The organism is Streptomyces sp. NPDC050636, assembly GCF_040654775.1.
In the GTDB taxonomy this organism is placed as follows: domain Bacteria; phylum Actinomycetota; class Actinomycetes; order Streptomycetales; family Streptomycetaceae; genus Streptomyces.
Window position 1 is genome coordinate 1 of the sequence record NZ_JBFAIP010000001.1, and the last position, 224,794, is coordinate 224,794.

Consider the following 224,794-nt stretch of genomic DNA (forward strand, 5'->3'; position numbering starts at 1 on the left):
CATCCGGCCCTACACGAGCAACACCGAACGAACCACTGCCCTGGCAGACTTCCTCCACACCTACAACCACCACCGCTGCCACACCGCACTGGACGGCAAGCCACCCATCAGCCGTGTGAACAACGCTCCAGGTCAATACACCTAGCCCGCCGGAACAACCGCCGACACCCGGAAGCCCCCCGCCTCCGTCGGCCCCGACACAAACACGCCGCCCAGCGCCGTCACCCGCTCCCGCATCCCCACCAGGCCATTGCCGCCGCTCGGCAGCCCCACATCCGCCGCGCCCCGCGCCGACGGGCCGTTCTCCACCTGAACCGCCACCTCACCGGCCCGATGCGCCAACCGCACCCGCGCCCGCGCACCCGGCGCGTGCTTGTGCACATTCGTCAGCGCTTCCTGCACCACCCGGTAAACGGTCTGCTCCACCCTCGGCGCATAGCCACACACAGCCCGGTCACCGTCACCGGCGGCCTCGTCCGCCCACTCCACCGACAGCTCCACCGCCATCCCGGCCGCCCGGGACTGCCCCACCAGCTCCCCCAGCTCCCCCAGACTCGGACCCTCGGCATCCGACTCCCCGGACACGGAACCGGACGCGGCCGCCGACACGGACGCCGAGCCGTCCGCGGACGCCCCGCCACCGACCGACACCCCCGCCACCGACCGCGAACCCTCCTGAGCCGCCGCCTCGGCCGTCCCCGCCGTCGCCCTGGCATTGGCCTTCGCCTGGGACGCCACCGCCGCCAACCGCTCCGGCTCATCCGACCCCGCAGCACCACGCACCGCCGCCCCCTCAGCCGTACGCAACACCCCCAGCATCTCCCGCAGCTCCGTCAGCGCCTGCCGCCCCATATCGCCGACCAGCCCCGCGTTCTTCGACGCCTTCTCCGGGTCCTTCAACGCCACCGCCTGCAACGCCGCCGCATGCACCACCATCAAACTCACCCGGTGCGCGACCACGTCGTGCATCTCCCGCGCGATGCGCGTCCGCTCCTCGTTACGAGCCCACTCCGCCCGTTCCTCGGCCCGGTCCGCCAACAGCGACAGCTCCCGCTCCAGACCGTCCGCCCGCTCCCGCAAGCTCTCCACGAGCCGCCGCCGGGCACCGATGTACAAACCCCACAACACCGGCGGCGCCGTCAGCACCAGACCCAGCGCAAGCGCCATCACCGGCACGAACCACACCGGCGGATTGAAGTCCTCCTGCGACGCCATGTCCTGCCGCATGCTGAGAAACGTCGTGATCAACGTCCCGACGACGGTCATCCCCGCCAGCAGCGCAGTAATCCGACGCGGCACATCCGACGCGGCGAGCGTGTACAGACCCACCACGCTCAGCAGCCCGCCCATCTCCGCAGGCGTCACCGCTATCGAAACCAGCACCACCACGATCGGCCACCGCCGACGCACCAGCAGCACCGGCCCCACGACCAGGCCGAGCAACATCCCGACGAGCTCCGGCAGCCCCGCCTGATCCGCGAAACGCGCCCCCTCAAGAACACACTCCGCCGCCGAAGCAGCCGCCAGACACACATCCAGCACGGCACTACGCCGCCGGGCCCACCACCACGGCCCGCTCACGGGCGCACCGCGCGCGCCCGCACTTTCACTTGCCCCCGTTGCGGTCATACCGACCAGCCTACGGGCGCCCCCACCCGTTGCTCAGACCCGTGTCACAGCACATGACAGACCCGTTACGTGCCGCTATCAGCGAATATCGCTCGAACTATTGAATCATCCATATTTTCGCCACTTCCGCACATGCGTCCGCGACAGCCTGTTCCCATGACGCACACCCATCGGAACCACAGCCACCCCGACTACGAGTCCTTACGACCCCAAGCGGTCGCGCTACGCCGGGCGGGGCTCAGCAGGCGCCAGATCCGCGACCGGCTTCACGTCCACAACAACGACATCCTCAACCGCCTCCTGGAAGGCGTACCGGCCCCGGAGTGGACCAAGCGCCCCAACGCCAAGGACGACCTCCGCGACAAGGCCCGCGAGCTACGCAAGCAGGGCATGACCTACGACCAGATCCAGGTCGAGCTGGGCTGCTCGAAGAGCTCGATCTCGCTGTGGGTACGGGATCTACCGAAGCCGGAACGGAAACGCACCCGCGAGGAAGCCTCCACCATCGCCAAGCGCGGCTGGGAGGCGACGCTCAAGCGGCGCGAGGAGGAGCGGCAGGAAACGAAGAGGGCCGCGGCTGACGAAATCGGCCAGCTCTCGGACCGGGACCTGTTCATCACAGGAGTCGCCCTGTACTGGTCAGAGGGCAGCAAGAGCAAAGAGCACCGACCCAGCGAACGCGCCATCTTCATTAACAGCGACCCAGACATGATCCGCGTCTTCCTCGCATGGCTCCGGCTACTGGGCGTGGGCACTGAGCGACTGCGGTTCCACGTACACATCCACGAGTCCGCCGACGTCGGCGAGGCGGAGCGATTCTGGGCCGACTTGGTCGGCGTCGACGTGTCGGACTTCAGCAAGACCACGCTCAAGAAACACAACCCCAAGACCGTCCGCAAGAACGTCGGAGAGGGCTATCAGGGCTGCCTGGCCATCCGGGTGCTGCAAGGCGCAGACCTATACCGTCGCATTGAAGGCTGGTGGTACGGCATAGTGTTGGGAGCCAAGCGGCCAGCCTGACGGAATGTCTGGTTTGAACCGTTTTACACTCCCCTGTGGTGTAATCGGCAACACTGTGGTTTTTGGTACCATCATTCCAGGTTCGAGTCCTGGCGGGGGAGCAAAGCAAAGTTCGGGTCCTGACTACCAAGTCAGGACCCGCCCGCGTTTCGGCTGCAATACGCACCGGTATCCTTCGGATGTCCACCACCCGAAGAAGCCAAGAAGCCGAAGGGCATCCCCGTGAGCGCCAACCGCCCGGCCGCCGTCGTCGTTCTCGCAGCGGGGGAGGGGACCCGCATGAAGTCGGCGACCCCGAAGGTCCTGCATGCGATCTGCGGCCGTTCCCTCGTCGGACATGTCGTCGCCGCCTCCCGTGAGCTGGACCCCGAGCACCTCGTGGTGGTCGTGGGCCACGCCCGTGATCAGGTTCAGGCGCATCTTGCCGAGGTCGACCCGGCCGTCCGTACCGCTGTGCAGTACGAGCAGAACGGCACCGGCCACGCCGTACGCATCGGTCTTGAAGAGCTGACGAGCAAGGGCATCGCCCTGACCGGCACGGTCGTGGTCGTCTGCGGTGACACCCCGCTGCTCACCGGCGAGACGCTGAAGAAGCTCAGTGACACACACGCCGCGGACGGCAATGCCGTGACCGTGTTGTCGGCCGAGGTGCCGGATTCGACGGGCTACGGCCGCATCGTTCGCGACGCGGACACCGGCGCGGTGACCGCGATCGTCGAGCACAAGGACGCGACCGACGCGCAGCGCGCGATCCGGGAGATCAACTCCGGCGTGTTCGCGTTCGATGCGCAGCTGCTGGTCGATGCGCTGGGCAAGGTGCGTACGGATAACAGCCAGGGCGAGGAGTACCTCACCGATGTGCTGGGGATTCTGCGTGCGGCCGGGCATCGGGTGGGCGCGGCTGTGGCGGCGGATCACCGGGAGATTCTGGGGATCAACAACCGGGTGCAGCTGTCGGAGGCCCGCAGGCTGCTGAACGAGCGGCTGTTGAATGCGGCCATGCTCTCCGGTGTCACGGTCGTGGATCCGGCGACGACGTGGGTGGATGTGTCGGTGACGTTCGAGCCGGATGCGACGGTTCTGCCGGGTTCGCAGCTTCTGGGTTCGACGCATGTGGCTTCCGGTGCCGAGGTGGGGCCGAACTCGCGGTTGACGGATACGACGGTCGGTGCGGGTGCTTCGGTGTCCTTCACGGTCGCGGACGGCGCGAAGGTCGGGCCGGGTGCGACGGTGGGGCCGTACGCGTATCTTCGCCCTGGGACGGATCTGGGTCCGAAGTCCAAGGCCGGTGCGTATGTGGAGATGAAGAACGCGCAGGTCGGGGAGGGCACGAAGGTGCCGCATCTCTCGTATGTCGGCGACGCGACGATCGGTGAGTACACCAACATCGGTGCGGCGAGCGTTTTTGTGAATTACGACGGTGAGGCGAAGCATCACACGACGGTCGGGGCGCATTGCCGGACCGGGTCGGACAATATGTTTGTGGCTCCTGTCACGATCGGGGATGGCGCGTACACCGCGGCCGGCTCGGTCATCACCAAGGATGTGCCCCCGGGTTCGCTGGCGGTCGCGCGTGGCCAGCAGCGGAATATCGAGGGTTGGGTCGCTCGCAAGCGGCCCGGAAGCGCCGCCGCGCAGGCCGCTTCGGCTGCTCGCCAGGAGTCCGAAGGCGAGCGGTGATCGTGCACGGGGTGCGTCGTGCGGGGCGTACCGTGATTAGCGCACGCAAACAGGGATTCGAGGAGATTTGCTGTGACCGGGATCAAGACGACCGGCGAGAAGAAGCTGATGCTCTTCTCCGGCCGCGCCCACCCCGAGCTGGCCGAGGAGGTCGCGCACCAGCTGGGTGTGGGCCTGGTCCCGACGAAGGCGTTCGACTTCGCCAACGGTGAGATCTATGTCCGCTATCAGGAGTCGGCGCGTGGCGCGGACTGCTTTTTGATGCAGAGCCACACGGCTCCCATCAACAAGTGGATCATGGAGCAGTTGATCATGCTCGATGCGCTGAAGCGGGCTTCCGCGCGGAGCATCACCGTGGTCATCCCGTCGTACGGCTATGCCCGTCAGGACAAGAAGCACCGTGGTCGTGAGCCGATTTCGGCGCGGCTGATCGCGGACCTGCTCAAGACCGCGGGTGCGGACCGTATCGTCACGGTCGATCTGCACACGGACCAGATCCAGGGCTTCTTCGACGGGCCGGTGGACCACCTGTTCGCGCTGCCGGTGCTGGCGGACTACGTGGGCGCGAAGGTGGACCGGGACAAGCTGACCGTCGTTTCTCCGGACGCCGGCCGAGTGCGGGTCGCCGACCGTTGGTGCGACCGTCTGGACGCGCCGCTCGCCATCGTGCACAAGCGGCGTGACAAGGACGTGGCGAACCAGGTCACCGTCCACGAGGTCGTCGGCGATGTGAAGGACCGGGTCTGTGTCCTGGTCGACGACATGATCGACACCGGTGGCACGATCTGTGCCGCGGCGGATGCGCTGTTCGCGAATGGTGCGGCGGATGTGATCGTGACGGCGACGCACGGCATTCTGTCGGGTCCGGCCGCGGACCGTCTGAAGAACTCCAAGGTGAGTGAGTTCGTCTTCACCAACACCCTGCCGACGCCGTCCGAGCTGGAGCTGGACAAGATCACGGTGCTGTCGATGGCGCCGACGATCGCGCGGGCGATCCGTGAGGTCTTCGAGGACGGTTCGGTGACGAGCCTCTTCGAGGAGCAGTGATCCCTGAGGTCATATAGACCAGGGGTCGGTTAGATCGACTTGGGGGCGGCCTTCCCGCCGGGTAGACTCACGGAGTTGCTCGGCGAGGGAGGCCGCACTCATGTGTGCGGCGGTCCGTTATCGACGCGCTCTTCGTAGCAGGTCTGTCGTGGGCCGGGTGACGCCCACCAGATGTTTCTGAGATACGAGGAGTGCAGTCATGGCTGAGGTCAAGCTCGCCGCTGAGGTCCGTACGAATTTCGGTAAGGGCGCTGCCCGCCAGACCCGCCGCGAGAACAAGGTTCCGGCTGTCATCTACGGTCACGGTGCCGAGCCGCAGCACGTCTCCCTCGACAGCCACGCGCTGATGATGGCGCTGAAGACCCCGAACGTGCTGCTCCGTCTGGACGTGGACGGCAAGGACGCGCTGGTCATTCCGAAGGCGGTGCAGCGTGAGGCCATCCGTGGCTTCCTGGTGCACGTGGACTTCCTGGCCGTGCGGAAGGGCGAGAAGGTTTCGGTCGAGCTCCCGATCCACACCGAGGGCGAGCTGGCCCCGGGTGGCAACCTGCTGGAGTACGTGCTGAACACGCTGCCGGTCGAGGCCGAGGCGACCCACATCCCGGAGTCGGTCACCGTGTCGATCGCGGGTCTGGACGCGGGTCACACCGTGCAGGCCAAGGACATCGCGCTGCCCGCCGGCACCACGCTGGACATCGACGCGGACGCCGCTGTCCTGCAGGTCGTCTCGGCGCAGGCGGAGGCTCCGGCCGAGGAGGCCGCCGAGGGTGAGGGCGCAGAGGCCGCCCAGGCCTGATCCTCTTCCGGGAGGGTGCCCGATGCCGGTGTGCCCCGGACATTCTCTTTGCGACCGTCATTCCGCGCTGCAGGCGTGGGGTGACGGTCGCGTCATTGAATGACGGTCGCGTCATTGAAGGAGCGTGCAGATGACGGATGCAGACAGCCCCTGGTTGATTGTGGGTCTCGGTAATCCGGGTCCTGAATACGCCGCCAACCGGCACAACGTCGGTTTCATGGTTGCCGATCTTCTCGCCGGGCGCGTCGGTGGGCGTTTCAAGGCGCACAAGGCGCGGGCGCAGGTGGTGGAGGGGCGTATTGGTGCGCCGGGCCCGTCGAGTCGTCGGGTGGTTGTGGCGAAGCCGTTGTCGTTCATGAATCTGTCGGGTGGTCCGACGACGGCGTTGCGGGATTTCTACAAGGTGCCGGTTTCCAACATCATTGCGGTTCATGATGAGTTGGATATTGATTACGGTGCGTTGCGGCTGAAGCTGGGTGGCGGTGACAACGGTCACAACGGTTTGAAGTCGATCACGAAGTCGTTGGGTGCGGATTATCACCGGGTGCGGTTCGGGATCGGGCGTCCGCCGGGTCGTATGCCGGTGGCGGACTTTGTGTTGAAGGACTTTTCGTCGGCGGAGCGCAAGGAGTTGGATTACTTCGTGGACCGTGCGGCGGATGCGGTGGAGGCGTTGGTGCTGGAGGGTTTGGAAAGGGCGCAGAGCACGTACAACACGTGAATGGGACAGCGGCGGTCAGGGGCTGACGAAATGCATGCCCGAGGTTGACCGGGTGCTGTTGGATGGCCAAGGATCGCGGCCATGGCCAGTAGCAGTACACGCACTCGTTCGGGAAGACGCAGCCGTGTCCGACGGGTTGGCGAGAGCGCCTTTGGGGCGTTGCTTGTCGTCCGGTTGGTGTTCATGGGGCTGCTGGCTTTGCTTTTGTTGGCCGGGGGCGTATGGACGTCGTGGAATACGGCGCAGTACGCGATGCTGGTCAAGGCGCCGGAGCGCGGCACGATGACGGTTGTGGCGTGTGGTGAGGACCGTTGTACGGGTCCGTATGTGCCGACTGCGGGGGACGGGAAGCGGCGGGCGAAGGTGTCGCTCGCGGAGTCGGCGGCGACCAAGGGTGAGCGGGTTGAAGTGACGGTGAAGCCGGGTACGGCGCATGCGGTGCGTACCGGGCCGGCCGGGATTTTGCATGCGTGGGTGCCGTTTGCGGGGTCGCTGTTGTTGGCGGCGCTGGTGGTGGCGGGGGGCATGCGGTTTCGGCGTACGGCGTGGGTGATGGGTTTGCTGGGCGCGGTGTTGTTGGGGGCGGCGTTCGTGGCGCTGTAGGACTTCTTCGTACGGGACCTCTTCGTACGGGACCTCTTCGTACGAGACCTCTTCGTACAGCCACTGGATATGGCGACGGCCCGCCTCTTCGGATGAAGGGGCGGGCCGTCGTCGTGTGCCGGTCGGGGCTCAGCCGGTGTTGCGGAGGCCGGCCGCCACGCCGTTGACGGTGAGGAGCAGGGCGCGGGCCAGTACGGGGTCCGATTCCTCGCCGCGTTCGGCGGCGGTGCGCTGGCGGCGCAGCAGGGAGACCTGGAGGTAGGAGATCGGGTCGAGGTAGGCGTCGCGGATGTGGAAGGTCTGCTTGAGGACCGGGTTGGAGTCGAGGAGTTCGGTCTCTCCGGTGATCCGCAGGACCTCGGCGACGGTGAGCTCGTGCTCGGCCTTGATGACCTCGAAGACGTGCTTGAGGTCGTCGGGGACGAGGGTGTCGACGTAGTGCTGGGCGATCCGCAGGTCGGTCTTGGCCAGCGTCATTTCGACGTTGGAGAGGAAGTTGCGGAAGAAGTGCCAGTGCTCGTGCATCTCGTCCAGGACGGAGTCCAGCCCGGCCTCGCGGGCGGCCTTCAGTCCCGTGCCGACGCCGAACCAGCCGGGGACGATCTGGCGGGACTGGGTCCAGCCGAAGACCCACGGGATGGCGCGGAGGCCGTCGAGGCCGGCGCCGGAGTCCGGGCGGCGGGACGGGCGCGAGCCCAGGTGCAGCTCGGCGAGCTGGTCGACGGGGGTGGAGGCGAAGAAGTACGCGGGCAGGTCGGGGTCGTCGACGAGGCGGCGGTAGGAGCCGTGGGCGGCCTCGGAGACGGTCTCCATGGCCGCGTCCCAGCGGGCCAGCGCCTCGTCGGACTGCCGGGGCGCGGTGTGCAGGGCGGACGCCTGGAGGGTGGCGGCGACCGTCAGTTCCAGGTTCTCCCGGGCCAGGGACGGCACCAGGTACTTGTCGGAGATGACCTCGCCCTGCTCGGTGACCTTGATCTCGCCCTCCAGCGTCCCGTAGGGCTGGGCGAGGATCGCGTCGTGGGAGGGGCCGCCGCCGCGGCCGACGGTGCCGCCGCGGCCGTGGAAGAGGCGCAGCCGTACACCGTGCCGGTGGGCGACGTCGCGCAGCAGGCGCTGGGCGCGGTGGATCTCCCACTGGGAGGTGGTGATGCCGCCGAACTTGGAGGAGTCCGAGTAGCCGAGCATGACTTCCTGGACGTCGCCGCGCAGGGCGACCAGGCGCCGGTAGGAGGGGTCGGCGAGCATTTCGTCGAGGAGCTGGTCGGCGATCTTGAGCTCGTCGGTGGTTTCCAGCAGCGGGACGATGCCGATCTTGGCCCAGCCGGCGTGCAGGTCGATCAGTCCGGCCTCGCGGGCGAGGACGGCGGCCGCGAAGACGTCGTCCGAGCCCTGGCACATGGAGATGATGTAGGACTCGATGACCTCGGGGCCGAAGGTTTCCTTGGCCTTGAGGATGGTGCGGAAGACGCCGAGGGTCTTGGCGCCGGCTTCGTCGAGGGGCGCGGGCGTGGGCGCGAGGGGGCGCCGGGAGCGGAGTTCCTTGGCGAGGAGCTTGCGGCGGTAGTCGCGCGGCATGTCCACGTAGCGCCATGATTCCTCGCCGAGGCGGTCGAAGAGCTGGCCGAGGGTGTGGTGGTGGGCGTCGGCGTGCTCGCGGATGTCCATGGTGGCGAGCTGCAGACCGAAGGCGGCGATGGTGCGCAGGGTGCGCTCCAGGCGGCCGTCGGCGACCAGGCCGCCGCGGTGTTCGCGCAGCGAGGTCTGGATGAGGGCGAGGTCGTCGAGGAGTTCCGCGGTGCCGAGGTAGTCGCGGCCGGGGACGTGGGGGGTGTCGGCGGCGAGGCGGTCGCGGGTGTTGACGAGCTTCTGGCGGATGCAGGTGGCCTTGAGGCGGTAGGGCTCCTCGGAGTTCAGTCGCTTGTAGCGGGGGCTGATCTCGGGGAGGAACTCCAGGTCGCGCTGTAGCGACGCGAGCAGTTCGTCGGTGGCGCCGCAGTTGCGGATGGAGTTGGAGAGGGCGCCGCGCAGTTCGTCGATGTGCTCCAGGGCGTCGGTGATGCCGTGCTCGTGCTGGAGGATCAGGACGTCCCAGGTGACCTGGGGGGTGACGTTGGGGTTGCCGTCGCGGTCGCCGCCGATCCAGGTGCCGAAGGTCAGTGGGCGGGTGCCGGCGGGCAGCTCGGTGCCGGCCCGCTCCAGTTCGGCGGCGAGGTCTTCGAGGACGTCACCGACGGCGCCGCGGCCGAGTTCGTCCAGGTAGTAGATGGCGTTACGGGCCTCGTCCGTCGGTTCCGGCCGGACGACGCGAAGCTCGTCCGTCTGCCAGATGAGGTCGATGTTCTCGGCCAGGCGCAGGTCGGTGCGGCGGCGCTCGGTGGTGTCCGTGCGGTCCAGGAGTTCGGCGACCTTGCGGAGCTTGGTGAGGACGGAGCGGCGGGCTGCCTCGGTGGGGTGTGCCGTGAAGACGGGCCGTACGCCCAGGTGGCGGGCGGTCTCGCGGAGGTGCTCGGGGTCGGCGTCCTTGAGCATGTCGGCGGTGCGGGCGAGGATGCCGCCCTCTGCGGCGCGCTTGGCGCGCAGTTCCCGGCCGCGGTGGACCTGCTCGGTGACGTTGGCGAGGTGGAAGTACGTGGAGAAGGCGCGCACCAGCTTGGCGGCGGTGGCCAGGTCCGTGTCGCCCAGGAGCCGGGCTGCGGCTTCGCCGTCGGACCGGGTCAGGGCGCGGACCTGCTCGACGAGGTCGAGGAGCGCCTGTCCCTCCTGCCGGACGAGGGTTTCGCCGAGGAGGTCACCGAGGCGGCGGATGTCGGCTCGCAGGGCGATGTTCGCCGCGCCTTCGGACTTCTCGGTGGGCGCGATCTCGGCGGGGGTGTTGTCGGCACTGCTCACAGGTACGGCTCTCCTTGCAGCGATATAGCAGCGTCGCGCGGCGACCCGTTCGAAGGGTGGTGGCGGGCGACGGGCGGGCACGTCTGGCTAGCGGGCGGGTGCGGACCGCGCTGTCCGACGCCCCCAGGATAGGTCTCCCCCTCTTCAGCAGATCACACCGTCCGCTGTGTGGGCAGCCGGGTCGCGGGTGGGCGGGCGGGGCCTGTCACGGCCTTGCTCGTGGCGGTGTCACTGCCATACTTACGTAACCGTAGGTTACGGTCCCGTAGGCCTGTGGCCGTAGATTTACGGTCCCGTAGGCCGTAGCCGATCCCCTGAGCTCTCGAACCCCCGACGAGGGACGTCACATGACCGCTGGTCCAGAAGCCGTCGAAGAATCACCGATTCCTATCGATTCATCCACCGAATCACCCGTGAATGCGTCTGCCGCATCGCCTCTGCCGTCCGCGACGCTGGGTGGCGACAGCAAGCGTTCGCTTGAGCAGATCACGCTGCTGCTGTTCATCACCGTTCCGTTCGTGGCGCTGCTGGCCGCGGTGCCGCTGGCCTGGGGATGGGGGGTGAGCTGGCTGGATCTGGGGCTGCTGGTGGTGATGTATTACATCGGCTGCCATGGCATCACGATCGGATTCCACCGATATTTCACCCATGGCGCTTTCAAGGCGAAACGTCCGCTGCGGATCGCTCTGGCCGTGATGGGGTCGCTGGCGGTGGAGGGGCCGCTGGTGCGCTGGGTCGCGGATCACCGCAAGCACCACAAGTTCTCGGATGCGGAGGGTGACCCGCATTCGCCGTGGCGGTTCGGTGAGACGGTGCCGGCCCTGATGAAGGGCCTGTGGTGGGCGCATGTCGGCTGGATGTTCGACGAGGAGCAGACGCCGCAGCACAAGTACGCGCCGGATCTGATCAAGGACTCCGCGATTCGTACCGTCTCCCGGCAGTTCGTCCTGTGGACGACGGTGTCCCTGGCGATCCCGCCGCTGGTGGGCGGTCTGGCGACGTGGTCCTGGCAGGGCGCTCTGACCGCGTTCTTCTGGGGCTCCCTGGTGCGTGTCGCGCTGCTCCATCACGTCACGTGGTCGATCAACTCCATCTGCCACGCGGTCGGCAAGCGCCCGTTCAAGTCCCGTGACCGCTCGGGGAACGTGTGGTGGCTGGCCGTCCTCTCGTGCGGTGAGTCCTGGCACAACCTGCACCACGCGGACCCGACGTGTGCCCGGCACGGTGTGCTGCGTGGGCAGCTGGACTCCAGCGCCCGGCTGATCCGCTGGTTCGAGAAGGCGGGCTGGGCGTATGACGTCCGCTGGCCGGACACCTCGCGCATCGATGCCCGGCGCGTGGACGCCCGGGGCAAGGAGAAGGCCGCTCAGGCGGCATGATTGACGGGTGGCGATCGACGGCAGCAGCGTGAACAACAAAGGCAAGACCTCTTCCGGCGCGGGCGCCCGGCGGACCCGGCGGGTCCGGATGACCGGCGCGGAGCGCCGTGAGCAGCTGCTGGACATCGGTCGCACGCTCTTCGCGGAGCGGGGGTTCGAGGGCACGTCGGTGGAGGAGATCGCGGCGAAGGCCGGGGTGTCCAAGCCGGTGGTCTACGAGCACTTCGGCGGCAAGGAGGGCCTGTACGCGGTGGTCGTGGACCGCGAGATGCGGCAGTTGCTGGACATGGTGACCGGTGCACTGACCGCCGGCCACCCTCGCGAACTCCTGGAGCAGGCGGCCTTCGCACTGCTCGACTACATCGAGACCTACACGGACGGTTTCCGCATCCTGGTCCGTGATTCGCCGGTCGCTCAGTCGACGGGCACCTTCGCCTCACTGATCAGCGATATCGCCACTCAGGTGGAGGACATCCTGGGCCTGGAGTTCAAGGCCCGCGGCTTCGACCCGAAGCTGGCGCCGCTGTATGCGCAGGCGCTGGTGGGGATGGTCGCCCTGACCGGGCAGTGGTGGCTGGACGTCCGCAAGCCGAAGAAGGCCGAGGTCGCGGCCCACCTGGTGAATCTGGCGTGGCACGGCCTGGACGGGCTGGAGGCCAAGCCGCGGCTGATAGGGCATCGCAAGAACTGAGCCTTCCGGGGGGCCGCGGCCGCTTGGTGGGTGGCCCAGCCGGGCCGTGTCACCGCCCGCCGTCATGCCACCGCCTCCAGGAATTCCAGCCGGTTGCCCGCCGGCCATCCCTGAATGCCCGGGTGGGCCTTCCGTGCCGGGCGGTGTTCGGGGTCGATGCCGAGGTGGACGTGAGCCGGACCGGCCTCGAACCAGCATCCCCCACGAGCCGCGAGCGCCGGGGGTTTGGGGATCTCCGTCATGCCGAGGAGGTCCACGTAATAGGCGCGCAGGGCGTCCTCACTACCGGGTGGTGCGGCGAGCTGGATGTGGTCGAGGCCGGTGATCACGGCGTTGTCACCTCACAAAGTCAGCAGGGAGAGAAGAGGACGGGAAGCTGCGCGGTTCACCCGGTTTCCGGTTTGCGGGCCACCGCGAAGATGCGGCGGAACGGGAAGACCGTGCCGTGGCTGCCGACCGGATAGGCCTTGCGCAGCAGGTCGCGGAATTCGGCGACAAAGGCGTCGCGGGCGGGCGGGTCGTCCTCCAGAGCGGTCAGGACGGGGCGCAGGGCGGTGCCCTTGACCCAGTCCAGGACCGGGTCCTCGCCCTGGAGGAGCTGGACGTAGGTGGTCTCCCAGACGTCGGCTTCACAGCCGAGGTCGGTGAGGCGTTCCAGGTAGTCGGCGGGTTCGAGGATATGGACGAAGCGGCGGCCGTGGGTGTCGAGGCGGTCGCGCCATTGGGGTGCGTCGCACAGTTCGCCGAGGAGGGCGTGGCTGGGCGAGGTGAAGTTGCCGGGGACCTGGAAGGCGAAGGTGCCGCCGGGTTTGACGGCGTCGACCCAGCGGGCGAAGGAGTCCGGGTGGTTGGGGACCCATTGCAGCGCGGCGTTGGAGACGATCAGGTCGTACGGCTCGTCGGGTGCCCAGTCGGCGGCGTCAGCGGTGGTGAAGTCGAGGTGGCCGCCGCCTTTGGTGGGGCCGGCGTAGAGCTCGGCTTCTTTGAGCATCTCTGGGGAGTTGTCGTAGCCGGTGATATGCGCGTCGGGCCAGCGTTCGGCCAGCAGGGCGGTGACGTTTCCGGGGCCGCAGCCGAGGTCGGCGATGCGGGCGGGGCCCTGCTGCCGCGGGAGTTCCGTTATGCGGGTGAGCAGGTCATGGAAGGGACGCGTCCGGTGTCCGGCGTGACGTAGATACTGCTGCGGATCCCAGGTTGGTGCGTCGTGCATGTTCGAAAACCCCTCTGCTGGTGCAGGGCTGACTCTGGGCGTTCAGAGGCCTGCTTCAGGCCAATCCGGTGAAACGAGAGCTCCCCGCCGACGATGCCCAATAGTCCAGAGAAATATATCTCGACATCAAGAAACTCTACATCAAGAGACTTCATGTCGACAGACCCTCTACACTGATCGTCATGGAGGACGAGGTCGACCGACTGGTCGCAGCATGGCGCCGGGAGCGCCCGGACCTGGACGTGGAACCGCTGGAGGTCCTCAGCCGCGTCTCCAGGCTTGCCAGACACCTCGACCGGGCCCGTCGTATCGCCTTCGCCGAGGTGGGCCTGGAGCCCTGGGAGTTCGATGTGCTGACGGCGCTGCGCCGCGCCGGGGCCCCGTATCAGCTTTCCCCCGGCCAACTGCTGACGCAGACGCTGGTCACCTCCGGGACGATGACCAACCGCATCGACCGGCTCGCCAAGAAGGACCTCGTCGAACGGCTGCCCGACCCCAGCGACCGGCGCGGTGTGCTGGTCAGGCTGACCGCCGAGGGCCGCGACAAGGCCGACCAGTCGCTGGCCGGTCTGCTGACGCAGGAGCGCGCGATCCTCGCCGAACTGTCCCGTCAGCAGCGCGCCGAATTGGCCGGTCTGCTACGCCAGTTGACGGGTCCGTTCGACAACATTCCGGGCTGACGGGCCGTCCGCGCGCCCCCTTACAGGTGACGGCGCGCCACCTGCTGACGTCCTCTTGCCCGGCCGCCCCGCCGTGGGCTTTGATCGCGCCATGAGCCAGCAGCACCCCGAGGGCCGGCGGCAGCACCCGGCACCAGGCGGCACCCGGCCGGCGCCCGGTGGCCCGTACGGCAAACGGTTCCGGGGACGTACGGTCCTGGTGACCGGCGCGGCCGCCGGGATCGGGGCGGCCACCGCCGACCGGCTGGCCGCCGAGGGCGCCGGAGTGCTGCTGCTGGACATCGACGACGAGCGCGGGGAACACACCGCACGACGCATCCGGGCGGCCGGCGGCCGGGCCTCGTACGAGCACTGCGATGTGGCGAGCGAGGACGACTGGCGGCGGGCCGTCGAGGCGGCGCGGCAGCGCTACGGGCCGGTGGACGGGCTGGTCGGCAACGCCTATCTGCCCTATGTCGCGGCCGCCGACCGCACCCCGCTCGCGGACTGGGAGCGGCAGCTCGCGGTCAATCTGACCGGGGCGTTCCTCGGGGTGCGCGCGGCGCTGGACGATCTGCGGGAGCGGGGCGGCGCGGTGGTGCTGACCTCGTCCGTGCATGCGCTGATCGGGCTGCCGGGGCGGCCCGCGTACGCCGCGTCCAAGGCCGGGCTGACCGGACTCGGGCGTCAGCTCGCCGTCGAGTACGGGCCGGAGGTGCGGGTGAACTGCGTGCTGCCGGGGCCGGTGCTCACCGCCGCCTGGGACGGGATCGGCGAGGAGGAGCGGCAGGCCAGCGCCGAGGAGACCGCGGCCCGGCGGCTGGGACGGCCCGAGGAGGTCGCCGCCGCCACCGCCTTCCTGCTCTCTCCCGAGGCATCGTTCGTCACCGGGGCGAGCCTGGTCGTCGACGGCGGCTGGAGCGTGTACAAGAACTCTTCGTAACCGGTTGCGGCGGGGCCGCGCGCCTCGCCCCGCATCTCGACCCAGGGGGTCCGATGGGCATCCAATTCGGCGGCGACTACAACCCCGAGCAGTGGCCCGAGGAGGTGTGGGCCGAGGACCTGAAGCTGATGAAGGCGGCCCACGTCACCATGGTGACCGCCGGGATCTTCTCCTGGGCGAAGGTCGAACCCCGGCCCGGGGAATGGGACTTCGGCTGGTTCGACCGGGTGCTGGACGGACTGGCCGGCGCCGGCATCGCGGTGTGCCTGGCGACGATGACCGCCTCACCGCCGCCCTGGCTCTCCCGCCTGCACCCCGAGATCCTGCCCGAGGGCCCCGACGGGCAGCGCCGCTGGCCCGGAGGGCGGCAGCACTACTGCCCCTCCAGCCCCGTCTACCGCGCCCACGCCGTCCGTCTCGTCGAACAGCTCGCCGCCCGCTACGCGGACCATCCGGCGCTGGCGATGTGGCACGTGGGAAACGAGTACGGATGCCACACGCGGCAGTGCTTCTGCGACGTGTCGGCCGATGACTTCCGGCGCTGGCTGCACGAGCGCTACGAGACCATCGGCGCGCTCAACGACGCCTGGTCGACGGCGTTCTGGTCGCAGGCCTACAGCGACTTCGACGAGGTGCTGCCGCCGCGCGCCGCGCCCACCTTCCCCAACCCCGCGCAGCAGCTGGACTATCTGCGTTTCGGTGACGACGCGCTGCGCGCCTGCTATCTCGCCGAGAAGACGGTGCTGGAGCGCGTCACGCCCGGCGTGCCCATCACCACCAATCTGATGCCGCAGCACAAGCCCGTCGACGCGTTCGCCTGGGCCCCGCACATGGACGCGATGGCGCTGGACTTCTACCAGGACCCGTACGCGCCCGACGACCACATCCGGGCCGGTTACGTCTTCGACCTGATGCGTTCGGCGCGTTCGGGGCAGCCCTGGCTGCTGCTGGAGCAGGCGCCGAGCGCCGTCAACTGGCGGCCCCGCAACGGCCCCAAGCCGCCGGGCGCGATGCGACTGTGGAGCTGGCAGGCGGTGGCCCAGGGCGCGGACGCGGTGCTGTATTTCCAGTGGCGGCAGTCGCTGGGCGGCGCGGAGAAATTCCACTCGGCGATGCTGCCGCACGGCGGGACGGAGACCCGCGTCTTCCGTGAAGTCGCCGCGCTGGGACGGGAGTTCGCGTCGCTGCCGGACATCGCCGGGACCCGGTCGCGGGCGGACGTGGCACTGCTGGCGGACTGGCACAGCTGGTGGGCGCTGGAGCTGGATTCCAAGCCGTCGACCGCGCTGGACCATTCCCGGATCGCGCTGGACCACTACCGGCCGCTCTTCGAGGCGGGCGTGCCCTGCGCCGTGCTGCCGCCGCAGCGCGAACTGTCCGGCTACCGCCTCGTCGTCGTACCCAACCTCTATCTGCTCACCGCACGCGACGCGGAGCGGCTGGCGGCTTACGTACGGGGCGGCGGGCGGCTGGTGGTGTCGTTCTTCTCCGGGATCGTCGACGAGCACGACCGGGTGCACCCCGGCGGCTACCCGGCGCCGCTGCGCGAGCTGCTGGGGCTGCGGGTGGAGGAGTTCTGGCCGCTGGACGCGGGCCGGCCGGTGGCGATCGACGGGGGCGCCTACACCGGGCGGGCGGACCTGTGGTCGGAGGCCATCGACCTCGAAGGGGCCGAGGCGCTGGCGCGCTTCACCGACGGGGACCTCGCCGGCCGACCGGCCGTGACCCGGCACGCGTACGGGAAGGGGACGGTCTGGTACCTAGGCACCCGGCTCGAACCGGCCCTGATGCGGGTCCTGTTGGACGATGCACGAGCGGCGGCGGGGGTGGCGCCGGTGCTTCCGGGACTGCCGGAGGGCGTCCAGGCCACCGTCCGCGAGAACGCCGCCGGGCGGTTCGTCTTCCTGCTCAACCACGGGGCCGCGGCCGTCGAGGTGGAGCTGCCCACGCCGATGACGGACGCGCTCGCGGCGGCCGCGCCGGGAGCGGAGGAGACGGCGACGCCCACGGACCGGATCACGCTGGCCGCACGGGGCGTCGCCGTCCTCACCGACCCGGAGACCTGAGCCGAGCCCGGCGCCTGAGGCGTTCCGACCGCCGCGGCCTCAGGGCACCGGCACCGACGCCGCCGCGGCCGCCGTCTCGATCTCGACCGGCCCCACCCCGGCCCGCCGGGCCAGTGCCACCGCCGCGAGCGTGGAGTGCACCCCCAGCTTGCCGAGCACATTCTGCATATGTGTACGGACGGTGTGCGGGGAGAGGAACAGCCGCTCGGCGACCGCCTTGCGGCCCAGCCCCGCCACCATGCAGCGCAGAACCTCACGCTCACGCGGCGTCAGCGACTCCACCAGCCGCTCGCTCTCCGTACGGTGCTTGCGGGCGGCCGTCAGCTCCCGCAGCACGCCGGTGAGCAGCGCGGGCGGCAGATGCGTCTCGTCCCGCAGCACACCGCGGATGACGGCGAGCAGCCGGGAGAGCGAGCAGTCCTTGGCGACCCAGCCGGAGGCGCCGGCCTGGAGGGCGGCGGCGGCGCGGCGTGGTTCGTCGCGCTCGGCCACGACGACCGTGCGCAGGTACGGATGGCCGGAGCGCAGGGCGGAGACCAGCGCTATGCCGTCGAGCGGGCCGCCGCGTGGTGCGGCGTCGCGGGCGGACGGCTGCGCGGGCACCGCGGTCAGCGGTGCGGCGAGGTCGGCGTCGGCCAGCAGCACGTCGAAGCGGCGGCCGTCGGCGGCCGCCCGCTCCAGATTGCGCAGCGCCGCGGCGGCGCTGCCCGCCGCCGCCACGTCCACGTCCTGTTCCGCGGCGAGCGCGGCTGCCAGGGATTCGGCGAAGATGCGGTGGTCGTCGACCACCAGAACCCGGATGCGTTGCACAGAGACCCCCTGTCTCGGTGAACGGACCATAGCGGGCGCGACGCCCGGATTGAAGATCGCCTCTGCCGCACGGCCGCCGCCGTACCGTCTGGCTCCCCCACCCCGGACGCCGCACCCGGCGGTCTCGCCCCCTGATCAGCACCGGCCCCCACCGGTGCTGATCTCAGCGTACGGACGGGGTACGGCGAGGGAGGGCGATTGGCGAAACTGCCCCGTTCGGCCGGGCCGTTTTGCGACGCCCCGGTGGCCGCGCGCCGTCCGACGCGCCCTACCGCAGGCGGCGCGCTCCGGCGCTGGGTACGGCGGTGAAGACCCGTGGGGCGGGGTGTCCGGCGGCCGCGAAGGCTTCGGTGATCGCTTTGGTGACGGTCTGTGCGTCGGCCTCCTCGACGAGTACGATCGCGGAGCCGCCGAAGCCGCCGCCGGTCATCCGGGCGCCCAGGGCGCCCGCCGCATCGGCCGTGTCGACGGCGAGATCCAGTTCGGCGCAGGAGACGTTGAAGTCGTCGCGGAGCGAGGCGTGTCCGGCGGTCAGCAGCGGGCCGATGGCGCGGGTCCGGCCGGCGTCGAGGTGGGCGATGACCTCTTCGACGCGGTGGTTCTCGGTGACGATGTGCCGTACGAGGGCCTGGACGACCGGGTCGCCGGAGAGTTCGTCCAATGCCTCGGGCAGATGCGCGAGGGAAATCTCGCGCAGGGTGTTCACGCCGAGCGCCCGCGCGCCACGCTCACATCCGGCGCGCCGCTGTGCGTATGCGCCGTCCCCGAGTTCATGCTGCACCCGGGTGTCGACGACGAGGAGCCGCAGCCCCTCCCCCGCCAAATCGAACGGAACTTGACGCTGGGACAAGTCCCGGGTGTCCAGGAACAGGGCGTGGCCCTCGGTGCAGCAGGCGGCCGCGGTCTGGTCCATGATTCCGACGGGCACGCCGACGAACGCGTTCTCGGCGCGCTGGGCGAGCCGGGCGAGTTCCTGCGGGGCGAGGCCGAGCGCGTAGAGATCGTTGAGGGCCAGCGCGGTGACGACCTCCAGAGCGGCGGAGGAGGACAGTCCGGCGCCGGTGGGCACCGTGCTGTCGTAGTGCAGATCCGCGCCGCCCACCGGCAGGCCGGCCTCCCGCATGGCCCAGACGACGCCCGCCGGGTAGGCGGCCCAGCCCCCGTCGGGGGCGGGCCGCAGGTCGTCGGTGCGCAGTTCGACGATGCCGCCGGCGGCGCCGCCCGAGTGCAAGCGCAGGACGCCGTCGGTGCGGGCCGAGGCGGCGGCGAGGGTGGTGTGCGGGAGGGCCAGCGGCATCACGAAGCCGTCGTTGTAGTCGGTGTGTTCACCGATCAGGTTGACCCGGCCCGGCGCCGCCCAGATGCCGTGGGGCTCCGCCCCGTATACGTCGCGGAAGGCCGCGGCGGTCCGGCTCGGCCCGTGCTCCGTGTCTGTCACGGGGACCACTCCTTCGCATGTGCCTGAGCGAAAGCCCACGCGTCGGCGACGATTCCGGCGAGGTCGGCGCGGCCGGGCCGCCAGCCGAGGCGGTCGACGGCGTTCTGCGCGGAGGCCACCAGCACGGCGGGGTCGCCGCCGCGGCGCGGGGCGACGATCTCGGGGATGGGGTGTCCGGTGACCTTGCGGACCGTTTCGATGACCTCGCGGACGGAGAACCCGTTGCCGTTGCCGAGGTTGCAGATCAGGTGCTCGCCGGCGGTGGCCGCGCCGAGGGCGAGGAGGTGGGCGTCGGCGAGGTCGGCGACATGGATGTAGTCGCGTACGCAGGTGCCGTCGGGTGTGGGGTAGTCGTCGCCGAAGACGGAGATCGCCTCGCGCTTGCCCTGGGCCACCTGGAGGACGAGCGGGATGAGGTGCGACTCGGGGTCGTGGCGCTCGCCGCAGCTGCCGTAGGCGCCGGCGACGTTGAAGTAGCGCAGCGAGACGGCGGCCAGGCCGTGGGCGGTGGCCTCGCCGCTGATCATGTGGTCGACGGCGAGCTTGCTGGCGCCGTACGGCGAGGTGGGGGCGGTCGGGTCGGTCTCGGTGATCGGGGTGCTCACCGGCTCGCCGTACGTCGCCGCGGTGGACGAGAAGACGAGCTTGCGCACACCGGCCGAGCGCATCGCCGCCAGCAGCGCCATGGTGCCGCCGACGTTGTTGTCCCAGTACTTCTCGGGCTTCACGACGGACTCGCCGACCTGCGAGAACGCGGCGAAGTGCAGCACCGCGTCGTATGAGGAGTCCAGCCACTTCGCGGCGTCGCGGATGTCGCCCTCGATGAACTCGGCGCCCGCGGGGAGACCCGCCCGGAAGCCGGTCGAGAGGTTGTCGAGGACGGTCACCGCATGACCGGCCTCCAGCAGGTGCTGGGCGACCACGCTTCCGACATAACCGGCCCCACCCGTCACCAGGTACTTGGCAGACACAGGCTTGCTCATGACTCGCTCGCTACCTCTCGCAGTCGCGCGGCCGCGGCCTCCGGCGGCACATCGTTGATGAACACATTCATGCCGGATTCCGAACCCGCGAGGAACTTCAGCTTGCCGGGAGTCCTTCGAATGGTGAAAACCTCAAGGTGGAGCGCGAAGTCGGCGCGGTCCGCAGCGCGTACCGGCGCCTGGTGCCAGGCGGCGATATACGGCGTCGGAGCCTCGCGCGCACCCTCGTCCCCGCCACTCCGCCCATCGAAGATCCGGTCGAACCGTCGCAAGACTTCCAGATAGATCTGTGGGAATTCTGTGCGCGCGTCGTCGTCGAGGGCGAGCAGGTCGGGGACCCGACGCTTGGGGTAGAGGTGCACCTCGTAGGGCCAGTGGGCGGCGTACGGGACGAAGGCGGTCCAGTGGTCGCCGTCCAGCACGATGCGGCGGCCGTCGGCGCGCTCGTCGGCGAGGAGGTCGTCGAAGAGGTTGCGGCCGCCGGTGCGCTCGCGGTGTGCGGCGAGCGAGGCGAGCATCCGCTGGGTGCGTGGCGTGGTGAAGGGGTACGCGTAGATCTGGCCGTGCGGATGGCCGAGCGTGACGCCGATCTCCGCGCCGCGGTTCTCGAAGCAGAAGACCTGCTCCACGCCCGGGAGTTGGGACAGCTCGGCGGTGCGGTCGGTCCAGGCTTCCAGGACCAGGGCGGCGTGTCCGTCGGTGAGGTCGGCGAAGGACGCGTCATGGTCGGAGGTGAAGCAGACGACCTCGCAGCGGCCGCTGTCACCGGCGAGGGAGGGAAAGCGGTTCTCGAAGACGGCGACGTCGTAGTCGGCTGCGGGGATCTCGGAGAGCCGGCCGTCGCGGGAGGGGCACAGCGGGCACTCGTCGGCCGGCGGGTGGTAGGTGCGGCCCTGGCGGTGCGAGGCGATGGCGACGGAGTCGCCGAGGAGGCGGTCGTGGCGGATCTCGGAGGCGGTGGCGACGGGGTCGAGGGGGCGGCGATCGACGGCCTCGCGTACGACATCGTCACGCGAGTCGTAGTAGATCAGCTCCCGGCCGTCCGCGAGCCGCGTCGTCGTCTTCTTCACTGGAGCTCCTCACCACCCCGACCCAAACACAAACAAACACAATGAAGCATAAGCGAACAGCGGCGTCAACGCCGAGTCGACGCCAAGTCAGTGCTGCACATCCCGTGACATAACGCCTCGGCCGATCACAGTCCAACAAATAGAACCAACAAAAGTGTTCAGTTTCTGAACGTCCGCGCGTAGCTTTCTGTGCGTTCAGATCGCGCAACGCTGTGTCCGCTGGGGGACGCCCCCCAGACCCCCGAAATGAGTCCCCCATGATCAACTTGGCCGAAGGCCTCCGGCTCCCCACCAACGGGCTCGACTACACCATCCTGGCCATCTACTTCATCGTCGTCCTCGGCATCGGGTTCGCGGCCAAACGGAGCGTGCGGACGAGCCTGGACTTCTTTCTCTCCGGCCGGTCGCTGCCCGCCTGGGTCACCGGTCTCGCATTCGTCGCCGCCAACCTCGGCGCCACCGAGATCCTCGGTATGGCCGCCAACGGCGCGCAGTACGGGGCGTACACCGTCCACTGGTACTGGATCGGCGCCATCCCGGCGATGGTCTTCCTCGGCCTGGTGATGATGCCGTTCTACTACGGCTCCAAGGTCCGCTCGGTGCCCGAGTTCCTGCTGCACCGCTTCGGGCCCTCCTCGCACCTGCTGTCGTCGGTCATCTTCGCCGTCTCGTCGGTGCTGATCGCCGGCGTGAACCTGTACGCGATGGCGATCGTGCTCCAGGCGCTGCTGGGCTGGCCGCAGTGGGTGGCCATCGTCATCGCCGGCTTCTTCGTCCTGGCGTACATCACCATCGGCGGCCTCTCCTCGGCGATCTACAACGAGGTGCTGCAGTTCTTCGTCATCCTGGCCGCGCTGATCCCGCTGACCATCGTCGGCCTCAAGCGCGTCGGCGGCTGGGACGGGCTGACCGCGTCACTGACCTCCTCCCACGGCGACGCGTTCCTGACCGCCTGGAAGGGCACCGGCATCGGCGAGAGCAACCCGCTCGGCGCGAACTGGCTGACCATCGTCCTCGGCCTCGGCTTCGTGATGAGCTTCGGCTACTGGACGACGAACTTCGCCGAGGTGCAGCGCGCACTGTCCGCGAAGAACCTCTCGGCCGCCAAGCGCACCCCGCTCATCGCCGCCTTCCCCAAGATCCTCATCCCCATGGTCGTGGTGGTGCCGGGCCTGATCGCGCTGGTCATGGAGCCGTCGCTGGGCAAGGGCGGCGCGGACGGGCTCCAGTACAACGACGCGATTCCGGTACTGATGCGGGACCTGCTGCCCAACGGCGTCCTGGGCATCGCGGTGACCGGTCTGCTCGCCGCGTTCATGGCCGGTATGGCCGCCAACGTGTCGTCCTTCAACACGGTCTTCACCAACGACATCTGGGCCGCGTACCTCAAGAAGGGCCGCCCGGACAGCCACTACCTCAAGACCGGGCGCGTGGTCACCGCCGTGGGCGTGCTGATGGGCATGGGCACGGCCGTCATCGCCTCGTCCTTCAGCAACATCATGAACTACCTCCAGACACTGTTCTCGTTCTTCAACGTCCCGCTGTTCGTGGTGTTCATCATCGGCATGTTCTGGAAGCGGACCAGCGCCGCGGCCGGATTCTGGGGCCTGCTGTCCGGCACGGTGGCCGCGATGATCAACTACTTCTGGCTCTACAAGCAGGGCATCATCTCCATCCCCTCCGAGCAGGGCGCCAACTTCGTCTCCTCCATCGTGGCGTTCGTCGTCGGCGCGCTGGTGATGCTGATCGTCACGCTGGTCACCAAGCCCAAGCCGGTGGAATCGCTGGCGGGCCTGGTCTACGGAACGCGCTCCCCCGGTATGGAGGAGCCGCCCGCCGAGGGCGACGACGCGTGGTACCGCAAGCCGGCCCTGCTGGGCTGGAGCGCGATCGTGCTCGCCGCCGTCTGCTACATCCCCTTCTCCTTCTGAGACCGCCGAGGAACGCACCATGAGCGACTACCAGCACGAAGTCGAGGAACTGGAACGCGAGTCCGCGACCGCCGCGCGGCTCTTCGACGTACGGCGCATCATCGGCGGCCTGTTCGTCGTCTACGGCGTGATCGTCACCATCGCCGGGATCACGGCCTCCGACGCCGACCTCAAGAAGGCCCAGGACATCAACATCAACCTCTGGACGGGCCTGGGCATGCTCGCCCTCGGACTGTTCTTCCTGGCCTGGATGAAGCTGCGGCCGGCCGTCCCGCCGACGGTGGACGAGCTCACCGGCGAGCCCGGCCCGCCGGCGAGCTGAGCCGGGCGCCCGCTACGTCTCCGGCTCCTGTTACGGGTGCGGCGGGGCCGGTTCGTCCGGTCCCGCCGCCCCGCGCGCGGCCGGGCAGCCGCCGCGGGCCGCCCGGTCCAGTAGCCCGGTGCGCGCCGCCAGCGCGGCGGCCTCCAGCCGGGAGCCCACCTCCAGCTTCATCAGCACCCGCTGCACATGCGTCCGCGCGGTGCTCGGCGCGATCGACATACCGGCCGCGATCAGCCGGGTGTCCTCGCCGTCCGCGACCCGCATCAGCACCTCGACCTCGCGCGGGGTGAGCAGCTCCAGCAGCCGTGCGCCCTCGTCGTCCGGCTTGGCGGCGGGGTGCAACAGCTCCTCGAAGGCTCCGCGCAGCAGCTGCGGCGAGATGGCCGCCTCCCCGGCCCGCGCCTTCATCATGGCGCGTTCCACACCCTCGATCCGCTCGTCGTTACGGACATAGCCGGAGGCCCCGGCCGCGAAGGCGGCGGCGATACCGCGCGGGCTGGGAACCGGCCCCAGCACCACCACCGCGACCTGCGGCCGCTCCTTCTTGATCCGTACGACCGGGTCGAACGCGCCCGGCTCCGCGGGCGCCGCCGTGCCCATCAGGCACACCTCCGGCGCCCGGCTCACGACGAGATCCGCGGCCCCCGCGCTCGGCGCGGCCGCCGCCAGAACCCGGTGCCCCCGCAGCTTCAGGGCCGAGGCGAGCGCCTCGGCGAGCAGACGGTGATCGTCGACCACCATGAGCCGGACGCCCATCGAGCCACCCCTTCACTCCCCGGCGGGCCCCGCCCCCGGCCCCCGCCGGGCCCCTTTGTCCCCGGGAAGCTACACGCTCGGCCGGTCGAGCGCGCCCCCTACCGGGGATAAGCCCCCCGGAATGCTGGAATCCCGGCCAATCGGGGCCGGTTGCCACCCCCGGGGCAACAGAGGGTCCGTGCTACGCGTCCTCGGCCAGCTCCAGCCAGCGCATCTCCAACTCGTCCCGCTCACCGGCCAGTTCGCGCAACTGGGCGTCGAGGCCGGCGACCTTCTCGAAGTCGGTGGCGTTCTCGGCGATCTGGGTGTGCAGCTTGGCCTCCTTGTCGCCGATCTTGTCCAACTGCCGCTCGATCTTCTGGAGTTCCTTCTGCGCCGCACGGTTGACGGCCGCCGCCTTCTTGGGCGCCGCGGTCTGCGCGGGCGCCGGCGTCGCGGCGTCGATCACCTGCTGGCGGCGCTCCAGGTACTCGTCGAGGCCGCGCGGCAGCATCCGCAGCGTGGCGTCGCCGAGGAGCGCGAAGACGCGGTCCGTGGTGCGTTCGACGAAGTACCGGTCGTGGCTGATGACGATCAGCGAGCCCGGCCAGCCGTCGAGCAGATCCTCCAGCTGGGTCAGCGTCTCGATGTCGAGGTCGTTGGTGGGCTCGTCGAGGAAGAGGACGTTGGGCTCGTCCATGAGCAGGCGCAGGATCTGCAGGCGGCGGCGTTCACCGCCGGAGAGGTCGCCGACCGGCGTCCACTGCTTCTCCTTCGTGAAGCCGAACTTCTCGCACAGCTGGCCCGCGGTCATCTCCCGGCCCTTGCCGAGGTCGACCCGCTCGCGCACCCGCTGGACGGCCTCCAGCACCCGCAGCTCGGGGTCGAGTTCGCCGACCTCCTGGGAGAGATAGGCCAGCTTGACGGTCTTGCCGACGATGATCCGGCCGGCCGCGGGCTGCGTCTCGCCTTCCGTACGGGCCGCCTCGGACAGGGCGCGCAGCAGCGAGGTCTTGCCCGCGCCGTTGACGCCCACCAGGCCGATCCGGTCGCCGGGGCCGAGCTGCCAGGTCAGGTGCTTCAGCAGCACCCGCGGCGGAGCCGCTGATGGACTCTGCGGGCCGACCTGGACGGTGACGTCCTTGAGCTCGAAGACGGTCTTGCCCAGGCGGGAGCTGGCGAACTTCATCAGCTCGGCGCTGTCCCGCGGCGGCGGCACATCCGCGATCAGTTCGTTGGCGGCCTCGATACGGAACCTCGGCTTGCTCGTACGGGCCGGGGCGCCGCGCCGCAGCCATGCCAGCTCCTTGCGCATCAGGTTCTGCCGCTTGACCTCTTCGGTGGCCGCGATCCGCTCCCGCTCGGCCCGCGCGAAGACGTAGTCGCTGTAGCCGCCCTCGTATTCGTGCACGTCACCGCGCTGGACGTCCCACATGCGGGTGCAGACCTGGTCCAGGAACCACCGGTCGTGGGTGACGACGACCAGCGCGGAGCGACGCTCCCGCAGATGCCGGGCCAGCCAGGAAATGCCCTCCACGTCGAGGTGGTTGGTGGGCTCGTCGAGCACGATCAGGTCCTGCTCGGCGATGAGGAGTTTGGCGAGCGCGATCCGGCGGCGCTCACCACCCGACAGCGGCCCGATGACGGTGTCCAGCCCCTGTCCGAAGCCGGGCAGGTCGAGGCCGCCGAACAGCCCGGTGAGCACATCCCGGATCTTGGCGTTGCCGGCCCACTCGTGGTCGGCGAGGTCGCCGATCACCTCGTGCCGGACGGTGGCCGCCGGGTCGAGTGAATCGTGCTGGGTCAGCACGCCCAGCCGCAGGCCGCCGGAGTGGGTGACCCGCCCGTCGTCCGCGCCCTCCAGCTTGGCGAGAATCCGGATCAGGGTGGTCTTGCCGTCCCCGTTACGCCCGACGACGCCGATCCGGTCCCCTTCGCTGACGCCGAGGGAGATACCGTCGAGCAGGGCACGCGTTCCGTAGACCTTGCCGACGGCTTCCAGATTGACGAGGTTGGTGGCCATTTCTCTCCTGTGCGCGGGGAACGATCAGCACCAAGAGTAGGTCCTCCGAGGTAAGAGGCGGGGCGCGAGGGGGCGGTCACTCTTTGTGATGACGTGATCGGGATATGGCCGCTACGGTGGACTGGCAGGCCGAAGAATCCCGTCCATGGGAGGAACCATGACCGCCGAGCCGATCTCCGAGGCCGCCGAGCCCGTCTCCGAGCCGACCTCGCGGTGGCCGGTGCCACCACTGGACGGCTGGACCGTGGACGACCTGTTCACCCTGCCCGACCTCCCGCCGCACACTCAATTGATCGACGGGAGCCTGGTCTTCGTGAGTCCGCAGCGGGAGTTCCACACGCTGATGCTGTATCTCTTGGAGCACGGCTTGCGCGCCACAGCCCCGGACGAGTTCCGCGTGCGGCGGGAGATGACCGTCATCCTCGACGAGCGCAACGGTCCCGAACCCGACGTCAGCGTGATCAGGGCTGACGCGGTCACCGGACGGCACAAGACGAGGTACCAGGCCAAGGACGTGCTCCTCGCCATCGAGGTCGTCTCCCCGGAATCAGCGTCCCGAGATCGCACGACCAAGCCGCGGAAGTACGCCGCAGCCGGGATCGAGAACTTCTGGCGGGTCGAGGAGAGCGGAGCCAACGGCAAGCCCGTCATCCACGTTTACGAACTCGACCCGGTCACCGGGGTCTATGTGCACGCCGGCATGCACCGCGACCGGATCAAAGTCGACGTGCCCTACGCCGTCGACATCGACCTGACCGCCATCGACAAGCTGTAGGGCGTCCTCACGCCACCGTCGCACCCTCCGCCGGCGCCACCGCCGTACGCACCGACCGGCAGGTCCCCGACGCCAGCAGCGCCGCCGCCACGTCCCGCGCCGCCTCCGCGTCCTTGACCAGGAACGCGGTCGTCGGCCCGGAGCCGGAGACCAGCGCGGCCAGCGCACCGGCCGCGGTACCGGCGTCCAGGGTCGCGGTCAGCGCGGGCCGCAGGGAGACCGCCGCGGCCTGCAGGTCGTTGCTGAGCGCCGCGGCGAGCGCGCCCGCGTCCCCGGACTCCAGCGCGGCCAGCAGCTCCGGCGCCGCCTCCGGCTCGGGCACGTCCGTGCCCTCCGTCAGCCGGTCGAACTCCCGGTAGACGGCCGGCGTCGACAGGCCGCCGTCGGCGACCGCGAAGACCCAGTGGAAGGTGCCGCCGACGGTGAGCGGCGTCAGCAGCTCCCCGCGGCCGCGGCCCAGGGCCGCGCCGCCGACCAGGCTGAACGGCACATCGCTGCCCAACTCGGCGCAGATGTCGAGGAGTTCGGTGCGCGAGGCGCCCGTCGACCAGAGGGCGTCGCAGGCCAGCAGGGCGCCCGCGGCGTCCGCGCTGCCGCCGGCCATGCCGCCCGCGACGGGGATGTCCTTGGCGATGTGCAGATGGACGTGCGGGTCGAGGCCGTACCGGGCGGCGAGGAGCTCGGCGGCGCGGGCGGCCAGGTTCGTACGGTCCAGCGGGATCTGGTCGACGTCGTGGCCCTCGGCGGTGATCCGCAGTGTGTCCGAAGGGGTGGCGGTGACCTCGTCGTAGAGGCCGACGGCGAGAAAGACATTCGCCAGGTCGTGGAAGCCGTCGGGGCGGGCGGCGCCGACGGCCAGCTGGACATTGACCTTGGCCGGCACCCGGACGGTGACCGGGGCGCTGTTGATCGGGCTGCTCATCGGGCTGCTCATACGGTGTCTCCCCCTGCCTGTGCCTGCCGGATCCCCGGTGTCCCGCCCGGTCCCTTGTGTTCGGCGATCCGCGCGAACTCCTCGACGGTCAGCGCCTCGCCGCGGGCCTGCGGCGAGATGCCCGCCGCGACCAGCGCGGCCTCCGCCGCGGCGGCCGATCCGGCCCATCCCGACAGCGCGGCCCGCAGCGTCTTGCGGCGCTGGGCGAACGCCGCGTCGACGACGGCGAACACCTCGGCGCGGCTGGCCGTGGTCGTCGGCGGCTTGTCGCGGCGGACCAGCGAGACCAGCCCGGAGTCGACGTTCGGCGCGGGCCAGAAGACATTGCGGCCGATCGCCCCGGCCCGCTTGACCTCGGCATACCAGTTCGCCTTGACGGACGGCACGCCGTAGACCTTGTTGCCGGGCCGGGCGGCCAGCCGGTCGGCGACCTCGGCCTGCACCATCACCAGCGTGCGGTCGATGGTGGGGAAGGTCGCGAGCATGTGCAGCAGCACCGGGACCGCGACGTTGTACGGCAGGTTGGCGACCAGCGCGGTGGGCGCGGCGCCGGGCAGCTCGTCGACGTGCATCGCATCGCTGTGGACCAGCGTGAAGCGGTCGGCGCGGTCGGGCATCCGGGCCGCGATGGTGGCCGGCAGCGCGGCCGCGAGCACCTCGTCGATCTCGATGGCGGTGACCCGGTCGGCGGCCTCCAGCAGGCCCAGCGTCAGCGAGCCGAGGCCGGGGCCGATCTCGACGACGACATCGTCGGGCCGGACGCCGGCAGTCCGCACGATCCGGCGGACGGTGTTGGCGTCGATCACGAAGTTCTGGCCGCGCTGCTTGGTGGGGCGTACGCCCAGCGCGGCGGCCAACTCGCGGACATCGGCGGGCCCGAGGAGGGGCCCGGATTCATCACTGCTGCTCATGCCCATGCCTCGCTAGGCCCGGCCGCGCATTCGCACGGCGCGCACCTTTCACTTGTTCGCTCGCTACGCTCGTTCACGCTCACTGGTGAAGCTTACGGCCGCAGACCGGCCACGGGCTCGCCCCCCGGGTGACGTAGAGCTTCTTGGCGCGGTAGGTCTGCTCCTGGGCGGGCGCGTCCTGCGGGCGGCCGCTGCCGCCGAGGCGGTGCCAGGTGCCGACGTCGAACTGGTAGAGGCCGCCGTAGGTGCCCGATGCGTCGACGGCGTTCGGCCGGCCGCCCGCCTCGCACTGCGCGAGCGAACCCCAGGCGAGGTGGTCGGCGCCGCCTACGGAGGTCGGCAGCTCCTTGGTGCCGATGTGCACGATCTGCGGGCGCGGCGCGCGCACCACGTCCGTGGCCACCCGCCGCGGCTTCTGCTTGACCCCGTTGACGGTGCGCAGCCGGTAGGTGACGCGCCGCACGCCGGGCCGCCCCTGCTGGACCACCGCCTCCGTGCCGCGGGTCAGCTGCGGGTCGCTCCGCTTGACCGTACGGAAGGGGACGGGCTCCTCACGCACCTTCCGGGAGCCGGTGATCCGCAGTACGGAGACGGTCTGGCCCTCGCGCGGGAAGCTGTCCGGCGGCACCGAGGTGGTGTCCTCGTCGCGGAGCGCGAGACCGGCCTCTTCGAGGGCTTCGCGGACCGTCGCGGCGTTGGTGCGGACGCGGTATTCGCGGCCGTCGGCGATGAAGACCACCGAGCGTTCGGTGCGTACGGCCAGCTCCAGGCCGTGCGGGCCGATGCGCCGCGAGCGGGAGCTGGAGAGGTAGGCGCCCTCGGCGCGTACGCCGAGCTGGCGCAGTGCGCCGTCGACGGTTTCGGCGGTGGTCCACACCTGGCGGCGCTCTCCGTCGAGGGTGAGGACGACCGGCCGGCCGTGCCGGATGACGACCTCATCGCCGCTGGTGAGCGCGGTGCCGGGGGCGGGCGCGACGATGTCGTGCCGGCCGATGTCCTGATGCTCGGCCTCCAGGAGGTCGTCGACGTCGTCGGCGAAGGTGTGGAGGGTGCGCGGGTCGCCGTCGACGCTGAGCCGGATCGCCTTGTCGTGGGCGATGAAGGCGGTGGTGCCGCCGGCGAGAAAGGCGACGACGAGGGCCCGGGGCAGCAGCCGGCGCAGCGTTTCGGGGCGTTCGGCGGGGCGCCGGCGGCGGCCGGTCGCGCCGGCGGCTCGGCGGGCGGCGGCCCGGCTGCCGGGGGGCGGGCCACCGGTGGCCGGGGTGCCGCTCGTTTCAGGGGCCGCCGCCTGTCGGGGCAGCAGGCCGCGCGGGACGGTCAGGGTCTTGAGCTCGTACGGGTTCTTCGGTGGTGTGGTGCTCCGGCCGCGACGGCTGCGCGCGGCGCGGTGGCTGCTCTGCGAATGACTCACGACGCTCCACATGCCACAGATGGCCTTGACGCGCCGGAATGTAGCGGAGCGGAGGTGACTCTCCAAAGTCGACCCGCTACGGAACGTGCGCGCGCCGGTGTGGGCGGGCGGCCCGCGGCGGGGTCAGTAGTCGAACGCGCGCGCCGTGTTCGCCGCGACGGCGGAGGCCAGCGCGTCCTCCGTCATGCCCTTGACCTCGGCCATCGCCCGCAGGGTGAGGGGGATGAGGTAGGGCGCGTTCGGCCGTCCGCGGTACGGCGCGGGGGTGAGGAAGGGGGCGTCGGTCTCGACGAGCACCAGTTCGGGCGGGGCAACGGCGAGCGCATCGCGCAGCGGCTGGGCGTTCTTGAAGGTGACGTTCCCGGCGAAGGACAGGAAGTAGCCGGCCTCCGCGCAGATCTTGGCCATCGCGGTGTCGCCGGAGAAGCAGTGGAAGACGACCCGCTCGGGCGCGCCCTCTTCGCGCAGGATCCGCAGCACGTCGTCGTGGGCCTCCCGGTCGTGGATGACCAGGGCCTTGCCGTGCCGTTTGGCGATCTCGATATGGGCGCGGAAGGACCGCTGCTGGGCGGCCATGCCGTCGGGGCCGGTCCGGAAGTGGTCCAGGCCGGTCTCGCCGACGCCGCGGACGTGCGGGAGGGCGGCCAGCGCGTCGATCCCGTCGAGCGCGGCGTCCAGGGCGTCGTCGCCGCCCGCCTCCCGGGCGCCCTGCCGCGACCAGCCGTCCGGGTCCCCGAGGACGATGCGGGGCGCTTCGTTGGGATGCAGCGCGACCGTGGCGTGCACGCTGTCGTACGCGGCGGCGGTCTCCGCGGCCCACCGGGAACCGGCCAGGTCGCAGCCCACCTGGACCACCGTGGTGACGCCGACGGAGGCGGCCTTGGCGAGCGCGTCCTCGACGGTGCCTGCCTGCATGTCCAGGTGGGTGTGCGAGTCCGCGACCGGCACCCGAAGCGGTTCGGGCAGCGGCGGCGGGGTGTCCCTGTCCTTGTCGTCCTTCTGAGCCATGGCCGCGATCCTACGAGGGCCGCGGCCCGGGGCTCACTTGCGGTGGTGCTGGAAGGGGTGCAGCAGATCGGAGAGGTGCCAGTGGTGGCGCCCGGTGCCCTCGGCGGTACTGCCGGTGTTTTCCCCGGCGGCCTTCCCGGGCACCGGCTCGCCGTTCTTCTTGGTGTGGTTCTTGGCAGGCCCACTGCCCTGCCGCTGGTGCATGCTCGCGATCGCGTTGGAGACCATCGAGACCTGGCCGGAGCGCATGATGCGCACGACGGTGGCACCGCAGTTCAGACAGATGGGCCGGGTCAACGGGGACGGGACTCGCTCGCCCTCCGCGTAGTACACGACGTGCATGGCCCCTTTGGCGTCCACCTGGTGCTCTATCTCGTACGCCTGCTCCCAGCCGTGGCCGCACTTCATGCACGCGAAGGCGTAGGCCTCGTGTGCGGCGGGCTCCGGCCGGGGGGTGGGATGGGCGCCATTGGTAGCGGTGCTTTTTGTTTGCGCGATTTCGCTCATTGCCGCTCCTCTTGTCCGCTGGACAAGGTCTCCGGGGACCGAACGTCCCTCCCCTAGGGAACGCCTTTCCCGGCCACGGCGCAGCTGGCCTGTTGGCTATTGGCCCAGATTTGGCAGACGGTAGGAAAATCGCCCCGCTGCGCGGCCTCTCGCTTTACCTTCCAGGCTAATCATTTACCTACCGATGAGTCTGTTCTGCCGTTTGACGACTCCGTTCGCGCCGCGTTCTTCGCGGCGACCACCGCGTCGAAGACCTCGCGCTTGGGTAGCCCGGCGTCCGCGGCGACCGCGGCGATGGCTTCTTTGCGGCGCTCCCCCGCCTCCTCACGGATCCGAACCCGCCGCACCAGCTCCTCGGGGCCCAGGTCCTGCGGACCGGTTTCCGCCGCCCCCTCGACCACGATCGTGATCTCGCCGCGTACGCCCTCTGCCGCCCAGGGCGCGAGCTCGCCGAGCGGCCCGCGCTTGACCTCTTCGTAGGTCTTGGTCAGCTCGCGGCAGACCGCGGCCCGCCGGTCCGCGCCGAAGACCTCGGCCATCGCGGCGAGGGTGTCGTCCAGCCGGTGCGGCGCCTCGAAATACACCAGGGTGCGCCGCTCGTCGGCGACCTCGCGCAGCCGGGAGAGGCGCTCGCCGGCCTTGCGGGGAGGGAAGCCCTCGAAGCAGAAGCGGTCCACCGGCAGGCCGGACACGGCGAGGGCGGTGAGCACCGCGCTGGGGCCCGGTACGGCGGTGACCTTGATGCCGCGTTCGACGGCGGCGGCGACCAGGCGGTAGCCGGGGTCGGAGACCGACGGCATCCCGGCGTCGGTGACCAGCAGCACCCGCGCGCCGCCGGCCAGCGCGTCGGCCAGCTCCGGCGTCCTGGCCGCTTCGTTCCCCTCGAAGTACGACACGACTCGCCCGGTCGGGATGACGTCCAGCGCCTGGGTCAGCCGGCGCAGCCGCCGGGTGTCCTCGGCGGCGATCACATCGGCGGCGGCCAGCTCGGTGGCGAGCCGCGGCGGGGCGTCCGCGATCTCGCCGATGGGCGTCCCTGCAAGTACCAGCGTTCCAGTCACGTCCCCATCCTCCCAGGGAGGGGATGCCGCCCGACGCGGCGGCACCGCCCGGCGGCGCAGCGCGCCTGATCCACAGGCGGCTTCCCTACGATGGGCCGGGTGACGAGTGACACCACCGCGACTGACGCCGCCCAGCGCGCCCCGGAGCCGGCCGCCCGGCCCCCCATGTGGCAGCGGCGGCTGCGCCGCTTCGGGTACTTCGGCCGCCCGCAGGCCGATGTCCGGGCGCGGCTGGTGCCCGCCTTCCCCGAGCCGGCGACCGGGCTGTGGGCGGTGTTCGGCGCGGGCCCGGACACCGCGGCCCGGGCCGCGCGCTGGATGGCCTGGGTGGGGCCGCTGCTGGTGGCGCTGTTCGCGGGGGTGCTGCGGTTCTGGAACCTGGGCAACCCGCGCAAGGTGATATTCGACGAGACGTACTACCCCAAGGACGCCTGGTCGCTGCTGCAGTACGGCTACGAAGGCACCTGGGCCAAGAACGCCAACGACGCGCTGTTCCTCCACCCGCCGCAGATCCTGCTGACGCCCGAGCACTCGTACGTCGTGCACCCGCCGATGGGCAAGTGGCTGATCGCGGCCGGCGAGTGGGTGTTCGGGATGAACCCCTTCGGCTGGCGGTTCACCGTAGCGCTGCTGGGAACGCTGTCGGTGTTCCTGATCTGCCGCATCGGCCGCCGGCTGCTGCGCTCCACCGCCCTGGGCTGTCTGGCGGGCGGCCTGCTGGCGGTCGACGGTCTGCACTTCGTGATGAGCCGCACCGCCCTGCTCGACCTGATCGTCATGTTCTGGGTGGTGGCCGCGTTCGGCTGCCTCCTGGTGGACCGGGACCGCACCAGGGCCCGGCTGGCGGCGGCCCTGCCGATCGGCCCGGACTCGCTGGCGCGGCCGGACGCGGAGGTCGGCGACCGGCTGCGGCTGGGCTGGCGGCCGTGGCGGATCGCGGCCGGGCTGTGCCTGGGGCTGTCCGCCGCCACCAAGTGGAACGGCCTGTACTACCTCGCGGCGTTCGCCCTGATGACGGTGCTGTGGGACATGGCGGCACGGCGTACGGCCGGCGCCGCGCGCCCCTTCCGCTCGGCGCTGCGCCGCGACGTCCTGCCCGCGTTCGGGTCCACCGTCCTCGTCGCCGTCGCCGCGTACCTGGCGTCCTGGTCCGGCTGGCTCGCCACCAAGGGCGGCTACTACCGCGACTGGGCGACCTCCCCCGAGGGCCGTACCGGCTCCTGGACCTGGCTGCCGGACTGGCTGCGCAGCCTGTGGCACTACCAGACCGAGGTCTACTCCTTCCACACCGGACTGACCACGCCGCACACCTACCAGTCCAACCCGTGGAGCTGGCTGGTGCTGGGCCGCCCCGTCTCGTACTTCTACGAGGACCCCAAGGCCGGCAAGGACGGCTGCACGGCGGCGGAGGGCTGCGCGCGCGAGGTCCTGGCGCTCGGCACCCCACTGCTGTGGTGGGCGGCCTGTTTCGCCCTGCTCTACGTCCTCTACCGCTGGCTGTTCAAACGGGACTGGCGGGCCGGCGCCATCGCCTGCGGTATCGCGGCTGGCTATCTTCCCTGGTTCCTCTACCAGGAACGGACCATCTTCCTCTTCTACGCGGTGGTGTTCGTCCCGTTCCTGTGCCTGGCGCTGGCCATGATGCTCGGCGCGATCATCGGCCCCCCGGGCTCGTCCGAACGCCGCCACGTCATCGGCGCGGTGGGCGCCGGCGTCCTGGTCCTGCTCATCATCTGGAACTTCATCTACTTCTATCCCCTATATACGGGTATGCCCATCCCGAAGTCCGCCTGGCACAACCGGATGTGGTTCGACACCTGGGTGTGAGCGGGCGCACGCCAGGCGGGGCCCGGTGAAGACCCCGTAACGGTCGTGCGACAGCGTGTCACCGGACCGTGCCCCGATCGAGACTCACAGCGCTACCCCGTGTCCCTTAGAGTGCGACCGACGTTCTTGTGTGCGTATTCAAGGACGAGGCTCTGGGAGGGGAACGGTGGCATGCGCCGAGAGGTGAAGTACGGGCTGATCGGCGGATCGGTGGCCCTGGTGGCGGGAGTCGTCGGCGGCTTCACGCTGTTCGGCGGCTCGGCGGATTCGTCATCGCCGCAGGAGGCCGTGGCCGCGGACGCCAAGTCGGGCGGCAACGCGCCCCAGGTGCAGACCGGCCCGCTGACCGCCAAGGAAGTGCACACGACCGCTCAGGAGTTCCTGACGGCCTGGCAGTCCGGCGACGCCGCCAAGGCCGCCGAGCTGACGGACGACCCCGAGGCCGCGAAGAGCGCGCTGGCGAACTTCAGCAAGCAGGCGCGGTTCTCGAAGGTCACACTGACCCCGGGCAAGCCGGCCGGCGAGAAGGTGCCCTACACCGTCGCCACCGAGATCGACTACAACGGCACCAAGGCACCGTTCTCGTACGGCACCTCGGTGACCGTGCAGCGCGACGACGCCACCGGCGAGCCGCGCGTCGCCTGGAAGCCGACGGTGCTGCACCCGGCTCTCGCCCAGGGCGACGAACTGCGCACCGGCGAGGCCGAGGCGCCGCCCATCAAGGCCGTGGACCGCAACGGCACCGAGCTGACGCCCGAGGCGCATCCGACGCTGACCGGAGTGCTGGACAGCCTGCGGGACAAGTACGGCGACAAGACCGACGGCAAGCCGGGCGTGGAGCTGTTCATCCACCGCGCCAAGAGCGCCAAGGCCGACTCCCAGCAGCCCGACAAGACCCTGAAGGTGCTCTCCAAGGGCACCCCCGGCACGCTCAAGACCACCCTGGACGCCAAGCTGCAGTCGGTGGCGGAGAAGGCGGTCAAGGGCAAGAAGTCGGCATCCGCCGCGGCGGTCAAGCCCAGCACCGGAGAGATCCTGGCGCTCGCCAACTCTCCGGAGAAGGGCTTCAACCTGGCCACCCAGGGGTCGCTGGCCCCCGGCTCCACGATGAAGATCGTGACCGCGGCCATGCTGATCGACAAGGGCATGACCTCGCCCGGCAAGTCGCACCCGTGCCCCAAGTACGTGACGGTCGGCGGCTGGAAGTTCCAGAACCTCGACAAGACCGAGATCAAGACCGGCACCTTCGCGCAGAGCTTCGCGGCGTCCTGCAACAACGCCTTCATCTCGCAGGCCGAGAAGCTCACCGACGACGATCTGACGAAGGAGGCCCGGGACGTCTTCGGCATCGGCCTGAACTGGCAGACCGGCATCCCCACCTTCGACGGCGCGGTGCCCGTCCAGAGCGACGCGCAGATGGCGGCCTCGCTGATCGGCCAGGGCGGTGTCCGCATGAACCCGCTCAACGTCGCCACGCTCGCCGCGACGGTCCAGGCCGGCTCCTTCCACCAGCCGTACATCGTCTCCCCGTCGCTGGACAACCGGACGCTCGCCAAGGCCGCCCGCACCATGAAGCCGGCCACCGCGTCCGGCCTGAAGTCGCTGATGAAGCTGACCGCGACCTCCGGTACGGCCGCCGAGGCGATGTCCGGGATCGGCGGCGACATCGGCGCCAAAACCGGCTCCGCCGAGGTCGACGGCCAGAAGAAGCCCAACGCCTGGTTCACCGCCTACCGCAACGACCTCGCCGCGGCGGCCGTCGTCCCGGCGAGCGGCCACGGCGGCTCCAACGCGGGTCCGGTGGTCCGCGCGATCCTCAACGCAGGCTGACCGGTTCGGGCGCCCGGCGAGGGCGCCCGGATCATTCCGTTCGCATGGCCCGTACAGCTTTCGCTAGCGTGCGGGCCATGAGCGATTCCGCGCCCGAGACCACCGCCCCCACAGCCCCCGAGCGCACCGCCGCCGAGCGCACCGCGTGACCCCGCTCGTCGTCGCGGCGGTCCTCATCGCCGCCATCACGCACGCCAGTTGGAACGCGATCGCCCACGGCATACGCGACCAGCTCCTCGCCTTCACGCTCGTCGGCACGGGCGGCGCGATATGCGGCGCCGCCATGGCCTTCTTCACCCCGCTGCCGGCCGCCGGCGCCTGGCCCTACCTCGTGGCCTCCGCCGTCCTCCACGTCGTCTACCAGTCCCTGCTCATGCAGTCGTTCCGGCTGGGTGATTTCGGCCAGATGTATCCGATCGCGCGAGGCACCGCGCCCCTGGTCGTCACGGTCCTGGCCGCCGTCTTCGTCCACGAGATCCCCCACACCTGGGCACTGGCCGGCGTCGCCCTCGCCTCGGCGGGCCTGGTCGGCGTCGCCCTCTGGGGCATCCGGGGCTCCGGTACGAGGCCCCACTGGCCGGCCATCATCGCCGCCCTCGCCACCGGCCTGTCCATCGCCGCGTACACCACCGTCGACGGTCTGGGCGTACGCGCCTCCGGCACGCCCCTCGGCTATATCGCCTGGCTGATGATCCTCGAAGGCCTGGCGATCCCGGCCTACGCGCTCGCCACCCGCCGCCGCCGACTCCTCGCCGAACTAAGCCCGTTCGCCGTCCGGGGCCTCGCCGGCGGCCTGCTGTCCGTCTTCGCCTACGGGCTGGTGCTGTGGGCCCAGACGCAGGCTCCGCTGGCCCCGATCGCCGCCCTCCGCGAGTCGTCCATCATCGTCGGCGCGGCGATAGGAGCGCTGTTCTTCAAGGAGCGGTTCGGGGGGCCGAGGATCGCCGCGGCGGGGCTGATGGTGATCGGCATCGGCCTGATGTTGCAGTAGGTTCCGCAGGTCACCCGGCAACATGCGAAGCGGCGGCCAGGCCCCGCAACAGCGCCTGCGCACGCGGGTCCGCCGTCACATTCCGCTGCATGCCGTTGGTGACGTACCCGAAGGCGAACCCACTCTCGGGATCGGCGAAGGCGAGTGCGCCCCCGCGTCCGGGGTGCCCGAACGACCCCGGCGCCAACAGCGGCGAAGCCGGCCCGTGGAGCATGAAGCCAAGGCCGAACCGGGTGTTGACCAGCAGGGTGCGGTCGAGGCCCGCGGACTCCTCCGTACGGGCCAGCGTCAGCGTCGCAGGGGCGAAGAGCCGCGGATGGCCGTCCACGGGACCGATCAGCGCCGCGTAACAGCGCGCCAGCGCACGCGCCGTGGCGACCCCGCCCGACGCCGGCAGCTCGGCGGCGCGGTAGGCCGGGGCGTTCTCGTCGGCGGCCGGCGTTATCGCGCCGAACGCGCGGCTCGTCAGGGAGGACGGGTCGCGGTACGCGTCGGCGACCGTCTGCTTCGGCCGTACCCGCAGCCCCGCGGCGCCGGGCACGGCCGCCGTCGCTATCTCGGCGAGCCGCCCGACGCGGGGCTGGACCGCCTCCGGGACACCGATCCACAGATCGAGACCGAGCGGCCCGGATATCTCGTCGGCGATCCAGCTGCCGATGGTGCGACCCGTGACGCGCAGCACCAGCTCGCCGATCAGCCAGCTGTACGTCTGCGCGTGGTAGCCGTGATCGGCGCCCGGCGTCCACGCGGGGGCCTGGGCGGCGAGCGCCGCGGGGCCGCTGACGCCGTCGATGGCCTGGTCCGGGGTGAGCGGCGTGTCCAGCACGGGCAGCCCGGCGCGATGCGAGAGGAGATGGCGGACGAGGACCCGTTCCTTGCCCGCGGCCTTGAACTCGGGCCAGTACGTGCCGACGGGCGCGTCCAGGTCCAGCAGCCCGCGCTGGTGCAGCAGCAGCGGCACGATCGCGGCGATGCCCTTGGTCGCGGAACGGACGATCTGCGCGGTCCCCGCCTCCCAGGGAGCGGCCGGCGCATCCGGCGAGCCCCCCGCGTCCCCGTCCCGCGTCCCGCCCCAGAGGTCCACGACCTTCCGCCCGTGCCGGTACACGGCGACCGCCGCACCCCGCTCGCCGCGTCGTGCGAAGTTCGCTGCGAAGGCGTCCCGGACCGGCTCGAAGCCGTCCTCGACCGTGCCCTGGACGTCCACCACTGATTCCCGCTTCCCACTCATCCGTCGCTTTGGTGACCCATCAATGGTGCAACGTCCGGATCAGTGCTGGTGACCAGGGCCTCGGTGGGTGGCATTCGTCACAGGCGAACGGTCACAGAGGAAGCGTCACCGAGCGCGGGTCGAACCCGAAGGGCAGTTCGAGGCGGTGGGTGTGCATCAGTTCCGTGTCGCAGAGCAGGTCCTGGGTGCGGCCGTCGGCGGTGATGACGCCGCCGGAGAGCACGACGGAGCGCGGGCAGAGCTCCAGCGCGTACGGCAGGTCGTGCGTGACCATCAGGACGGTGACGTCCAACGACCGGAGGATATCGGCGAGTTCACGGCGCGAGGCCGGGTCGAGATTGGAGGACGGCTCGTCCAGGACGAGGATCTCGGGGCGCATGGCGAGCACGGTCGCGACGGCGACCCGTCGCCGCTGCCCGAAGGAGAGATGGTGCGGCGGCCGGTCGGCGAACCCGGCCATGCCGACCCGCTCCAGCGCCTCGGTGACGCGTTCGTCGAGTTCCGCACCGCGCAGCCCGGCCGCAGCGGGACCGAAGGCGACGTCCTCCCGCACGGTGGGCATGAAGAGTTGGTCGTCGGGGTCCTGGAAGACGATGCCGACCCGGCGGCGGATCTCGGCGAGATGCTTCTTCCCGACCGGCAGGCCGGCGACGGTCACGGAGCCGGCCCCCGCTTCGAGGATGCCGTTGAGATGCAGGACGAGGGTGGTCTTGCCGGCGCCGTTGGGCCCGAGCAGCGCGACCCGCTCGCCGCGGCCGACGGTGAGGTCGACGCCGAAGAGCGCCTGATGGCCGTCGGGGTAGGCGTAGGCGAGCCCGGAGACGTCGAGCGAGGGGGCGGTGGGCGTGGTCGTACTCAAAGGGTCCATCCAAGGAGGCATACGGCGAGGGCGGCGACGGGCAGGGCGGCCGCGCGGGTCCACTGTGTGCGGGTGGCGGTCGCGTCGGCGATGACCGGCATGGTGCCGGTGTAGCCGCGGCTGACCATGGCGAGGTGGACCCGCTCGCCGCGTTCGTAGGAGCGGATGAACAGGGCGCCGGCGGACTTGGCGAGCACGCCCCAGTGGCGTACGCCGCGGGCTTCGAAGCCGCGGGAGAGCCGGGCGATGCGCATCCGCCGCATCTCGTCGGTGATCACATCGCCGTAGCGGATCATGAAGGACGCGATCTGGACGAGCAGCGGGGGCATCCGCAGCCGCTGCAGGCCGAGCAGCAGTTCGCGGAGCTCCGTCGTGGCGGCGAGCAGGACGGACGCGGCGACGCCCAGCGTCCCCTTGGCGAGGATGTTCCAGGCGCCCCAGAGGCCGGACTCGCTCAGGCTCAGTCCGATCACGTCCACCCGCGGCCCCTCGGCGACGAACGGCATCAGGACGGCGAACGCGACGAACGGCACCTCGATCAGCAGCCGCTTGAGCAGAAACCCGGCCGGGACGCGGGCGGCGCCGGCCGCGGCCGCGAGCAGCACCGCGTACAGCCCGAACGCCCAGACCGCCTCCCGTGGCGTGGAGACGACGATCAGTACGAAGCAGAAAACGGCCGCGATCTTGCAGTGCGGCGGCAGGCCGTGCACGGGAGAGTGCCCGTGCCGGTAGAGCCGGTGTGCGTGGCCCGCGCCCATCTCAGCCGTTCCCGCCCGTGGTCTGGGCGGTCGGCTGGTCGGCGGAGCCGACGGCCTTGCGCCGGCGCAGCACGACGAAGACGCCGGTGCCGACGGCGAGTGTCGCCCCGACCCCGATCACGCCGGCCAGCCCGCCCGACAGCCGGGGGTCGCCGATGTCCTGCACGCTGTAATCCGCGAGCGGCGAGTCCTTCGCGGCGTGGTCCTCGGCCTTCGCGTCGATCCCCTGGTCGTGGGCGACCTTCTCCAGACCGTCGGGGCTGGCGGAGGCGTAGTAGCTGATGCCGCCGGCGCAGACCAGGGCGGCCGCGACCCCCGCCAGCCAGACGCGGCGGGCGGAGCGGGCGGGGACGGGGGCGACCTCGGCGGGCGCGGCCTCCCCGGTGCCGGGTTCGGGCTCGTCGATCTCGGCCTCGCGCGCCGCCGTCGTCGTGACGTCACCCGCCCCCGGCGCGGCCGGCACCGTGACCGGGGCGGTACGCAGCTCCAGCGGCTTGGCCAGCCCGCGAGCGCCGTAGACCAGGTCGGGCCGTACGGCGACCACCGCACCGACCGTCAGCGCGGTGATCACGGCCTCGCCGATTCCGATCAGCACATGCACGCCCACCATGGCGGTGAAGACCTTGCCGATCGGCACATCCGCCGTCCCGCCCAACGCGTAGAGGCCGGTGAAGGCGGCCGCCGCGGCGGGCACCGACACCAGGGCCGCCACGAAGGCGGCGACGGTGATCGACGGCCGCCGGCGCGGCAGCACCTTCACCAGACCCCGGAAGAGCGCATAGGCGACGACCGTGGTCACGATCGCCATATCGGTGATGTTGACGCCGAGGGCGGTCAGCCCGCCGTCGGCGAACAGCACACCCTGCATGAGCAGTACGACCGAGACGCAGAGCACGCCGGTGTACGGGCCGACCAGGATCGCCGCGAGCGCACCGCCCAGCAGATGTCCGCTGGTCCCGGCCGCGACGGGAAAGTTCAGCATCTGCACGGCGAAGATGAACGCGGCGACGAGTCCGGCGAGCGGTGCGGTCCGCTCCGCGCCGTAACCGCCGCCCTGGGACGCGCCCTCCAGCTCCCGCCGGGCGCCGCGCAGGCTGACCGCGACGGCGGCCGCGGCGACCGCGCCGGTCGCCACCGACACCGGTGCGTTGATGAATCCGTCGGGTACGTGCATCTCAGGGGTTCTCCGGGGTCCGCTTCAGGCCTGTGCAACCCACCAATGTTGGGGCCTACTGCGAACAAGTTGCAAGAGCGCCCGGGATGCGGAACGGCAACGCCGAAGGGCCGGAGGACCGCGACGGCGAGGTGGTCCGCGCCACCCGTCCCGCCCCCACCCCGGCACGGCCCGATGCGGCGGACCGGCCCCGGGCCGAGTTGCCGCCCCCTGCCCCGCCCGAAACGATGGATGCGTGAGCGACGCACGCGAGGCCGTCGGCCCGCACCCGGAGACGAACCCCGCCAAGCCTCGCGGGCGGCTACGCAGAATGCCGACCCCGCCGGGCCCGCCGCCCGGCTCGTATCTGCGCTTTCCGCATCTGCACGGCGACTCTCTCTGCTTCGCCGCCGAGGACGACCTCTGGATGGCCCCGATCGCCCCGGCCGGAGAGGAGCCCGGCCGCGCCTGGCGGCTGACCGTCGACCGCACCCGTGTCAGCCACCCCCGCTTCTCCCCCGACGGCCGGCATATCGCCTTCACCACCTGGCGCAGCCTCGACCCGGAGATCCACCTCGTGCCGGTCGACGGCGGCCCGGCCCGCCGGCTGACGTACTGGGGCAGCATCGACGCCCGGGTCTGCGGCTGGACTCCCCCCGACAAGGACGGCAGCGCACAGATCCTCGCCGTCTCCTCGCACGGCCAGCCGTTCTCGTACTACTCCTGGGCCTACAGCCTGCCGACCGACGGCAGCCCCGGCGGCCGGCTGCCCTGGGGGCCGGTAGCCGATATCGCCGTCGCCGATATCGACGGGGACCGCCGCACCCTGCTGCTGACCGGCAAGCCACCGCACGAGCCCGCCTCCTGGAAGCGCTACCGGGGCGGCGGGATGGGCCGGATGTGGCTGCACGGCACCCGGCTGCTGCCGCATCTGTACGGGCACCTCGACTCGGTGATGTTCGTGGGCGACCGGATCGCGTTCCTCTCCGACCACGAAGGCATCGCCAACGTCTACTCGTGCCTGCCGGACAGCACCGATCTGCGCCGGCACACCGATCACCGCGACTTCTACGCCCGGCACGCCTCGACCGACGGCTCCCGCATCGTCTACCAGTGCGCGGGCGACCTCTGGCTGATCGACGATCTGAGCCCGGCCGCGGAGCCCCGCAAGCTCGCGGTACGGCTCGGCGGTCCGCGGGCCGGCCGTCGCCACTACCAGGTCCCGGCGGCCTCGCATGTCACCTCGCTCGCCGTGGACGCCACCGGACGGGCCAGCGCGGTCGGCGTACGCGGCAGCCTGTACTGGCTCACCCACCGCGACGGCCCGGCCCGCGCGATCCATGACACCCCGGGCGTACGGGTCCGGCTGCCCGAGATGCTGGGCTCCACCGGCCGGATCGCGTATGTCACCGACGCCGAGGGCGACGACGCCATCGAGATCGCCAATCTGCCCCGGGCCAGCGGCGCCGGCCGACCGCGCCGGCTGGCCGCCGGGAAGCTCGGCCGGGTCCACGAGGTGGTCTCCTCACCGGACGGCGAACGGCTGGCGGTGGCCTCCCACGACGGCAGATTGCTGCTGGTGAATGTGGCGCGGCCGGAGGGCGGGGAGGGGGAGACACGGGCGGCGGCGGCGCTCGGCGGCACCGGCCCCGCGCCCGGTCCTGAGCCCGGTCCTGAGCTCGATCCCGAAGCCGACACCAATGCCGACGCCGATGCCGAGCCCCGTCCCGATCCGGCCGCCGCCGGCTCCCCTTCCCCGTCCCCCTCCCCTGGTGACGTCACCGAACTGATCCGCTCCGACAACGGCCCGGTCCGCGATCTGGCGTTCTCCCCCGACTCGGGCTGGCTGACCTGGTCGCACCCCGGTATCGGCCGTTCGCTGCGGCAGATCAAGATGGCCCGGCTCGCCGACCACACCATCGTCGACGTCACCAACGGCCGCTTCGAGGACGAGCAGCCGGTCTTCACCCGCGACGGCCGCTACCTGGCCTTTCTGTCCTGGCGCGGCTTCGACCCGGTCTACGACGTGCACACCGGCGATCTGTCCTTCCCGCTGGGCTGCCGCCCGTATCTCGTACCGCTGTCGTCGGCGACCCCGTCCCCCTTCGCGCTGTCCCCGGAGGGAAGGCCCGCGGCGGGCGGTCTGGATCCCGCGGAGAATCCGCCGGTGGGCGAGGGGCCGGTGCTGGTGGAGGTGGAGGGGCTGCCCAACCGGGTCACCCAGTTCCCGGTCGCGGCGTCCAAGTACTCCTCCCTGTATCCGGTCAGCGGCGGCGGGCTGGTCTGGCTGCGCTGGCCGATCTCCGGCGCGCTGGGCGAGACCTTTGCCAATCCCGCCGACATGTCAGGCAGGCCCACCCTCGAACACTTCGATCTGACCAAGGCCCGGCGCACCGAACTGACCAGTTCCCTGGACGGGTTCGCACTCAGCGGGGACGGCACCCGGCTGGTCGTCAATGACGAGGGCGATCTGCGCGCGGTGCCGGCGACCGAGCCGCCGGACGCCGATACGGCGGTCTTTCTCGACCTGCGGCGCATCCTGCACGACGTCGATCCCGAGGCGGAGTGGCGCCAGGCGTACGAGGAGGCGGGCCGGATCATCCGGGCGTACTTCTGGGAGCCGCAGCTGTGCGGCATCGACTGGGACGATGTGCTGGCGCAGTACCGGCCGCTGCTCGAACGGGTCGCCTCCCCCGACGAGTTCGCCGATCTGCTCCGTGAGGTGCTGGGCGAGCTGGGCACCTCGCACGCCTACGTCACCGGCGCCCGCCGCAACGAGGGGCCGCCGCACTATCAGCGGGCGATGGGCCTGCTCGGCGCCAACTTCGTGTGCCGGGACGGCAGTTGGGCGGTCAAGCGGATTCTGCCCGGCGACTCCTCGGACTCCAAGGCCCGCTCCCCGCTCGCCGGCACGGGCATCCGCGAGGGCGCCGCGCTCACCCATGTGGACGGCCGCCCGGTCGACCCGGTGACCGGCCCGTATCCGCTGCTGGCCGCGGCCGGCGGCACCACGGTCGAGCTGACCTTCGTCCATCCCGCCGAAGGCGGCCACGCGCGCCGGGTCGCGGTGGTCCCGCTCGTCGACGAACGGCCGCTGCGCTACCAGGACTGGGTGGCCAAGCGCCGGGCGGTGGTACGGGAGTTGAGCGGCGGCAAGTGCGGCTATCTGCACATCCCCGACATGGGCGGGTCCGGCTGGGCCCAGTTCAACCGGGATCTGCGGATGGAGGTCTCACTGCCCGCGCTGATCGTGGACGTACGGGGCAACGCGGGCGGCAACATCTCCGAGCTGGTGATCGAGAAACTGACCCGCAGCATCATGGGCTGGGACCTGACCCGCGACGCCCAGCCGGTGTCGTACACGAGCAATGCGCCGCGCGGTCCGGTCGTCGCGGTGGCCGACGAGATGACCTCGTCCGACGGCGACATGATCATCGCGGCGTTCAAGCTCCAGGGCATCGGCCCGGTGGTCGGCATGCGCACCTGGGGCGGGGTGGTCGGCATGACCGGCCGGCACCGGCTCGGCGACGGCACCGCGATCACCGTTCCGATGAACGCGGCCTGGTTCCGGCTGTACGGCTGGGGCGTGGAGAACCACGGTGTCGAGGTCGACATCGAGGCACTGCGCTCGCCGCTGCACTGGGCCGAGGGCCGCCATCCGCAGCTCGGCGTGGCGGTCCGCACGGCGCTGGAGCTGCTGGAGCGGCATCCGGCCGCGACCCCGCCGGACCTGTCGGACGTGCCGGACCGGAGACGGCCTCAACTGCCGCCGCGTAACGGTTGCTGAATTGCGGTGAGTTCGTGGTGGGTGAGGTGGTTGCTGCGGCATGCGCTGAGGGGTGCACCCGGGTCTTCGGGTGCACCCCTCGTTCATGCGCGGCACGGCGGCCCGCGCATGGCGTTCAGGACATACGCCGGGTCAGCTCTGGTAGCGGTCGCGGTCCTGCGGTGCGTCCAGTAGGTCATCGCGCTGCTCACGGCCCTGCTGGCCACGCTCGCGATCCTGCTGGCCGCGCTGCTGGCCCTGCTTCTTGCCGCGCTCCTTGACCTCGCGCATCCGCTTCTTCGCCTCGTCCGAGAGCTGTTCGCCCTTGTCCTTGAACTGGTCTGAGATGCCCATGCTGTTCACTCCTGTGCGGGTGTTGGGGATCGGGCTCGACCAGCCTGACATGGACGGACATATGACGCATTTCGATCAGGGCCGAGTGCGCTCCGTGACCACCCGGCCGGCTACCGGTCCGTCCGCGCCTTCTCGTCCGCCTCGCCGCCCGCGCCGACCAGACCCACCCGCATCCCGTCGATCCGGTCCCCGAACCGCCGCATCTCGCGCTGGCCCACCGACCCGATGACCGACGGCAGATAGCCGCGGATCGACTGCATACCGCGCAGCCACCACTGGCCGTAGACATGCGAGGAACGGCGCTCGATACCCGCCACGATCCGGTCGACGGCAGGGCCCAGCGGATAGGTCTTGTTCGACGGCCACGGCAGCCGCGCGCGCAGCTCGCGCATGATGTCGTCCTGGTCGGCGCCGCGCACCATGTCGGTGTCGGTCCAGCTCAGATAGCCGACACCGACCCGTACACCCTTGTAGCCGACCTCGGCGCGCAGGCTGTGCGCGAAGGCCTCGACACCCGATTTGGACGCGCAGTACGCGGTCATCATCGGGGCCGGAGTGATCGCGGCGAGCGAGGCGATCTGGAGGAAGTAGCCCCGGGACTCCATCAGCACGGGCAGGAAGGCCCGGCCGGTGACCGCGCCGCCTATCAGGTTGACCTCGATGACCCGCTTCCATGCGACCGGATCGGAGTCGACGAACGGACCGCCGGTCGCCACCCCGGCATTCGCGACGACGGCATCGACCTTCCCGAAGCGGCCCTTCACCTCGACCGCGACCTGGGCCATCGCCTCGTGGTCGGTGACATCGGCGTACCAGTGGTGCGCCGGGCCGTGCAGCGAGGCCGCGACGCCGCGCAGTTCGTCCGGCTCCAGGCCGACCAGCGCCAACGTCGCACCGCGCGCCGACAGCTTGCGGGCCAGCAGCTCACCGACCCCGCGTGCCGCACCGGTGACGACGATGACCTGCCCGTCAAGGCTCCTGCGCTCACTCATGCCGTCTTCTCCTTCTTCTGCCGGTTCTTACCGGTGGCCTGCTGGGCTTCGGTAGCGGTCGTCGGGCGACTGGTGGTCGGGTGACCGGCCGTCGGGTGGCCAGAGGCCAGGTGACCAGATGTCAGATGACTGGACGTCAGGTGATCTCTGACCAGTTCGCGGAGGCGTCCGGAGACTGCGGCCGGGTCCTCGATGGGTGTCATATGTCCCAGGCCCGGCAGTTCCGTCAGACCGCGGCAGTCGGGGAGTACGGAGGCCAGCCGGCGGGCGTGCACGATCGGCGTGAGCCGGTCGGCGGTGCCCGCCAGGACTGCGGTCGGCATCTCCAGCCGTGCGACCCCGCCGGTCAGTTCGAGCCCGGACAGCACCTTGCCCCATCGGGACCGCACGCCGGGCGGGCAGGCGTGCACGATCCGCGCGCAGGCGTCGATCTGCTCGGCGGTGGCGCCGGCGCCCATCGTGGCGTACTTCAGGGCCCACTTGGCGACCGGCGAGACCGGGCCGAGCGGGGCACGCGAGTGCAGCAGCAGGCGGTGCGCCCGGCGGCGGCCGCTCGGCGAGCGCAGCGCGAACACCCGTGATTCCGCGGCCAGATCGGCGCTTCCGGTGCTGCACAGGAACGCGGCGGCGGCCCGCGCGCGCAACTGCGGCCGGTCGGCGGCGGCCATGATCGTCATGCCGCCCATGGAGTGGCCGCCCACGACGGCGCGTTCGCCCGGCTCCAGCGTCGCCTCCAGTACGGCGACCAGGTCATCGGCGAGTGCGTCGGTGCTGTGGCCCGCCGGCGTGGCGGCCGGGCTGCGCCCATGCCCCCGCTGGTCGTAGACGACCACCTTGTGGTCGGTGGCCAGCTCGCGGACGACCGGCGCCCAGAAGGCGGTCGAGCAGGTCCAGCCGTGGGCCAGGACGACGGCGGGGGCGTCCTCGGGCCCGTGGATCTCGGCATGCAGCCGGGCGCCGTCGGCGGAGGTGACGGTGCGCGTCTCGCGCGGCGCGGGCGGCGCGTACGGCCCGCTGGTGACATGGGTCAGCCGGCTCATGCGCCCACCTCCGCGGACTTGTCGGCGGACCGGTCGGCGGACCGGTCGGCGGACCGGTCGGCGGACCGGTCGGCGGACCGGTCGGCGGACTGATCAGCACCAGTGGCCCCGGACTGGTCAGCACCGGCACCTACCGACGCCCCCACGGGCTGAGCCACTGGCTTTCCAACTGGCTCACCCACCGGCCTGCCGCCGGCCCGCGCACCCGGAACCCGCAGCACTTCGTACTCGGCGAGGTCGACCTGCCGCGTCACCTTCTTGAACTCCGAGGTCGTCCCCGGCCAGGCGGTGGTGTTACGCCCGTTGGAGTCCAGATACCAGCTGTCGCAGCCGCCGGTGTTCCACACCGTGCGCTCCATCCGCTTCTGGATCTTGCGGGTCCACTCCTGCACCGCGGACGGCCGGGCGCTGAGCGCGATCTTCCCGCCGAGGATGTCGAGTTGCCGCATGAAGTCGGCCATGTAGTTCAGCTGGGCCTCGATCATCAGGATCATCGAGCTGTTCCCGAGGCCCGTGTTGGGGCCGATGATGGTGAGGAAGTTGGGGAATCCGGCCGCGCTCGCACCGCGCAGCGCCTCCATCCCGTCCTTCCATTCCTCGGCCAGCGTCGTGCCGTTGGCCCCGGTGACACGGTGCGCGATCGGCATGTCCGTCACATGGAACCCCGTGCCGAAGACGACAGCATCAACCTCGGTCTCGCTTCCGTCCGACCCGACCAGCACGTTCCCCCGCACCTCCGTCAGCCCGGCCGCGACCACGTCCACATTCCGCTTGGTGAGCGCCGGGTAGTAGCTGTTGGAGAGCAGAATGCGCTTGCAGCCGATGCGGTAGTCGGGGGTGAGCGTGGCTCGCAGCGCCGGATCCTTGACGGCCTTCTTCATATGGCTCTTCGCCAGGGCCTCGATCAGACCCAGCTCGTTCGGGCGCTTGGTGAACGCGCTGACCTGGAGTTCCCTGATCCCCCACAGCAGGCCGCGGCGGGCGGCGCGGGTGGCCGGGACCTTGCTGTGCAGCCAGCGCTCGACGGCGGAGATCTTCCGGTCGGCGCGCGGCAGGACCCAGGCCGGGGTGCGCTGGAAGAGGGTGAGCCGGTCGACCTCGGGCTGGATGGCCGGCACGATCTGGATCGCCGAGGCGCCGGTCCCGATCATGGCCACCCGCTTCCCGCGCAGGTCGTAATCGTGATCCCAGCGCGACGAGTGAAAGACCTTGCCGGGAAAGCCGTCAAGCCCCGGAATGTCCGGAATCTTTGGATCCGACAACGGCCCGGTCGCCGACACGACCACGTCCGCGGTCAGCGCCCCACCCGCCGTATCAATCTCCCAGTGCAGTTCCTCATTGCTCCAACGAAGGCTCCGCACCTCGGAGTTGAAGCGGATGTGCGGACGCAGGCCGAACGTGTCCGCCACCTGCTCCAGGTACGCCCGGATGTGCGGCTGCCCGGAGAAGTTCCGCGGCCATTCCGGGTTGGGCGCGAAGGAGAACGAGTACAGATGCGAGGGCACATCGCACGCGCATCCCGGATAGCTGTTGTCCCGCCAGGTACCGCCCACCGAGTCGGCCCGCTCCAGGACCACGAAGTCGGTGATTCCCTGGCGGCGCAGGCGTACGGCCGCCCCCAGGCCGCCGAACCCCGATCCGATCACCGCCACCCGCACATGCCTCTGCCCGCGCTCGGCCATGCCACCCGCCTCCCGAGTTCAACGCCACTCTTCGACCCAGCTCTTCGACCGAGCTCGCCGACTGCACTCTCCACCGCACTCAACTGCGCCAGCAATTACTGGCACGATGGGAGACTAGGGCAGCTCCGTACCGAGCGGTAGGGGTCGCGCGCCAGGAAGTTACCGACGGTCGCACCCCGGCCCCGCGACACGTTCCCGGCATAGGGTGAACAAGTGGCAGCGAACGAGAACGAAAAGGCGATCGCCGACGAAGGCGCCGACGAGGAGCGCGAGGCGCGCGAGTTCCGGATGCCCGAACTGGCCAAGGAAGCCGGCATCACGGTCCGTACGCTGCGCTTCTACCGCGAGCGCAAGCTGATCCCCGCACCGCGCCGCGAGGGCCGGATCGCCTGGTACAACGAGCACCATCTCGCCCGGCTGCGCACCATCGGCGCCCTCCTGGAACGCGGCCACACCCTCGGCGGCATCGCCGAGCTCCTCGCCGCCTTCGAGAGCGGCCGGGACGTCGGCGAACTCCTCGGCCTCGAAGACACGATCGTGACGCCCTGGTCCGAGGAGACCCCGGTCCGCCTCACACCCGAGGAACTGGCCGACCACTTCAGCGAGGACATCACCGTCGAGAACCTCGCCGCATCCATGGACATCGGCTATCTCGCCGTCGACGGCGACGAGTTCGTCCACATCAGCCGCCGGCTCCTGGACGCCTCCACCGACCTCGTCGACAAGGGCGTCCCCCTCGCCGCCGTCCTGGAAGCCGGCCGCCAGGTACGCGCCCACGCCGACGCCCTCGCCGACATCTTCACCACCCTCATCCGCAGCCACATCCTCGCCGACGTCCTGGAACGCACCTCCGCCGACGAGCCCCCCGCCCCGGAAGAGGTCGCCCGCATCGCCCAGACCATCGAAAAGCTCCGCCCCATCTCCAAGGGCGTCGTCGAAGCGGAACTCTCGATGGCCATGGACCGCCGCGTCCGCAGGGAAATCGACGAGTGGCTGCGGGAGCAGGAGAGCAGGCACGACTCGGACCGGTAGCGGACGACCGGACGGCTCCCCACCTGGGGCAAGGCGCCGCGCAGGTCACCCGACGTCGAACACGACCGTGACGGGCGCATGATCGCTCCACCGCGTGTCATAGCTCTCGGCACGTTCCACGTACGCCTTCACCGTGCGCTCCGCGAGCCCCGGCGTGGCCATCTGGTAGTCGATCCGCCACCCAGCGTCATTGTCGAAAGCCCGCCCGCGGTACGACCACCACGAGTACGGCCCCTCGACGTCCGGGTGCAGGGCGCGGACGACGTCGACATAGCCGCCCCGGGTCTCGTCTAGGACGTCGGTCAGCCAGGCGCGCTCCTCCGGGAGGAAGCCGGACTTCTTCTGGTTGGCCTTCCAGTTCTTCAGGTCGGCCTCTTGGTGCGCGATGTTCCAGTCGCCGCACACCAGCACCTCACGACCGTCCGCCGCGGCCCGTTTCCGCAGGTCGACGAGGTACGGAAGGAACTCAGCCAGGAAGCGTTCCTTCTCGTCCTGCCGCTCCGTGCCGACCTCGCCCGAGGGGAGATACAGGCTGGCGACGGTCACGCCCGGCAGATCGGCCTCGACGTACCGCCCGCTCCCGTCGAATTCCGCCGAGCCGAAGCCCACCTGGACCCGCTCCGGCTCACGCCGCGTGTAGAGCGCGACACCGGCCCGACCCTTGGCGGCGGCCGGGGCGTGCACGGTGTGCCAGCCATCGGGATCACGGACCTCGTCGGACAGCTGCGCGGCCTCGGCCCGTACCTCCTGCAGGCACAGCACGTCGGCGCCGGTCTCCGCCAGCCACGGCACAAAGCCCTTCTTGGCCGCGGCGCGCAGCCCGTTCACATTCACAGAGGTCACGGTGAGCATCCGGGCACGATACCGACCCGGCGAACCCGTCGCGCCACCCGCCCGGACACCCGTACGATTCCTGGAATGGAGATACGCCCCGTCCGCTATGACCACCCCGACGCGGTCAAGCTCGCCGAGCTCGTCCAGCAGGAGTACGTCCGGCGCTACGGCGATGCCGATATCACCCCGCTCGACCCGGAGATGTTCGCGCCGCCCAACGGCATGTACCTGCTGGCGTACGAGGACGAGCGCCCGCTGGCCACCGGCGGTTGGCGGGTGAGCGAGGACACGGCCGAGGGGTACGCGGCCGGCGACGCCGAGATCAAGCGGATGTTCGTGCTCCCGGAGGCCCGGGGGCGGGGGCTGGCCCGCCGGATCCTGGCCGCCCTCGAAGCGGACGCGCGGGCCGCGGGCCGCACCCGCATGGTGCTGGAGACCGGCACCGAGCAGCCGGAGGCGATCGCGCTGTACGCCTCCAGCGGCTACCGGCTGGTGGAGACGGCGGAGAAGTTCGGGCTCTACCGGACGTATGAGCAGAGCCGCTGCATGACGAAGTCACTGTTGGACGGTTAGGGCCTTTGGACGGATAGGGCTTTGGGACGGATAGGACCTTTCCGACCCTGACCCATCGGACAGGCCGTAGTCGTCCCACTCCGCAGGTGGTCCGATCGCGTTCGCGGGAGTCGCCCTCACCGTCACCGCCCGAGGCCTTGAATGCGCTTGTCCGCCATTGCGGCACCGCACTACCGTGCCGATGTGGATCTCTTCTCGCATTCTTGGACGGCGTTGCGTACGGCGGTCGCCGAACTCCCGGACGAGGACTTCGCGCAGCCGTCCGGCTGTGCCGGCTGGCTCGTGCGGGACCTGGTGTGCCATCTGGTCATCGACGCTCAGGACGTCCTGATCACCCTCGTGACCCCCGCCGAAACGGAACCGACCCGCGACGCGGTGACCTACTGGGATGTCGCCGAAACGCCGCCGACCGATGACGACCCGCTCGACGCGCTGATCGTCCGGCTGGCCGCCGCGTACGAGGAGCCTTGGCTGCTCAAGTTCCACTTCGACGACGTCGGCTCCGCCGCCGGCCGCGCCGCCGAACTCGCCGACCCGGCCCTGCGGGTCAGCACCCAAGACGAGGTCCTCACCGCGGGCGACTACCTCTCCGCGTACGTCCTGGAATGGACGCTGCACCACCTCGACCTGATCGCGCACCTCCCGGACGCGGCGGAACCGCCCGCCGACGGGCTCGCCCGGTCCCGCGAGATGCTGGAGAAGATCGCCGGGACCGCGTTCCCCGCCTCGTTCTCCGACAAGGACGCGCTACTGGTCGGCACCGGACGGCGTGCCCCGACCGACGCGGAGAAGGCCGAACTGGGCGAGCTGGGCGAGCTGGCCGCGAAACTCCCGCTCGTCCTCGGATGATCTCTGGCTGAACGGGAGGGGCAGGCACCAATGCCCAGCCCTCCAAGCCTTCACTCCCCCAGGCCCCCGCCCCCCGCTTGTTTTGACAGACGTCCGGTTGTTTTGACAGACGTCCGGTTGTTTGACAGACGTCCGGGCCGCTCCCCATACTCATTCCACTAATTAACCAGCTAAAGGGGGGGCCTGGTGAGCGACCCGAGCCCATGGGCGATCGAGGCCGAAGGCCTGGGGAAGAAATACCGCCGCGGCTGGGCGCTGAGGGACTGCTCGTTCCGGATCCCCGCCGGTCACATATGCGCCCTCGTCGGCCCGAACGGCGCGGGCAAGAGCACGTTCCTGGGCACCGCGACCCGGCTGGTGCACCCGACGACCGGGACCCTGAAGCTGTTCGGTGTGCCGGTCTCCGACCCCGCCGTCCTGGAGCGGGTCGCCTTCCTCGCCCAGGACAAGCCGCTCTACCCGCGCTTCACGGTGGCCGAGACCCTGCGCCTCGGCCGCGAGTTGAACCCGCGCTGGGACCAGGCGTTGGCCGAGCGGATCGTACGGTCCGGGAACATCCCCTTCACCGCCCGGATCGGCACTCTCTCCGGTGGCCAGCGCACCCGCGTCGCCTTCGCGCTCGCCTTCGGCAAGCGGCCCGAGCTGCTGCTCCTCGACGAGCCGATGTCCGACCTCGACCCGCTCGCCCGGCATGAGATCTCCGGGCTGCTGATGGCGGAGGCCGCCGAGCACGGCACCACCGTGCTGATGTCGTCCCACATGCTCTCCGAGATGGAGGACATGTGCGACTTCCTGCTCGTCCTCGCCGAGGGCCGGCTGCGGATGGTCGGGCAGACCGATGAACTGGTGCCCGCGCACAGGCTGGTGACGGGTGTAGCCAGCGGCGATGCCAAGGACGGCGTGAGCAGCGGCGGCGTGAGTCGTGACGGCGGTGTGAGTGGTGACGGCGGTGTGAGTGGTGAGAGTGGTGACGGCGGTGTGCGCGGCGTCGGCGTGCCCGAGGAGTTGCGCCGACAGCACACCGTGGTCGAATCCCGGGTAACCGGGCGGCAGTTCAGCGCCCTGGTCCGGCCCCACGGCCCACTGTCCGACAGCTGGGAGGCGATGACGCCGAGCACGGAAGAGGTCCTGCTGGCCTATCTGCGGTCGCCCGACGCGCCCACGCTGATCTCGGACGAGGCGCGGATCGACGGCCCGACGGTTGATGTTGACGGTGAGCCGACCGACGGGGTCGACGGGGTCAATGGGGCGAATGAGGTCGACGGGGGACAGGAGAACGCGGCATGAGCGGCACGAGCAGCACAAGCAGCACGAGCGACGTGAGCAGCACTAGCGACATGAGCGGCATAAGCAGCGCACGCAGCGCAAGCGGCACGGCAAGCGCACCTGCGACGAACGGTGCACCCACGGCCGGGACCGCTACCGACCGCCGCGGCATCCTGCACGGCCTGCCCTGGCTGGTGTGGCACCGGCACCGCACCGCTCTGCGCGCCGGTCTGCTGATCACCATCGTGGCCTGCGCGCTCTTCGTCTACCAGCGCATGCAGGTGATGGACTTCCTGAACGCCAAGGGTGCGTCCCCGGACAGCGAGGGGAATCTGCTCAACGAGTTCCAGAACAGGTTCGGTTCGACGTTCAGCGGCGACCTCGATTTCCTGAAGCTCGTGCCCGTCCTCGTCGGCGTCTTCCTCGGGGCCCCGCTGATCTCAAGCGAGCAGGAGCACGGCACCATCAAGCTGGTGACGACGCAGTCGGCCGGCCGCGGCCGCTGGATCACCGCCACGCTCGGCCTGCCGCTGGCCCTTGCCGCGCTGTGCACCACACTGCTGACGGCCGCCTTCTCCTGGCTGTGGTCACCGGCCCATGAACTGGCCATGTCCGGCGACTGGCTCAACAACGGCGCGTTCGAGGTCGTCGGCCCCGTCCCGGTCGCGATAACCCTGTTCATGACGGCCTGCGGCATCGGCATCGGCATGCTGGTCAAGCGGGTGGTAACGGCGATGGCAGCGACCGCGGCACTCGCCCTGGTGGCCAGCATGGTGTGGTCCGAGCAGGTACGTGGCCGGCTCGGCACACTGCGCTCCGTGACCTACCCGTACAACGGCGAGGTACCCGACCTGCCGCCCGGCTCCGTACGGGTGGACGACTGGGTGGCCACCGCGGATGGCAAGCTCTTCGGCTTCGGCACCTGCACCCATGCCGACGCCGACGCCTGCCGGGCGAAACTGGGCATCGTCAACCGGGTGATCCAGTACTTCGACTACGGGCAGATGGCGGGAATGCAGTGGCTCGGCGCGGGAATCCTGCTGGCGCTGACCGCGGTCGTGCTCGCGTTCGTCGTGTGGCGGGCCCGTCGGCGGCCGCTCTGAACCGTGTGGCGCCCGGTGGACGGAGCGCGCACCCGCCCATCGGGCCGCGCTACGGCCCGCGCAGCGCTTTGACACCCGGCACGGGCACCCTGATCATCAAGCGGGCGACACCAGCAGCGCCAGACACACAAACAGCAGAGAGGTGGTGAGCATCGTCGAATTCCGAATCGACCGCCGCAGCGGCGTTGCCACCTACCTCCAGATCGTCCAACAGGTCCAGCAGGCCCTGCGACTGGGCATCCTGGTGGAGGGTGACCGCCTGCCGACGGCCGCGCAGGTCGCCGCCACGACCAAGGTCAACCCGAACACGACGCTCAAGGCGTACCGCGAGCTAGAACGCGAGGGCCTGGTCGAGCCGCGGCCCGGCCTCGGCACCTTCGTCAGACGCACGCTCGCCCGCCCCAAGTCACCGGCGGACGCCCTGCTGCGCGAGGAACTGCGCTCCTGGATGGAGCGGGCCCACGCCGAGGGGCTGGCCCGCGAGGACGTCCAGGCGCTGGTCAACTCGGTGCTCCAGGACCGGTACCCGGAGGCGTGAGGGACTAGGGGCGAAACAGGAGGAAGGGGTGGCCGTCGGCAAAGACGGCCACCCCTTCCCTCATCTCCCGTCTCCCCGCACCCGCACCCGCACCCGCACCCGCTTGACCCTCACCTAACGTCAGGCCGCAGCCTGGGGCGACGGCACAGACGGCTGTTCACCGTCACCGCCATCAGCATCGTCACCACCACCAGGAACGGAAGGCGCCGAGATGGGCTACTCGGTCGGGCAGGTCTCCGCCGCCGCGGGAATCACCGTGCGCACCCTGCACCACTACGACAAGGCCGGGCTCCTCTCCCCCACCGACCGCAGCCCCGCCGGCTACCGCCTCTACAGCGACGCCGACCTCGCCCGGCTCCAGCAGATCCTTTTCTACCGGGAGCTCGGCTTCCCGCTCGACGAGATCGCCACCATCCTGGAAGACCCTCAGGCCAACGCCCTCGACCACCTGCGCGCCCGGCACCGCCTCCTCAACGAGCAGATCACCAAACTGCAGCGTCTCGTCGAGGTCGCCGAGCAGGCAATGGAGGTCCAGCAGACCGGTGTGGAGCTGTCGCCCGAGGAGCGCTTCGAGGTGTTCGGCGAGGTCGCCTTCGACCTCACCTACGCCACCGAGACCCAGCTGAAGTGGCATGACCGCGAGGGCCACCGGCACGCCATGGCGCGAGCCGCCACGCACTCCAAGGAGGACTGGGCGCAGTTGATGGCCGAGGCCGCCGAGTGGCGACAGCGGCTGATCGCCGCCTTCGACGCAGAGGATCCCGCGGACGGCGAGCGCGCCACGGACCTCGCGGAGGAGCACCGGCAGAGCATCATCCGCTGGTTCATCCCGTGCCCCACCGATATGCACGGCCGCATCGCCGACGACTTCGCCGCCGACCCCCGCGCCTTCGCCCTGATCGTCCCCCCGAGCGAACAGCGCCCGGGCCTCGCCTCATACCTGCGCACGGCCGTCCACGCCAACGCCGTACGCCAGTCGAGCCCCGGCGAAGCCTGAACACCAAACAGCTCCAACTCGCGCCTCACTCCTCACTCCTCACAAGTCACGAGTCACGAGTCACAGCTGACGACATACGGCTCCCGGCTCGCGGCTCCCGGCGCCCCGTCCAGCCCACGGCCCCGGGCCCACGGCCCCACAGCCCCCGGCCCCGAACTCCGAAGGTTGAAGTCCGATGAAGATCCTGATCACGGCCGCCGGATCGTACGGCGATGTCGCCCCGTACACCGGCGTCGGCGCCCGGCTCCGCGCCGCCGGCCACGACGTCGCGCTCGCCACTCACGACACCTACGCCCCGCTCGTACGGGCCGCGGACCTGGAGTTCCGTCGGCTGCCGGCCGACCCACGCACCGAGCGCCCGGAAGGCTACCGGTCGCCGGATGCCTCCCCCGGCAGCAAGTCGCCGGACGCCTCCCCCGGCAGCAAACGGGCCCTCATGCACAAGGCCGCCGCATTCATCCAGAAACTGGGCGGCGGCATGGCCGAAGCCACCACCGACGACACCGAGCTGCTCCTGCTCTCCACCACCACGGCACCGCTCGGCCGGCACCTCGCCGAGGCGTACGGCATCCCGTCCCTGGACCTCTCCCTCCAACCCAATGCCCCCACCGGCGACTTCGCCCCTCCCGTCAGCGGCGGCCGCTCACTGGGCCGCTGGGGAAACCGCGCCGCGGGCCGCCTCTCCCTGCGCATCGTCGACCGCCTCTACGGGGATGCGACCCGGGATCTGCGCGCCCGCCTCGGCCTGCCGCCCTCCTCGCCCCGTACGGTCCGCCGCCGCGCAGATGCCGCCGGCCGGCCGGTCCTGCACGGTTTCAGCGAGGTCCTGGTGCCCCGCCCGGCGGACTGGCGCAGCGGGCTGGACGTGGTCGGCAACTGGTGGCCGTGGCTGGCCCAGGAGGCCCAACTCCCGCCTGCTGTCCAGGACTTCCTCGCCGCGGGCCCGCCGCCGGTCTTCATCGGCTTCGGCAGCATGGCGGCCGGCGAAGGCGAGCGGCTGAGCGGTCTCGCCGTACGCGCCCTGCGCCGCGCCAAGGTCCGCGGAGTACTCCAGTCCGGCTGGGCGGGACTGACCACCAAGGCCGCCGAGAACGCAGCGGCCGACGACATCCTCACGGTCGGCGAGGTGCCGCACGCCCTCCTCTTCCCCCGTATGTCCGCGGTCGTGCACCACTGCGGCGCGGGCACCGCCGCCGCGGGGCTGCGCGCCGGGGTCCCCACCGTCCCTGTTCCGGTCACCGCCGACCAACCCTTCTGGGCCGCCCGACTGGCCGCCCTGGGCGCCGCCACCAGCCCGCTCCCCTTCAAGGCGCTCTACGGCGACGGCGCCGAGGCCCGCCTGGCCGAAGCCATCACCCAGGCCACCGCCGCCCCCGCCCACCACGAACGCGCCACCGACGCCGCCCGCCGCATCGCCTCCGAAGACGGCACCGGCGAGGTCGTCAAAGCGGTCGACGCACTGACGGGTCAGGGAGGGCCGGGCAAGCAGCCGGCTGACGGACGTGGGCAGGGCGAGGTGGGCTGACGAACGTGGACAGAAGGGAGGCCGACTGACGCCCGGCCGGCCGATCGGCGAGCGTCGTCGAGAGCTCACGCACAACGAACCCGTGGCACGGCAGCCGCTAGCCCGACCCGGCGCCAGGCCGGTCACACAGCTCCTCGACCTCCGCCCGGCCGTATCGCCCCAGTCGTCCGGGCCGCAATCCGGCACGCTCAGCCGTCACTTCGAACTTCCCGGCCGGCCACCCCAGGAACGCCGCGGCCTCTTTGGCCGTCAAGCTCCGCTCGACCCAGTCATGGCGCTCCTGGATCACCGCGGCGATCTGCTCTTCCGTAAGTTCGTCGAGGGCACCGAGCCCGTACACCGGGTTCTGCTTGAATTGGCCTACGGGCTGAAGCAGACCCTGTTCGGCCAAGGCCTGCACATCGGCACGCTCGACTTCGAGCCGGGTCCGCCCGGCGAGATACTCCGCCGCCTTGATCGAGCCCAGCCCGGGATGATCCCCCAACACGGCCCGAATCTCCTCGACGCGGTCATACAGCCGACCGACCGCCTCTTGCGACCAGTGCTTGCCGTCCACATCCCGAGGCGGGATCAGTCCCCGCTGCTCCGCGCGCGACACCTGCCACCGCTCCAGACGCAGCTCGTCCGCTAATTGATGCGGGCCGAAAGTCCGCCCCCCGGCCAGTTTGCGGCGCCCGGCCTTCCCCTCCGGCTCCGCCGTGTGCGCCGCCGAGAAGGCGTAGTTCTCGTCGCCGACAACAGCGAGGATCTCCTCGACCCTGTCCGGCAGCGTCTTCGCCACCGCCTCCGACCACCGCTCGTCATCGACGTCCGGAGGCGGGATCAGCCCCCGGGTCTCGGCACGGCGCACATGCCGCAGTTCAAGCCCCAGCCACTTGGCCAATGCGCGTTGATTGAAGTCCCGTTCCTTCGCCACGATTCCCCCACTGCCGTCGTCATCCACACGACCAACCGAGCCTGCGGAGCCCGAGAACTCCACAGCAACAACCGTAAATCGCAGGACTGACAATCGACTTGACCGTGACCAAGCGACCGCGCAACCTCGGCCACTGCCTCTGTGGGCGGGCCGCAGCCGGCACTCTAAATGCGTGGACGCGGCACGCCCGCCCTCGTTAATCTCCGCCCATGTCCAGCCCCGAGGCGTCAAGACGCTAGCCACCGGTTGACCGGTGGCTCTTCGCGTTGCCGCATTGAACCTCCGCCGCCCATGAGGCCGCGGACGCTGCTGGCCGCAACCACCGCCTCCGGATCGCCGTAGCACGGACTACCCGGCTACTGGCTGCTCACTGCGCACTGCTGACTGCTGACTGCTGACTGCTGACTGCTGACTATGGCTGGGCTCGACGCATGCCCAGATCCGACAGTCACCCCCGACGCAGACACAGGCACTGCCACACGCCGGACCGCCACCGTGCCAAGGGTCCACACCCCCTCACACCCCCTCACACCCACTCACGCCACTTACCACTCAGCTCACTTACCACTCACCCCACTCAACCACCACGCGGTTGCGGAGCTTTGCTATGCCATTCGCCATCTACATGCTCGGACTGGCGGTCTTCGCCCCCGTTGCAGCAGGTGTCAGTTCATGCACCCATGGCATCAGAGACGGATCAATGCGGCCTGATACTTCCATCGGCGGCAAAACCACCATCGACGGGACGGGCGAACCATCAGCGTCTTTCATCTCATCCATGATGCGGTCCCACAGCCCATTCCGAAGCCATGAAGAAGCCCGCGCGTGGATGGTTAGGAATTTCCCATACTTTGCGGGAAGCTCACTCCACAGCACGCCCGTACGGGCCTTGTAGAGCACTCCGTCGATTAGCTGTCGGTACGTATATCCGCGTGGCTTTCCCGGCATTAGCGGCTCAATAGCCGCCCATTCGGCATCGCTCAGTTCACGAGGAACCAGACGCCCTCTCTCGCGAAACCAATCAGCAAGCGTGCAGGGCCGGCCCTTCCTGCCCTGCGGAACAGGGCCGGTAAACTTCACCTTCACATCGAGCAGTTCGATAAATTCCGCTTTCCCTTCGGGTGACATGTCAGCTAGATTTTCACGAGCCATGTCTGCTAGGAGCCTGATATCCGTAATACGCTGCCCAGCGGACACCGTCTCTGTCCGCCATTCATCCGCTTCACGGCGTAGCTGCTTTAGTTCTTCCAACTCTTTGCGCAGAATGCCAGACGCTTCACCAATAGCCTTCTCCGCGTCTTGCCCATTCACCGCAGCCTCCTTTGCAGCCATGGCCACAACGGCAGCGAGCGCCTTATTCTGCACTTCGATTTGACGGTCGAGATCTTCTACGCGGTCATCATGACCGGCACAGTGATCGGTAGCAATTTCTACCCAATCAGTGGCCATCCCGAGCAACTTTTCGGGATCTCCCAAGAGTTCCTGTATCTCTTGCCAGACCCGAGCCTCCAGCACATCAGCGTTAACCTGGGAGCAGGAGCAAATCTCTGCCCCGGGATAGGATTCATCCTTCCCCGAGCATACATAAATACGTACGCCAGTATCTGTTCGGCCTGCTCCCCGGTAATGCGCACCACAACCATCATGCGTGTTAAAAACCCTGCCGGAAAGAGGATACGGATTCCGACCACTCCTCGGGGAGCGAGCACCCCGAGCAATAGCCGCACGAAGTTCCCCTACTTCCCAAGGGGCGAAAATGGGATCCAGTTGGATCACTACGCTGTCCCCGTGCGTTGGCGTCCCATCCGGGTTCACCTTTGTTTTGTGCCCCACACCCCCCTTGCCGTCGGAGACGTTCCGAAAGATAACCGCGGATTCTAGGGTAGCTTGAGAGGTAATGCGCTCCCTCAGGTTTTGATGCCGCCATGGCTTTCCACTTCGTGTCCTCCACCCCTCGCGATTAATCTGCATCGCAGTCTGCCGCCAACTCGGGCGTTTCATCTGAACATACACAGCACGGGCCCGTCGCAAGCAACGAGCCTCCTTAAAGCACAGGACAAGATGCGATTCACCTTTCTTGCCTTGCAGGTGAATTTGATAGCCATAGGGCGGAACGCCGCCGATCCAACCACCACTTTCAGCCTTCTCCTGCAAACCGCCCTGCGTGCGGATACGGATTGTTTCCCATTCCGTTTCCGCATAATCTGCCGCCCGCCGCATTTCACGGCGCCCAGCAGGGGTTGTGTTATCAATGTCGCCATCGACGATAGCAACGTAAATTCCAATGTCTTCAAGCGCCCAAACCCAGCGCCAAAAGGCACGCCCTGTGCGCCCGATGGCCCGCCCTTCTTCCACGACAACGACCTCAAACGGTCGCGGATTCTGTCCCGCCAACTCCATAAGTCGGTCAAAGTCGGGGCGGCTCCCCATCTCCAGTGATCCCGATACACCGTCGTCCGAAAACGTGGCGACGTGTTCCCATCCCTTGCGCTGAATAAATCGCGAGGTCTTCTTCTCTGACTTTGCGATGCCGTATCCGAAGGTCTGTTGCTCCGTCGAGACCCGGAGATAGGAGGCAGCCCGCAGGGCGCCAACCCGCGCGGCAGCTCGGTCCGCTACATCGATGGCAGAACGCATGAGTGTGCTTGAATTAGCCATGTCGACTCCCAACAGTCGGCCAGCCCCGGGACGGTTGCAGCCGTCGCCGGGGCATTTGGTCAACTGCCATCGTACCGATGGTTTTTGATGTTATGTCAGGAATGTGTGATCTCGTCACGCGCCCTGCGATCTTTGAACAGAAGCCGCAGAAGACTCTTCCGCTCCTCGGGAGTGAGGGCCTTGTCAGACGTCCAAATAACCTTGACGTCGGTCATGGGCTAGCCCCTGCATCTCCAGCCCGGTCACGAAGCCCCCTAGCGATGTCCCTCAACTGTGCCTGGTCTTCCGCGACCCCACTTGCGATCTCCGCCTCTGCGGGTGTGTAGCCGGAGCCGACGTAGCGCCATGCGGAGTCGGTCACGGTGCTGTCGTTCAGATCTTGCAAGTCCGTGTTGGTTGCGTGGCGCAAATGGTCAGCGCGGGCCGCTCGAAGTGCTGCGTAAGTCGTTGAGTAGGCACGCGATTTGGTGAGGACGTGGCCCCGGTAGCCGAGTGTGTGAGCCCAGGCCCGGAGCCTGAGTTCCTCCAGTTCGACCAGGCCGCCGAGGCGCCAGCACATGGCCATCAGGGCCCGTATGTGAGGGTTTCCAGCCGCATACGGGATCTCAGCAGCCGAGGTCAGCGGACGGTCCGATCCCCCCGCTTCGGACACGGATTTGCCGACGTACTTGGCGACGTAGGCTGCAACGCGATCGTCGGTCATTGGCGAGCTGTCGCTGAACGACTGAATCGCATGTACGTCGAGCTCAGCGCCCCACCGGATCGTCCGTTCACCAGTGGCCGCCGAGTAGGGAGCGATCACCGTCACAGCGTCGGCCGCCTCCAGAACGGCTCCCTCCAGGAGTTCCGCAGTCGCCCAGTTGGGCGGGGGCGTGTCCGGACCGGTCGGGCCGTCGAGCCGGACCACGGCGTGAAAGTGCACTGCGGCTCGTTGCTGGTACTCCGCGACCTTGGCGAAGGAGAGCCGAGCGTGTTCCCGCAGTCGGGTCTGCTTGATCCCCGCAGATGTCGCCAGAGAGCGCCGGACACGACCGCAGAACCGGTTCCACAGCAGTCCTGCGTGCGCGTGCCACAGGACATGCCCCGCGTAGTCGTAGCAGCCCCCGCAGAGGGGTTGTCCTAGCAGTGGGTCTCCGTCGCTGTGCACCAGGCCGCAGCCGACGGAGCGCCCGTGTGCGCAGTTTCCCCCGTCACGGCGTGGCCGGCACGGTTTCCCGTCCTCCGTGATGTGGTGCACCGGCCCAAAGGAAGGCGCGGTAAGGGTTACGAACAGTCGTGGGTGCTCCCGGACAATTTCCGGGGTGCCCTTGCCGCCGGAGAGCCCGGAGCGGACGAGGTGAAACGTATCTCCAGAGTGGAGGTAAGAGCAGGGTGCGCAGCGCGTCTCCCGGCGGTTTCGGCAGCGCACAGCCAGGCGCCCATTGGGTTCGCCCGCAGTGTCGAAGTGCCGCAGGATCTCGCCCGTCTGTGCATCGCGCACGGTGGTGTGGCCGGAGAGGTAGATGGGGTGTGCGCAGCCGCCCACGTTGCGGATCTGCTCCAGCCAGCGATCGAAGCCGGGGGCGACGACCAGGCGGACGAGGTCACGTTCAGTGTCGGACAGGGAGCGCATGCGCTGGTCCAGGGCGAGGGTTGCGCGCCGCGCATCGTCATCGAGGAAGGGGTTGCCGGAGGTGATCAAGTGAGGCATGGAGGGGACCTTTCGCGGAGCACAGCCCGGCGCGGAACTGGCGTGAGGGGCTGCGGAGTTGGCGCTGTCGCCACAGGGAGTAGGTCCTTGACCTTGAGGTTTCGCGAGGAATTCGCCGGATGAGGGCCGGCGGTGGGGTCCGTGGTCGAGCCCGTTGAGCGTCGGCCACGGCCGCCAGAAACAGCAGGCCGCCCGCTTCGCACCAGGGGCCTCATGGGCCCGTGGTCGGTACGAGGGGCGGACGGCCGATCTGCTGTTTCGCCTAGTCAGCCCTTTCCGCACGATCCGATGACGACGCCGATGAAGACGACGACCGCCATGAACTTGAGGAATGCCCTCATGTGTTCTTCCTCGTCTACTCGGTGCGACCTCAGCCGAAGATGCCCATGAAGAGGCTGAATGCCCAGATCACCATCGAGCCCACTGGCGTCAGCGCGAGGCAAAAGCCCAGCAGTGACGCGCTGAATGCCTGCCACCAACGCACTTCGCCCGACCGGACGAGCATGAACACGACGATCGCTGTGATCGCCACGGTGATGTAGATCTGATTTTGTGTCATATCTGCTTCCCTCCAGCCATGACGGCGCGCGCCAGCGCAGGCAGGTTTGGAGTCCGGTGCGCGTTCTCGTCTGCGACCGCCCGTGCCTGATCCGTAGTGGTGAGATCAGAGCGAGCGCGCATCCACCGGGCGCCGACTGTGGTCACGGCAACGCCCTTCTCGTCCTCGTTGATCGACTGGGAAACCGCGATCGCATCCGGTGACAGATCCCCGAGCGCCATCTCAGCCGTGTTCGAGTCGTTGACTCGGTGTGCGACGCGGCCACCGAGCTGAGCCCGCAGGGCAGTTACGCCAGGGCCCAGTTCGGAGCCGACACGCTGCCCGGCTATGACCAGGTGAATTGCCAGGGCTGCCCCAAGCTGTGCGATCCGAAGAAGGAGGGTTGAGCACTGCGCCACTTCGTCGCGGCTCTGTCGGGAACCGTCCGACAGGTACAGCTCCGCCAACTCATCGACCAGGACCACGATCGGCACGGGCCGCTCGTCCTCTGGCAGCTCCCACACCGAGCGCTTTCTCGCCGCACGGCAGACCGCCATGCGCTGTTGCAACTCGGTCACGAGGGCATCCAGTAGGCCGACAGCTTCCAGTCGGGAGCAGGCAAGAGCTGACAGCCGAGATTCGAACAGGCCCAGTTCCATGCCGCCTTTGCAGTCGATGCCGACCAGGGCAACCGGCTGAGTAGCCAGACGGCGCACCCAGGCCGCCAGGAACGTGGACTTGCCCGATTGCGTTGCCCCGACCACCAGCCAGTGAGGCACCTTGCGCAGGTCCAGCACCCAGGCGCCGCCGTCCTCGATCCGGCCGACCCGTGCAGCCAACAGCCGCTCCGGTGCCTGGTGAATCTCTGTGCCCTTACCGCGGAGGGAGTCGCCGGCTGTAACGGTCACGATCAGTTCGCCACGGCGGGGCGAGCTGATCCGTACGCGGTGCACCCGCCAGGCGTGCTCCAGCGCCTCAGCCGCAGCTATGAACGGCTGCGGAGTCTGGCCCGGATTCAGACGCACCCGAACGACAAGACCCGTCTTCGTCAGCCTTGGCAGTCCGAGGCTCGGTGCGATCGGCCGTAGAGCCGTCCCCTTGACCGCCAGGTCACCGACCACAGCCCGCGTCGGCTTCCGGCTGATCGACAGATCGTTGATCAAGCAGACTTGCTTCCAGCGCCACCGCATCCGCACGACAGTCGCCGGATACCCGCTCAGGTACCAGCGCCAGGGAATAGCCCGCCAATCGATGCCCGATCTCGCTAGCCATGGGTCCCACCATCGTTGGGTGAGAACCCCCAGGATCAACGCAGCCGATGCCAGCCAGACCACCAGACTCCACAGCATTACGCGCCGTCCTTTCCATCGTCGCCCAGGTCGATGAGCACCATGCGAGCGTGATGGGCAGCCAGTACGCCGTTCTGATCCACCAGGCCCAAGAGCCAGCGCACAGTGCCCAGGTCCACCACCACGTCCAGCAGCGGCGCGACACCGGCCAGGACTTTGAGGTGAGTCCTCAGCCGATTCACGTCCGCGTCATCCACGTCGTGCAGTGCCATCAGGACTCACCGCCGCTGGACTTACCGCGATTAGCCGGAGCGCCGGCCGCAGGTCCACCGGGAGGACCGGCCGGGGTGATCCCAGAGGCGCGGAACGAGATTCCGGACCGGTCACCGATCGACCAGGCCGTTGCCACCAGGTCCGCGACCAGTACCGGGATGCCTTCGGAGACTCCGCGCGGCTCTCCCGGGACTGACACTTCGATGACGTCCGCGCGCCGCCGTTCCCTCTGACGGACCGAGACACCGACCACATAGACGGTGTTGCCGTCCCTGTCCTTGCGCACCTCACCCGTATCCGGGTTCACGCGAGGCTCCGGGGGTACCACGCACATCAGGTTTCCGAGCCGTGCCACGTCGATGGGCATGGATTGCATGACTGTTCGCCTCCCACGTTGAGGACGGAGGGCACATCTCATCAGTACGCCTCTCGTCCTAATAAGTGATGAGTATGTTGCACCTTGAGATGGGAGTAAGCAAGCCCTTATTCTGACGAGTGACCGTCTGACGCCTATACCACGAGCCGCTGACAAGCGACCTTGACCACGGGAGCTATCGATGCCGGGCGACATCATCCGTCCCACCGCGATGTATCTGCAGGTCGCTGGCCGACTTGCGCAAGCGATCAAAGAAGGCGAGTACAAGCCGGGCAGCAAGCTCCCGAGCGAAACGGACCTCATGGAGCGCTACGGCATCAGCCGCCCCACCGCACGGGCCGCCGTCGCCGAACTCAAGACCATGGGGCTGGTGGAGAGTCGGCACGGCCGAGGCACGTTCGTCCGGCCAACAGCTGCTCCGACCTCCGCTCTTGTCAGGACGATCACGCGCTCAGGGAAGCGCTACTCCATCCCGGAACTGGAGAAGCGAGAGGAACCGGGCGTTACCCGCACCCATCTCACCGGTACTTATGCCGAGCTCTTCCGTCGGCGCGAAGATGACGCCGCAGACGCTTTCAGTGCCGATCATTCGATGGTCGATCCCGCCTCCGGCGCACGGGTCTCGCAGCGGGTGGTGATCCCTATCGATGTCGCGTCCGAGGCGCCCGCGCTCGCCGAGGCGCCGGATGCCCCAGTTGCCGATCTATACGCGCACCTCGAAAAAGCCGGTCACGAGCTCTCGTGGCAGGAGTACGTAACCGCGCGGACGCCGCTGCCGGATGAACGGCAGGCCCTGGGCCTGTCGGACGCGAGCCCGATCCTGATCACGTACCGCGTCACTTACGGGAACGATGACCGCCCGCTTCTCTGCGAGGAGTTGCGCACCGCTGCCACGTCCCGACTCGCCTACCGGATCGTCCCGGAGAAGGCACCGGCTAAGCGCCCCCGCACGGCCCGAAGCTGACCGGTGTAAATCTTCTTCACTTACTCAAGGGCGCGCCTACGGCGCGCCGGGCGGCCAGGCCCACCGGCCGGGCGTGCGGCCTTCGGCCGGTCCCGTCCGGACGCCCGCCGCCCTTCCACCGAGGCCCACTGACACGTGCGAAGCCCCCGCCGGTCAACAACCAGCGGGGGCCTTTCGCTTGCCCTCAGGGGCCCCGGTCGGGCGAGCCGGACGGCCAGGGGTTCAGCACCGCGCATCAGCGGCGGCACGTCTGTGCGTGCCGCGCGGCCTTCGATCGGGGCGCGCCAAGGCCCGTAACGATCATCCGTTTGCGGCAGCCCGCACAGACCACCCACTGCACACCCCGGGCGTCTTCCTCAATGTGCACCTCACTGCCCTGCCGAGTTTTTAAGTTCCGGCTCATTGCCATCTGATCCCCCAATCTCAGGCCGCAGCCACGGCCGGCCGCAGCTTCCGGACCTTGCACGTTCGAGAGCACTACCGGCACCGCTGGGCGGTTTACGTGACGCCAACGCTGCCGTCCGCAGCAGCTCGATGGACCCGCTAAGGAGGCTGGCTACGGAAGGGAGGGTGGGCAGTGGCGCGTCCGATGCCGTCCGCCTCCCCGGAGCTGGGCCGGCCACCGTACCGCCACCGTCACGGATGCGGGCGCGTGAGCGGACCTGCCGCCCCGGCCGTGGCACAGGGGGAGCTTCTGCTGCCGCGATGTGGCCAGGCGCCGTGTGGGCGCTCCGCTCAGCGCAGGCAATCGAGGGCGCACCGTCCGTCGCCAAGGCCAGACGTGGTGAAGGTAACCACCGACCACACTCGTTCAAGTTTCCCACCACAGACCCCGCCCCACGACCGGGCGACCCCGCCGACCACCGCTGCGAATGGTGCTCAACACCCCTGCTACGCAGACCACTTGCGCACATATCTCGCATCCTCCAGCAGTCGCGCCATCAGGCGCACAGCAGTTGGGGATAGCCAGACCTGCCCTTCACCCAGCGGACCCACATGCGGAGACGCCCGAAGCAGCTCAGCGCTGTAACCCGCCCTGACAACCGCCGCGTTGAAGGCAGTCGCCGCATCATCCGCCTCGCGCCAACCAGTCAGGTAATCCCCACCCCGCACCCAGACGACTTCATCACCGTCATCGTTCCAAGGCACCGCCGCATTCATGACCATGCACCCCCGCTACTCGCTCAACTCCTATTTGCACGCCACCCTGCCGACGAACAAACCAGCCAATCAGCCTGATCCGGCCCGCGCAAGCATTTGCCAACGGGCTATTCCCGGGCATTCCGCTCAGCGAAATAAACCGCCGGAGGCATTCCACTCACTAAAAAAACCGGCCGCCCGGAAGGAAATGCGGAATACGCGTGTGGCCCCCAACCGCCGAAGCAGAAGAGGGCCACACGATCACGGCTCAGGGGCTACCGCAGGTAGTCCTTCCAGACGTACCCACGTGTCTCGTAAGGCAGACCACCCGCACTCCGCTGAGTCAACACCACCTCCACCCAATCTGGGTTGTACGACGACGCGAAGGTGGTCCTGACGAATATCGGATCGCCGCCGTACAGCAGCCCCTTTGTGTATCCGTTGAAACTCGGAGCCGACCGCAGGCGCAAGCCATCAACGCTCACGGTCGCCGTCGACCCCGCCTGCACACCAGATGCAGACTGCGAAGGCTCCGGAGCCGTAGCCGCCGAAGCGCTGGCCGCCCCTACGCCCAGGCCGGCCACCGTCACGGCACCGACGACCAGAAGCGACCGCAGACGCGCGGAAACAGTCTTCATGTGAACTCCCTTTGCATGCTTGACGACGAGTGCGCCGGGTATCCGACAGGCTCTCGTCCTAACAAGTAACTACTATGCGTCCACGTCACTCCACAGGCAAGCTCTTATCCTAATAAGTTACGTCGGTGAGGGTCCGGGCACCCGGTATCGGACGCCTACGGCACGCGTCCGCCGGATCAGTTCGCTTTCGCCGCAGCCCGCACCAGCGCGGCCACCTGGCGAACGGCAGTTGGCGACAACGCCACGCGCACCAGTCCCGAGCCATCCGGTCCAGCGTGCGCACATACGGTCACGTCGGAGGTGTCCATACCCACGGCCTCCAGTGCCTCCGCCAACTCCGCTCCGGCAACCGACGCGTCCCGATAGCCGGCCACGTAGTCCACCCCGCGCACCCACAAAGTCGCTTCAGGTTCGAAGTCCCCACCCTCGAATCCCACTCCTTCGACGTGGCCGCTCATCTCTCGGGCCCCTTCCCCCGTGCGTTGACTCAACTCTGACCAACGGGGCCCGTTGCATGCGAGCACGACAACCGCCCCGGTACCATCGGCACCAGGGTCCTGATCAGGGATTCCTAGCCGGACCACCCCCGCCCGCCAAGGTTCAAGGGGTGGTCCGGTCATGCTCTTTCGGTTGCTTTGCGAGCTCCGGGATCTTTTGAGCTACCGCTACGGAACCGGCCGGCTTTCCGGCTGTTCGTGATCGCTTCGCAGTCGAACAACGACCGCGGGATCCACTGGAGTTGCACGGAAGAAGGACGTATTCACGGCCTGGAACAAGTCGTGACCAGTACGGCCCGCGTGCTTGAGTGCCCAGTTCTGCGGACCTTCTGGGGACTCTGTCGTGTCCGATTCCGCGTCGCACGACATGCAGGCCATCTCGAACATGGGCCGCGAGTTCCCCGACCTATCGAGCTGCAACACCCAGTCCACGAACCGCCACACCGCCTGATCGCCATCACCGCCCCCTCCGCCCGTCACGAGCCACCGCCGACGACGCTGACATTGCGCAGTTCGCGGATGAGACGCGAGGCGACCACCCCACGAAGGCCGGGATCACCGATGGGCAAGAGCGCATCGTTCTCCTTCACCGTCCAGCCATTGGCCGTCAGCATGTACGGCGTACCGGAGAAACCCCACAGACGAGGTGTCCGCACCCTGAGGACGACGAACTCCGTGTGCCTGAGGTGAGGGCACTCGGCGATGGACGAGCGAGCGTGGATGTCGCACAGCGGCGGCATACCCGTCAGTGCCCCCTCCGGCCAGGTGGGCGGGTCGTAAGGCTTGCGCCAGTCCAGGAACAGCCAACCGTCCTTGTTCCGAGACGCCGGTTGGCCGCAGACCTGGCATTTCATCGAATACATCGCGACGTACTGACGCGCCGGGTGCATGCTGTCGTACAGCGGACGACCCACGCCGGGAGACTGTTCGACCCGTGCACACAAGACGTCACTGCTGCTGGCACGGTCTTCCGGACGCTCGTTCTCGTAGCCGAGCCTCAGCCCACCCCGACCGACCTCCACCACCAGCTCACTCTCCAGCCCAGCACGTTCACCAGACCACAGCGCGACATAGGGCACCAAGGAAGGCTTGCGCATTGGGCACTTAGACACTTGCGTCGTCCTCATAGTTGAAATCCCTGTCACTGTCCATCTCGTCACCGCTTGGCGGTCGCCTCTCGTGGCGCTGCGGATGTGCTGCCGGTCACCCTCGGGGGTGAGCGACCGGCACCGTTGTCTGCCCGTCCGATTGCCAGGGAAGTTCGGCCAGACACCGTTCCCGCCCAGCGGCCTGCACGGGCGTGGATGGCGTACAGAACCGTCAGCGGAGTTGGTAACCCGGCGGCCAGGCGGGATGAAGGATTCGCCGCCCGACCGCCGGGGTCTAGGGGCTTTGGGTGCCACCGCAGCAAGGACACCCAGGAGCCGTCTGTGCCGAGGCGAGCTCTGACGCAGCGTCGGGCAAGCAGGCCGGTACGGGAGCGTCCATGGCGTGCGCAGTGCTGTCTGCGGCCACTACCGCCAGCAGCGCCAGGGTGGCAGCCGTCCCCAAGCCCCACACGGACGCCAGGACACCGTCCACCGTGGGACGGGGCAGTGCGTGACGGCCACTCACTGTGTCGCCCCGTCGCCGGCCATCGCGGCTAGTGGCGCCCAAGAGAACAGGGTCTGGCACCCGTGCGACCTGCCGAGCTGCAACACCCAGTCCACGAACCGCCACACCGTCATCACCACCCCCTCCGCCCATCACGAGCCACTGCCAACGAATCCTTGGTGTCAACGCGAAGCGAAGGTCCATCCCTGAAGATCAGCACCACCGCAGGGCGCCCCGACGCACGCCGTGCAGCACGAACGGCCTTGACCTCTCGCCACCGCCCCCCGACGCTCACCACGTCACCGCTCCGCACCTTTAATGCCTGCACCCGCGCCATCACGCCTCACCTCTGCCGGCGGCCGTGACGACGGCCCACACCGACTTCCCGTTACCGTCACTCACTTCCACACCCCAGCGGTCAGCCAGCTCGGCAACGACCACCAGGCCCCGGCCGCCGTAGATGTCGGGCATACGCGGTTGCGGCCAGTTCCTGGCAGCGTCGTGCACCTCAATCCGAACGCCATCTGCTTCGCGGAAATACCGCGTCTCGATCTCCCTGTCAGGGGAGACCCGGGCATAGCGCATGGCGTTGGTCAGCAACTCGGACAGCACCACGAGCGCAGCGTCAGAGACGACGGTGAGCCCCCAACTGTCAAGCAGCATGCGCAATTCAGCGCGTGCCAGACCAACGCAGCGCGGATGCCGCGTCCAACGACTGACCACCGGCTGGTTCTTGGTGGCTGCCCTGCGGTTCAGGGCCACTGTCACCATGCCTTTCACCGTCATTCGCCGCCCTCCAGGTGCTCACTGGATGTTGATGCCGTGACGGTAGGTGACAACACAAAGGCGGACCCGGAAGGAAATTCCGGGTCCGCCAAATTTCCGTTTTGTTCTGTACTACTCGATTGCCCCAAGTGCTAGCGCAAGTTGTTGCGCGTCCCGCCGCTGCGTACGACGATGCAGCCGCCGCGCCAGGTCGCGGGCGAACTCGTGAACCCGGATCTGCTCCGGAGCAGTTGTGTAGGCCCGCTTGAGGCTATCCACCGCCTCATCCGTCCGGCCCGCCTCCCCATAGGCCCGAGCAACATCCAGGCGCAGCCGAGCGCGCCGTTCCACAGGCAGGCCCACAGCCCTGACTCGTGGCGCTATTTCGACCGCCAACTGGGTGTTCTCGAACTCCAGCGCAGCCGCCAGCCGGTGAATCTCGACGTTCGCCGGCCCAAAGGAAGTCCACATCTCATTCGCGTCAGCGCCAAGGCGATCAGCAGCTTCCTGAGCCTTGCCGAGCATGAACTCGGTCAGGGAGCGGTTCCGCATCCGAGCAGCTGCAACAGAGCCGTTGAGGAACAACGTTCCGTAGAGCGACAACGCAACAGGCGACGACTCCCACCATCCCGGCGCGAGGTCATCGGCACTGTCCAGCGTGCCGTTCACCGCTTCTGAAGCCATGCCGGCCCCGAGCTGGACATGCGCGATTCCCCGCCGCAGAGCCAGCATCACGGCAGGGTCCCCTGACTCACTCGCCGCCATGTCACCTTGGTCCACGGCCGTCCACGCCAGGTTGGTCTCACCCAGCTTCCGGAGCAGCGCCGTCGCTACATGGCACGCCAACGCGAACAGCCGGAGCGCCTGAGACCTCTCGTCACCCGCCCGCGACTCATGCGCCGCCAATCGCGCGTCTGCCAACAGCCCCGGCAGCCGTTCCGCCAGCTCAGAGAACTGAGACGACTGGTACAGATCCCAAGCATTGGAAACCTCTACGCGGAGTCGCTCCAGGCGCAGCGGCTCTCTGTCGTCGAACAATGAGCCGGCCAGCCGACGAGACTGCATCAGCGCGGCTCGGATGGCTGGCACGCTGCCCACCAATCCGTCCTGGTCCTCCAGCAGGGCCGGAGCCCCCTGAAGATCTTCGATGTGCACGCGCAGCGCATCAGCGAGGTCAGCCAGCATCTTGACGTTGTTCACAGGAATCCGACCGGACTCCACCCGGTACACCCAGTCTTCGGACCGCCTCAGCAGCTCACCGAGTTGCCGCTGATGCAGTCCCCGGCGCTTACGGTAGAACTTCACACGCTTGCCGAACTCAAGATGATCAGTCATGCCGCGCATGGCCGCCCCTCCCATCGGTCTGCCCAACCGAGTGTCACACGACGTCCCGAACGACGACAGGTGATAGGGCAACCCCGAGGTGCCCATGAGTGGCCCGGTAGGTTCGATTCATGACCGAGAACGAGCAGGAACAGCGCATGGCAACCCCGCGGATGGCAGCGGGCGCGCTCTTCTTCAACAGCCAGGACCACGTCCTATTGGTCAAGCCCTCCTACAAGCCCATGTGGGAGATCCCCGGCGGATACATCGAGCACGGGGAATCCCCCCTCACTGCCTGCCGACGCGAGGTCGAGGAGGAACTGGGCCTCACGCCCGCCATCGGGCCGCTACTGGTCATTGATTGGGCTCCGAGCGACGCCGAAGGCGACAAGGTCTTGTACGTCTTCGACGGTGGTCAGCTTGGCCCGGACGAGGTAGCTGCGATCAAGCTCGCCCCGGACGAGTTGCTGGCGGCCGAGTTCCACCCCGCAGAGTCGCTTGATCAGCTCTTGATCCCCCGGCTAGCACGCCGGGTGAAGGCAGCGATCACAGCCCGAGCCCAGGCACACCCCCAGTACCTTGAGCACGGCGAGCCCCCGGCCGGCTAGGTAGAGCCTGTCCGACAGGACCTCCGGACACTGTCTAGCCCGCACCCAAGCCCTATGGCGTGTCCGATCGGTCATTGTGATCGGCTCACACGCTCGGACGAGCATCTCCCCCACCGGGGGGCTCGTTGACCGGGGGAACAGGTCCACCGACGGGTAGACGGAGACATGAGCAGCAACTACGACTACAGCGATGCCGACCCCGGCATCACCGCCGAGGACGCGGACGCAGCCGACGAGGACGAGAACACCGAGGAAGACCCTGGGGACTACGACCCGGACCCCGAGAGGCCCTGACCATTACGAAGCCCCCGGCCATGACGAGGATGGACAGGCCGGGGGCTTCGCGCTGTGCGGGGCCAGGCGTTGCGGTGACACCTCCAGCGGCCGCCCCGTCCCACGTTCTTCGGCAGGCACGGGTCCGGCCGAGCCCACTCCTGATCCGACAGATCACCCAGCCCCGCACGTCTGGAACGATGCGAAGGCCGGCCCGGTCACACGACCCGTCGGACAGGGCCTAGTCCTGCCTGTACGTCGCGAACAGGGATGAACCGACCGGCCCTTGACGTGGGTCGAGCGGCGGGGTGGCTTCGGTGATCGGAGTCCGGCGGAACAACCCGTCCAGCCGTCAGCGCTGCTCCTGTACAGCGGGTACTGGTGAACCATGACCGGCACCTTCACCACCCGCACCGTCGACGTGACAACCGGCTCCGCCGAAACCATGCACGACCTGACGAACGCATGCTCCGTGTTCCTCCGGGAGGTCGCTCACGGGAGAGACGGACTGCTGAACGTCTTCACCCCGCACGCAACGTCCGGCCTGGCCGTCATCGAGACCGGGGCCGGCAGTGACAACGACCTGCTGGCGGCCCTCCGCGGCATCCTTTCCGCGGACGACCGCCGGCGAGACCGCCACGGCGGTCCGGGTCCCGGCCACGATCACATGCTCCCCGCTCTGGTCCCGCCCCACGCCACGCTGCCCGTGGTCGGCGGTGAGCTGGAGCTGGGGACCTCGCAGTCCGTCGTTCTGGTGACCACCAACCGGGGCGGCCCCGACCGCCAGGTCCGGCTGTCCTTCCTCGGCTGACCCCGAGCCGTCGCCCCGGCGTTCAGGTCTGCCGGGTGCTGCCGGTGTCGATGAGGATCTGTTCGGCCCGGGTGACGTTGTCGGCCCGTACGGCCCTGGCCATCGCGGCACGTGCCGCGTCGGGCGTCGCGTCGGGCGGGACCACCAGCAGAGCGAAGTGATCGTTCTCGCCCCGGGTGATGAGGACCGTGTCGTCACCGACCGGGAAGGAGTCGATGCGCACGACCCGGTCGTCAATGGTCAGCCGCGTCGGGAGCTCCTGCCAGGCACTCGCGTCCAGGCCGACGCGCGTGACGGGGCCGAGGCGCTCGGTCAGGGCAGTGATCAGGCCGGGAAGCTCGGCACCGATGTCGCGGGAGCGCGGCCACCACGCGCCGTCCAGGACTCCCCCGCGCTCTTGCGTCGTCTCCAGCCGCAGGAGCGCCGTCCCGGGTCTCACGGAATGGTCAATCGCTTCCGGCAGAAGCCCGGGAAGGCGTGGGGTGTCGGAATCGGCCATGGTGTGCTCGCCTGTCTCCGAGAGTTACGCGCATTCGCTCGTCGTCCGAACTGTGCCGGCAGCACCGGGCGAAGCGCTCGCAGTAATCACTCCGTACTCCGCAGGCCGGCGGCGGGTCGCCCACAGGGTCGTCGCACGCCCGCGTTCCCGCAAGGTTGCCTGGTCGCGCGAGGCCTGCGGACCCGCCTGCCGGAGTAGGGTGAAGAAACCGGGAACACTTCGCACACCGGCGCCCATGCGGGTGTCGTTCCCGGCGATTCGCACTGCCGGGCCGTCGACGAAGAGCCCGGGACAGGGTTCGCATCATGGCTGTCACTGTCGACCGTACGACCACCGATGAGCATGCCCCTTCGCCGCCCGCTCGCGTGTCCCTGACGCCGGGAACGGTGCCGGGGCTTCTGGACGGTGCCTGGTGGCCTCGCTCGCGTGACCTCTCCCGCGAGCTCCCCGCACTGGCGGAGAGGCTGGACCACTCCTGGGGGCGGGTTACCCACGTCACGGTGAATCCGGCCTTCTGGCCCGTGATCCCGCGCAAGGTTCCCGTCACCGGACACACGGTGCACGTGGGGTGGTTCACGAATGAGCAGGACCCTCACAAGCTCCTCGTGTTCTCCTACACCGCGGAGCGCCTGGACCTGCTGATCATCCCGCCGGAGGCCGACCCGGCCGCGGCCGCCAGGCTGATGTCCGGCGCGACCACCCCCGGAGGCCTCCTCACCGCGAGCAGGCTGATGGAGGACGAGCGAGCGGCCGACGACGCAAGGGAGTCACGGGACCGCGAAGGGGAATGGGAGACCGAGGGTGGGACCACACCACCACCGGCCGGGAACCCGACCGGGCCTCCGCCCTCCGCTCGAGGGATGTGAGGGCAGTGGAGATCGCCGTCACCCTGGCCTTGATCCTGGGCCTGATCACTGTGGGAGCCCTCCTGATCCGTCGGCTCAACGCCCAGCACGACGAAAGGATCGCAAGCTTCCACTACAGCGGCGTCCTGCCGTGGCGCGACAGCAGCAGCCGGAAGCGCCCCCGGTCGACCATCGACCCCGCCGGCCCCCTCCTCGCCCGTAACCGCCGCGAGCAACCGCACGGGGACCGCGGACGCCGCCGGATCTTCTCCGGACGGAGGCGGTGAACATGACGTCCGCACACGCCACGCCCACCCCCGCACCAGCGGATCCGGTACCCCCGGCGGGGTACGCCGACATCCGCGTCGTCGCCGCGTCCCCCGAGACCGCCCGCCGCGTCGCGGAAGTCCTCCGAAACTGCTTCGATTCCACCGAACAACGCAGCTACCCGGCCGGCCGCGAAGGCGGTACCCGACTCCACCTCACCGTGGACACCACGCATTCCGCCGAACCCGCGCGATCCTGGCTGGCGACCAGCCGGGCTTCGGCCGCCGACCGCCCACAGCACGGCGACGTCTGAACAGCCCGTGCAGTGCATGCCCTGCACAAGCCCTCAGGTCAGCAACCTGAGGGGCATCGGTGAATCGCCACCTCGACTTGATCGGCTTCACCCCGCGTGAAGGAGGCTCCGCCCCCTGCCAGGCTGCCATGAACAGGAGCAGGGCCCCAGCCAGCGGACGCCTCGACCTCCCCTCGTCCCGGAGGGCGAAGCTCACGAAAGGACCGTACCGTTGGCCCATGAGCGTCTTCATCAAGCTGGTGGAGAATCGGCCGCCAAACGAATACGCGAACGAGCGTAGGGCGGATATCTCCTACGACGACACCGTCGAGGGGAATTCCGAGATCACTTACCAATACGACGTACTTTCCAGCGGGGCCCTGAGAATCCTCCGGGTCACGAGAGGAGAGGAAGCCGTCATCCATGCGGTCTACGCCCCGGGCCTGTGGTTCCGCGTCGAGGGCCTCTGCCGCGGCACTACGGAATAGCGGCCCGAACAGGGCCCGAACAGAAAACGTCATACCTCGACTGCTGGAACGAGGCCGGATCGCGCGGGAGCGACCACACGAGGTCTACCGACCGAGCCGAACGCGGCGACGTCACCCAGCTCGGGCACCCACTTGAGGCCGTCCAGCCCCGAGAACACCTTGCCGGGGTGCTCGCCCCATGTCCCGCGCCTCTCCTGTTCAGCAGGACCGTTGCCAGTCAGGAGCCTTCAGGGACTGTCCGAGGGACGTTGATCACCCTGCGGTGGCTCTTCCACCGCCCGCCTCGCCCGACGTTCCGCGGCAGGTGCGACTTCAGCCGGGCCCACTCGGCGTCGGATAGATCACCCCGCCCCACAAGAGTCGGAACGACATGGACGCCGCCCAGTCACCAGACCCGCCGGACACTGCCTAGCCCTCCTCTCCTCCACCTCGACGCCGGGTTTCGGCTCATAGTGGCGCCAGGTCAAGCTTCGGACAGCACCAGACTCGGCTCCGAGCCCGTCGCCGCAGGGCCCATCGGGGTACTACTGCGATCCATCAAGTGGACTCTCACGCGTACGGTGTGGTGCTGGCTGCGCAAGGACTCGTTGTGGGGCTCGCGGCAGGCTTTGGATACCTGCACTTCACGAACCCCCAGCGCTATCAAGACGGCTAAAAGTCAGTGGCGGGTGTTGTTGTTCTGAGTGCGGCGCCTGGGTCCGCCTCCGTGCCTTGGCTCGTCTCCGTCTGATTAGCGCAATCACACTGGCCTCCGGATGGCAGCGGGCCTAGATGCGACATAGCTTTGAGTTGGGCCTGAGCATAGATCTCATGCCTAGTCGGCTGAAACCAATGTCGACTGCATCATCTGCTGGTGACCGCCTGTCACCGGACGACCCAGAACTCATCGGAGGCGCAAGAATGGCCATCATGCTTGAGTCGAAGAACCAAGATGGTTTCTTCATTCGACACCAAAACTTCGAGGGCGAGCTAAACGAGTTCGAGAAGGCCCATGGGCAGGATTTTCACTTCGAGATCGAGCATCGCGGGAGCTTCCAGGGGTCCGAGCTTGTGGCCCTTAAGTCGGTCAACTTCCCTAAACGGTTTTTCAGGCACAAGAACTTTCGACTATTGCTGGAGGAGCCTCCTGCCGACGGGCCGGGGCGAGAGACCTTCATGCGGGACTCCCAGTTCTTCAAGGAAGAGGGATTGGGGGACACTGACGGATTTTCATTCCGTTCCGACAACTTCCCCGACCACTACATTCGCCACTTGGACTTGCACTTGTTCATTGGAAAGAAGGACACGCCCAACATCAAGGGTGATGCGACGTTCCTCCTCGTGCCGCCGAGATAGCCAAAGGGGTACGACGGCCGCACTCCGCCCCGCCCACTGCTCGCTGCCTGGTCACCCCGTGAGAGTGAGGTTGTGCAGGCGGGCGATATGGGGAGTTGGTATTCGGGTGTTGCGCGTAGGGAGACGGAGGAGGAACTGCGCAGGCATACAGCCCTCCTCCTCCGCCTGCCCCTGGCTCGCGGGACTATGTGTCACGCACAGATGTTGGCGGAGCCGTTGCAGTCGCCGTCGCCATGACCCCCGCCGCCGTGGTGAACGGAGGTGATTGGGCTGGACTGGACCGTCGTGGTCTTTGTGGCGGTGTGAAGGGCTGATGGCGCGGCCACCGCGTATCCGGCCGTGGCCAACCCGGTTGCGAGAGCGAGGCCGAGGGCGGCGCTGATCGCGAGTGCTCGTGACATGGATATCTCCCTGCGGGTTTCGTGTGTTGCCGTCATGTGGATCACTTTGCATGCCCCTGCGGCAGGTTTCATCGCGAGCGCGGCCAATCGCGTGATTCCTGCGGAATCCAACGATTCTGATCCTCTGCAGCCTTTGACAACGGCTATAGGAGCTTTCCGGGCAGCTCACAGTCACGTGCAGAGAGGCTCCCGCCGACCAAGGTGGGAGCCTCTCTGCTTGCTTCCGCGTTTCCCCAGCTCAGGGCGCCAGGGCGAGATGCAGCTTAATGACACCTGCCGACACGGGCGCGTTCGCCCAAGGGACGTCCGAGTTCATGCTGTCCGGCCTAGTGCCGGACATCGCAAGGGAAATGCATGTGTCCATCCCGGCTGCGGGATCCCTGACCGCGGCGTTCGCAGTGGGGATGCTCATCGGCGCGCCACTGATGGCGATGCTGAGTCTGCGCTGGTCACGACGTCGCGCACTCCTGGCCTTCCTGGTCACCTTCCTGCTCGTCCATGTCCTCGGCGCAGTCACCACCAGCTACGGGATATTGCTGGCCACGCGGGTCGTCGCAGCGCTCGCCAACGCCGGGTTCCTGGCGGTCGCTGTAGCGACCGCGACCACCATGGTCGGGCCGAACGCCAAGGGCCGCGCCACCTCCGTCCTGCTCGGTGGCGTCACCATCGCCTGTGTCGCGGGCGTTCCGGCCGGCGCCTTGCTCGGCCAACTGTGGGGATGGCGCTCGGCGTTCTGGGCGGTGGCCATCGCATCGGTACCCGCCGTCATCGCCATCCTGCGGTCGGTACCTGCCGGCGCTCCCGACTCCGCCGCCACGAGCGCGCGCAGGGAACTGCGTTCGCTGCGCAGCCCTCGGCTTCTTGTGACCCTGCTCCTGGGTGCCCTTGTGAACGGCGCGACTTTCTGCACCTTCACCTACCTCGCACCACTGCTCACCACCACTACCGGAATCGGATCCGCATGGATGCCCGCCATGCTGGCGCTCTTCGGCCTGGGTTCGTTCCTCGGTGTCACCATCGGCGGCCGCATGGCCGACGCGCGCCCCGTCCCGCTCCTCGTGACCGGCGGGGCGGCTCTGCTCATCGGCTGGGTCGTCTTCGCGGTAGCGGCCGGAAACCAGGTGGCGGCGATCGTGCTCGTCCTCATCCAGGGAACCCTCTCGTTCGCCGTCGGATCCACGTTGATCTCACAGGTGCTGTACGCGGCGACCGAGGCGCCCACCCTGGCCGGCGCGTTCGCCACGGCCGCGTTCAACGTGGGTGGCGCAACAGGCCCCTGGCTCGGCGGGATCGCCATCACCGCGGGTCTCGGCTACCGCTCACCACTGTGGGTCAGCGCGCTGCTGGTGACCCTCGCACTCGCAACTGCCGGAACGGCCCAGGGGATTCGGCGGCGCAACACGGCAAGCCGACACGAGAAGCCGCCCACAGCTGCGCTGTAGCGGATCGGCTGCCGGGCACCCCATTCATGTGAACGGTCTTCCCCATTCGCGAACCAGAACCGGCACCTGGATCCCCCTACAACAGCAAAACCAAACGGCCCTGCCCCTGGCCAGGTCACCCAGACTCTCCTGATCGCCATCATGACCGCCGTAGGGATCCTGGGCATCCAGGATCCCTGGACATCCGGGAAACCTGGCTCTACCGGCGCACCGATTCCCGCCGACCGACCTCGGCTACGAGATCGTTCCCGCGCCAAGCCCAGGACGGCCGGATGCTGAACTGCCTCAGAAATCCGGTCGCGACAGGCATCGAACGATTCCCCGGAACGCGAAAATCCCGCCCGATCTCACGATCGGACGGGATCTCGTCAACCGAACCTGAGCTAACTCAAGAACGGCCCGCTGTGGACCTGAGGGGACTCGAACCCCTGACCCCCTCGTTGCGAACGAGGTGCGCTACCAGCTGCGCCACAGGCCCTTGCGACGAGTGAAACTCTAGCATCTCGTTCGCGGTGCTCGGAAATCGCTTTCGGTGCTGGTCAGCGGAGGGCCGTCACTCGTTCGCCGCGCGCGGGCGGTCCTCGTTCTCGTACTGGTCGAAGAGGGGGGTGCGGCCGCGGGGGCGGCGGGCGGGGGTTTCGGGCTGGGGGCGGTCGGGGGCGGCGCTGGAGCGGGCGGAGCTCCAGGCGTCGTCGGCGTCCAGGTCGACGTGGCTGGTGGCGCGTGGGGCGACCGGGGCCGTGACGTACGTCGGGAGGGGGACCGGGACCGGTTCCCAGCTGCCGGAGGCGGGGCGTGGGCGTTCGCGCTCGCGCTGCTGGTCGACCCACTCGGCGTGGTCGGTCTCCTCCACGAGGGCGCGACGGCCCGCGGTGTGGGCGGGCGTCGCCGGGCGAGGCGGTTCCGGGGCGGCCTCGGCGGGGGCGGCGTCAGGGTGGGCGTCGGCCTGGTGGTCGGCGGCGAGCGGCTGGTCGGCCGCCTGCTGGGGGCGGGGCCTGCCTTCCCGCAGTCGTTGCGCTGCCGCCTCCGCCTGGCGCTGGTCCATGGTGAAGACGAAGCGGCGGCGCTCCTGGATGCGCAGGTAGACGATGTAGGCGGTGAGCAGGAGCGCAGGGATGGCGGGGGCCCAGAGGAAGGGGAGGCCGCCGACGGCTGCGGCGATGGCGCCGATGGTGAAGGTGAAGAAGAGGATGGTGATGGTGCGGCGACGACGGGCGAGGACCTTGGCGCGCTTGGTGCGCTCGGCGGCGGAAGGGCGCGGCGGGGCGGGGGTGGTCGCCTTCACCCGGGTGGGGGTGGCGTCGCCGGAGGCCGCGGGGGCCGGTGCGGGGTCACTGAAGGGCCGGACGTCGGCCGGTTCGGCCGCGGCGTCCGGGTCCTGCTCGTCGCCCGCATCGTCGGCGGGGCACTCCTCCTGCCCCTTGGCGTAGCGGCGTTGCATGGCCGCACGTCCGGACAGGAGCCGGATGGCAGTGCTGAAGCGCTCGGTCGGACGGGCCTCGTTGAGCTCGTCCTGCCTACGGAGCCACATCGGCACCAAGTAGGCGGCCCAGGCCCCGACGATGACTGCGTAGATGAGGCCGCTGCTTCTCACAACTCACACGGTAGAGGGGTTTCCGTGGGGCCATACGCCAATTGGGCCGGTGTGTCGCACGATCTGGCTGATATCTCGAACTTTTTTTGTGATTGTTGAGATCACCACGCCGCGAATCCGGTCAATCCGTGAAGCATTTCGAACATTTATTTTATTTGTGGGGTGTGCCAGGAGTTCCCGGTGTGCTGGGCTTGTGGTGCCGCCAGCGGTTGAGCAGGCCTTCCGGTACCTCTTCGGCGGTGAGGGCGAATACCACGTGATCGCGCCAGGCACCATCGATGTGCAGATAGCGCGGCCGGATCCCCTCCTCGCGAAAGCCGAGCTTTTCGACCACGCGGCGGCTGGGGGTGTTCTCCGGGCGAATGCAGACCTCGATGCGGTGGAGTCCGACGGTGCGGAAACAGTGGTCGACGGCGAGCGCCACGGCGGTCGGCATGACGCCTCGGCCGGCCACTCCCTGGTCGACCCAGTAGCCGATATGGCCGGAGCACATGGAGCCCCAGGTGATGCCGGCGACCGTGAGCTGGCCGGCGAGTTGGCCCTTGTATTCGACGACGAACGGCAGCATCCGGCCGGCGTGTGCCTCGGCGCGCAGATGGCGGACCATCTGGCGGTACGTGGGCCGGTGCGGCGACGGGATGCCGGGCGGGGGCGGCGGGATGGTCGCTTCCCAGGGGCGCAGCCAGTCGCGGTTGCGGCGGTTGACCTCGCGCCAGGGCCGCTGGTCGCGCAGCTTTATCGGGCGGAGGGAGACATCTCCGTCCGTCAGGACCACCGGCCAGGGCGCGTTCAGCTCGGGCTCCCGGAGGGTCTGGGGTGGTCGCCGCCGCGGATCTGGTCGACGGCGTGCGGCAGGAGTTCGGCGAGGACGGCGAGCCCGTCGCGGACACCGCCCGTCGAGCCGGGGAGGTTGATGATCAAGGTGGTGGCTGCGACGCCTGCCAGGCCGCGGGAGAGGGCGGCGGTGGGGATCTTGGCGCGGCCGGCGGCGCGGATCGCCTCGGGGATGCCCGGCACCTCGTAGTCCAGGACCCGGCGGGTGGCCTCGGGGGTGCGGTCGGTCGGCGAGATGCCCGTACCGCCGGTGGTGAGGATGACGGCGTAGTGGGAGGAGGCGACGGCTTCGCGGAGGGCGGCCTCCACCGGGTCGCCGTCGGGGACCACCTGCGGGCCGTCGACCTCGAAGCCCATCGCGGTCAGGCCGTCGGCGAGCAGCGGGCCGCCCTTGTCCGGGTAGACGCCGGCGGCGGCGCGGTGGGAGGCGGTGACGACCAGCGCGCGGGCGGGACTCATGACCGGCTCCAGTCGCCGGACTTGCCGCCGGTCTTCTCCTCTACGCGGATGTCGGAGATGACCGCGGCCTTGTCGACGGCCTTGATCATGTCGACGACGGTGAGGGCGGCGACGGAGACGGCGGTCAGCGCCTCCATCTCGACGCCGGTGCGGTCGGTGGTTTTGACGGTGGCAACGATCTCTACGGCTTCGTCGGTCACGGAGAGGTCGACCTTGACGCCGGAGACGGCCAGCGGGTGGCAGAGCGGGATCAGGTCGGGGGTGCGCTTGGCGCCCATGATGCCGGCGATCCGGGCGGTCGCCAGGGCGTCGCCCTTGGGCACGCCCTCACCCCGCAGCAGCTCGATGACCCGCGGCGATACCAGGACGCGACCGCGGGCGCGGGCGGTGCGGGCGGTGACGTCCTTCCCGGAGACGTCGACCATCCGGGCCGCGCCCGCCGCGTCGAGGTGGGTGAGGTGTTGCTGGCCGCTGCTCATCGTTCTCCTGCTCCGGACCGTGCCGCGCCTGTGGGACGACACCGTACCCGCAGCGGCGGAAGGCTACCCGAGCAGGACGACGTCCACGGCTCCGCCCGCGGCGAGCTCGGTGGTGTCCTCGGGGACGATGATCAGGGCGTTGGCGTGCGCCATGGCCTTGATCAGGTGTGAGCCGGCGCCGCCTACGGGGGTGACCCGGCCGGCCGCGGGGTCGTAGGAGCCGCGCAGGAACTGCCGCTTGCCCTTGGGAGAGGAGGCGATGGCGGCGGTGCACTCGGCGCGCGCGATGGGGCGGTGCACGTCGGGCAGCCCCATCAGGGTGCGGATGGCGGGGCGTACGAACAGCTCGAAGGAGACGTAGGAGCTGACGGGGTTGCCGGGCAGTGCCAGCAGCGGGGTGCGGTCGGGGCCGATCAGGCCGAAGCCCTGGGGCTTGCCGGGCTGCATGGCCAGTTTGCGGAACTCGACCAGGCCCTCGTCGGTGGACAGATCGGCGAGGGTCTCCTTGACCACGTCGTATGCGCCGACGCTGACGCCGCCGCTGGTGACGAGGATGTCGGCCCGGATGAGCTGGTCCTCCAGGGTGGCGCGGAGCGTCTCGGCGTCGTCGGCGACGGCGCCGACGCGGTAGGCGATGGCTCCGGCGTCCCGGGCGGCGGCGGTGAGCTGGAAGCTGTTGGAGTCGTGGATCTCGCCGGGGCCCAACTCCTCGCCGGGCTGGACCAGTTCGCTGCCGGTCGACATCACGACGACCCGGGGGCGGGGGCGGACGGTGACGGTGCCGCGGCCGATGGCGGCGAGCAGGCCGATCTGCGACGGGCCGAGCACCGTGCCCGCCTGGAGGGCCGGCTCTCCCGCGGAGACGTCGCTGCCGCGGGCGCGGATGTGGGCGCGCTCGACGACCGGGCGATGCACCCGGACCTCGCCGGTGGCGTCCTGGGGGGCGGCGCTGTGGTGGCGCATCGCCGCGGCCGGGCCCTCACCCGTGCCGCCGTCGGTCCACTCGACGGGGACGACCGCCTCGGCGCCGGGCGGCACCGGGGCGCCGGTCATGATGCGGGCGGCCTCCCCGGGGCCGACCACCGGCAGCTCGCCGCTGCCCGCCGCGACATCGCCGATGACGGTGAGGGCGGCGGGGAACTCCTCCGTGGCGCCCGCGACATCGGCGACACGGACCGCGTAGCCGTCCATGGAACTGTTGTCGAAGGGCGGCAGGGCGACCGGGACGCTGACGTCCTCGACCAGGACGCAGCCCTGGGCGTCGAGGAGTTGCAGCTCGATCGGGTCCAGCGGGTGGATCTTCGACAGGACGTCGTCGAGGTGCTCGGCCACCGACCAGACGCGGTCCTGGTGGCTGGTCTGGCCGGTGGTGCCGTTCAACGTCTTACATCTCCTCGGTCACATAACTGCGAAGCCAGGCCCGGAAGTCCGGGCCCAGGTCTTCACGTTCGCATGCGAGTCTGACAATGGCACGCAGGTAGTCGCCGCGGTCGCCGGTGTCATAGCGGCGGCCCTTGAAGACGACGCCGTGTACCGGGCCGCCGAGGGAGGGGTCGGCGGCCAGCGCCTGGAGGGCGTCGGTCAGCTGGATCTCGCCGCCGCGGCCGGGCTCGGTCTTGCGCAGCACCTCGAAGACGGCCGGGTCGAGGACGTAGCGGCCGATGATGGCGAGGTTGCTGGGGGCCTCGGCCTGGTCGGGCTTCTCGACGAGGTCGGAGACCTTGACGACGTCGTCGTCGCCGGTGGGGGCGGCGGCCGCGCAGCCGTAGAGGTGGATCTGCGCCGGGTCGACCTCCATCAGGGCGATGACGGAGCCGCCGTGCTCTTCCTGTACCTCGATCATGCGCTGCAGCAGGGGGTCGCGGGGGTCGATGAGGTCGTCACCGAGGAGGACCGCGAAGGGCTGGTCGCCGACGTGCGGGGCGGCGCAGAGCACGGCGTGGCCCAGGCCCCTGGGGTTGCCCTGCCGCACGTAGTGCATGGTCGCCAGGTCGCTGGACTCCTGGACTCTGGCGAGCCGGGATTCGTCGCCCTTGCGGTGCAAGGCCTCTTCGAGCTCGTAGTTGCGGTCGAAGTGGTCTTCGAGGGGGCGCTTGTTGCGGCCGGTCACCATCAGGACGTCGAGGAGCCCGGCGGCGGCTGCCTCCTCCACCACGTACTGGATGGCGGGCTTGTCGACGACCGGGAGCATCTCCTTGGGGGTGGCCTTGGTGGCGGGGAGAAACCGGGTGCCGAGGCCGGCTGCAGGGATGACAGCCTTGCTGATCCGCGTGTGCGATGGGGTCATGCGCGCCACCATAACCGGCCCTATCGGAAGGATGATGAGGGTCTGGTGAATAGAGCATGAGAGCGGGAGCAAGGGCCCACAGTGAGCATTGATCACGGTAGAAAGCGCAGGTTGCGGCAGGATCTCCTGGAGGTTAGAAGAGCGTTGCCGCCGGATGTCGTCACGGCGACGGGGGAGGCGCTGGCCCGGCGGACGCTGGAACTGGACGAGTTCCGGGCCGCGCGGGAAGAAGCGCGCGAGCGTGACGCAGATCTCGAATCTCCCGTCGGTGAATTTCCTGTTGGCGAATTTCCTGGTGGCGAATCTCCCTTTCCGGCCGTCCCGTTGACCGTCGCCGCATATGTCTCGATCGGCAGCGAGCCCTCCACGCGCGCTCTGCTGGACCGGCTGCGGGCCGACGGGGTGCGGGTGCTGCTGCCCGTTCTCCTGCCGGACAACGATCTGGACTGGGCGCCCTACGAGGGCGCCGAGCGCCTGGTGCGGGCGGGCCGCGGGCTGCTGGAGCCGGACGGCGGGCGGCTGGGCCCGGAGGCCGTCACCGGGGCCGATGTGGTGCTGCTGCCCGGTCTGGCGGTGGACGGCCGTGGGCTGCGGCTGGGGCGCGGCGGCGGCTCGTACGACCGGGTGCTGGCGCGGCTGGAGCGGGCCGGGGCCGATCCGGCGCTGGTGGTGCTGCTCTACGACACGGAGGTGCTGGCGCGGGTGCCGGCCGAGCCGCACGACCGCCATGTGCACGCGGCGGTGACTCCGTCGGGGGTGCACCGGTTCGCGCGGGCGGGCGGGGGCCGTACGGGGGCCTGACACCGGGCCGTACGCCCCCGGGAAACACCATCGGGGAAAGCCATCGGGCGGGCCGGAAGATCTCCGGCCCGCCCGATGGTGTTGGTGTGACGGCGTTACAGCGTTCTCGCCGTAACAGCGTTACAGCCAGGTGTTACCGGCTGCCTCACGGGGACAGCGTCAGCGTCTCCTTCGCCGCCTTCTTCACGGCCTTCTCGCTGAAGGCCCACGGCAGCAGTTCGCCCTTGGCCCACTTGTCGGTCTGGTCGTAGTAGTTCGTGTGGTAGGCGTGCCCGGAGGCGCCCGTGAGGTTGATCCAGCGGGATTTGTCGAGGTCGGCGAGGTTGACGACCATCCGCATCGACGGGACCCAGGTGACCTTGTAGCCGCCCGCGGCGTTCCAGCCGCTGGCGTCCACCGCGGCCTCGCCGCCCCCGAGGTTCCACGGGCCTCGGTTGAACAGGCCCTGCAGGGGGCCGGGCCCGTCCGTGCCCAGGGTCTGGTTCTTCAGGAACAGCTGGTGCAGCCGTCCCCAGCTCCAGTTGTCGATGTTCTTGCCGAGCTTGGACGTCAGCTCGTAGCGGGCGTCCTGCATGGCGTGCGCGAGGAGCTGGTCGCGGTTCTTGTCGCCGGGCTGTCCGGGCCGGGCCTCGGTCTTCCACCAGGCGTTGTCCGGGTCGTCCAGGATGTTGCGGACGACCTCGTACCAGCGGTCGCCGCCGTCGGGCTGGGCGCTGTCGCCGGCCCGCTCGCCGCATTCGCGGACCAGCTTCTGGAGGTCGTCGGCGGGGCCGGTCTCGTTGGCCGGGGGGACGTTCAGGCACTGGCCCTCGACCCGCAGTTCCTTGGGCATCTTGTTGCCGAAGGCGAGCTTGAGGGTGTTGCGCCAGACCGCGTTGAAGTAGGCGGCCGCGGCGGAGTCGGGCTCCTGGGTGAAGTCCCAGCCCTCCAGCAGCTGCTGGGCGTCGCGGACGTACTTGTCCTTGATGTCGATCTTCGTCAGGTAGGGCGTCAGCAGCCGGGCGATCTCGCTGCTGTTGTCCTTCTGGAAGGTCTGCATGTCATCCGTCGAGACCTTGCCGCCGTCCTTGATCTTCGACTCGATGAGGTCGTTGATCCGCTGGCTGCGGGAGCCGTAGCCCCAGTCCTTGGTGAGCAGGTACGGGTACTTGGCCTCGTCGACGACGGCCTGGTTGGCGGTCACGATGAAGCCGCGCGCCGGGTTGTACTCGTACGGCAGGGCCTTCTGCGGGATGTAGCCGGTCCACTGGTACTTCGGGTCCCAGCCGGGCGCCGGGAGGGTGCCGTCGACGCCCTTGGCGCGGACCGGGATCCGGCCCGGGGCCTGGTAGCCGATGTGGCCCTTGGTGTCGGCGTAGATCAGGTTCTGGGACGGGACCTCGAAGTGCTCGGCGGCCTTGCGGAAGCTGCTCCAGTCCTTGGCCCGGCCGAGCTCGAAGACGGCGTCCATGGAGTTGCCGGGGGTCAGCGCGGTCCAGCGCAGCGATACGGCGTAGCCGTCGCCGCGGTCCGGGGCGGCGTTGCCGACCGGCGCGTCTTTGCCGACCTTGGACAGCTCGTCGTCGCGGTCGGAGACGATCGGCCCGTTGTTGGTGGCGCGGACGGTGATGTCGCGGCTCTCCCCGCCGGCGATCTTGATCGTCTCCTTGCGGGTGGTGAAGGCCCGCTGCTTGCCGTCGTAGAGGTACCCGTCGGCGTTGATCTTCTCCAGGTACAGGTCGGAGACGTCCGCACCGAGGTTGGTCATGCCCCAGGAGATGTCCTGGTTGTGGCCGATGACGACGCCCGGCATCCCGGAGAACGTGAAACCGGAGACGTCGTAGTTGCACTTGGGGCCGGTGGTACGGCAGTGCAGGCCCATCTGGTACCAGAGCGAAGGCATCTGGGGCGCCAGGTGCGGGTCGTTGGCGAGCAGCGGCTTGCCGGTGGTGGTGTGGTCACCGGAGACGACCCAGGAGTTGGAGCCGATACCGCTTCCGTTGGGGCCGAGCAGCGCCGGGACCTCGTCGAGGGTCTTGGACAGCGAGGAGAGCTGCGACTGCAGGCCGGAGGCGGCGCCGCCGGTCCCGGCCGGGGCGTTGGCGGCCGTGCCCTTGGGGCGGAACTGCTTGGTGGCGGGGTCGACCGCGCCGCCCTCGACGATCGGCTTGTTCCGCTTGTACGGGTACTGCGGGTAGAGCTCGGCGATCTGGGCCGGGGTGAAGCGGCTGGTCATCAGGGAGCGGTCGATCTCTTCCTGCATGTTGCCGCGCAGGTCCCAGGCCATCGCCTTGAGCCAGGCCACCGAGTCGACCGGCGTCCACTTCTCCGGCTTGTAGTCGTTCTCGAAGTCCAGCGCCGCGTACTCCAGGGACAGCGCCGAGCCCTCGTGGTCCTTGAGGTAGGCGTTGACGCCGTCGGAGTAGGCCTGGAGGTATTTCTTGGTGCTGGGCGAGAGCTTGGTGTCGTATTCCTTCTGCGCGACGTGGTGCCAGCCGAGGGTGCGCAGGAACGTGTCGGTCTTGACCTGGCTCTTGCCGAACATCTCCGAGAGCCGGCCGGCCGTCATGTGGCGACGTACGTCCATCTCCCAGAAGCGGTCCTGGGCCTGGACGAAGCCCTGGGCGCGGAAGAGGTCCTCGTCGGTGTCGGCGTAGATCTGCGGGATGCCGTTGCCGTCCCGCGAGACATCGACCGGGCCGGACAGACCTGGGAGCTTGAGCGAGCCGGTGGTCTCCGGGAAGGAGGCGCGTACGGTGCCGACCCCCCAGAACGCGCCACAGCCGATGCCCGCCACCAGCACAAGCACGACCGTGATCAGTACGAGGCGGCCACGCCGCCCCTTCTTCTTCTTTGGGGCTGGGCCGGACTTGTTGGCGGGCATCTCTGTCCTTCGAGGGGCAGGGTGGGAGTGCTGGAGCAACCATAGGCGCACGGGTTCGGCGACCCCTACGCGGAGTCACCACCAGCAACATGAAACTTTCAAGTAATGGTAAATTGTTAGTCTCAGTAACTAGATACGGTAAGGAACCCCCGCCCCCCAGTCTCCGATGTCCCCCAACGGAACCCGTGCGAGGAAGGACCAGCTCCCCTGACTGTCGACCACCTCAATCAACTCCTGCTGATCTGCTCGCTCGTACTGCTCATAGCGGTGGCCGCAGTACGGCTCTCCTCGCGCAGCGGGCTCCCCAGTCTGCTCATCTACCTGGGGATAGGCATCGCCATAGGGCAGGACGGCCTCGGCGGGGTCATCTTCGACAACGCGGAGCTGACCCAGCTCCTCGGCTATTCCGCCCTGGTCGTGATCCTCGCCGAGGGCGGCCTCGGCACCAAGTGGAAAGAGATCAAACCGGCGCTACCCCAGGCGGCGCTGCTCTCGACGGTCGGCGTCGCGGTGAGCGTGGGGGTCACCGCGGCCGGAGCGCACTATCTGGCCGGGCTCGACTGGCGCCAGGCACTGCTGATCGGCGCGGTGGTCTCGTCCACGGACGCCGCCGCGGTGTTCTCCGTGCTGCGCAGCGTGCCGCTGCCCGCGCGGCTGAAGGGTGTCCTGGAAGCCGAATCCGGCTTCAACGACGCCCCTGTGGTCATCCTCGTGGTGGCCTTCTCCACCGCCGGGCCGGTCGACCACTGGTACGTCCTGATCGGCGAGATCACCCTGGAGCTGGCGATCGGCGCCGCCATCGGGCTGGCCATCGGCTGGCTCGGCGCGTACGGCATGCGGCATGTGGCACTGCCCGCCTCCGGCCTCTACCCGATCGCCGTCATGGCCATCGCCGTCTCCGCCTATGCGGCCGGCGCGCTGGCGCACGGCTCCGGCTTCCTCGCCGTCTACCTGGCCGCGATGATCCTCGGCAACGCCAAGCTGCCGCATGCCCCGGCCACCCGCGGCTTCGCCGAGGGCGTCGGCTGGATCGGCCAGATCGGCATGTTCGTCCTGCTCGGTCTGCTGGTCACCCCGCACCGCCTCGTCAACGACTTCGTCCCCGCGCTGGTCATCGGCCTGATCCTGACGATCGTGGCCCGGCCGACGTCCGTATTCGCGGCACTGGTGCCGTTCCGGATGCCGTGGCAGGAGAAGACGCTGCTGTCCTGGGCCGGGCTGCGCGGCGCGGTGCCGATCGTGCTGGCCACCATCCCGATGGTGGGCGACGTGCCCGGCAGCGAACGGGTCTTCAACATCGTCTTCGTCCTGGTCGTCGTCTACACGCTCATCCAGGGGCCGACGCTGCCGTGGCTGGCCAGGCGGTTGCAGCTCGGCGACGGGAAGGAGGCCGCCGACCTGGGCATCGAGTCCGCGCCCCTGGAACGGCTGCGCGGCCATCTGCTGTCCACCTCGATCGGGCCGACGTCCCGGATGCACGGCGTCGAGGTCGGCGAGCTGCGGATGCCCAAGGGCGCCGCGGTCACCCTGGTCGTACGGGACGGCACAAGCTTCGTACCGGCGCCCACGACGGTGCTGCGGCACGGCGACGAGCTGCTGGTGGTCGCCACCGACCCGGTGCGCGACGCGGCCGAGGACCGGCTGCAGGCGGTCTCCCAGGGCGGCAAGCTGGCCGGCTGGCTGGGGGCGGGCGAGGCCGGTGGCGCCGCGGCAGGTGAGGCCGGTGGGGCCCGTCCGACCGGCGAGGTGGGGACGGCACCGGCCGGCGGGGTCGGCGGCGCCCTGGTGCGGTTCCGGCTCGGCGCCTTCCGCGAGCGGCTTTCCAAGGGCCGCGGCAGCCGCTGAACAAACGGCCGCGGCGCCCGCTGGACGCGGAATGTGCCGTAGATCTCCACCGATCTCAAGGAATTTTCCGTGGAGCCCTGGTTAATCCCAGGGCTCCACGCACTTCGACCTGTAGTATGAAGAAGCAACATCAACGAACCACCTCTGCCTGACGCAGAGCTGGCGCGACCGCTCAGCGGCCGCGGTCCCCTGCCACACGCAGCCACCTTCCCCGGTGCGGACCACGCGGTATCACTCGGTCCTGCGCGAGAGGACAGCTCTCGGCGCGTTACCCGTGACGACCTCGCGGCGGCGTGCTACCAGGCGGCAGAAAGGCCCGGCCGTGGCATCCGCGGTCAAGGACTCCCGTCCTGGTTACGGACAACTGCTGCGCACCCCCGGTGCATGGACATTCCTGCTGCCCGGCTTTCTGGCCCGGCAGCCGTTCGCGATGCTGACGATCGGCATCGTGCTGCTCGTCGAATCCACCACCGGCTCCTACGGCATCGCCGGCACGGTCTCCGCCGCGACCGGTGTCTCGATGGCACTGTTCGCCCCGCAGAGCGGCAAGCTCGCCGACCGCTTCGGCCAGCGCGCGGTGCTGCTCCCCGGCGTCCTGGTGCACGTCGCGGGCGTCTGCGCCCTGATCACCCTGGCCCTCGCGCACGCCCCCCTGTGGGCGCTGCTCGCGGTGGCCGTCCCCACGGGCGCCTCCACGCCGCAGGTCGGCCCGATGGTGCGGGCCCGCTGGGCCGCCCGGCTCGGCGGCAGCCCGCTGATGCCGACCGCCGCCGCCTTCGAGTCGGTCACCGACGAGTTCACCTTCGTCGTCGGCCCGGTGCTGGCGACCGCGCTGTGCACCGGCGTCCACCCGGCGGCCGGCCTGATCGCCGAGGCCGTACTGACCCTGGCCGGCGGCCTGCTCTTCGCCTCGCAGCGACGCAGCCAGCCGCCCGTCCACCGGGCGCAGGCCGACGGCCGGCCCCGCGTCTCGGCACTGTCGGTGCCCGGCGTACGCGTCCTGATCGTGGCGTTCCTCGGCATCGGCGCCGTCTTCGGCGGCATGCAGGTCTCGCTGACCGCCTTCACCCAGGACATCGGCCAGCCCGGCATCAACGGCGTGCTCTACGGGATCTTCGCGGGCGGCAACATGCTCGCGGGCATCGCCTGCGGCGCGATCGCCTGGAAGGTCGGCCCGCGACGCCGTCTGCTGGTCGCCTACGGGCTGCTGGCGCTGGCCACCACCCCGCTGTGGGCGGTGACCGCGGTACCGCTGCTGGGCGCCGTCGGCCTGGTCGTCGGCCTGTGCATCGCCCCGGCCCTGATCACCGGCTACACGCTCGTCGAGTCGCTGGTGCCGGCCGCCGCCCGTACCGAGGCCTTCACCTGGCTGACCGGCGCGGTCGCGCTGGGCCAGGCGGCCGCGGCCACCGCGTCCGGCCAGCTGGCGGACCGCTTCGGGCCGAGCACCGGATTCCTGGTGCCGCTGGCCGGCACGGTGCTGGCCCTGACGGTGCTGCTGGCGCTCCGTGCGCACCTGATGCCGCGCTCGTCGACGGTGATCGTCGGCTCCGCCGACCGAGCCGCCGACCGAGCCGCCGAGCGCCCCTCCGGTTCTGCCTCCGATTCCGCCTCCGATTCCGTCTCCGGTTCCGTCTCCGGTTCCGTCTCCGGCGGCCTCGGGCGGGAGCTGAACGACGGCCCGGACGAGCGTGGGGTCGGTCACCGTATGCCGGTCACAGTGGACTGACGGGCCGGAATACTGCACTATGGATCGTCGTTAGCACTCATCGAGTGAGAGTGCCAGGAGGAAGTCAAGTGCCGACCTACCAGTACCAGTGCACCGCGTGCGGCGAGGGCCTTGAAGCGGTCCAGAAGTTCACCGACGACGCGCTCACCGAGTGCCCCAGCTGCGCCGGACGCCTCAAGAAGGTGTTCTCCGCGGTCGGCATCGTCTTCAAGGGCTCCGGTTTCTACCGCAACGACAGCCGCGGCTCGTCGTCCAGCAGCAGCCCCGCGAAGTCCTCCTCGGCCACGAGCGGTGCGTCTTCCTCGTCGTCCTCGGACTCGTCGAGCTCCGGCTCCTCGGCCGGCTCCGACACGAAGACCTCGTCCTCGACGTCTTCCTCCTCGGCGCCCTCCAGCAGCAGCTCGGCCGCCTGACCTGCACTTCCCCGGACCCCGCCGTCGCTGACGGCGGGGTCCGCCGCATTTCCGGCGGCCCTCCCCCCCCCCCAGCTCTTCAGGGGCACGAGGACCCCCCGCCAGTCCGCCCCGATAGTGTGACCGGCATGGCTGACGCGGAGATTGGCGTTATCGGCGGGTCGGGTTTCTACTCCTTCCTCGACGACGTGACCGAGATCACGGTGGACACCCCCTACGGGAGCCCCAGCGACTCGCTCTTCCTCGGGGAGATCGCGGGCCGCCAGGTCGCGTTCCTGCCCCGGCACGGCCGCGAACACCACCTCCCGCCGCACCGCATCAACTACCGCGCCAACCTCTGGGCGCTGCGCTCGGTCGGCGTGCGCCAGGTGCTCGGCCCGTGCGCCGTGGGCAGCCTGCGCCCCGAATACGGCCCGGGGACGCTCCTCGTGCCGGACCAGCTCATCGACCGTACGAAGGCCCGCCCGCAGACCTACTTCGACGGCGCGCCCCTGCCCGACGGCAGCGTCCCCAACGTCGTCCACCTGACCTTCGCCGACCCGTACTGCCCCACCGGCCGCCAAGCCGCGCTGACGGCGTCCCGCGGCCGCGACTGGGAGCCGGTCGACGGCGGCACCCTCGTCGTCATCGAGGGCCCGCGCTTCTCGACCCGCGCGGAGTCGCGCTGGCACGCCGCGCAGGGCTGGTCCGTGGTCGGCATGACCGGCCACCCGGAGGCCGTCCTGGCCCGTGAACTGGGCCTGTGCTACACGTCATTGGCGCTGGTCACCGATCTGGACGCGGGCGCCGAGACCGGCGACGGGGTCTCCCACGAGGAGGTGCTCAGGGTCTTCGGCGAGAACGTCGGCCGCCTCCGCGAGGTGCTGTTCGACGCGGTGGGCGCACTCCCCGACAGCACCACACGGAACTGCCTTTGCGCGGACGCGCATGCCGGCTGGGATCTGGGCATCGAGCTGCCGTGACGGGCTGAGGACGCCCGGCCGCCCCTGGCGGGTGGCCGAGTTGTCCACATGGACGGGGCCGTCCACAGCCCGGAGCGGGCCGCGGCGAAATCCGGCACGGTGGTGATCGCCGGGCCCGAACCTCGGATCCGGTCATCCGGTCCGGTCTCGGGTTCGGTCTCGGATCCGGTCTCGGGTCCGATCTCGGGTCCGATCTCGGGTCCGATCTCGGGTCCGATCTCGGGTCCGATCTCGGGTCCGATCTCGGGTCCGATCTCGGGTCCGAAACTCCTCACCGCAGGCGGTGATCACCATGCCCCGTCCGTACACCCCCACCATCGACCCCAGTGACCCCACTGACCCCACTGACCTCATCCTCCCCGCCGATCCCCTCGACTCCACCGAGCCGCTCCTCGCCGCCCCTCCTCTCCCCACTCCCCCACGGTGTGAAGTGCCCCACTTCGAGCCGGTACGGGCGGGGAGCGTCCGGCACCGCTGGCGACGGGCCACGCGGCAGCGCCTGCTGGCCGCCGGCCTGGCGATGACCGCCGCAGCACTGGCCACCGGCATCCCGGCAGACGCCGTACGCGCCGCGTCCGCCCCCGGTTGCCCGGCCGCGACGACCTCCGGAGCGCGGTAGCCATGCCCCAAGATCGAGTGGCGTCCCCACCCACCGCACGCAAAACTGCTGCGAGCGGCCGGGCGGCTGCCGCGCGCCCGAGGCGGCGCGCCCCCATCGCCGATATCGCCCCATCGATCCGCACTGACGCACTGGTCGATCGCCGGTTCGTGTTGCGCGACTGGACACCTCTGCCCTGCCCTGCCGTAAGTTGCGGTGCTGATTGTGGTTGCACCGTCCGTTGTGAGCGTGGAAAGAGGCTGTCAGGTGAGCGAGAACAAGGGCGTCCTGCAGGGATTCAAGGAATTCCTGATGCGCGGCAACGTCATCGAACTCGCGGTCGCGGTCGTCGTCGGTGCGGCGTTCACGAACATCGTCCAGGCCGTGGTCAAGGGCGTCATCAACCCGATCATCGGCGCCCTCGGCTCGCAGAACCTCGACCATTACAAGGCCTGCCTCAGCGCCAGCTGCCACCCGGACAAGAAGACGGGCGAATTCACCGACGGCATCTACGTCCTGTGGGGCTCGGTGCTCAGCGCGGCGCTGACGTTCGTGATCACCGCCGGGGTCGTCTACTTCCTCATGATCCTTCCGATGAACAAGTGGAAGGCCCGCCAGGACGCCAAGAAGCCGGCCGACGACGCCCCGGCGGACCCGACCGAGATCGAGCTCCTCACCGAAATCCGCGACGCCCTGATCGCACAGCGCAACGGCTCGCCCTCCCCGAACGGCTCCGCCGTGGGGGCAACAATCATCAATCAGAAGACTCAGCGGTAACGGGCGCCCACGGCCGGCACACGCCGCCTCATCGCCTCGCTCAGAGGTGGTGGGGCGGTTTTTCGTCGAGGAAGCGGGCCAGGTCGGCAGCGCTGTCCGCGCCGCCCGCGGGACGCTCGCCCCAGCCGCGGTCGGTGTCGTCCGAGGACTGCTGGTTCAGCGGGTCGTCGAAGATCAGGGCGGCGGCAGGCCGGGGGGCCGGGCGCGCGGCGGGCTCGGCCGGGGGCGTCTGGGGCGCGGGGGCCGCTTCGGGTTCGGGGGTGGTGCTCACCCCTTCAGGGTACGGGCCACCGGGCGGCGCCCGACGGCCCGCGCAACCTGCCACGGCGCTTCGGACAACGATGCACGCGTCTGCCCGCCGCAAGGGGCGGCGGCGGGGTTCCGGCGCCGGGGGCCGTCAGCTTCGGCCAACCCGCAGAAGCAGCTTGCCGGTGCTCTTGCGACTGCCGATGAGCCGGTGCGCCTCGGATGCGTCGGCGAGCGGGAACTCGGCTGTGACGGGGAGTTCCACGGTGCCGTCGGCGATCGTAAGGAAGGCGTGTTCGGCCAGCTCGCGTAGTGCCTCCGGTGCCGTCTGGGCCAAGGAGAGAATGGAGAAACCCGAGACCGAGAGCCCCAGCGGGTACAGCTCGGGCTGGCCCACCTGCCAGGGCTCGGCGGAACTCGCATTACCGAACGAGACCAAGCGGCCGAAGACGGCAAGAGCGTCCCGGCTGTGCCGGAAGGTGTCGCCGCCAACAGGGTCCAGGGCGAGGTCGACTCCTCGTCCACCGGTGGCACGGCGGACGTCTTCGGCGAAGCCCGAGCCGACGAACACCTCGTCGTAGCCGTACTTGAGTGCGTGCGCGGCCTTCGACGCCTCCGACACGACGCCGTAGACGGCGGCTGCGCCCGCCGCTTTCGCCAGTTGCCCCGCGACCGTACCAATCCCGCCTGCCGCGCCCTGGACGAGCACGGTCTCGCCTGCCCGCAGGCGACCCACCTCGTGCAGCAGGGCATGCGCACTGGGCAGCACCGTCGGCAGAGTGGCCCCGGTGCGCAGGCTCACGCCTTGCGGAAGCAGGAAGGTGGTCGCCGCGGTGGTGACGACGACCTCCGCATAGGCGCCGCCTTCCGTGAGCGCCGCGACCTCCTGGCCCGGCCGCAGCCCCTCGACGCCCGGGCCGACGGCGCGAACGCGCCCGGAGACTTCCAAGCCCGGACGGAACGGCAGGGACGGGACGCGGTAGCCCTCGGCGCGGGCCTTGAGGTCGGCGAAATTCACACCGGCGTACGCGACATCGATGCTCACCTGCCCCCGGCCGGGCTCAGGAGCCTCGGCCTCCACGACCCTCAGGACCTCCGGTCCGCCGTACTCCTGGAACTCAACCGCACGCATGACAGCACACACCCCCACGAGTGTTCAATGAAAAGCGAACACTCTGACTGTAAGATCTGGATCGAACACTTGGCAAGGGGGATCACGGCATGTCCGACCGCAGCAGTCACCGCGCCGTTCCGGTGCACACCCACCCCGAGGACGTCCCCGTCGAGACCGCGCTCGCCGCGCTCGCCGACCCCGTACGGCTGCAGCTCATACGCGAGTTGGCCGGAGCCGCCGAGTGGTCGCACAGCTGCGGCAGCTTCCACGTACCCGTCGGCAAAGCAGCGCTCAGCCACCACTTCGCGGTGCTACGCGGCGCAGGCCTGGTCGAACAGCGCGACCAAGGCCCCAAACGCCTCAATCGCCTGCGCCGCGAGGAGTTCGACGCCCGCTTCCCCGGGCTGCTCGATCTGGTCCTGCGCGAAGAGGACTAGCCCGCCCCTGGCCGGCCCCTCGGTGGGCGGGCATCGAGAGCGGGCGCTGGGGGCGTTCCTGGCCTGGGCATGGGTCAGCCTGGGCATGGGTCACCGGTCGTTCTTGTCGATTGACCACAGGCCCAGCACCACGAAGAAGGAGAGGACCAGGAATCCCGCGGACCACCAGGCCGTGGTGGTGTCGCCGCGCATCCATTCGTCGACTGCGACGGCCAGCGCCCACAGCTGGCCGACGACGACGGTCATCGCCAGCATCAGGCGGCCGGACAGCTTCGAGGAGCGCTCCGGGTCCTGGTCGGTGCCGGCACCTGGTCCCGGGCCTGTGCTGTGCACCCGTGGGTCGCCGTAGCCACTGGTCGACCGGATCTGCGGGTATCGCTCGCGTACAGGGCGGTTGAGGCGGGGGTCCGCGCTGCCGGGGCGGTAGGGCGGTGAAGCGGGAAGGGGAGGGGTCGGGGGAGCGCCAGGAGGAGTGGGCGGGGTGGGGGGCGGGGGCGGCGGGGAGTCGGTCAAGAGGGTTCGCTCCCTCGGGTGCGGTCGTTCGTCACGGTGCCCGTCCAGCCATCCGTATCGCTGCCTCGCTTGGCGCCCGGGCAGCCTGCTCGGCCCGCCAACTCCGGGTCCTTCTGGATGAGTTGGCGGCACAGGCCCTCTTTGATGCTTTCGCCGGAGCGGGCGGTGCCGATTGCCCAGACGCTGCCGTCGTCACGTTCGTAGAGCACGACCTTGGGCAGTGCGCGGAGCGGCGGTCCGGCCGTGACCTCGCCGGTGCGGGCGTTGAAGGCGCCTTCGTGGCAGGGGCAGTACAGCTCGCCCTCCGGGCCGCGTTCCCTGCGCCACAGGACGGCACAGGCGAGGTGGGTGCAGACGGCGGAGTAGCCGGCGAGGGTGCCGTCGGCGAGGCGGACGGCCACCGCGCGGTCCTCCTCGCCGGGGTAGCGGAAGGCGACGGACTCGCCGAGGGCAATGCTTGCGGCGACGAGTTTGATGTCGCCGTCGCCGTCGCCGCGGCGGTGCAGCACTCCCCCGGCGACGCCCAGCCCGCCGATGGCGAGGCCGCCCGAGACGGTGGCGACGATCCGCAGGTAGTCGCGGCGGGTGGTGAGTGAGCCGGCGCTGATCCGGTCGCGGAGGGCGGCTTCGTCCTGGCCGGAGAGGGAGAGGGGACGCGGTGGGGGTTGGGGGGAGAAATCCCCTTTCCCGGCCGGAAGATGCTCGTCCCCGCCCGGGGGCTGTCCTCCCTCACCCGGGGGTCGTCCTTCCCCGCCCACCGCCGGTGGCTGTTGCATCGTGCTCATCGGCCGTCCGATCCGGCCGCCCGGCACCCGCTGCCGGCTTCCGGTGGAAGCGCATCGCGGCCGTTGATCTCGACCACCGGGAGTCCGCCCGGTACCGGCCACCGGACCTTGTCCGCGGGGACGACCATCGCGACACCGGTGTTCACCACGACATCGCCGAAGGTGAAGGAGTCGGCGACCTCGACTCCGGGACGCTCGGTCCGGAGTTCTTCGAGGGTGCCGTAGAAGAGGGCGCCGGTGGGGCAGACGGTGGCGCACATGGGCGCCAGCCCGTAGGCGGTGCGGTCGTAGCAAAGGTTGCACTTCATCTGGAGTTTGGCTGCCAGGTCGATCTTCGGTACGCCGAAGGGGCAGGCGTTGACGCAGTTGGAGCAGCCGATGCAGCGGGTGGTGTCGGCCTGTTGGACGACGCCGTCGGGGGTGACGAGGATCGCGTCGGCGGGGCAGACCTCGGCGCAGGGGGCGACCGGGTCGGAGCAGTGCATGCAGACGGTGGGGAGGGCGGCGACGGAGCTGCCCTCGTCGGGGTAGTCGAGGTGGATCATCGATGTGCCGCGGTGCGAGTCGCATTCCCGGCAGGCGGATACGCATGCCTGGCAGCCGATGCAGCGGCCCGGGTCGATGAAGATCGTTTTGCCCATCATGGCGGTGTCAGCCCCTTTCCGCGGTACCGCGGCCCTGGGGTGCAGTCGGTGGGAGCGGGGCGGTGCGGGAGAGCCGCGTCCCGGTGCGGGCCTGGCGGCCGGGCGCGGTGGGCGGGGCGGGGACCTCGTCGACGGTGGTCGCGGCCTCGATACGGGCGGCGCAGACCTTGTATTCGGGGATCTTCGAGCGGGGGTCGAGGGCGTCGATGGTGAGGACGTTGGCGGCGGTGGGGTACGGCCAGTGGTAGGGGATGAAGAGGGTGTCGGGGCGGATGGATTCGAGGACGAGGGCGGGGTGGACCGCGGTGCCGCGGCGGGTGACGACGCGTACGGGGTCGCCGTTGCGGAAGCCGTGCGAGGGGTGGACCTCCACCCAGGGGCGCGGGGTCTGTTCGACGAGGGCGCCGAGGCGTCGGGTCTGGTTGCCGGAAAGGTAGTGGGCGACGGTGCGGCCGGTGGTAAGGGAGAGGGGGAATTCCTCGCTGTACGGGTCGATGGGCGGGTGCCATTCGACGGCTTGGAGGTGGATTCTGCCGTCGGGGTGGTAGCTGCGGCCGTCCTCGAAGAGGCGGGGGGTGCCCGGGTGGTCGGTTGCCGGGCAGGGCCAGGCGATACCGCCGGTTTCTTCGAGGCGTTCGTAGGTGATGCCGTAGTAGTCGTTGACGGTTCCGGCGGAGGCGGTGCGGAGTTCTTCGAATACGTCGCGGGAGCCGGTGAAGGCGAACTTGTCGCCGGCGCCGAGGCGGCGGGCGAGTTCGCACATGACCCAGGTGTCGGTGCGTACGCCGGGGGGCGGGTCCTGGGCCTTGTTGTGTTTGATGACGCGGGCTTCGGCGTTGGCCATGACGCCTTCGTCCTCGGCCCAGACGGTGACGGGGAGGACGACGTGGGCGTTCTCCGCGGTCTCGGACAGGAAGAAGTCCAGTTGGAGGTGGAATTCGAGAGCGTCGTAACCCTCCTTCACCACTTGGTAGTTGGGGAGGGAGACGAAGGGGTTGTTGCAGGTCCCGATGAGGCCGCGGATTTCTCGGCGCCGCATTTGGTGGACCATTTCCATCATCGACGTCCCGGCGGACGGGAGTTCGGATTCCTCGATGCCCCAGATGTCGCAGATCTGCTGCCGGTGTTCGGGGTTCGTGATGGAGCGGCCGCCGGGCAGCAGATCGGCCTTCTGGCCGTGTTCGCGGCCGCCCTGGCCGTTTCCCTGGCCGGTGATGGTGCCGTATCCGGCGCCGGGGCGGCCGAGGTGGCCGGTGGCGACACACATGTTGATGATGGACAGGCAGTTCTCGACGCCCTGGCTGTGGTGTTCGACGCCGCGCGCGTGCCAGGCCATGGCGCGTTCGGCGCCGGCGAACCAGCGGGCGACCTGTTCGATCTGTGCGGCCGGGATCCCGCAGATTTCGGCGGCTCGGGCGGGCGGGTAGCCCTCGGCTGTTTTCTTGACGTCGTCCCAGCCGGTGGTGTGGGCCGCGATATACGCCTCGTCCGTCAATTGCTCGCGGATGATGACATGCAGCACGGCGTTGAAGAAGGCGGAATCCGTGCCGGGTTTGAGGGGTACGTGCAGGTCGGCGGTGCGGGCGATGGGGGTTTCGCGGGGGTCGATGACGATGAGCCGCGCGCCCCGGTCCCTCGCGCCCCACACGTACTGGGTCATCACGGGGAAGCATTCGCCGACATTGGATCCCGCGATGAGGACGCAGTCGCTGAGCAGGATGTCGGAGAAGGGATTGGCGGCCCGGTCGATGCCGAAGGCGAGTTTGTTGGCGCCGGCCGCGCTGACCATGCACAGGCGGCCGTTGTAGTCGATGTGTCTGGTTTTGAGGGCGACCCGGGCGAATTTGCCGACGAGGTAGGTCTTTTCGGTGTGGAGGGAGGCGCCGCCGAGCATGCCGAAGGCGTCCGCTCCGTACGTGTCTTGGATGCGCCGGATTTCGGCGACGGTGAAGTCGAGGGCCTCGTCCCAGGAGCATTCCCGGAAGGGTTCGTCGCGGCTGCTGCGGATCAGCGGGGTGGTGAGCCGGTCGGGGTGGTTGACCTGCTGGTAGGCGTTGATGCCTTTGGGGCAGAGCCGCATCCGGTTGATGTCGTGGTTGCGGGGTTCGACGCCGAAGACCTTGCCGGACCGGTTGACGCGGAGATACATGCCGCATTGCACGCCGCAGAAGCAGCAGTGGGTGGGGACGAGGGTTTCGCCGGTCTGGTTGGCGTGCCATTTGTCGGCGGGGATGCCGCCGGCGTCGCGGAAGGTACGGGTGCCGGGCGGGGCGATGGCCGGGTCGATGGGCAGCGTCACTGGTGTCCCTCGGTCGGTTGTGGCCCGAATACCGCTCGGGGCCCGAATTTCGCTTGTGGCCCGGTCACTTGAACCCTCCGCCGCCCGGTCACCTGAATCCCCTGCCGCCCGGTCACTTGAACCCCCGCTTTACCTGCGCGAGGTACGCGCCGCCGCGCAGGATCCGTTTGCAGCGTGGGCAGTATTCGGCCCATTCGTCGAAGTCCAGGTGGAGGTCGCGCATGGTGTCGCGGAGGTTCTCCACGTAGGGGGCGGTGTCGATGAGTTCATGGCAGCGGCGGCAGGTGAAGAGCTTTTCGTCCTGCCGGGCGGTGTATTTGAACAGCTGCATTCCTACGGCTGCGGGCCGCTGCACGATATGGAAGAACTTGCCGAACGGGATGTAGATGAGGGTGAAGACCACCGACACCATGTGCAGCACCGCGAGGAATTCGTAGCCGCCGCCGTGCAGGAAGATCGAGGAGAAGGTCAGCAGGAGTCCGGTGACGGAGATGACGAGGAGGGCGAGCAGCGGGACGATGTCGTAGGCGAAGCGCTGTCCGGTGACGGCGGCGCGGTCCCGCATGCGTCGCCACAGGAAGTAGCCCGCGCCCGCGATGACGAGGACGGCGGCGAGGTCGAGGCCGTGGAACAGTGCCCAGCCGAGGAACCCGGCGGAGTCGAAGCCGAGGACGGTGAATCCCCAGATCCGCATTTCGTAGCCGGGCCCCGGGCCGCTTGCGGAGGTGAAGGTGAACCAGCCCCAGGTGAGCGGGAAGGTGATGACGGCGGCCAGGAGGCAGCCCCAGAAGACGAGTTGGTGGGCGGCCCAGCGGGCGTATGAGCGGGCGCCGAGGAATTTCTGGAAGCCGAGGTAGGTGGCGAGCATCCGGGGCAGGGCGGTGGGTGCCTTGCGGAAGTTCTCCTGGGAGAGGAGGCTGCGCCAGCCTTGCCGGAGCAGCCTTCGGGCGGCCGGTGCGCTGACCCAGACGGTGTAGCGGTAGGTGACGCCGAAGGCGAGGAAGACGGTCGCCACGGCGTACGGGAGCAACGCGGAGTCGAAGTTCCGCAGCATGCGGCTGCCCAGGACGATGGCGGCGATCAGGAGGAGGGCGACGGCCGAGGCCACCAGCGTCGCGCGGACGGCTGGCGACCCCGGCCGGGGCGGTGCCGCTGCCTCCGGTGCGGGGGCCGGGGCGGGTGGGGCGTCTGATGACTGTGGCACGGTCCCCACGCTAGGGCGTCATAAGGCAAATACCCCGTTTTGTCGCCTCAGTGGGTGAGGGGTGGCGCGCTCACGGCATGCGTGGGAACACCCGCTACGGCAGGCCCGCCCCCGCGCACCGTACGTCCCCCGCAGGCACCGCACCGTCGACCAGATACGCCGCCACCGCGTCGTCCACGCAGCCGTTCCCCCGACTGGCGAACACCCCGTGCGAGTAGTCGTCGTCCAGCGTGACCAGCCGCGAACCCGGCAGCGTACGGCGCAGCGCGCGGGCGCCCTCGATGGGCGTGACCGGGTCGTGCGCGGAGGCGACGAGCAGGACCGGCGGCGCCTGCGGGCTGCCGAGCGGGGTGCGCCGCTCGGGCTGGCGCTCCCAGTACGCGCAGGCGGTGGCCTCCAGCCCGGTGAGCACGGGAAGCGGGTCGAGCCGGCGCAGCCGTCGGATGTCGGCGAGCACCTCGCCGGGCCGGGGTCCGGGCCCGTCGGCGCATTTCACGGTGCGGTTGGCGGCTTCGTACGTCCGTGACGCGGGCCCGGCGAAGTCGTCGGCCGGCCGCAGACCGTCGGCCGAGCCGTCGCGCAGATAGCGGTGCAGGCCGTCGCCGAGGCCCGCCCACCGTTCCGTACGTCCGAGGGCGCGGTAGACGGCACGGTCGAATTCGGCGGGGCCGAAGCCCTCGGCGGGGTGGGCGGCGAGGCCGCTGCGTACGCGTGCGTAGGAGGCGCGTACGGCCTGCGGGGTGTCGCCGAGGCCGTGGCGGGCGGGGTCGCGGGCCAGCCATCCGAAGAGGTCGTCGCGTTGCCGCAGCAGTGCGCGGGCCTGCCGGACGTCGAAGTCGTGCCAGTCCCAGGGGCCGACGACGCTGTCCAGGACCATCCGGCCGACGCGATGGGGGTGGGCGGCGGCGTACGCGGCGCCCAGATAGCTGCCGTAGCTGACACCGAGAAACCCGATGGTGCGCTCGCCGAGGGCGGCGCGGAGTGCGTCCATGTCGTGGGCGGTCTGCACGGTGGAGAGGTGGGGCAGCGCCGCGCCGGCGCCTTGGGCGCAGTCGACGGCGAGTTGCCGGAGCCCGCGCAGATGGGCGCGTTCCGCGGGGTGGTCCCGCGGGACCGGGTCGGGGCCGGGCGCGTCGAAGAGACCGCCCATGGGGCCGCAGTCGACGGGGGCGCTGCTGCCGGTGCCGCGGGGATCGAAGCCGACGATGTCGTACGCGCGCCGTACGGACTCGGGGAGCTTGGCGCGTTTGGTGACGGCGTACCCGAGTCCGGAGCCGCCGGGTCCGCCGGGGTTGACCAGGAGGACGCCCCGGCGTTCTGCGGGGGTTCCGGTGGCGCGGACGCGGGAGACGGCGATACGTATCCGCTCGCCGTGGGGTCGGTCGTGGTCGAGGGGGACGGCGAGCGAGCCGCATTCGACGCGGGCGGGCGGGGCGGGGGCCGGGACCGAGGCGGGGCAGGGGCCGAAGTCCAGGGGCGGGGCAGCGGCGGCGGACGCGGTCGCCGGGAGGGGCACAGAAGCGCTGAGGGCGGCGGCAACAGCAAGGCACGCAAAGGAAGTTCGGCGCACGGCTCGAAGCGGCGGTCGGTGCAGCGGCAACAGGGACCCCAGTGGAGGTCGGGGGCGTCGGGAGGGCATGGGGGCTCCATCGAGGCAAGATCGGAAATGACAATGAAAATGATTATCGATATCGTATGACCTCAGTCAACACGGATCCACGGCTCCGGGGGCTCCCCTCGGGCTGCCCGGATCCGTCAGTGCGGCGCGGGATGAGGAGTCATGGGGCATCTGTTGATGGTCGAAAGCTGGGTCGGGTCGATGAGCCGGCTGCTGCCACGCGCGATCGCCGAGGCCGGACACACGTTCACGTTCCTGACCCGCGATCTGCACCACTACCTGCGGTCCGCACCCGAAGGGGCGGCCCATCCGCTGCTCGGCGCCCGTAACGTCATCACCGCCGACACCAACGACGTGCCCACGCTGTTGCCCCAAGTGGCGCAACTCCATGAGGCGTTGGGCTTCGACGGGGTGCTGAGTTCATGCGACTACTACCTGCCGACGGTGGCCCGGATCGCCGGGCACCTGGGCCTGCCGGGCCCCACCGCGCAGTCGGTCACCGCGGCCTGCCGCAAGGACGAGACCCGCCGCACCCTGGAGGCGGCCGGGGTGCCGGGTCCCCGCTTCGCGGTCTGCGACGGCTTCGCCGCGGCAGCGCTCGCGGCGCGCGAGATCGGCTATCCGCTGGTGTTCAAGCCGGTGGACCTGTGCGCGGGGATGTTCGTACGCCGCATCGACGATGAGGCGCAGCTGGCGGAGGCCCACCGCGCCCTCGGCGCCTTCCCGGTCAATGCGCGCGGCCAGCTGCGCTCGCCCGCCATCCTGCTGGAGGAGCTGCTGGACGGGCCCGAAGTCAGCGTCGAGACGGTGTCGTTCGACGGGCGTACGCAGGTGGTCGGCGTCACCGACAAGAGTGTGGGCGGTGCGCCCGGGTTCATCGAGACCGGCCATATGTTCCCCGCGCCCATCGGCGCCGACGAGACGGCCGCCGCCGTGGACACCGCGCTCGCGGCCATCGCCGGACTCGGCCTGGACCACGTCGTCGCGCACACGGAGATCAAGCTCACCGCCGCCGGCCCGCGGGTCGTCGAGGTCAACCCGCGTCCGGCGGGCAACCGCATCACCGAACTCGTCCGGCATGTCACCGGTATCGACCTGGCCGGCGCCTGTGTGGACCTCGCCCTGGGGCGCGAACCCGATCTGGCCACCCGTCCGACGGGAACGGGCAGCGCCGCGATCGGCTTCCTGCTGCCGCCCGCCGGCGAGGACGGCGAGGAGGACGGCGTCCTGGCGGGGTACGACACCGCTGCGGGGCTGGATACCGCGGATGAGCTGGCAGCGCTGCCCGGCGTCCTGGAGGTGCGGCTCGCCGAACCCGGCGCACGGGTGCGGCCCGCCGCCGACAACAACGGCTATCTGGGGCACATCATGGCCGCCGGCGCCGCGAACGGCTCGGCGCGGGAGCGTGTCGCCGAGCTGCTGGCCACGGTGCGGCCGCGGGTGGTGGCGGCCCGATGAGCTCCCTCATACAGGCCGACCGGGCCCGCCTCACCGCCTGGGAGAGCCTCGCCGCCCTCCAACAGGCTGTACTGGACGGCGTGTTGGGCCCCGACCCGCGATGTCTCCGCGTCTCCACCGCCTTCGCCACCAGTCAGGCCGTACGCCACGACGGGCGCGGCAGCGGCTACCGCAATGAGGTGCTCAGCCTGCGTCTGGGCGCGGCCGTCGGGTCGTGTGCCGCCGAGCCGGGTGCGCTGCCGGCCGCCGCCGTCGAGGACGCGGTCGGCGCGGATGTGGCCTCGCTGCTCGCGCACCCCCTCCAGGTGGTGCGGATCGCCGCCCTCGACGCGTATCTGATGCATATCGCGCCGCACACACCCGAGCACGGCGCGCGGCCCGTCGCGCTGCCCGCCGGGTCGTCGCTGGAGAAGTCCCGGGCGCGGGCGCGGGCGGTGGTGGAGCTGCTGGACGGGTGCGGGCTGCCGCCCGGGGGCCGGGTGTTGGTCGTCGGTGTCGTCAACTCCCTTCTGGAAGCGCTGCGTTCGCGGGGGCTGCGGTATGTGCCGTGCGATCTCAAGGGCGGCGGGACGGAGTGGGGCGAGCCGGTGGAGACCGATGCGCTCGCCGCGCTGGAGCGCTGTGACGCGGTGCTCGCCTCCGGGATGACGCTCGGCAACGGGACCTTCGAGCCGCTGCGCGCGCGGGCCGCCGAGGACAGGCTGCCGCTGGTGCTGTTCGCGCAGACCGGCAGCGCGGTACTGCCCCGCTTCCTGGGTGCGGGAGTGCACGCCGTGTGCGCCGAGCCGTATCCGTTCTTCTGGCTGGACGGCGGCCCCGGCACCATCCACCGCTACGGAGGCGCCCGATGACCACCACCACAGCGGCCACGGAATCGGCCCATTGGAACGGCGCCACCGACACCGACACCGGCCTGCTGGCACTGCTGGGACGTACCCCGCTGGCCAGGATCAGCGGCGATCTGCCCGGACCGCACCCCGGGTTCTGGGCCAAGCTCGAAGGACACGGCGTCGGCGGGATGAAGGCCCGCGCGGCGGTGTCCATGCTGCTCGGCGCGCGCGAGCGCGGTGAACTGCGGCCCGGCGCACCCGTGGTGGAGTCCACGTCCGGCACCCTCGGCGTCGGCCTCGCCTTCGCCGGGCAGGCACTGGGCCATCCCGTCGTCCTGGTCGGCGACACCGAGCTGGAGCCGTCGATGCGACGGCTGCTGCGCGCGTACGGGGCGCGCCTGGAACTCGTCGACCGGCCCGCGGAGCGCGGCGGCTGGCAGGCGGCGCGGCTGGCCCGGCTGCGCGATCTGCTCGACGGGCTGCCCGGTGCGTACTGGCCCGACCAGTACAACAACCCCGACAACACCGCCGGTTACGCGTCGCTCGCCGCGGAGCTGGCCGCCGAGCTGCCGCGGCTGGACGTCCTGGTGTGCAGCGTCGGCACCGGCGGGCACAGTGCGGGCATCGTGGCGCCGCTGCGCCACCGCTGGCCGGCGCTGCGGCTGGTCGGGGTGGACGCCACCGGCTCGACGATCTTCGGGCAGCCGGCCAGGCCCCGGCTGATGCGCGGTCTCGGCAGCAGCATCCATCCGCGCAATGTGGCCTATGAGGCGTTCGACGAGGTGCACTGGGTCGGCCCGGCCGAGTCCGCGGACGCCTGCCGGCGGCTGGCCCGTACCAGCTTCGTCAGCGGTGGCTGGAGCACCGGGGCCGCCGCGCTGGTCGCGGCCTGGGCGGCCCGGGTGCACCCCGGCGCGGTCGTGGCGACCGTCTTTCCCGACGGGCCGCACCGCTATCTGTCGACCGTCTACGACGACGACTTCACCACGGCGCACGGGGTGGACTGCGCGGCGGCCCACACCCGCCCCGTCGAGATCCCGCACCCCGGCGCAGCGGAGGCGACCGGCTGGACGCGCTGCACGACGGTCGTGGACCCGTGCGTGGACCCGTGCGCCACCCCTCCAGGAACAGCCCCCTGCTCCGCCTCTCCCGGCTCTCCGGGCACAACAGCCACCACCCCACACCCCCCACAGGAGGCCCCCGCATGAAGACCACCGTGCGCACCACGCGCCTCGAACTCGCCGAGCCGCTGCGGATCTCGCGCAGCACGATGGCGGCCCGCGACGCCGTCTGGCTGACCGTCGAGCGGGGCGGGCTGCGCGGCCATGGCGAGGCGGTGGCCAGCACCTACTTCGGTCTGGACGCCCGCACCCTGGTCCGGCTGCTGCGCGATGCGGCCACCGCGATCGAGCGGTGCGGGGACCCGGAGACCGCGCTGGGCGCCGTACGGGCCGGCGAGCTGGCCGGGCCCGGTACGCCGCCCGCGGTGACCGCGGCGGTCGAGTCGGCGCTGCTCGACCTCGTCGGCAAACGCGCCGGCGCCCCCGTCCACCAGCTGCTGGGCTCGCTCATCCCGCCGACCGCCGCGACCGCCCGCACCATCGGGATCACCACCCCGGAGCGCGCCGCGGTCCTCGCGCACTGCCTCGCCGAGGCCGGTTTCACCCTCATCAAGGCCAAGGCGGGCGCCGCCGACCCCGAGGAGGACCTCGCGCGGATCCGTACGATCCGCGAATACGCCCCGCACGCCCGCGTGTTGCTCGACCCGAACGGCGCCTGGAGCGTCGCACAGGCCGAGGAACTGCTGCCCCGCTATGCCGAGCTGGGCGTCGAGGCCGTCGAGCAGCCCATCGCGCCCGGCACTCCGGAGGCGCTGGCCGTGCTCGCCGCCGGCTCGCCGCTGCCGCTCATCGCCGACGAGGACGCCGTGTCGTACGAGGACGCGCGGCGGCTGGCCGGCCGGGTGCAGGGCATCAACGTCAAGCTCGCCAAGTGCGGCGGGGTCCATGCGGCGCTGCGCATCGCGGAGTTGCTGGCCGGCAGCGGTACGGATCTGATGCTCGGCTGTCTGACCGCCAGCACGCTCGGTATCGCGCCCGCCGTGCATCTCGCCGACCGGGCCCGCTGGGTCGACCTGGACGGGCATCTGCTGCTCGCCCACGACCCGTGGACCGGGATCGGCGGCGCCGACGGCACCGTACGGGCCGGCGACCGGCTGGGCCTCGGCATCCGGCCACGCGTGGCCGGCTACCCCACCGCAAGCGCCCTCACAGCAACCACCCCCTCGGAAAGGCCCCGGCGTGCAGACCTGGCGTGAGATGCGGGAGTTCCCGCTCGCGATCCGCCTGCTGCTGGTCAACCAGCTCGGCGTGAACACCGGCTTCTACCTGCTCATCCCCTATCTCGCCACGCACATGGGCGACGACCTGGGGATGTCGGCGGCGCTCGTCGGGATCGTGCTGGGGGTGCGCAACCTCAGCCAGCAGGGGCTGTTCCTCATCGGCGGTTCGGCCGCCGACCGGCTCGGCGCCCGCCGCGTGATCATCGCCGGGTGCGCGCTGCGGACCGTGGGCTTCGCCCTGTTCGCGCTCGGCGACGGACTGCCGGTGCTGCTCGCCGCGTCCGTGCTCAGCGGGCTGGCCGGGGCGCTGTTCAACCCGGCCGTACGGGCCTATCTGGCGCAGGAGGCGGGCGGCCGGAAGGCGGAGGCGTTCGCGCTGTTCAATGTCTTCGCGACGACCGGGGCGCTGATCGGGCCGCTGCTGGGCAGTGTGCTGCTGCTGGTCGGCTTCCGGGCCTCGGCGGTCACCGCCGCCGGGATCTTCGCGCTGCTGACCATCGCGCAGGCGGCCGTACTCCCGTCCCGCGAGGTGCCGCCGGCGACATCCAGCGTGCTCGGCGACTGGCGCGAGGTGCTCGGCAACCGGGCGTTCCTGGCGTTCGCGCTGGCCATGGTCGGCATGTTCACCATGGAGAACCAGCTGTATCTGCTGCTGCCCGACGGGGCGCGGCGGGCGACCGGCTGGGCCGGCGCCGCCGGGATCGTGTTCCTGACCGGGACGGTCGCCAATCTGACGCTTCAACTGCGGCTGACCCGGGCGCTCAAGGAACGCGGCAGCCGGGGCCGGTGGGTCGCCGTCGGACTGGCCCTGATGGGGCTGGCGTTCGTGCCACCAATGGTGGTGGCGGGCGCCGGCCGCCCGGACGGAACGGGCGCGGCGGTCGTCGCGCTGCTGCCGGTGCTGGCGGGGGCGCTGCTGCTCTACCTCGGCGTGATGATCGCCCAGCCGTTCGTGATGGAGCTGATCCCCGACTTCGGCCGCGCCGAGCTGACCGGCACCTACTTCGGGGTCTTCTACGTCGTGTCGGGGGTGGCGGCCGCGGCCGGCAACACCGTCGTCGGCTGGGCGATGGACACCGGCGCGGCGCGCGGGGCGCAGTGGCTGCCGTGGGCCTGCTGCGTCGCCTTCGGCCTGGTTTCGGCGGCGGGGGTGGGGTGGCTGCGGCGGCTCGGCTCGCTGCCAGCGCGGACGCCCGCCCCGGAAGCGACCTCGACCGCGGCGACCGCGAAGGCGACGAGCGCATGAGAGGCCAGAGATGACGACCAATTCAACTCCTATACCCGATATATCCGTTGAGGGAAATCTGCTCACCGACAACCCCGAGCTGTACGAGGCGCGGTTCCCCGACGGCGAGGGGCTGGCCGCCCGCTGGGCCGAGGACACGCTGCGGCGCCTCGGCGCCGGGCGCCGGGTGCTCGACCTGGGCTGCGGCACCGGCCGGGACGCGGCGCGGCTCCAGGCGGCGGGCCGCCGGGTCGTGGGCGCCGACCTCTCCGAGGCGATGCTCGCGCACGCCCGACAGCACCACCCCGGCCCCGCCTACACCCGCGCCGACCTGCGCCGCTTCGACCTCGGTGCGCGCGCCTTCGACGCGATCGTCTGCCTGGACAGCGCGCTGCTGTACTGCCACACCAACGACGAGCTCGACGGGCTGCTGGACTCCTGCCGCCGGGCCCTGGAGCCGGGCGGGCTGCTGATCGCCGAGATGCGCAACGGCGCGTACTTCCTGGGCCGCACCGATCTGCTGGACGGGCCCGCGGAGAACGGATTCGAGTGGCGGGGTACGGCCTACCGCTCCCGGACCACGCTGTGGGTCGACCGGACCGCGCAGCTGCTGCGCCGCAGCCGGGTGTGGTCCGCCAACGACGGGACGGCGCCGGTGGAGCAGCGCTCCGCCTGGCGGCTGCTGCTCCCGCTGGAGCTGCGGCGCTTCCTCACCGCACATGGCTTCACCCTCCTTTCGCTGCACGACGGCCCGGGGCCGCGCACCGAGCCGCACTGGCAGGAGGGCGATACGCCCGGTGACCGCACCGACGGCGACCGTCTGCATGTCGTCGCACGACTGACCTCCACCCTCTGAACGACTGTCCTCCACCCTCTGAAACACCGCCCCTTTCCCAGGAGTTGCCGCCATGACAGAAGACCTGTCCACCTCCGCCCCGGATTCCGTCCTCCCGTCCGCCCTGCGCCGCCGAGGCTTCCTGATCGGCGCGTCGGGCGCCGCCGCGCTGGGCGCACTGGCCCTCGCGGGCTGCGGCTCGGGCGGCTCGTCCGGCGGCGGCGGGGGCAAGCCGCGGCGCGGCGGCAAGCTGCGGGCGGCGTTCGCCGGCGGTGGGGCGAACGAGACCCTCGACCCGCATCTGGCCAGCCTCTTCTCCGACGTGGCCCGCGCCAAGGCCCTCTACGACAAGCTCGCGGACTTCGACGACGCGCTGACGCCGCGGCCCCGCCTCGCCACGAAGTGGGAGCCCAACAAGGCGCTGGACCGCTGGACGGTGACCCTGCGCAAGGCCACCTTCCACAACGGCGAGCCGGTCACCGCCGCCGATGTCCTGTTCAGCTACCGCCGGATCGCCGACCCGAAGAAGGCGTTCCGTTCCAAGGCCGACCTGGAGCCGATCGACCTCAAGGCGAGCCGCGCCGTCGGCAAGAACACCGTCGAGTTCCGGCTGAAGCGCCCCACCGCCGAATTCCCCGACATCCTGGCGGCGTTCGGCGCGTACATCGTCCCCGAGGGAACCGGCTCCTTCGCCGAGCCGGTCGGCTCCGGCCCCTTCCGACTCGTCTCCTTCTCCCCCGGCAAGTCCACCGTGCTGCGGCGCTTCGACGACTACTGGGACGGCGCCCCGTACCTCGACGAGCTGGAGTTCGTGGCCGCCAACGAGGAATCCGCCCGGATCAACGCGCTGCTCGGCGGGCAGGTCGAGTACGCGCACGAGCTCAGCCCGACCACCGCGCGCGCCCACGAGCGCGGCGGGCAGATAGAAATCGTCCGGCTGAAGAACAGCTCGATGCAGTCGTTCGCGATGAAGACCGACCGGCCCCCGTTCGACGACAAGCGGGTCCGCGAGGCGTTCTTCCTGATCGCGGACCGCGAGGAGCTGGTGCGCGGCGCCCTGTCCGGCGCCGGGGAGGTCGGCAACGACCTGTTCGGCAAGGGCTACACGTACTACGCGAAGGATCTGCCGCAGCGCACCCAGGACCTGGACCGCGCCCGCCATCTGCTGAAGGAGGCCGGCGCCGAGAACCTGAAGGTCACCCTCGACACCTCCGACGTCGCCTCCGGCTTCACCGAGGCGGCCGGCATCTTCCGCGACCAGGCGGCCAAGGCCGGGGTGAAGGTGACCGTGAAGAACCACAACCCGGACAGCTACTGGAGCGACATCCTCGACTCCGGCACGCTCTGCTCGTACCGCTCCGGCGCCATGCCCATCGAAATGCACATCTCCCAGCGGCTGCTGACCGGCTCCCCCACCAACGCCACCAAGTGGCACCACAAGGACTTCGACACGCTCTACCAGCAGGCGCAGTCCACCGCGGACCGCGCCGAGCGGTCCGCGCTCTACGGGCGGATGCAGCGCCGGCTGCACGCCGAGGGCGGCTTCCTGGTGTGGGGCTTCGCCGACTGGATCGTCGGCACGGCGAAGAACGTCCGGGGCGTGGCACGCCAGGCGCCCGCCAACTCCCTCGACTGGGCCCGCTTCGACAAGGTCTGGCTGGCGTGAGCGGTCTGCGGTCCTTCGTCGTACGACGGCTGCTGCTGGGCGCGGGCCAGACCGCGGCCGTCGTCCTCCTCGTCTTCGCCCTGACCGAGGCACTGCCGGGCGATGCCGCCGTAGCCCTCGCCGGCGACCAGCCGGACCCGGCCCGTATCGCGGCGATCCGCGAGTCCATGCAGCTGGACCGGCCCGCGTACGAGCGGCTGGCGCACTGGGCCGAGGCACTGCTGCACGGCGACCTCGGCCGCTCGCTGGTCACCGACCGCCCGGTGACCGGCTATCTGGCGGACGGCCTGGCCCCCACGCTCCTGCTCGCCGCGCTCACCGTGACCCTGCTGGTGCCGGTCGGCACCGCCCTCGGGGTGCTGGCCGCGCGGCGCGAGGGCGGCCGCACCGACCGCCTCATCAGCTCGCTCACCCTGGGCGTATACGCGGTCCCCGAATTCGCCTTCGGGGTACTGCTGGTCTTCGTCTTCGCCCTGCGCCTCGGCTGGCTGCCGCCCACCGCCGTCGGCTACGGCGCCGATCTGCTCGCCCACCCGGCGGCGCTGGTCCTGCCGGTGGCGGTGCTGCTGGCCCGCCCGGTGTGCTCGATCAGCCGCCTCGTACGGGCCGGCATGATCGACGCGCTGTCCTCCCCGTACGTCGCCCAGGCCCGCCGCTACGGCATCGGCCCGGCCCGTATCCGTTACGCGCACGCCCTCCCCAACGCCGTCGCCCCCGCCACCCAGCAACTGGCCCGCACCGTCGACTGGCTGCTGGGCGGCGTCATCGTCGTCGAGGCGCTGTTCGTCATCCCCGGCCTCGGCACGGTCCTGCTGGACGCGGTCAAGGCCCGCGATCTGCCGGTGGTGCAGGGCCTTGCGGTGGTGTTCGGCCTGGTCTCGGTCGTTCTCAACCTCGGCGCGGACCTGGTCACACACCGGCTCGCGCCGCGGACGGGGGTGGCCGCATGAGCCGCAAGCGCTTCCCGCGTCTCCCCGCCCGCTTCGCTCTCGGGGCGCTCCTGCTCGCCGTCCCCCTCCTCCTCGCCTTCCTGGGGCCGCTGTTGGCCGGGCCGCCCGGACCCCGGGCGGCCTCGTTCACCGCAGCCCACGGGCAGCCGCTCGGCACCGACTTCGCCGGGCAGGACGTCTGGCGCCAGGTACTGCTGGGCGGCCGCTCCGTGGTCGTCATCGCCCTCGCCGCAACCGTCCTCGCGTACGCCATCGCCCTGCCCCTGGCCTTCGCCGCCGCGCTCACCCACCGCACCTGGCTGGAGGAGCTGCTGATGCGCCCGTTGGACGTACTCCTGGCCGTGCCGTCACTGCTGATGGTGCTGCTGGTGGCGACGGTGTTCGAGCCGGGCGCGGCCGGGCTGGCGGTGCTGGTGGCCCTGGTCAACGTGCCGGACGCGGCCCGTATCGTCCGGGCGAGTGCGGCCGAGGCCGCCGCGCGGCCGGCGGTGGAGGCCCTCCGTATGCAGGGCGAAAGCTGGTGCCGCATCGCCATCGGCTACGTCGCCCGCTCCTGCCTGCGCACCCTCGCCGCCGACGCGGGCGTACGGATGACCGGTGTGCTCTATCTCGTCGCCACCGCCGCGTTCCTCGGCGTCGGCGTCGACCCGGACGCGGCCGACTGGGCGGTGATGGTCGACCGCAACCGCACCGGCCTGTTCGTCCAGCCGTGGGCGGTGGTGGTGCCCGCCCTGCTGATCGTCGGCCTGTCGATGGGCGCCAACCTGCTCAGCGACGCCGGCCTGGCAGGGCGGAACCGCGCTGGCGTACGCCCCCTCACAACGAAGGGACCGACCCCGCAGTGAACGCGAACGCGAACACGGACTCGGATGCCGGTGCCGCCGCACCGGCGGCCTCCATCTCAGGCTTGCGCATCGACGTGGCCGGCCACCGCATCCTCCACGACATCTCGCTGGCCGCCCGCGCCGGGGCGGTCACCGCGCTGGTCGGCGCGTCCGGCAGCGGCAAGACCACCACAGGGCTGGCCCTCATGGGCGAGTGCCCACCAGGCGCGCGCGTCGAAGGCCAGGTGCGGGTGACGGACGGCGGCCCCGTCGGCTACATACCGCAGCATCCGGCCGCCGTCCTCAACCCCTCAAGGAGGGTCGGGGCCCTCCTGTACGACATCGCCCGGTCGCAGCTTCCCCGGCTCCCCCGCCGCGAGCGCCGTCCGGCGGCCCGCGCCCGCGTCCTCGAAGCCCTCGCCCAAGCCCAACTCCCCGAAGGCGCGGAGGGCGGGGCCCTGTTGCGCCGCTACCCGCACCAGCTCTCCGGTGGCCAACAGCAGCGCGTGGTGCTGGCCCAGGCGCTGCTGCTGGGCGCCCAAGTGATCGTCGCGGACGAACCCACGACCGGCCAGGACGCCCTGACGAAGCGCCGCATCGTGGCGGAACTGGACCGGGTGGCGCGCCAGGGCATCGCCCTCGTCCTGCTCAGCCACGACCTGGACGTCGTACGCGAACTGGCCGATGAGGTGGTGGTGCTTCGCGACGGCCGAATAGTGGAATCCGGCCCGGCCGACCAGGTACTCGGGACGCCGAAGCACCCCTGGACCCGCGAACTCCTCACACCCGCCGCGCCCAGCAGCCCCGACGGAACAACGAGATCGCACGAGCCGGCCGCCGGCACGGCCCACATCAGCATCACCGCCGCCCGCTACCCCTCCCACTCCAGCGCACGCGGTACGGCAACAGCCCTTCGGGACGTCGAGTTGAACGTGCCTCCCGGGGCCTGCCTGGCGATCGTCGGCCGCTCAGGAAGCGGAAAGACAACCCTGGGACGGTGCGTGGCGGGCCTGCACCGAGACTGGGACGGCGAACTGACGCTGGACGGAACAGCCCTCCCGAGCAGCATCCGGGCCCGCACAACACCGCAGGTCGCCGCGGTGCAGTACGTGTTCCAGGACGCGCGGACGGCGTTCGACGAGCATCGGACGGTGCTGGCGCAGACCGCCCGGACGGCGATACGGCTACGGGGCGTGCCGGCGGACAAGGCACTGGAAGAGGCACGGACGGCGTTCGCCAGGGTCGGTCTGGGCGCGGAACTCCACGACCGACTCCCTGGCCGCCTCTCCGGCGGTGAACTCCAACGGGCGGCCCTGGCTAGGGCGTTGCTGGCACAACCACGCGTCCTGGTATGCGACGAGATCACCTCGGGCCTCGACGCGGTAAGCCGCCGCGGCATCGTCGAACTCCTGGCCGGCCTGCTACGGGAACCATCCGCCCCGAGCCTGCTCCTCATCACCCACGACCTGGACACGGCGGAGGCACTGGCGGACGAGATCGCGGTGCTCGACGGCGGAAGGGTCGTGGAGACGGGCCCGGCGGGCCGGGTACTGACGACGCCCGCGCACCCATTCACGACGTCACTGGTGGCGGCTGCGCAGTGGGGTACCGGCTCACCCACTCGGCCCTCTCGCACGGCCTCCGTATAGAGCTCACTCGTCCATATAGAGCTCGCCCATCCATACAGCGCATGTCGGCGCCACCTGACTCTCACTTCTCGCCGAGGACCTCGTGCCACCACCGGTCACGCCCCGGCGTCCAGGAGACCGGCCGCGCACACCGGTTCACCACCAGCACCGTCCGGTCGCGTGAGCCGCCGGATGATGTGACCCGCGCCAGGGCGTGGTCGAGCCGCGCCTTCACAGGCCGTATCGCGCCGTCCAAGAACGCCGCGTCCGCGGTGATCAGCACCCGGGCCTCCGACTCCCGGGTCCGTGCGACCAGTTCGGGCACGGTCAGCGAAACCGGCAGCGTGCTGCGTATCGCGTCCAGCCGACCGCATGCGAGGGTGGCTATCACCGACTCGGGCACCAGCGGCAGATGCACCGCGACCTTGTCTCCGGCCCGCACCCCGAGGCGGGTGAGCGCGGCCGCGGCCCGATCGGCCTGATCGAGGAGCGTGCCGTAGGTCAGCTCCTCCATACGGCCCGGCTCCCCGGACCAGGTGAGGGCGATCTGCGACGCCTCCGGCTCCTGAACTTCCCGGGCGTCATCTGCATGCTCTGAGGTCAGACTGCGCAACATGCGGATCAGAATGTAGATCAGCGATCAACAATCGCTGAACGAACGTTGTACGGGTTCGCGCCGCCTCTTCGCGCCCTTGCGCTACCTTCGCGCCCTTGCGCGCCGTTCTCGCACCCGGCCCTACGGGTCACCCGGACCTTTCTGCCCGCCTTCCGGTGCCTTCAATCCCCTCCCCGCATGGGCGAATTCGAGGGGTCGGCAGCGAGTTAGCCGCGCGTCGGCGGCGCCGTCTAATCAGCGCGCGGTCACAACCAGGTGAGGCGTTGCCCATCGGGGCCGACGTGCAGCCGCATACGGTCGGCCGACGGGCACCCGTCCGCCTGCCAGTGTGCAAGGTGCTCGGTGATCTCGTCCCACAGTCGCGCCGCGCCCCCCTGCCGCACCATCCACCGCGCGCTGTCTTGGTAGACGACCGCCCATGACCCGGCGTCCACGTCGATCACGACGTGTTCCGTGCGGCCGTCCCGTTCCAGCGTGAGCCGCTGCGCGCGCGGCGCGGCGAACTGCGCGACGAATCGGGCTGTCCAGTCGTCGAGCACATCCGCGCCCAGCTCTGCGGGCATCGCGTCGCCCTCGCTGAGGTCCGGCAGCATCCCGAGCGGGGGCGGAAGGTGCGGACGGGCCAGCATGAACGAGACCTGTCCGCCGAGAACCGGGCCGCTGGCCGTGCCATCGTGGGCGACCGTGAGCCGTACGAGTTCGGATGCGTGCATCCACCCACCGACCGTGACCAGGACCTCACCGCCGGGCCGTGCCTGCGCGAGCCAGTCAGCCGGCACGGTGTGCACGCTGCACGTGGCGATCACGCGGTCATACGGGCTGTCCTCCTTGTAGCCCGCCAGTCCGTCACCGACCACGCGGGTAGGCCAGTATCCGGCGCCCGCGAGGGCCATTCCGGCACGGGCGGACACCTCGGCGTCGACCTCGACCGTGGTCACGTTGTCCTCACCGACAACATGGCAGAGCAACGCGGTTGAGTAGCCCGTGCCCGTGCCGATCTCAAGGACGCGCGTCCCCTCGGTCGCCCGCAGGTCTTCGAGCATCCGCACGACCAGACTCGGCAGGGTGGACGACGACGACGGGGCCGCGGTGATGCGCCCCTCGACCTGCTCAGGGAAGACGCCCCCGGCAACCTGTGTCACGAGGGTGTCGTCTTCGTAGATCCGCGCGAGTCCTTCCGGGGAGTCCCCGACCGCGGGCCGGTACCAGCCGCCCTCGTCGTACTCGAACCAGCCGTGCGAGAGGAACGCCTCGCGGGGCACCGCCATGGCAGCCGCCTCCCATTCGGGGCTGCGCAGGGCGCCGGACTCGGACAGGCGCCGCGCGAGGTCGGCCCGTAGTTGTTCCGATGGCAGGGAGTCAGTCATGCCGACTCGCTCCGTTCTCCAACAGGTCAGCGATTGCGTGTGTGATTGGCAGTCCGGCCGCGTCTTCGAGCCACGCCCATTGGCCGTTGGGGTTGCACTCCAGGAACCACCATGCGCCGTCCGCCGTCACGGCGAAGTCGAAGACGCCGAAGTTCAGCCCGAAGTCGGCGAGGAACCGCACCAGCGCCCCGCGCATCTCATCCGGGCAGGCGACCGGCTCATAGGTGAGGCTCTGGTACTCGGCTCTCCAGTCCACGACCCCGGGCGGCGCGGTGATTCGCGCCGCGAACACCTGCTCGCCGACGACGACCGCCCGGACGTCCGCCACCTTGGGCACCTGCCCTCAGCGCTCCGCCCTCCCCGATCCATCGGCCGGTCTGCGTGGCCGGGTCGATGCCCGCGTACCGCCACGGCGAGGGAGAACCGTTGCGCAGCGGTGCCATACGGCGCAGCCCCCACGCGGCCCGTGCGGTGGTCTCCGTACTTGCGAGGCTCGTTTGCAAGTCTCCTCCTTGATCGCTTCGTACAGTGGTGTCGTGCAGGACCCGCCCCGGCAGGCGCTCGACCTGTCCAAAGGTTGCGGGCGGATGATCCAACCGGGCGGGAGTGTGGTTACTTGCCGAAGTGGCGGTTTGACGTTCGTAGGCCCTCTCTCGTGAGAGCTGGGGCCGTCATGGCGTGCGGTCCCGCCCGGTGCAGGAGATCACCGGACGGGACCTTTTTCCCCTCACCGCGATGCAGCGCGGCACCCTTCAGGGGAGCCGTCCCGGGAGGCTCCCCGTGGGACGGACCGGGGCCGGGAGTGAGCCCGTCGGCACAGGCGGAACACGTGCTGTCCCATCTCTCGGTTTGTCCGGTTTGGGGAAGATGTGTGGGCGGGGCGGCTGGAGCCAGGCCACGGCAGCCCCGTCCTGGCCTACGTCGCGGGAGGAGCGCCGTCCGCCGCCGCGTTGGTCATATAGGCGGTGAAGAACTGGAATCCCTTCATCTCAAAGTGCCTGTCCCCGGTGAGCCCGGCATGCTTGAGGCACCACCCCTGCGCTTCATCGGCAGACGCGGTATCGACGCAACGCTCCCCGCAGTCCAGGCATTCACCGACGAACCGCGCATCCGCATCAGCTGCCAGAGTCCACTCGGCAAACCGGTAACGCGCCCTCATGCCATCCCCTCCCGACGGTCCGGGGCGTCCGGGGCGTCGCCACCCGTTGCCCGTACGGCGTCGATGCACTCGGCGAGACCACGCAGCACCTCCGCCAACTCCTCCTCGGACAGCTCATCCATCCACGCGGTACGGGCCTTGAGGTCCGCCCGCGTCCGGTCAAGCTGCCGGTACAGCTCCCGGTACCTGACATGCCGACACCACGCCTCCTCGGCCCAGTCGCGCAGTCGCGACCACACTCCCGCGCTCATGACCGCACCGCCTGCTGCCTGACTCGCCGTGCGCGTCTCGGTCGCCATCAGCACACCGCCTTCGAGTGGGGGTGGCTGCGGATCTCGATGTTGCAGTCGATCACCGTCGCCTTGTCCCCGATGGCGTGCGCCGCCGTGCGTTGCCCGGCCAGGGCGGTGCACACGTCGCACCCGGCAACCGGCTCGGGCTCCGGCACCGGAACCGGTTCCATCAGGTGAACGGGGCAATCCATGCGGCTCATCAACCCGCCACCTCCACACCATGGATCCAGCGCGGCCCCGCGTCGTACCCGTACGCAGCGAGCCACAGCGACCGCCGCCGCCCGCGCTGCAACCGCCGTTCGCGTCGTTCCTCGGGTGTGAGGACATACGGGCGGATCAGGGCGGTGTCCTCGCCACGCAGCAGCCCTGGCTCACGTGCGGGCACGCGGGGAAGCGCCGGCGTCGGCGCCTCCGCGCACGCCGCGGCGGGCAACGGGCTGGCGGACCGGTGGCGCCCCCGCGCGGGCAGTAACAGTCGCAACAGCGGCTCAAGTACACGGGCGATACAGTTCATCAGTCGACCTGCTTTCCTCAGGTTGGCCACGCCCCCGGGCCGCGGCGCATGCGGTTGCGGGGGTCTGTCTTGTTGTGGCGCGAGCAACTAGCCGGATGCGAGTGATCCGGCCAACTATCCGGCAGCATCGGCGAGATCACTCTTGGTAGCGATGCGACTACGAGCATACTCACAGAATCTCTGCGAGTGAAGAAGTTCTGCGACTCGTAGCCAGGTTGCGCACCTGACAGACTTGGCGCCACTGGAAGGAGTGCTGATGAGCGAAGGTTTCGGGCTGGTCGTTCGCTTCACGTTGCGCGACCAGGAAGCGGCAACTGCCTTTGACGATCTGTGTGCTCGCACCTTGGAGGGGGTCAAGACGCAGGAGCCGGGCACGCTGGCGTACGTCACTCACATCCCCGTGGACGAGCCCCTGGTCCGCGTTTTCTACGAGCTGTACGCCGATCGCGCCGCGTTCGAGGCGCATGAGGCGCAGCCGCACACCAAGCGGTTCCTCGCCGAACGGGAGCAGTACCTGTCCGGCGTCGAAGTGACGTTCCTGGACACCATCGCGGGGAAGGTGGCGGCGTAGTCGTGTCCTCGGAGGGGCGTCGGGCCTTCGGTGCGCGCGTGGCCGAACTGCGAAGACAGCGCGACCTCACCCAGAACGAACTGGCCGCGGCGATCGGACGGACGGCGAGTTGGGTGTCGCAGGTCGAGCGGGGCATCCAGCCGGTGAACCGGCTGGATGTTCTGCGGTTGCTCGCTGATGGCCTCGGCGTACCTCTCCAGGTCCTCCAGCCTGAAGCCGCCGGCGCGGCGGGACCGGAGACCGGGACTGTGGACGAGGCGACGCCGAACGATCTGGACCAGGCGCGGCTGGTGATCTCGGGACACTCAGCGCTCGATGTCGTCTTGGAGCCCCGCGAAGACTTCCGCACCGACTTGGTCCCCGAACTTCGGGACGAGGTGGAACGGGTCTGGGGCCTCACTCATGGGGACCGGTTCGCGGAGTTGAGCAAGGCTTTGGGATCGCTGCTGCCGCGGCTGGAACGGGCCGCGCGAACCGCCACCGGAGATGTGCGACCCCAGATTCACCGGCTGTTGGCCAGCACCTACCAAGCTCTGGCGGCAGCCTTTGTCCGGCAGGACGAGGCAGATGCCGCGTGGCTGGCGGCGGACCGGGCGATCCGGGCAGCCGAACTCGCCGACGATCGCCTGGGGGTCTTCGTCGGCGTCTTTCGGCTGACCCACGCGTTCGTCCGGCTTCAGCGCCACGACCAGGCCGAACACGCGGCTGCAACGGCGCTCAACACCTTGGCCAAGCATGCCGAGGCCGAGGCGCCTCCCGTGGAGGAGCTGTCGGTCGTCGGCTCGCTGCACCTCGCACTGGCGTTGGTGCATGCGCGTGTCGGCGATCGGCTGGCCACCCGTGAACAGATCGAGAAGGCGCGAACGGTGGCTGCGCACATCGGAGTTGAGCGCAACGACTTCAACCTGGAGTTCGGTCCGACGAATGTCGAGGTCCAGGCGGTCTCCACAGCGGTCGATCTCGGGGATGCCGGGGAGGCGCTCGACATCGCCAAGGACCTGGACGTCAGCGTGCTGTCTGCCGAGCGCCAGGCCAGGCTGCTGATGGACCTCGGCCGCGCTCATGTGCAACGCCGGCAGTTCGGAGACGCACTCGCGCAGTTGCTCAGGGCCGAGTCGATCGCACCCGACCTGGTTCGAAGCCACATCGCGGCGCGCGGGGCCATCCGTGAGCTGATGCTGATGGCGGGGCGGACGGCTTCACCGGAGCTGCGCAGCCTGGCTGAGCGCTCGGACGCGATGGGGTGACAGGGCGGCGCTCTGGGGGCCGAGGTGTGTCACCGTCCAGCCCTCGCCGACCCCCTCACCCCGGCACCCGCGCCCCCTCCCCCGCCGCCTCGTAGCCACCCACCACATCACGCACATCCTCGAACCCCCGCGCCTCCAGCAGCGCCGCCGCGATCACCGAACGGTTGCCGCTGCGGCAGTACAGGACGACGGGGCGGTCCCGGTCCAGCTGTGCGATGTGGTCGGGGAGGGTGGCCAGGGGGATGTTGCGGGCGCCGGGGAGAGCGCCCGCCGCGTATTCGGCCGGGTTGCGGACGTCCACCAACTGGCCGTCAAAGCACGGCAGTTCGTCGATTCTGATGCGGCGGCTGCGAGAGACCAGCGCGGGCTTGCGGGCGAGCGTCGCGGCCGGGTCGGGGAGGTGGCCGAGAACACGGTCGTATCCGATGCGGGCGAGGCGGAGGCGCGCCTCGGACTCCTTCCCCGGGTCGGCGAGCAGCACGATCGGTGCGCCTGGGGCCACCACACTGCCCGCGTACTCCGCGAACCGGGTGTCCAGGCTCGTATGCAGGGACCCCGTGAGGTGGGCGTGCGTGTAGGCGGCCAGGGGGCGGCAGTCGAGGAGGGCGGCACCGTGCTCGTCGCGGGCGGCGAGCGCCTCTTCGAGGGTGAGTGCCGGGAGCGGAGCGGGTTCCAGTAGGGGGTGGCCGTCGCGGTTGAGGGCCGCGTCGTGCGCGAAGTAGGCGGGAGTGGCCGGCTGGTCCGCGGTGACCAGGCGGACGAAGTCGGCCTCCGGCATGGGCTGCAGGGCGTAGTTGAGGCGGCGCTGGTCGCCGATGGTGGAGCTGGTCTCGGTGGAGAGGCTGCGGCCGCAGGCCGAGCCGGCGCCGTGTGCGGGAAAGACCCGGGTCGCGTCCGGGAGGGTCAGCAGTTTGGTGTGCAGGGAGCGGTGGAGGTGTACGGCCATGTCGTGCGGGGTGTGCCCGGCGGACGAGAGCAGGTCGGGACGTCCGACATCGCCGACGAAGAGGGTGTCGCCGGTCAGTACGCCGAACGGAACGGCGTCGTCGGGGTGTTCATGGACGACGAGGCAGATGGACTCGGGGGTGTGGCCAGGTGTGGCGAGGACGGTGAGGGTGACCCCGCCGCCGCCTTCCTCTCCGCCGTCGCCGAGCGAGATGCGTTCGCCGTCACGTAACCGGCGCACGGGGAAGCCGGTCTCGGCGGCCTCACCGAAGGCGATGGTGGCGCCGGTCGCCCGCGCCGTTTCGAGATGGCCGGAGAGAAAGTCGGCGTGAATGTGCGTCTCGATGACGAGTTCGATGCGCAGGCCGGCCGCATCCGCCTCGCGCAGGTAGTCGTCGATGTCGCGGCGCGGGTCGATGAGCACGGCCCGCCCGGTGGTCTCGTCGCCGATCAGATACGAGGCCTGGGAAAGGCAGTCGAGGTAGTACTGCGCGAAGTGCACGGTCGGCCTCCAGGTGCGGGGGTGGGCGAAGCCCGTAAGGGACAGCCGGGCGGGTGGGTAACCCCTAAGGCCCTTACAGGGAGGGTGCGTTGTGTGGATGCACGGATGTACGTACATTAGTCCCGTACATTAGGGAGCCGGATGGCAGGCGACAAGTCCCCGCCATCCGGAGCACACCGGCACCACACCCGCACCGCACCCGCACCCGCACCCCCGTACGCTCGCGGAGGAACCGACTATGACGACCGAGCCGTTGGACGGCGAGCACGGACCGCGCCCCCTGGACCGCCGCTCGCCGCTGCCCCTGTGGGCGCAGCTCTTCGACGATCTGCGCCGCCGGATGCAAGCCGACGCGTTCGCCGAGGAGTTCCCGGCCGAGCACCGGCTCACCGCCGAGTACGAGGTCAGCCGGCACACCGTCCGCGAGGCGCTGCGCAAGCTGCGCGCCGACGGCCTGGTGATCGCCGAACGCGGCCGCGCCAGCCGGCTCGGCACCCGGCACATACAGCAGCCGCTCGGCTCGCTCTACAGCCTCTTCCGCGAACTGGAGGGCCAGGGCGTGGAGCAGCGCAGCGAGGTACTGCGGCTGGAGCGGACGGCGGACGGCACGATCGCCGGGCATCTGGGGCTGATCCCGGACGCCCCGCTGATCGTGCTGGAGCGGCTGCGGCTCGCGGACGGCGAACCGCTCGCCCACGACACCGCGTATCTGCCCGCCGAGATCGCCGAGCCGCTGCTGGAGACGGACTTCGGGCACACCTCGCTCTACGGGGAACTGTCGCGACGCTGCGGTGTGAAGGTCACCGGCGGCCAGGAGCGCATCCATCCGTTCCTGCCGGACATCCGGCAGGCGTGGCTGCTGGGACTGGCCGACCGGGAGGCGGCGTTCGCCATCGAGCGACTCGGCCGGGCCGGGGAACGGCCGGTGGAGTGGCGGGAGACGGTGGTGCGCGGCGACCGGTTCACGTTCGTCGCCGAGTGGTCCGACGACAGCCGGGCGGTCGCCCTCGCACCGCGTGCCGCGTGTCCGTCCTCATAGCCGCGGCGCTGCCGTGCGGGCTGCTGATCGGGCTGTTACTGGGCGCGCTCGGCGGCGGCGGTTCGATCCTGGCCGTGCCGGCCCTGGTCTATCTGCTGGACCAGTCGCCGCACGACGCGACCGCGGGAGCGCTGGTGGTGGTCGCGGTCGGTGCCGTCACGGGGCTGGCGTGCCACGCCCGTGCGGGCCGGATCCACTGGGCGTCCGGCGCGGCCTTCGGCACACTGGGCGCGGCCGGGACGTACGTCGGCTCCCGCTGGAGCGCGGCCATGGCGCCGAACGTGTTGATGACGGCGTTCGCGGGCCTGATGTTCGTGGTGGCGGTGGCGCTGGTGTCACGGAGCCTGCGGGAGCGGCGGGCGGCGAAGTCGGCGGAGGCCGTGGCATTACGGGACGCCGCTGAAGGCACCCACCCACCTACTACTCACTCACCTACCCACCCACCTACTCACCCGCTTACGCACCCCGTCCGCATCACCCACATCACCCGCATCGCCGTGACCGCCACCGCCGTCGGGCTGCTCACCGGCTTCTTCGGCGTCGGCGGCGGCTTTGTCGTCGTACCGGCACTCACCCTCGTCCTGGGCCTGGAGATGCCGGTCGCGATCGGCACCTCGCTCCTCGTCATCCTCATCAACTCCCTTACGGCACTGGTCACCCGGGCAGGTACGGGCACCCTGGACTGGCCGCTGCTGACCGGCTTCGCGGCCTGCGCGGCGATCGGCAGCTACCTCGGCAACCGCCTCACCACCCGCCTGCCGTCGCAGACCCTGACCGCCGCCTTCGCCTCCCTCGTCGCCATCCTCGCCGTCACGATGGCGGCCGCCGCCATCCCCCGCCTCTAGGGCCTTTCCGACCCTGACCCATCGGACAGGCCCTGGCCCCCGTCACCTCACCCACCCCACCCCATCCCAGGAGAACCCCCATGGCCACCGCACCGTCCCACCACCAGGTCCTGATCATCGGCGGCGGCACCGCGGGCATCACGGTCGCCGCCCGGTTACGCCGGGCCGGCGTACGGGACATCGCGCTGCTGGAGCCGTCCGAGACGCACTGGTACCAGCCGCTGTGGACGCTGGTCGGCGGCGGCCAGGCCCCGCTGCGCGCCTCGCTGCGGACCGAGGCGGACGTCATCCCGCCCGGCGTGCGCTGGCTGCGCGAACGCGCCACCGCCGTCGACCCGGCCGCCCGCAGGGTCACCACCGCGTCCGGCCGGGTCCTGTCCTACGGGCGCCTGGTCCTCGCGCCCGGACTGCGCCTCGACTGGGACGGCGTGCCCGGCCTGGCCACGGCGCTCGGCCACGGCGGCGTCACCAGCAACTACCGCCCCGATCTCGCCCCGCTCACCTGGGACCTGATCCGCCGGATGCGCCGCGGCACCGCCGTGTTCACCATGCCGGCCGGTCCGGTGAAGTGCGGCGGCGCCCCGCAGAAGATCGCCTACCTGGCGGCCGACCACTGGCGCAAGCGCGGCGTCCTGGACGCCATCCGCGTCATCCTGGTGATCCCGGAACCTGCCCTCTTCAAGGTGCCGGTCTTCTCCCGGGCGCTGGAGGAGACGGCACGGAGGTACGGGATCGAGGTGCGGCTGCGTTCCGAGATGACCGGCCTCGACGGCGCGGCACGCGAGGCGGCGATCACCGATCACGCCACCGGCAGGACCGAGACCGTCCGCTACGACCTGCTGCACGCCGTACCGCCGCAGCGCGCCCCCGAGTGGCTCGCCGACGGCCCGCTCGCCGACCCCGACTCCCCCTACGGGTACGTCAAGGCCGACCGCGAGACCCTCCAACACCCGGACTTCCCCGAGGTGTTCGTACTCGGCGACGTCGCCAACCTCCCCACGTCCAAGACAGGCGCGGCCATCCGCAAACAGGCCCCGGTCGTCGTCACCAACCTCCTCTCCGGGCTGCGCGGCCGCCCCGCCACCGCCCGCTACGACGGCTACACGTCCTGCCCCCTGGTCACCGCCCGGCACAAGATGCTGCTCGCCGAGTTCGACTACGACCTGCGGCCCGCCCCGTCGATCCCCTTCATCGACACCACCAGGGAACGCACCGACATGTGGCTCCTCAAGCGCTACGGGCTTCCGCAGCTCTACTTCAAGGGGATGCTGAAGGGGTTGGCGTAGCCGAGACCGCCGCCGGGGCTGGTGACCCGGCCATGACCCATCGGACAGGCCCTAGTGGCCCGAGTCGGAGATTCTCCGACTCAGGCCACTAGGTGACACAGGCGATAACAGGTGGAAGTCGTGGCCCGAGTGCCCGGGCCGGGGCGAAACGGGCCCCGGGGTGCCCCGCCGTTCCTGTGTTTTCGGCGCCACCCATATGCTTCCCGGTCGAAAGCCGATCGCGCGCCAGTCTCCGTCCAACTGAGCAGGCGCGATGGGGGAGTTCGACCAACAGGAGACCGTAGTTGTCGCGCCGCATGTTCAGCCGTACGTCCATCCGCACCTCCCGCCGTACCTGCGCCCTGCGCGCCGCCGCGCCCATCGCTATCCTGGCCCTCGCCCTGACCGCCTGCGGGGGCTCCGACTCCGGCGGCAAGGCGGCGGACAAGGCGAAGCGGGGCTCGTCCGACAGCACGCCGAAGGGTGACAATCCCGAGGGTGGCGAGGCGGAGTCCGGGCCGATGAAGGCCGGCGAGTCCGTCACCGTCCCCTTCAAGGAGGACGCCGCCAAGATCACGTACGAGATCACCGCGCAGAAGGTCGACCTGAGCACCGAGGCCGAGGCGAAGAAGATTGCCAATGACCCCAAGAACGCCAAGGGTCTCATCGCCGCCATCGCCCATGTGAAGTTCACCAACAAGTCCGGTGGTGTGGTGGAGAGTTCGCCCGACGTCGGCATGGCGACCGAGATCTACGCGGACGGCGCCCCCGCGAGTCTGGTGCTGATGGCCGCCGAGGACGCACCCGGCTGCGACCGCACCATCGACATCGAGAACTGGAAGGCCGGGCAGAGTTACACCATCTGCCGGACCTACATGGTCCCGGCAAACGCCAAGGAGATCGAGGTCCGCTGGTCCGATCAGGGCGGCACGACGCACAGCTGGGCCTTCGCCGCCAAGTAGGCCGGGCGCCGCTCCTGGCCCGGCCGGCACCACCACGTCACCCTCGTGACCGCCGCCCACGCCTTCCTCACCGAACAACGCCTGGCCCCAAAAGTCCCCACGCCGGCCTCACCCTCCACCACGTCCTCGACGCTCTCCAGGACGTCCTGAGGTGCTGGACCGGCATCTGCACCACCTGCCACCAACCCCGCCCCAGCAGGACACACACGACGCCAAGATCGAGACAGACCTCACGCAGTCCCACTAGGGACTGTCCGATGGGTCAGGGTCGGACAGTCCCCTGATCCGCGGCGGCGGCTTCCGACACGACGCCCGGACGCGTACCGGGGACGGCCGGCTGTCGTTTGTCGTGCCTGCCCAGCGCCGCGAGGGTCAGGGTCACGGCGACCGAGCCGGCCGCCATCAGCGTCATCGCCGTGGCCGGGGAGGTCAGTTGGGCCAGCGTGCCCGCGAGGGCAGCGCCGACGCCCTGCAGCGCGGCCATGCCGGTGGCGTGCAGGCCGAGGGCTTGGCCCGCGAGGTCGTCGGGAGTGAGGGACATCAGGCGTTCCTGCAGGACCAGGCTCGCGGCGAAGCCGACGGAGGCGACGGTGACGGCCACGGCCGACAGTGCCGCTCCCGGCTGTAGGACGAAGAACAGGTAGGGAGCCGCGAGCAGCAGGCGCAGCGGGGTCGCGAGACGGGGGCGCAACGCGGGCGGTACCAGGCGGCCCACCGCCATGTCGCCCAGGAACATGCCCAGCGCCCCGCACGCGTACAGCGTGCCGGCGGCTCCGGGGGCGTAGGAGACGTAGAGCGAATCGCCGCCGACCACCAGGCCGTTGGGGACCCACAGGCCCAGGAACGTCAGGCGGCGGGGGCGTGAGGACCACAGGAGGGCGTTGGTGCGCCAGGTCGCCGAGGCGGACGGGCGGCCGGAGGAGCGCGGTGGGCGGGCCGTGAGGCCCAGGCGGGTGACGAGGGCCGACATCAGGTACAGCGCCGCCGCGAGGAGCAGGCAGGTCCTTGGGGACAGGAGCGCCAGCAGTGCGCCGCCCGTCGCGAAACCGGCCATCTGCATCAGGCCCCAGAGCATGTTGTACACCGAACGGCCCAGGACATAGCCGTCCTTGGACAGGATCTCGTTCAGCAGTCCCCCGCGCACTCCCCCGCCCAGCGACGCGACCAGGCCCTGCAGGAGTACGACGGCGAAGACCGCCCAGACCGGCAGGCCGGGCAGCGCCAGCACCGCCGTACCGGCCGCGAAGGCGAGGGCCATGCCGGAAAGGACCGCGCGCGGGGGCAGGCGGTCGGCGCCCGAGAGCAGGAACGCGGCCCCCAGCAACTGCGCCAGCTGCGGGCCGAACATGCTCACCGCCGACAGGAGCGGGGAGCCGGTGGCCCGGAAGACCAGCGTGGCGAGGGCCAGGCCGCCGATCGTCTGGGCCGCGGCGAAAGCGGCGAAGGAGAGCAGGAACGGAGTGAACTCCGGGGTGCGGAACAGGGTTCGGTAGCTGCGCATGCGTCGAAGTCTCGGAGCGGTCCGGGGGCCGTGTTTACTGTTTCGCCGACACGCGAAAGGTCGTACGCATGGGCTTGTGGCAGATCGACACCGACACCCTCGCCGGCAGCCGGTTCGTGCTCTCGCCGTTCGCCGAGACCTTCGCGAGCCTGAAGCTGCTGCACGCGGGGACCGGCGCCCATCCGGGCGAGGAGGCCTGGCTGCGCGCGCACCTGCCCGGCTACCGCGCGCGCCTCGCGGCCGACCCGGTGACCGCGCTGCTCGTGCGGGCGGGACTCGGCGCGTCCTGGATCGCCGACTTCCTCTGCCCCACCTCGTGCGTCGGGGAGAGCTTCGAGAAGACCGTGGCCCGGGTGCGGGCGGCCGGGGCCGGGGAGGCGCGCGCCAACCTCCGCGTGTCCCTCCGGGGCCCGCTCCCCGCCGCCCTGGAGCGGGACGACCTGCCCGAGCGGGCGACCGCGCTCCTGACGTACGTCTGGGAGGAGACCGTACGACCGTACTGGGAGCGTCGGCGGCGCGTCCTGGAGGCCGACGTGGTCGCGCGGACCGCGCGGGTGAGCCAGGGCGGCTGGGCGGCCGTGCTGGACTCGCTGCGGCCGGGGACGCGGTGGCTCGGGGAGAGCCGGATCCAGGTCAACCTGAACGCGTATCCGCCGCGGGAGATCGCCGCCGGGGCCGAGCTGCTGTTCATGCCGGTGACGCCGAGCACCGGGTGGGTGTCGTGGGAGGGACGGGAGCGGTACGCCGTCGTCTACCCGTGTCTCGGGGTGCTCGCCGAGGACCACGACCGGCGGCCCGTCCCTGCCGGGCTCGGGGCGCTCATCGGGACTGCGCGGGCCGGATTGCTGGTGCTGCTCGGGACTCCCATGAGTACGACCCAGCTGGTCGCCGTGACCGGGCAGGGGCTGGGGTCGGTGGGACGGCATCTGCGGGTGCTGCTGGACGCCGGGTTGGCGGAGCGGCGGAGGGCCGGGCGGTCGGTGCTGTACGTGCGGACGGCGGCCGGGGAGGTGCTCGTGGAGGCGTCGGGCGCCGGTTCCGGCTCCCGGGAGCCGGGACCGGGGCCGGATCGCCGCTCGTGTCAGGCTCGGGCATGACAGAGGTCAGCGTCCGACGCACAGGCACCCTCCGACGGCGAGCACCAGGACGCCGGACACCGCCTACCCCGCCCCCACTGCCTAACCCACCCCCACCACCTCCCCCACCACACACCCCACATTGTCCGGCGCCCCCGCCTCGCGGGCGAGTGCGACCAGGTCCCGTACCGCCTGCTCGGGGTCGGCGGCCGTCGTCAGGGCTTCCTGGATCGTTTCGGTCGGCACGACCCCGTACAGGCCGTCAGTGCACAGCAGATAGCGCTCGCCCGGTCGTGCCTCCAGCAGTTGGAGGTCGGGCGCGAACTCGTCGCCCCCGTCCAACGCCCGCAGCAGCAGCGCGCGCTGGGGGTGTGACGGTGCCTCCTCCGGGGTGAGCCGGCCCTCGTCGATGAGGGATTGGACGACGCTGTGGTCGTGGGTGATCCGGAAGAGGCCGGAGTCGCGCAGTACGTACGCGCGCGAGTCCCCGATGTGCAGCAACGCCAGCTGCGAGCCGGAGCGGAGCAGCGCGGTGAGTGTGCTCCCGGTCCCGTTCGCCTCGTCCGCGCCGGACGGGGCTGCGTGGTTGGCGCGTCGGGCCGCCTCCTCCAGGACTTCCAGCAGATCCGCCGATGTCAGATCGGTGTCCTCCAGGGACGTGAGTTCGGCGATCGCGGCGGCCGCGGCCGGGCCGCCACTCGGGCCGTAGCCGTCGGCCACGGCGAGCAGCCGCGGTCCGGCGTACGCCACGTCCTGGTTGGCCGGGCGGGCCAGCCCCCGGTCGCTCAGCGCGGCGTAGCGCATCGTCAAAGGGGAGTCGTCATGGCGTGGTTCGGTCATTGCGGTGTCCTTCCTGGACAGCTGGTCAACGAGGAAGGCGGCCAGGTCCCGGCGGGCGGCGGTGTCGGCCTCGACCTGCGCCCAGTACGCGGCGACCGCCTCGGCGGCCGGGCCCGGCGCCAGCTCGCACACGTCACGGATGCGGGCGAGCGGCATACCGAGCCGGCGCAGCCAGGCGACCAGCCGGGCCCGCTCCAACTGGGCCGGGGCGTAGCGGCGGTAGCCGCTCCACGGGTCGACGCGGGCGGGCGTCAGCAGGCCGAGCTCGTCGTACAGGCGCAGCGCCTTGGGCGACAGCCGGGAGGCCCGGGCGAACGCCCCGATGGTCAGCAGGGCGGCAGTATCCGCCGGTCCCTCCGTACCCATCGCCCCCTGCACATCCGCCATACGTCCGTCCTCCTCGTGCCGGGCGCGGCGCCCGGCTCACCCGATGCTGGCGCTTCCCCCAAGGGCAAGGTCAAAGGGCCAGGGAACGGGAAAGGGGCGGGCGCCGCGTGCGGTCAGTCCGCCGCCGGGTCCAGTCGGCTCAGTGCCGCGACCGTCAGCGCCTGGACGCCCATGGTGAGCGTCGGACGGACGACCGGCACGAAGCGCGGTGAGTGGTTGGACGGGATGTCCTGCGCCAGGCGGCCGGCCGCCAGCGCCGTGCGGAACTCCTCCGGGTCCCAGCCGCCCAGCCACCAGTAGTAGAGCGGCGCGTCGGCGGCGGTCGCCAGCAGGCCGGCATCCTCGCTGCCGGTGGCCGGGGCGTATTTGAACAGCCGTTCCTCGCCGAAGAGTTGGGCGAATCGCTCGTTGACCTTGCGGAGGGTGAGGGAGTCGTTGACGGTTACCGGGAAGGTGTCGAGGATCTCGGTTTCGGGTGCCCGGTCCGCGCCGGACGCGGTGGCCTCGGCGCGGGCGATGCGGTCGATGGCGGCCAGCACCCTGGCCCGTACCGCCTCGTCGAAGCTGCGGACGCTGAGGCGTACGACCGCCCGGTCGGGGATCACGTTGGCGGTGCCCCCGGCGTGGAACGAGCCGACGGTGACCACGGCCTGCTCGTTGGGGGCGACCTCGCGGGCCACGACGGACTGCACCCGCTGCACGAACGACGCCGCCATCAGGATCGGGTCGACGGTGGTCTCGGGCCGGGAGCCGTGGCCGCCGGTGCCGTGGAAGGTGATCTCCAGGCTGTCGGCGGCGGCCATGCAGGCGCCGGGGCAGTACGCGATCAGTCCGGCGCCGAACGGGGCGACATGCTGGGCCAGCACCACATCGGGGGTGGGGATGAGGTCCTTGCTGTAGAGGCCGTCGTCCAGCATGGCCTGGGCGCCGCTGCCGATCTCCTCGGCGGGCTGGAAGAGGACGACCAGCGTGCCGGACCAGTGTGCGCGGCCCGCGGCCAGCAGGTCCGCGGCGCCCAGCAGACAGGTGACATGGACGTCATGGCCGCAGGCGTGCATCCGGCCGGGAACCGTGGAAGCGTAGGCCAGGCCGGAATGTTCGGTGACGGGCAGCGCGTCCATGTCGGCGCGCAGCAGGACCACCGGCCCCGGGCCGTTGCGCAGCACGCCGGCGACGCCGGTGTGCGCGATACCGGTGGTGACCTCATAGCCGTACCGGGTCAGCCGGCGGGCGGCCTCGGCGGCGGTACGGGTCTCCTGGAAGCCGAGTTCGGGGTGCCGGTGCAGGTCTTCGTAGAGCGCCACGAGGTCCGCGAGGCGGGCGTCGAGCGGGGCCAGGACGGGGGCGGGGGCGGAGTTGTCACTGGAGTTGTCACTGTCGCTCATGCGCGCATTCGACCATGGACGCCCGCCCCGGCGCCGACGGAGCGGCCAGGAAGCAACACACCGTCCCGCCCCGTTCCCTGGCCGGACTTCGCCGCTGGCCACCCGTATCCCCGTGACACCGGGGCGCACGGCTGCGACCGTGGATCAACCTGCCCAGGGCGATGCCCGAGATGACCCACGACGACGACCGAGATGACCCAAGTCGACGACCGGAGGCCGACGTTGGCGACTTCACCCTTCCAACCGACCGGCGAGCCCCGCGACATCGCGGCCCATCTGATGGACCAGGCCCTGGGACATCTGTTTTCCGCCGCGCTGCGCACCGCGGCCCAGTACCGCATCGCCGACCTCCTCTCCGAGGGCCCGCGTACGCCCGAGCAGCTGGCCGCCGCGACCGACACCCACCCGCCGCATCTGCGCCGGGTGCTGCGCTATCTCGCCGCGCGCGGCATCTTCCATGAGGACGCGGCGGGCGCCTTCACGCTCACACCGGCCGCCAGGGCGCTGCGTACCGACGCCCCCGACTCCCTGCACCCGGCCGTCATGATGATCACCGACGATCTCTTCCTGCGGACCTCGGCGGGCATGGCGGAGACCGTCCGGCACGGCGGGGCGTCCTTCGAGCGGCTCTTCGGGACGCCGTTCTTCGATCATCTGATGTCGGATCCGGCCACGCGCGATCTCTTCGACGGCGGGATGGCGTCGCTGTCCGGCCCGGTGGACGATGCCGTGGTCGCCGCGTACCCGTTCCCCGAGCACGGCACGGTCGTGGACATCGGCGGCGGCCGCGGCGGGCTGCTGCGCGCCGCCCTCCGCCGCCATCCGGAGCTGACCGGGGTGCTCTTCGACCAGGCGCCGCCGCTGGCCCACCACCTGCTGGACGGCGACGACCTGAAGGGACGCTGGCGCACCCAGGAGGGCGACTTCTTCGCGTCGGTACCGGAAGGCGGCGATGTCTACGTCCTCAAGCATGTGCTGCACGACTGGCCGGACGAGGCCTGCCGGCGCATCCTGCGCAACTGCCACCGCGCGATGGCGAAGGGCAGCCGGCTGCTGGTCATCGACTGTGTGCTGCCGCCGGGCAATGCGCCGCACTTCGGCAAGACGTTGGATGTCGCGATGATGGCCGTCCTCGACGGGCAGGAGCGCAGCGCGGAGGAGTTCTCGACGCTGCTGTCGGCCGGCGGCTTCCGGCTGACACGGGTGCTGCCGACGGCGGCCTTCCCGTCGATCGTGGAGGCGGTCGCCGAGTAGCGGAGGCTGCCCCGACACGACACGACACGCCGCGCACCCCTCCCACCGCTGGCGGCGGCTCCCGCCCCGCGCTGTACTGATTCCACCCCGCGCGCCCGCCCGAGGCCCGGAACCAGCGCAAGGAGCCGCCATGTCCAGCCCCGCCCTCCCCGCGCCCGTGCAGCGCGCCCTGCGCTCCGCGAACGGCGGCGACATCGACGGTTTCCTCGCCGCCTTCGCCGACGACGGGGCGGTCAACGACTGGGGCCGGGAGTTCCGCGGGCATGACGCGATCCGCGACTGGAGCGACGGCGAGTTCATCGGCAAGCAGGTCACCCTCGACGTGACGGATGCGTGGACCGAGGGCGCCACGACCACGGTCAGCACCCAGGTCGGCGGCAACGGCTTCACCGGCCCGTCCGCCTTCGCCTTCACCGTCGAGGACGACCGCATCGCCCTGATGCGGATCATGGGCTGACGGGCGGCGTCGACCGCGCGGCACGGGCTGACGAGAGGAGCTGACGTGGCGGTTCGGATGCGGGCGCGCAGCCGCGACGAGGCGCACCGCAGCGCCACCCCGCTGGAGCTCTTCTTCGACCTGTGCTTCGTCGTGGCCATCGCCCAGGCCGGCCGGCAGCTGGTGCACGCGCTGGCCGAGGGACACCCGGGGCACGGCATCACCGGCTATCTGATGGTCTTCTTCGCCATCTTCTGGGCCTGGGTCAATTTCACCTGGTTCTCGTCGGCGTACGACACCGACGACGTGCCGTACCGCGTGGTGACCCTCGTCCAGATCGCGGGCGTGCTGATCCTGGCCGCCGGTGTGCCGCGGGCCTTCGGCGACAGCGATTTCACCTACGTCTGGTTCGGCTATCTGGTGATGCGGCTGGCCCTGGTCACCCAGTGGCTACGGGCCGCGTTCAGCAGCGAGGGCAGGGACCGGCGTATCGCGCTGAGCTATGCGCTGGGCCTGAGCCTGTGCCAGATCGGCTGGCTGGCGCTGCTGTTCCTGCCCGAGGGGGTCCTCCCCTGGGTGTTCCTGGTGATGGCCCTGCTGGAGATGTCCGTACCGGCCATCGCGGAGCGGCGGTGGCAGACGACCTGGCATCCGCATCACATCGCCGAGCGGTACGGCCTGTTCACAATCATCGTGCTCGGCGAGACGATCGCGGCGGCCACCGTGGCCGTGCAGTCCGCGCTGGACGAGAACGACGAGCTGGGCACGCTGCTGCCGATCGCGGGCGGCGGCCTGCTGCTGGTCTTCGCCGCGTACTGGATCTACTTCGCGGTCCCCATCCACCTGCATCTGCGCACCAACAGCCAGGCGTTTCTGTGGGGCTACGGCCACTACCTGGTGTACGCGTCGGCGGCGGCGGTCGGCGCGGGGATCGAGGTCGCGGTGGAGCAGGCGTTCGACAAGGCACATCTGTCGACGTTCGCGGCGTCCGCGTGTGTCACGGTGCCCGCTGCCCTGTTCATGTTCACGGTGTGGCTCATCCACTCCCGGCACCAGAAGCGCGGCCTGGCTCAGCAGCTGGTCCTGCCGGTGTCGTCGGTCCTGGTCCTGGCCTGCACCTTTGCCGGGCATTGGGCGGTCCTGGCGGCCGGCCTGGTGGCGTCCGTGACGGTCGCGGTCGGCGTCACCCTGACGGCGCGGCAGGGTACGGCGCTGGAGGAGTAGCGGCGGGTGGGCCACCGGAGGGGTGGCCTGCGTGGGCAGGTTACGCCCCGCCCACCCGCGGGTAGCCCATTAGCGTGTCGAACGGCCGTACGTGGCCGCCGGTCACCCTGAGTCGGCGTCACATTCAGCCATCTTCGACTGCTGCCATACGGACGCATTCACCAGGACAACCCCTTCCGCAATCCCGAGCATTTCACCGCCAATTCGGCGCCAATTCGCCGTCCGGAGACCGGACTTAACACAGCTTCGCTCTCTTGTTCCCCACTCTTCGCCGGAGGCGGAGGCAGCGCTTCCACGCGAACGCGGTAGGGTGCATATTGCCCTTTTTATACCGGCGGGTACTCCGTACGGGCACCCCCCAAGGGCCGTCCATCGTCCGCACCTGAGGAGACGCCAGCCATGGCCGCCCGCCACGCACAGTCCCGCGCGCGCAGGAGACTGTCCGCGCGCAGCAAGGCCGTGAGCGGTCTCGCCGTCACCACGCTCGTCGGCACCGCCCTGTGGGCCTGGCCTGCCTCGGGCAACGACCACGACGGGAAGACGGACGCCAAGAGCGGCGCGCACCGGACCGTCGCCGGCCCGCAGCGGCCCGCCGCCCGCGCCGACCGCACCATGCCGAACGCCGCGCCGACCGCCCGGCCGATTCCGAACCTCAGCGAAGCCGTACGGAAGCAGATACCGGCCGACTCCCGCCAGGTACTGGTCGTCACGGGCGAGGGACCCGACTCCTACGACTCCCGTGTCGTCCTCTACACCCGCGCCGAGGGCTCCCGCAGCTGGCATCCGGGCCCCACCTGGGCCGCGCACAACGCCGCCCACGGCTGGACCAGGAAGCACTACTACGGCGACCTCCGATCCCCGGAGGGCGTCTTCACCCTCACCGACGCGGGCGGCCTGCTGCCCGCCCCCAAGGGCACCAAGCTCCCCTACAACCGGAGCGACAGCTTTGTCGCCAACGGCACCGGCGTGGAGGGCGAGCCGCTGGCCGGTGCCTTCGACTACGTCATCGCCATCAACTACAACCGGGTGCCGGGCACGTCCCCCCTGGACCAGCAGCGCCCGCAGGGCGACGCCAGGGGCGGCGGCGTCTGGCTGCATGTCGACCACGACGGACCCACCCAGGGCTGCGTGAGCCTCAAGCCCGAGGTGATGAAGGAGCTGCTGCGCACCCTCGACCCCGACCAGCACCCGGTCATCGTCATGGGACCGGCCGGTCACTGACCGACGCCCGCCCTCGGACAGGCCCTGGGGCGGCGTGGTACGCATGACCCATGGCTGACGCGCAGCAGGGCCCGGGCGGACCGGGGCGAGACCACGGCGGGCCGGCGGACGCCTCGCACGCCCCGGGCCCGCGCGACGCGTTGACCGATGTCCACGGCCTGCAGGTCGGCCACGCCCAGCGCGTCGGCGACGGATATCTCACCGGCACCACCGTCGTCCTCGCCCCCGAGGGCGGCGCCGTCGCGGCCGTCGACGTACGCGGTGGCGGGCCCGGCACCCGGGAGACGGACGCGCTGGATCCGCGCAATCTCGTGTCACACGTCGAGGCGATCGTGCTGACCGGCGGCAGTGCCTTCGGGCTGGACGCCGCGTCCGGTGTGGCCCGGTGGCTGGAGGAGCGGGGCCGCGGCTTCCGCGTCGGTCCCGATCCCGCGCAGGTGGTCCCGGTCGTGCCGGCCGCGGCCCTGTTCGACCTCGGGCGCGGCGGCGACTGGCGGGCCCGTCCGGACGCCGCGCTGGGTCGGGCGGCGGCCGAGGCCGCGGCGGGTGGAGGACCGGGCGCGGCGGTCGCACAGGGCAATACGGGCGCCGGTACGGGCGCGGTGGCCGGCGGCCTCAAGGGCGGGACCGGCACGGCGAGCCTGGTGCTGCCGTCGGGCGTCACGGTCGCCGCACTGACCGCGGTCAACGCGTCCGGCTCGGTCGCCGATCCGCGCACCGGAGCTCTCTACGGCCGGCTGCACGAGGGCCCGGACGCGTTCCCGTCCGCCGATGTGCACGCCACCGCGCAACGACGGCTGGCGGCGGCCCGGGAGACCTCACAGGCCCGTCTGGCCGCCTCGGTGCTGCCGCCGCTCAACACCGTCCTCGCCGTGGTCGCCACCGACGCCGCCCTGACCCGCGCCCAGGCCCACAAGCTGGCGGGCACCGCGCACGACGGCCTGGCCCGTGCCGTCCGCCCGGTCCATCTCCTCTCCGACGGCGACACGGTCTTCGCGCTGTCCACCGGTGCCCGCCCGCTCGCTTCGGAAGAGGCGCTCGCCGACCCGGTGTTCGGCGGGCACGTGGCGGCGGGCGCGCTGAACGACATCCTGGCCGCGGGGGCCGACGTGCTGGCGCGCGCGGTGGTGAAGGCCGTTCTCGCGGCGGAGACGGTGGACGGTCCGGGCGGTCTGTTCCCGTCCTATCGGGAGCTGTACGGGGACTGACGGGCGGGTGGGGGCGGGTGGCGGCGCAAGGAGGGCATACGGGCCGGATGAGGCCCGTAGGGGCGCGCCCGTACGGGTGAACCGGCCCGGTCGGGTCCTGAGCCGGCGTCCCCCAGGTCAGACCCCCGTCGCCCCCAGCAGCGTCCCCGCCGCGTAGGTCACCGCCATCGCCACCGCCCCGCCCGCCGCATTGCGCAGCACCGCGCGGCGCACCGGGGCAGCACCCAGGCGGGCGCTGCTCCAGCCGCACAGTGCCAGCGCGGCGAGCACCGCGGCCACGGTGACCGGCAGCCGGAGCATGGCGGGCGGCAGCACGATCGCCAGCAGCGGCAGCAGCGCGCCGGCGGTGAAGGCGAGGAAGCTGGCGCCGGCCGCATGCCACGGGTTGGTGAGTTCGTCGGGATTGATGCCCAGCTCGACCTCGGCGTGTGCGCGCAGCGCATCGTGCTCGGTGAGCTGCTCGGCGACCTCGCGGGCCAGCTCGGCGCTCAGCCCCTTGCCCTCCAACAGCTCGGTCAGCTCGACGAGTTCGGCCTGCGGTTCGGCCGCCAGCTCGCGCTTCTCCAGGGCCAGGGCGGCCTTTTCGGAATCGCGCTGGGTGGAGACGGAGACGTATTCGCCGGCGGCCATCGACATCGATCCGGCCAGCAGTCCGGCGAGCCCGGCGGTCAGCAGGACGCCACGGTCATCGGTGGCTCCCGCGACGCCGACGACGAGTCCGGCCGTGGAGACCACACCGTCGTTGGCACCGAGGACCGCGGCCCGCAGCCAGTTGAGGCGGCTGCCGAGTCCGCCGCCGTGCGCCTCGTCGTGCTCCGGTGTCCCAACGCTCATCCACCGAGCGTCTCATCATCCCCCGGTCTCGGCTCCTCCCCCGCCCGGGAGGCGCCCCCGTCGCCGCGCTCCCGCGCGACGCCCCCGCATCGTCCCGAAATCGCCGGTGATAGAACGGCCATATGTCCGCAGAGCCACCCCCCACGCCGCCTCCGTCCCCTCCTCCGCCGACGCTCGTCCAGCCGGCCCCCCGTGAGCCCGCACCGCGCCGCCGACTGTGGTGGCACCAGCTGATCCTCGGGCTCTGGTACCGGCCGGTGGACGTCATGGACGAGGCCCGGGACCGCAGCGCGTGGAGTGCGGCGCTGATGCTGTGTCTGGTCAGCGGCGGTGTCGGGGTGTTGTCGGTGGGCGCCTTCCGGCAGCAGTGGTCGGCCGACCGCATGATGGCGCTACAGCTCGCCGGGCTTGCCGAGGCGGGTGTGCTGACCGCCAGCTTCGTTCTGGGGGCGGTCACCCATGCCATAGCCCGCACCCTCGGCGGCACCGGCCGCTTCGCGCCGACGGCGAGCCTGTTCATCGTGCTGTTCTGGGTGGCCGGCCTGCCGCGGCTGGCGATCGCGGCCTGGTTGCCGACCGGCGCCACCATCGTCCAGGCCGCCACCTGGACGACATGGGGCTTCGGTTACGTCCTCGCGGTGCTGCTCATACGGGGTCAGCACCATCTCTCGACGCGTAAGTCCGTGGCCGCGGTGTCGGTGCAGATGCTGACCGCGCTGGCCCTGATCAAGGTGGGTCCGGTGCACTGAGCCACCAGGCAGGAACGCCCGGCGGCGCCGGCGTCAGCTGCGCCTCGTCAACCGCCGTACGAGTCCGGCGAACGCCTCACGCTCGGCGGCGCTCAGCTCCACGCTCTCCCACGGCGGCCCGCCGGGCCCGGCCTGCCGCGGCACCGAGCTGAGCAGCTGCTGCCGCCGAAGCCGGCCCGATGCCTCGGCGCGCTCCCGTCGCGACAGTCTGACCAGCCCGGTGACCCAGGTGACCATCGCTACGAGGAGTACGGCGAATCCGATCAGCTGCAGAATCGAAACGGCGGGGAGCATGCGGTCCTCCCGGACGGGTGGGGCGCTGGGTGAATCCAGTAGACACCACACCTTGGAACTTCCGACAGAGGATCTTGGTACTTAAGTCCTGAAGTGACGCATCTCCTATGACATTTCACTCCTTTCCCAACAGTGCGCGGGCTTCGGCGCGCCTCTCACACCCCTCCGGCACGGCGGAGTCCCGCCCATCCCATTGGACACCCCGGCCCCTTCCCCGCGCCGAAGATCGCCCCCGACGATGGCGGCAGCCCGTCCGCGACGTGAGGAGTACGCACGTGCCGCAGCCGCCCCGGCCACCCGCCGACGCCGACGCACAGCCCGACGCCCCCGCTGCCGCCCGCGCCCTGGACGGCATCCTCGTCGCCGACTTCAGCCGGGTGCTGGCCGGGCCGCTGGCCGCCGCGACACTCGCCGACCTCGGCGCCGAGGTGATCAAGGTGGAGCGGCCCGGCACCGGCGACGACACCCGCGCCTGGGGCCCGCCGTTCGCCGTGGACGGCACCGCCGCGTACTTCGACGCCGCCAACCGCTCCAAGCGCGGCCTCGCCCTGGATCTCGGCGATCCGGACGATGCGGCCGCGGCCCGCGAGCTGGCGCGCCGGGCCGACGTACTGATCGAGAACTTCCGCCCCGGCGCACTCGCCAAATACGGCCTGGACCATGCCACCACCCGCGCCGCCAACCCCCACTTGGTGCACTGCACCATCACCGGTTTCGGCTCCGGCGAGGGCGCGCACCTCCCCGGCTACGACTTCGTCGCGCAGGCCGTGGGAGGCCTGATGAGCATCACCGGCGAGCCCGGCGGCACGCCCCTGAAGGCGGGTGTCGCGCTGGTGGACGTCCTGACCGCCAAGGACGCCACCACCGGCATCCTCGCCGCCCTGCGGCACCGCGACCGCACCGGCGAGGGCCAGCTGGTGGAGGTGAACCTGCTCTCCTCCCTGCTCGGCTCGCTGGTCAACCAGGCGTCCGGGTATCTGGCCACCGGCCGCGACCCCGGCCCGATGGGCAACCGCCACCCGAGCATCGCCCCGTACGAGACACTGGCCTGCCGGGACGGGCTGCTCGCGGTGGCGGTCGGCAATGACCGCCAGTTCCGGGCGCTGGCGCGGGCGCTGGGTGCGGCCGAACTCGCGGAGGACACCCGGTTCCTGCGCAATCAAGATCGCGTGCAGAACCGGACTGCCCTGGTCAAGGAACTGGAGGACCGGCTGGCCACAGACACACCGCAGGGCTGGGCCAAGCGGCTGGCCGCCGTGTCCGTGCCGTGCGGGCCGGTCAACACCGTCTCCGAGGCCCTGGAGTTGGCGGCGCGGCTCGGGCTCGAACCCGTCACCCCGGTCGGTAACGGACGAATTCCCCAAGTCGCCAGCCCGCTCCGGCTCTCAAGGACACCGGTCACCCACCCTTGGGCGCCACCCCGTCTGGACGAACACGGCACGCCACTGCGAACCTGGCTGTCAGGGCCGCCCGATCAACCCCTCCCCCCGCGGGTGTGACCTTCGTCACAACCCGGCCGTGCCCGCAACCAAACCAGCCCGTAGGTGCTGTTTACCAGCACGGAATCACAACACCCCTGTATGGAGCAGCTCGTGACATCGCCGGACAACCCCGCGGCCGCACGGTCCCGCACCCCTCACCAGCCGCTCCAGCTCTCCGGGCAGCAGGAGCCGGGCACCCCACGCCGTTCCCGCCGGATGCGCCGCACGCTGGCCGCGACCGCGCTTCTCGCGGCGGGCGCGCTCGCCCTGTCCGCCTGCGGCGGCGACGCCGAGGCCGGCGGCCACGGCGACGACAAGAACAGCCAGGCCGGCGCGGATGCCGCGGCCGCCAAGGACGCCTCCCAGGCGAAGATCAAGGTCTCGTCGAAGAACGGCGCCACCGACGCCAGCATCAATGACACCGGGGTGAAGGTCACCGGTGGCAAGTTGACGGATGTGAAGCTCACCGTGGCCGAGTCCGGCGCGGTCGTGGCGGGCGCCATATCGGCGGACGGTTCCTCCTGGAAGCCCGGCGTCCAGCTGGAGCGCGGCACCAAGTACAAGATCGTCGCGAATGCCAAGGACACCAAGGGTCGTTCGGCCACCGAGAACGCGACCTTCACCACGGTCTCGTCGGCCAACAGCTTCATCGGCAGCTACACCCCCGACAGCGGCAAGACCGTCGGCGTCGGCATGCCGGTGTCCTTCACCTTCGACAAGGTGATCACGAACAAGAAGGACGTCCAGTCCCACATCAAGGTGACGTCCAGCAGCGGCCAGCAGGTCGTCGGCCACTGGTTCGGGTCCCAGCGTCTGGACTTCCGGCCGGAGGACTACTGGAAGGCCGGCTCCAAGGTCACCATGAACATCGACCTGGACGGTGTGCAGGGCGGCGAGGGCATCACCGGCGTGCAGTCCAAGACGGTGTCCTTCACCATCGGGCGCTCGCAGGTCTCCACGGTCGACATGAACACCCAGACCATGACGGTCAAGCGGGACGGCAAGACCTTCAAGTCGATCCTGATCTCCGGCGGCAGCGCCGAGAACCCGACCTACAACGGCCAGATGGTGATCTCGGAGAAGTTCGAGCAGACCCGGATGGACGGCTCCACCGTCGGCTTCACGAAGGAGGACGGCAAGGGCGAGTACGACATCAAGGACGTCCCGCACGCCATGCGGCTCTCCTCCTCCGGCACGTTCATCCACGGCAACTACTGGGGCGACCCATCGATCTTCGGCCGCGCCGGCACCAGCCACGGCTGCGTCGGCCTGAAGGACGCCAAGGGTGGCGGCGGCAACACCCCGGGCAAGTGGTTCTTCCAGAACTCGCTGGTCGGCGATGTCGTCATCGTGAAGAACTCGAAGGACGAGACCATCAAGCCGGACAACGGCCTCAACGGCTGGAACATGCCCTGGTCCGAGTGGCAGGCGGGCAGCGCGGCCTGACGGGCAAGCGCTGACGTACGCGAACGGTGGCCGGTCCCTGAGGGGGCCGGCCACCGTCGTATATGGCGTATGCGCGGACCCGCCGACATCGGCGAAGTCCCGCGGCGTGGGTGACCGACTCGGGCCGGCCTCCTATCGCGCCGAGTGCTTGTGCATCAGCTCCACCACACCCGCGATGCCCTCGGCCCCGTGGCCGTCCGCGACCCGCCGCTTCATCAGCGCGAACAGCGGGGCGAAGAGCTCCGGACTGACGCCCTGTGCGCGGCTGACGTCGCCGATGCTGTCGTGCGAGACCTGCATCGCGAGGGGGGAACCGGTGACGGAGTAGTCGCCGGAGTCGATCTGCGCCGCCATCTCGGGGAGGCCGCCGCTCATCGCTCGCAGCCACGGCGCCAGCAGCGAGGAGGTGAACTCCGCGACGGGGGCGCCCGCCGAGCGGACGAGCGCCGCCGCGTGCAGAAAGCCGCCGAACATCCCGTACATACCGCTCAGCAGGGCCAGGTCGTTGAGCGGCGCCAGCCCGGGGTCCGCTCCCAGGTAGACGCTGCGGGCGAAGGCGTCCAGCACGCCCCGGTGCGTCTCGAACGCCTCGCACGAGCCGCTGTAGAGAACGAAGGCCTCGGGCCGCGCGATCATCTCGGGGACGGCCATGATCCCGCCGTCGAGATACTCGGCCCCTAGCGCCGTCACCCGCTCCGCCATGGCACGCGCCTCCTCGGGCGAACCGTTGGTCACATTGACCACGACGCGCCCCTTCAGTGCCGTGCGGCCTCCCTGCTCCAGCAGCGCGCCGACATCGGCGTAATCGAGGATGCAGACGATGACCACCTCGCCGGCCGCCACCGCCTCGGACACCGATCCGGCGCGATGCGCACCCCGCTCAACGAGCCCGTCCGCCCTGCCGGGCGTACGGTTCCACACCGTCACCCGGTACCCCGCCATGAGCAGCGCGTCCGCCAGCGCCGTACCCATGCTCCCGAGTCCGAGAACCGAGACACTCTTCTTCACCGACATAACGAAAGTGAACTCCCGCCTTGTTGCTGCTGGTTGGCGTGTGATCGCAGCTGATGTGCCGCTGAACCAGTCTTGGCGGGAGTTCAGTACCGGACAAGTACCCACTATTTAGTGCGTACTTACCTGAAGGTGAGTGTCAGGGGTGCTGGCAGGCCTGGGTGCCGGAGTCGCGCGGGGATAGGGCGTGCGTGGCCGCGGGCTCTGTCCGCCCCCGCGGCCACCCCGACCGCCGTGTCAGGCGGCGACCGTCACCTTCGCTCCATCGGCGCCGGCCTCCGTCGCCGCCCGCTGCGCCTGGGAAGACCCGTCCGAAGACCCGGGGGACTTACGGAGCCCCTTGAGAAGGACCACCAGAGCCGTGCTGACGCCCGTACCAGCGGCGACTGCGAGCAGGTAGAGCAGCGGCTGGCCGATCAGCGGGACGACGAAGATGCCGCCGTGCGGGGCGCGGAGCGTGCAGCCGAAGGCCATCGACAGCGCTCCGGTGACCGCGCCGCCGGCCATCGCGGACGGGATGACGCGCAGCGGGTCGGCGGCGGCGAACGGGATGGCGCCCTCGGTGATGAAGGAGGCGCCGAGCACCCACGCCGCCTTGCCGTTCTCCCGCTCCGCCTTGGTGAAGAGCCGCCCGCGGACGGTCGTGGCCAGGGCCATCGCCAGCGGCGGGACCATACCGGCCGCCATCACCGCGGCCATGACCTTCAGGCTGCCCTCGTTGGGGTTGGCGAGGCCGCCGACCGCGAAGGCGTACGCGACCTTGTTCAGCGGGCCGCCCAGGTCGAAGCACATCATCAGGCCGAGAACCACGCCGAGGATGATCGCGTTGGCGCCGGAGAGGCCGGACAGCCAGTCGGTCAGGGCCTTTTGGAGCGCGGCGATCGGCTTGCCGACCACCAGGAACATCAGGAAGCCGACGATCGCCGAGGAGATCAGCGGGATCACGACGACGGGCATGATGCCGCGCAGGACCGGGGGGATGCCGACCCGCTGGATCGCCATCACCACCGCGCCCGCGAGGAGACCGGCGATCAGGCCGCCGAGGAAGCCCGCGTTGACGGTGAGCGCGATGGCGCCGCCGACGAAGCCCGGGACGAGGCCGGGCCGGTCGGCCATGCCGTACGCGATGAAGCCGGCCAGGATGGGGACGAGGAAGCCGAAGGCGACGCCGCCGACCTGGAAGAACAGGGCCGCCCAGCTCGCGGACTCGGTCCAGATGAAGTGGTCGGCGACGGACGGCGCCTTGTTGATCGCGTAGCCGCCGATGGCGAAGGCGAGGGCGATGAGGAGGCCGCCGGCCGCGACGAACGGCACCATGTAACTCACGCCGGTCATCAGCCACTTGCGCAGGCGGGTGGCGAAGCCGTCGGTGGCGTCGGCGCCCTTGTCCATGGGCACGGTGGCCCGTGGCGGGGCGCCGACGTCGCCGCGCTCGGCCTTCCCTCGCACCTCGGCGATGAGTTCGGCGGGGCGGTTGATGCCCGCCTTCACACCGACGTCGACGGTGGGCTTCCCGGCGAACCGGTCCCTGTCCCGTACCTCGACGTCATGCGCGAGGATCACGCCGTCCGCGTCCGCGATGAGCTGCGGGTCCAGCCGCTTGAAGCCGGCCGAGCCCTGCGTCTCGACGATCAGCTCGACACCGGCGGCCTTGCCTGCCTTTTCCAGCGACTCGGCGGCCATGTAGGTGTGCGCGATGCCGGTGGGGCAAGAGGTGACGGCGACTATGCGGAAGGGGGGTGGGGTGGGGGCGGGTTCGGGGGCCGCTACCCGGTCCGGGTCCGGCTTGGGCTCGGGCTCGGGCTCGGGTGCTATGGAGGCAGCGGTCTCGGGCCGGGCGTCTGACTGGGCCTCCCCCGCTACGCCTGCCTCCCCTGCTACGTCCGCCTCTCCCGCCACGTCCGCCTCCGCGTCCGCCTCCGGCTCGTCGCCGCGGATGAGGGCGGCGGCCCGCGTCGGCTCGGTCGCGGACCGCAGCGCGCCGGTGAAGCTTTCGTCCATCAGGTGGCGAGCGAGGGTCGAGAGGATCGACAGGTGGTCCGCGTCGCCGCCCGCCGGCGCCGCGATCAGGAAGATCAGGTCGGCCGGGCCGTCCGGCGCGCCGAAGTCGATGCCGGAGGCGCTGCGCCCGAAGGCCAGCGTCGGCTCCGTGACGTGCTCGCTGCGGCAGTGCGGGATGCCGATGCCGCCGTCCAGGCCGGTCGGCATCTGGGCCTCGCGCGCAGCCACATCCGCGAGGAAGCCCTCCCGGTCGGTGACGCGACCGGACGCGACCATCCGCTCGGCCAGCGATCGGGCGGCGGCGTCCTTCGTTTCTGCGGACAGGTCGAGGTCGACCAGTTCCACGGTGATCAGCTCACTCATCGCGGGCTCCCTTGCTCGCGTTACCGCCGTTGGGGGCGGTGGGGACGGGACGGGGGGTGGCTGGGACGCCTCGCCGCGTTACCTCGGGGAGGGGTCGGGTGGGACGGGCTGGGCTGTTAACAGGGCGCGCGACACGGGGAGGCGCCCAGACGTCCTGGACTCAGCAAGCGCCCCTCGATGTCCGGGCTCCGCGAACACCCCTCGGCGTCCGGGCTGACCGGGCTGACCGAGTTCTCCAGTCCGGCCGGTCACACCGATGCCGGTCCCACCGGTCCGGCCGGTCCCGCCGATCCCACCGATATCCAGCCACCCGCCCGTCATGACACCGGCTCCGTCAGCGGACGGTCGAACGGCACATCGTCAGTAGTCACGACCGCCGCCGGCACCAGGTCCGCCGGCGTCGGCATCAGGCTTCCGGGGAGCTGGACGGCGGCCGCGCCGTGCGCCACCGCGGCGGCCAGGGCTCGTACGCCCGTGCCGCCCGCCGCGAGGAAGCCGGCGAGCGAGGCGTCGCCCGCGCCGACATTGCTGCGTACGGCCGCGACAGGGGCGCTGCCGAAGTGCGCGCCGTCCACGTCGACCAGCAGCTGGCCATCGGCGCCCAGGGAAGCCAGTACGGCGCGGGCGCCCCAGGCCCGTAGTTCCTCGGCGGCCTTGACCGCATCACCGACGGTCGAGAGCGGGCGGCCGACGGCCTGCCCGAGTTCCTCGGCGTTCGGCTTGACGACATCCGGGCGTTCGCGCAGGGCCGCGGCCAGCGACGGTCCTGAGGTGTCCAGCGCGACCCGGGCCCCGGCATGGTGCGCCCGGGCGACCAGCTCGGCGTACCACTCGGGTGCCAGCCCGCGCGGCAGGCTGCCGCAGCAGGCGATCCAGCCGGCGCCCGCCGAACGCTCGCCGACCGTCGCCAGCAGCGCCTCCGACTCATCGGCGGTCAGCTCGGGGCCGGTCGCGTTGATCTTCGTGAGGGTGCCGTCGGGTTCGGCGACCGCGATGTTGGAACGGGTCTGACCGGCCACCGGCACGCCCGCCACCTCGATGCCCTCGGCGCCCAGCAGCCCGGCCAGCGCGGCGCCCGCGGGACCGCCCAGCGGCAGTACCGCGAGGGTGCGGTGCCCGGCCGCGGCGACCGCCCGCGACACATTGACGCCCTTGCCGCCCGGGTCGATCCGGTCGGCGGTGGCCCGGAGCACGGCGCCACGGTCCAGCGCCGGTATCTCGTACGTACGGTCCAGGCTGGGGTTGGGCGTGACGGTGAGGATCATGCGCGCACTACTTCCGTGCCCGCGCGCTCGATGGCGAGGGCGTCGTCGGGGCTCAGCCCGGTGTCGGTGATGAGCAGGTCCACGTCCGACAGCTCGCCGAAACGGGCGAAGTGCTGCTGCCCGAACTTGGCGGAGTCGGCGAGGAGGACGACCCGGCGGGCGGCACGGATCAGCGCCCGCTTGACGGCGGCCTCCGCGAGGTCGGGGGTGGTCAGGCCGCCGTCGAGGGAGAAGCCGTTGGTCGCGAGGAACACCACATCTGCGTTGACCTCGCGGTAGGCGCGCAGCGCCCAGTCGTCGACCGCGGCCCGCGTACGGTGCCGGATGCGGCCGCCCACGAGGTGCAGGGTGAGCCCGGGGTGGTCGGCCAGCCGCGCGGCGACCGGCAGGCCGTGCGTGACGACGGTCAGCTCGGCCTCCAGCGGGAGCTCGGCGGCGAGCCGGGCGACGGTCGTGCCGGCGTCCAGGATCACGCTGCCGGGTTCGCCGCCGGGGAGTTCGGCGAGCGCGGCCCGCGCAATGCGCTGCTTCTCGTCGGCGGCGACGACGTCCCGCTCGGCGAGGTCCGGCTCGAAGTCCAGCCGGCCGGCCGGGATGGCGCCACCGTGCACCCTCCGCACCAGGCCGGCCCGGTCCAGGGCCTTCAGATCGCGCCGTACGGTCTCGGCGGTGACCTGGAACTCCTCCGCGAGGGAGAGCACATCCACCCGCCCGCCCTCGCGGGCGAGCCGCAGGATCTCCTGCTGGCGCTCCGGTGCATACATCAGCGTTTGTGTCCGTTTCCATGCCCGAACCTGTGGTTTCGGCGCGATGCTACGCCGGGATTTCTATGAAGTAAACACAAGCGGGCGATCATCAGACTCAAACGGACATCGGAAGCCGTGCGGACGGAGGGCGTCGACGGAGAAAGCGGACACGGCGGATACAGCGGACACAAAGGAACCCCGACGCCAGCGGGATGGCATCGGGGCTCGGTATATCGGTGTAGCGGTACAGGGGGATGTGGGCACGGAGGCGGAGGTGGGGGCAGGGCGTACCCGCCCATGCCGACCCGGGGCCGCGCGGCCCCGGTCGAGCGCCACGCATCACGCGCAACGCACTACGCGTCACGCACTACGCGTCACGCGTCACGCGTCACGCCGCCGCATCGAACCCCGTGTCACGCGCCATCCGCTTCAGCTCCAGCAGTGCGTGCTTCTCGATCTGGCGGATCCGCTCGCGGGTCAGGCCGTGCTGCTTGCCGACCTCGGTCAGCGTGCGCTCGCGGCCGTCCTCGATGCCGTACCGCGCCTTGATGATCGAGGCGGTCCGGTGGTCGAGACGATCGATCAGATCCTCCAGCTCCTCGCTGCGCAGCAGCGACAGCACCGACTGCTCGGGCGAGGCCGCGGAGGTGTCCTCCAGCAGATCGCCGAACTGGGTGTCGCCGTCGTCGTCCACCGACATGTTCAGGCTGACCGGGTCGCGTGCCCAGTCCAGGACGTCGGTGACCCGCGCGGGTGTGGAGCCCAGCTCGCCGGCCACCTCGGCCGGCTCCGGGTCACGGCCGTTCTCACGGTTGAACTCGCGCTGCACCCGGCGAATACGGCCCAGCTCCTCCACGAGGTGCACGGGCAGCCGGATCGTGCGCGACTGGTCGGCGATGGAACGCGTGATGGCCTGGCGGATCCACCACGTCGCATACGTCGAGAACTTGAAGCCCTTGGCGTAGTCGAACTTCTCCACGGCACGCACCAGACCGGCGTTGCCCTCCTGGATCAGATCCAGCAGGGGCAGACCGGCGCGCGGGTAGCGGCGGGCGACCGCGACCACCAGCCGCAGGTTGGAACGGATGAAGATGTCCTTCGCCTTGGCGCTCTCGGCGGTCAGTGCCTCAAGCTCCTCGCGGCTGGCACCTGCGGCATTGCCGTCGGTGACCTCGCCGTCCAGGATCTGCTGGGCGTAGACGCCCGCTTCGATGGTCTGGGACAGCTCCACCTCCCTGGCGGCGTCGAGCAGGGGTGTGCGCGCGATCTCGTCGAGGTACATGCCGACCAGGTCGCGGTCGGCGATCTCCCCGCCTACGGCGCGAACTCTGCTGGCCCCGTCAGAACCGCTGCTGCTGGCCTGACGACGGGCGACGGCACGGGTTGCCATGCGTGTGCTCCCTTTGCGATGAGTCGGTCGCGGGACGATGGAGCGGGCTGATGTGGTCCACCGAATGCCGATGATTGACCCAGCGGCCCGTCCGAAGGAAACAACGGCTGGAATCCGGACAGAATTCCCATGCCGCGTCCCTATTTTTGTGATCATGCAGTACCCTGCCCCCTCACGAGGGAGGTCACATGCCGCTTGAGCGCGGAGAAGTGCTGGTCAGAGCAGGCGTCGAGGCGGACCTCCCGGCCCTCACGGAGCTTTACAACCACTACATCCGTGAGACGTCCATCACATTCGACAGGGAGCCCTACACCCCCGAGCAGCGCCGCCCGTGGTTGCTCTCCCACCCAGAAGACGGCCCACACCGCCTTCTGGTTGCGCGCGAGACGACGGCGGGGGCGGGCGCGGCCGATAACGCCGCCTTGGACGACACCTCCTTGCTCGGCTACGCGACCAGCAGCGCGTTCCGCCCGAAGGGCGCCTACGCCACCTCCGTCGAGGTCACCGTCTACTGCGCCCCGCACGCCGGCGGTCGCGGTGTCGGCACGCTGCTCTACGAGGCCCTCTTCGAGGCGCTGGCCAAGGAGGACGTGCACCGCGCCTACGCGGGGATCACCCAGCCGAACGGCGGGGGCACCTCCCTGCTCCTTAAGAGCTTGGGGGACTCCGGCCGTCTGCACGCCCGCTTCGGCTTCCGGCACATCGGCACCTTCACAGAGGTGGGCCGCAAGTTCGGCCGCTACTGGGACGTCGCCTGGCACCAGAAGGACCTGACCCGCGACTGACGCCGGGGGGCGGGCGGTCCGGCCCGCCGGGGGCCGGACCAGACCGGGCCGAGCCAGACCGGGCCGAGCCGGGCCTCCCGGACGGCGTGCCCGACTCCGTTGCCCGCTGATCCAGTTGACGGGGGCGGTGGCCGGGTGTCGCCTGTACGTGAGGGTCAAGCGAGAGGAGCCCGTCATGGACAACCACGCTCAGGAGCGCGATGCGATGGCCTCCCGTTCACACGGCGCCATCGAGCCGGAACACGGTGCGACGAGCGGCGAACCACCGGCGGAGTCCCGGCCTGGGGTGGCGCGTCGCGTCCCGGCGAAGGTGGCGCTGCCCGTCATCGCGGCGCTCGGCTTCGGCTGCTACACGCTCTGGATCGACCACACCGGCGGCGCCAAGGGTGCCCAGGCCGCACTCCTCGGCCTGATCGCGGCGGTGGTCTCCGGAGCGCTGGGTCTGCTGCTGGTGCATTACCAGTCCACCATGCTCACCGAGGTCCGGGCGTTGGCATACGGCGCGCTCTTCGGCACCTCGATGGGCTGGCTCTACAACCTCAGCGGACCGTCCGTCCTCAAGTCGACGGTCTGGGGCCTGGTCATGGGCGGCATCATGTTCGCCGTCTCCCTCTACGTCTTCCGTGCCAAGCGCGTCCAGGAACCGCACGGCCTGCACCGCCCCCGCACAACCCACCGGCCGCACGGGGCGCACTGATCGCAGGGGCGCACCGACCGTTCCATCCGCCCCTTGACCTCAACCGCAATTGAGGTCCTACCGTCACCAACATGGCTTCCACATCGCCCCCCACGTCCGCGTCCGCAGGCTCATCCGCATCGACGTCGAAGGCCTTCACGCCGAAGGTCTTCACGCCAAAGGAACGCGCCTATCTCGCCGGTCAGCCGCTGGCCCGGCTGGCGACCACCGGGCCGGACGGTGGGCCGCAGGTGCGCCCGGTCGGCTTTGTGCTGAACGACGACGACACGATCGACATCGGCGGGCCCGCACTGAGCCGCAGTCAGAAGTACCGCAACGCCCAGGCCCGTCCCGAAGTCTCCCTGCTCATCGACGACATGGCACCGGCCGACGACCCCATCGCGGCCGGTTGGGGACGCGGTGTGGAGATCCGCGGCCACGCCGAACTCCTGACCCTCGACGCGCCTCCCATGGCACCCGAGTTCTTCAGCAACGACGTGATCCGCGTCCACCCGCGCCGCATCATCAGCTGGCACCTCGAACCGGACGACGGCCGCGCCCAGGCCCGCAACGTCAGCTGACCCCTGCCCCGCCGCTCACCGCACCTCCGGCGGTGAATCGTCGCTCTTCCGCCGGACGGTGCGCACCGGTCCGCCCGGCCGCCAGCTCTCCAACACGATGTACGGGTCCTCGATGGACGTCCGCACCATCTCCGTCAGCTCCGCGCGGAACAGGTGGAACGGCTCCGGGGGTTTCACGTCCGCCACGTAGCGCGCGACCACCTCAGGGTCGGTCACCTCGACCGCCAGTCCGGACACCCGTACATCGCCGCCTGCCATGTCGGTGTCCGGCCCGGGGTTGGCGTGCAGCGCGAACCGCGGGTCGCGCCGCAGGTCCAGCGCCTTGCGCGAGCCCGTCATCATGCCCAGCCACAGCTCTCCGTGGCGGAAGTCCGCCTCCAACCCGGACAGCCGGGGCGCACCGTCCTTGCGGAGGGTCGCGAGGACGTGGTGCTTGAACGCCCCGAAGCGCTCCCGCACCCGCCCGGCGAACTCCGGCACCGCCGCCTCGACCGCGGACCAGCGGACGCCCGTGTCTGTCCGGTCTGTGTTCTCACTCGTCATGCGCTCACCCTCCCCTCAATACCTGACACCAACTGTCCGGTTTCCTCTCCGGTTTTCCGTCCGCTCTCCCGCATCCCACCTCCCGCTCTCCCTCACCCCGCCAACGGCGGTCTCACGCCGACGGTCCGAGATCCGCCGCGTTCCACCGCTCGGGCCTCAGTCGTACGGCGATCAGCTCCTCGCCTCGCGCGAGCGCGTCGGCCGCGTACTGCGACACCTTCTCGGCGGGCAGATAGCGGCTCGCCACCTCCCTGACCAGCTCCGATGTCACCTCGGCGAACGTGGCCTGACCCTCGACGGCGGCATAGCGGTAAGTCGGTGACGTGCTCTGCACCGTCAGGGTGAAGCGGCCCATCCGCTCGATCAGTCGGGCCTTGCGCGACGTACGGCCCGTGAAGAGCACGACATCACCACCCGGGCGGTAGGCGTACCAAACGGGCGCGGTCACCGGCCCCCGTTCGCTCCCCGCCGCGACGGACATCACGGCGACCAGCGGCTCCGCGAGAAACCGCTCGCGCTCTTCCACGGACAGCGCCATCGCACACTCCTCGTGAGGTCGTGAGGTCGTGAGGTCGTGAGGTCGTGAGGTCGTGAGGTCGTGAGGTCGTGAGGTCGTGAGGTCATCACCCACGCTCACACAAGGCGCCCCGCACCGCCCGCGAAGATCCCTATTCGGGTGCCCGCCCCGGCCGCCGTCCTCCGCACTCCCGACCCCTGCTCGGTCACCCCCGCCCAGCCCCCTCCCCCGTCACCTCTCCGGCCGACTCCGGACACCCGGTCCGGATCCACCGCCCCAGCCGCCCGGCCGACGCCGCCAACCGCCCCGCTCCCATCGCCCCGCCCCTCCAACTCCCCCGTTCCGACCCACGACTTCAGCGTCTCACCCACCACTGACAATGCCGCCCGCACCGCTCCCACCTGCAGCCTTACGACCAGCGGTGTAGGGCCGCAGCCCGTTACGGCCCGCCGCCCGCCGTCCTAGCCTTCGACCATGGACACGACGAACGGCACACTCGACGAAGCCCTGGAGCGCCTGCACACCACCGGCCCCGAATTCCACGGCTTCCTGAGCAATCACGGCCCGATGGCCGTCGAGGCCCTGGTCCGGCGCGGCCAGGCCCGCACCGTCCACGGATGGGTCGACCGTTACGTCACCAAACTGGAGGACGTACCGAGCCCGCAATCCCCCGTCACCGACGCCAACTGGCAGCAGGCACTGGGCGATCCCCGCCGCGTCACCGACTGGACCACCTATATGAGGAACCAGGTCGCGGAACGCCCCTGGCGCGAGGTACTGGCCGAGTGGTGGCCGCGCCTGCTGCCCGGCATCGCGGGCGCCGCGACCCACCCCGTCATCCGCGTCGGCCACGCCGTACGCACCCTCCTGGAGGAGGGCGAAGAGGAGCCGCGTATCGCCGAGTTGGCGCACGCACTCGGCTATTGGGCGGCCCGCCACACCACCTTGCCGGTGACCGTCCGGCCCACCGGCACCGCCTCCCCCGCCGATGCGCTGGCCGCCCTCCCACACGTCACCAACCAGCGCGTCGGCGTCCTGGAGGGCGTGGCCCAGCTCTCCCGTACGGAGGGCTGGCTGGCGGCCGCCGAGGCCGTGAACACCCCCGAAGCCCCGGACGCCGCCCGTGTTCAGCTGGCCGCGCTCGTACGGGCCGCCACCCACCGCTATCTCGACTACGGCCACGGCGACGCGGTGCTGCTCGTCCATGCCGCCACCGCCCCGAACGCCGTACTGCGCACCCTGCCGGCGCTCCCGCCAGAACTGTGGGCGGCCTCCCTCGGCGCGGCCTGGGCGGCGAGCGCCGCGATCACCTCCGTCTACACACCGGACGAGCCGCTGCCGCCGCTGCGGGCCGGGAAGCTCACGCCCGAGGAGGTCTTCGCGCAGGCCACGGAGCACGGCGACGAGCATGCGATCAAGTTCACCGACACGGCGCTGGACATCGACTCCTGGACCCCGGACGGCGACGACCGCGCCCTGGCCGCCGCCCTCCGCTCCCAGGAGCTGATCCGTCGGGTGGAGTGAGGTCCAACCCGGGGGACAGCGTGCGGCCGACCCTGTCAGCCCCGCAGGCCGGGCGGCCCGCCGTCAACCTTGCCGGCCGGACGGCTCCCGCCCTCACCCGAACTGCACCGACCGCTTCGCCGGCCCCATCCAGAACCCGTCGATCACACTCCGCCCGCTGTCCAACCGCCCATGGGCGTCCGCGGCCCCCAGGGTCACGAACAGCGGCGCGAAATGCTCGGTACGCGGATGCGCCAGCCGCCCGGGCGGTACCGGCTGAGGTGGAGCCCGTAGGGCCGCCCTACTAACCGTCGAGCTAACCGTCGAGCAGGAAGCGATAGACGGTCGACCGCCTGACTCGGAAGCCGAGACGCTCATAGAACCGGTTCGCTGCCGCACGATCCGGCCGGGAGGTGAGATCCACTGTCCGGGCACCCGCCTCCCGGGCGATCCGCAAGGCCTCCTCGGTGAGGAGGCCAGCGACTCCATGGCCTCGCGCCCCACTGTCAACGACCACGTCTTCGATACGGGCTCGCAATCCGGACGGCAAGGGCAGCAGCACCAGAGTCAGGGTCCCGACGATCGCCTCAGACGTCCGGGCGACGAGCACCTTGTTGGCGTCACACGTCACCATCCGGTCGACCGCTTCGTAGTCGAGCGGCTTCGCCGTCGAGGACAGCTGCGGCAACAGCCGGCCGAAGGCGTCGACGAGTTCCTGGCTCGCTTCCCGGATGATGTCTACGCAGACGTCCATTCCGTGAGCCTATCCGTCACCCAGGCACGACGACGGTGAGATGGCGCCCATGTCGACTGAGATGAACACCAGCTGAGTGTTCTTCGACATCGAAGATAGTCGTGTGCAGCGCGCTGATGTGGGGCGACTGGGTTGGATGTCAATGGGTGCGACTCGTCTCGAATGAGCTTGTCAGAACCTGGTCCGGCTGGGCTTACGTCGCCTTCGTCCTGGACGTGTTCTCCCGCATGATCGTCGGACATGACGCCGTTCTTGTGGGTGAGGCAGTCGGCGCGCCTGCCAATTGCCCCTACCCACTCATTTCGTTCTCAGCTTGCGGCTTCCGGCTCGGTTCTTCGCGATGTTTCGTGTCTTCCTGGTGTTGGCTGACTCGGCGACCAGGGCGAGTACCGCAAGCGACGTCGAATGCTCGGCGAGGAAGCGCTGCATCCAGTCCGTGGCCTTCGCCAACTCGGCCGGTGTCGGCATGTGACCGTCCTCGATGGACAGGTAGAACAGCCAGTCGTGGATGCGGCGGCGGATGAACTCGCGGTACGCCTCCGTCTTGAGCTGGTCGATCTCTGGCAGTAGTTCGGCCGACCACTGCCGGAACTCGGCAGGACCGGTCACCTTCCACGCGATCCCGTCCACGAGGGCGACCACCGCCGTCTTGGACCCCATCTCGTCGGGGTCGCGCAGGATCGTGGCCACGATCGCGCGGTCTCGGTCGCGGCTCCGCGAGGAAGCGATCACCGAGACGACGCGTTGGTACGCGGACGATCGCACGTGCTCGTGATCGTGCTCGTCCGCGACGGCATCGTCGACGTCCACGTCGAGGATGCCGGCCTCCGCCAGCAACTCGGTCACATCGGAATGCAATGTCATCGCTTCATCTCTTCTCGCAGGGCCGGACTCCACATCGCGGGCACCTTCCTCTGGTCCGCACGCTGATCCAAACGAAACGGCCTAGCTAGGTGCTGTCTCGTGAGGTTGGTGCTGCTGGACGGAACTGGTGGTGCTGGTCGGCAGAGCCTGCTGATAGAGCGCCACCAACACACCGTGCACGGGCTGGTCCTCTGCGTTTTCCTCGGCCTCGTCGACCAGTTTGGCGAGGGCCTCGCCGAGTTCTCTTGCCTTCGCAGGGCTGAGACGCAGGTGGCGCAGTGTCAGGTGGGTCTCGGCGGGAGAGCGGTCCAGCTCCTGGGCGACCGCGGCGAGCATCGCGGCGGTGCCTGCCGCTTGGGGTTCGGCGACGACCATGTGGCGGGCCGTGCGCTGGTAGTACTGCTCGGTGCCGCCGCGGACCTGGCGGGTCTCGGCGACGTGGACCAGCCCAGCTTCGCGGAGCACTTTGAGGTGGTGGGCCACGTTGCCCTTTTTCGCGTCGAGCTGCGCCGCAAGCTGGCTGATGGTGGCAGGCCGTTGGCCCAGGGCGAACAGCAACCGCTGACGCAACGGGTGAGAGAGCGCCGCGAACTGCTCAGGCGCACCGATCTCCAGGACGTCCTCGGGCGGCGGCAGGTAGGAAGGCTGATCGCGCATACCGAAAGTGTCTAAACTCTTTGACGCTTTCGCAAGGGCAGTGCTCTACTCCCTGCCATGACGACTCTGACGAAGCTTCCGCCCACCCCTGTCATCGACGAGACAACCCGGCTACTGACCGAGCACTACGTCTTCCCCGAGATAGCCGAGCAGCTCGCCGGCCTGCTGCAACGACGCCTCGCCGAGGGGGCCTATGACGTCGACGACGTCGAGGAGCTCGCCCGTCTGGTCACCGCGGACCTGCAGTCCGTCAACGGCGACCGACACCTGAGACTGAAGCACCACGCCGACCCGGTCTCCCCGAAGCAGGGGGCGGCCACCCGGGACGCCATGCGCCGGGACTTCGACACCTCGCTGGGCGGTGCGCCCCGGGTGGAGTTGCTCGGCGGAGGGGTCGCCGTGGTGGAGCTGGCACCGATGCTGTTTCCGCTGGAGTGGGCCGCCGAACCGCTCAGCGCCGCGCTCACCCTGGCCTCCCGCGCCCAGGCGCTGATCGTGGACCTTCGCGCCAACCGGGGCGGCGACCCGGACACGGTCGCCTTCGTCTGCAGCTACCTACTCGACGAGCGCACCCACCTCAACACCATGCACTGGCACGGCGGCGAGCGCAGCGAGCAGTCCTGGAGCCTGCCGCACGTTCCCGGCGCGCGCTTCGGTGGCAGCAAGCCGTTGTATGTGCTCGCCAGCGACAGCACCTTCTCTGCCGCTGAGGAACTGGCGTACGACCTCCAGCAGCTCGGCCGCGCCGTAGTCGTCGGCGAGCCCACCCGCGGCGGCGCGCACCCGTGCCAAGGCTGGACCGTGCACCCACACCTGGAAGTCACCGTCCCCGTCGGCCGCGCCATCAACCCCGTCTCCAGCACGAACTGGGAGGGCACCGGCGTACAACCGGACATCCCTTGCGCCGCTGCCGACTCCCTCGACCACGCGCACACGCTGGCCCTCGCCCGACTGGCAAGGTGACCCAGTCCAGCTCACCGACAGCACTGCACGCATTGCCTCCCCTATCCACTTCGGCGGCTGACTTCGGCGGCGGAGGCCCCAGTCTCCGCCGGCCCCTGGTTTGGTCGGCATCACGGACATGGCAACTCCACAGCGTCAGACCCGGCGCGCAGCCGATCAACCGCGAACCCGGACGGCGAACAGCGACCGGCGCGGCAACAGCACCGAACACCGGACACCGGACACCGGACATCCAGCACTGCTTGAACTTTCAAGTAGACTCTTGACCATAGCCCGGCTTTGTTAAATCTTCAAGAACACGCCGAGCGGTGAGAGAGTGGATGGCATGAGCAACGAACCCGCAGCCGAGCCGCGCTGGCTCACCGACGAGGAGCAATACGCCTGGCAGTGCTACCTCCACGCCACCACGCTCCTGGAGGACCATCTGGACCGCCAGCTACAGCGCGACGCCGGGATGCCGCATATCTACTACGGCCTGCTCGTCCAGCTCTCCCGTGCGCCGCGGCGCCGGATGCGGATGACCGAGCTGGCCCAGAACGTCAAGATCACCCGCTCCCGGCTCTCGCACGCCGTCGCCCGCCTGGAGAAGAACGGCTGGGTACGCCGCGAGGACTGCCCGTCCGACAAGCGGGGCCAGAACGCGTTCCTCACGGACGAGGGAATGCGCATCCTGGAGAAGGCGGCCCCCGGGCACGTCGCCGCCGTCCGCGGCGCGATCTTCGACCGTCTCTCCCCCGAGCAGGTCGGCCAACTGGCCGAGATCTGCCGGGTGATGGCCGATGGACTACAGCCGAACGGCGCCGACCTCCCCTGGCTCCGCTGACGAGTCAACGGAGGCAGACGAGGGCGACGCCGTTCGGGTGCTTTTCCGAGGAGAGCGGAGGGGGAAGGACCCCGCACTCCCTCCCCTCACACTGTTCTCAGTACGCCATGACCGGATCAGTACGCCATGGCTGGATCAGTACGCCATGGCTGGATCAATGCCCCGTGACCGGGTCAGTGCGCCGTGACCGGATCAGTGCGCCATGACCGGAACCGGAACCTCGTCCCCCGCAGCCGCGTCCTTGGCGTCGCCGTCACCGGAGGACGCGGCAGGCGAACCGCCGCCCTCATGCCCGGTGTTGACGAGGACGAAGGCGATCGCGGCCGCCAGGACCAGGATGCCGACCGCCCACCAGATGGCGGTGCTGTAGCCGTGCACCATCGACTGGAGCTTGAGCAGATCCCGCGAGGGCGCGCCGGCTGCATGCGAGGCGGCGTACGCGCTGGTGGCGCTGGCCGCGATGGTGTTCAGCAGAGCCGTACCGATCGCGCCACCCACCTGCTGCGAGGTGTTGACCATCGCGGAGGCGACACCGGCGTCGCGCGGCTGGACACCGTGCGTCGCCAGCGACATGGCCGGCATGAACGCGGTACCCATGCCAAGGCCCAGCAGCAGGAACGCGGGCAGGATCAGCGCCGGGTACGACGTGTCCAGGTCGATCTGGGTCAGGGCCAGCATGCCGAGCGCGGCGACCACGAAGCCGGGCGCCATCAGGAGCCGCGGCCGGACACGGGTCATCAGGCGGGCGCCGATCTGCGTCGAGCCGGTGATCATGCCCACGATCATCGGGAGGAAGGCCAGACCGGTGACGACCGGGGTGTAGCCCTTCACGACCTGCAGGTAGTAGGTCAGGAACAGGAAGAGGCCGAACATACCGATGATCGCCAGGCCGAGCGACGCGTAGACACCGGCACGGTTCCGCTCGGAGACCACGCGCAGCGGCAGCAGCGGGGCCTTCACCTTGGACTCGACCACTACGAACGCCAGCAGCAGAACCGCAGACGCAACGAACAGCGCGACGGTCGGGCCGGCCAGCCAGCCATCGGACTCGGCGCGGGTGAACCCGTACACCAGCGACACCAGGCCGAGCGTGGCCAGGATGACGCCGGGGACGTCCAGGCGGGAGGGGTTACGGCTCTCCGAGGGCTCACGGATGACCAGGACGGCGCCGGTCGCGGCGACCACGGCGAACGGGATGTTGACGAAGAAGGTCCAGCGCCAGTCCATGTACTCGGTGAGCACACCGCCGAGGATCAGCCCCACTGCGCCACCACCACCGGCGATCGCACCGAAGATGCCGAACGCCTTGGCGCGCTCCCTGGCCTCGGTGAACGTCACCGCGAGCAGCGACAGCGCGGCCGGCGCCAGCAGCGCACCGAAGAGGCCCTGCAGCGCACGCGCGCCCAGCAGCATCCCCTCGTTCACGGCGGCCCCGCCGAGCGCGGAGGCGGCCGCGAAACCGACGAGTCCGATGATGAAGGTCCGCTTGCGTCCCCAGAGGTCGGCGACGCGTCCGCCGAAGAGCAGCAGACCGCCGAAGGCCAGGGCGTAGGCAGTGATGACCCACTGTCTGTTGGCATCGGAGATACCGAGATCCGCCTGGGCGGACGGCAGCGCGATGTTCACGATCGTCGCGTCGAGAACGACCATCAGCTGCGCGAGGGCGATGAATATCAGCGCTTTCCAGCGCCGGGGATCGACGTGTGTGGCGGTTTCAGGCATGGAGCGGTCCACCTAGCGGTGCAGTGAGCGAATAACGGGACGTGTAAGCCGAAAGATCTGGTTATTGCAGGTGTTTCGGGTGTTGCAACTGATTTTTCGCCTTGCAACTGATCTTTACGTTGCGGGTGTTGCACGCACGGGAAGAGCTGGGACTGCTGTGCGTGCTGCGAGTGCGGTCCGTGCTGCGAGTGCTGTGGGTACTGCGAGCGCTGTGGGTATTGCAGGCGTGCGAAACGTTGCGGGCGTGGTGAGCGAGTAACCCGTTCACGGACGGCGCCTCAGGTCGTCCAACGTGGCGGCGACGCCAGGCAGTTCGGAGCGAGCGGGCGCCAGCAGGCCGTCGAGGAACAGCTGCAGATGCCGGTGCACGAATCTGTCGAAGTCGACGCAGCCGCTGCCCGGCAACGGGCGCGTGAGCTGAGTGATCGCGACCATCAGGTCACCGACGGCGATGTCGGTACGCAGCTGGCCGCTGTCGCGCGCGGCACCCATGACGGCCTCGATGGCCACCTCCAGGCGTTCGCTCGCCGCGAGCAGTTCGGGATGCGCCGGGTCGATACCGTCCGAGAGCAGCGGGCACAGCGCCCCGATCCGCTCCTCCACCGCATCGTGGACGAAGCGCCTCAGCGCTTGGAAGGCATCGGACTCCTCGGCGAGGGCGCTCTCCGCGCGATCCGCGGTACGGGACATGACAGAGAGCGTGACGTGGTGGATCAACTCCAGGCGATCCGCGAAGTGACGATAGAGCGTCGCATTTCCGACACCCGCGCGTCGAGCGATTTCATCGAGCGGGACCTCGGCCCCGAACTCGACCATCGTCTCGCGGGCGGCCGCGATGATCCGTTCCCGGTTGCGCAGGGCATCGGCCCGCAGACGGGGCTGCCGAGGCTTCGTTCGGCTGTCGGCGGTGTCGGTCACGCTGCTGGTCACACAGTCGGTCGCGGTCACGGCGGCACTCACTCCTCTCACTCGTTCGTCACTGTTCGTAGGCTGGGGGCCCACCCGAAGAACCGGGGAGACGATCCCCGGTTCCTGCGGACGTCTGGTTAAACGGGGAGACCGTCCCCGGATATTTCACTCACGGATATGACCCGCATCACACCATCGCGTCACGTCATCGCGTCACAGCCTCACGTCACAGCCTCACGTCACACCATCGCGGCACACCCACCCCCTGCCGCCCTACGGGCCATGCCTCCAGATGACGTAACTCCGCGCGCGGGCGATCACCCGGCGACACAGGGTGATCGATATGAGGCAGAGGCAGAAGATATCCGCGGCCTTGGCCGCAAGCGCGGCGACCGCCGCCGCCGCGGCCGCCACCATGGCGATGGGCTCGCCGCCTCCCGCCGCGGTCATGCCCCCGGCGATCGGCGCGCCCCCGAGCGGACCGTGCGCCCTGCGCGGCATCCGGGACAACGTCTCCGAATCCGCGACCACCCCCGCCGGCTACGCCCGCTCCTACGGAACCGTGAAGGCGCTGACCCTCTTCATCGACTTCCCGGACGCCCGCGCCACGATCACCCCCCGCGCCCGCTTCGCCGAGTTCTTCCCGGCCGCGACGGACTTCTTCCGCGCCAGCTCGTACGGCAGGCTCAGCTACCGCCCCACGCCCCTCCTGAGGTGGATACACATGGCGCGGCCCCTCTCCGCGTACGGCATCACGCGCGGCGCGGCCTTCGACCCGGTCGGGGACACCGGCTATTACGCGCTCTCCCGGGAGATCGTGCGCGCCGTCGACGGCTCGGTCGACTTCCGGCGGTACGACGTGATCAACGTCCTGGCCGCGCCCAACGCGGGCCCGGCAGCGACCCATACGGTCCTGTCCGTCACCTTCAGCGGCGGCGACATGGGCCTGCGGACCGCCGACGGGGTGTCGTTCCGGAACGCGTCCTTCATCTGGAGCCGGCAGGCCGGGGAGAGCGCCTTCCGCGTCCTCAACCACGAGAACGCCCATTCCTTCGGACTCCCCGACCTCTACTACACCAACGACCGCGGCGCCCCGACCCTGGTCGGCCACTGGGACCCGATGGACGAGGACTGGGGGCCGAGCAACGACTTCCTCGGCTGGCACAAGTGGAAGCTCGGCTGGCTCGCCGCCGACCAGGTGCACTGCGCGCAGCGGGGTGGGGCGGCCGCCGAACATACCCTCAGCCCGGCGGCCACGCCCGGCGGCACCAAGATCGTCGTCATTCCGACCGGCGCCCGCAACGCCCTCGTCGCCGAGGCCCGCACCCGCGGCCCGCTCGACCCGGCGGTCTGCCGCCCCGGCGTGCTGGTCTACCGCGTCGCCGCCGGCGTCCCCACAGGCCACGGCCCGCTGCGCGTCGTGGACGCGACCCCGCACAGCCGCGGCTGCTTCACCACGGACAAGTACGTCGACGCGGGGCTGACCGATGCCACCTTCCGCCCCGGCGCCACCTACACCGACCGCGAGAGCGGCGTCTCCGTCACCGTCCTGGACGAGCGGCCGGACGGCACCTACCGGGTACGAATATCCCCGGCGCGAGCCTGACCCCGGTCCGCGCCCTCACCCTCACCCTCGCCCGGCCCGCGCCCGATCCCCGACATCGCTCGCGCTCCTCACCCACCTCGTCGTCTACTCACCCCCGGCCTTCCGCCAGTACTGCCGCCCGATGCTGATCAGCCGCAGCTGGCGCCGTGCCACCCGCACCACCCGCTCGGCCTCCCCCGGCTCCCCGTCCTCGGCGTCGAGCACCGCTGCGGCCGTCGCCACCAGCCGGTCCACGTACAGCTCCGCCAGCATCCGCACATCGTCATCGCTCCAACCGTCCGACGCCGGCTGGGACTTGAGCGCCGCCGCGACCTCCTCGGCAAAGCGGTCCAGCTCACCCGCGATGGCCTGCCGCACGGCCCGTACGCCGCCGTGCCGTTCGCGCGCCACGAACCGTACGTGCGCGGGGTGTTCGCGCACATGCCGCTCAACGACCGCGACGGTACGGTCGATCCGCTCCTCGGCCGCGGCCTGTTCGGCGAGGATCGCGCGCACCATCGCGTGCAGACTGCCCAGCGCCTCCTCGACGAGGGCGACGCCCAGCTCGCCCATGTCCCGGAAGTGCCGGTAGAACGCGGTCGGGGCGACCCCCACCACCCGCGTCACCTCCCGCAGTCCGAGGCTGCTCAGGCTCTGCTCCGCCAACAGGCCGAGCGCCGCGTCGAGCAGCGCCTGGCGGGTCTTCCGCTTCTGGGCCTGCCGGACTCCAAGGGTGTGACTCATGTCATCCAGTAAACAACCGTTCTCCGAACACTTCCACTCGCGGGCGGTCGTAGACTGAGGATGTCAGTGAACAACTGTCCTCTGAAATGTTCTCCGAACCGTCCTGGACCGTTCTCCGAACCTTTCCGATCCGTTCCGGAGCGCTCCGAACCGTTGCAGACCGCTCCGAGCCGTTACAGACCGCTCCGAACCGTTCCCTGGCTCACCGTCCGCCCTCCGAGCTGGAAAGGCAGATCATGCTCTTCCTCGTCGCAGCCCTCCTCCTGATGGGGATCATGCTGGGCACCGCGGCACACCTCCCCCTTCCCCTCACCCTCATCGCCGCAGCCGTCATCGCGTGCTGGCTGCTCGTCTTCTCCCTCCGCGAACGCCGCCACAACACCGAGGGGGCCTCCCGATGACCAGCCTCAGCGAAGCCATGCCCCGCTCGCGCCGCGCATTCCACCCCCACGCCGACGGTATGGCCGTGGCCTCCTTCGTCCTCGGACTGCTCGGCACCCTGGTCCTCAACATCGTCCTGGGCCCCTGCGCACTGATCCTGGGCGCCACCGCCCTGGCCCGCCGCACCAACCGCCGCGGCCGCGCCCTCCTGGGCATCGCCCTCGGCGCAGCCGACCTGATCATCCTCGCCGTCCTCGTCACCATGGACGGCACGGTCAGCTGGCACTTCGGCGGCTGACACGGCTCAGGCGGACCCCCCACACAGGGACTCCGACGACTGCGTGACCGCCGGCTCACTCATGCCACAACTCGGCGAGCCGCGGCCGCGCATACCGCCGCCACTCCCGGCCGGCAACACGAGCACCCCAAGGCGCGGTCGACCGACGCCACCAGCAGCCCTACAGGGCGAGCACAACGCCCACCTGACAGACCCTCGCATGGCCACCGAAGAGGTCGAGCCTCCACCGCCACCGCGACGCCCCCACCCCCTGACCAGGACATGCCCGCCCACAGAACCCAGTCCCCCCTCCGGCCGACGACCCGGTACGCTAGCCCTCGGCTGCCTCACCAACAGCCACGCCTCCGTAGCTCAGGGGATAGAGCACCGCTCTCCTAAAGCGGGTGTCGCAGGTTCGAATCCTGCCGGGGGCACGCTAAAGCAGCAGGTCAAAGGCCCTGTCGCCCACTGGGGCGACAGGGCCTTTGGCTTCCGGCACGGATTCAGCACACATGGGATGTGCGCCGAGGGTGGGGAGCTGTATCGCGATGCCCGCAAAGGACGAACTGGCCAAGCGCCGCTACGACAACCTGGTCGACCGCCTGGAGATCCTGATGAAGGCTTCACTGAAGCCCAGCTACCAGGGCTACCACGGACAGCTGGTCCTGGGCAGCAGTGACCTCGAAGACATGGGCGACCTCAAGGACGTACGGCGTGCTGCCCGCGAGGCAGGCCGCCGTCTCGGCTGGCAGCCGAAAACCCACCTCGTGGACGGTCGCCTCTTCGTCTACGACGACCGCGAGGTGCCCGAGGAGGTCAGTCGGCTGGCGATGCGCGACGCAGCCGAGGCCATCGACTCGTTCATGCGGCCTCACATGAACCGGGCTCCCCGGAACAGCTAAGCGGCACCCTGACACCAGGTGCTGCCCTGCCTACCTGGTGAGGCCGCACATGGCACCGTCACCGCCGCCGCACTCCTCGTCTGGCTCCGATAGTGAGTGGAGGGATGGAACCAACTGTTGCCGCATCGTGCCACGTGAGCGGGGAGCCCGAGGTGGTGAGGCGAAATCGGGTTGTGCCTGGGTAGATGATCGGCTTGGGTTCCTGCTCGTGACTGCCTTGAATGATCTCGTACGTCCGGACCGCTATCCGCGCTCCTCTCGCTATGACCCCGCCTGGTTGCTCGACCTCGACATGGGGCCGAACCCATTGTGGCTGCTGGAGGGCCTCGCCCGGGACCTTGATCTGCGCCCGGGGATGCGGATTCTCGACCTCGGCTCCGGCAAGGGTGCCACGTCGGTGTTCCTGGCCCGCGAGTACGGCGTCCAGGTCGTCGCGGCCGACTGGTGGATCGCCCCCGAGGACGCGGCAGATGTCTTCGCCGAGGCGGGTGTCGGCGACCAGGTGACGGCCGCGCGAGCGGAGGCGCACGCCTTGCCGTTCGAGGAGGAGAGCTTCGACGCCATCGTGAGCGTGGACGCGTTCGAGTACTTCGGTACGGCGGACAGCTATCTGCCCTACCTGCTGCGGTTCCTCCGTCCTGGCGGACAACTGGGCATGGCGACTCCCGCCATGACACGGGAGGTCCGTGAGCTCGGGGCGATCCCGCCCCACATCAAAGCGGTGGTTGGCTGGGAGGCGATCGCCTGGCACACGGCGGAGTGGTGGCGCTTCCAGTGGGAGATCACCGAGTTGGTGGAGGTCACGTCCGCGCAGCTGCAGCAGGACGCCTGGCAGGACTGGCTGCTGTGGGTCCGGGCAGCGGCCGAGCACCAGCCGGACGGCCGGAACGTGAACCAGCCCGTCATCGACATGCTCACCACAGACGGCGGGGAATTCCTATCCTTCGCTCTGGTAACCGCACGTAAGAACTGAGCAGACTTCACGCCGTCGGCAATTCTGTCTCTCCGATCGTGATCGGAGAGACAGAACCCGGCAGCCATCGGCACGGATCAGACACACATCACACCGCGACGCCCTCCAGGGCGGCCACCGTGTCTGCGGCCTCGCGCGCCTTCTTCTCTGCCTTCTCCAGCCTGGCTTTCGCCTTGGCCAATTGCTTGGCGCGGCGCTTGTGCATCTTCTTTGAGACCTCGTCGAGGCGGTCTGGGAAGAGATGGCCGTACGTGTCCAACGTCAGCGTCGCGGACTTGTGTCCAAGCATGCTCTGAACGACGTTGACGTCCGCACCGCTGGCGATGGCGAGCGAGGCCGCCGTGTGGCGCAGCTTGTGCGGGGTGAGCTTGAGGTGGCCAAGGCCCGCCTTGATGGCCGCCGGTGCGAAGAACCGCTGACGGAAGTTGCGGGCACGCAGCGGTCCACCCTGCGGGGCGGTGAACAGCAGCTCGTCCTCGCCCCGGTCCTCCACGTGGGGCTTCAGCTCCTCGACGAGGAACCGCGGGATCGGCACGGACCGACGCTCGTGGTTCTTGGGGCTGTCGAGGTAGAGCTTGCCGTTGTCCTCGACGTACGCCTCGACGATGTGCGCGCGGCACACGTCCAGGTCGACCCGGCCCACCTTCAGCGCGGACGCCTCACCCCAGCGCAGGCCCGTGTAGCCCAGCAACAGGATGAAGATGCGGTACGCGCATGCCGCGTTGGCCAGCGCCTCGACCTGCATGTCGTCGAGATAGACGTGATCGGCCGGCACCGCCTTGGGGAGGGCAACGCCGGCGGCCGGGTTGAAGGCCAGGCGACGAGACTTGACCGCGAAGCCGAGCACGCGGCTGAGGACGACGTACGCCTTGCGAACCGAGCGCGCACTGAGCTTCCTGCCGCCCGCCGCGTCGCCAGACAACATCTCGGCGAGCCACTCGGAGACGTCCTCGAAGCGGATGCGGTCCAAGGGGGTGGAGCCCCACTTGGGGATCAGGTGGACGTCGAGAACGCCCCGGTAGCGGTTGCGAGTTGAGCGCTTGAGGTGGACCTGCGCGGCCAGCCAGGACTCCGCCACATCCGCGAACTTCACGCGTCCTGCGGCCGGGTCTCGGTACGTGCCATCTGAGAGTCGGGACTCCATCCTCGTGCGCTCGGCCTCTGCGTCGACCTTGCGGGCCACGGTCTTCATCTTCGGCTTACCGTCAGGGCCATACCAGCGCACGCGGTAACGCCCAGGAAGGGTGCGGCCTGCCTGCTTGGCCTTCGCCACGGCCTGTACGTACGCCGCGTGCCCGATACGGTCCTCGATCCAGACGCGCGCCATCAGCCACGCACCCGGAGAGCGCCGGCAGCCACGGGGGTTGCCACCAGACACGACTCAAGCAGGGCGCTGGGGACAACGCCGAGGGCAGTGGCGATGGCGACGAGGTCGTCGATGTCGCAGCGGCGACGGGTGCGCTCGGTGCGGCTGAGGGCGGTGTTGGTCAGTGGCCGACCCAGGGTGGTGCAGCGTTCGGCGAGCTGGTGCTGGGTGAGGCCGTGGGCCAGGCGCAGGCGCTCGATATTGAGGGCGGCCTGGATTCCGGCGGGGCCTATTTCTACGGGTCGTGTTGCCATGACAGACAGCTGTAACTCGAATTGCCCGGCCAAGGCAAGAGTTAGCTCTAAAACTCTCCACTACTTGCGGACGCCAGATAAGTCGCGGCATGAGATGTGCGATTCGGTGAAGCCGGAATTCTGTGCTACGGTCCCGCGCCGCTGCAACGGCGGTGGGTGCCGCAGGCTGTCCAGCACCCTCCTGGCCTCGGGGTTTGTCCTCGCGGAACTGGTCGGCGCCGCCGGGATTTTCCGGGAAGAAACGGACAGATGCATCGCGGGGCTTTTCGGCGATGAAGATCCACAGCGGATTTGGGTTTACGGTTTTAGTCCAGTCGGCGACATGCCGTTTGGTGCGGCCGCAGGAAATCCGCAAAATACTGCTGGATGCGCCAGGAAACTTGTGGCCATCATGACCATCCCCCTATCCCCGTAAAGGAGACCCATGCCCCGAACCTCTCGCTCCGCAGCCGCCTCCGGCGATGCGGGCCGCCCCCCGCTGGCCACACCGGAGGAAGTCGCCACCTACCTCGGTGTGCCGGTGAAGACCCTCTACCAGTGGCGGCATCGCGGGATCGGCCCGAACGTCCTCAAGGTCGGCCGACACCTGCGCTACCGCTGGCAGGAGGTCGACACATGGTTGAACGCCCAGACGTCGTACGACCTCACGGCCTGACCCCGCACCCGACGGCGACAACGAAACGGCCCCCGGCGCGCCAACGCCGAGGGCCGGAGATTCCCCTGCCGACCACTCATCCCTGAACGACGAGCTGGTGAGGGGCGGGACCTAGCCCGTCCTGCCCCTCACCGGAGAGGAACGTCTATGGAGGACTCTACGTCCCCCACCACCACAAACACATCCCCCAAGACTGTCTGGCCCACGGCCGCGGTCCCCGGCCAGGGCATCCCCTACCGCCGAGGGGACCACGCGGACACACCGTCCCCTGCATCGAGGACCGCACAGCAATCGCCGGACGCCGAAGCACACGGGGACCAGCGCCCCGCTGACGCGGCGGCTGGGGACCGTCCCCACGATGTCCCCGATCCCCGGTCCCCGCAAGCCACGGGCCCGATATCCACACCCGGTGGAAACGCGCAGGCCAGCGGCATGGAAACGGGGACCGGTCCCCAAGACACGGGCGTTGCACCAGGGGACCGTGATCACGGTCCCCGCCAGCTGCCGGGGACCGACGGTCCCATGGAGGGGACCACCCAGCAGGACGGGACCGGTCCCGCCGACTCACGGGGACCGGATCAGGAGACCGGTCCCCAGGCGCCCAAGGGACCGGGAGACCGCGCGGAACTGGGTTCCGGTGAGGGTGCACAACTGCTGGACGAGTTGCGGGCGGCGATCGGCAAGTACGCGGTGCTGCCCAGCGAGGAGGCACTGACTGCGGTCACGCTGTGGGTGGCGGCCTCCCACATCCAGACAGCTCTGCAGCACGCACCCCGCCTGGCGGTCATGAGCCCGACGAAGGGCTGCGGCAAGTCCCGCGTTCTGGACGTGCTCCACGAGACCGCCCACAAGCCCATGATGACGGTGAACACCTCCCCGGCCGTCATCTTCCGCATCATCGGCAAGAACCCGCCCACCCTGCTGGTGGACGAGGCCGACACCATCTTCGGCCCCAAGGCAAGTGGCGACAGCGAGATCCTGCGCGGCCTGCTGAACGCCGGGCACCAGCGCAACCGGCCCGCCTGGCGCATCTCCGGACCGGAGCACAAGCCCACCCCGTACCCGACCTTCGCCATGGCCGCCATCGCCGGGATCGGCGACCTCCCGGACACAATCACGGACCGGGCCGTCGTACTGCGCATGCAGAAACGCAAGCCCGGTGAGAAGGTCACCCCCTTCCGCTCGCGGTACGCGGTGCCCGAACTCAACGCACTGCGCGACCAGCTGGCCGCCTGGCTGGGTCCGCTGCGAAGCACGGCTGCCCGCATGGTGCCCAAGATGCCGGTCGAGGACCGGGCGGCGGACACCTGGGAGCCGCTGGTCATCATCGCCGACCTCGCCGGCGGCCACTGGCCCGCGAGCGCTCGTGCCGCCTGCCTGACCATGACCCGGCACGAAGCGGCCCAGGACGAGCAGACCAGCCTGAAGACGCGGCTGCTGCGCGACATCCACCGCATCTTCGAGCGGGAGAACAACCCCGAGGCCCTGCCTACCTACGATCTGGTCGCGGCCCTGATTCAGGACGCCGATGGCCCGTGGGCGGAGTACGGCACCAAGGGCCTGAACGCCTACCACCTGGGCAACCTGCTGCGGGACTTCGGCATCGGCCCGGCCAACTACCGGTTCGACAAGGGCAGGCAGGCCAAGGCGTACATGCGCAACCGGTTCCTGGATGCGTGGGCTCGTCACTGCCCCGACCTCGTCGAGACAGCGTCGCCTGATCCCGGACAAGGGGTCGCGCCCGCGCGCCCGGCCCACAGGCTGCCGCCCGCCGCCCCGACGGGGTCGCTGCCCATCGGCCCGCCTGGCGGCACCACCGGCCCCAAGCGCACCCGCTAACCCGGCCGGTCCTGGGTCCGTATCAATCCGTCGCGTCCGTCCCCGCGCAGGTCAGCGCGGGGACGGACGTCCTCACCGGGACGGACTTCTCCGTACCAGCACCCGCATCCGTACCTGCTCTGACCAGCCCTGCAACGGATGCAACGGACGTGACGAAGTCCCGCCACGCACCACTGGAGCACCACCATGCACGACAACACCACCACCAACGACACCCCCTCCCGGCGCCGCAGGGGATGGTTCGGCCTGGCCCGACGAACAGCAGCAAGCTGGAGCGAACGAGCCTCTAAAGAGGCTTCGTCCGCGCTTGCCCCCGCCCCAGGGGTGGCGGAGGAAGAGGGGGCCGGGCGCCAGCGGGCACCCGAGCCGGGGGAGGGGAAGGCCGAGCCCAACGCCGACAGCGCCGAGCACCCCGCCGTCCCGCATACCGAAGTGCCCGCCGATGTACGACTGCCCATTGAGAAGCCCTCGTGGCGTGAGCCCGACGCCCCGGTGCTGCCCGCGCGGATGAACCGCAAGCGCACCACCGAGAAGCGCGACCAGGTCAAGAACATCCGCTTCACCCGGACCGCCGTAGGCATCATCAGCGCCGAAGCCAAGCGGCGCGGCCAGACGTTCGCCGGGTTCGTCGGCGACGCCGCGCTGGCGGTCGCGCTCGGCAAGGCGAACATGGTCGGCAGCCCAGAGGATGACCCCATCCGCCCGCTGGTGGAGGCCGTCGAGGCACACACCAAGGCGCTGAACCGGATAGGCACCAACCTCAACCAGATCACGATGGCCGTCCACTCCGGCGCGATACCCGAGCGCACCGAAGCCGTACTCGAAGGCATCGACCAGGCTGCCGAGGCCAGTTACAGGCTGATCGACCAGCTGCTGGCGCAAGGGACCGCTCATGGTGCCTGACGTCTCCACCGGATCCGACACCCGCGGGTTGATCGCCTACCTCTTCGGCCCCGGTCGCCGCGACGAACACACCGACCCACACATTGTCGCCGCCTGTGACCTTGCCGGCGCCCCTGACCCCGGCCGCGACCCCACCGCCACATACACCCAGCTCGCCAAGCGCCTCGACCACCACGTCGACCTGCGCACCCGCGAACTGGGCGGCAAGAGGCCACCGCAGCACGTGTGGCACTGCCCGGTGCGTACCGCCCCTGGTGACCGCTACCTGACCGATGCCGAGTGGGCCGAGGTCGCGCGCCGCGTCGTCGACGCCACCGGCATCGCCCCCAAGGGCGACGAGAAAGCCTGCCGATGGATCGCGGTACGGCACGCGGATGACCACATCCACATCCTGGCCACCACCGTCCGCGCCGACGGCCGCCGTGCCCGGACTAACCGGGACGGCTGGCGGGCCCAGAAGGAGTGCCGCAAGGTCGAGGCCGAGTTCGGGCTGCGCCGTCTGAAGTCCGGCGACCTCACCGCTCCCCGCACGCCGACCGGGGCGGAGCGGGCCAAGGCCGAGCGCCAGGGCCAGGACGTGACCGCGCGGGAGTGGCTGCGCGAGCAGGCGTACACGGTCGCCGCCTCCGTACACAGCATCGACGAATACTTCACCGTGCTGGGCTCGCTCGGTATTCAGGTCAAGGCGCGCATCGGCCCGGAGACCGGTGAGGTGACCGGTTACAGCCTGGCCGCCCCTGGCGACACCGTTTTCTTCGGCGGATCCAAGCTTGCCCCCGACCTGTCGTACAACCGCTTGTGCGAACGTCTCCCCGTCCAGGAGGTGGCCGACCGCCCGGAATCGGTGACGGACCCAGCCGGCCCGTGGCGCCGCACCGAATCCGCCCTGCACACGGCACGCACGGTTCTCGACGCTGGCGACGACGCGATGGCCCAAGGCCGCCTGGACGCTTTTGGTGACACCTTGCACAACCTCGCCCGCGCCACACCCGGCCCGCACCAGGCCGAACTGCAAGCGGCAGCCAGGGCGTTCAATCGGGCCCGGCGCTCGGTCATCCGGGCCGACCATCACGCTGCCACTGAACTACGCCAAGCCGCCAAGGAACTCGCGTACGCCCCCAACATTCCGGGCGGCCTCGCCATCGCCGTCGTCTTCGCCGCCCTGCACCTGGCCCAAGCCGCCGCCCACTGGCACGCACAGCGCGGCCACGAACAGCAGGCCGCCGCAGCCGAACAAGCCGTGCGTCACCTCCAAGCCACCTACCACCAGGCCGCCGAGCCGGTCCTGGCGGACCTCGCCCGCCGCGCCCCACGCCCCCAGACCACCGACCGTTTCGAGGCCACCGTGCGACAAGCCATCCCCGACCACGCCGACCGCATCCTCGCCGACCCTGCATGGCCCGCCCTGACCACCACCCTCGCCCGTGCTCAAACCGCTGGCCACAACCCCCGCGAAATCCTGGCCGAAGTGGCCGCCCACCGAGAACTCGACACCGCCGAACGCCCCGCCGAAGTCCTCAACTGGCGCATCACCGCACAGCCGAACAGGCGCGCACAGGCAGCCCGTGCCAGCAGTACCCGCTACATCACACCCACCGCACGCACCACGCCCACATCACACTCCGCACCCGCGGCAGTCAGCGAACAGCTTGCGGATCGGCGCCGACGCCGATGACCACGGCCTGCTTCTTCAGCTCGACCTGGCCGAGGACAGCGTGGCCACGAGCGCGTCCGGATCTCCGGCGTAGACGATCACCTCTTCGTCTTCGGCTGGGGCATCGAAGCGGGCGAAGAAATCGTCGAGGGCTTCGGGGGTCACGGTGAGGGCATTGGCATCCTCACGTTGGTTGCGCTCGGTGAGGCGGCGGAGCAGTTCCTCCCGGTCAGCGGGGAGGTAGACCACGAGGGGGTGGCCGCCCGCTTCTCGGGCGGCCTGCCGCCAGGCATCACGCTCGCTACGACGCCACAGCCCGTGGTCCAGGACGACGTCATGTCCCGCTTCGATCTCCTTGATGAAGCGTTCCCGGGTCGCATCGATCACGGGGCGTTCGCGCTCGAAGTAGGTGTGCTCGGGGTAGTCCACGCCGTACCGGCCGTGAAGGCGGTGCACCTCCTCATCCACCGACAATCGGATGTAGCCGTGGTCGGTCAGGGCCTGGGCGACGGTGGTCTTCCCAGAGCCGGTCAGGCCGGCCAGGAGAACGGCGAGAGGCACGGGTCGGTCATCCCTTCCGCGACAAGGGTGCGTGAACGCGGGCATTGTCTCTAATCCTGGCCAGTGTGTGCGTACGGCCGCCAGGTGGTGAAGATGCTGCGGGCCTCGGCAGGCCAGCCGAAGGGCATACGGTCCAGGCTCACCCGACGGAAGGCGAACCGCGGATCGCTGATGTTGATCACGCCGCCGTGCTGGCCGACGTGGTCCAGCAGGCGGCTCGCCTCGTCCCGCACAGCCGGGGTCCGTTCCTGCCAGGTGCCGGACGAGAAGTGCTGCACCCGGCGGCGGAGGTCGTCCAGGACGCCCGAGCGCCACTTGAAGTGGTGAACCGCGCAGATGCGGTCCGCGTCCGGCCGGTGGCCGGGTGCCCGGTGATTGCCGGAGGCGACGGTGACGTCGTGGCGGGCGAGGGCGATCTTTCTGGGGTCGCCGTGCAGGAGCCGGTGGGTGAGGTGACCGCCGAGCGGATAGGCGAGATCCAGGCCGCCTTCGGGCCTCCAGCCGGTCAGGCGTCCGCTTGCGGCGACCCGGTCAATCATCAGCCCGCCGATCACGCGGTGCCCGGACATCTCGGCCTGGGCGATCACCTCCGGTAGCGGGGCGGGGTACTGCTGGAACTCGTCGGCGTCGGCCAGTAGGTGCCAGCCCGGACCGGCCCTGTGGCGGAGGGAGTCGCGGAGCTGGGTGTTGGTGTGCTCGTGCCATGGTCCGGTGCTGGTTCCGGTCGGGATGACGCCGAGCTCGCGGCATGCGGCTTGGAGTTCGTGCCGTTGCTTGTCGGGAACGTGCTCGGGGAAGTGGAAGGCGATCAGGAGCCGCTCGATGCCCAGCCACCGGTAGTGGCGGACCCAGGTGGCCAGCAGCGGTACCTCGATGGGGCCGATGACAGCGATCAAGGCGGGAGGCGTGCTCAGCATCGGGACTCCTTCGTGCGAAGTGAGGCGAAGGTCCGGGTGAGGAAGTCGGCTTGGTCGGCCGCGGTCCACATGCCCAGCAGCCGGGGCGCCTCGGCGCCAGGCCGCTCGGGCGGCTGACGGACCACGGTGTGCAGGGCATCGGTGAGTCCGTCGGGATCGCCGGCGGGGAAGGTCAGTGCCCAGGACTGGCCGTGAAGACGCGCGGTGAGGGACGGGTCGTGGTCGGAGACGATCAGAGGGACGCCGAGACGGACGGCGTCCATCACGAGCCCGGATTCCTTGCCGACGCCGGGATGCCGGGCGACCAGAGCGGCATCCGCAGCGGCGTACACCAGCCGCAGCACCGGCTCCGCGACAGGGCCGGGCACAGTGTGCAGACGCAGGTTGGGCAGGGCCCGCCACCGCTCCAGCACAGCCTCATCGAGGGGGCTGCCGCAGACCACGAGGTGCAGCGGTTCCTTCAGGCAAGCCAGGGCGGCGTCGACGGTCGCGATGTCCTTGTACGGCCACCAGCCGCCGACCAGGCACACCACGGCTTCGACGGTGGGGATGATGTCGAAGGCGATGCGGCCGCCTTCGCGTTCGGCGTCGGTCAGGCGGCGGCCCTCGTCGACCGCGAAGGCCCGCACTACCGCAGGCAGGTCCAGGAAGACCGCCGCGAACTGATCGCTCACAGCCTGTGTCGGGTACACGGCGAGCACCTTCTTTTCGCCCCGTTGGGCGAGCTGACCGATCAGCCGCACGACTGCGTCCTCCGTGGTGACCAGTTCGTGCACGAACCGCAAGTGCGGCTGGCTGCCGAGGAGGGCGGCGGCGCCGTGCAGTGCTTCGGTCGCGGTCAGGATCACCACCGCCTCGGCGTCAGACTCCAGGCGGCGGGCGGTCCGCAGGGCAGACGCCTCCGCAAGGCATCGGGCGACGAGGGTGATCTGGTGCGGGATCCGCCGCAGGACGCGGGGCCAGCGGCGCGAACGGAAGACCCGTTGCCCGGCCGAGGAGAGGCTGGCGGCAAGGCGGGATGCGGCCAGCAGGCCAGCCGCCGGACGTCCCGCTGGCGCGATCACCAGCCGGGCCCCGGCCTCGCGCAGGGCTCCTGTCGTGTCGGGGGCGATCCCGTTCGGGGCGATGACCAGGCTGCCGGGCCGAGCCTGGGCGAGTGCCACCAGCGCACGCTGATGGTGCCCGCCCAGGCGGTCGGCGTACGGCTCGATCAGCACGAGAGGGCCGGTCATCCGGCCACCGCCTGATCCCCGTGGGCGGCGGTGAACCTGGCCCGCAGCCAAGACGGATCGTTGAGGTGGTCGAACAGCTTCGGGTTGCGGGCAGCTTCGCGGGCGAAGCCGACGCCCTCACGAGCCCCCGCCGCGGCGTAGGTGGCGAACTCCCCGTCCCGGCTGGTGATCCATGCCGCTACCCGGTGACGGGCATCCTCGTCCGCCATGCCGTACTCACTCCCACGAGCGAGCATTGCGCACTCGCGGAAACCCGCCTTCCAGGCGTGGAAGGGGCTCTGATTGAACCGCGTGATACCCGCGGACTGTTCGGCGAACTCGATGCGGCCGGGCAACGCGGCGAGTACATCCACGGCCTCGCCCATCTCGCGCAGGGCACTGCGGCGGATCAACTTCAGGCCGCCGTACCCGTAGGTCAGGCCGTTGACCGGATTGACCGCCCGCCACACCCGCATGGACACGCCCTCGCCCAGTGGCTCGACGGCGGCCGGGTCGAAGCCGGTGTCGATGGCGAAGTCGCCGTCGGCGAGGAAGAACTGCTCGCGGTCGACGACTTCGGCGCACAGCCAGTAGGCCCGGCGCATCCCGTGCACGCCATGCAGACGCTTGACCGAGTCGCCGAGCGTCCGCTGAAGCCGGGAGTGCAGGCAGTCGGCCATCGGCTCGTCGTAGGAGAGGAGGACCGCGTCGAAGTCGGTCACGACAGGGCCTCCAGGTAGCGGGCGGCGACCTGGGCGGGCGCGAAGTCGGCAGTGGAGGCATGGGCGCGCTTGGCATGGATGGCGTGGAACTCGTCATCCATGGCCAGGCGTTCGGCTAGAGCAACGGCCTCGGCCGGAGTGGTGAAGCACAGCTCGGGGTCGACGTGCTCGGCGAGCCAGCCCAGGCGCGGGGCGATGACAGGCAGTCCCATGCCCTGGCAGTCGATCACGCTCATGGACCAGGGGCAGCCGGCCCTGAACGGGGCGATGCCGAAGCGGGCGTCGGCCAGCAAGTTCTTGTAGCGGACGCGGTCACCCCGGTCGGAGACGACCTGAACGTGCGGCAGGGCAGCAAGCTGGTCGCGCATCCGCTCGGGGCTGTCATCCAGGCCCGTACGAGATGCCCGGCGCTGGCCGAACAGATCCATGACCCGCAGATGGACTGCGCCGGAGGCCACTAGGTCGCGGGCCAGGTGCACGAACCGCTCGGTGCCGTAGTGCGCGTACAGCCGGTGGTTGTAGACGCCGATCGACGAAGTGCCCTGGCGACGATGGGCCGTGACGGGGTCGTGAACCAGCCGCTCGTCACGCGGCGCCGGTACCACCCGCAACCGGTTCCCGAGATCCACCGTCATACGGGCGGCGGCGGCCGACACCCATGAGGCAGCCGTGGAGGAGTGGACCATCACCCGGTCACAGGCCGCCAGCCCGGCGGCGAACGCCAGCAGCACTGGTTGTCCCAGCCCCGCGTCGTTCAGCGAAGGGTCGAGCAGGAGCTGCCCTCCGCCGGTGAAGGAGAACGGCAGGTAGTGGCAGTAACCAGCCAGCAACGCATCCGACCCGGCCTCCAGCAGGGCCGTGCGGATGGCAGGGGCCTCCTCGATTTGGTTGGCCACGACGGTATCCGGCTTCTCGGCGCGGATCAGCGCCACGAGTTCGTCGACGTCCGTGGAGAATCGGGCGCGGTACTTCGTCCCCGGCACCTTCGTCCGGTGGAAGCCGCAGCGGGTGTCCCCCGCCGCAGCAGGAGCCGCGACGGTCACCTCCGCGTCGGCATCGGCCAGGGCTGGGGCGAGCAGATCCGCGAAGATCCACCCGGAGTCTGCAGACAGCCGGTCGGGGTTGGAGATGTTGAGCAGGTACAGCACGCGCATGATGCTTCGCCTCCCTCGTCTGCCCGGAGCGTCGATCCGGGCCGGTGAGGGAAGGAAAACGGCGACGCGAGCCGTGACGGGATGATGAACTGGGATCACTCACGGTTCATTCATGCTCACCAACGATGACGCGGGGCGGGGCTTCTATGGACGCGCAGGACGAGGAGATCACCGTCGAGCAGGCGGCCGAGAACTTCGCGGCAGAGGTCGCGCGGTGGCGGGAAGTGCGCGGCATGTCCAAGCGGGCCTTAGCGCAGGCCATGGGCTTCGACCCCTCGTACGTGAGCCACATGGAATCCGGCCGCCACAAGCCCAGCGAGGAGTTCGCACGCCTCGCCGACGACGCCCTGAACGCCGGTAAGTCGATCTGGCGACGCTGGTGCGACTACGAGCAAGCCAAGAGCAGAGAGACCCGGGCCCGGCGACCTCCCGCAGCCCCGCCGGCCCCGCGCAGGCCCGAGCAGCCGTACGCAACCGGCTCGGCCCTCGTCGTTGAACACGACGCAGCCCGCCTCCAGTACGACGGCCGCTCCTACCGGCTCACCATGCGCAGGCTGCTGCGGAACACAGGCGAGGAACCGGTGACCCGCTACCTGATCCGCATATCCGTCGACCGCTACCCCGGCGACCCCGAGCGGTCCAACGCCCACTACCGGGCCCACCCGCTGACCTGGGACGAACTCGACCTCACCGCCACCTGCCGGGGCGAGACGATGCGCTGGCAGGCCAAGCACGACCGCGACGCCTTCAAAGAAGTCTGGCTGCTGTTCGACAACGAACACGGCCGCTTCCCGCTCTACCCCGGCGAATCCGTCTGGATCGAGTACGCCTACACCGTCGGCGACGACAAGTGGGGAAACTGGTTCCAGAGGGCCGTTCGCCTACCCACCGAGCAACTCGAAGTGCAGCTCGTCTTCCCCGCCGACCTCGCCCCAGCGGTATGGGGCACCGAGACCTCCATGACCGCCGAAGCCACCCCGCTGCGGACCCCTCCCGTCCGCAGCGACGACGGCGGCCTACGGCAATTCACGTGGATCACAACCACACCCGCCCTGCACGCTCGGTACCGTCTGGAATGGCGGTTCCGGGCACGGCCCGAACCCGACACAGACCAAGGGGAGTTCAGGTGATTGACATGCGGCCCAGCCAGCAAATGCGAGACCTCGGGGTCGTCCAGCGCGGCGCCGGCATCCTCGCTGAACCGGCCCGCGCCTTCGATCTGCCCGCCGAGCGCAACGAGGCCGAACGCGTCGTGGACGAACTCTTCGCCGCCATAGAGCGAATCGGCCAAGTCCACCCCTTCGCCAAGGGCATGGGCCTTGCCGCCCCGCAGATCGGCATCGCACGTGCCGCCGCCGTCGTCCAGCCGCCCGGCGACGCCCCCGCCATCATCCTGCTCAACCCCCGGATCACCGACCGCTCCGAAGAGACGGATGAACAGTACGAGGGCTGCCTGTCATTCTTCGACGTGCGCGGCCTTGTAACGCGCCCGCTGAAAATCACGATCGAGGCCACGACCTTGGCCGGAGAGGCCGCGACGAACGCGTACGAACGAGGGCTCGCCCGCCTCATCCACCACGAGCTCGACCACCTCGACGGCTTGCTCTACACCGCCCGCATGAGGAACGGCATCGAACCGATCCCAGTGGAGGAGTACCGCCAGACCGGCCGAGCCTGGGCATACAAGTAGGAGGCAATCGAGGCCAAGGCGACCCCGGGACTCGCCAGTTCTTTGGCACAAGTGCCCTCTGGGGAACCAGCTGCTCAAAGCGAGCGAAGATGCTGGTGCCGCCTCACGGTGCGGCACCAGCACCAGCAGATCAAGCCCATGCGCCAACACGGCCTACTGCGTGGCCCCTTGTGTGGAATCCGTAGCGCGCCAGGGGAGGGCCGAGGGCCCGATGCAACGCTGCGGTGAGCGTCCCAGCGCCACCTCGGCCGCGCAACAACAGTCTGGACGCGCGTGCACAATTCAGAGCCTCGCGGCCCTCTGAGCTGGAGCGAGTCGACGCAGAGCGGAAGCCGGAGACGGCTGAGCGGCAGGACACTCCTGCACCAAAGCCCTAAGAGTCGGTCGATCCCGCTTGGGCCACGCACCTTCAGGATGTCAGGATCCGACTGCACGATGACGCCAACCGTCGTGCAGTGCAATGAAATTGTGGAATCCACTCCAGGGAGCAATGCGATGCACAAATGGACGCCCCGCCGCCCCACGACGTGCGCAGGTAGTACACGACCGGTGCCCCGCCGTCTCAGCCCAGGCGAGGTTGCCGTCATCATCGCCATTCTGATCCTCGTCTCTCTGATGACTCTGGCGGGAACTCCTCCGCTCACCGTCGTTGAGCTGCTCATTGGATCTGGCGTGATCACCGCCCACGCCATCGGCTTCTCGCCGCAGGTCGACTCAAAGCCCCGGCAGGTGTGAGCCAGTCACCGTGGGACGTCCGGAAAACCAGATCGGCCTAGAAGGTGACGCGGCACTGAGGTCGTTGGCGTTGTGGCTTCGTGCCCAGCGTCAACGCGCCGACCTCACCTACCAGCAAATGGCCGAAGTGACCGAATATACACACAGCACACTCTCACGCGCCGCCAACGGACGACGCGTTCCACGACTGGAAGTCGTAGATGCATACGCACGCGCTTGCGACGCAGATGTCAGCGAAGCACGGCGATTGTGGCGCAAGGCACGTCAAGCCAGTGTCCACGCCCTCCCGGGGGCCCCTGATACGGCTGCAATGCGCCCCGAGTACGTCTCGAACTTCGCCGAGCTGCATACCGCTATGACCGGCGTGCACCGAAGCGCCGGCATGCCGTCGTTGCGGGAACTCGCTCGGCGGGCAGGAAATCATGGTGAACTGCCACGCAGCACGCTCCACAGCATCCTGCGCCAGCAGGCCATCCCCTCCCGACAGCACCTTCTTGCCTTTGTGAAGGCGTGCGGCGTCAGCGGCCAGGCCACACAGGAGTGGGCCAGCGCATGGGATCGCGCCAGCAGAAGGCATACAAGGTGGACAACGGCAGCAACCTTTAGGTCAGCTCTCCCATGGAGAACACCTGTCCAGGGTGGTGCCTACGACACAGTCGATGAAGCAACCATGACACGACTGATTGCCATGAGGTCGCTTCCATTCAAGGGACACATCGAAACAGAGCGGTCCATACTTTCGGCTCGCTCGCGCAAGCTGTTTACCCTCAGCGCCCTGTACTACGGAAATCTGGCGTTGATGAAGGGCATCAAGGTCGACGGAGACCAATATCTTCAACTCGCGACGCTGTACTGGAACGCCGTGGACACCATAATCCCGGAGTGGGCAATGGTAAGAAATCGCGCCATGTTTGCACCCGAGGTTCGACGGGACTACGTACACAGCCATGGAATTGCCATTCATTGCCTAGGATCGATCGGCAACGCCTTGCTCCAGAGGTCTCCGGACCCTGAAAAGTGGGAACCGTACCTTCAACGTCTGGCGCTCGTAGACTGGGCACGGTCAAACCCGGATTGGGAAGGCCGAGCACTCGTCGGTGGACGCATATCGAAGAGCCACCAGAACGTCATACTCACCGGGAACTATCTGCGCCAACGGATCGGCCTTCCCCTCAGTCGCGCAGAGAGGGAAGTTGAGTCGTCCTTCCTGCGGTCCGCGCTCCAGCCCGACGGCTACGCTCCGAGCCCAGGCATCACCGCCCGACGAGGGCCCCTCCAAGTCACATGATCCTGAGAAGCGGCGTGGACCCACCCGCCAGACAGAACAGCCCCGTGGCCACCACAGCCCCCGGCAGAACGGATCCAGCACACATGAGGCCGGGAAACGCCGCGAACACGTGAGAACTACGGAGGGGAGTTTTACCAGGCCAGATGCCCTGGATCCGATGTTTACGCAGGTCACGGCCTTGATCAGAAAAAACCCCTAAAGCGGGTGTCGCAGGTTCGAATCCTGCCAGGACACAGAGAGACACCTGGTTAGGGGCCCACACGCCCCGGCGGGCGAGAGACCAGCAATGAGACCGACCACGACGTCGTCGTACCTACCCAGCTCGTCATCCGGGGCGGCACGGCACCACCCCGTTCGTAATCGCGACCGCACCGTGCTCGCGTGCGGATCGAAGAGGCGGTTGGGGAGGGCGATGTCAGTGGTCGTCCGTAGCGTGGTGGTACGAGAACCTCGGGAGGCTACGGGCATGAATGCGAGCTACTACCGCAGTCAGCTGGAACGCAAGAACAAGGCACGCGCTGATGCGGAGAAGAAGGTCGGTGAGTATCGCCGTAAGGAGGCCGACAAGCGCGCCGCCGCCGCGAAAGCTCGCGCCTCTGCCGCAAAGTCGAAGAACGCCAGCACGGTGCGGAGCAAGCTCCGGGAAGCGGACCGGTATGAGGATCAGGCGAACACTGCTGCTCGTGACGCTGCGTCCTGGAGCACCAAAGCCGCGAAGTACGGAAAGGAAGCAGCAGACCTGCAGGTCAAGCTGGCCAAGGCAGAGCAGGCCGAGCAGCAGGCAGCCGAGCGAGCACGTCAGCGTGAGCAGAAGGAGGCCGAGCGCCGAGCCACGGCCGAGCGTAAGAAGATCCAGGGCCGCCTGGCCACGACCGAAGAACAGGTCGGCATCGTGTTGCGGCAGCTGCGGGAGCCGAAGCCGGAGAAGCTGCGGGTGCTGATGCTGGGTGCCGCATCGGAGGGCGACTTGCGGGTAAGCCGCGAGCAGGCACGTATCCGGACAGCGGTCGAAAGAGCCCTGCACCGCGACCTCGTCGAGCTGGACGTCCACCCCGCCGCTACGACCGACCATCTACTCGACGGCCTCACCAGGTTCCGTCCCCACGTGGTGCACTTCTCCGGCCACAGTGACACCGATCTGATCGTCTTCGAGAAAGACCTCGACGAGCCTCACGAGGGCGCGATCGTTACAGATCGGGCCTTCGCAAGCGCCATCAAGGCCACCGACGACCCGCCGCTGCTGGTCCTGTTGAACTCCTGCCGCTCCGCCGCCCAGATCAAGAACTTGGTTGAAGCGGTGCCGTTCGCCATCGGCATGGCGGACGAGATCGGCGACGGCGACGCGATCACGTACGCCGCTCGGTTCTACGCCGCTGTCGCCGACGGCCAGTCGGTCCGGGCAGCGCATAACCTGGGCCGAGCGGCCGTGGAACTCGCTGGTTTGCCGGACCACGAACTGCCGACCCTCGAATGTGCCCCTGACGTCGACCCCAGCACCACCTTCCTGGTCAAGCCGCCTCAGTGACCGGCCGTGTCCCACGGGGTGGGCGGCGCTTCAGCAGTTGCGACTGGTGGGCTACCCGCGCGAGGGCACATCCAGGGCACATGAGCCTGGGAAATGACGCCGACCAGCGAGAACTACCGAGAGTAGTTTTCACTGGCGCGCACAAATCGCCAGGAAACCCCAGGTCAACATCCCGCCCCTCCCAACCACTGCACAAGTGGCAAGACACAGCTCTCCGCCACCAGCAGGGTGAACCGCCCTGGTTCTGTTGGCGGCCCTGATGTGCTTCGTGCTGATGCCCCGCCAGGCCGGTAGGACGGCGTGCGGGAGCCCCGGCTGCCGGACGCTGGCCATGGCCCGTGCGTCGCAGTACCGGTCCGGACGGACGCTGATCGTGCTCGGACCTTCACAGGGCAAAGACCACGAGGGCTCAGGCGCCCGAACGCAGAGCGTCCTTGTCCCGCCCTCGCCTCTCAGTGTGACGTCTTACGATGAGGCGGTGCTCCGCCGGAGGTCCGGGGCAAGCAGTGTGGGTCGGTCGGACGGGGTGCGGTTGGGGTGAGCAGGGCGGGGCAGGCTGGGGAGGTCGGCAGTGTCTTCCGATGCGAGCTGGCCACGCATTTGGCAGTGCACGGGCTCCGTGGTCGGCCGGTGTCGGGGCTGGACGTGCCCGCAGGGGTGTGGCCCGTCCGGCTGGACTTCGAGACCAGCGACCCAACCGACGACATCCGTGTCACCTTCTCCGACGGGCGCCGCGCCTACGTGTCCGCGAAGCGGAAGATCGACCGAGGGCGTCCGCTGGAAGAGACGCTCACGGGGTGGGTGGGACAGGTTCCGATGCTCGGTCCCGACGATCTTCTGGTCATCGCCGGCGAGGAACTCGTCGGTCCGGTAAAGAACCTCGACCGGGCTCTGCGACGCCACCGTGCGGGCCTGCGCATGGAGACTGGTGACGAGTCCACGGCTCTTGCCCTCGTCACCGACCGACTTCCGTCGCGGGTCCGCAGGCTCGTCCTCGACCAGGCGCGTGTCCTCCACCTACCTGGCTCGACCGGACCGGCACCGCACCGAGACCTCCTGGCTGCCCTGATGGACTTCGTCGTAGCGGACGCGCGGGGACACCGGGCCGTGAGCGCCCTGGCCGACTTCTTCCACCGGCAGGCGGGCGAGGCTCTCGGGAGTTCCACCGAGGACTGGGTCGCCGCCCTGGCCGCCTCGGGGGTGACCGTGCTCCCAGACCCGGGGGGTCCGGTGGCGATGCGGCTGGCCTCCCGTCGGAAAGCTGTCGATGCGTACTGCACCCGGCTCACAGCGGAGGCCGGGCGGATCGACCTAAGCCTGCTCGCCGATGACCTCCCGCCCCTCGTCGTCGACGACCTCGTCGGCGGCCTCCGGATCGACGTGGAGGGCGAGCGTACCTCCTCCTTCCTCCTCCAATACCTGAGGCGCTGGCGCCGCATGCTCATCGTGGGGCAACCGGGCTCAGGCAAGTCGGTGGCGGTACGCGAGATCGCGGCCCACTGCGCTAGCCACGCCGACGCCCCCGCCCCGATCCCCGTGTCGCTGCCGCGTCTGCTGAAGGGACAGCCGGGACGCCTAACCCTCGACGGCCTGGTCGATGACGCTGTGGCGGACACCGTGCCGGACTCGGACCGGGGACCGCTCGCCGCGTACCTCCATGAGGAAATCGGCCAAGGGCGCGTGCTCCTCCTCTGCGACGGGCTAGACGAATGCGGGGCGCGCGCGCCGTGGGTCGCGCAACAACTCGAAGAGATTCTCGCGTCTCTGCACCCCTCCTGCGGGTTCGTGGTCACAACACGGACGAACGCACAAGGGGCCGCGGCCCGGCTCGGCCTGCCCCGGGTCGAGCTCGCGCCTCCACAGGATCTCGACGCAACGGTCGATAGCATCCTCGTCGCCTGTGCCGCAGCACGGATTCCCGGGCCGGACCGAGCGGCCTTCCTGGCAACGCGACGCGCCTGGATCAAGGATGCGAAGAAGGAGCACGCGCATCTGCTCGCGGTGCCGCTGCTCGCCGCTCTGCTCGCCCTCGTCTGCGCGAACGCGCCGGATGCCGACCTCCCCAAAGGGCGTGCGGCGTTGTTGCACCGTGCGGTGGAACAGTCCGTGCACCGGTGGGAGCGGCTACGGGGGACGCTCGCCCCGGCCCGGCCCTGGGCACCCGCCCTGACGACGAGCATGCTCCTCGACGGGTTCGTCACGCTCGGACGGCTCCTCGACGGCGAGGCGCCCCCTCCAGCGGGACGCGCCCTCGAGTCACTGACCGGCATGCTGAGGGACCCGCTGCGATGGGCCATGCCGCCCGCGGCAGCCGACGAGGTGGCGGAGCACGTGCTCCGGTTCTGGGACGAGCACGTCGCCGTGTTCGTGGTGAACGGCGCGGGCGAACTCACCGCCCGCAGCAAGGTCTTTGCTGAGATCGCAACGGCCATGTGGGCACGGTCGTGCGGGGCCGAGGAACTGCGGGACTGGCTGCGCCACGCCCTCGTCCACACGGACTCCGACGGAGCCATCGCACTCGCCGCCGGACTCGCTTCCCGTACGGCTGAGGCTCTACTCGACGTCGGCGAGACACAGCGGGAGGCCACCCTCATGGTGGCTGACCTCGCGGCGCGCGGTGTCGTGACTCTTTCCCACGGCGAACTGGAACGGGCCCTGGACCAGCTCACGGACGGTGCTCTCGGCGCGCTCGCAGGCGAGCCGGTACTCCCGCGTGGCCCTGGCAAACCCCCGGAGTTCTTCCCGACGCTGTGGGACAAGACGCGCGACGCGGGGCCCTGGCCCTTCGTGGAGGCCGCGTGTCTGCTGGCCCTGCCCTCGATGTCGCGGTGTCGGCGGGCGGACCTTGTGGAACTGTCCGAGCTCGATGACACCGCCGAGTCGATCGCCCGGACCCTGTGCGCGCTGACGGACGCCCGCACGGACGCGTCCCCCTTGAGCGGAGCGGAGATCGACGCGCTCCGCGCGGTGCTGGCGCTTCCCCTGCCGCAGGACTCCGAGATGGTGCAGAAAGGGCGGCGCAGTTGGGAGATGGTCGGTGGCGGCCGCCTCACACCAGGGCTCGCGCAGGTCGCCCTAGGCGCGGCCGAGCACCTGGGAGAGCTTCCCGACGACGCGGGTGAGTACGTGTTCGCCCTCGCGATGCACACGCCCGGGTACGTCGCCGAGAGGATCTACGCCGTACTCGCACGCGCGGGATTCGACACGAGTCGGCGTTGGGGGAACATCGCCGCCCAGCTGCGAGACTGGGCATCCAGCGCCCAGGACGACAGAGCGGCTCTCCTCTCGGACCTCGTGTCACTCCACGGCCCATGCCCGGAGTCCACAGGCGGGGACTTCTGGTCGCTCACCGCCCTCGGCGACCTTCTCGCGGCGACCGGATACTCCGATTCTCCGGCGAACGAGATCGACCGCGCCTTCGCCCACGACAGCGCGGCGGAACGCCGGGCGTGGCTCGACGCGATGGCTGACGCGTACGGCATCGACAAGGCGGCCGTGGCCACCCAGGCTCGTCACCTCCAGCAGATCACCGCGCCCGATGCCCTGCTGGACGAATGGCTCGTCGCGGGCACACGGCCTCTGGTCAAGCCCTCGCCCATCCCCGGCGTCGGGCAGGTCCTCACGGACGCCCAGCAGACGGCGTTGCTGGCGTGCCTGGAAGCGGACTCCTCGTGGATGGCGTGGTCGGCGGCGAACATGCTGATCAACCTGGAGGGAGGTCGCGTTCCGTGGGACGGTCAGGAGCTGTTCGACAGGGACATGACCCATTGGCCTCGCCACCGGGCGGCCCTATTCCACGCCGTCGCCCTCATGACCTCAGGCGATCGGCGCCCTTCGCTCCTGGCACGGGCTGCTTCCTCGGAGTCGGCGGACCACCGATTGGCGGCGAGAATGCTGATCTCTGCCGTACCGCGTCTCGACCCCAACGGTTCGATCGTGGAGGCGCTGCGCCGGGACGCCGACCTGTCGGTCCGTCCGAAGGACGCGCATCAGGCCACGCCCGCCCCGACGCACTGGAGTTGCAACCGCTGCCGGACGGTCCAGGCCCTCGGCACCGAGGACTGTCTGGGGTGTGACGACGGTGTGCGCCCTCGGCCCTGAGGGGCGAGTCAGGAGCAGAACCACGCGCGACGCGTCGGGCGGAGGCGACCACCGCCGGATATGGAGCGGGCGGTCACGCAGAGTCCACCAATCATGATCCTCACCGTCGACGCGGTGAAGGAATTCGACGTGTGCGTCACGATGGGCTGCGGCCACACCTGCCCGTCTGTCCCGCAAGATTTACCTGGACTGGAAGTTGGACGGCCCCCGCCGACCAGGGCGTCGAGGCCGCATGTCCCATCCGCGACCAGATCAAGACGATGGTCGTGGACCTGATCACCGGGATCGCGGCGGTGAAACCTGAGGCCACAGCGTAGGCGCCTTACACGCGGCACTGACCGGATCGGTTGGGCGAGCGCAAGCCAGCAACGGCGGCTCATGCCAGTGTGGTTCGGGATGCGGACCCACGATGCCTTCCGGAACACACACAGCACACATGAGGCCGAGAAGCGCTGCGAACACGCGAGAACTGGCGAGGAGTGTTTCCGCAGGTCAACCACACTTCGTCGGTAGTTTGCGCAGGTCACAGCCCCGCCCAGGGAAAACTCCTAAAGCGGGTGTCGCAGGTTCGAATCCTGCCGGGGGCACCATGCATTACCACTCTGACCTGGGGTTTCTTCCCCAGGGAGGCGTTCTATTCGGCCTCGGACTCCTCGTCCGGGGCCGTTTGCGTGCGCGGTGCGTGAGCGGACGGGTCGCCAGGCCCTGATATTTCGCCCGACGGATCAGCAGTATCCGGCACGGGCTCCGGGCCGGACTCCTCCGCCTCATCGGGCTCGGACTCCGCTTCGCGGGCCGCTTCCTCGGAGGCGGCGCGTGCGCGCGGCACAAGTCGGGCTGCGGCCTCGGCGATCGCCCGATCCGCCTCGGGAAACAGACTCGTGTACGTATCGGCCGTGATGGTGATCGAGGAGTGGCCGACCATCTCCTGGATGTCCTTCAGGTCAGCTCCGGCCGCGTGGGCGAGCGTCGCGGCGCCGTGGCGCAGATCGTGGAGCCGGATCGGCGGTGGCGGACTCCAGGGGGCGGTGAGCCGCTCGGCAAGGGCGCCTGATGGCTGCCGCGCCGGCTCGACCGACTGCTTCCCAACCTCGACGTCGAGGGCGAGAAACTCTCCCGCACGGCCCCGGCCGGGCGGGTGGCGCCTCCGCGCCGCGAACATGAACTGGTCGGCTGGGGAGTCGGGTTGACCGTGGTCAGGCCCAGCGGCTCGGCGCCGCTGGGCCTGCCGCGTGCGGCGACCGCGTACCTGCGTCAGAGCCGGGACGTGCGCGGCGGCCGCAGCGTCAGCGCGATCGCCTCGGCGAGCAGGCAGACGACCGTGCCGCAGCCCGCGGTGAAGACGCCGGTGCCCCAGGGCGCCGCCGCCACGCCGGTCAGGTACTGGGTGCCCAGCTCAGCATTCGCCTTGGCGACGTCCCCGACGACCGGGGCTGGTAGGGACGGAGCGTCCACCTCTCCCGCCATGTCGTTTGAGGAAGGTGGCCGCCGCCACCAAGCGTCTCACCGGCCCAGGCGGGCGGCCTTGATCTCGCGTTGCGCGAAGACGTCCTCCCGGCGGTCTTCCATCTGCCGCAGTGCGTCCTTGCGGTCTCGCTTGGACAGTCGGTCGAGATACGTGTGACCGAAGAGGTGGTCGACCTCGTGCTGCAGGCACCGCGCGAAGTAACCCGTCCCTTCGATGACGAGAGGGTTGCCGTGCTTGTCGAAGCCGCGAGCGACGGCACGATCGGTGCGAGGAACCGTCATGGTGGCGCCGGGCACGGACAGGCAGCCCTCGGAGTCGTCAACGAGTCGCCGGCTGCCTGGATCGGGCAGGTCCAGAACAGGGTTGATGAGGTGACCGACATGCCGGATCCCATAGTCGTCCGGGCAGTCATACACGAACAGCCGCAGGTCGACACCAACCTGATTGGCAGCCAGGCCGGCGCCGTCGGCCACATACATGGTCAGGAACATGTCGTCGATCAACGCCGACAATTCCGGAGTTCCGAACTCGGCCACCTCCCGGCATGGACGCCCCAGCACCTCCTCACCCACCACCGTGACCCTGCGAACCGAGCCCCGTTCCACCTCCGGTGGCAGAGCCGGATGGGTGTCGACGGGGCGGCCTTGCACACGGACTCGCCGGTCGACGGAACGGGACCGCTCGTGACGAACAGACATGACTGTCTCCCTTTTGCGCACGCCGCAGATGCCGCGGAGGTCCACCGCAGCTGATGCCTTCGGCAAGGGCCACTGCTTGCCAAGATCTTTGCAAAGTAGCAGACTTTGCAAAGTGACTGACGATGACCTCAACACCTCGGACGACCAGACAGTCGGCAACGGCGAAGAACTGCGCGAGCACGAAGTCCGCACAGCCCTGCTGGAGCTGCTCGCCGAAGTCGGCACCGTCACGGCGACCGAAGCGGCTTCCCGGCTGGGCTACAGCTCTGGTCTCTGCTCATTTCACCTACGGCAGCTCGCACGGCATGGATACCTCGAAGAGGCCCCCCGCAGCGGGGGTCGCGCGCGCCCGTGGCGTCTGAGGCAGAACACCGCCACTGCCGGCGGGCCTGCAGAGGAACGGTTCGGCGACTTGGCCCGAGGGCTGGAGGACGAGAGCTGGCAGCGATGGCTGACCCAGCGAGGTGAGGCGCCGTCCGAATGGCGCCACGACGAAGCCTTCAGCGCCGTCGCCTACCTGACACCTGAAGAGATGAGCCGGGTCGCGGACGTGATCCGACGAGCGCTCGTGCCCTACCAGGACCGCGAACAACGCCCCCTGGCCCGGCCCGACGGCGCTCGACCGGTGGCTCTCATCACCCGGCTGTTCCCCCTGCTTCCCCACCCGGCAGACGGCGCGGACCAGGACTGACTAGACACAGACCGAGACACGGACTGAGAACCTGCATCGCTGAACGGACCAGGTGGTTGCCTTGGCGTTGCCGCCCGCTCCGGCGGGGGCGGACCCGACACGTTCATTGAGGCCGCACGGGCCCACGTGAGCTTCACAACTCACCGCCGCCCAAGCCCCTTCCCCCGTACGGACGTTGCTGCGGCCTGCTACTCCGGGCCCCCTGTGCTCCGCGCTCGCCCTCGTGGGTGTCCGCCAACGCCGCCAGGCCACTGGAGCGCGGCCGTGCACTTCGCCCCCACACCGGCCACACCACGAGCTGCGCCGCCGCTCGTCGCCTCGGTTTCCCCGGCAACAAGCCACATCCGCACGCAATCTCAAGAGGCCAGCCCTCGTGGAGCGGAGGACCAGCCTCGAAGTTGGTTCACGGAACTAGAAGAAGCCGAAGAAACCACCCCGGCCGAACCCGAAGAAACCGTATCCGCGACCGTATCCGCGTCCGCGACGGCCATATCCGCAGCCGCCCCAGTCGTCGTAGCCCCAGCCGCCGCAGCCGTTCCTGCGCCTGACAGGGATCACCTTGCGGCTCATGATCGCCTCCCTGGAACTCGTATCACAGACCAGTCCTCTTTGACTGGTCCGATTCCCACGCTACGCCTTTCAGGGCGAATAGCAATCAGCCGGAAATATATGGGAATTAAGGTCGGATCGGACGCATCGTGCACTCAGAGTGCTGACCGGTGGCTTAATGCATTCGCCACAGGGAGTCAGTCGACAAGACCGGCCAAGGGCCCCGAGGTCACAGGGCGTTCGGGTCGAGGGCTCTTCGGGGGGGGCGATTTCCGGAAGTGACCTGGTCCTCCTGCGCAAGGGCCATTCGGTGCTCCGCCCTCTCAACGACCGGCATGGCCTGGTGGCCGCGCACACACCCCTGTGCGGCGCGAAGGACCGACGAAGGCAGGACGGACAGCTCAGCGGTACCGACACTCTCTCGTTTGGCCCTTTTGCTGAGGTTTCGTCAAAAGAGCACCAGGACAGCGGTCAGCGACAGGAGCGTGATGAGGATCGCGGGGGATGAGGAGACCGGCGAGGATCAGGAGGGCTCCTGTCGCTCCGGGCGTCCTGATCCGTGGCGTGCCGGTGTCCTTCGGCTCGGCGTCTGGGCCGGCTGTGGGCTGACCGGCGCCGATGCCACCACCAGCGCCCCTGCCGTACGTGCGCGGGACGCCTCGCGGTCCCGGTCAACACGGTGGCGGATCGCCCGTTACAGGTTGCGGACCCACCCCAGTTTCGAACCCGCCCCAGTTGCGGTCCCGCCCTGGGTGTGACGACGGTTGATTGAGGATCCGCGCGTAGCAGCGAAGGAGTACTCGATGGACGCGTCGTCCGGCACCCCCGCCCCCGAGAGTCCCCCGGGCTCCCTGAGCGCCACCGAGCGCGCGGACTACGAGCGTCTTCGCCGCGCCGCCGGAATGCGGCACCGACGACTGCGCTACGTCGGCACCTCCGTCCTGCTGGTTCTGGCCTTCGTCCTCGCGCCCCTCGGAGTCGTCGCCGCGTGGGCGGACTCCCAGATCTCCGACACCGACCGGTACGTCCGGACCGTCGCGCCCCTCGCCAAAGAGCCCTCGGTCCGGGCGACGTTGACCAACCGCCTGACCAACCGTGTCGTCAGCCAGATACCCACCGAAAAGATCACCGACGCGCTCACCCACGCCCTTCAGGAAACCGGAGCTCCACCGGCCGTTGTCGACAAGGCCGATGCGCTGACCGGCGTGCTGAAAAGCAGCGCCACCACCGTGGTCCGCGAAGTGGTGAACAAGGTGGTGACCAGCGATCAGTTCGTGCAGGTGTGGGACAACGCCAACCGCAGGGCGCACGCGGCCATGGTGAACGTCCTCACAGGTGAGGGAGGCAGCGCCGTCGAGGCCAAAGGGAACACCATCACGCTCGACCTCGGCACCGTGATCAAGCAGGTGCAGACCAAGCTGGTCGACGCGGGGTTCGAGAAAGCCTCGAAGATCCCCGACATCGACAAGTCCGTCGTGCTGGTCAAGACCGACAAGCTGAACAAGGCCCAGGACGCCATGCGCCTGCTCAACATCGTGGGCGTCTGGCTGCCCGTACTCGTCGTCGTGCTCGCCGCACTGGCCGTGTGGGTGGGGCCCTCGCACCGCGGGGCCATGATGAGTGCCGGTGTCGGCATCGGCGTGATGATGGTCCTGCTTCTCATCGCACTCGCCGTCACGCGCTCCAAGTACCTGGACTCCGTCGAGCCGAAGGTGCAGTCGCCGGACGCCGCCGCCGCGATCTACGACCATCTCGTGCGGTTCCTGCAGCAGAGCACCCGAACGGTGCTCGTTGTCGCGGTGATCGTCGCGTTCGCCGGCTATCTGTACGGGCCCGGTCGCGGCGCCCGCTGGATACGCTCCGCCTCCGTCCGCGGCACCGATTTCGCCGGACGGGGCCTCGCGCGAGTGGGTCTGCGCACGGGCGCCACGGGCCGCTGGCTCGATGGTCACCGCGCCGGGACGACGGGAATCCTCATCGGCGCGGGGGTCTTGACTCTGATCCTGTGGAACTACCCCACACCGGGCTCCGTGGCCGTGGTCTTCGGGCTCGCGCTGCTCGTCCTGGTCATCCTCGGCATCCTCGCCGGCGCAAGAACCGAGCCCGCGCGGGCGGGGCCGGGTCCCGGGCCAACCCGTGACGACGGTTGAACGGAAAGTGATCGCCTGAACGGAAGGAGATCACCCAACGACTGCTACGGGGAGGCGGCAAGGAACGACTGCTACGGGGAGGCAGCAAGGGGGCTACGAGTGGCAGGAGGACGACATGAGCAACGTGTACATGGCGTACGACTATCCGGTGCTGGGCGCCTTCTGGACCGTCATGTGGATCTTCTTGTGGATCCTGTGGCTGATGGTGCTCTTCCGCGTCATCGCCGACATCTTCCGCGATCACGCCCTGAACGGATGGGCGAAGGCAGGCTGGCTGATCTTCGTCATCGCCCTTCCCTTCCTGGGCGTCCTGATCTACGTGATGGCCCGCGGCAAGGAGATGGGAAAACGCGAGACGCGTGAAGCCGAGCGGCACCAAGAGGCGCTCAACGCGTACATCCGGGAGACCGCAGGTGGCCAGGGCGCGAGCAGCGCCGACGAGCTGGCCAAGCTTGCGAACCTCAAGGCGAACGGCACGATCTCGGAGGCGGAGTTCCAACGGGCCAAGGAAAAGATCCTCCACTGACCTCAGCCGCGTGAACAACCCTGCGGGTCAATACACCTGGCAGCCGTCTCAGCCCCGGCTGGAGTCGTAACCCCAGCGGGCGCCTCCGTCCTTGCCCATGAAGCACTTCGCCGGGCGGCCGTCGAGGGTCGTGCCCCTGGCGCCGACGGGTGCGCAGCGGCGGCCGAAGTTGATCACCGGTCGCCGGGCGCCGCCGGACGCACGTCGGCAGGTCGGATCGGACCAGCACGGACAGTAGCGGGTCGGCGTCGGGACGCTACAACCGGGAGGGGCGTCCTACGTCACACCCGGCGGCGGCGCCACGGGGCACACCGCGGGAATCCTGCCGGGGGTGCAGTAGCGCGCGGCCGACCGGGCTGGGCGCCGGGGCCTGACCTCGGTGAGTGGTGAGTTATCCACAGGCCGCACGGCGACCGGGCGGTAGCTCGTACGCTTCAGGAATGGCTGAGGCGGACGTGGAAGTGGTCGTGGACACAGATATGGATCCGGGTGCGGGTACGGGTACGGGTACGGGTACGGCAGGGACTGGTGCCGGTGCGGATTCGGAAGGCGCATCCGGCACGAGCGAGGCGGTGCATGTACTGCGCCGGGTGTTCGGCTATGACGCGTTCCGCGGCAGCCAGCAGGAGGTCATCGAGCACGTCATAGGGGGCGGGGACGCGGTCGTCCTGATGCCGACCGGTGGCGGCAAGTCGCTCTGCTATCAGATCCCCGCATTGGTGCGGAGCGGCGTCGGGGTGGTGGTTTCGCCGCTCATCGCGCTGATGCAGGACCAGGTCGATGCGTTGCGGGCGCTGGGCGTGCGGGCCGGGTTCCTCAACTCCACGCAGGATTTCGAGGAGCGGCGGCTGGTGGAGGCCGAGTTCCTCTCCGGGGAGCTGGATCTGCTGTATCTCGCTCCGGAGCGGCTGCGGGTCGAGCAGACGCTGAGCCTGCTGGACCGGGGGAAGATCTCGCTCTTCGCGATCGACGAGGCACACTGTGTCGCCCAGTGGGGGCACGACTTCCGGCCGGACTATCTGGCGCTGTCGATGCTGCACGAGCGCTGGCCCGATGTGCCGCGGATCGCGCTGACCGCCACCGCGACCGATGCCACGCACAGCGAGATCACCTCGCGGCTGCGGATGGCGGACGCCCGGCATTTCGTCGCGAGCTTCGACCGGCCCAATATCCAGTACCGGATCGCGGCGAAGAGCGAGCCGAAGAAGCAGTTGTTGGACCTGCTGCGCAGCGAGCACGCCGGGGACGCGGGGATTGTGTACTGCCTCTCGCGCGCGTCGGTGGAGAAGACCGCCCAGTTCCTGGTGGAGAACGGGATCGACGCGCTGCCGTATCACGCCGGGCTCGATGCCCGTACGCGCGCCGAGAACCAGGCCCGGTTCCTGCGTGAGGACGGCATGGTCGTGGTCGCCACGATCGCGTTCGGGATGGGGATCGACAAGCCGGATGTGCGGTTCGTTGCGCATCTGGATCTGCCGAAGTCGGTGGAGGGGTACTACCAGGAGACGGGGCGCGCCGGGCGGGACGGGCAGCCGTCGACGGCCTGGCTGGCGTACGGGCTGCAGGATGTGGTGCAGCAGCGGAAGATGATCGACGGGTCGGAGGGGGACGACGCGCACCGGCGGCGGCTGTCCGCCCATCTCGACGCGATGCTGGCGCTGTGCGAGACGGTGCAGTGCCGGCGGGTGCGGCTGCTGGCGTACTTCGGGCAGGAGAGCAAGCCGTGCGGCAACTGCGATACCTGCCTCGCCCCGCCGCAGACCTGGGACGGCACGGTGCCCGCGCAGAAGCTGCTGTCGACGATCGTTCGGCTGCAGCGCGAGCGCAGGCAGAAGTTCGGGGCGGGGCAGATCATCGACATTCTGATGGGACGGAAGACCGCCAAGGTCATCCAGTTCGATCACGACGGGCTGAGCGTCTTCGGGATCGGGGAAGATCTGCGGGAGGCCGAATGGCGGGGTGTGGTGCGGCAGTTGCTCGCGCAGGGCCTGCTGGCCGTCGAGGGTGACTACGGCACGCTGGTGCTCACCGAGGCGAGCGGCGAGGTGCTGCGCGGCCGGCGCGAGGTGCCGATGCGGCGGGAACCAGAAAAGGCTGCGAAGGCCGCCAAGTCCGCGCGGGCGGCGAAGGGCAAGCGCGCGCCGGTGGATCTGCCCGAGGAGGCGCTGCCGGTCTTCGAGGCGCTGCGGGCCTGGCGCGGCCGTACGGCCAAGGAGCAGGGCGTCCCCGCGTATGTGATCTTCCATGACGCGACGCTGCGGGAGATCGCCACCGCCCGGCCGGCGACCACGGCCGCGCTGGGGACTGTCAACGGGGTCGGCGAGAACAAGCTCGCGAAGTACGGGCAGCAGATTCTGGATGTGCTGGCGGGGCGGGAGGGGGACGCAGGAGCCGAAGCCGGTCCGGAGGCTGGTGCCGAAGTTGGTGCGGAAGTCGGTGTGAAAGCCGGTGCCTCGGTGGCGGCGGAGCCGCCGGAGGAGGATCACTACGCACCGGAGCCGCCGGATGACATCGATTGGTGAGGCGGAAGTCGGGGGGAGTTAGGGATGGACTGGGGGGCGGCGGGAGTGACCGACCGGCGGGGGATCGGTGAGCGGTGCAGGTCAGCGGTGGGCGGAGGGCATGCGCCTGGGTGGCTGATCCGGCAGGTGAAGCGTCGTCCGGGCGCCGCCGTCCGGGGCGTTGCCGAAGCGCAGGTCGACGCCCAGGACGGCGGCCTGGCCCACCGCGATGGTCAGGCCGAGGCCGTGGCCCTTGCCGCGGCCGGGGGCGTCGGTACGGAAGCGCTGCGGGCCGTGGTGCAGCAGCTCGTCGGGATAGCCCGGCCCGTGATCGCGTACTTCCACGGTCGGCGTGCCGCCGGGCGGCGCGTCAACGGTGACCACGACCGGGGGCGCCCCGTGCCGGTGCGCGTTGATCACGAGGTTGGCGATGATGCGGTCGAGGCGGCGCCGGTCCGTCTCGACAACCGTGTCGGCGGCGGTGCCGGTGGCCGGGTCGGCGGCGATGCGCACCTCGGTGTCGAGCCCGGTGGCGCGTACGGCACGTTCGACCAGCGAGCCGAGTTCGTACGAGTCGAGGTCGGCGTGTTCGGCGCCGGAATCCAGCCGGGAGATCTCCAGCAGATCCTCGGTGAGCCGGTGCAGCGCCCGCAGCCGGTCGTTGATCATCTCCTTGGGCCGGCCCTCCGGGAGCAGATCGGCGGAGGCGAGGATGCCGGTGAGCGGGGTGCGCAGTTCATGGGCGACGTCGGCGGTGAAGCGCTGTTCGGCCTGGAGGCGGCTCTGCAGGGAACCGGCCACCTGGTCCAGGGCCGCGGCCACCGCTGCCACCTCGTCCTGGGCCGCAGACCCGCTGCCGGGCTTCCGCCCCATGCAGTCGCCGACCCGGGCATCCAGATCGCCGGCGCTGATCCGGCGGGCGACGGCCGCGGTGGTCACCAGCCGGCGGCTGATGCGCTGAGCGAGGAGCAGCCCGGCGAACGCGACGGCGGTGGCGGCGAGCACCGCCGAGCCCAGGATCGCCGTATCGAGCATCTCCAGGGAGCGCCGGGCGCTGCCATACGGCGACCAGACGGCCAGCACCTGGCTGTCCGCAGGTGCCGCCGCCCACATCACGGACTTCCCCCGATACGTCCCGACCATGCTGCCGCGTTCACCGGAGTGCGCCAACGAACGCAGTGGAGCGGGGAGTTCGGGCGGATTGAGGAGGGAGTTGATGCCCTCGCGCGAGGTGCCGTACTCGAAGAGGTCCAGCGCGGTGTCGAGGTCCTCGCGGGCGTGCTTGCGGACATGGCCGACGGTCTCGCGCGCCACCGCGTTATGGACGAGCACACCGAGGACGGCGGCGACGGCGCAGCACACCGCCGTCACGGTCAGCGCGAACTTCCAGCGGATCGAGACCGCCAGGCGTCTCACGACCCGCCTCCGGGGGACGGAGAGCCACCAGGTGGCGGAGAGCCGACGGGTGACGGTGAGTCACCGGGCGTCGAGGAGCCATCGGGGGAAGGTGAGCTCCCCGATGACGGGGAGCCGGCGTCCGACGGGCGCGGTGCCTTGCGGGCGTCGTCGAGGGTGAGGTCCCACAGGCCCATCGCGTCACCGTCCCAGACGTAGTCGGTGACGCTGACATAGCGCGGGTCCTTGGTGGGCTCGCGGAGGGAGAGGTGCCCGGCCGCCAGCTCGACGCCGGCCAGTACACCGCGCAGCGCCAGCACCCGGGTCACGACCTGGCGCCGGACGCTGTAGACGCGCAGCTCGCTGTTGCGCGGATCGAGGTCGACGACCGTGATCAGGTCGGGCTTGCCGTCGTCGGTGAGGTCATGCAGAACGGGACGGCGTACGGATTTCGGGGCGGGCGGTGTGCGGCCCTCCGCCTCGATGTCTGCGTCGAGGACGGTGAGCGCGTCCGCGTCCGTCATATCGCCGCTGGGGATGCGTGGCACACCCGGGACGGGCTTGAGGACGGCCGGATTCTCGTCCCGGCCGAGCGGGGCGGGCGAATAGCCCGGCCACAGCGGGACCGGCGCCTTCACATCCCTGGCCCGCCCCTCACTCTCCAGCCCCTCCAGCCCCGCGCACCCGGCGACGAGCGCGAGCACGGCCGGCGCGGCAAGGGAGACCAGCGTCCCGCGTGCCCGCCACCGCCACATGCCGCCACCGCCTTCCCGCCGTCACCCTGACCTGTCGTGCCCACACGTTGACCTGTCGTGCCCACGCGTTCGCACACCCGCCGCGCACGCCTGCTACCCACACTCGTAGCGCATATATGGGGGCATAGCTTGACCAAGCTACCCAAAGTGACGGATGGACTGCGTAGCGCGCGCCCTCGTTTCGTCACACGACTGACCGCAGAGATCTTGCCGACTGTTACACAACGGATGGATCGCCGTTAAGGACGCTCCGTAGCGTTTCCTTCATCAAGCAGTCCGTCAGACCGTCCGTCAGAGGAGAACCCATGCGCGGCCAGCGCCGCTCCGTGATCCGTACCGCCACCGTCGCGACCGGCGCACTGGCCGTCCTGCTGCTTCCCGCAGGCGCCGCCTTCGCCGCCGACTCGACCGCCCCCACGGGCGGCCGCACGTCGATCATGCTGCCGGACAACGGGCTGGCCGGACTGGCCGAGAAGGCCGGACATCTGCCCAAGGCCGGGCTCATCGGCGGTGCCGGCGCGCTGGGTGTCGCGGGAGCGGGCCTCGCCGTGCACCGCCGGCGCCAGGGGAACCAGGTGGCGGTGGACCGGTCGGTCCCGTCGCGACAGGGACACCGCGCGCAGCGCGCCTGAACAACGACGCCCGAGCCACACGGCGCACGTCCGCACGTCCACGGCGCCCGTCCGCCCGTCCGCCCGTCCGCCCTACCTCAACCCTTCCCCCGCCAGCCGCTGCACCTCCGCGTACCCCGGTACGTCGTCTTCCGCTCCGGGCCCGGTGCCCGGCCGCCGACCCGCACGGACGGACTCCGCCGCCGCGAGCGCGGCGTGCAAGGCCGTACGGAAGAGCAGCGAGCCAGTGCTGATACGGCGTACGCCGAGCTCCGCCAGACGACTGACGGTGTGCCGCCCCGGAGCGAAGAGGACGTTCAGCGGGGCGGGCACGGCGGCGACCAGCACCGATATGTCCTCGTCCCCGACGACGCCCGGCACGAAAATGCCGTCGGCGCCCGCGGCCAGATACATCTCGGCGCGCGCGAGCGTCACCGAGAGAGGCGGCGGGGCGTCCGTCAGCCAGTGTGTGTCGATCCGGGCGTTGAGGAAGAGCCCCGGCGCTCGCTCCTTCACCGCGGCGATCAACTCGGCCTGGCAGGCCGCATCTTGGAGCCCTCCGCCGCCGGGCAGTCCGTCCTCCAGATTGAGACCGGCGGCTCCGGCCTCCGCCAACTCGCCGGCCACACCACTGACTTGTTCAGGGCCGTCGCCGAATCCCCCCTCGATGTCGATCGTGAACGGGCACGGCAGCCGGCCCGCGAGCCCCCGCGCCAGGGCCAGCGTCGCGTCCCGGACCTCGGGAAGCCCCTGCCCATCCGGCCGGCCGTGAGCCGACGCGACACCCAGGCTCGTCGTACCGATCGCCGCGTGTCCGGCGCCGGCGAGCGCTACGGCCGAGGCGACGTCCCAGGCGTTGGGCAGCAGCAGCGGCTCGTCGGCGTGGTGGAGTGCGTGGAAGGCGGAGGCGCGGGAGGAAGAGGCATGGAAGGCGGAGGCGTGGGAGGGGGAGGCGGTGGCGTGGGGGAAGGTGGCGGTGGTCATGCGGGCACCGTAGGCCGGGGTCGTTGCGGTGAGCGCCGAAACGTTGCGGCGGACAATGGGCTCATGACGACTTCGACGGGCGATGACGCCTCCGGTGGCCTCATCGCCGATCCGGTGACCACGTGACGACTCCGGCGTACGGCTCCGAGCTCGCCCGGCTGGCCGCGCTGCTCGCGGACCGCACCCGGGCGACGTTCTGTCTTGCGCTGCTCGACGGGCGGGCCTGGACCGCCGGTGAGCTGGCGGCGTATGCGCAGGTCGCGCCGTCGACCGCGAGCGAGCATCTGACCCGGCTGACCGAGGGCGGGCTGCTCGTCGAGCAGCGCCAGGGCCGCCACCGTTACGTCCAGCTCGCCGGCCCGCACGTCGCCGAGCTGCTCGAATCGCTGACCGCCCATCTCGACCCGCCGGCCACGGCGCCGCGCGGGCTGCGCGCCGCCAACGCGTCCGCCGCGCTCGCCCGCGGCCGCACCTGTTACGACCACCTGGCGGGGCGGCTCGGCGTCGCCATCACCGACGCGATGACCGGGCGCGGGCTGCTCGACCAGGACGGCGGGTTCGCGCTCACCGACGCGGGCCGGGAGTGGCTCGCCGACGGCCTGGGCATCGAGCCCGCCGCACTACATGGGCGCCGCCCGCAGGCCCGGGGCTGCCTCGACTGGACCGAGCGGCGGCCGCATCTCGCGGGCACGGCCGGCGCCCGCATCTGCGACCGGCTGCTGGACCGCCGCTGGGTCCGGCGCATCGGCAGCGGCCGGGCGGTACGCCTCACCCCGGACGGCGCGACCGCGCTCCACGACCTGCTGGGCATCGAGGGCGCGGCGGCGGGGTTGCTGTAAGCGGGAAGCCGGCTGCCGCACCCCCGCCAGGCACCCCGCCACCCGCACCCGCGCACCCCCGCCCCGCCTGCCCCCGCGCCCGTATATCCCCGTGCCCGCGCCCCGCACTCCCCGTACCGTACGACCGTGATCGAGACGACCCGCGACGAGACCGCTCCCTCCCCCAAGCACTCAACTTCTCAGGGGGGACCGCCATCCCGTACCCTCTGGCGCCCCACCGGCCCCGAGGAGCTCGCACTGGTCGAGGCCTCCGGCTGGCGCGCCTGGCCGCCGCGCCTGCCCGACCAGCCGATCTTCTATCCCGTACTCAACGAGGACTACGCAATACGGATCGCCCGCGACTGGAATGTGCCGGCCTCCGGCATCGGCCATGTCACCCGCTTCGAGGTCGAGTCGGACTTTCTCGACCGCTATCCGGTACGCCAGGCGGGCGGCCGGACGATCCTCGAACTATGGGTGCCCGCCGAGGAGTTGGAGGAGTTCAACCGGCATATCGTCGGCCGCATCGAGCTCGTCCACACCTTCCACCCGCAGCAGTAGTGACGCCGCCACCGGAGCCTGTAACACCGTCACAGGCTCCGGATGACCGGCTTGGCGCCTCTCCGGATGCCCCACCTACCACCTCCCCGCCTTCCCTTCCGCCCAGGCGCCGACGACCACGCGCCCCCGAACGGCCGCCCGGCCCCGAGCAGCCACCCGGCCACCCAAGCCCCGCCCACCCCGTAGGACCGGCCCCTACCGCCCGCACTCCCCCGGCCGCGCGTACACCGTGATCCGGGCGCCCCGGACCCCGCGGCTGGCGCAGGCCTCGAACGAGTCCCACAGGGTGGCCCGTTTGGCGATTTCCTGGTCGTTGTCATCGACCGGCTGGTCGTCCGGGTCGCCGGCGACCGTGATCCGGCGGACGGCGAGTATCCGGTCCCGGATCGCATCGCCGGACCGCTCGGTGCCGTAGAGGGAGTGCGATTCCACCGGGCTCCTGGCCAGGGCGAGATCGGCCAGCCCGCTGAACTCGTGCGGATGCGCCGCCATCCAGATCCGGCGCCGGGACGGCATGAACAGCAGTCCGTCCCCGGGCTCGGCCACCTCGCGTACGGCCCGGGCAACCGCAGAGGCGTCGTCAACCCGGCTGTCCGGACTGCGCAGATGGACGTTGACGGGCAGCAGCGCCGCCACGACCAGCACCAGAGCCGCCGCCCGCCGCAACCGCCGGCCATGGGTCTGGCCGCGCTCGCCGACCGGCCGCAGCAGGCGGGCCAGCGCGGCACCCGCGAGCAGCGCGAATCCGGCGACGTAGTAGAGGACGTAGCGGTCGACGTACGCCGGTTCGGCGTACGAGAGGAGGAAGAGGAGGAGAGTGGGCAGGAGCAGCAGGGGAATGCCGATGGCGCGCAGGCCGATCGGGCCGGCTGGGGGTACTCCCCCAGCTACCGCTGGGGGCACCTCCACCCGCGCCCTTGAGGCGTGGGGTAGCACCGGGACCCGGGCGGCGGCGACACCCAGCACCGCCAGCACGGCGAACGTCAGCAGCTGGACGGGGTCCGGCCACATCAGCCAGCCGATCTGCGCCGACTGCCGGGTGCTGAACACCGCGAGCGGAGCGAGACCGGCGAGGACGCTGACGGAGGCGAGGGCCCAGGAGCGCCGGACACGGCGCGGCAGGCGCGCCACGATCACCGCGGCGCCGTGTGCCGGCAGCGCCAGCGCGGCGAACTCGTGCAGCATGCAGGCGAACAGCATCAGCGCCGCATAGCCGACCCACAGTTTCCGGCGCGGCCGGGCGGCGGCCAGCACCAGCAGATACGTGGACCAGACGACCAGCGAGCAGACCATCGCGTAGGAGCGGCCCTCCTGCGCGTACTGCTGCACGACGGGGATCAGCGCGAACGTCACACCCGCGAACAGCCCCGCCCGCCGCCCGACCAGGCGCTGCCCCAAGAGGGCGACACCCGCCGCGGCGACGGTCATGGCGGCCACCGACGGCAGCCGCAGTCCGGTCACGTCACCGAGGACGCCGCCGAGCGTGGCGTCGTAGCCGGCGAACCAGCAGTGCATCAGCGCGTAATACAGGCCGTGGACGACATCGACATGCATCAGCGTCGGCCACAGTTCGGCCAGGGAGCGGTGCGCCATGTCGTACGTGACGGCCTCGTCCCGCCATATGGCGTCCTGCCGGCGGATGCCCCACGCCCCCAGGAACAGCATCAGCATCGAGGGAACCAGCACCACCGCGCCCCGCACCGCCCGAGTATCACGGGCGGTTACGGAGGACGCGGTCGTCGTCTTCTGCGCTTGCACTACGTCGATGACGGACTCCGGTCACAGTCACGTAGGGGACGCACTACTAGGGGCACCGGTAGCGATGCACCAGGAGGGATGCAGTGAGGGACGTACTAAGGGATGTACTAAGGGATGCGCCAACGGGTCGTGCGGGGCGAGCGGGCGGGTCCGGGCCGGTGAGCGGACCGGCCCGGAACCCGTCGCTCATCCCAGGCGCGTCAGCTTGGCGCCGAACGTCGGCTCGGTCAGGTCCTTCTGGAGCGCGACCGGTACCTTCTTCGCGTTCTCGCCCTTGCCGACCGTCAGCACACCGACCTTGGTGCCGGCCTTCGCCTCGTGCGGGACGGGCTTGCCGCCGTCGCTGATGGAGAAGGTCGCCTTCAGACCGGGCCAGCCGATCGCCGACAGGTCCTTGGTCGCGACGACCGGCGTCTGACCGCCGAGCCCGTCATCGACATAGCCCACGACCTGGCCCTTTTCCACCACGGTGGCCGAGACCAGGGAGTCCTTGGCCGCCGTGATCACCTTCGAGGTGTTCTGCAGGGCCAGCAGGAGGTGGGCGTTGGGGTCGGGGCTGTTGGTGCGCTGATCCATCGTCACACCGAGCAGCATCTGGTCCTTGTCGCCGACCGTGCGGTAGGCGGCCCACATGAACGCGCCGCCGGCCGGCGTGCTCGAACCGGTCTTGATGCCGCGCACCACACCCGGCATATCCGTGAGCAGGCTGTTGTTGTTGTAAATCTTCTCCGGAAGGCCCTCGATCTGGACGTTCTCGGTGAGCACGACCGAACGGAAGGCGTCGTTCTTCATGACCTCTTCGGCGAGCTTGAGCTGATCGACGGCGGTGCTCACGGTCGACTTGTCCAGGCCGCTGGGGTCGGTGTACGTCGTCTTGGTCATCCCCAGCTTCTTGGCGGCGGCGTTCATCTTCTTCACGAACGCCTCCTCCGTCTGGGAGTCCCAACGAGCCAGCTGGCGGGCGGCGTTGTTACCCGACGGGATCATCAGCATCTGCAGCATCTGGAACTGGTTGAACTGCTGCCCCGCCCTGAGCGGCACCCGCGACTCGTCCTTCTTCTTCGAGTCCGCCTCCGCCTGCGCGTCGATCGTGATCGTCTGACCCTTCTCGTCCTTCTTGAGAGGGTGGTCGCGCAGGATCACATACGCGGTCATCACCTTGGCGACGCTCGCGGTCGGTACCGGCTTCGCCTGGCCGGACGTGCCCATGCTGCCGACACCGACGACCTCCGCCGCGGACTGGCCCTGGTCGGGCCACGGCATGGAGAGCTTGCCGCCCGCGAACGTGAACGCGGTCGACGAGCCGACGGCGAGCGCCGGGGCGGGCAGCGACCGCACCGCCTGGACGATCACAAAGATGATCGCCAGCAGCACTACCAGCGGGGTCCAGATCTTGAACCGGCGGACGACCGTCCGCAGCGTGGTCTCGGGCGGCGCCGGGGTGTTGGTGAGCTTCGCCAGCAGGTCGAGCGGCGGCAGCGGCTCCTGCCGGGTCCGCTCGGACTCGGGCAGCGTGCCGCGCTCGGGCTGAGGCTGCTCCTGGGGCCGCTCGGGCGCGGTGGCACCGGTGGCGGTTGCTCCGGTCGCGGCCGCGGCGGGGGGCGGGGTGCCGGGCTTTGCGGGCGCGGCGGGTTTGGTGGACTCGGCGGGGAGCGGCGTCCGGGACGCCTTGTCGGGCCTGCGGGCGGGCACCGGAGCGGGTGGGGCCGTCTTGCTCGCCGTCTTGCCGAGCGACTTCTCCGCCACACCGTCGTCCGCCGACTTCAGCGCCACGAACTGGCTGGTCCGCTCGGCGTCCCGCTCGGGCGCGAGGGTGCCGGAGGCGGCCTTGGCGTCCTGCTTGGCGTCGTTCTTGGCGTCCTGCTCGGTGGCCTGCTTGGCGTCGTTGCCGGCGACCTTGCCGCCACCCTTGTCAGCGCCACCCTTGTCAGCGTCACCCTTGCCCTTTTCGCCCTTGCCCTTTTCGCCCTTGGGGTCTTCCTCGCCCTTCCCCTTGGCCTTGTCCTCGCCGGGCGGGGTGATCTTGAAGGCCGTGGTGGGCTGGTCGACGGGCTGATCCGCCGCGAGCTTCCCCTTCAGGTTCCCGATAGCAAACACTCGGGTCGCGTTATCGACCGGCGGCTCGTCGGCCTCGGCGTCGTCACCGGCCTTGCCGCCGCTCTCGCCGTCGCCCTTCCCATCGCCCTCGCCGCCGCCCTTGCCCTTCTTCGGGCCGACGGTCTTGAACACGGCGGTCGCCTGATCGACGGGCTCGGGCTTCGGCTCGGACTTCCGCTCGGACTTCAGCTCGGACTTCAGCTCGGACTCGGCCTCGGAGGCGGACTCAGCCTCGGGGGCAGGCTCGGGCTCATCGGCAGGCTCGGGCTCATCGGCGGCATCCGCCTTGACCTCGGCCTTGATCGCCTTGACCTCGGCCTTGGTCTCGGCCTTGGTCTCGGCCTTGGTCTCAGTCTTCACGCCCGGCTTCGCGCCCGGCTTCGCGCCCGACTCCTCGTCCGGCTCCGCGTCGCCACGATCCGCATCCGCATCCGCATCCGTGTCGGCGTCACCGTCACCGTCGTCGGCGGCGTCACCGTCGTCCGCGACGTCGTCGTCATCCGTACTCGCGACCCACGCGGCCACAGCGGCCCGCAGACGGTCGTCGCCGCCCCCGGGGCCACTCCCGGCGCCCTCGCCGTCCGCCACGGCCTCCTGGGACGGCTCAGGCTCGTCCCCGGACCGTTCTCCGGCACCAGCAGCCGAACCGTCGCCCTTACCCGACTCCGTCGGCTTATCCGATTCCGCCGGCCCACTCGACTCCGCCGGCTTATCCGGCCTCTCACGGAAGACGGTCAGGCGCGGATCACGTTCGCCCCCCGCCGTCTCCCCCGACGACTGCTTCTTGTCCGACTTGTCGGGGGACTCGCCCGCCACCGATGTCTCCTTCATACGTCGCACTGCTGCCTGGCCCAGTGTTCCCAAGTGTCCTGTGTACGCGTGGCGCCATCTCGCCGCCACGCGAATCACGACGCCGCACGCCCCACGGAAGGTATCGCCGACGTGCAAGACGAGAACGACATACCTACCGGTTCCATATCGAAACCACCACGCACCCTCGACAGATGAATGTGAGAGGGGTCACCCTGTCATTCATCCACGCGGGGAGGCATGGATGGGCAGGAGCCGCAGAACAATTCCGGAGGAGCTTCTGCTGCTCGCTTTGGACCCGACCACGGGCACCACAGCGCAGCCGCAGTCGCTCGACCTCGGCCTGGCCGGGGCACAGCTAGTAGAGCTGGCTCTGGCAGGACGGATAGCCCCAGACGGGGATCGTATCGCCGTGGTGATGGCACGGCCGACAGGAGATCCGACTCTGGACTCCGCGCTCGAACTGCTGCGCCGACGCGGCAGTCCGGTGCGCGCGGTCCACTGGATCGGCGGGCCCCGGCTGGGGCTGCGCCAGACGTATCTCACGCATCTGGAACGGTGCGGCATGGTGCATGCCGTGGCGGGACAGATGTGCGGGGTGCTGCCGACGACGCGCTACCAAGCGACGGAGACGGCCATCAGCCGGGAAATCAGGGCCCGGCTCGACAACGCGATCCGCACCGGCGTACCGCCGGACCCGCGGACCGCGGCGCTCGCCGCGCTGGCCCATGCGGTCGGACTCGGCAAGCACCTCTACCCAGGGAACGAAGGGCGGTCATCGCGCTCCCGTCTCCGGGATCTGATCCGGCACGACCCGATGGGCGGGCTGGTCGCACACGCCGTCATGGATGTGCAGAACGGCGTCGCGGCACAGCCTCGACGGGCACAGGTCGCGGGCGGACCGGGCAGCGGCCCGGGAGTCCGGCAGCCGGCGGCCCGGGCCACGGCGGACACGGCCGGAGTGCCGGTCCAGTCGCGGCACGGCCACGGCAGCATGGCCCGCGTCGGAGCCCGCTGACGTATGGCGCCGCACCACAGGTCAGCAGTCGCACACGCACACGCACCCCGGTACGTGCGCGTGTGCGAGTGCGAGTGCGCACCAACCGCGCGTTTACCCGGACCACGGGAGCTCGCCGCCTGACCGGCCCGCTCGGGCGTACCGCTTGACCGCACCACCGACCCCTCATTCCCGTTCGGGAGCCGCAGCAAGAAAGCGCGGGGTGGTGGGCCGGCCGTTCTGGACGACGGCCGGCCCGCCACCCCACGCGCATGCTCGCTCGCCTTCTGTGTGCGTTTGACTGCGCGGCGTCGACCTGGGGTGGCACCCTGCTGGGCAGGAAACGACAGCAGTACGGAGCCGGAGGTGCACGTCCCGTGGCGTCCAATGTCAATCCCACCGTCAGGCGACGCCGGTTGGGCCAGGAGCTGCGCAGGCTCCGCGAGCTCAAAGGCATGACGGCGGAAGAGGTGGCCGAGCGTCTGCTCGTCTCGCAGTCGAAGATCAGCCGGCTGGAGAACGGCCGCCGCAGCATCAGCCAACGCGATGTCCGCGATCTGTGCGGCGTCTACGAGGTCGACGATCACCGCATAGTCGATTCGCTGATGCAGATGGCCAAGGATTCGCGTCAGCAAGGCTGGTGGCACGCGTTCGGCGACATCCCGTACAGCGTCTACATCGGCCTGGAGACCGAGGCGGCCTCGCTGCGGGTGTACGAGTCCCTTCTGGTACCCGGTCTGCTGCAGACCCCCGGCTATGCCGAGGCGGTCATTCCCGGCACGGTTCCGGAGCTGGCGCCCGAGCCGCTGGAGAAGCGCATCCAGGTGCGGATGCGCCGCCAGGAGCGGGTCAATGACAGCAAGCGCCCGCTGCGGCTGTGGGTGGTGCTGGACGAGGCCGCGCTGCGGCGGGTGGTCGGCAGCCATCTGATCATGCGCGAGCAGTTGGACCATCTCGTCGAGATGAGTCATCTGCCGCATGTGACGGTGCAGGTGCTGCCGTATGACACCGGTGCGCATGCGGGGATGTCGGGAACGTTTTCCATCCTGGAATTCGACGATGCCTCCGATTCGAGTGTGGTCTACATCGAGGGCGTTACCAGTGATCTCTATCTGGAGAAAACCAACGATGTGCACAAGTACACGATCATGTACGAGCATTTGCGCGCCCAGGCGCTGAATGCGGACCAGAGCCGGGAGTTCATCGCCTCGGCGTCGAAGAGGCATGCGGACGCAATGGGGTGAGAAGCCGCGGGTTTCGGAATGGGTGCGGGAATGGGCGCGAAATGGGCCGGTGAATGGGCCCTGACGGGCGGAATCCGGCATTCCGGAGAACGGGGCGGCACGGTACACCAGGCTCCGTCTCCGTGAAAAGGGATCAAGAAATATGCCATTCGGAAGGGTGAACGGCCACTGTGGCCAGTGATGTTGGCGACTAGCGTCAGCATTACCGAATCCGCAGCAACTCAGAGTGAGTCGGAGTGAACATGGCCATTCAGCCCAATTCCGCATTCTCGTGGACCAAGTCCTCGTACTCCGGTGGCAACGGCGCCTGTGTGGAGATCGCCGTGCCCACCACCGCAGCCATCGCGGTGCGCGACTCCAAAGACCCCGACGGTCCGCGCCTGACGTTCGACAACTCGTCCTGGAAGAGCTTTGTGTCGGACGTCGCCGGCGGCGCGTACGGCCTGGCCTGACCCGGACCGCAACCAACCGCGGTCCGTGTGACCGCACCGCAGATACGAGCCCTCTCGACTGGATCGCCGTCCCGGCCGAGGGGGCTCGGCCCTGTCCGCGTGCGGACCGCGGCCTCCTGGACCGCGTCCGGTCAACGGAGTTCGGCCACGTACCGGTCCGTCCCGGGGACGGTCGGAATGAACGGCGCCACCAGCTCCACGCGTCCCAGCCCCGACTCGGCGACGGCCGCCTCCCGGTCGGCGAAGTGTTCCGCCCAGGCGTCGCGCGGGTCCTCCTGGAGGAACCAGAGCAACGTCAGCCGGGTGTCGACGCCCTCGACCTGCTTCACATACGTCATCCGGTCCCCCGGCAGCGGCGTCGGCCGGAAGACCGTGACCATCGCCGCCGGCGAGCCCGCCAGCCGCCGCGGCAGATGCCGGGCGCGCAGCCACTCCAGCAGTTCGGCGCGGCGCTCGGGACCGTCCGCGTCGATCACCTCCAGGACAAGTCCGGCGTACGGGTGGTCCAGTGCGTGGAAGTCCCGGGGGCCCGCAGCGCCGTCCCGGTAGACCGTCGCCGCATGGTCCTGGAAGGCCGTGAAGACATGCGTACGGTCCTGGTAAACCCGGCCGTCCCGGTTGAGGCGCTTGTTGATGCCGACGGTCCACTTCATGTGCTCGTCGTAGCGGCCGTCGGTGATCCAGTACGTGGAGAGATAGCAGCCGGCCGTGACGGGCCGAGCGACGGCGGACTTCTCCGGGTAGCGCAGCAGTTGCAGGTCGCGGGTGGCGACCCAGCGGCGGCCGGCGAACATCCAGGGCATCGCCATCGCGCCCGCGATGTAGTGGTCGTCCTCGTACCAGCGGTTGTAGGCGTACTCATGGCCCGGGTGCGGTTCGACCATGGTGATCAGCGCATGCCCGGGGTGTACGCCGTAGGGGCCGACGGCGGCCAACTCGGCGTAGGTCGCGCTGCCGGTGCCTGTGGCGGCATGTGCGGTATCGGTGGTGGCCTGTGCGGTGTCGCTGGTGGCCTGTGCGGTGTCGCTGGTGGCCTGTGCGGTGTCGCTGGTGGCCTGTGTGGTGTCTTCGGTCATGGCAGACAGGTGTAGCTGACGTACCGTCAGAAGGGGAGGGGGTAAAGCGGTGGATCCGTCCGCCGGTTCACCATCCGGGCAGGTCTGCACATGCCGCCCCTGGCCGCTTATGCTCCCTGCCATCTACAGCTAACGACGGTTAACGCAGACTACGAGCGATTGGAGCCGCCATGCCGGACGCGACCCTTGCCGACGCCACCGCCCCCGTCCCCGAGCTCGCCGCCCGCGCGGCGCAGACCGGCAGCTCGCCCGTACGCGACATCCTGGCGCTCACCGCCCGCCCCGAGGTCATCTCGTTCGCCGGCGGGCTCCCCGCGCCCGAACTGTTCGACGCGGCAGGGATAGCCGCCGCCTTCCAGCACGTGCTGACCGAAGCGCCGCGGCAGGCCCTGCAGTACTCGACCAGTGAGGGCGATCCGGCGCTGCGCGCGGCCGTCGCGGGGCGCACCACCGCGCGCGGACTGTCCACCGCCGACGACGATCTACTGGTGACCACCGGCTCCCAGCAGGGCCTGTCGCTGCTGTCCACCGCACTGCTGGAGCCGGGCGATGTGGTGCTGGTCGAGGACCCCTGCTACCTCGCGGCGCTCCAGATCTTCTCGATCGCCGGCGTCCGGGTGGTGCCGGTGCCGACCGACGACGAGGGCCTGGACCCGGCCGCGCTGGACGAGATCGCCGCGCGCGAGCGGCCCAAGCTGCTCTACATCGTGCCGACGTTCCAGAACCCGACCGGCCGGACGCTGTCCGCCGAGCGCCGGGCCGCGGTCGCCGGGGTCGCCGCCCGGCGCGGGCTGTGGATCGCCGAGGACGACCCGTACGGCGAACTGCGCTTCGAGGGCGAGCCGGTGCCGTGGATCGCCTCCTTCCCCGGGGCCGAGGACCGTACGGCGCTGCTCGGCTCGTTCTCCAAGGTGATGGCGCCCGGTCTGCGGCTCGGCTGGCTGCGCGCGCCGGCCGCCCTGCGCCGCGCCTGTGTCATCGCCAAGCAGGCAGCCGACCTGCACACCTCCACCGTCGACCAGGCAGCCGCGGCACGGTACCTGGCGGTCGCGGACCTGGACGCACATCTTGAGCGGGTGCGCGGCGCGTACCGCGAGCGGCGGAACGCCCTGGTGGACGGGCTGGCCGCGGCGCTCCCCGAGGGCTCGCGGTGGAACCGCCCGTCGGGCGGCATGTTCGTGTGGGCGACGCTGCCCGAGGGGTACGACGCGACGGCGCTGCTGCCCGAGGTGGTGCGGCATGACGTCGCCTATGTCCCCGGGGCACCGTTCTTCGCCGGGCCGCCGGACGCGGCGGCCGCCCGTCTGTCGTTCGTGACGCACTCGCCGGCGGAGATCCGCGAGGGGCTGGAGCGGCTGGCGGTAGCCCTGGGGAAGGCCCGAGGGGACGTCCGCCGGGAGGGGTGAGACGGCGCGCAGCCTGCGCTCGGGGGGCGCGTCCAAGGGCGAAAAATGCGCTTCCGGAGGCCCCTCCGTATGCCGGAAAATGGGAGGTCCTCGGCACGTGGACCTCCCTGGAGGCCGGATGACCCAAGGCGTGGACGAGCCGGCGCACAGCCCGGCGAACGACGATCCCGATCCCACTCCCGATCCCACTCCCGCCCCCAGCCCTCACCCTGATCCCGCCCCCGAGCCGGATGCCGATCCCGCAGTCCCGCAGCGTCTTCGGGCCCGGCTGCGCGGCGTCGGCCCGTGGCTGCGCGCCCATGCCAAGCACGCCCTGGTCGTGGGACTCGTCACGGCCGTCGTGACCGGAATCGTCCCGATCGTCTTCACCGACTTCTGGAAAGGCGTCACCGAGGACCCGCCTCCCGAGTGCCCCGGGGCGGGCTGCACCGGAAAGAATCCGAAGAAGGAGTGGTGCGCCGGCGAAGCGACCACCTGGCAGCCCGATGGCGGCAACCCGGTGGCACTACAGGTCCGTTACAGCAAGCGGTGCCCAGCCGTATGGGGAAAGATCACGCAGGGCGAGCCCGGGGACACGGTGTCCGTCCGGCTGGACGGCGGGGCGAAGCCGACCCAGCACAACTCCATCGACTACGGCCCCGATCAGTTCACCAACATGGTGGCGGTCAGTGAGACCTTCCACGTCAGAGTCTGCGCGACTCCGACGACCAGCCCCAAGCGCAAGGGCCGCTGGGTGCAGTACTGCATCGAGGCGACCGAGCGGTCCGACTGGCAGTAGCGGCCGAACCGGCAGTAGCCGTCGAACCGGCAGTAGCTGCATAGCGGTCGAACCGGCGAAGCGGTCGCAGGGTGGCCGCGCCCCGCCGCTGCATCCCCGCCGGTATGGCCTTCGCACGCCCCCGACCCTATTCTGACGCACTGTCAGAACAGGGTCGGCAGAAGGCACGACCGGGAGGCACGCATGCTGCTGCGCAACAAGACCGTCGTCGTCTCAGGCGTCGGAACCGGGCTCGGCCATCAGGTCGCGGCGGCGTGTGTACGGGACGGTGCGGCAGTGGTCCTGGGGGCCCGCACGGAAAGGAATCTCGCCAAGTCGGCGGCGCAGATCGACCCTTCGGGGGAGCGTACGGCCTGGCAGGCGACCGATATCGGCGATGAGGCGCAGTGCGAGGCGCTGGCCGCGCTCGCCGTGCGGCGGTTCGGGGGAATCGACGCGGTGATCCATGTCGCGGCACTGGACTCACTCTTCGGGGGCCTGCGGGACGCCGACTTCGGCTCCTGGCGCGATGTCGTCGACGTCAACCTCTTCGGCACACTGCGGATGACCCGCGCCTGCCTGCCGTCGCTCACGGCGCGGGGCGGCGGATCGGTGGTGATGATCGGCACCCAGTCGTCGGTCGCCGCCCCCTCACAGGTGCAGCAGGCGGCGTACGCGGCGTCCAAGGGCGGGCTGGTCTCGGCGATGTACTCGCTGGCGCGCGAGCTGGGGCCGGACCGGATACGGGTCAACACCGTGCAGCCGGGCTGGATGTGGGGCCCGCCGGTGGAGGCGTACGTACGGTTCACGGCGCACAGCGAGGGCGTACCGGAGTCCGAGGTGCTGGACCGGCTCACCGAGCGGATGGCGCTGCCGGAACTGGCGACGGACGCCGATGTGGCCGAGACGGCGGTCTTCCTGGCCTCCGATCGGGCGCGCGCCATTACGGGGCAGTCGCTGCTGGTCAATGCGGGCGAGTTGATGCGGTAGCCGATGCGGGCGAGTTGATGCGGTAGCCGCCCGCCGCGACCCCATTCCCCCTTTCCCTCAGCATTCCCCCTTTCTCCCAGCCGGCCGCACGGGATCCCGCTCCCGTGCGGTTTTGCGTTCGGGCATACGGCGCCCGGCGAAGTGTCCGTTCATCGTGTGTTCGGCGACGCGGTCGGGACAACGCCCCTCAGGGTCAAGAGAAGGCAAAACGTTCGCTTTCCTGATTGCAGTTCACATTCATGACCGCTCATAGCCTTGACCGGCCCGCTGTCGGACGGTTCAATCCACGAAGTCCCCGACTCCCGCACGGGGATACCGCCCCACCGGACGTCACGGCGAAGTGATGCCAGGTAAGCAACGTTCACAAGGCGGACCCCTGGAGGGGGTATGAACAGTCTCGACTGGGCCGTACTCATCGGCTACTTCGGTGTGATGGTCGCGATCGGTGTGTGGTCGCACAAGCGCGTGGACGACGTCAGCGACTTCTTCACCGCGGGCGGCAAGATGCCGTGGTGGCTGTCCGGTATCTCCCACCACATGTCCGGCTACAGCGCGGTGATGTTCACCGGCTACGCCGGCATCGCCTATCAGTACGGCGTCACCTCCTACGTCACCTGGTCCTTCCCCATCGCCATCGGTATCGCCATCGGCGCCCATCTGTTCGCGGGACGGCTGAACCGGCTGCGCTCACGGCTCGGCGTCGCCTCGCCCCTGGAATACCTCAAGAGCCGCTACAACCTGCCGACGCAGCAGGCGCTCGCCTGGTCCGGCGTACTGCTGAAGATCGTGGACGTGGGCGCCAAGTGGGCCGCCATCGCCACCCTGCTGTCCGTCTTCACCGGCCTCTCCCTCAACCAGGGCATCCTCATCACGGGCGTGATCACCGGCGTCTATTGCACGGTCGGCGGGCTGTGGGCGGACGCGCTCACGGAGCTGGGACAGTTCGTCATCCAGCTGCTGGCGGGTATCGCGATGCTGGTCACCGTCATGGGCAAGCTGGGCGGCTTCAGCTCGCTGTGGACCGTATGGGACAAGCTGCCGGACACACACACCCAGCCGACCGTCGGCCCGTACACCCTCACGTTCCTGCTCGCCTATCTCTTCATCAAGACCTTCGAGTACAGCGGTGGCATGTGGAACCAGGCGCAGCGCTATATGGCGACCCGCAACGCTCGGCAGGCCAAGCGCTCTGCGCGGCTGTCGGCGGCGCTGTGGTTCATCTGGCCACTGGTCCTCTTCTTCCCGATGTGGGTGGCTCCGCTGCTGGTCAAGGCGGAGAAGCCGGACGCCTCCGACTCGTACGCGCTGCTGACCGAACGCCTGCTGCCACACGGCCTGCTGGGCCTGGTCACCGTCGGCTTCTTCTCCCACACGATGGCCATGTGCTCCTCGGACGCCAACGCCATCTCCGCGGTCTTCACCCGCGATATCGCGCCCGCGCTGCCGAAGCTGGGCGAGAAGGCGCGCAACTGGTCCCACCGGGCCGGTCTGCTGGCGGCGCGGCTGTCGACGGTGGCGTTCCTCGCGCTGTCGATGGCGATCGCGACACAGGTCAACTCGCCCACGTTCAAGGACATCATCACCGTCGTCATCAAGTGGGTGGCGGGACTCGTCGGGCCGATCTCCATCCCGTTCCTGCTCGGCATGCTGCCGGTGTTCCGTAAGTCCGGCCCGACGGCGGCCCTGACGTCCTGGGCGGCCGGGCTGTTCGCGTTCTGGCTGACGAATTACGGGCTGAGCGATATCCAGCTACAGATCCAGATCGTGTCCCCGGTCGCGACGTCGCTGGTCCTGTTCATCCTGATCGGCCTGATCAAGCCGGAGGCCACGGACGAGCGGGACGCACTGCTGGCGCGGATCAACTCCGGGGGCGACGGGGACGGCGGGGACGTGTCGGGGGCGGCTTCGGGGGCGGTTACTGAGGGGGAGAAGCGCGTGGAACGGGGGGCGCCGAGGACGGGGTGAGGGCCGGGCTAGTCGTGGGGCTTTGGGGTCGTGAGGGGGAGGGGTTGGGGGGTAGGAGTTGGGGGGCTTGCGGGCTTTGGGGCCTGGGGTCACGTCATCGTGACGGTGGCCAGCAGCAGGCCGCCGCCGACCAGCTCCACCCAGAAGTAGAACCACGAGGGGTACCAGGAACCCGGCGGCTCGGCGATCCGCGCCGCGAGCCGTCCGCCGGCCATCCCGAGCAGCGCGACCGCGACGGCGAGCACCGCGCCCCGGCGCAGCGCGTCCGCCGGATCGACCGCGGCCCAGCCGAGCAGTGCCGCCATCGCGACGCCGAACCCGCCGTACACGGCCCGTACTTCGGTACGGGCCGCCGCGCCGCCCAACCCGATGCCGAACGGCCGGACCAGAGCGGCGGGCGCGGCCAGCCCGTACATCCCCATGCCGAGGAAGAAGAGCGCGAGGGCGGCCGTGGTGAGCGTCCCCGTCGTGGCCATCGTGTACGTCGTGGCCATCGCGTCCGTCGCGACCATCGCGTCCGTCGCAACCGCCATCTTCGTCGTCGTGATGGCCACGTTCATCGTCGTGATCGCCATGTTCATCATGTCGGGGAGGATGCCGGTCATGACCGATGACGCGCTTTCACCAACGTGCTGCCCCGAGCCATCGGCCCGGCTCAATCTGTGGCCCGGACGTGCCGTCTACAGCGGCCCCTCACTGGAACTGGACCTGCACTCCGGCTCGGTCGCCGTACTCGCCATCGGCACGGACAAGGAGTTCACGCTGGAGACGGCGGACGGTACGCGTCGCACGGCACGCGGTGCGCTGATACGTGCACGGGTGCCGCACCGGATCGAGGCCCACGGCGGCTGGATGACCTTTTGCTACTTCGAGCCGGGCTCGGCCGCGGAACGCGCCTGCGTGGCAGCTCTGGGGGCGGGCGAGGCACCGGTGGCGGTCTCTGCCGCCGAGAGGAAGGACCTCGTGCAGCTCTGTGTGGCACCCGAGAGGCCCGAGAGCCCGGACATCGATCCACGTATCCGAGCCGCCGCGCGAAAGCTGCTAAAGGATCCCCAACTGGCTGACGGTGCAACGGAGTTCGCTTCCAGAGTCGGCCTGTCCAGATCCCGTTTTCTGCATCTCTTCCGCGAGCAGACCGGTACGAGCTTCCGCCGCTACCGGATGTGGGCGCGGATGCTGCGCGCCGGGAGAGCGTTCCTGGACTACGGCACGCTGACAGATGCAGCCGCGGAGGCGGGCTTCTCCAGTCCGTCCCACCTCAGCAGCGCCTTTCACGCCACATTCGGCCTCCGCCCGAGCCGACTGCTGGCCGCCGGCTGCGTGATCGTCGACGAGACGTACGCGACGACCTATTGGACGAACGAGGTGAGCGGGTGAGCGGGTGAGCGGGTGAGCGGGGCGAGTGGGCTGAACGGGGCGGACGGGGCGGCATTTCCGGCCCTGACCCATCGGACAGGCCCTAGGCACGTGGATAGCGCGCGAGCCAGCCCGGCGCCGATCCCGCCGGGCCGTGCAGCGCCGGCCCCTGCGTCATCTCCAGCGCGAAGTCGTCGGCGAGCTGCAAGATCGTGTCCCGGCCCTCCAGTTCGACCAGCCACACCGGCGGCAACGCCGTCTCGCCGTGCAGCGTGCCCAGCAGATTGCCGCATATGGCGCCGGTCGAGTCGCTGTCGCCGCCGTGGTTGACGGCGAGCAGCAGCCCATGCCGGATGTCCTCGGCGACCAGCGCGCAGTACACACCGATCGACAGCGCCTCCTCGGCCGTCCAGCCCTCCCCCAGCGACTCCACCCGGGCGGGCGTCGGCATGCCCTGCCGTACGGCGCCGAGCGCGCGCTTGAGGGCGTCCGTGGTCTCCTCGTGGCCGGGGCGGGTGGCCAGATGCGCCAGGGCCTTCTGGACGCCGCCGTCGAGGTCCTCACCACGGGCCAGCGAATGGCTGATGATCGCGAACGCGCCGGCCGCCAGATAGCCGGTGGGGTGGCCGTGCGTCTGCGCGGCGCACTCGACGGCCAGCTGGAAGACCAGCTGCGGCTCCCAGCCGACGAGCAGGCCGAACGGCGCGGAGCGCATCACGGCGCCGCAGCCCTTGGAGTCGGGGTTCTTGGGCTTCTCCAGCGTGCCCATCTTGTCGTCGCCGAGGCCGCTCAGGCAGGCCCGGCCGGGTGCCCGCCGGGAGTAGAGCCACTCCTCACGGGCGAGCCAGCCGTCGTCCTTCTTGCGCTCGTCCGGGCCCCAGTCGCGCTGGGTGGCGGCCCACCGCAGATAGGCGCGGTGAACGTCGGTGGGCGGATGCCAGGCGCCGGTGTCGCGACGCACCTGGGCGCGTATCAGCCCGTCGACCGTGAACAAGGTCATCTGGGTGTCGTCGGTGACCGCGCCGCGCCGCCCGAAGGCCGGGACGAAATCTGTCACGCCCTCCTGGCCGTGCGCCTCGCGGATCGCGTCGAGCGAGTCGAACTCGATACCCGCGCCGAGCGCGTCGCCGATGGCGCCGCCGAGCAGACAGCCACGCACCCGGCTGCGGAAGTCCTGCTGTTCGGCGCGGCCCCAGATGGCGGTGTTGCCTGCCACTGCGCTCATGCCGAAACCTCGCTCCGCTCGGCCCCGCACTCGCGAGGCGCGCACCTTCCCATGGCTCGCTCGCTCACTACGCGACCTCCCGAAGCTCACAACGTCGCGGGGCCTTGCGGCCTCCCCTGGCGGCACTTTAATCGACCAAGAATGATCGATTCGGGGCCAGGATCGTATTGCGAACAGTCGCCCGTGAGGTGGCTTTTGATCGGTACGGTCCGGAGGGTCCTGTTGGGGCGGGTCCTGTTGGGGCGGGTGCTGTTGGGGTGCGTGCTGTTGGGGTGCGTGCTGTTGGGGTGCGTGCTGTTGCGGATGTCCCGTTGCGGCGGGTGGCGGTCGGTGGGGTGAGTGGCGTCCCGAGTCCAGATCTGACATCCACACCTCCCGTCGCCCGCCCGCACACTCACCCGTTCGATGATGGCGATGCCTGCTGCTGGGCATGCTCACCCCATGTCCGAGTACGAGTGGGATCGCACCACCATGGCCGTCGTCGCCTCGGCGCTCTCCGGCGACAGCGACGGCGCGGTGGAACTCCTCCGGCCGCTCCCCCAGCGCGACGTCTGCCATATCGCCGTACGGCTTGCCGCCATGGCCGCCGACGCGCTGATCGTCGCCGCCCAGGACACCGGAGGCGACCGCGAGGAGGCTCTGTCCCAGTGGCAGCAATGCATCCTGCAGCATGAGACGGAGCACGGCGGGGAGTGAGCTGCTGCGCGGGGGGCGTCGGCCGACGGCGGTCCTGCCGCGTCAGCCGGTCACTCCGACGGCCAGCTGGACGTGTCGGCAGCCGTCGCTGCCATCCTGCGTATCAGCCCGTCTCGTATCGCCTCCAGCCGTTCGGTGTCCGCGCCCGGCAGCCGTGCAAGATCGCGTACCCCCAGCTCGGTCTCGGCGACGGCTGACCACGGGCCGCCGTCCAGCCACTCCGCCACGATGGCCTCGGCGCCCGCCCAGTCGCCCAGGGCGCACCGGCTGACGACGGCAACCGCCGCCGCGCCTATCGCGCCGTCTCCGTCGTTCCCAGGGCGGGCTTCCTCGTTCCCAGGGCGGGCCTCCTCGCTCCCGGAACGGGCTTCCTCGTCCCGGAGCGCCACCCATTCGGCTGCGGCCGCCGGCACGCCGCCGAGGGCGCCGGTCAGCATCGCCGCCTCGTACCGGACGATCCGCCCGGCGGCGGCCGCATCTGCGCCCCGAACTCCCTGCTGCTCCACCTGCTGCTCCCCCTGATCGAAGGCTTCCCGTGCCGCTTCGATTGCCTCCCGTGCCACGTCAAAGTGGCCCGCACGGCGCAGGCACCCCGACTTGAGTGCCAAATTGAGGGCCAACAGTGATGCATCCGCCGCGCCGTCGCCGAGAGCGCGCTCGAAGTCGGCCAGGGCGCGAGGCTCGTCTCCTCGAAGAAGGTGCGTCCTGCCACGCAGGGCCAACGTCCGGCCGGCGTCCGCTCCGAGTTCCAGGGCCCGGTCGAAGTCCGCGAGGGCTTCCGACAGCCGACCCGTGAGGAAGTTGGTCTTCCCCCGGCTCGCTACGACGCTGTGGGAGTCCGGTAGAAGGTGGATCGCTGCGGAGAGTTCCGCATGGGCGTCCTCCGTGCGTCCCATCATCGCCAGCACCATGCCGCGCTGCTCGCGGATCAGGCCATTTGCGGGGTGGAGAGCGAGCGACCGGTCCAGGGCAGCCAGCGCCTCCTCATGGCGCCCCAACAGGCGCAGTACGCCGCCACGGGCCCCATGGGCCCAGGCATACCCGGGATCGATGGCGATGGCCCGCTCGACCTCCATCAGCGCCTCGTCGTAGCGCCGCATTTCCAGGTAGGTGCTGCCACGCTCCCCCCATACCCAGGGGTCGTCCGGATGGAGCTCGGCGGCGCGGCCAAGAGCGGCGAGGGCTTCATCGAAGCGGCCCATGAAGCGCAGGGTGATGCCTCTGCGGGCGTGGGCCCAGACGTAGGCGGGATTGACGGCCAGGGCTCGGTCGAACTCCGCCAGGGAGAGTTCGTACTGCCCCATGTCGCGGTAGGTCGCGCCCCGTTCGGCCATCGCCCAGGCATACTCCGCGTTGATCTCGATGGCGCGCTCCAGGCCCGCGAGCGCTTCCTCATGCCGGACGAGGCGGCGCAGGCAGACGGCGCGGCTGGCGATGGTGAAGGCGTGGCGCGGGTCGAGCTCCAGGGCGCGGTCGAATTCGGCGACGGCCTGTTCGTGGCGCCCCAAGAGGCGATATGCCTCGCCGAGTTGGGAGGCTGCATCCACCGAGTCGGGCGTGATCTCCAGGGCCCGGCGGTAGTCCTCGGCGGCGCGCTCGAATGAACGCATATAGCGGTGGGTCAGGCCGCGGCCGATCAGCGCGCGGGCATTGCGCGGCTCCAGCTCCAGACAGCGGTCGAAGTCGGCGAACGCCTGCGGCCACGCTTCGGTCTTTCGGTGTTCGCGACCCCGGATGCGGTGGATGCGGGCCTGCTGGGCCACATCGAGTCCGGGGCGGGCGAGCAGTGCGGTGAGGACTTCGGTGAGGCCGCCGCCGTCCTCGGTGAGCGCTGCGGAGAGCCGGTCGCCCCAGTCGCTGACCTCTTTTGCCCCGGCGTCCTCGCCGGCCTGGCGGATGGTCTCGGCCACTCTGCGGACGGCGAGCCGCGCGTGATCGGCGGCGTCCAGGACGTCGGACAGCGCCTCGGCCAGGGAGGCCTGGGGGTCCGCGCAGAGGGAGTGGTAGATCTCCTGGAGCCGGTGGCCCAGACGTTGTTCGTCGGCCCAGAGGCGGGTGGGGTGAGTGTCGGTGGCGTGAGTATCGGCGGGGTCGGGGAGGCCACTGACGGGGGCCGCGGCGGCGAGCTCCGTACGTCGACGCCGGGCCGCCTCGGCGAGGTTACGGTGCCGGGCCGTCCAGGTTTGCGGTGATCTGCGCCGCTGGAGGCGCAGCATCGCCGTTCGCACCACCTCGTGGTACTGCCAGCGCCCCGCGCGGTCGGCGACGAACGGCAGTCCGCGCAGCCATCCGAACTGTTCGGCGGCGGACGCGTCCACGGCGGCACGGAAGATGTCCTCGTCCAGATGGCGCGGCAGGGCGGCCGCCAGCGCCGCCTCACGACGTACCGGATCGGTCTCCCACTTCAGGAAGCGTTCGACGGCTGTGTCACTCGGGTCGTCGACCGCCTCGGCGGCCTGCGGGCGGTTCTCGGCGAGGGTGGAGACCAGCACCGGCAGGCCGCCGGAGAGCCGCAGGATCACCTCGACGATGCGCTCGTCGGTGATGTCCCTGGTTGCCAGGAACTGCCGCGCCTCGGCCTCGGTGAAGGCGTCCAGCGGCAGATCCGCCACACAGTCCAGGTAGTCGGCCCAGCAGCGGCGGTCCAGTGCGGTCTGGCCGGCCAGGGTCACCACCACGTTGGGCGCCAGCGGGCCGTAACGGTCGCTGACCAGGACATCGCGCAGCCAGGTGTCCAGCAGCGGCCCGGTACGTTCATATGTGTCGAAGAAGAGTGCCAGCCAGCGCACCTCGTCCGCGGCGGCACTCAGCTCACGGACGAACACCGGCGTCAGGGCCTGGAGCGGCGACATCACCAACTGAACGTCGTCGTGGTTGCGCAGCCGGCCGCTGAGAAGCCCGCGCAACCGCTCCGCGCCGCGCGCCACCTGGCCGGGGTCCAGTGCTCCGGTGAAGGCGCCGACGCCGGGGAGCAGCCCGAGGCCGGCGAGCCCGGCCTGGGCGGCCATCATGCTGCCGGACGAGGGCGCCGCGCCCTGGAGATCGCCCGGGCCGGCGGGGTCGCCCGGGCCATCCGCCGCGGCCGCCGCCTCGACCTCGTACCGCCGCTCCCGGTAGGTGGCGAGCAGCTTGTCGAAGGCCTTCATGGGGCGCCCCTGCGCGGCCAGTTGGCCGCTGATGGCTGCCATCGCATCGGGGACGCCGTGCACGGCTTCGTCCACGTACGCGGTCGGCGCGCCATGCTCACGCGCCGTCTCCACGAACTGCCGGACCAGGGACGTCTTGCCGACGCCCGCTTGGCCGTGCACATGGAACAGGAACTGTTGCGCCGGGTCGTCCACGCCCCGCGCGAAGTTGTCGCGGAACGCGGCGATCTCGCCGCGCCGTCCCACGAATCCCTCGCGGCGGCGGAGCCGGATCAACTCCTGCCGCGACAGCCTGCTTCGATCCACCGTTTCCACCCCCCTTGCGTCGGCCGTTACCGGCCTCTGCCGGCCTTGCTGCCCTGCTCAAGCAGATTAGCCTTCGGCGGAGTCGACGACTTGGGGCTGTGGATAACTCCGGCCAGGTGGATAACTCCGGCCAACTCGCCGGCGTGGGCTGGGAGCCCCGCAACCCCCGTCAAGCCCCCACCCAGCCCGCCCCGCCCCCCAGTTCCTCCTACTCCACCACCGGCAACAGCTCCGGCAGATGGCCGTCCGACGCCAGCGCCGCCGACTGTCGCTCCTCCGTGACCGGGCCGTACGTGGTCGTACGGGGCCGGGCCGGACGGCCCGCGGCCTCTGCGATGGCGGTCAGGTCCTGGATGGAGCGGTACGAGCCGTAACTGGAGCCCGCCATACGGGAGATGGTCTCCTCCATCAGGGTGCCGCCCAGGTCGTTGGCGCCCGAGCGCAGCATCTCGGCGGCGCCTTCCGTACCGAGCTTGACCCAGCTGGTCTGGATGTTGGTGATGTGCGGGTGGAGCAGCAACCGGGCCATGGCCGTCACCGCGCGGTTGTCCCGGGTGGTGGGGCCGGGGCGGGCGATACCGGCGAGGTAGACGGGGGCGTTGGTGTGGATGAAGGGGAGGGTGACGAACTCGGTGAAGCCGGCGACGTTGTTGGACAGCGCGGACTGCTGGATCTCCGCCAGCAGGCGGAGGTGGCCGAGCCAGTGCCGCGGCTGGTCGACATGGCCGTACATCATCGTCGAGGACGAGCGGATGCCCAGCTCATGGGCGGTCTTGATGACCTCGACCCAGGTGGCGGTGGGCAGCTTGCCCTTGGTGAGGATCCAGCGGACCTCGTCGTCGAGGATCTCGGCGGCCGTTCCGGGGATGGTGTCCAGACCGGCGTCCTTGGCCTCGGTGAGCCACTCGCGGATGGACAGACCCGTACGCGTCGCGCCGTTGACGACCTCCATCGGGGAGAAGGCGTGCACATGCATCCCCGGGACGCGTTCCTTGACAGCGCGCGCGATGTCGAAATACGCCGTACCGGGCAGGTCGGGATGGATGCCGCCCTGCATGCAGACCTCCACCGCACCCACGTCCCACGCCTGTTGGGCGCGGTCGGCGACCTGGGAGAGGGAGAGGGTGTAGGCGTCGGCGTCCGTGCGGCGCTGCGCGAAGGCGCAGAAACGGCAGCCCGTGTAGCAGACGTTGGTGAAGTTGATGTTCCTGGTGACGATGTAGGTGACATCGTCACCCACGGTGGCGCGACGCAGGTCGTCGGCGATCCGGCAGAGCGCGTCCAGGGCGGGGCCTTCGGCGTGCAGCAGGGCCAGCGCCTCGTCGTCGGTGAGTTTGGTGGGGTCGTCGGCGGCCTGCGAGAGCGCCTGGCGTACGTCGGCGTCGATGCGGGACGGCACCATCCCGGGGACGGCGGCCTCGCGCAGCGCCTCCCAGTCGCCGTAGACCTCGTCGAAGTCGTCGCGGCGGTCGCTCGTGCGCCCCTCGGTGTCGATGGTGTGGTGGAGGTCCGTACGGCCGGAGCCGGAGGACGGCAGGGAGAAGCCTTCGTCGGGCTCCTGCCAGGGGTGGCCCTCTACGACGGCGTCCTCACGGGCCAGGCCGGTCTCCGGGTCGGCCAGGGCCCGGACGTGTGGCAGCAGGCGGGGGTCCAGCCAGGGCTCGCCGCGCTCGACGAACTCCGGGTAGACGGCGAGCCGTTCCTTCAGCCGGAAACCGGCGGCGGCAGAACGTTCGGCGAGCTCGTCGATGTGCGGCCAGGGGCGCTCGGGGTTGACGTGATCGGGCGTGATCGGGGAGACGCCGCCCCAGTCGTCGATGCCGGCGCCGATGAGCTTCGCGTACTCGTCGTCCACCAGGTTGGGCGGCGCCTGGAGGCAGGCGGCGGGGCCCATGATGTGCCGGGCGACGGCGACGGTGGCGACCAGTTCGTCCATTTCCGCGTCCGGCATGCCGCGCATCGCCGTGTCCGGCTTGGCGCGGAAGTTCTGCATGATGAGTTCCTGAATGCCGTGGTAGGCGCGGGAGATGCGGCGGAGCGCGAACAGCGACTCCGCGCGCTCCTCGTATGTCTCACCGATACCGATCAGCAGGCCGCTGGTAAACGGGACCGAGCTGCGGCCGGCGTCCTCCAGGACGCGCAGCCGCACGGCGGGCTCCTTGTCCGGGGAGCCGTAGTGCGGGCCGCCGGGCTCGCTCCACAGCCGCTCCGCCGTGGTCTCCAGCATCATGCCCATCGACGGGGCCACCGGCTTGAGCCGCTGGAAGTCGGTCCAGGTCATGGCGCCGGGGTTGAGGTGCGGCAGCAGCCCGGTCTCCTCCAGGATGCGGATGGCCATCGCCCGTACGTACGCGATGGTGTCGTCGTACCCCTCGGCCTCCAGCCACTCGCGCGCCTCGGGCCAGCGGTCCTCGGGGCGGTCCCCCAAGGTGATCAGCGCTTCCTTGCAGCCCAGTTCGGCACCGCGGCGGGCGATGGCCAGGACCTCGTCCGGGGACATGAACATCCCGTGGCCGGCGCGGCGCAGCTTGCCGGGGACGGTGGCGAAGGTGCAGTAGTGGCACTTGTCGCGGCACAGGCGGGTGAGCGGGATGAAGACGCTTTTGGAGTACGTGATGACACCGGGGCGCCCGGCGGCCTCCAGGCCCGCGTCCCGCACCCTGGCCGCCGAAGCGCACAGGTCCGTGAGGTCCTCGCCGCGGGCCTGGAGCAGCACCGCGGCCTCGGTGACGTCCAGCGCCACGCCGTCGCGGGCGCGGCGCAGCGCCCGGCGCATTGCGTTCGCCGTCGGCCGCGCCGGACGGTCCGCGGTCGCGTCCGTCCCCCCGGCGGTCCCCCCGTTGGTCCCTCGGTCAGTTCCCTGGTCAGGCCCCTGCGCGCTGGAAGTCATCCCCCGAGCATACGAGCGCCCACCGACAGCGCCGCCGCCGGAGAACCGGCTAGTGGTGTGCGCCTGATCACGCCAGACGGAGGTTCCCTCCGCACGTGGACAGGGCACTCCCCGGCGGCGGCGCCGGGCACAGCGACCGTGACGGCGCCGGCATCGCGCCGCGACGGTGACCAAGATGTGGCCGAGATAGTGACCGAGACAGTGACCGAGACGGCGCTACAGGCTGGCCAGGAGCTCGTCCGAGTATGTCCGGGTCAGGAACTCCATGTTGTGGCCGTCGGGGTCGTCGATGTACAAGCCTCGGCCGCCGTCCTGGGTGTTGATCACCTGCGGCTGGGTGTGCAGGGGGTCGGCCCAGTACGGCAGCTCACGTGCCTGGATACGGGCCAGAATCCCGTCGAACTCGTCCTCCGTCACCAGGAACGCGTAGTGCGTGGGGACGAATTCCCGCCCGTCGGCAACACTCTCCGCGAAGTCGAGCGTCACTCCGTTGTCCAACTTGAGCGCGGCGAACGGGCCGAACGCCTTGGGCTCCGGAGCGTCCAGAAGGCCGGCGAGAAAGCGTGCGGAGGCGAAACGGTCGGTGCTGTGCACGATCGTGTGGTCGAGTCGAGGCATGGGGGTTCTCCTTGGACCGTTGAACTGCGGACGGTGTACGCATGGGCCTGCGGATCTTTCCCTTCCGACGCTACGACCGGCCGGAGCCGCGCGGATCGGCCTTCGGTACCGAACCGCGCCGGATGGCCGTACGCCGATGGACCTACGCCCCGCCGCGCCGGTGGCCGAAAACGGCCACCTTCCTTGCCCTCCTCACCCCGGCCCCCGCCCCGTCACAAATACTGCGCGAAGTCGTCCAGCGTCCGCAGCACCTCCGCCTCCCCGGCCGGCGGCAGCTGCAGCACCACCTCCGGGAGGCCCAGCTCCCGGTAGTGCGCCAGCTTCCCGGGGGACGGCCGAACCGCGTAAGGCACGACCTCCGGCTCACCCTCGCGCCCGGCGTCCGCCCACGCCCGGCGCAGCACTGGAAAGGTTTCGGCCAGCCCGCGCCCGCCGATCGGCAGCCAGCCGTCCGCGTACTCGGCGATCTGCCCGAAGAGCTTGGGCCCGGCGGCGC

The 224,794-nt window shown here is 70.0% G+C and carries 210 protein-coding genes, 3 tRNA genes and 6 pseudogenes (1 of these 219 cut by a window edge); 112 read left to right on the plus strand and 107 right to left on the minus strand.

Features of this window, described 5'->3' with window-relative positions; translation table 11 throughout:
• Positions 1-145, plus strand: a pseudogene (locus AB0I10_RS00005) (IS481 family transposase); the annotation flags it as partial.
• Here AB0I10_RS00005 and AB0I10_RS00010 read toward each other — a convergent pair.
• Positions 142-1,629, minus strand: a complete 1,488-nt coding sequence (locus AB0I10_RS00010) for a histidine kinase (RefSeq protein WP_363149967.1) — start codon at positions 1,627-1,629, stop codon at positions 142-144. The pseudogene AB0I10_RS00005 and the gene AB0I10_RS00010 overlap by 4 nt on opposite strands.
• 156 nt (positions 1,630-1,785) lie before the next feature.
• On the opposite strand from AB0I10_RS00010, the gene AB0I10_RS00015 reads away from it, so the two are divergent.
• The 7 genes from AB0I10_RS00015 to AB0I10_RS00045 all read left to right on the plus strand — a co-directional run bounded on the left by AB0I10_RS00015 (position 1,786) and on the right by AB0I10_RS00045 (position 7,496).
• On the plus strand, positions 1,786-2,649 hold the full coding sequence (locus tag AB0I10_RS00015) for a hypothetical protein (RefSeq protein ID WP_363149968.1): 864 nt from the start codon (positions 1,786-1,788) through the stop codon (positions 2,647-2,649).
• 29 nt (positions 2,650-2,678) lie between these two features.
• Positions 2,679-2,750, plus strand: a tRNA-Gln gene (locus AB0I10_RS00020).
• Positions 2,751-2,871: 121 nt separating this feature from the next.
• The gene (glmU, locus tag AB0I10_RS00025) at positions 2,872-4,329 is read left to right on the plus strand and encodes a bifunctional UDP-N-acetylglucosamine diphosphorylase/glucosamine-1-phosphate N-acetyltransferase GlmU (RefSeq protein WP_363149969.1); all 1,458 of its coding nucleotides are present in this window, start codon (positions 2,872-2,874) and stop codon (positions 4,327-4,329) included.
• Positions 4,330-4,401: 72 nt separating this feature from the next.
• A complete protein-coding gene (locus AB0I10_RS00030; protein ID WP_136744256.1) occupies positions 4,402-5,376 on the plus strand; it encodes a ribose-phosphate diphosphokinase in 975 nt (324 codons plus the stop codon).
• A 199-nt stretch (positions 5,377-5,575) separates the two neighbouring features.
• A complete protein-coding gene (locus tag AB0I10_RS00035; RefSeq protein WP_363149970.1) occupies positions 5,576-6,172 on the plus strand; it encodes a 50S ribosomal protein L25/general stress protein Ctc in 597 nt (198 codons plus the stop codon).
• 130 nt (positions 6,173-6,302) lie between these two features.
• Positions 6,303-6,893, plus strand: a complete 591-nt coding sequence (gene pth / locus AB0I10_RS00040; protein WP_363149971.1) for an aminoacyl-tRNA hydrolase — start codon at positions 6,303-6,305, stop codon at positions 6,891-6,893.
• A 183-nt stretch (positions 6,894-7,076) separates the two neighbouring features.
• Entirely contained in the window at positions 7,077-7,496 is a 420-nt protein-coding gene (locus AB0I10_RS00045) for a hypothetical protein (RefSeq protein ID WP_363150396.1), read from the plus strand.
• Between the two features lie 129 nt (positions 7,497-7,625).
• On the opposite strand, the gene ppc is transcribed toward AB0I10_RS00045, so the two are convergent.
• Positions 7,626-10,385, minus strand: a complete 2,760-nt coding sequence (ppc, locus tag AB0I10_RS00050; RefSeq protein ID WP_363149972.1) for a phosphoenolpyruvate carboxylase — start codon at positions 10,383-10,385, stop codon at positions 7,626-7,628.
• 347 nt (positions 10,386-10,732) lie between these two features.
• On the opposite strand from ppc, the gene AB0I10_RS00055 reads away from it, so the two are divergent.
• Together AB0I10_RS00055 and AB0I10_RS00060 are read left to right on the plus strand one after the other, a co-directional pair.
• A complete protein-coding gene (locus AB0I10_RS00055) occupies positions 10,733-11,764 on the plus strand; it encodes a fatty acid desaturase (RefSeq protein WP_363149973.1) in 1,032 nt (343 codons plus the stop codon).
• A gap of 7 nt (positions 11,765-11,771) precedes the next feature.
• On the plus strand, positions 11,772-12,455 hold the full coding sequence (locus AB0I10_RS00060; RefSeq protein WP_363149974.1) for a TetR/AcrR family transcriptional regulator: 684 nt from the start codon (positions 11,772-11,774) through the stop codon (positions 12,453-12,455).
• A gap of 110 nt (positions 12,456-12,565) precedes the next feature.
• Here AB0I10_RS00060 and AB0I10_RS00065 read toward each other — a convergent pair.
• Positions 12,566-12,784 (minus strand): annotated as a pseudogene (locus AB0I10_RS00065) (glyoxalase); the annotation flags it as partial.
• 56 nt (positions 12,785-12,840) lie between these two features.
• Positions 12,841-13,665, minus strand: coding sequence for a trans-aconitate 2-methyltransferase (locus tag AB0I10_RS00070; protein ID WP_363149975.1), 825 nt, complete (start codon positions 13,663-13,665; stop codon positions 12,841-12,843).
• Between the two features lie 182 nt (positions 13,666-13,847).
• On the opposite strand from AB0I10_RS00070, the gene AB0I10_RS00075 reads away from it, so the two are divergent.
• The 3 genes from AB0I10_RS00075 (at position 13,848) to AB0I10_RS00085 (ending at position 17,333) form a co-directional block, all read left to right on the plus strand.
• Positions 13,848-14,345 carry a MarR family transcriptional regulator gene (locus AB0I10_RS00075; protein ID WP_363149976.1) on the plus strand — a complete coding sequence of 166 codons (498 nt, stop codon included), beginning with the start codon at positions 13,848-13,850 and terminating at the stop codon, positions 14,343-14,345.
• 91 nt (positions 14,346-14,436) lie between these two features.
• Entirely contained in the window at positions 14,437-15,267 is an 831-nt protein-coding gene (locus tag AB0I10_RS00080; RefSeq protein WP_363149977.1) for an SDR family oxidoreductase, read from the plus strand.
• Positions 15,268-15,320: 53 nt separating this feature from the next.
• Entirely contained in the window at positions 15,321-17,333 is a 2,013-nt protein-coding gene (locus AB0I10_RS00085) for a beta-galactosidase (protein ID WP_363149978.1), read from the plus strand.
• A 39-nt stretch (positions 17,334-17,372) separates the two neighbouring features.
• Here the strand turns inward: AB0I10_RS00085 and AB0I10_RS00090 are convergent, their stop codons facing one another.
• The 4 genes from AB0I10_RS00090 to galT all read right to left on the minus strand — a co-directional run bounded on the left by AB0I10_RS00090 (position 17,373) and on the right by galT (position 21,634).
• Positions 17,373-18,143, minus strand: coding sequence for a response regulator transcription factor (locus AB0I10_RS00090; RefSeq protein ID WP_363149979.1), 771 nt, complete (start codon positions 18,141-18,143; stop codon positions 17,373-17,375).
• Between the two features lie 268 nt (positions 18,144-18,411).
• Positions 18,412-19,581 carry a galactokinase gene (galK, locus tag AB0I10_RS00095; RefSeq protein WP_363149980.1) on the minus strand — a complete coding sequence of 390 codons (1,170 nt, stop codon included), beginning with the start codon at positions 19,579-19,581 and terminating at the stop codon, positions 18,412-18,414.
• Positions 19,578-20,552, minus strand: coding sequence for a UDP-glucose 4-epimerase GalE (gene galE, locus AB0I10_RS00100; protein WP_363150397.1), 975 nt, complete (start codon positions 20,550-20,552; stop codon positions 19,578-19,580). Before galE ends, galK begins: the two co-directional genes overlap by 4 nt.
• An 8-nt stretch (positions 20,553-20,560) precedes the next feature.
• Positions 20,561-21,634 carry a galactose-1-phosphate uridylyltransferase gene (gene galT / locus AB0I10_RS00105; protein ID WP_363149981.1) on the minus strand — a complete coding sequence of 358 codons (1,074 nt, stop codon included), beginning with the start codon at positions 21,632-21,634 and terminating at the stop codon, positions 20,561-20,563.
• 257 nt (positions 21,635-21,891) lie between these two features.
• On the opposite strand from galT, the gene AB0I10_RS00110 reads away from it, so the two are divergent.
• Together AB0I10_RS00110 and AB0I10_RS00115 are read left to right on the plus strand one after the other, a co-directional pair.
• Positions 21,892-23,565: a sodium:solute symporter family protein gene (locus AB0I10_RS00110; RefSeq protein ID WP_363149982.1), complete on the plus strand. Its 1,674-nt coding sequence runs from the start codon at positions 21,892-21,894 to the stop codon at positions 23,563-23,565.
• A gap of 19 nt (positions 23,566-23,584) precedes the next feature.
• Positions 23,585-23,887 (plus strand): hypothetical protein, encoded by a 303-nt coding sequence (locus AB0I10_RS00115; RefSeq protein ID WP_363149983.1) that lies wholly within the window; start codon positions 23,585-23,587, stop codon positions 23,885-23,887.
• A gap of 30 nt (positions 23,888-23,917) precedes the next feature.
• Here AB0I10_RS00115 and AB0I10_RS00120 read toward each other — a convergent pair whose 3' ends face one another.
• Positions 23,918-24,643, minus strand: coding sequence for a LuxR C-terminal-related transcriptional regulator (locus AB0I10_RS00120; protein WP_363149984.1), 726 nt, complete (start codon positions 24,641-24,643; stop codon positions 23,918-23,920).
• A 181-nt stretch (positions 24,644-24,824) separates the two neighbouring features.
• On the minus strand, positions 24,825-26,645 hold the full coding sequence (locus AB0I10_RS00125; protein ID WP_363149985.1) for an ABC-F family ATP-binding cassette domain-containing protein: 1,821 nt from the start codon (positions 26,643-26,645) through the stop codon (positions 24,825-24,827).
• A gap of 145 nt (positions 26,646-26,790) precedes the next feature.
• On the opposite strand from AB0I10_RS00125, the gene AB0I10_RS00130 reads away from it, so the two are divergent.
• Positions 26,791-27,420, plus strand: coding sequence for a Uma2 family endonuclease (locus AB0I10_RS00130; protein ID WP_363149986.1), 630 nt, complete (start codon positions 26,791-26,793; stop codon positions 27,418-27,420).
• Between the two features lie 7 nt (positions 27,421-27,427).
• Here the strand turns inward: AB0I10_RS00130 and AB0I10_RS00135 are convergent, their stop codons facing one another.
• The 6 genes from AB0I10_RS00135 to rsmI form a co-directional block, all read right to left on the minus strand.
• Positions 27,428-28,342 carry a 4-(cytidine 5'-diphospho)-2-C-methyl-D-erythritol kinase gene (locus tag AB0I10_RS00135; protein WP_363150398.1) on the minus strand — a complete coding sequence of 305 codons (915 nt, stop codon included), beginning with the start codon at positions 28,340-28,342 and terminating at the stop codon, positions 27,428-27,430.
• 8 nt (positions 28,343-28,350) lie between these two features.
• Positions 28,351-29,271, minus strand: coding sequence for a 16S rRNA (adenine(1518)-N(6)/adenine(1519)-N(6))-dimethyltransferase RsmA (gene rsmA / locus AB0I10_RS00140; protein WP_363149987.1), 921 nt, complete (start codon positions 29,269-29,271; stop codon positions 28,351-28,353).
• 73 nt (positions 29,272-29,344) lie between these two features.
• Positions 29,345-30,676 (minus strand): ubiquitin-like domain-containing protein, encoded by a 1,332-nt coding sequence (locus AB0I10_RS00145; RefSeq protein ID WP_363149988.1) that lies wholly within the window; start codon positions 30,674-30,676, stop codon positions 29,345-29,347.
• Between the two features lie 123 nt (positions 30,677-30,799).
• On the minus strand, positions 30,800-31,684 hold the full coding sequence (locus AB0I10_RS00150) for a TatD family hydrolase (RefSeq protein WP_363149989.1): 885 nt from the start codon (positions 31,682-31,684) through the stop codon (positions 30,800-30,802).
• A gap of 33 nt (positions 31,685-31,717) precedes the next feature.
• Positions 31,718-32,191: a hypothetical protein gene (locus tag AB0I10_RS00155; protein ID WP_363149990.1), complete on the minus strand. Its 474-nt coding sequence runs from the start codon at positions 32,189-32,191 to the stop codon at positions 31,718-31,720.
• Positions 32,192-32,361: 170 nt separating this feature from the next.
• Positions 32,362-33,252: a 16S rRNA (cytidine(1402)-2'-O)-methyltransferase gene (rsmI, locus tag AB0I10_RS00160; RefSeq protein WP_363149991.1), complete on the minus strand. Its 891-nt coding sequence runs from the start codon at positions 33,250-33,252 to the stop codon at positions 32,362-32,364.
• 90 nt (positions 33,253-33,342) lie between these two features.
• On the opposite strand from rsmI, the gene AB0I10_RS00165 reads away from it, so the two are divergent.
• From AB0I10_RS00165 to AB0I10_RS00175, 3 genes are all read left to right on the plus strand, one after another.
• A complete protein-coding gene (locus AB0I10_RS00165; RefSeq protein ID WP_363149992.1) occupies positions 33,343-35,079 on the plus strand; it encodes a phospholipid carrier-dependent glycosyltransferase in 1,737 nt (578 codons plus the stop codon).
• 171 nt (positions 35,080-35,250) lie between these two features.
• The gene (locus AB0I10_RS00170; RefSeq protein ID WP_363149993.1) at positions 35,251-36,909 is read left to right on the plus strand and encodes a penicillin-binding transpeptidase domain-containing protein; all 1,659 of its coding nucleotides are present in this window, start codon (positions 35,251-35,253) and stop codon (positions 36,907-36,909) included.
• Positions 36,910-37,054: 145 nt separating this feature from the next.
• On the plus strand, positions 37,055-37,900 hold the full coding sequence (locus tag AB0I10_RS00175) for a DMT family transporter (protein WP_363149994.1): 846 nt from the start codon (positions 37,055-37,057) through the stop codon (positions 37,898-37,900).
• Positions 37,901-37,910: 10 nt separating this feature from the next.
• Here AB0I10_RS00175 and AB0I10_RS00180 read toward each other — a convergent pair whose 3' ends face one another.
• The 4 genes from AB0I10_RS00180 to AB0I10_RS00195 form a co-directional block, all read right to left on the minus strand.
• A complete protein-coding gene (locus AB0I10_RS00180) occupies positions 37,911-39,131 on the minus strand; it encodes a serine hydrolase domain-containing protein (RefSeq protein WP_363149995.1) in 1,221 nt (406 codons plus the stop codon).
• Positions 39,132-39,222: 91 nt separating this feature from the next.
• A complete protein-coding gene (locus tag AB0I10_RS00185; protein ID WP_363149996.1) occupies positions 39,223-39,990 on the minus strand; it encodes an ABC transporter ATP-binding protein in 768 nt (255 codons plus the stop codon).
• Entirely contained in the window at positions 39,987-40,748 is a 762-nt protein-coding gene (gene cbiQ / locus AB0I10_RS00190) for a cobalt ECF transporter T component CbiQ (RefSeq protein WP_363149997.1), read from the minus strand. The genes AB0I10_RS00185 and cbiQ overlap by 4 nt, the downstream gene beginning before the upstream one ends.
• A 1-nt stretch (position 40,749) precedes the next feature.
• The gene (locus AB0I10_RS00195) at positions 40,750-41,922 is read right to left on the minus strand and encodes an energy-coupling factor ABC transporter permease (RefSeq protein ID WP_363149998.1); all 1,173 of its coding nucleotides are present in this window, start codon (positions 41,920-41,922) and stop codon (positions 40,750-40,752) included.
• A gap of 86 nt (positions 41,923-42,008) precedes the next feature.
• Here AB0I10_RS00195 and AB0I10_RS00200 point away from each other — a divergent pair, with 86 nt between their 5' ends.
• Both AB0I10_RS00200 and AB0I10_RS00205 read left to right on the plus strand, forming a co-directional pair.
• Positions 42,009-42,161, plus strand: a complete 153-nt coding sequence (locus tag AB0I10_RS00200; protein ID WP_363149999.1) for a hypothetical protein — start codon at positions 42,009-42,011, stop codon at positions 42,159-42,161.
• Between the two features lie 71 nt (positions 42,162-42,232).
• Positions 42,233-45,688 (plus strand): S41 family peptidase, encoded by a 3,456-nt coding sequence (locus AB0I10_RS00205; RefSeq protein WP_363150399.1) that lies wholly within the window; start codon positions 42,233-42,235, stop codon positions 45,686-45,688.
• Positions 45,689-45,820: 132 nt separating this feature from the next.
• On the opposite strand, the gene AB0I10_RS00210 is transcribed toward AB0I10_RS00205, so the two are convergent.
• The 4 genes from AB0I10_RS00210 to AB0I10_RS00225 form a co-directional block, all read right to left on the minus strand.
• Positions 45,821-46,021 carry a hypothetical protein gene (locus tag AB0I10_RS00210; protein ID WP_363150000.1) on the minus strand — a complete coding sequence of 67 codons (201 nt, stop codon included), beginning with the start codon at positions 46,019-46,021 and terminating at the stop codon, positions 45,821-45,823.
• 110 nt (positions 46,022-46,131) lie between these two features.
• On the minus strand, positions 46,132-47,013 hold the full coding sequence (locus tag AB0I10_RS00215) for an SDR family oxidoreductase (RefSeq protein ID WP_363150001.1): 882 nt from the start codon (positions 47,011-47,013) through the stop codon (positions 46,132-46,134).
• Positions 47,010-48,053 carry an alpha/beta hydrolase gene (locus tag AB0I10_RS00220; protein WP_363150002.1) on the minus strand — a complete coding sequence of 348 codons (1,044 nt, stop codon included), beginning with the start codon at positions 48,051-48,053 and terminating at the stop codon, positions 47,010-47,012. The genes AB0I10_RS00215 and AB0I10_RS00220 overlap by 4 nt, the downstream gene beginning before the upstream one ends.
• Positions 48,050-49,735, minus strand: a complete 1,686-nt coding sequence (locus AB0I10_RS00225; RefSeq protein WP_363150003.1) for an NAD(P)/FAD-dependent oxidoreductase — start codon at positions 49,733-49,735, stop codon at positions 48,050-48,052. Before AB0I10_RS00225 ends, AB0I10_RS00220 begins: the two co-directional genes overlap by 4 nt.
• A 288-nt stretch (positions 49,736-50,023) precedes the next feature.
• On the opposite strand from AB0I10_RS00225, the gene AB0I10_RS00230 reads away from it, so the two are divergent.
• Entirely contained in the window at positions 50,024-50,767 is a 744-nt protein-coding gene (locus tag AB0I10_RS00230; RefSeq protein WP_363150400.1) for a MerR family transcriptional regulator, read from the plus strand.
• A gap of 45 nt (positions 50,768-50,812) precedes the next feature.
• Here the strand turns inward: AB0I10_RS00230 and AB0I10_RS00235 are convergent, their stop codons facing one another.
• A complete protein-coding gene (locus tag AB0I10_RS00235; RefSeq protein WP_363150004.1) occupies positions 50,813-51,619 on the minus strand; it encodes an exodeoxyribonuclease III in 807 nt (268 codons plus the stop codon).
• 66 nt (positions 51,620-51,685) lie between these two features.
• Here AB0I10_RS00235 and AB0I10_RS00240 point away from each other — a divergent pair, with 66 nt between their 5' ends.
• The 7 genes from AB0I10_RS00240 to AB0I10_RS00270 all read left to right on the plus strand — a co-directional run bounded on the left by AB0I10_RS00240 (position 51,686) and on the right by AB0I10_RS00270 (position 58,452).
• Positions 51,686-52,174: a GNAT family N-acetyltransferase gene (locus AB0I10_RS00240; RefSeq protein WP_363150005.1), complete on the plus strand. Its 489-nt coding sequence runs from the start codon at positions 51,686-51,688 to the stop codon at positions 52,172-52,174.
• A 183-nt stretch (positions 52,175-52,357) separates the two neighbouring features.
• A complete protein-coding gene (locus AB0I10_RS00245) occupies positions 52,358-53,023 on the plus strand; it encodes a maleylpyruvate isomerase N-terminal domain-containing protein (protein WP_363150006.1) in 666 nt (221 codons plus the stop codon).
• A gap of 186 nt (positions 53,024-53,209) precedes the next feature.
• Complete coding sequence (locus AB0I10_RS00250) at positions 53,210-54,310, plus strand: ABC transporter ATP-binding protein (RefSeq protein ID WP_363150007.1); 1,101 nt, start codon at positions 53,210-53,212, stop codon at positions 54,308-54,310.
• Positions 54,307-55,392 carry an ABC transporter permease subunit gene (locus AB0I10_RS00255; RefSeq protein ID WP_363150008.1) on the plus strand — a complete coding sequence of 362 codons (1,086 nt, stop codon included), beginning with the start codon at positions 54,307-54,309 and terminating at the stop codon, positions 55,390-55,392. Before AB0I10_RS00250 ends, AB0I10_RS00255 begins: the two co-directional genes overlap by 4 nt.
• 142 nt (positions 55,393-55,534) lie before the next feature.
• Positions 55,535-55,930 carry a GntR family transcriptional regulator gene (locus AB0I10_RS00260; protein ID WP_363150009.1) on the plus strand — a complete coding sequence of 132 codons (396 nt, stop codon included), beginning with the start codon at positions 55,535-55,537 and terminating at the stop codon, positions 55,928-55,930.
• Positions 55,931-56,141: 211 nt separating this feature from the next.
• The gene (locus AB0I10_RS00265) at positions 56,142-56,927 is read left to right on the plus strand and encodes a MerR family transcriptional regulator (protein ID WP_363150010.1); all 786 of its coding nucleotides are present in this window, start codon (positions 56,142-56,144) and stop codon (positions 56,925-56,927) included.
• A 175-nt stretch (positions 56,928-57,102) separates the two neighbouring features.
• On the plus strand, positions 57,103-58,452 hold the full coding sequence (locus AB0I10_RS00270; RefSeq protein WP_363150011.1) for a glycosyltransferase: 1,350 nt from the start codon (positions 57,103-57,105) through the stop codon (positions 58,450-58,452).
• A 97-nt stretch (positions 58,453-58,549) separates the two neighbouring features.
• Here AB0I10_RS00270 and AB0I10_RS00275 read toward each other — a convergent pair whose 3' ends face one another.
• From AB0I10_RS00275 to AB0I10_RS00305, 7 genes are all read right to left on the minus strand, one after another.
• On the minus strand, positions 58,550-59,431 hold the full coding sequence (locus AB0I10_RS00275) for a hypothetical protein (protein ID WP_363150012.1): 882 nt from the start codon (positions 59,429-59,431) through the stop codon (positions 58,550-58,552).
• A 558-nt stretch (positions 59,432-59,989) separates the two neighbouring features.
• Positions 59,990-62,026, minus strand: coding sequence for a recombinase family protein (locus tag AB0I10_RS00280; protein ID WP_363150013.1), 2,037 nt, complete (start codon positions 62,024-62,026; stop codon positions 59,990-59,992).
• Positions 62,027-62,237: 211 nt separating this feature from the next.
• On the minus strand, positions 62,238-63,638 hold the full coding sequence (locus tag AB0I10_RS00285; RefSeq protein ID WP_363150401.1) for a replication initiator: 1,401 nt from the start codon (positions 63,636-63,638) through the stop codon (positions 62,238-62,240).
• Between the two features lie 448 nt (positions 63,639-64,086).
• The gene (locus AB0I10_RS00290) at positions 64,087-64,275 is read right to left on the minus strand and encodes a hypothetical protein (protein WP_363150014.1); all 189 of its coding nucleotides are present in this window, start codon (positions 64,273-64,275) and stop codon (positions 64,087-64,089) included.
• Positions 64,272-65,603 (minus strand): FtsK/SpoIIIE domain-containing protein, encoded by a 1,332-nt coding sequence (locus AB0I10_RS00295; protein ID WP_363150015.1) that lies wholly within the window; start codon positions 65,601-65,603, stop codon positions 64,272-64,274. Before AB0I10_RS00295 ends, AB0I10_RS00290 begins: the two co-directional genes overlap by 4 nt.
• Positions 65,603-65,815 (minus strand): hypothetical protein, encoded by a 213-nt coding sequence (locus AB0I10_RS00300; RefSeq protein ID WP_363150016.1) that lies wholly within the window; start codon positions 65,813-65,815, stop codon positions 65,603-65,605. Before AB0I10_RS00300 ends, AB0I10_RS00295 begins: the two co-directional genes overlap by 1 nt.
• A complete protein-coding gene (locus AB0I10_RS00305) occupies positions 65,815-66,123 on the minus strand; it encodes a hypothetical protein (RefSeq protein ID WP_363150017.1) in 309 nt (102 codons plus the stop codon). The genes AB0I10_RS00300 and AB0I10_RS00305 overlap by 1 nt, the downstream gene beginning before the upstream one ends.
• A 250-nt stretch (positions 66,124-66,373) precedes the next feature.
• Here AB0I10_RS00305 and AB0I10_RS00310 point away from each other — a divergent pair, with 250 nt between their 5' ends.
• Positions 66,374-67,156: a GntR family transcriptional regulator gene (locus AB0I10_RS00310; RefSeq protein WP_363150018.1), complete on the plus strand. Its 783-nt coding sequence runs from the start codon at positions 66,374-66,376 to the stop codon at positions 67,154-67,156.
• A 1,415-nt stretch (positions 67,157-68,571) separates the two neighbouring features.
• Here AB0I10_RS00310 and AB0I10_RS00315 read toward each other — a convergent pair.
• From AB0I10_RS00315 to AB0I10_RS00335, 5 genes are all read right to left on the minus strand, one after another.
• On the minus strand, positions 68,572-68,934 hold the full coding sequence (locus AB0I10_RS00315; protein WP_363150019.1) for a hypothetical protein: 363 nt from the start codon (positions 68,932-68,934) through the stop codon (positions 68,572-68,574).
• Positions 68,935-69,110: 176 nt separating this feature from the next.
• Positions 69,111-69,392, minus strand: a complete 282-nt coding sequence (locus AB0I10_RS00320; protein ID WP_363150020.1) for a hypothetical protein — start codon at positions 69,390-69,392, stop codon at positions 69,111-69,113.
• A 515-nt stretch (positions 69,393-69,907) separates the two neighbouring features.
• Complete coding sequence (locus AB0I10_RS00325; protein ID WP_363150021.1) at positions 69,908-70,510, minus strand: hypothetical protein; 603 nt, start codon at positions 70,508-70,510, stop codon at positions 69,908-69,910.
• Between the two features lie 850 nt (positions 70,511-71,360).
• Positions 71,361-71,810 carry an ATP-binding protein gene (locus AB0I10_RS00330; RefSeq protein ID WP_363150022.1) on the minus strand — a complete coding sequence of 150 codons (450 nt, stop codon included), beginning with the start codon at positions 71,808-71,810 and terminating at the stop codon, positions 71,361-71,363.
• A 111-nt stretch (positions 71,811-71,921) separates the two neighbouring features.
• Positions 71,922-73,133, minus strand: coding sequence for a helix-turn-helix transcriptional regulator (locus AB0I10_RS00335; protein ID WP_363150023.1), 1,212 nt, complete (start codon positions 73,131-73,133; stop codon positions 71,922-71,924).
• 110 nt (positions 73,134-73,243) lie between these two features.
• Between AB0I10_RS00335 and AB0I10_RS00340 the strand changes: the two genes are divergently transcribed.
• The 3 genes from AB0I10_RS00340 to AB0I10_RS00350 all read left to right on the plus strand — a co-directional run bounded on the left by AB0I10_RS00340 (position 73,244) and on the right by AB0I10_RS00350 (position 74,804).
• Complete coding sequence (locus AB0I10_RS00340; protein ID WP_363150024.1) at positions 73,244-73,720, plus strand: NUDIX hydrolase; 477 nt, start codon at positions 73,244-73,246, stop codon at positions 73,718-73,720.
• A 165-nt stretch (positions 73,721-73,885) separates the two neighbouring features.
• A complete protein-coding gene (locus AB0I10_RS00345) occupies positions 73,886-74,014 on the plus strand; it encodes a hypothetical protein (RefSeq protein WP_363150025.1) in 129 nt (42 codons plus the stop codon).
• A 367-nt stretch (positions 74,015-74,381) separates the two neighbouring features.
• Positions 74,382-74,804 (plus strand): YjbQ family protein, encoded by a 423-nt coding sequence (locus AB0I10_RS00350; protein WP_363150026.1) that lies wholly within the window; start codon positions 74,382-74,384, stop codon positions 74,802-74,804.
• Positions 74,805-74,826: 22 nt separating this feature from the next.
• On the opposite strand, the gene AB0I10_RS00355 is transcribed toward AB0I10_RS00350, so the two are convergent.
• Complete coding sequence (locus AB0I10_RS00355) at positions 74,827-75,303, minus strand: DUF5994 family protein (RefSeq protein ID WP_363150027.1); 477 nt, start codon at positions 75,301-75,303, stop codon at positions 74,827-74,829.
• Positions 75,304-75,608: 305 nt separating this feature from the next.
• Here AB0I10_RS00355 and AB0I10_RS00360 point away from each other — a divergent pair, with 305 nt between their 5' ends.
• The 4 genes from AB0I10_RS00360 to AB0I10_RS00375 all read left to right on the plus strand — a co-directional run bounded on the left by AB0I10_RS00360 (position 75,609) and on the right by AB0I10_RS00375 (position 77,195).
• Positions 75,609-76,169, plus strand: a complete 561-nt coding sequence (locus AB0I10_RS00360) for a DUF5994 family protein (protein ID WP_363150028.1) — start codon at positions 75,609-75,611, stop codon at positions 76,167-76,169.
• 5 nt (positions 76,170-76,174) lie between these two features.
• A complete protein-coding gene (locus AB0I10_RS00365; protein WP_363150029.1) occupies positions 76,175-76,435 on the plus strand; it encodes a hypothetical protein in 261 nt (86 codons plus the stop codon).
• Between the two features lie 2 nt (positions 76,436-76,437).
• Positions 76,438-76,728, plus strand: a complete 291-nt coding sequence (locus tag AB0I10_RS00370; RefSeq protein WP_363150030.1) for a hypothetical protein — start codon at positions 76,438-76,440, stop codon at positions 76,726-76,728.
• Between the two features lie 218 nt (positions 76,729-76,946).
• Positions 76,947-77,195 carry a hypothetical protein gene (locus tag AB0I10_RS00375; protein WP_363150031.1) on the plus strand — a complete coding sequence of 83 codons (249 nt, stop codon included), beginning with the start codon at positions 76,947-76,949 and terminating at the stop codon, positions 77,193-77,195.
• Between the two features lie 247 nt (positions 77,196-77,442).
• Here the strand turns inward: AB0I10_RS00375 and AB0I10_RS00380 are convergent.
• Positions 77,443-77,550, minus strand: a pseudogene (locus AB0I10_RS00380) (IS5/IS1182 family transposase); the annotation flags it as partial.
• Between the two features lie 455 nt (positions 77,551-78,005).
• Here AB0I10_RS00380 and AB0I10_RS00385 point away from each other — a divergent pair.
• Positions 78,006-78,530, plus strand: coding sequence for an AbfB domain-containing protein (locus tag AB0I10_RS00385; protein ID WP_363150032.1), 525 nt, complete (start codon positions 78,006-78,008; stop codon positions 78,528-78,530).
• 191 nt (positions 78,531-78,721) lie between these two features.
• On the opposite strand, the gene AB0I10_RS00390 is transcribed toward AB0I10_RS00385, so the two are convergent.
• The gene (locus AB0I10_RS00390) at positions 78,722-78,931 is read right to left on the minus strand and encodes a hypothetical protein (protein ID WP_363150033.1); all 210 of its coding nucleotides are present in this window, start codon (positions 78,929-78,931) and stop codon (positions 78,722-78,724) included.
• A gap of 266 nt (positions 78,932-79,197) precedes the next feature.
• Between AB0I10_RS00390 and AB0I10_RS00395 the strand changes: the two genes are divergently transcribed.
• Positions 79,198-80,373 carry a Cmx/CmrA family chloramphenicol efflux MFS transporter gene (locus AB0I10_RS00395; RefSeq protein WP_363150034.1) on the plus strand — a complete coding sequence of 392 codons (1,176 nt, stop codon included), beginning with the start codon at positions 79,198-79,200 and terminating at the stop codon, positions 80,371-80,373.
• A 405-nt stretch (positions 80,374-80,778) separates the two neighbouring features.
• Here AB0I10_RS00395 and AB0I10_RS00400 read toward each other — a convergent pair.
• The 7 genes from AB0I10_RS00400 to galU form a co-directional block, all read right to left on the minus strand.
• A tRNA-Ala gene (locus AB0I10_RS00400) sits at positions 80,779-80,851 on the minus strand.
• A 75-nt stretch (positions 80,852-80,926) separates the two neighbouring features.
• Positions 80,927-81,967 (minus strand): gephyrin-like molybdotransferase receptor GlpR, encoded by a 1,041-nt coding sequence (gene glpR / locus AB0I10_RS00405; protein WP_363150035.1) that lies wholly within the window; start codon positions 81,965-81,967, stop codon positions 80,927-80,929.
• Between the two features lie 151 nt (positions 81,968-82,118).
• Positions 82,119-82,742 carry a GNAT family protein gene (locus AB0I10_RS00410; RefSeq protein ID WP_363150036.1) on the minus strand — a complete coding sequence of 208 codons (624 nt, stop codon included), beginning with the start codon at positions 82,740-82,742 and terminating at the stop codon, positions 82,119-82,121.
• A 14-nt stretch (positions 82,743-82,756) separates the two neighbouring features.
• The gene (locus tag AB0I10_RS00415; protein ID WP_363150037.1) at positions 82,757-83,260 is read right to left on the minus strand and encodes a MogA/MoaB family molybdenum cofactor biosynthesis protein; all 504 of its coding nucleotides are present in this window, start codon (positions 83,258-83,260) and stop codon (positions 82,757-82,759) included.
• Entirely contained in the window at positions 83,257-83,739 is a 483-nt protein-coding gene (gene moaC, locus AB0I10_RS00420; RefSeq protein WP_363150038.1) for a cyclic pyranopterin monophosphate synthase MoaC, read from the minus strand. The genes AB0I10_RS00415 and moaC overlap by 4 nt, the downstream gene beginning before the upstream one ends.
• Positions 83,740-83,802: 63 nt before the next feature.
• The gene (glp, locus tag AB0I10_RS00425; RefSeq protein WP_363150039.1) at positions 83,803-85,119 is read right to left on the minus strand and encodes a gephyrin-like molybdotransferase Glp; all 1,317 of its coding nucleotides are present in this window, start codon (positions 85,117-85,119) and stop codon (positions 83,803-83,805) included.
• Positions 85,120-85,123: 4 nt separating this feature from the next.
• Positions 85,124-86,026: a UTP--glucose-1-phosphate uridylyltransferase GalU gene (galU, locus tag AB0I10_RS00430; protein ID WP_363150040.1), complete on the minus strand. Its 903-nt coding sequence runs from the start codon at positions 86,024-86,026 to the stop codon at positions 85,124-85,126.
• Between the two features lie 111 nt (positions 86,027-86,137).
• Between galU and AB0I10_RS00435 the strand changes: the two genes are divergently transcribed.
• Positions 86,138-86,827 carry a 5-formyltetrahydrofolate cyclo-ligase gene (locus AB0I10_RS00435; protein WP_363150402.1) on the plus strand — a complete coding sequence of 230 codons (690 nt, stop codon included), beginning with the start codon at positions 86,138-86,140 and terminating at the stop codon, positions 86,825-86,827.
• Positions 86,828-86,972: 145 nt separating this feature from the next.
• On the opposite strand, the gene AB0I10_RS00440 is transcribed toward AB0I10_RS00435, so the two are convergent.
• Complete coding sequence (locus AB0I10_RS00440; protein ID WP_363150041.1) at positions 86,973-89,690, minus strand: penicillin acylase family protein; 2,718 nt, start codon at positions 89,688-89,690, stop codon at positions 86,973-86,975.
• A 261-nt stretch (positions 89,691-89,951) separates the two neighbouring features.
• Between AB0I10_RS00440 and AB0I10_RS00445 the strand changes: the two genes are divergently transcribed.
• The 6 genes from AB0I10_RS00445 to mscL all read left to right on the plus strand — a co-directional run bounded on the left by AB0I10_RS00445 (position 89,952) and on the right by mscL (position 96,014).
• On the plus strand, positions 89,952-91,535 hold the full coding sequence (locus AB0I10_RS00445; RefSeq protein WP_363150403.1) for a potassium/proton antiporter: 1,584 nt from the start codon (positions 89,952-89,954) through the stop codon (positions 91,533-91,535).
• Positions 91,536-91,857: 322 nt separating this feature from the next.
• Positions 91,858-93,264: an MFS transporter gene (locus tag AB0I10_RS00450; RefSeq protein ID WP_363150042.1), complete on the plus strand. Its 1,407-nt coding sequence runs from the start codon at positions 91,858-91,860 to the stop codon at positions 93,262-93,264.
• Positions 93,265-93,332: 68 nt separating this feature from the next.
• Entirely contained in the window at positions 93,333-93,677 is a 345-nt protein-coding gene (locus AB0I10_RS00455) for an FmdB family zinc ribbon protein (RefSeq protein ID WP_363150043.1), read from the plus strand.
• A gap of 128 nt (positions 93,678-93,805) precedes the next feature.
• Positions 93,806-94,639, plus strand: a complete 834-nt coding sequence (locus tag AB0I10_RS00460; protein WP_363150044.1) for an S-methyl-5'-thioadenosine phosphorylase — start codon at positions 93,806-93,808, stop codon at positions 94,637-94,639.
• Between the two features lie 292 nt (positions 94,640-94,931).
• Positions 94,932-95,258: a hypothetical protein gene (locus AB0I10_RS00465; RefSeq protein WP_363150045.1), complete on the plus strand. Its 327-nt coding sequence runs from the start codon at positions 94,932-94,934 to the stop codon at positions 95,256-95,258.
• A gap of 246 nt (positions 95,259-95,504) precedes the next feature.
• Complete coding sequence (gene mscL, locus AB0I10_RS00470) at positions 95,505-96,014, plus strand: large conductance mechanosensitive channel protein MscL (RefSeq protein WP_363150046.1); 510 nt, start codon at positions 95,505-95,507, stop codon at positions 96,012-96,014.
• A 40-nt stretch (positions 96,015-96,054) separates the two neighbouring features.
• Here the strand turns inward: mscL and AB0I10_RS00475 are convergent, their stop codons facing one another.
• Positions 96,055-96,285 (minus strand): hypothetical protein, encoded by a 231-nt coding sequence (locus AB0I10_RS00475; protein WP_363150047.1) that lies wholly within the window; start codon positions 96,283-96,285, stop codon positions 96,055-96,057.
• Between the two features lie 126 nt (positions 96,286-96,411).
• A complete protein-coding gene (locus AB0I10_RS00480; protein ID WP_363150048.1) occupies positions 96,412-97,392 on the minus strand; it encodes a zinc-binding dehydrogenase in 981 nt (326 codons plus the stop codon).
• 89 nt (positions 97,393-97,481) lie between these two features.
• Between AB0I10_RS00480 and AB0I10_RS00485 the strand changes: the two genes are divergently transcribed.
• Positions 97,482-97,811 carry an ArsR family transcriptional regulator gene (locus AB0I10_RS00485; protein WP_363150049.1) on the plus strand — a complete coding sequence of 110 codons (330 nt, stop codon included), beginning with the start codon at positions 97,482-97,484 and terminating at the stop codon, positions 97,809-97,811.
• Positions 97,812-97,901: 90 nt separating this feature from the next.
• Here the strand turns inward: AB0I10_RS00485 and AB0I10_RS00490 are convergent, their stop codons facing one another.
• The 6 genes from AB0I10_RS00490 to AB0I10_RS00515 form a co-directional block, all read right to left on the minus strand.
• Entirely contained in the window at positions 97,902-98,324 is a 423-nt protein-coding gene (locus tag AB0I10_RS00490; protein ID WP_363150050.1) for a hypothetical protein, read from the minus strand.
• Complete coding sequence (locus tag AB0I10_RS00495) at positions 98,321-99,109, minus strand: Rieske (2Fe-2S) protein (RefSeq protein WP_363150051.1); 789 nt, start codon at positions 99,107-99,109, stop codon at positions 98,321-98,323. The genes AB0I10_RS00490 and AB0I10_RS00495 overlap by 4 nt, the downstream gene beginning before the upstream one ends.
• On the minus strand, positions 99,106-99,753 hold the full coding sequence (locus AB0I10_RS00500; RefSeq protein ID WP_363150052.1) for a 4Fe-4S dicluster domain-containing protein: 648 nt from the start codon (positions 99,751-99,753) through the stop codon (positions 99,106-99,108). The genes AB0I10_RS00495 and AB0I10_RS00500 overlap by 4 nt, the downstream gene beginning before the upstream one ends.
• A gap of 7 nt (positions 99,754-99,760) precedes the next feature.
• On the minus strand, positions 99,761-102,046 hold the full coding sequence (locus AB0I10_RS00505) for a molybdopterin oxidoreductase family protein (protein WP_363150404.1): 2,286 nt from the start codon (positions 102,044-102,046) through the stop codon (positions 99,761-99,763).
• A 118-nt stretch (positions 102,047-102,164) separates the two neighbouring features.
• Positions 102,165-103,106, minus strand: a complete 942-nt coding sequence (locus tag AB0I10_RS00510) for an MFS transporter (protein ID WP_363150405.1) — start codon at positions 103,104-103,106, stop codon at positions 102,165-102,167.
• A gap of 244 nt (positions 103,107-103,350) precedes the next feature.
• Positions 103,351-104,772: an alpha/beta hydrolase gene (locus AB0I10_RS00515; protein ID WP_363150053.1), complete on the minus strand. Its 1,422-nt coding sequence runs from the start codon at positions 104,770-104,772 to the stop codon at positions 103,351-103,353.
• Between the two features lie 264 nt (positions 104,773-105,036).
• On the opposite strand from AB0I10_RS00515, the gene AB0I10_RS00520 reads away from it, so the two are divergent.
• The 10 genes from AB0I10_RS00520 to AB0I10_RS00565 all read left to right on the plus strand — a co-directional run bounded on the left by AB0I10_RS00520 (position 105,037) and on the right by AB0I10_RS00565 (position 116,652).
• A complete protein-coding gene (locus AB0I10_RS00520) occupies positions 105,037-106,332 on the plus strand; it encodes an ATP-grasp domain-containing protein (protein ID WP_363150054.1) in 1,296 nt (431 codons plus the stop codon).
• Complete coding sequence (locus AB0I10_RS00525) at positions 106,329-107,183, plus strand: DUF364 domain-containing protein (RefSeq protein WP_363150055.1); 855 nt, start codon at positions 106,329-106,331, stop codon at positions 107,181-107,183. Before AB0I10_RS00520 ends, AB0I10_RS00525 begins: the two co-directional genes overlap by 4 nt.
• Positions 107,180-108,370, plus strand: a complete 1,191-nt coding sequence (locus AB0I10_RS00530; RefSeq protein WP_363150056.1) for a pyridoxal-phosphate dependent enzyme — start codon at positions 107,180-107,182, stop codon at positions 108,368-108,370. The genes AB0I10_RS00525 and AB0I10_RS00530 overlap by 4 nt, the downstream gene beginning before the upstream one ends.
• Positions 108,367-109,479, plus strand: a complete 1,113-nt coding sequence (locus tag AB0I10_RS00535; protein WP_363150057.1) for a dipeptide epimerase — start codon at positions 108,367-108,369, stop codon at positions 109,477-109,479. The genes AB0I10_RS00530 and AB0I10_RS00535 overlap by 4 nt, the downstream gene beginning before the upstream one ends.
• Positions 109,463-110,749, plus strand: coding sequence for an MFS transporter (locus tag AB0I10_RS00540; RefSeq protein ID WP_363150058.1), 1,287 nt, complete (start codon positions 109,463-109,465; stop codon positions 110,747-110,749). The genes AB0I10_RS00535 and AB0I10_RS00540 overlap by 17 nt, the downstream gene beginning before the upstream one ends.
• 10 nt (positions 110,750-110,759) lie before the next feature.
• On the plus strand, positions 110,760-111,584 hold the full coding sequence (locus tag AB0I10_RS00545) for a class I SAM-dependent methyltransferase (protein WP_363150059.1): 825 nt from the start codon (positions 110,760-110,762) through the stop codon (positions 111,582-111,584).
• Between the two features lie 52 nt (positions 111,585-111,636).
• Complete coding sequence (locus AB0I10_RS00550) at positions 111,637-113,229, plus strand: ABC transporter substrate-binding protein (protein WP_363150060.1); 1,593 nt, start codon at positions 111,637-111,639, stop codon at positions 113,227-113,229.
• The gene (locus AB0I10_RS00555; protein WP_363150061.1) at positions 113,226-114,179 is read left to right on the plus strand and encodes an ABC transporter permease; all 954 of its coding nucleotides are present in this window, start codon (positions 113,226-113,228) and stop codon (positions 114,177-114,179) included. The genes AB0I10_RS00550 and AB0I10_RS00555 overlap by 4 nt, the downstream gene beginning before the upstream one ends.
• The gene (locus AB0I10_RS00560) at positions 114,176-115,024 is read left to right on the plus strand and encodes an ABC transporter permease subunit (protein ID WP_363150062.1); all 849 of its coding nucleotides are present in this window, start codon (positions 114,176-114,178) and stop codon (positions 115,022-115,024) included. The genes AB0I10_RS00555 and AB0I10_RS00560 overlap by 4 nt, the downstream gene beginning before the upstream one ends.
• 62 nt (positions 115,025-115,086) lie before the next feature.
• Positions 115,087-116,652: an ATP-binding cassette domain-containing protein gene (locus AB0I10_RS00565; RefSeq protein ID WP_363150063.1), complete on the plus strand. Its 1,566-nt coding sequence runs from the start codon at positions 115,087-115,089 to the stop codon at positions 116,650-116,652.
• 61 nt (positions 116,653-116,713) lie between these two features.
• Here the strand turns inward: AB0I10_RS00565 and AB0I10_RS00570 are convergent, their stop codons facing one another.
• From AB0I10_RS00570 to AB0I10_RS00600, 7 genes are all read right to left on the minus strand, one after another.
• Positions 116,714-117,247 carry an AMP-binding protein gene (locus AB0I10_RS00570; protein WP_363150064.1) on the minus strand — a complete coding sequence of 178 codons (534 nt, stop codon included), beginning with the start codon at positions 117,245-117,247 and terminating at the stop codon, positions 116,714-116,716.
• A gap of 245 nt (positions 117,248-117,492) precedes the next feature.
• On the minus strand, positions 117,493-118,614 hold the full coding sequence (tgmC, locus tag AB0I10_RS00575) for an ATP-grasp peptide maturase system methyltransferase (protein WP_363150065.1): 1,122 nt from the start codon (positions 118,612-118,614) through the stop codon (positions 117,493-117,495).
• A complete protein-coding gene (locus AB0I10_RS00580) occupies positions 118,607-118,942 on the minus strand; it encodes a hypothetical protein (protein ID WP_363150066.1) in 336 nt (111 codons plus the stop codon). Before AB0I10_RS00580 ends, tgmC begins: the two co-directional genes overlap by 8 nt.
• A 588-nt stretch (positions 118,943-119,530) precedes the next feature.
• The gene (locus tag AB0I10_RS00585) at positions 119,531-119,773 is read right to left on the minus strand and encodes a hypothetical protein (protein WP_363150067.1); all 243 of its coding nucleotides are present in this window, start codon (positions 119,771-119,773) and stop codon (positions 119,531-119,533) included.
• The gene (locus AB0I10_RS00590) at positions 119,770-120,072 is read right to left on the minus strand and encodes a hypothetical protein (protein WP_363150068.1); all 303 of its coding nucleotides are present in this window, start codon (positions 120,070-120,072) and stop codon (positions 119,770-119,772) included. Before AB0I10_RS00590 ends, AB0I10_RS00585 begins: the two co-directional genes overlap by 4 nt.
• Positions 120,072-120,266: a hypothetical protein gene (locus AB0I10_RS00595; protein ID WP_363150069.1), complete on the minus strand. Its 195-nt coding sequence runs from the start codon at positions 120,264-120,266 to the stop codon at positions 120,072-120,074. The genes AB0I10_RS00590 and AB0I10_RS00595 overlap by 1 nt, the downstream gene beginning before the upstream one ends.
• Positions 120,266-120,451 (minus strand): hypothetical protein, encoded by a 186-nt coding sequence (locus tag AB0I10_RS00600; protein WP_363150070.1) that lies wholly within the window; start codon positions 120,449-120,451, stop codon positions 120,266-120,268. The genes AB0I10_RS00595 and AB0I10_RS00600 overlap by 1 nt, the downstream gene beginning before the upstream one ends.
• Before the next feature lie 385 nt (positions 120,452-120,836).
• On the opposite strand from AB0I10_RS00600, the gene AB0I10_RS00605 reads away from it, so the two are divergent.
• Positions 120,837-121,151 carry an antibiotic biosynthesis monooxygenase gene (locus AB0I10_RS00605; protein ID WP_363150071.1) on the plus strand — a complete coding sequence of 105 codons (315 nt, stop codon included), beginning with the start codon at positions 120,837-120,839 and terminating at the stop codon, positions 121,149-121,151.
• 2 nt (positions 121,152-121,153) lie between these two features.
• Positions 121,154-122,398, plus strand: a complete 1,245-nt coding sequence (locus AB0I10_RS00610; protein WP_363150072.1) for a helix-turn-helix transcriptional regulator — start codon at positions 121,154-121,156, stop codon at positions 122,396-122,398.
• Between the two features lie 55 nt (positions 122,399-122,453).
• Here the strand turns inward: AB0I10_RS00610 and AB0I10_RS00615 are convergent, their stop codons facing one another.
• A complete protein-coding gene (locus tag AB0I10_RS00615; RefSeq protein WP_363150073.1) occupies positions 122,454-123,845 on the minus strand; it encodes an MBL fold metallo-hydrolase in 1,392 nt (463 codons plus the stop codon).
• 238 nt (positions 123,846-124,083) lie between these two features.
• Here AB0I10_RS00615 and AB0I10_RS00620 point away from each other — a divergent pair, with 238 nt between their 5' ends.
• The 5 genes and pseudogenes from AB0I10_RS00620 to AB0I10_RS00640 all read left to right on the plus strand — a co-directional run.
• On the plus strand, positions 124,084-124,884 hold the full coding sequence (locus AB0I10_RS00620; RefSeq protein WP_363150074.1) for a GntR family transcriptional regulator: 801 nt from the start codon (positions 124,084-124,086) through the stop codon (positions 124,882-124,884).
• Entirely contained in the window at positions 124,869-125,729 is an 861-nt protein-coding gene (locus AB0I10_RS00625) for a sulfite exporter TauE/SafE family protein (protein ID WP_363150075.1), read from the plus strand. Before AB0I10_RS00620 ends, AB0I10_RS00625 begins: the two co-directional genes overlap by 16 nt.
• A gap of 80 nt (positions 125,730-125,809) precedes the next feature.
• Positions 125,810-127,015, plus strand: a complete 1,206-nt coding sequence (locus AB0I10_RS00630) for an FAD/NAD(P)-binding oxidoreductase (protein ID WP_363150076.1) — start codon at positions 125,810-125,812, stop codon at positions 127,013-127,015.
• 284 nt (positions 127,016-127,299) lie between these two features.
• The gene (locus AB0I10_RS00635) at positions 127,300-127,956 is read left to right on the plus strand and encodes a hypothetical protein (RefSeq protein ID WP_363150077.1); all 657 of its coding nucleotides are present in this window, start codon (positions 127,300-127,302) and stop codon (positions 127,954-127,956) included.
• Between the two features lie 9 nt (positions 127,957-127,965).
• A pseudogene (locus AB0I10_RS00640) lies at positions 127,966-128,106 on the plus strand (IS701 family transposase); the annotation flags it as partial.
• Positions 128,107-128,218: 112 nt separating this feature from the next.
• Here the strand turns inward: AB0I10_RS00640 and AB0I10_RS00645 are convergent.
• Positions 128,219-129,457: an MFS transporter gene (locus AB0I10_RS00645; RefSeq protein ID WP_363150078.1), complete on the minus strand. Its 1,239-nt coding sequence runs from the start codon at positions 129,455-129,457 to the stop codon at positions 128,219-128,221.
• A gap of 68 nt (positions 129,458-129,525) precedes the next feature.
• On the opposite strand from AB0I10_RS00645, the gene AB0I10_RS00650 reads away from it, so the two are divergent.
• Entirely contained in the window at positions 129,526-130,554 is a 1,029-nt protein-coding gene (locus AB0I10_RS00650) for a helix-turn-helix domain-containing protein (protein ID WP_363150079.1), read from the plus strand.
• A gap of 81 nt (positions 130,555-130,635) precedes the next feature.
• On the opposite strand, the gene AB0I10_RS00655 is transcribed toward AB0I10_RS00650, so the two are convergent.
• Together AB0I10_RS00655 and AB0I10_RS00660 are read right to left on the minus strand one after the other, a co-directional pair.
• Positions 130,636-131,760: a MerR family transcriptional regulator gene (locus AB0I10_RS00655; RefSeq protein ID WP_363150080.1), complete on the minus strand. Its 1,125-nt coding sequence runs from the start codon at positions 131,758-131,760 to the stop codon at positions 130,636-130,638.
• Between the two features lie 113 nt (positions 131,761-131,873).
• Positions 131,874-133,145 carry an amidohydrolase gene (locus AB0I10_RS00660; protein WP_363150081.1) on the minus strand — a complete coding sequence of 424 codons (1,272 nt, stop codon included), beginning with the start codon at positions 133,143-133,145 and terminating at the stop codon, positions 131,874-131,876.
• Between the two features lie 222 nt (positions 133,146-133,367).
• Here AB0I10_RS00660 and AB0I10_RS00665 point away from each other — a divergent pair, with 222 nt between their 5' ends.
• The 5 genes from AB0I10_RS00665 (at position 133,368) to AB0I10_RS00685 (ending at position 138,488) form a co-directional block, all read left to right on the plus strand.
• Positions 133,368-134,399 (plus strand): methyltransferase, encoded by a 1,032-nt coding sequence (locus tag AB0I10_RS00665; protein ID WP_363150082.1) that lies wholly within the window; start codon positions 133,368-133,370, stop codon positions 134,397-134,399.
• 130 nt (positions 134,400-134,529) lie between these two features.
• Positions 134,530-134,856 carry a nuclear transport factor 2 family protein gene (locus tag AB0I10_RS00670; protein WP_363150083.1) on the plus strand — a complete coding sequence of 109 codons (327 nt, stop codon included), beginning with the start codon at positions 134,530-134,532 and terminating at the stop codon, positions 134,854-134,856.
• A 45-nt stretch (positions 134,857-134,901) separates the two neighbouring features.
• Complete coding sequence (locus AB0I10_RS00675) at positions 134,902-136,059, plus strand: low temperature requirement protein A (RefSeq protein WP_363150084.1); 1,158 nt, start codon at positions 134,902-134,904, stop codon at positions 136,057-136,059.
• 399 nt (positions 136,060-136,458) lie between these two features.
• Positions 136,459-137,280 carry a L,D-transpeptidase family protein gene (locus AB0I10_RS00680; protein WP_363150085.1) on the plus strand — a complete coding sequence of 274 codons (822 nt, stop codon included), beginning with the start codon at positions 136,459-136,461 and terminating at the stop codon, positions 137,278-137,280.
• A 50-nt stretch (positions 137,281-137,330) separates the two neighbouring features.
• On the plus strand, positions 137,331-138,488 hold the full coding sequence (locus AB0I10_RS00685) for a P1 family peptidase (protein WP_363150086.1): 1,158 nt from the start codon (positions 137,331-137,333) through the stop codon (positions 138,486-138,488).
• A 117-nt stretch (positions 138,489-138,605) separates the two neighbouring features.
• On the opposite strand, the gene AB0I10_RS00690 is transcribed toward AB0I10_RS00685, so the two are convergent.
• Positions 138,606-139,322, minus strand: a complete 717-nt coding sequence (locus AB0I10_RS00690) for a VIT family protein (RefSeq protein ID WP_363150087.1) — start codon at positions 139,320-139,322, stop codon at positions 138,606-138,608.
• 122 nt (positions 139,323-139,444) lie between these two features.
• Between AB0I10_RS00690 and AB0I10_RS00695 the strand changes: the two genes are divergently transcribed.
• Positions 139,445-140,071: a Yip1 family protein gene (locus AB0I10_RS00695; protein WP_363150088.1), complete on the plus strand. Its 627-nt coding sequence runs from the start codon at positions 139,445-139,447 to the stop codon at positions 140,069-140,071.
• A 33-nt stretch (positions 140,072-140,104) separates the two neighbouring features.
• Here the strand turns inward: AB0I10_RS00695 and AB0I10_RS00700 are convergent, their stop codons facing one another.
• Positions 140,105-140,365: a hypothetical protein gene (locus AB0I10_RS00700; RefSeq protein ID WP_363150089.1), complete on the minus strand. Its 261-nt coding sequence runs from the start codon at positions 140,363-140,365 to the stop codon at positions 140,105-140,107.
• Between the two features lie 275 nt (positions 140,366-140,640).
• Between AB0I10_RS00700 and AB0I10_RS00705 the strand changes: the two genes are divergently transcribed.
• Both AB0I10_RS00705 and AB0I10_RS00710 read left to right on the plus strand, forming a co-directional pair.
• Positions 140,641-141,864, plus strand: coding sequence for a CoA transferase (locus AB0I10_RS00705; RefSeq protein ID WP_363150090.1), 1,224 nt, complete (start codon positions 140,641-140,643; stop codon positions 141,862-141,864).
• 81 nt (positions 141,865-141,945) lie between these two features.
• Positions 141,946-143,292 (plus strand): Ig-like domain-containing protein, encoded by a 1,347-nt coding sequence (locus tag AB0I10_RS00710; RefSeq protein WP_363150091.1) that lies wholly within the window; start codon positions 141,946-141,948, stop codon positions 143,290-143,292.
• A gap of 132 nt (positions 143,293-143,424) precedes the next feature.
• On the opposite strand, the gene AB0I10_RS00715 is transcribed toward AB0I10_RS00710, so the two are convergent.
• The 5 genes from AB0I10_RS00715 to AB0I10_RS00735 form a co-directional block, all read right to left on the minus strand.
• Complete coding sequence (locus AB0I10_RS00715; RefSeq protein ID WP_363150092.1) at positions 143,425-144,306, minus strand: NAD(P)-binding domain-containing protein; 882 nt, start codon at positions 144,304-144,306, stop codon at positions 143,425-143,427.
• Between the two features lie 234 nt (positions 144,307-144,540).
• Positions 144,541-146,667: a fructose-specific PTS transporter subunit EIIC gene (locus AB0I10_RS00720; RefSeq protein WP_363150093.1), complete on the minus strand. Its 2,127-nt coding sequence runs from the start codon at positions 146,665-146,667 to the stop codon at positions 144,541-144,543.
• A gap of 317 nt (positions 146,668-146,984) precedes the next feature.
• Positions 146,985-147,932 carry a 1-phosphofructokinase gene (gene pfkB, locus AB0I10_RS00725; RefSeq protein ID WP_363150094.1) on the minus strand — a complete coding sequence of 316 codons (948 nt, stop codon included), beginning with the start codon at positions 147,930-147,932 and terminating at the stop codon, positions 146,985-146,987.
• Complete coding sequence (locus AB0I10_RS00730; protein WP_363150095.1) at positions 147,929-148,696, minus strand: DeoR/GlpR family DNA-binding transcription regulator; 768 nt, start codon at positions 148,694-148,696, stop codon at positions 147,929-147,931. The genes pfkB and AB0I10_RS00730 overlap by 4 nt, the downstream gene beginning before the upstream one ends.
• A 370-nt stretch (positions 148,697-149,066) precedes the next feature.
• On the minus strand, positions 149,067-150,068 hold the full coding sequence (locus tag AB0I10_RS00735; RefSeq protein ID WP_363150096.1) for a sigma-70 family RNA polymerase sigma factor: 1,002 nt from the start codon (positions 150,066-150,068) through the stop codon (positions 149,067-149,069).
• 188 nt (positions 150,069-150,256) lie between these two features.
• On the opposite strand from AB0I10_RS00735, the gene AB0I10_RS00740 reads away from it, so the two are divergent.
• The 3 genes from AB0I10_RS00740 to AB0I10_RS00750 all read left to right on the plus strand — a co-directional run bounded on the left by AB0I10_RS00740 (position 150,257) and on the right by AB0I10_RS00750 (position 152,110).
• Entirely contained in the window at positions 150,257-150,853 is a 597-nt protein-coding gene (locus AB0I10_RS00740; RefSeq protein WP_363150097.1) for an N-acetyltransferase family protein, read from the plus strand.
• A 175-nt stretch (positions 150,854-151,028) separates the two neighbouring features.
• Positions 151,029-151,550, plus strand: a complete 522-nt coding sequence (locus AB0I10_RS00745; protein ID WP_363150098.1) for a hypothetical protein — start codon at positions 151,029-151,031, stop codon at positions 151,548-151,550.
• Between the two features lie 71 nt (positions 151,551-151,621).
• Positions 151,622-152,110, plus strand: a complete 489-nt coding sequence (locus AB0I10_RS00750) for a PPOX class F420-dependent oxidoreductase (protein WP_363150099.1) — start codon at positions 151,622-151,624, stop codon at positions 152,108-152,110.
• A gap of 15 nt (positions 152,111-152,125) precedes the next feature.
• Here AB0I10_RS00750 and AB0I10_RS00755 read toward each other — a convergent pair whose 3' ends face one another.
• Together AB0I10_RS00755 and AB0I10_RS00760 are read right to left on the minus strand one after the other, a co-directional pair.
• Positions 152,126-152,653: a pyridoxamine 5'-phosphate oxidase family protein gene (locus AB0I10_RS00755; RefSeq protein ID WP_363150100.1), complete on the minus strand. Its 528-nt coding sequence runs from the start codon at positions 152,651-152,653 to the stop codon at positions 152,126-152,128.
• Positions 152,654-152,765: 112 nt separating this feature from the next.
• Positions 152,766-153,191: a pyridoxamine 5'-phosphate oxidase family protein gene (locus tag AB0I10_RS00760; protein WP_363150101.1), complete on the minus strand. Its 426-nt coding sequence runs from the start codon at positions 153,189-153,191 to the stop codon at positions 152,766-152,768.
• Positions 153,192-153,644: 453 nt separating this feature from the next.
• On the opposite strand from AB0I10_RS00760, the gene AB0I10_RS00765 reads away from it, so the two are divergent.
• Positions 153,645-154,694, plus strand: a complete 1,050-nt coding sequence (locus AB0I10_RS00765) for a questin oxidase family protein (protein ID WP_363150102.1) — start codon at positions 153,645-153,647, stop codon at positions 154,692-154,694.
• Between the two features lie 93 nt (positions 154,695-154,787).
• On the opposite strand, the pseudogene AB0I10_RS00770 reads toward AB0I10_RS00765, so the two are convergent.
• The 4 genes and pseudogenes from AB0I10_RS00770 to AB0I10_RS00785 all read right to left on the minus strand — a co-directional run.
• Positions 154,788-154,943, minus strand: a pseudogene (locus tag AB0I10_RS00770) (dioxygenase); the annotation flags it as partial.
• 46 nt (positions 154,944-154,989) lie between these two features.
• A complete protein-coding gene (locus AB0I10_RS00775; RefSeq protein ID WP_363150103.1) occupies positions 154,990-155,427 on the minus strand; it encodes a GNAT family N-acetyltransferase in 438 nt (145 codons plus the stop codon).
• 297 nt (positions 155,428-155,724) lie between these two features.
• Positions 155,725-156,291: a hypothetical protein gene (locus AB0I10_RS00780; RefSeq protein ID WP_363150104.1), complete on the minus strand. Its 567-nt coding sequence runs from the start codon at positions 156,289-156,291 to the stop codon at positions 155,725-155,727.
• A gap of 81 nt (positions 156,292-156,372) precedes the next feature.
• Positions 156,373-156,948, minus strand: a complete 576-nt coding sequence (locus AB0I10_RS00785) for a winged helix-turn-helix domain-containing protein (protein WP_363150105.1) — start codon at positions 156,946-156,948, stop codon at positions 156,373-156,375.
• Between the two features lie 57 nt (positions 156,949-157,005).
• On the opposite strand from AB0I10_RS00785, the gene AB0I10_RS00790 reads away from it, so the two are divergent.
• Entirely contained in the window at positions 157,006-157,911 is a 906-nt protein-coding gene (locus AB0I10_RS00790) for a S41 family peptidase (RefSeq protein ID WP_363150106.1), read from the plus strand.
• Between the two features lie 325 nt (positions 157,912-158,236).
• On the plus strand, positions 158,237-158,734 hold the full coding sequence (locus tag AB0I10_RS00795) for a MarR family transcriptional regulator (RefSeq protein ID WP_363150107.1): 498 nt from the start codon (positions 158,237-158,239) through the stop codon (positions 158,732-158,734).
• A gap of 192 nt (positions 158,735-158,926) precedes the next feature.
• Here AB0I10_RS00795 and AB0I10_RS00800 read toward each other — a convergent pair whose 3' ends face one another.
• A complete protein-coding gene (locus AB0I10_RS00800) occupies positions 158,927-160,456 on the minus strand; it encodes an MFS transporter (RefSeq protein WP_363150108.1) in 1,530 nt (509 codons plus the stop codon).
• Positions 160,457-160,720: 264 nt separating this feature from the next.
• Positions 160,721-161,374 carry a helix-turn-helix domain-containing protein gene (locus AB0I10_RS00805; RefSeq protein ID WP_363150406.1) on the minus strand — a complete coding sequence of 218 codons (654 nt, stop codon included), beginning with the start codon at positions 161,372-161,374 and terminating at the stop codon, positions 160,721-160,723.
• A 334-nt stretch (positions 161,375-161,708) separates the two neighbouring features.
• Between AB0I10_RS00805 and AB0I10_RS00810 the strand changes: the two genes are divergently transcribed.
• Positions 161,709-162,971 (plus strand): M6 family metalloprotease domain-containing protein, encoded by a 1,263-nt coding sequence (locus AB0I10_RS00810; protein ID WP_363150109.1) that lies wholly within the window; start codon positions 161,709-161,711, stop codon positions 162,969-162,971.
• A gap of 84 nt (positions 162,972-163,055) precedes the next feature.
• Here the strand turns inward: AB0I10_RS00810 and AB0I10_RS00815 are convergent, their stop codons facing one another.
• Positions 163,056-163,694, minus strand: coding sequence for a TetR family transcriptional regulator (locus AB0I10_RS00815; RefSeq protein WP_363150110.1), 639 nt, complete (start codon positions 163,692-163,694; stop codon positions 163,056-163,058).
• A gap of 236 nt (positions 163,695-163,930) precedes the next feature.
• Between AB0I10_RS00815 and AB0I10_RS00820 the strand changes: the two genes are divergently transcribed.
• From AB0I10_RS00820 to AB0I10_RS00840, 5 genes are all read left to right on the plus strand, one after another.
• A complete protein-coding gene (locus AB0I10_RS00820) occupies positions 163,931-164,095 on the plus strand; it encodes a hypothetical protein (RefSeq protein ID WP_363150111.1) in 165 nt (54 codons plus the stop codon).
• The gene (locus AB0I10_RS00825; protein ID WP_363150112.1) at positions 164,092-164,373 is read left to right on the plus strand and encodes a hypothetical protein; all 282 of its coding nucleotides are present in this window, start codon (positions 164,092-164,094) and stop codon (positions 164,371-164,373) included. The genes AB0I10_RS00820 and AB0I10_RS00825 overlap by 4 nt, the downstream gene beginning before the upstream one ends.
• A gap of 340 nt (positions 164,374-164,713) precedes the next feature.
• Positions 164,714-164,786, plus strand: a tRNA-Arg gene (locus tag AB0I10_RS00830).
• Positions 164,787-164,900: 114 nt separating this feature from the next.
• On the plus strand, positions 164,901-165,254 hold the full coding sequence (locus tag AB0I10_RS00835) for a hypothetical protein (protein WP_363150113.1): 354 nt from the start codon (positions 164,901-164,903) through the stop codon (positions 165,252-165,254).
• A gap of 208 nt (positions 165,255-165,462) precedes the next feature.
• Positions 165,463-166,227 (plus strand): methyltransferase domain-containing protein, encoded by a 765-nt coding sequence (locus tag AB0I10_RS00840; protein ID WP_363150114.1) that lies wholly within the window; start codon positions 165,463-165,465, stop codon positions 166,225-166,227.
• Positions 166,228-166,315: 88 nt separating this feature from the next.
• Here AB0I10_RS00840 and AB0I10_RS00845 read toward each other — a convergent pair whose 3' ends face one another.
• Both AB0I10_RS00845 and AB0I10_RS00850 read right to left on the minus strand, forming a co-directional pair.
• Complete coding sequence (locus tag AB0I10_RS00845; protein WP_363150115.1) at positions 166,316-167,554, minus strand: tyrosine-type recombinase/integrase; 1,239 nt, start codon at positions 167,552-167,554, stop codon at positions 166,316-166,318.
• Entirely contained in the window at positions 167,554-167,847 is a 294-nt protein-coding gene (locus AB0I10_RS00850; protein WP_363150116.1) for a helix-turn-helix transcriptional regulator, read from the minus strand. Before AB0I10_RS00850 ends, AB0I10_RS00845 begins: the two co-directional genes overlap by 1 nt.
• A 424-nt stretch (positions 167,848-168,271) precedes the next feature.
• On the opposite strand from AB0I10_RS00850, the gene AB0I10_RS00855 reads away from it, so the two are divergent.
• The 4 genes from AB0I10_RS00855 to AB0I10_RS00870 all read left to right on the plus strand — a co-directional run bounded on the left by AB0I10_RS00855 (position 168,272) and on the right by AB0I10_RS00870 (position 172,919).
• Positions 168,272-168,502, plus strand: coding sequence for a helix-turn-helix domain-containing protein (locus tag AB0I10_RS00855; protein ID WP_363150117.1), 231 nt, complete (start codon positions 168,272-168,274; stop codon positions 168,500-168,502).
• 522 nt (positions 168,503-169,024) lie between these two features.
• Positions 169,025-170,341, plus strand: a complete 1,317-nt coding sequence (locus tag AB0I10_RS00860) for a DUF3631 domain-containing protein (RefSeq protein ID WP_363150118.1) — start codon at positions 169,025-169,027, stop codon at positions 170,339-170,341.
• Positions 170,342-170,527: 186 nt separating this feature from the next.
• Positions 170,528-171,244 carry a hypothetical protein gene (locus AB0I10_RS00865; RefSeq protein WP_363150119.1) on the plus strand — a complete coding sequence of 239 codons (717 nt, stop codon included), beginning with the start codon at positions 170,528-170,530 and terminating at the stop codon, positions 171,242-171,244.
• Positions 171,234-172,919, plus strand: a complete 1,686-nt coding sequence (locus AB0I10_RS00870) for a mobilization protein (RefSeq protein WP_363150120.1) — start codon at positions 171,234-171,236, stop codon at positions 172,917-172,919. The genes AB0I10_RS00865 and AB0I10_RS00870 overlap by 11 nt, the downstream gene beginning before the upstream one ends.
• Positions 172,920-172,934: 15 nt before the next feature.
• Here the strand turns inward: AB0I10_RS00870 and AB0I10_RS00875 are convergent, their stop codons facing one another.
• The 5 genes from AB0I10_RS00875 to AB0I10_RS00895 are packed head-to-tail and all read right to left on the minus strand — an operon-like array spanning position 172,935 to position 177,463.
• On the minus strand, positions 172,935-173,459 hold the full coding sequence (locus tag AB0I10_RS00875; protein WP_363150121.1) for an ATP-binding protein: 525 nt from the start codon (positions 173,457-173,459) through the stop codon (positions 172,935-172,937).
• Positions 173,460-173,509: 50 nt separating this feature from the next.
• Positions 173,510-174,376 (minus strand): glycosyltransferase family 2 protein, encoded by an 867-nt coding sequence (locus AB0I10_RS00880; protein ID WP_363150122.1) that lies wholly within the window; start codon positions 174,374-174,376, stop codon positions 173,510-173,512.
• Positions 174,370-175,608, minus strand: coding sequence for a hypothetical protein (locus AB0I10_RS00885; RefSeq protein WP_363150123.1), 1,239 nt, complete (start codon positions 175,606-175,608; stop codon positions 174,370-174,372). The genes AB0I10_RS00880 and AB0I10_RS00885 overlap by 7 nt, the downstream gene beginning before the upstream one ends.
• Positions 175,605-176,309, minus strand: coding sequence for a hypothetical protein (locus AB0I10_RS00890; RefSeq protein ID WP_363150124.1), 705 nt, complete (start codon positions 176,307-176,309; stop codon positions 175,605-175,607). The genes AB0I10_RS00885 and AB0I10_RS00890 overlap by 4 nt, the downstream gene beginning before the upstream one ends.
• Entirely contained in the window at positions 176,306-177,463 is a 1,158-nt protein-coding gene (locus AB0I10_RS00895; RefSeq protein WP_363150125.1) for a glycosyltransferase family 1 protein, read from the minus strand. The genes AB0I10_RS00890 and AB0I10_RS00895 overlap by 4 nt, the downstream gene beginning before the upstream one ends.
• A 146-nt stretch (positions 177,464-177,609) precedes the next feature.
• Between AB0I10_RS00895 and AB0I10_RS00900 the strand changes: the two genes are divergently transcribed.
• The 7 genes and pseudogenes from AB0I10_RS00900 to AB0I10_RS00930 form a co-directional block, all read left to right on the plus strand.
• Positions 177,610-178,593: a helix-turn-helix transcriptional regulator gene (locus AB0I10_RS00900; RefSeq protein ID WP_363150126.1), complete on the plus strand. Its 984-nt coding sequence runs from the start codon at positions 177,610-177,612 to the stop codon at positions 178,591-178,593.
• Positions 178,594-178,598: 5 nt separating this feature from the next.
• Complete coding sequence (locus AB0I10_RS00905; protein ID WP_363150127.1) at positions 178,599-179,153, plus strand: peptide deformylase; 555 nt, start codon at positions 178,599-178,601, stop codon at positions 179,151-179,153.
• Between the two features lie 549 nt (positions 179,154-179,702).
• On the plus strand, positions 179,703-179,888 hold the full coding sequence (locus tag AB0I10_RS00910; RefSeq protein ID WP_363150128.1) for a hypothetical protein: 186 nt from the start codon (positions 179,703-179,705) through the stop codon (positions 179,886-179,888).
• A gap of 10 nt (positions 179,889-179,898) precedes the next feature.
• Positions 179,899-181,176, plus strand: a complete 1,278-nt coding sequence (locus AB0I10_RS00915) for a DNA sulfur modification protein DndB (RefSeq protein WP_363150129.1) — start codon at positions 179,899-179,901, stop codon at positions 181,174-181,176.
• A gap of 466 nt (positions 181,177-181,642) precedes the next feature.
• On the plus strand, positions 181,643-182,701 hold the full coding sequence (locus AB0I10_RS00920) for a hypothetical protein (protein WP_363150130.1): 1,059 nt from the start codon (positions 181,643-181,645) through the stop codon (positions 182,699-182,701).
• Positions 182,702-183,331: 630 nt separating this feature from the next.
• Positions 183,332-186,802, plus strand: a complete 3,471-nt coding sequence (locus AB0I10_RS00925; protein ID WP_363150131.1) for an NACHT domain-containing protein — start codon at positions 183,332-183,334, stop codon at positions 186,800-186,802.
• Positions 186,803-186,898: 96 nt separating this feature from the next.
• Positions 186,899-187,119: pseudogene (locus tag AB0I10_RS00930) on the plus strand (phosphotyrosine protein phosphatase); the annotation flags it as partial.
• Between the two features lie 317 nt (positions 187,120-187,436).
• Here the strand turns inward: AB0I10_RS00930 and AB0I10_RS00935 are convergent.
• The 3 genes from AB0I10_RS00935 to def all read right to left on the minus strand — a co-directional run bounded on the left by AB0I10_RS00935 (position 187,437) and on the right by def (position 188,968).
• Positions 187,437-187,964, minus strand: coding sequence for a tyrosine-type recombinase/integrase (locus AB0I10_RS00935; RefSeq protein WP_363150132.1), 528 nt, complete (start codon positions 187,962-187,964; stop codon positions 187,437-187,439).
• A gap of 92 nt (positions 187,965-188,056) precedes the next feature.
• A complete protein-coding gene (locus tag AB0I10_RS00940) occupies positions 188,057-188,257 on the minus strand; it encodes a hypothetical protein (protein WP_363150133.1) in 201 nt (66 codons plus the stop codon).
• Between the two features lie 48 nt (positions 188,258-188,305).
• Positions 188,306-188,968: a peptide deformylase gene (gene def / locus AB0I10_RS00945; protein WP_363150407.1), complete on the minus strand. Its 663-nt coding sequence runs from the start codon at positions 188,966-188,968 to the stop codon at positions 188,306-188,308.
• A 112-nt stretch (positions 188,969-189,080) separates the two neighbouring features.
• Here def and AB0I10_RS00950 point away from each other — a divergent pair, with 112 nt between their 5' ends.
• Positions 189,081-189,659, plus strand: a complete 579-nt coding sequence (locus AB0I10_RS00950) for an ArsR family transcriptional regulator (protein WP_363150134.1) — start codon at positions 189,081-189,083, stop codon at positions 189,657-189,659.
• Positions 189,660-190,070: 411 nt separating this feature from the next.
• Here AB0I10_RS00950 and AB0I10_RS00955 read toward each other — a convergent pair whose 3' ends face one another.
• On the minus strand, positions 190,071-190,229 hold the full coding sequence (locus AB0I10_RS00955; RefSeq protein ID WP_363150135.1) for a hypothetical protein: 159 nt from the start codon (positions 190,227-190,229) through the stop codon (positions 190,071-190,073).
• Between the two features lie 782 nt (positions 190,230-191,011).
• Between AB0I10_RS00955 and AB0I10_RS00960 the strand changes: the two genes are divergently transcribed.
• Both AB0I10_RS00960 and AB0I10_RS00965 read left to right on the plus strand, forming a co-directional pair.
• Positions 191,012-192,358, plus strand: a complete 1,347-nt coding sequence (locus tag AB0I10_RS00960) for a hypothetical protein (protein ID WP_363150136.1) — start codon at positions 191,012-191,014, stop codon at positions 192,356-192,358.
• Positions 192,359-192,473: 115 nt separating this feature from the next.
• Positions 192,474-192,884 carry an SHOCT domain-containing protein gene (locus AB0I10_RS00965; protein WP_363150137.1) on the plus strand — a complete coding sequence of 137 codons (411 nt, stop codon included), beginning with the start codon at positions 192,474-192,476 and terminating at the stop codon, positions 192,882-192,884.
• Positions 192,885-192,932: 48 nt separating this feature from the next.
• Here the strand turns inward: AB0I10_RS00965 and AB0I10_RS00970 are convergent, their stop codons facing one another.
• Positions 192,933-193,061, minus strand: coding sequence for a hypothetical protein (locus AB0I10_RS00970; RefSeq protein ID WP_363150138.1), 129 nt, complete (start codon positions 193,059-193,061; stop codon positions 192,933-192,935).
• Between the two features lie 263 nt (positions 193,062-193,324).
• On the opposite strand from AB0I10_RS00970, the gene recQ reads away from it, so the two are divergent.
• A complete protein-coding gene (recQ, locus tag AB0I10_RS00975) occupies positions 193,325-195,406 on the plus strand; it encodes a DNA helicase RecQ (RefSeq protein ID WP_363150139.1) in 2,082 nt (693 codons plus the stop codon).
• Positions 195,407-195,487: 81 nt separating this feature from the next.
• Here recQ and AB0I10_RS00980 read toward each other — a convergent pair whose 3' ends face one another.
• Positions 195,488-196,801: a HAMP domain-containing sensor histidine kinase gene (locus tag AB0I10_RS00980; protein WP_363150140.1), complete on the minus strand. Its 1,314-nt coding sequence runs from the start codon at positions 196,799-196,801 to the stop codon at positions 195,488-195,490.
• The gene (locus AB0I10_RS00985) at positions 196,798-197,535 is read right to left on the minus strand and encodes a hypothetical protein (protein ID WP_363150141.1); all 738 of its coding nucleotides are present in this window, start codon (positions 197,533-197,535) and stop codon (positions 196,798-196,800) included. The genes AB0I10_RS00980 and AB0I10_RS00985 overlap by 4 nt, the downstream gene beginning before the upstream one ends.
• A gap of 305 nt (positions 197,536-197,840) precedes the next feature.
• Here AB0I10_RS00985 and AB0I10_RS00990 point away from each other — a divergent pair, with 305 nt between their 5' ends.
• Positions 197,841-198,167: a hypothetical protein gene (locus AB0I10_RS00990; RefSeq protein WP_363150142.1), complete on the plus strand. Its 327-nt coding sequence runs from the start codon at positions 197,841-197,843 to the stop codon at positions 198,165-198,167.
• A gap of 72 nt (positions 198,168-198,239) precedes the next feature.
• On the opposite strand, the gene AB0I10_RS00995 is transcribed toward AB0I10_RS00990, so the two are convergent.
• On the minus strand, positions 198,240-199,130 hold the full coding sequence (locus tag AB0I10_RS00995) for an isocitrate lyase/phosphoenolpyruvate mutase family protein (protein ID WP_363150143.1): 891 nt from the start codon (positions 199,128-199,130) through the stop codon (positions 198,240-198,242).
• A gap of 122 nt (positions 199,131-199,252) precedes the next feature.
• Between AB0I10_RS00995 and AB0I10_RS01000 the strand changes: the two genes are divergently transcribed.
• Together AB0I10_RS01000 and AB0I10_RS01005 are read left to right on the plus strand one after the other, a co-directional pair.
• Positions 199,253-199,969 carry a helix-turn-helix domain-containing protein gene (locus AB0I10_RS01000; protein ID WP_363150144.1) on the plus strand — a complete coding sequence of 239 codons (717 nt, stop codon included), beginning with the start codon at positions 199,253-199,255 and terminating at the stop codon, positions 199,967-199,969.
• Positions 199,970-200,206: 237 nt separating this feature from the next.
• Positions 200,207-200,509: an ADP-ribosylation/crystallin J1 gene (locus AB0I10_RS01005; protein ID WP_363150408.1), complete on the plus strand. Its 303-nt coding sequence runs from the start codon at positions 200,207-200,209 to the stop codon at positions 200,507-200,509.
• Positions 200,510-200,704: 195 nt separating this feature from the next.
• On the opposite strand, the gene AB0I10_RS01010 is transcribed toward AB0I10_RS01005, so the two are convergent.
• Together AB0I10_RS01010 and AB0I10_RS01015 are read right to left on the minus strand one after the other, a co-directional pair.
• A complete protein-coding gene (locus AB0I10_RS01010) occupies positions 200,705-202,210 on the minus strand; it encodes a glycosyltransferase family 39 protein (RefSeq protein WP_363150145.1) in 1,506 nt (501 codons plus the stop codon).
• 243 nt (positions 202,211-202,453) lie between these two features.
• On the minus strand, positions 202,454-205,180 hold the full coding sequence (locus tag AB0I10_RS01015; RefSeq protein WP_363150146.1) for a D-alanyl-D-alanine carboxypeptidase: 2,727 nt from the start codon (positions 205,178-205,180) through the stop codon (positions 202,454-202,456).
• Positions 205,181-205,418: 238 nt separating this feature from the next.
• On the opposite strand from AB0I10_RS01015, the gene AB0I10_RS01020 reads away from it, so the two are divergent.
• From AB0I10_RS01020 to AB0I10_RS01030, 3 genes are all read left to right on the plus strand, one after another.
• Positions 205,419-206,192 (plus strand): GPP34 family phosphoprotein, encoded by a 774-nt coding sequence (locus AB0I10_RS01020; protein WP_363150147.1) that lies wholly within the window; start codon positions 205,419-205,421, stop codon positions 206,190-206,192.
• Between the two features lie 356 nt (positions 206,193-206,548).
• Entirely contained in the window at positions 206,549-207,415 is an 867-nt protein-coding gene (locus tag AB0I10_RS01025) for a helix-turn-helix transcriptional regulator (protein ID WP_363150148.1), read from the plus strand.
• A gap of 242 nt (positions 207,416-207,657) precedes the next feature.
• Complete coding sequence (locus AB0I10_RS01030) at positions 207,658-207,867, plus strand: DUF397 domain-containing protein (RefSeq protein ID WP_363150149.1); 210 nt, start codon at positions 207,658-207,660, stop codon at positions 207,865-207,867.
• A 131-nt stretch (positions 207,868-207,998) separates the two neighbouring features.
• Here AB0I10_RS01030 and AB0I10_RS01035 read toward each other — a convergent pair whose 3' ends face one another.
• Positions 207,999-208,943: a hypothetical protein gene (locus tag AB0I10_RS01035; protein ID WP_363150150.1), complete on the minus strand. Its 945-nt coding sequence runs from the start codon at positions 208,941-208,943 to the stop codon at positions 207,999-208,001.
• Positions 208,944-209,113: 170 nt separating this feature from the next.
• On the opposite strand from AB0I10_RS01035, the gene AB0I10_RS01040 reads away from it, so the two are divergent.
• The 4 genes from AB0I10_RS01040 to AB0I10_RS01055 all read left to right on the plus strand — a co-directional run bounded on the left by AB0I10_RS01040 (position 209,114) and on the right by AB0I10_RS01055 (position 214,061).
• Complete coding sequence (locus AB0I10_RS01040; RefSeq protein WP_363150151.1) at positions 209,114-210,349, plus strand: PLP-dependent aminotransferase family protein; 1,236 nt, start codon at positions 209,114-209,116, stop codon at positions 210,347-210,349.
• Between the two features lie 118 nt (positions 210,350-210,467).
• Positions 210,468-211,127, plus strand: coding sequence for a DUF2690 domain-containing protein (locus AB0I10_RS01045; protein ID WP_363150152.1), 660 nt, complete (start codon positions 210,468-210,470; stop codon positions 211,125-211,127).
• Between the two features lie 183 nt (positions 211,128-211,310).
• Entirely contained in the window at positions 211,311-212,096 is a 786-nt protein-coding gene (locus AB0I10_RS01050) for an SDR family oxidoreductase (protein ID WP_363150153.1), read from the plus strand.
• A gap of 387 nt (positions 212,097-212,483) precedes the next feature.
• Positions 212,484-214,061: a sodium:solute symporter family protein gene (locus tag AB0I10_RS01055; protein WP_363150154.1), complete on the plus strand. Its 1,578-nt coding sequence runs from the start codon at positions 212,484-212,486 to the stop codon at positions 214,059-214,061.
• An 89-nt stretch (positions 214,062-214,150) separates the two neighbouring features.
• On the opposite strand, the gene AB0I10_RS01060 is transcribed toward AB0I10_RS01055, so the two are convergent.
• Positions 214,151-214,666, minus strand: a complete 516-nt coding sequence (locus AB0I10_RS01060; RefSeq protein WP_363150155.1) for a DUF4345 domain-containing protein — start codon at positions 214,664-214,666, stop codon at positions 214,151-214,153.
• Here AB0I10_RS01060 and AB0I10_RS01065 point away from each other — a divergent pair.
• On the plus strand, positions 214,665-215,438 hold the full coding sequence (locus AB0I10_RS01065; RefSeq protein ID WP_363150156.1) for an AraC family transcriptional regulator: 774 nt from the start codon (positions 214,665-214,667) through the stop codon (positions 215,436-215,438). The two genes, AB0I10_RS01060 and AB0I10_RS01065, sit on opposite strands and share 2 nt — an antisense overlap.
• An 82-nt stretch (positions 215,439-215,520) precedes the next feature.
• Here the strand turns inward: AB0I10_RS01065 and AB0I10_RS01070 are convergent, their stop codons facing one another.
• Positions 215,521-216,642, minus strand: a complete 1,122-nt coding sequence (locus AB0I10_RS01070) for an ADP-ribosylglycohydrolase family protein (protein ID WP_363150157.1) — start codon at positions 216,640-216,642, stop codon at positions 215,521-215,523.
• Between the two features lie 441 nt (positions 216,643-217,083).
• Here AB0I10_RS01070 and AB0I10_RS01075 point away from each other — a divergent pair, with 441 nt between their 5' ends.
• Positions 217,084-217,338: a hypothetical protein gene (locus AB0I10_RS01075; RefSeq protein WP_136741392.1), complete on the plus strand. Its 255-nt coding sequence runs from the start codon at positions 217,084-217,086 to the stop codon at positions 217,336-217,338.
• Between the two features lie 50 nt (positions 217,339-217,388).
• Here AB0I10_RS01075 and AB0I10_RS01080 read toward each other — a convergent pair whose 3' ends face one another.
• From AB0I10_RS01080 to AB0I10_RS01095, 4 genes are all read right to left on the minus strand, one after another.
• Positions 217,389-220,790, minus strand: coding sequence for a tetratricopeptide repeat protein (locus AB0I10_RS01080; RefSeq protein WP_363150158.1), 3,402 nt, complete (start codon positions 220,788-220,790; stop codon positions 217,389-217,391).
• Positions 220,791-220,998: 208 nt separating this feature from the next.
• Positions 220,999-223,680, minus strand: coding sequence for a bifunctional FO biosynthesis protein CofGH (locus AB0I10_RS01085; protein WP_363150159.1), 2,682 nt, complete (start codon positions 223,678-223,680; stop codon positions 220,999-221,001).
• Positions 223,681-223,896: 216 nt separating this feature from the next.
• A complete protein-coding gene (locus tag AB0I10_RS01090) occupies positions 223,897-224,298 on the minus strand; it encodes a VOC family protein (RefSeq protein WP_363150160.1) in 402 nt (133 codons plus the stop codon).
• 212 nt (positions 224,299-224,510) lie between these two features.
• Positions 224,511-224,794: the 3' end of a TIGR03619 family F420-dependent LLM class oxidoreductase gene (locus AB0I10_RS01095; RefSeq protein WP_363150161.1), read on the minus strand. 541 nt of this gene lie beyond the right edge of the window; only the last 284 of its 825 coding nucleotides appear in the window; the start codon falls outside the window, past its right edge — the gene reads right to left on this strand; the stop codon is at positions 224,511-224,513.

Excerpts from the sequence above, each read along its gene's own strand:
- AB0I10_RS01070 (WP_363150157.1), bottom strand. The coding sequence starts at position 216,642 with ATGAGCGCAGTGGCAGGCAACACCGCCATCTGGGGCCGCGCCGAACAG.
- AB0I10_RS00015 (WP_363149968.1), top strand. The coding sequence starts at position 1,786 with ATGACGCACACCCATCGGAACCACAGCCACCCCGACTACGAGTCCTTA.
- AB0I10_RS00865 (WP_363150119.1), top strand. The coding sequence starts at position 170,528 with ATGCACGACAACACCACCACCAACGACACCCCCTCCCGGCGCCGCAGG.
- AB0I10_RS00200 (WP_363149999.1), top strand. The coding sequence starts at position 42,009 with ATGCGGAACGGCAACGCCGAAGGGCCGGAGGACCGCGACGGCGAGGTG.
- AB0I10_RS00340 (WP_363150024.1), top strand. The coding sequence starts at position 73,244 with ATGACCGAGAACGAGCAGGAACAGCGCATGGCAACCCCGCGGATGGCA.
- AB0I10_RS00895 (WP_363150125.1), bottom strand. The coding sequence starts at position 177,463 with ATGCGCGTGCTGTACCTGCTCAACATCTCCAACCCCGACCGGCTGTCT.
- AB0I10_RS00115 (WP_363149983.1), top strand. The coding sequence starts at position 23,585 with ATGAGCGACTACCAGCACGAAGTCGAGGAACTGGAACGCGAGTCCGCG.
- AB0I10_RS00550 (WP_363150060.1), top strand. The coding sequence starts at position 111,637 with ATGACAGAAGACCTGTCCACCTCCGCCCCGGATTCCGTCCTCCCGTCC.
- AB0I10_RS00820 (WP_363150111.1), top strand. The coding sequence starts at position 163,931 with ATGCTCTTCCTCGTCGCAGCCCTCCTCCTGATGGGGATCATGCTGGGC.
- AB0I10_RS00460 (WP_363150044.1), top strand. The coding sequence starts at position 93,806 with ATGGCTGACGCGGAGATTGGCGTTATCGGCGGGTCGGGTTTCTACTCC.
- AB0I10_RS00230 (WP_363150400.1), top strand. The coding sequence starts at position 50,024 with ATGCCCGAACTGGCCAAGGAAGCCGGCATCACGGTCCGTACGCTGCGC.
- AB0I10_RS01085 (WP_363150159.1), bottom strand. The coding sequence starts at position 223,680 with ATGACTTCCAGCGCGCAGGGGCCTGACCAGGGAACTGACCGAGGGACC.
- cbiQ (WP_363149997.1), bottom strand. The coding sequence starts at position 40,748 with ATGGGCGCGGGCCACGCACACCGGCTCTACCGGCACGGGCACTCTCCC.
- AB0I10_RS00870 (WP_363150120.1), top strand. The coding sequence starts at position 171,234 with ATGGTGCCTGACGTCTCCACCGGATCCGACACCCGCGGGTTGATCGCC.
- AB0I10_RS00685 (WP_363150086.1), top strand. The coding sequence starts at position 137,331 with ATGGCTGACGCGCAGCAGGGCCCGGGCGGACCGGGGCGAGACCACGGC.
- AB0I10_RS00645 (WP_363150078.1), bottom strand. The coding sequence starts at position 129,457 with ATGCGCAGCTACCGAACCCTGTTCCGCACCCCGGAGTTCACTCCGTTC.
- AB0I10_RS00545 (WP_363150059.1), top strand. The coding sequence starts at position 110,760 with ATGACGACCAATTCAACTCCTATACCCGATATATCCGTTGAGGGAAAT.
- AB0I10_RS00485 (WP_363150049.1), top strand. The coding sequence starts at position 97,482 with ATGTCCGACCGCAGCAGTCACCGCGCCGTTCCGGTGCACACCCACCCC.
- AB0I10_RS00795 (WP_363150107.1), top strand. The coding sequence starts at position 158,237 with ATGAGCAACGAACCCGCAGCCGAGCCGCGCTGGCTCACCGACGAGGAG.
- AB0I10_RS00225 (WP_363150003.1), bottom strand. The coding sequence starts at position 49,735 with ATGGCCGAGCGCGGGCAGAGGCATGTGCGGGTGGCGGTGATCGGATCG.
- AB0I10_RS00570 (WP_363150064.1), bottom strand. The coding sequence starts at position 117,247 with ATGTTGCGCAGTCTGACCTCAGAGCATGCAGATGACGCCCGGGAAGTT.
- AB0I10_RS00070 (WP_363149975.1), bottom strand. The coding sequence starts at position 13,665 with ATGCACGACGCACCAACCTGGGATCCGCAGCAGTATCTACGTCACGCC.
- AB0I10_RS00905 (WP_363150127.1), top strand. The coding sequence starts at position 178,599 with ATGCGGCCCAGCCAGCAAATGCGAGACCTCGGGGTCGTCCAGCGCGGC.
- AB0I10_RS00395 (WP_363150034.1), top strand. The coding sequence starts at position 79,198 with ATGACACCTGCCGACACGGGCGCGTTCGCCCAAGGGACGTCCGAGTTC.
- AB0I10_RS00790 (WP_363150106.1), top strand. The coding sequence starts at position 157,006 with ATGACGACTCTGACGAAGCTTCCGCCCACCCCTGTCATCGACGAGACA.
- AB0I10_RS00210 (WP_363150000.1), bottom strand. The coding sequence starts at position 46,021 with ATGGGCATCTCAGACCAGTTCAAGGACAAGGGCGAACAGCTCTCGGAC.
- AB0I10_RS00745 (WP_363150098.1), top strand. The coding sequence starts at position 151,029 with ATGGACAACCACGCTCAGGAGCGCGATGCGATGGCCTCCCGTTCACAC.
- rsmA (WP_363149987.1), bottom strand. The coding sequence starts at position 29,271 with ATGGGCATGAGCAGCAGTGATGAATCCGGGCCCCTCCTCGGGCCCGCC.
- AB0I10_RS00270 (WP_363150011.1), top strand. The coding sequence starts at position 57,103 with ATGAAGATCCTGATCACGGCCGCCGGATCGTACGGCGATGTCGCCCCG.
- AB0I10_RS00335 (WP_363150023.1), bottom strand. The coding sequence starts at position 73,133 with ATGCGCGGCATGACTGATCATCTTGAGTTCGGCAAGCGTGTGAAGTTC.
- AB0I10_RS00165 (WP_363149992.1), top strand. The coding sequence starts at position 33,343 with ATGGGCCGGGTGACGAGTGACACCACCGCGACTGACGCCGCCCAGCGC.
- AB0I10_RS00695 (WP_363150088.1), top strand. The coding sequence starts at position 139,445 with ATGTCCGCAGAGCCACCCCCCACGCCGCCTCCGTCCCCTCCTCCGCCG.
- AB0I10_RS01065 (WP_363150156.1), top strand. The coding sequence starts at position 214,665 with ATGACCGATGACGCGCTTTCACCAACGTGCTGCCCCGAGCCATCGGCC.
- AB0I10_RS00370 (WP_363150030.1), top strand. The coding sequence starts at position 76,438 with ATGACGTCCGCACACGCCACGCCCACCCCCGCACCAGCGGATCCGGTA.
- AB0I10_RS00630 (WP_363150076.1), top strand. The coding sequence starts at position 125,810 with ATGGCCACCGCACCGTCCCACCACCAGGTCCTGATCATCGGCGGCGGC.
- AB0I10_RS00215 (WP_363150001.1), bottom strand. The coding sequence starts at position 47,013 with ATGAGTGAGCGCAGGAGCCTTGACGGGCAGGTCATCGTCGTCACCGGT.
- AB0I10_RS00595 (WP_363150069.1), bottom strand. The coding sequence starts at position 120,266 with ATGAGCCGCATGGATTGCCCCGTTCACCTGATGGAACCGGTTCCGGTG.
- AB0I10_RS01050 (WP_363150153.1), top strand. The coding sequence starts at position 211,311 with ATGCTGCTGCGCAACAAGACCGTCGTCGTCTCAGGCGTCGGAACCGGG.
- AB0I10_RS00650 (WP_363150079.1), top strand. The coding sequence starts at position 129,526 with ATGGGCTTGTGGCAGATCGACACCGACACCCTCGCCGGCAGCCGGTTC.
- AB0I10_RS00885 (WP_363150123.1), bottom strand. The coding sequence starts at position 175,608 with ATGACCGGCCCTCTCGTGCTGATCGAGCCGTACGCCGACCGCCTGGGC.
- AB0I10_RS00900 (WP_363150126.1), top strand. The coding sequence starts at position 177,610 with ATGGACGCGCAGGACGAGGAGATCACCGTCGAGCAGGCGGCCGAGAAC.
- AB0I10_RS00585 (WP_363150067.1), bottom strand. The coding sequence starts at position 119,773 with ATGAGGGCGCGTTACCGGTTTGCCGAGTGGACTCTGGCAGCTGATGCG.
- AB0I10_RS00495 (WP_363150051.1), bottom strand. The coding sequence starts at position 99,109 with ATGAGCACGATGCAACAGCCACCGGCGGTGGGCGGGGAAGGACGACCC.
- AB0I10_RS00440 (WP_363150041.1), bottom strand. The coding sequence starts at position 89,690 with ATGCCCGCCAACAAGTCCGGCCCAGCCCCAAAGAAGAAGAAGGGGCGG.
- AB0I10_RS00880 (WP_363150122.1), bottom strand. The coding sequence starts at position 174,376 with ATGCTGAGCACGCCTCCCGCCTTGATCGCTGTCATCGGCCCCATCGAG.
- AB0I10_RS01060 (WP_363150155.1), bottom strand. The coding sequence starts at position 214,666 with ATGACCGGCATCCTCCCCGACATGATGAACATGGCGATCACGACGATG.
- AB0I10_RS00995 (WP_363150143.1), bottom strand. The coding sequence starts at position 199,130 with ATGACCACCGCCACCTTCCCCCACGCCACCGCCTCCCCCTCCCACGCC.
- AB0I10_RS00755 (WP_363150100.1), bottom strand. The coding sequence starts at position 152,653 with ATGACGAGTGAGAACACAGACCGGACAGACACGGGCGTCCGCTGGTCC.
- AB0I10_RS01055 (WP_363150154.1), top strand. The coding sequence starts at position 212,484 with ATGAACAGTCTCGACTGGGCCGTACTCATCGGCTACTTCGGTGTGATG.
- AB0I10_RS00825 (WP_363150112.1), top strand. The coding sequence starts at position 164,092 with ATGACCAGCCTCAGCGAAGCCATGCCCCGCTCGCGCCGCGCATTCCAC.
- AB0I10_RS00330 (WP_363150022.1), bottom strand. The coding sequence starts at position 71,810 with ATGACGGTGAAAGGCATGGTGACAGTGGCCCTGAACCGCAGGGCAGCC.
- AB0I10_RS00045 (WP_363150396.1), top strand. The coding sequence starts at position 7,077 with ATGGGGCTGCTGGCTTTGCTTTTGTTGGCCGGGGGCGTATGGACGTCG.
- tgmC (WP_363150065.1), bottom strand. The coding sequence starts at position 118,614 with ATGACTGACTCCCTGCCATCGGAACAACTACGGGCCGACCTCGCGCGG.
- pth (WP_363149971.1), top strand. The coding sequence starts at position 6,303 with ATGACGGATGCAGACAGCCCCTGGTTGATTGTGGGTCTCGGTAATCCG.
- AB0I10_RS00120 (WP_363149984.1), bottom strand. The coding sequence starts at position 24,643 with ATGGGCGTCCGGCTCATGGTGGTCGACGATCACCGTCTGCTCGCCGAG.
- AB0I10_RS00510 (WP_363150405.1), bottom strand. The coding sequence starts at position 103,106 with ATGCTGCGGAACTTCGACTCCGCGTTGCTCCCGTACGCCGTGGCGACC.
- AB0I10_RS01030 (WP_363150149.1), top strand. The coding sequence starts at position 207,658 with ATGGCCATTCAGCCCAATTCCGCATTCTCGTGGACCAAGTCCTCGTAC.
- AB0I10_RS00310 (WP_363150018.1), top strand. The coding sequence starts at position 66,374 with ATGCCGGGCGACATCATCCGTCCCACCGCGATGTATCTGCAGGTCGCT.
- AB0I10_RS00845 (WP_363150115.1), bottom strand. The coding sequence starts at position 167,554 with ATGGCGCGCGTCTGGATCGAGGACCGTATCGGGCACGCGGCGTACGTA.
- AB0I10_RS00750 (WP_363150099.1), top strand. The coding sequence starts at position 151,622 with ATGGCTTCCACATCGCCCCCCACGTCCGCGTCCGCAGGCTCATCCGCA.
- AB0I10_RS01020 (WP_363150147.1), top strand. The coding sequence starts at position 205,419 with ATGGGCAGGAGCCGCAGAACAATTCCGGAGGAGCTTCTGCTGCTCGCT.
- AB0I10_RS00205 (WP_363150399.1), top strand. The coding sequence starts at position 42,233 with ATGCCGACCCCGCCGGGCCCGCCGCCCGGCTCGTATCTGCGCTTTCCG.
- AB0I10_RS01090 (WP_363150160.1), bottom strand. The coding sequence starts at position 224,298 with ATGCCTCGACTCGACCACACGATCGTGCACAGCACCGACCGTTTCGCC.
- AB0I10_RS00835 (WP_363150113.1), top strand. The coding sequence starts at position 164,901 with ATGCCCGCAAAGGACGAACTGGCCAAGCGCCGCTACGACAACCTGGTC.
- AB0I10_RS00760 (WP_363150101.1), bottom strand. The coding sequence starts at position 153,191 with ATGGCGCTGTCCGTGGAAGAGCGCGAGCGGTTTCTCGCGGAGCCGCTG.
- AB0I10_RS00800 (WP_363150108.1), bottom strand. The coding sequence starts at position 160,456 with ATGCCTGAAACCGCCACACACGTCGATCCCCGGCGCTGGAAAGCGCTG.
- AB0I10_RS00255 (WP_363150008.1), top strand. The coding sequence starts at position 54,307 with ATGAGCGGCACGAGCAGCACAAGCAGCACGAGCGACGTGAGCAGCACT.
- AB0I10_RS00195 (WP_363149998.1), bottom strand. The coding sequence starts at position 41,922 with ATGCACGTACCCGACGGATTCATCAACGCACCGGTGTCGGTGGCGACC.
- AB0I10_RS00150 (WP_363149989.1), bottom strand. The coding sequence starts at position 31,684 with ATGGCTCAGAAGGACGACAAGGACAGGGACACCCCGCCGCCGCTGCCC.
- AB0I10_RS00080 (WP_363149977.1), top strand. The coding sequence starts at position 14,437 with ATGAGCCAGCAGCACCCCGAGGGCCGGCGGCAGCACCCGGCACCAGGC.
- AB0I10_RS00110 (WP_363149982.1), top strand. The coding sequence starts at position 21,892 with ATGATCAACTTGGCCGAAGGCCTCCGGCTCCCCACCAACGGGCTCGAC.
- AB0I10_RS00235 (WP_363150004.1), bottom strand. The coding sequence starts at position 51,619 with ATGCTCACCGTGACCTCTGTGAATGTGAACGGGCTGCGCGCCGCGGCC.
- AB0I10_RS00290 (WP_363150014.1), bottom strand. The coding sequence starts at position 64,275 with ATGACACAAAATCAGATCTACATCACCGTGGCGATCACAGCGATCGTC.
- AB0I10_RS00035 (WP_363149970.1), top strand. The coding sequence starts at position 5,576 with ATGGCTGAGGTCAAGCTCGCCGCTGAGGTCCGTACGAATTTCGGTAAG.
- AB0I10_RS00480 (WP_363150048.1), bottom strand. The coding sequence starts at position 97,392 with ATGCGTGCGGTTGAGTTCCAGGAGTACGGCGGACCGGAGGTCCTGAGG.
- AB0I10_RS00360 (WP_363150028.1), top strand. The coding sequence starts at position 75,609 with ATGGCTGTCACTGTCGACCGTACGACCACCGATGAGCATGCCCCTTCG.
- AB0I10_RS00285 (WP_363150401.1), bottom strand. The coding sequence starts at position 63,638 with ATGCGCTCCCTGTCCGACACTGAACGTGACCTCGTCCGCCTGGTCGTC.
- AB0I10_RS00860 (WP_363150118.1), top strand. The coding sequence starts at position 169,025 with ATGGAGGGGACCACCCAGCAGGACGGGACCGGTCCCGCCGACTCACGG.
- AB0I10_RS00955 (WP_363150135.1), bottom strand. The coding sequence starts at position 190,229 with ATGAGCCGCAAGGTGATCCCTGTCAGGCGCAGGAACGGCTGCGGCGGC.
- AB0I10_RS00390 (WP_363150033.1), bottom strand. The coding sequence starts at position 78,931 with ATGTCACGAGCACTCGCGATCAGCGCCGCCCTCGGCCTCGCTCTCGCA.
- AB0I10_RS00055 (WP_363149973.1), top strand. The coding sequence starts at position 10,733 with ATGACCGCTGGTCCAGAAGCCGTCGAAGAATCACCGATTCCTATCGAT.
- AB0I10_RS00680 (WP_363150085.1), top strand. The coding sequence starts at position 136,459 with ATGGCCGCCCGCCACGCACAGTCCCGCGCGCGCAGGAGACTGTCCGCG.
- recQ (WP_363150139.1), top strand. The coding sequence starts at position 193,325 with ATGGCTGAGGCGGACGTGGAAGTGGTCGTGGACACAGATATGGATCCG.
- AB0I10_RS00170 (WP_363149993.1), top strand. The coding sequence starts at position 35,251 with ATGCGCCGAGAGGTGAAGTACGGGCTGATCGGCGGATCGGTGGCCCTG.
- AB0I10_RS00605 (WP_363150071.1), top strand. The coding sequence starts at position 120,837 with ATGAGCGAAGGTTTCGGGCTGGTCGTTCGCTTCACGTTGCGCGACCAG.
- AB0I10_RS00560 (WP_363150062.1), top strand. The coding sequence starts at position 114,176 with ATGAGCCGCAAGCGCTTCCCGCGTCTCCCCGCCCGCTTCGCTCTCGGG.
- AB0I10_RS00765 (WP_363150102.1), top strand. The coding sequence starts at position 153,645 with ATGGACACGACGAACGGCACACTCGACGAAGCCCTGGAGCGCCTGCAC.
- AB0I10_RS00590 (WP_363150068.1), bottom strand. The coding sequence starts at position 120,072 with ATGGCGACCGAGACGCGCACGGCGAGTCAGGCAGCAGGCGGTGCGGTC.
- AB0I10_RS00355 (WP_363150027.1), bottom strand. The coding sequence starts at position 75,303 with ATGGCCGATTCCGACACCCCACGCCTTCCCGGGCTTCTGCCGGAAGCG.
- AB0I10_RS00670 (WP_363150083.1), top strand. The coding sequence starts at position 134,530 with ATGTCCAGCCCCGCCCTCCCCGCGCCCGTGCAGCGCGCCCTGCGCTCC.
- AB0I10_RS00620 (WP_363150074.1), top strand. The coding sequence starts at position 124,084 with ATGACGACCGAGCCGTTGGACGGCGAGCACGGACCGCGCCCCCTGGAC.
- AB0I10_RS00735 (WP_363150096.1), bottom strand. The coding sequence starts at position 150,068 with ATGGCAACCCGTGCCGTCGCCCGTCGTCAGGCCAGCAGCAGCGGTTCT.
- AB0I10_RS00265 (WP_363150010.1), top strand. The coding sequence starts at position 56,142 with ATGGGCTACTCGGTCGGGCAGGTCTCCGCCGCCGCGGGAATCACCGTG.
- AB0I10_RS01045 (WP_363150152.1), top strand. The coding sequence starts at position 210,468 with ATGACCCAAGGCGTGGACGAGCCGGCGCACAGCCCGGCGAACGACGAT.
- AB0I10_RS00660 (WP_363150081.1), bottom strand. The coding sequence starts at position 133,145 with ATGAGCGACAGTGACAACTCCAGTGACAACTCCGCCCCCGCCCCCGTC.
- AB0I10_RS00415 (WP_363150037.1), bottom strand. The coding sequence starts at position 83,260 with ATGAGTCCCGCCCGCGCGCTGGTCGTCACCGCCTCCCACCGCGCCGCC.
- AB0I10_RS00740 (WP_363150097.1), top strand. The coding sequence starts at position 150,257 with ATGCCGCTTGAGCGCGGAGAAGTGCTGGTCAGAGCAGGCGTCGAGGCG.
- AB0I10_RS00385 (WP_363150032.1), top strand. The coding sequence starts at position 78,006 with ATGCCTAGTCGGCTGAAACCAATGTCGACTGCATCATCTGCTGGTGAC.
- AB0I10_RS00220 (WP_363150002.1), bottom strand. The coding sequence starts at position 48,053 with ATGAGCCGGCTGACCCATGTCACCAGCGGGCCGTACGCGCCGCCCGCG.
- AB0I10_RS00700 (WP_363150089.1), bottom strand. The coding sequence starts at position 140,365 with ATGCTCCCCGCCGTTTCGATTCTGCAGCTGATCGGATTCGCCGTACTC.
- AB0I10_RS00465 (WP_363150045.1), top strand. The coding sequence starts at position 94,932 with ATGCCCCGTCCGTACACCCCCACCATCGACCCCAGTGACCCCACTGAC.
- AB0I10_RS01035 (WP_363150150.1), bottom strand. The coding sequence starts at position 208,943 with ATGACCGAAGACACCACACAGGCCACCAGCGACACCGCACAGGCCACC.
- AB0I10_RS00815 (WP_363150110.1), bottom strand. The coding sequence starts at position 163,694 with ATGAGTCACACCCTTGGAGTCCGGCAGGCCCAGAAGCGGAAGACCCGC.
- AB0I10_RS00180 (WP_363149995.1), bottom strand. The coding sequence starts at position 39,131 with ATGAGTGGGAAGCGGGAATCAGTGGTGGACGTCCAGGGCACGGTCGAG.
- AB0I10_RS00965 (WP_363150137.1), top strand. The coding sequence starts at position 192,474 with ATGAGCAACGTGTACATGGCGTACGACTATCCGGTGCTGGGCGCCTTC.
- AB0I10_RS00125 (WP_363149985.1), bottom strand. The coding sequence starts at position 26,645 with ATGGCCACCAACCTCGTCAATCTGGAAGCCGTCGGCAAGGTCTACGGA.
- AB0I10_RS00535 (WP_363150057.1), top strand. The coding sequence starts at position 108,367 with ATGAAGACCACCGTGCGCACCACGCGCCTCGAACTCGCCGAGCCGCTG.
- AB0I10_RS00690 (WP_363150087.1), bottom strand. The coding sequence starts at position 139,322 with ATGAGCGTTGGGACACCGGAGCACGACGAGGCGCACGGCGGCGGACTC.
- AB0I10_RS00920 (WP_363150130.1), top strand. The coding sequence starts at position 181,643 with ATGAATGCGAGCTACTACCGCAGTCAGCTGGAACGCAAGAACAAGGCA.
- AB0I10_RS00985 (WP_363150141.1), bottom strand. The coding sequence starts at position 197,535 with ATGTGGCGGTGGCGGGCACGCGGGACGCTGGTCTCCCTTGCCGCGCCG.
- AB0I10_RS00155 (WP_363149990.1), bottom strand. The coding sequence starts at position 32,191 with ATGAGCGAAATCGCGCAAACAAAAAGCACCGCTACCAATGGCGCCCAT.
- AB0I10_RS00075 (WP_363149976.1), top strand. The coding sequence starts at position 13,848 with ATGGAGGACGAGGTCGACCGACTGGTCGCAGCATGGCGCCGGGAGCGC.
- AB0I10_RS00350 (WP_363150026.1), top strand. The coding sequence starts at position 74,382 with ATGACCGGCACCTTCACCACCCGCACCGTCGACGTGACAACCGGCTCC.
- AB0I10_RS00730 (WP_363150095.1), bottom strand. The coding sequence starts at position 148,696 with ATGTATGCACCGGAGCGCCAGCAGGAGATCCTGCGGCTCGCCCGCGAG.
- AB0I10_RS00655 (WP_363150080.1), bottom strand. The coding sequence starts at position 131,760 with ATGGCGGATGTGCAGGGGGCGATGGGTACGGAGGGACCGGCGGATACT.
- AB0I10_RS00710 (WP_363150091.1), top strand. The coding sequence starts at position 141,946 with ATGGAGCAGCTCGTGACATCGCCGGACAACCCCGCGGCCGCACGGTCC.
- AB0I10_RS01040 (WP_363150151.1), top strand. The coding sequence starts at position 209,114 with ATGCCGGACGCGACCCTTGCCGACGCCACCGCCCCCGTCCCCGAGCTC.
- AB0I10_RS00280 (WP_363150013.1), bottom strand. The coding sequence starts at position 62,026 with ATGGCTAATTCAAGCACACTCATGCGTTCTGCCATCGATGTAGCGGAC.
- AB0I10_RS00960 (WP_363150136.1), top strand. The coding sequence starts at position 191,012 with ATGGACGCGTCGTCCGGCACCCCCGCCCCCGAGAGTCCCCCGGGCTCC.
- AB0I10_RS00715 (WP_363150092.1), bottom strand. The coding sequence starts at position 144,306 with ATGTCGGTGAAGAAGAGTGTCTCGGTTCTCGGACTCGGGAGCATGGGT.
- AB0I10_RS00085 (WP_363149978.1), top strand. The coding sequence starts at position 15,321 with ATGGGCATCCAATTCGGCGGCGACTACAACCCCGAGCAGTGGCCCGAG.
- AB0I10_RS00935 (WP_363150132.1), bottom strand. The coding sequence starts at position 187,964 with ATGTTCGCGGCGCGGAGGCGCCACCCGCCCGGCCGGGGCCGTGCGGGA.
- AB0I10_RS00775 (WP_363150103.1), bottom strand. The coding sequence starts at position 155,427 with ATGGACGTCTGCGTAGACATCATCCGGGAAGCGAGCCAGGAACTCGTC.
- AB0I10_RS00720 (WP_363150093.1), bottom strand. The coding sequence starts at position 146,667 with ATGAGTGAGCTGATCACCGTGGAACTGGTCGACCTCGACCTGTCCGCA.
- AB0I10_RS00320 (WP_363150020.1), bottom strand. The coding sequence starts at position 69,392 with ATGAGCGGCCACGTCGAAGGAGTGGGATTCGAGGGTGGGGACTTCGAA.
- AB0I10_RS00375 (WP_363150031.1), top strand. The coding sequence starts at position 76,947 with ATGAGCGTCTTCATCAAGCTGGTGGAGAATCGGCCGCCAAACGAATAC.
- AB0I10_RS00855 (WP_363150117.1), top strand. The coding sequence starts at position 168,272 with ATGCCCCGAACCTCTCGCTCCGCAGCCGCCTCCGGCGATGCGGGCCGC.
- AB0I10_RS00990 (WP_363150142.1), top strand. The coding sequence starts at position 197,841 with ATGCGCGGCCAGCGCCGCTCCGTGATCCGTACCGCCACCGTCGCGACC.
- AB0I10_RS00300 (WP_363150016.1), bottom strand. The coding sequence starts at position 65,815 with ATGGCACTGCACGACGTGGATGACGCGGACGTGAATCGGCTGAGGACT.
- AB0I10_RS01075 (WP_136741392.1), top strand. The coding sequence starts at position 217,084 with ATGTCCGAGTACGAGTGGGATCGCACCACCATGGCCGTCGTCGCCTCG.
- AB0I10_RS00810 (WP_363150109.1), top strand. The coding sequence starts at position 161,709 with ATGAGGCAGAGGCAGAAGATATCCGCGGCCTTGGCCGCAAGCGCGGCG.
- AB0I10_RS00130 (WP_363149986.1), top strand. The coding sequence starts at position 26,791 with ATGGGAGGAACCATGACCGCCGAGCCGATCTCCGAGGCCGCCGAGCCC.
- galU (WP_363150040.1), bottom strand. The coding sequence starts at position 86,026 with ATGACCCCATCGCACACGCGGATCAGCAAGGCTGTCATCCCTGCAGCC.
- def (WP_363150407.1), bottom strand. The coding sequence starts at position 188,968 with ATGTCTGTTCGTCACGAGCGGTCCCGTTCCGTCGACCGGCGAGTCCGT.
- AB0I10_RS00315 (WP_363150019.1), bottom strand. The coding sequence starts at position 68,934 with ATGAAGACTGTTTCCGCGCGTCTGCGGTCGCTTCTGGTCGTCGGTGCC.
- AB0I10_RS00500 (WP_363150052.1), bottom strand. The coding sequence starts at position 99,753 with ATGATGGGCAAAACGATCTTCATCGACCCGGGCCGCTGCATCGGCTGC.
- AB0I10_RS00850 (WP_363150116.1), bottom strand. The coding sequence starts at position 167,847 with ATGGCAACACGACCCGTAGAAATAGGCCCCGCCGGAATCCAGGCCGCC.
- moaC (WP_363150038.1), bottom strand. The coding sequence starts at position 83,739 with ATGAGCAGCGGCCAGCAACACCTCACCCACCTCGACGCGGCGGGCGCG.
- AB0I10_RS00345 (WP_363150025.1), top strand. The coding sequence starts at position 73,886 with ATGAGCAGCAACTACGACTACAGCGATGCCGACCCCGGCATCACCGCC.
- AB0I10_RS00520 (WP_363150054.1), top strand. The coding sequence starts at position 105,037 with ATGGGGCATCTGTTGATGGTCGAAAGCTGGGTCGGGTCGATGAGCCGG.
- AB0I10_RS00785 (WP_363150105.1), bottom strand. The coding sequence starts at position 156,948 with ATGCGCGATCAGCCTTCCTACCTGCCGCCGCCCGAGGACGTCCTGGAG.
- AB0I10_RS00010 (WP_363149967.1), bottom strand. The coding sequence starts at position 1,629 with ATGACCGCAACGGGGGCAAGTGAAAGTGCGGGCGCGCGCGGTGCGCCC.
- AB0I10_RS00295 (WP_363150015.1), bottom strand. The coding sequence starts at position 65,603 with ATGCTGTGGAGTCTGGTGGTCTGGCTGGCATCGGCTGCGTTGATCCTG.
- AB0I10_RS00135 (WP_363150398.1), bottom strand. The coding sequence starts at position 28,342 with ATGAGCAGCCCGATCAACAGCGCCCCGGTCACCGTCCGGGTGCCGGCC.
- AB0I10_RS00530 (WP_363150056.1), top strand. The coding sequence starts at position 107,180 with ATGACCACCACCACAGCGGCCACGGAATCGGCCCATTGGAACGGCGCC.
- pfkB (WP_363150094.1), bottom strand. The coding sequence starts at position 147,932 with ATGATCCTCACCGTCACGCCCAACCCCAGCCTGGACCGTACGTACGAG.
- AB0I10_RS00780 (WP_363150104.1), bottom strand. The coding sequence starts at position 156,291 with ATGACATTGCATTCCGATGTGACCGAGTTGCTGGCGGAGGCCGGCATC.
- AB0I10_RS00240 (WP_363150005.1), top strand. The coding sequence starts at position 51,686 with ATGGAGATACGCCCCGTCCGCTATGACCACCCCGACGCGGTCAAGCTC.
- AB0I10_RS00525 (WP_363150055.1), top strand. The coding sequence starts at position 106,329 with ATGAGCTCCCTCATACAGGCCGACCGGGCCCGCCTCACCGCCTGGGAG.